This window comes from Oceanobacillus sojae, from assembly GCF_900162665.1.
Classification (GTDB): Bacteria; Bacillota; Bacilli; order Bacillales; family Amphibacillaceae; genus Oceanobacillus; species Oceanobacillus sojae_A.
In genome coordinates, this window is record NZ_LT727812.1 from 184,537 (window position 1) to 415,217 (window position 230,681).

The 230,681-nt window shown below is 38.4% G+C and carries 213 protein-coding genes, 2 tRNA genes, 1 other RNA gene, 2 riboswitches and 6 other annotated features (1 of these 224 running past the window's edge); of the genes, 38 read left to right on the forward strand and 178 right to left on the reverse strand.

Annotated elements, in window-relative coordinates:
* The 16 genes from BN1068_RS11820 to BN1068_RS11895 all read right to left on the reverse strand — a co-directional run.
* Positions 1 to 42, reverse strand: partial view of a RecQ family ATP-dependent DNA helicase gene (locus BN1068_RS11820; RefSeq protein ID WP_077603058.1) — the start only. Its footprint begins 1,497 nt before the window's first position; the window shows 42 of its 1,539 coding nt (coding positions 1–42); it begins with the start codon at positions 40 to 42; its stop codon lies off the left edge, out of view.
* Between the two features lie 3 nt (positions 43 to 45).
* Positions 46 to 1,083, reverse strand: a complete 1,038-nt coding sequence (locus tag BN1068_RS11825) for a YpbB family protein (RefSeq protein WP_175637140.1) — start codon at positions 1,081 to 1,083, stop codon at positions 46 to 48.
* 45 nt (positions 1,084 to 1,128) lie between these two features.
* Positions 1,129 to 1,863 carry a YkgJ family cysteine cluster protein gene (locus tag BN1068_RS11830; RefSeq protein WP_077603060.1) on the reverse strand — a complete coding sequence of 245 codons (735 nt, stop codon included), beginning with the start codon at positions 1,861 to 1,863 and terminating at the stop codon, positions 1,129 to 1,131.
* A 409-nt stretch (positions 1,864 to 2,272) separates the two neighbouring features.
* Positions 2,273 to 2,782, reverse strand: coding sequence for an ECF transporter S component (locus BN1068_RS11835; RefSeq protein WP_077603061.1), 510 nt, complete (start codon positions 2,780 to 2,782; stop codon positions 2,273 to 2,275).
* 2 nt (positions 2,783 to 2,784) lie between these two features.
* Positions 2,785 to 3,216, reverse strand: a complete 432-nt coding sequence (locus BN1068_RS11840; RefSeq protein WP_077603062.1) for a DUF4430 domain-containing protein — start codon at positions 3,214 to 3,216, stop codon at positions 2,785 to 2,787.
* A 274-nt stretch (positions 3,217 to 3,490) separates the two neighbouring features.
* A complete protein-coding gene (locus BN1068_RS11845) occupies positions 3,491 to 5,245 on the reverse strand; it encodes an ATP-binding protein (RefSeq protein ID WP_077603063.1) in 1,755 nt (584 codons plus the stop codon).
* Positions 5,245 to 5,961 (reverse strand): response regulator transcription factor, encoded by a 717-nt coding sequence (locus BN1068_RS11850; RefSeq protein WP_077603064.1) that lies wholly within the window; start codon positions 5,959 to 5,961, stop codon positions 5,245 to 5,247. The genes BN1068_RS11845 and BN1068_RS11850 overlap by 1 nt, the downstream gene beginning before the upstream one ends.
* 194 nt (positions 5,962 to 6,155) lie before the next feature.
* A complete protein-coding gene (ccsB, locus tag BN1068_RS11855) occupies positions 6,156 to 7,346 on the reverse strand; it encodes a c-type cytochrome biogenesis protein CcsB (RefSeq protein ID WP_077603065.1) in 1,191 nt (396 codons plus the stop codon).
* A gap of 42 nt (positions 7,347 to 7,388) precedes the next feature.
* The gene (resB, locus tag BN1068_RS11860; RefSeq protein ID WP_077603066.1) at positions 7,389 to 9,032 is read right to left on the reverse strand and encodes a cytochrome c biogenesis protein ResB; all 1,644 of its coding nucleotides are present in this window, start codon (positions 9,030 to 9,032) and stop codon (positions 7,389 to 7,391) included.
* A gap of 25 nt (positions 9,033 to 9,057) precedes the next feature.
* A complete protein-coding gene (resA, locus tag BN1068_RS11865) occupies positions 9,058 to 9,615 on the reverse strand; it encodes a thiol-disulfide oxidoreductase ResA (protein WP_077604062.1) in 558 nt (185 codons plus the stop codon).
* Positions 9,616 to 9,700: 85 nt separating this feature from the next.
* Entirely contained in the window at positions 9,701 to 10,435 is a 735-nt protein-coding gene (locus tag BN1068_RS11870) for a pseudouridine synthase (protein ID WP_077603067.1), read from the reverse strand.
* 324 nt (positions 10,436 to 10,759) lie between these two features.
* Positions 10,760 to 11,290, reverse strand: coding sequence for a spore maturation protein (locus BN1068_RS11875; protein WP_077603068.1), 531 nt, complete (start codon positions 11,288 to 11,290; stop codon positions 10,760 to 10,762).
* Positions 11,290 to 11,880 carry a nucleoside recognition domain-containing protein gene (locus BN1068_RS11880; RefSeq protein ID WP_077603069.1) on the reverse strand — a complete coding sequence of 197 codons (591 nt, stop codon included), beginning with the start codon at positions 11,878 to 11,880 and terminating at the stop codon, positions 11,290 to 11,292. Before BN1068_RS11880 ends, BN1068_RS11875 begins: the two co-directional genes overlap by 1 nt.
* Positions 11,873 to 12,913: a D-alanyl-D-alanine carboxypeptidase family protein gene (locus tag BN1068_RS11885; protein WP_077603070.1), complete on the reverse strand. Its 1,041-nt coding sequence runs from the start codon at positions 12,911 to 12,913 to the stop codon at positions 11,873 to 11,875. Before BN1068_RS11885 ends, BN1068_RS11880 begins: the two co-directional genes overlap by 8 nt.
* Positions 12,914 to 13,192: 279 nt before the next feature.
* The gene (gene scpB / locus BN1068_RS11890; protein WP_077603071.1) at positions 13,193 to 13,768 is read right to left on the reverse strand and encodes an SMC-Scp complex subunit ScpB; all 576 of its coding nucleotides are present in this window, start codon (positions 13,766 to 13,768) and stop codon (positions 13,193 to 13,195) included.
* A gap of 2 nt (positions 13,769 to 13,770) precedes the next feature.
* Positions 13,771 to 14,514 (reverse strand): segregation/condensation protein A, encoded by a 744-nt coding sequence (locus BN1068_RS11895; RefSeq protein ID WP_077603072.1) that lies wholly within the window; start codon positions 14,512 to 14,514, stop codon positions 13,771 to 13,773.
* 221 nt (positions 14,515 to 14,735) lie between these two features.
* On the opposite strand from BN1068_RS11895, the gene BN1068_RS11900 reads away from it, so the two are divergent.
* Positions 14,736 to 14,828, forward strand: coding sequence for a YjcZ family sporulation protein (locus BN1068_RS11900; protein WP_077603073.1), 93 nt, complete (start codon positions 14,736 to 14,738; stop codon positions 14,826 to 14,828).
* Between the two features lie 98 nt (positions 14,829 to 14,926).
* Here the strand turns inward: BN1068_RS11900 and BN1068_RS11905 are convergent, their stop codons facing one another.
* From BN1068_RS11905 to BN1068_RS11950, 10 genes are all read right to left on the reverse strand, one after another.
* Entirely contained in the window at positions 14,927 to 15,283 is a 357-nt protein-coding gene (locus tag BN1068_RS11905; RefSeq protein WP_077603074.1) for a GNAT family N-acetyltransferase, read from the reverse strand.
* A 258-nt stretch (positions 15,284 to 15,541) separates the two neighbouring features.
* Positions 15,542 to 15,973 carry a peptidylprolyl isomerase gene (locus BN1068_RS11910; protein ID WP_077603075.1) on the reverse strand — a complete coding sequence of 144 codons (432 nt, stop codon included), beginning with the start codon at positions 15,971 to 15,973 and terminating at the stop codon, positions 15,542 to 15,544.
* Positions 15,974 to 16,027: 54 nt separating this feature from the next.
* On the reverse strand, positions 16,028 to 17,353 hold the full coding sequence (gene lysA / locus BN1068_RS11915) for a diaminopimelate decarboxylase (protein WP_077603076.1): 1,326 nt from the start codon (positions 17,351 to 17,353) through the stop codon (positions 16,028 to 16,030).
* 478 nt (positions 17,354 to 17,831) lie between these two features.
* Complete coding sequence (locus BN1068_RS11920) at positions 17,832 to 19,304, reverse strand: spore germination protein (RefSeq protein ID WP_077603077.1); 1,473 nt, start codon at positions 19,302 to 19,304, stop codon at positions 17,832 to 17,834.
* A gap of 114 nt (positions 19,305 to 19,418) precedes the next feature.
* Positions 19,419 to 19,847 carry a stage V sporulation protein AB gene (locus BN1068_RS11925; RefSeq protein ID WP_077603078.1) on the reverse strand — a complete coding sequence of 143 codons (429 nt, stop codon included), beginning with the start codon at positions 19,845 to 19,847 and terminating at the stop codon, positions 19,419 to 19,421.
* Positions 19,825 to 20,442, reverse strand: a complete 618-nt coding sequence (locus tag BN1068_RS11930) for a stage V sporulation protein AA (RefSeq protein ID WP_077603079.1) — start codon at positions 20,440 to 20,442, stop codon at positions 19,825 to 19,827. The genes BN1068_RS11925 and BN1068_RS11930 overlap by 23 nt, the downstream gene beginning before the upstream one ends.
* 333 nt (positions 20,443 to 20,775) lie before the next feature.
* Positions 20,776 to 21,531: an RNA polymerase sporulation sigma factor SigF gene (gene sigF / locus BN1068_RS11935; RefSeq protein ID WP_077603080.1), complete on the reverse strand. Its 756-nt coding sequence runs from the start codon at positions 21,529 to 21,531 to the stop codon at positions 20,776 to 20,778.
* Between the two features lie 7 nt (positions 21,532 to 21,538).
* Positions 21,539 to 21,979 carry an anti-sigma F factor gene (gene spoIIAB, locus BN1068_RS11940; RefSeq protein ID WP_077603081.1) on the reverse strand — a complete coding sequence of 147 codons (441 nt, stop codon included), beginning with the start codon at positions 21,977 to 21,979 and terminating at the stop codon, positions 21,539 to 21,541.
* Positions 21,976 to 22,329, reverse strand: coding sequence for an anti-sigma F factor antagonist (spoIIAA, locus tag BN1068_RS11945; protein WP_077603082.1), 354 nt, complete (start codon positions 22,327 to 22,329; stop codon positions 21,976 to 21,978). The genes spoIIAB and spoIIAA overlap by 4 nt, the downstream gene beginning before the upstream one ends.
* Positions 22,330 to 22,510: 181 nt before the next feature.
* On the reverse strand, positions 22,511 to 23,689 hold the full coding sequence (locus tag BN1068_RS11950; RefSeq protein ID WP_077603083.1) for a D-alanyl-D-alanine carboxypeptidase family protein: 1,179 nt from the start codon (positions 23,687 to 23,689) through the stop codon (positions 22,511 to 22,513).
* A gap of 162 nt (positions 23,690 to 23,851) precedes the next feature.
* On the opposite strand from BN1068_RS11950, the gene BN1068_RS11955 reads away from it, so the two are divergent.
* Positions 23,852 to 24,574: a 3-ketoacyl-ACP reductase gene (locus tag BN1068_RS11955; protein WP_077603084.1), complete on the forward strand. Its 723-nt coding sequence runs from the start codon at positions 23,852 to 23,854 to the stop codon at positions 24,572 to 24,574.
* Positions 24,575 to 24,662: 88 nt separating this feature from the next.
* On the opposite strand, the gene BN1068_RS11960 is transcribed toward BN1068_RS11955, so the two are convergent.
* From BN1068_RS11960 to BN1068_RS11975, 4 genes are all read right to left on the reverse strand, one after another.
* Positions 24,663 to 25,955 carry a pyrimidine-nucleoside phosphorylase gene (locus BN1068_RS11960; RefSeq protein WP_077603085.1) on the reverse strand — a complete coding sequence of 431 codons (1,293 nt, stop codon included), beginning with the start codon at positions 25,953 to 25,955 and terminating at the stop codon, positions 24,663 to 24,665.
* 39 nt (positions 25,956 to 25,994) lie between these two features.
* Positions 25,995 to 27,176 carry a phosphopentomutase gene (gene deoB / locus BN1068_RS11965; protein WP_077603086.1) on the reverse strand — a complete coding sequence of 394 codons (1,182 nt, stop codon included), beginning with the start codon at positions 27,174 to 27,176 and terminating at the stop codon, positions 25,995 to 25,997.
* Between the two features lie 151 nt (positions 27,177 to 27,327).
* On the reverse strand, positions 27,328 to 28,218 hold the full coding sequence (xerD, locus tag BN1068_RS11970) for a site-specific tyrosine recombinase XerD (RefSeq protein ID WP_077603087.1): 891 nt from the start codon (positions 28,216 to 28,218) through the stop codon (positions 27,328 to 27,330).
* Between the two features lie 2 nt (positions 28,219 to 28,220).
* A complete protein-coding gene (locus tag BN1068_RS11975) occupies positions 28,221 to 28,418 on the reverse strand; it encodes a DUF4227 family protein (RefSeq protein WP_077603088.1) in 198 nt (65 codons plus the stop codon).
* 237 nt (positions 28,419 to 28,655) lie between these two features.
* Here BN1068_RS11975 and BN1068_RS11980 point away from each other — a divergent pair, with 237 nt between their 5' ends.
* On the forward strand, positions 28,656 to 29,519 hold the full coding sequence (locus tag BN1068_RS11980; protein ID WP_368483282.1) for a fructosamine kinase family protein: 864 nt from the start codon (positions 28,656 to 28,658) through the stop codon (positions 29,517 to 29,519).
* Positions 29,520 to 29,719: 200 nt separating this feature from the next.
* Here the strand turns inward: BN1068_RS11980 and fur are convergent, their stop codons facing one another.
* From fur to BN1068_RS11995, 3 genes are all read right to left on the reverse strand, one after another.
* Positions 29,720 to 30,193 (reverse strand): ferric iron uptake transcriptional regulator, encoded by a 474-nt coding sequence (fur, locus tag BN1068_RS11985; protein ID WP_077603089.1) that lies wholly within the window; start codon positions 30,191 to 30,193, stop codon positions 29,720 to 29,722.
* Positions 30,194 to 30,374: 181 nt separating this feature from the next.
* Positions 30,375 to 31,019, reverse strand: a complete 645-nt coding sequence (gene spoIIM, locus BN1068_RS11990) for a stage II sporulation protein M (protein WP_077603090.1) — start codon at positions 31,017 to 31,019, stop codon at positions 30,375 to 30,377.
* Between the two features lie 131 nt (positions 31,020 to 31,150).
* On the reverse strand, positions 31,151 to 31,693 hold the full coding sequence (locus BN1068_RS11995; RefSeq protein WP_077603091.1) for an NUDIX hydrolase: 543 nt from the start codon (positions 31,691 to 31,693) through the stop codon (positions 31,151 to 31,153).
* Between the two features lie 297 nt (positions 31,694 to 31,990).
* Here BN1068_RS11995 and BN1068_RS12000 point away from each other — a divergent pair, with 297 nt between their 5' ends.
* On the forward strand, positions 31,991 to 32,911 hold the full coding sequence (locus BN1068_RS12000) for an aldo/keto reductase (protein ID WP_077603092.1): 921 nt from the start codon (positions 31,991 to 31,993) through the stop codon (positions 32,909 to 32,911).
* 113 nt (positions 32,912 to 33,024) lie between these two features.
* Here the strand turns inward: BN1068_RS12000 and BN1068_RS12005 are convergent, their stop codons facing one another.
* Positions 33,025 to 33,831 (reverse strand): SDR family NAD(P)-dependent oxidoreductase, encoded by an 807-nt coding sequence (locus BN1068_RS12005; RefSeq protein WP_077603093.1) that lies wholly within the window; start codon positions 33,829 to 33,831, stop codon positions 33,025 to 33,027.
* Between the two features lie 138 nt (positions 33,832 to 33,969).
* Between BN1068_RS12005 and BN1068_RS12010 the strand changes: the two genes are divergently transcribed.
* From BN1068_RS12010 to BN1068_RS12020, 3 genes are all read left to right on the forward strand, one after another.
* On the forward strand, positions 33,970 to 34,713 hold the full coding sequence (locus BN1068_RS12010) for a glycerophosphodiester phosphodiesterase (RefSeq protein WP_077603094.1): 744 nt from the start codon (positions 33,970 to 33,972) through the stop codon (positions 34,711 to 34,713).
* 100 nt (positions 34,714 to 34,813) lie between these two features.
* Complete coding sequence (gene rnz, locus BN1068_RS12015; RefSeq protein ID WP_077603095.1) at positions 34,814 to 35,731, forward strand: ribonuclease Z; 918 nt, start codon at positions 34,814 to 34,816, stop codon at positions 35,729 to 35,731.
* A gap of 169 nt (positions 35,732 to 35,900) precedes the next feature.
* Positions 35,901 to 37,280, forward strand: a complete 1,380-nt coding sequence (locus tag BN1068_RS12020; protein WP_077603096.1) for an aldehyde dehydrogenase — start codon at positions 35,901 to 35,903, stop codon at positions 37,278 to 37,280.
* 45 nt (positions 37,281 to 37,325) lie between these two features.
* Here BN1068_RS12020 and BN1068_RS12025 read toward each other — a convergent pair whose 3' ends face one another.
* Both BN1068_RS12025 and BN1068_RS12035 read right to left on the reverse strand, forming a co-directional pair.
* The gene (locus BN1068_RS12025) at positions 37,326 to 38,579 is read right to left on the reverse strand and encodes a DNA polymerase IV (RefSeq protein WP_077603097.1); all 1,254 of its coding nucleotides are present in this window, start codon (positions 38,577 to 38,579) and stop codon (positions 37,326 to 37,328) included.
* 497 nt (positions 38,580 to 39,076) lie between these two features.
* The gene (locus BN1068_RS12035) at positions 39,077 to 40,198 is read right to left on the reverse strand and encodes a M20/M25/M40 family metallo-hydrolase (RefSeq protein WP_077603099.1); all 1,122 of its coding nucleotides are present in this window, start codon (positions 40,196 to 40,198) and stop codon (positions 39,077 to 39,079) included.
* A gap of 189 nt (positions 40,199 to 40,387) precedes the next feature.
* Between BN1068_RS12035 and BN1068_RS24190 the strand changes: the two genes are divergently transcribed.
* A complete protein-coding gene (locus BN1068_RS24190; RefSeq protein WP_260052168.1) occupies positions 40,388 to 40,516 on the forward strand; it encodes a hypothetical protein in 129 nt (42 codons plus the stop codon).
* Positions 40,517 to 40,610: 94 nt separating this feature from the next.
* Here the strand turns inward: BN1068_RS24190 and BN1068_RS12040 are convergent, their stop codons facing one another.
* The 9 genes from BN1068_RS12040 to BN1068_RS12080 all read right to left on the reverse strand — a co-directional run bounded on the left by BN1068_RS12040 (position 40,611) and on the right by BN1068_RS12080 (position 51,403).
* On the reverse strand, positions 40,611 to 41,594 hold the full coding sequence (locus BN1068_RS12040; RefSeq protein WP_077603100.1) for an aromatic acid exporter family protein: 984 nt from the start codon (positions 41,592 to 41,594) through the stop codon (positions 40,611 to 40,613).
* Positions 41,595 to 41,671: 77 nt separating this feature from the next.
* The gene (locus BN1068_RS12045) at positions 41,672 to 42,103 is read right to left on the reverse strand and encodes a BrxA/BrxB family bacilliredoxin (protein WP_077603101.1); all 432 of its coding nucleotides are present in this window, start codon (positions 42,101 to 42,103) and stop codon (positions 41,672 to 41,674) included.
* Positions 42,104 to 42,234: 131 nt separating this feature from the next.
* Complete coding sequence (locus tag BN1068_RS12050; RefSeq protein WP_077603102.1) at positions 42,235 to 43,509, reverse strand: dihydrolipoamide acetyltransferase family protein; 1,275 nt, start codon at positions 43,507 to 43,509, stop codon at positions 42,235 to 42,237.
* Positions 43,510 to 43,523: 14 nt separating this feature from the next.
* Positions 43,524 to 44,507, reverse strand: coding sequence for an alpha-ketoacid dehydrogenase subunit beta (locus BN1068_RS12055; protein ID WP_077603103.1), 984 nt, complete (start codon positions 44,505 to 44,507; stop codon positions 43,524 to 43,526).
* Positions 44,508 to 44,510: 3 nt separating this feature from the next.
* Complete coding sequence (locus BN1068_RS12060) at positions 44,511 to 45,515, reverse strand: thiamine pyrophosphate-dependent dehydrogenase E1 component subunit alpha (RefSeq protein WP_077603104.1); 1,005 nt, start codon at positions 45,513 to 45,515, stop codon at positions 44,511 to 44,513.
* A gap of 46 nt (positions 45,516 to 45,561) precedes the next feature.
* The gene (gene lpdA, locus BN1068_RS12065; RefSeq protein WP_077603105.1) at positions 45,562 to 46,983 is read right to left on the reverse strand and encodes a dihydrolipoyl dehydrogenase; all 1,422 of its coding nucleotides are present in this window, start codon (positions 46,981 to 46,983) and stop codon (positions 45,562 to 45,564) included.
* The gene (buk, locus tag BN1068_RS12070; protein WP_139344824.1) at positions 46,984 to 48,078 is read right to left on the reverse strand and encodes a butyrate kinase; all 1,095 of its coding nucleotides are present in this window, start codon (positions 48,076 to 48,078) and stop codon (positions 46,984 to 46,986) included. It lies immediately after the preceding gene.
* Between the two features lie 57 nt (positions 48,079 to 48,135).
* Positions 48,136 to 49,233, reverse strand: coding sequence for a Glu/Leu/Phe/Val family dehydrogenase (locus BN1068_RS12075; protein WP_077603106.1), 1,098 nt, complete (start codon positions 49,231 to 49,233; stop codon positions 48,136 to 48,138).
* A 136-nt stretch (positions 49,234 to 49,369) separates the two neighbouring features.
* Positions 49,370 to 51,403 carry a sigma 54-interacting transcriptional regulator gene (locus BN1068_RS12080; RefSeq protein ID WP_077603107.1) on the reverse strand — a complete coding sequence of 678 codons (2,034 nt, stop codon included), beginning with the start codon at positions 51,401 to 51,403 and terminating at the stop codon, positions 49,370 to 49,372.
* Positions 51,404 to 51,603: 200 nt separating this feature from the next.
* On the opposite strand from BN1068_RS12080, the gene BN1068_RS12085 reads away from it, so the two are divergent.
* The 3 genes from BN1068_RS12085 to BN1068_RS12095 all read left to right on the forward strand — a co-directional run bounded on the left by BN1068_RS12085 (position 51,604) and on the right by BN1068_RS12095 (position 54,228).
* Positions 51,604 to 51,837 carry a DUF2627 domain-containing protein gene (locus tag BN1068_RS12085; RefSeq protein ID WP_077603108.1) on the forward strand — a complete coding sequence of 78 codons (234 nt, stop codon included), beginning with the start codon at positions 51,604 to 51,606 and terminating at the stop codon, positions 51,835 to 51,837.
* 365 nt (positions 51,838 to 52,202) lie between these two features.
* The gene (locus BN1068_RS12090; RefSeq protein WP_077604065.1) at positions 52,203 to 53,597 is read left to right on the forward strand and encodes an aspartate kinase; all 1,395 of its coding nucleotides are present in this window, start codon (positions 52,203 to 52,205) and stop codon (positions 53,595 to 53,597) included.
* Between the two features lie 136 nt (positions 53,598 to 53,733).
* Entirely contained in the window at positions 53,734 to 54,228 is a 495-nt protein-coding gene (locus BN1068_RS12095; RefSeq protein ID WP_077603109.1) for a hypothetical protein, read from the forward strand.
* A 495-nt stretch (positions 54,229 to 54,723) separates the two neighbouring features.
* On the opposite strand, the gene BN1068_RS12100 is transcribed toward BN1068_RS12095, so the two are convergent.
* The 9 genes from BN1068_RS12100 to gltB all read right to left on the reverse strand — a co-directional run bounded on the left by BN1068_RS12100 (position 54,724) and on the right by gltB (position 67,442).
* A complete protein-coding gene (locus BN1068_RS12100; RefSeq protein WP_077603110.1) occupies positions 54,724 to 55,131 on the reverse strand; it encodes a type II toxin-antitoxin system death-on-curing family toxin in 408 nt (135 codons plus the stop codon).
* Complete coding sequence (locus BN1068_RS12105) at positions 55,131 to 55,397, reverse strand: AbrB/MazE/SpoVT family DNA-binding domain-containing protein (RefSeq protein WP_077603111.1); 267 nt, start codon at positions 55,395 to 55,397, stop codon at positions 55,131 to 55,133. Before BN1068_RS12105 ends, BN1068_RS12100 begins: the two co-directional genes overlap by 1 nt.
* 206 nt (positions 55,398 to 55,603) lie before the next feature.
* Positions 55,604 to 56,941 carry a type I glutamate--ammonia ligase gene (gene glnA / locus BN1068_RS12110; protein WP_077603112.1) on the reverse strand — a complete coding sequence of 446 codons (1,338 nt, stop codon included), beginning with the start codon at positions 56,939 to 56,941 and terminating at the stop codon, positions 55,604 to 55,606.
* Positions 56,942 to 57,028: 87 nt separating this feature from the next.
* Complete coding sequence (locus BN1068_RS12115; protein ID WP_077603113.1) at positions 57,029 to 57,436, reverse strand: MerR family transcriptional regulator; 408 nt, start codon at positions 57,434 to 57,436, stop codon at positions 57,029 to 57,031.
* A gap of 115 nt (positions 57,437 to 57,551) precedes the next feature.
* Entirely contained in the window at positions 57,552 to 58,793 is a 1,242-nt protein-coding gene (locus BN1068_RS12120) for a methionine gamma-lyase family protein (protein WP_077603114.1), read from the reverse strand.
* Positions 58,794 to 58,797: 4 nt separating this feature from the next.
* A complete protein-coding gene (gene hflX, locus BN1068_RS12125) occupies positions 58,798 to 60,039 on the reverse strand; it encodes a GTPase HflX (RefSeq protein WP_077603115.1) in 1,242 nt (413 codons plus the stop codon).
* Positions 60,040 to 60,128: 89 nt separating this feature from the next.
* Positions 60,129 to 61,040, reverse strand: a complete 912-nt coding sequence (gene spoVK, locus BN1068_RS12130; RefSeq protein ID WP_077603116.1) for a stage V sporulation protein K — start codon at positions 61,038 to 61,040, stop codon at positions 60,129 to 60,131.
* Between the two features lie 338 nt (positions 61,041 to 61,378).
* Positions 61,379 to 62,875, reverse strand: coding sequence for a glutamate synthase subunit beta (locus tag BN1068_RS12135; protein WP_077603117.1), 1,497 nt, complete (start codon positions 62,873 to 62,875; stop codon positions 61,379 to 61,381).
* A complete protein-coding gene (gene gltB / locus BN1068_RS12140) occupies positions 62,868 to 67,442 on the reverse strand; it encodes a glutamate synthase large subunit (RefSeq protein WP_077603118.1) in 4,575 nt (1,524 codons plus the stop codon). Before gltB ends, BN1068_RS12135 begins: the two co-directional genes overlap by 8 nt.
* A 120-nt stretch (positions 67,443 to 67,562) precedes the next feature.
* Here gltB and BN1068_RS12145 point away from each other — a divergent pair, with 120 nt between their 5' ends.
* The gene (locus BN1068_RS12145) at positions 67,563 to 68,456 is read left to right on the forward strand and encodes a glutamate biosynthesis transcriptional regulator GltC (RefSeq protein ID WP_077603119.1); all 894 of its coding nucleotides are present in this window, start codon (positions 67,563 to 67,565) and stop codon (positions 68,454 to 68,456) included.
* Positions 68,457 to 68,555: 99 nt separating this feature from the next.
* Here BN1068_RS12145 and mtnN read toward each other — a convergent pair whose 3' ends face one another.
* From mtnN to cymR, 17 genes are all read right to left on the reverse strand, one after another.
* The gene (mtnN, locus tag BN1068_RS12150; protein ID WP_077603120.1) at positions 68,556 to 69,245 is read right to left on the reverse strand and encodes a 5'-methylthioadenosine/S-adenosylhomocysteine nucleosidase; all 690 of its coding nucleotides are present in this window, start codon (positions 69,243 to 69,245) and stop codon (positions 68,556 to 68,558) included.
* Positions 69,246 to 69,257: 12 nt separating this feature from the next.
* The gene (locus BN1068_RS12155) at positions 69,258 to 69,974 is read right to left on the reverse strand and encodes a YrrS family protein (protein ID WP_254846767.1); all 717 of its coding nucleotides are present in this window, start codon (positions 69,972 to 69,974) and stop codon (positions 69,258 to 69,260) included.
* Between the two features lie 464 nt (positions 69,975 to 70,438).
* Complete coding sequence (gene greA, locus BN1068_RS12160; protein WP_077603122.1) at positions 70,439 to 70,915, reverse strand: transcription elongation factor GreA; 477 nt, start codon at positions 70,913 to 70,915, stop codon at positions 70,439 to 70,441.
* Positions 70,916 to 71,110: 195 nt separating this feature from the next.
* The gene (udk, locus tag BN1068_RS12165) at positions 71,111 to 71,749 is read right to left on the reverse strand and encodes a uridine kinase (RefSeq protein WP_077603123.1); all 639 of its coding nucleotides are present in this window, start codon (positions 71,747 to 71,749) and stop codon (positions 71,111 to 71,113) included.
* A 21-nt stretch (positions 71,750 to 71,770) separates the two neighbouring features.
* A complete protein-coding gene (locus BN1068_RS12170; protein ID WP_077603124.1) occupies positions 71,771 to 72,409 on the reverse strand; it encodes an O-methyltransferase in 639 nt (212 codons plus the stop codon).
* A gap of 213 nt (positions 72,410 to 72,622) precedes the next feature.
* Positions 72,623 to 73,741, reverse strand: coding sequence for an endolytic transglycosylase MltG (gene mltG, locus BN1068_RS12175; RefSeq protein WP_077603125.1), 1,119 nt, complete (start codon positions 73,739 to 73,741; stop codon positions 72,623 to 72,625).
* Positions 73,742 to 73,995: 254 nt separating this feature from the next.
* Complete coding sequence (locus BN1068_RS12180) at positions 73,996 to 74,271, reverse strand: DUF1292 domain-containing protein (protein ID WP_077603126.1); 276 nt, start codon at positions 74,269 to 74,271, stop codon at positions 73,996 to 73,998.
* Positions 74,271 to 74,696, reverse strand: coding sequence for a Holliday junction resolvase RuvX (gene ruvX / locus BN1068_RS12185; RefSeq protein ID WP_077603127.1), 426 nt, complete (start codon positions 74,694 to 74,696; stop codon positions 74,271 to 74,273). Before ruvX ends, BN1068_RS12180 begins: the two co-directional genes overlap by 1 nt.
* A complete protein-coding gene (locus BN1068_RS12190; protein WP_077603128.1) occupies positions 74,693 to 74,962 on the reverse strand; it encodes an IreB family regulatory phosphoprotein in 270 nt (89 codons plus the stop codon). The genes ruvX and BN1068_RS12190 overlap by 4 nt, the downstream gene beginning before the upstream one ends.
* A gap of 94 nt (positions 74,963 to 75,056) precedes the next feature.
* Positions 75,057 to 77,699 (reverse strand): alanine--tRNA ligase, encoded by a 2,643-nt coding sequence (gene alaS / locus BN1068_RS12195; protein WP_077603129.1) that lies wholly within the window; start codon positions 77,697 to 77,699, stop codon positions 75,057 to 75,059.
* A 52-nt stretch (positions 77,700 to 77,751) separates the two neighbouring features.
* Positions 77,752 to 77,957 (reverse strand) — a binding site (T-box leader).
* 184 nt (positions 77,958 to 78,141) lie between these two features.
* Entirely contained in the window at positions 78,142 to 79,206 is a 1,065-nt protein-coding gene (locus BN1068_RS12200; protein ID WP_077603130.1) for an AI-2E family transporter, read from the reverse strand.
* A 46-nt stretch (positions 79,207 to 79,252) separates the two neighbouring features.
* Positions 79,253 to 79,441, reverse strand: coding sequence for a hypothetical protein (locus BN1068_RS12205; RefSeq protein ID WP_077603131.1), 189 nt, complete (start codon positions 79,439 to 79,441; stop codon positions 79,253 to 79,255).
* A 64-nt stretch (positions 79,442 to 79,505) separates the two neighbouring features.
* Entirely contained in the window at positions 79,506 to 81,842 is a 2,337-nt protein-coding gene (gene recD2 / locus BN1068_RS12210) for an SF1B family DNA helicase RecD2 (RefSeq protein WP_077603132.1), read from the reverse strand.
* 12 nt (positions 81,843 to 81,854) lie between these two features.
* On the reverse strand, positions 81,855 to 82,526 hold the full coding sequence (locus tag BN1068_RS12215) for a tetratricopeptide repeat protein (RefSeq protein WP_077603133.1): 672 nt from the start codon (positions 82,524 to 82,526) through the stop codon (positions 81,855 to 81,857).
* A gap of 15 nt (positions 82,527 to 82,541) precedes the next feature.
* Positions 82,542 to 83,654 (reverse strand): tRNA 2-thiouridine(34) synthase MnmA, encoded by a 1,113-nt coding sequence (gene mnmA, locus BN1068_RS12220; RefSeq protein WP_077603134.1) that lies wholly within the window; start codon positions 83,652 to 83,654, stop codon positions 82,542 to 82,544.
* Positions 83,655 to 83,667: 13 nt separating this feature from the next.
* Positions 83,668 to 84,810 (reverse strand): cysteine desulfurase family protein, encoded by a 1,143-nt coding sequence (locus BN1068_RS12225; protein WP_077603135.1) that lies wholly within the window; start codon positions 84,808 to 84,810, stop codon positions 83,668 to 83,670.
* Positions 84,811 to 84,832: 22 nt separating this feature from the next.
* Positions 84,833 to 85,258, reverse strand: a complete 426-nt coding sequence (gene cymR / locus BN1068_RS12230) for a cysteine metabolism transcriptional regulator CymR (protein ID WP_077603136.1) — start codon at positions 85,256 to 85,258, stop codon at positions 84,833 to 84,835.
* A gap of 519 nt (positions 85,259 to 85,777) precedes the next feature.
* On the opposite strand from cymR, the gene BN1068_RS12235 reads away from it, so the two are divergent.
* Together BN1068_RS12235 and BN1068_RS12240 are read left to right on the forward strand one after the other, a co-directional pair.
* Positions 85,778 to 87,052: a replication-associated recombination protein A gene (locus BN1068_RS12235; protein WP_077603137.1), complete on the forward strand. Its 1,275-nt coding sequence runs from the start codon at positions 85,778 to 85,780 to the stop codon at positions 87,050 to 87,052.
* Positions 87,053 to 87,256: 204 nt separating this feature from the next.
* On the forward strand, positions 87,257 to 87,928 hold the full coding sequence (locus BN1068_RS12240; protein WP_077603138.1) for an RsfA family transcriptional regulator: 672 nt from the start codon (positions 87,257 to 87,259) through the stop codon (positions 87,926 to 87,928).
* Positions 87,929 to 88,018: 90 nt separating this feature from the next.
* Here the strand turns inward: BN1068_RS12240 and ssrS are convergent.
* From ssrS to BN1068_RS12300, 12 genes are all read right to left on the reverse strand, one after another.
* Positions 88,019 to 88,202: non-coding RNA, 6S RNA (gene ssrS, locus BN1068_RS12245), on the reverse strand.
* A gap of 92 nt (positions 88,203 to 88,294) precedes the next feature.
* Positions 88,295 to 89,665, reverse strand: a complete 1,371-nt coding sequence (gene gdhA / locus BN1068_RS12250) for an NADP-specific glutamate dehydrogenase (RefSeq protein ID WP_139344826.1) — start codon at positions 89,663 to 89,665, stop codon at positions 88,295 to 88,297.
* 165 nt (positions 89,666 to 89,830) lie between these two features.
* A complete protein-coding gene (gene aspS / locus BN1068_RS12255) occupies positions 89,831 to 91,609 on the reverse strand; it encodes an aspartate--tRNA ligase (protein ID WP_077603140.1) in 1,779 nt (592 codons plus the stop codon).
* 3 nt (positions 91,610 to 91,612) lie between these two features.
* Positions 91,613 to 92,896, reverse strand: coding sequence for a histidine--tRNA ligase (gene hisS / locus BN1068_RS12260; RefSeq protein WP_077603141.1), 1,284 nt, complete (start codon positions 92,894 to 92,896; stop codon positions 91,613 to 91,615).
* Between the two features lie 136 nt (positions 92,897 to 93,032).
* Positions 93,033 to 93,253, reverse strand: a binding site (T-box leader).
* A 151-nt stretch (positions 93,254 to 93,404) separates the two neighbouring features.
* Positions 93,405 to 93,578, reverse strand: coding sequence for a hypothetical protein (locus tag BN1068_RS23645; protein ID WP_175637141.1), 174 nt, complete (start codon positions 93,576 to 93,578; stop codon positions 93,405 to 93,407).
* A gap of 91 nt (positions 93,579 to 93,669) precedes the next feature.
* On the reverse strand, positions 93,670 to 94,116 hold the full coding sequence (dtd, locus tag BN1068_RS12265) for a D-aminoacyl-tRNA deacylase (RefSeq protein ID WP_077603142.1): 447 nt from the start codon (positions 94,114 to 94,116) through the stop codon (positions 93,670 to 93,672).
* A 14-nt stretch (positions 94,117 to 94,130) separates the two neighbouring features.
* Positions 94,131 to 96,326: a RelA/SpoT family protein gene (locus BN1068_RS12270; protein WP_077603143.1), complete on the reverse strand. Its 2,196-nt coding sequence runs from the start codon at positions 96,324 to 96,326 to the stop codon at positions 94,131 to 94,133.
* A 1,983-nt stretch (positions 96,327 to 98,309) separates the two neighbouring features.
* Positions 98,310 to 98,822: an adenine phosphoribosyltransferase gene (locus BN1068_RS12280; RefSeq protein WP_077603145.1), complete on the reverse strand. Its 513-nt coding sequence runs from the start codon at positions 98,820 to 98,822 to the stop codon at positions 98,310 to 98,312.
* Positions 98,812 to 101,121 (reverse strand): single-stranded-DNA-specific exonuclease RecJ, encoded by a 2,310-nt coding sequence (gene recJ / locus BN1068_RS12285; protein ID WP_077603146.1) that lies wholly within the window; start codon positions 101,119 to 101,121, stop codon positions 98,812 to 98,814. Before recJ ends, BN1068_RS12280 begins: the two co-directional genes overlap by 11 nt.
* Positions 101,122 to 101,210: 89 nt before the next feature.
* Positions 101,211 to 101,573: a LapA family protein gene (locus BN1068_RS12290; RefSeq protein ID WP_077603147.1), complete on the reverse strand. Its 363-nt coding sequence runs from the start codon at positions 101,571 to 101,573 to the stop codon at positions 101,211 to 101,213.
* Between the two features lie 210 nt (positions 101,574 to 101,783).
* Positions 101,784 to 104,036 (reverse strand): protein translocase subunit SecDF, encoded by a 2,253-nt coding sequence (gene secDF, locus BN1068_RS12295; protein WP_077603148.1) that lies wholly within the window; start codon positions 104,034 to 104,036, stop codon positions 101,784 to 101,786.
* Positions 104,037 to 104,079: 43 nt separating this feature from the next.
* Positions 104,080 to 104,379 carry a post-transcriptional regulator gene (locus BN1068_RS12300; RefSeq protein ID WP_077603149.1) on the reverse strand — a complete coding sequence of 100 codons (300 nt, stop codon included), beginning with the start codon at positions 104,377 to 104,379 and terminating at the stop codon, positions 104,080 to 104,082.
* A 230-nt stretch (positions 104,380 to 104,609) separates the two neighbouring features.
* Here BN1068_RS12300 and spoVB point away from each other — a divergent pair, with 230 nt between their 5' ends.
* Both spoVB and BN1068_RS12310 read left to right on the forward strand, forming a co-directional pair.
* On the forward strand, positions 104,610 to 106,160 hold the full coding sequence (spoVB, locus tag BN1068_RS12305) for a stage V sporulation protein B (RefSeq protein WP_077603150.1): 1,551 nt from the start codon (positions 104,610 to 104,612) through the stop codon (positions 106,158 to 106,160).
* Positions 106,161 to 106,262: 102 nt separating this feature from the next.
* Positions 106,263 to 106,646 carry a TIGR04086 family membrane protein gene (locus BN1068_RS12310; RefSeq protein WP_077603151.1) on the forward strand — a complete coding sequence of 128 codons (384 nt, stop codon included), beginning with the start codon at positions 106,263 to 106,265 and terminating at the stop codon, positions 106,644 to 106,646.
* Positions 106,647 to 106,712: 66 nt separating this feature from the next.
* Here BN1068_RS12310 and yajC read toward each other — a convergent pair whose 3' ends face one another.
* The 9 genes from yajC to safA form a co-directional block, all read right to left on the reverse strand.
* Positions 106,713 to 106,982 (reverse strand): preprotein translocase subunit YajC, encoded by a 270-nt coding sequence (gene yajC / locus BN1068_RS12315; protein ID WP_077603152.1) that lies wholly within the window; start codon positions 106,980 to 106,982, stop codon positions 106,713 to 106,715.
* 16 nt (positions 106,983 to 106,998) lie between these two features.
* Positions 106,999 to 108,138 carry a tRNA guanosine(34) transglycosylase Tgt gene (gene tgt / locus BN1068_RS12320; RefSeq protein ID WP_077603153.1) on the reverse strand — a complete coding sequence of 380 codons (1,140 nt, stop codon included), beginning with the start codon at positions 108,136 to 108,138 and terminating at the stop codon, positions 106,999 to 107,001.
* Between the two features lie 58 nt (positions 108,139 to 108,196).
* Entirely contained in the window at positions 108,197 to 109,225 is a 1,029-nt protein-coding gene (queA, locus tag BN1068_RS12325) for a tRNA preQ1(34) S-adenosylmethionine ribosyltransferase-isomerase QueA (RefSeq protein WP_077603154.1), read from the reverse strand.
* A gap of 40 nt (positions 109,226 to 109,265) precedes the next feature.
* Entirely contained in the window at positions 109,266 to 109,457 is a 192-nt protein-coding gene (locus tag BN1068_RS12330; RefSeq protein ID WP_077603155.1) for a DUF2905 domain-containing protein, read from the reverse strand.
* Entirely contained in the window at positions 109,457 to 110,464 is a 1,008-nt protein-coding gene (gene ruvB / locus BN1068_RS12335) for a Holliday junction branch migration DNA helicase RuvB (RefSeq protein WP_077603156.1), read from the reverse strand. Before ruvB ends, BN1068_RS12330 begins: the two co-directional genes overlap by 1 nt.
* 15 nt (positions 110,465 to 110,479) lie before the next feature.
* Positions 110,480 to 111,088 (reverse strand): Holliday junction branch migration protein RuvA, encoded by a 609-nt coding sequence (gene ruvA, locus BN1068_RS12340; RefSeq protein WP_077603157.1) that lies wholly within the window; start codon positions 111,086 to 111,088, stop codon positions 110,480 to 110,482.
* Between the two features lie 885 nt (positions 111,089 to 111,973).
* Entirely contained in the window at positions 111,974 to 112,705 is a 732-nt protein-coding gene (locus tag BN1068_RS12345; protein WP_077603158.1) for a YebC/PmpR family DNA-binding transcriptional regulator, read from the reverse strand.
* Between the two features lie 84 nt (positions 112,706 to 112,789).
* Complete coding sequence (locus BN1068_RS12350; protein ID WP_077603159.1) at positions 112,790 to 113,284, reverse strand: YhcN/YlaJ family sporulation lipoprotein; 495 nt, start codon at positions 113,282 to 113,284, stop codon at positions 112,790 to 112,792.
* Positions 113,285 to 113,351: 67 nt separating this feature from the next.
* On the reverse strand, positions 113,352 to 114,554 hold the full coding sequence (safA, locus tag BN1068_RS12355) for a SafA/ExsA family spore coat assembly protein (protein WP_077603160.1): 1,203 nt from the start codon (positions 114,552 to 114,554) through the stop codon (positions 113,352 to 113,354).
* A gap of 474 nt (positions 114,555 to 115,028) precedes the next feature.
* Here safA and BN1068_RS12360 point away from each other — a divergent pair, with 474 nt between their 5' ends.
* Positions 115,029 to 116,651, forward strand: coding sequence for a BCCT family transporter (locus BN1068_RS12360; RefSeq protein ID WP_077603161.1), 1,623 nt, complete (start codon positions 115,029 to 115,031; stop codon positions 116,649 to 116,651).
* 532 nt (positions 116,652 to 117,183) lie between these two features.
* On the forward strand, positions 117,184 to 118,806 hold the full coding sequence (locus tag BN1068_RS12365; protein WP_077603162.1) for a BCCT family transporter: 1,623 nt from the start codon (positions 117,184 to 117,186) through the stop codon (positions 118,804 to 118,806).
* Positions 118,807 to 119,026: 220 nt separating this feature from the next.
* Here BN1068_RS12365 and pheA read toward each other — a convergent pair whose 3' ends face one another.
* The 6 genes from pheA to rplU all read right to left on the reverse strand — a co-directional run bounded on the left by pheA (position 119,027) and on the right by rplU (position 122,989).
* A complete protein-coding gene (gene pheA, locus BN1068_RS12370) occupies positions 119,027 to 119,881 on the reverse strand; it encodes a prephenate dehydratase (protein ID WP_077603163.1) in 855 nt (284 codons plus the stop codon).
* A gap of 175 nt (positions 119,882 to 120,056) precedes the next feature.
* Entirely contained in the window at positions 120,057 to 121,337 is a 1,281-nt protein-coding gene (gene obgE, locus BN1068_RS12375; protein WP_077603164.1) for a GTPase ObgE, read from the reverse strand.
* A gap of 2 nt (positions 121,338 to 121,339) precedes the next feature.
* Positions 121,340 to 121,873 carry a Spo0B domain-containing protein gene (locus tag BN1068_RS12380; protein ID WP_077603165.1) on the reverse strand — a complete coding sequence of 178 codons (534 nt, stop codon included), beginning with the start codon at positions 121,871 to 121,873 and terminating at the stop codon, positions 121,340 to 121,342.
* Positions 121,874 to 122,028: 155 nt separating this feature from the next.
* Positions 122,029 to 122,319, reverse strand: a complete 291-nt coding sequence (rpmA, locus tag BN1068_RS12385; protein ID WP_077603166.1) for a 50S ribosomal protein L27 — start codon at positions 122,317 to 122,319, stop codon at positions 122,029 to 122,031.
* Between the two features lie 14 nt (positions 122,320 to 122,333).
* Positions 122,334 to 122,663 carry a ribosomal-processing cysteine protease Prp gene (locus BN1068_RS12390; RefSeq protein WP_077603167.1) on the reverse strand — a complete coding sequence of 110 codons (330 nt, stop codon included), beginning with the start codon at positions 122,661 to 122,663 and terminating at the stop codon, positions 122,334 to 122,336.
* 17 nt (positions 122,664 to 122,680) lie between these two features.
* Positions 122,681 to 122,989, reverse strand: a complete 309-nt coding sequence (gene rplU / locus BN1068_RS12395) for a 50S ribosomal protein L21 (protein WP_077603168.1) — start codon at positions 122,987 to 122,989, stop codon at positions 122,681 to 122,683.
* Positions 122,990 to 123,004: 15 nt separating this feature from the next.
* Positions 123,005 to 123,079 (reverse strand) — a sequence feature (ribosomal protein L21 leader region).
* Positions 123,080 to 123,302: 223 nt separating this feature from the next.
* On the opposite strand from rplU, the gene BN1068_RS12400 reads away from it, so the two are divergent.
* Both BN1068_RS12400 and BN1068_RS12405 read left to right on the forward strand, forming a co-directional pair.
* A complete protein-coding gene (locus BN1068_RS12400) occupies positions 123,303 to 124,085 on the forward strand; it encodes a M23 family metallopeptidase (RefSeq protein WP_077603169.1) in 783 nt (260 codons plus the stop codon).
* Positions 124,069 to 124,935, forward strand: coding sequence for a M50 family metallopeptidase (locus BN1068_RS12405; RefSeq protein WP_368483283.1), 867 nt, complete (start codon positions 124,069 to 124,071; stop codon positions 124,933 to 124,935). The genes BN1068_RS12400 and BN1068_RS12405 overlap by 17 nt, the downstream gene beginning before the upstream one ends.
* Positions 124,936 to 124,989: 54 nt before the next feature.
* On the opposite strand, the gene minD is transcribed toward BN1068_RS12405, so the two are convergent.
* The 8 genes from minD to BN1068_RS12445 all read right to left on the reverse strand — a co-directional run bounded on the left by minD (position 124,990) and on the right by BN1068_RS12445 (position 132,412).
* A complete protein-coding gene (gene minD, locus BN1068_RS12410) occupies positions 124,990 to 125,784 on the reverse strand; it encodes a septum site-determining protein MinD (protein WP_077603170.1) in 795 nt (264 codons plus the stop codon).
* A complete protein-coding gene (minC, locus tag BN1068_RS12415; RefSeq protein WP_077603171.1) occupies positions 125,777 to 126,463 on the reverse strand; it encodes a septum site-determining protein MinC in 687 nt (228 codons plus the stop codon). The genes minD and minC overlap by 8 nt, the downstream gene beginning before the upstream one ends.
* A gap of 114 nt (positions 126,464 to 126,577) precedes the next feature.
* Positions 126,578 to 127,102 (reverse strand): rod shape-determining protein MreD, encoded by a 525-nt coding sequence (gene mreD / locus BN1068_RS12420; RefSeq protein WP_077603172.1) that lies wholly within the window; start codon positions 127,100 to 127,102, stop codon positions 126,578 to 126,580.
* Entirely contained in the window at positions 127,099 to 127,980 is an 882-nt protein-coding gene (gene mreC, locus BN1068_RS12425; RefSeq protein ID WP_077603173.1) for a rod shape-determining protein MreC, read from the reverse strand. Before mreC ends, mreD begins: the two co-directional genes overlap by 4 nt.
* 15 nt (positions 127,981 to 127,995) lie before the next feature.
* A complete protein-coding gene (locus tag BN1068_RS12430; protein WP_077603174.1) occupies positions 127,996 to 129,033 on the reverse strand; it encodes a rod shape-determining protein in 1,038 nt (345 codons plus the stop codon).
* Between the two features lie 207 nt (positions 129,034 to 129,240).
* Complete coding sequence (gene radC / locus BN1068_RS12435; RefSeq protein WP_077603175.1) at positions 129,241 to 129,927, reverse strand: RadC family protein; 687 nt, start codon at positions 129,925 to 129,927, stop codon at positions 129,241 to 129,243.
* Between the two features lie 230 nt (positions 129,928 to 130,157).
* Positions 130,158 to 131,024, reverse strand: a complete 867-nt coding sequence (locus BN1068_RS12440) for an SPOR domain-containing protein (protein ID WP_077603176.1) — start codon at positions 131,022 to 131,024, stop codon at positions 130,158 to 130,160.
* A 137-nt stretch (positions 131,025 to 131,161) separates the two neighbouring features.
* A complete protein-coding gene (locus tag BN1068_RS12445) occupies positions 131,162 to 132,412 on the reverse strand; it encodes a bifunctional folylpolyglutamate synthase/dihydrofolate synthase (protein ID WP_175637142.1) in 1,251 nt (416 codons plus the stop codon).
* Between the two features lie 57 nt (positions 132,413 to 132,469).
* Here BN1068_RS12445 and BN1068_RS12450 point away from each other — a divergent pair, with 57 nt between their 5' ends.
* Entirely contained in the window at positions 132,470 to 133,366 is an 897-nt protein-coding gene (locus tag BN1068_RS12450; RefSeq protein WP_139344828.1) for an ATP-grasp domain-containing protein, read from the forward strand.
* Positions 133,363 to 134,211 carry an ATP-grasp domain-containing protein gene (locus BN1068_RS12455; protein ID WP_077603178.1) on the forward strand — a complete coding sequence of 283 codons (849 nt, stop codon included), beginning with the start codon at positions 133,363 to 133,365 and terminating at the stop codon, positions 134,209 to 134,211. Before BN1068_RS12450 ends, BN1068_RS12455 begins: the two co-directional genes overlap by 4 nt.
* A 45-nt stretch (positions 134,212 to 134,256) precedes the next feature.
* Here BN1068_RS12455 and BN1068_RS12460 read toward each other — a convergent pair whose 3' ends face one another.
* The 8 genes from BN1068_RS12460 to hemA all read right to left on the reverse strand — a co-directional run bounded on the left by BN1068_RS12460 (position 134,257) and on the right by hemA (position 145,508).
* The gene (locus BN1068_RS12460; RefSeq protein WP_077603179.1) at positions 134,257 to 136,902 is read right to left on the reverse strand and encodes a valine--tRNA ligase; all 2,646 of its coding nucleotides are present in this window, start codon (positions 136,900 to 136,902) and stop codon (positions 134,257 to 134,259) included.
* Positions 136,903 to 136,957: 55 nt separating this feature from the next.
* Positions 136,958 to 137,203 (reverse strand) — a binding site (T-box leader).
* Between the two features lie 402 nt (positions 137,204 to 137,605).
* Positions 137,606 to 138,604, reverse strand: coding sequence for a spore coat protein YsxE (gene ysxE, locus BN1068_RS12470; RefSeq protein ID WP_077603181.1), 999 nt, complete (start codon positions 138,602 to 138,604; stop codon positions 137,606 to 137,608).
* Between the two features lie 163 nt (positions 138,605 to 138,767).
* Positions 138,768 to 139,850 (reverse strand): stage VI sporulation protein D, encoded by a 1,083-nt coding sequence (spoVID, locus tag BN1068_RS12475; protein ID WP_077603182.1) that lies wholly within the window; start codon positions 139,848 to 139,850, stop codon positions 138,768 to 138,770.
* A 194-nt stretch (positions 139,851 to 140,044) separates the two neighbouring features.
* On the reverse strand, positions 140,045 to 141,331 hold the full coding sequence (hemL, locus tag BN1068_RS12480; RefSeq protein WP_077603183.1) for a glutamate-1-semialdehyde 2,1-aminomutase: 1,287 nt from the start codon (positions 141,329 to 141,331) through the stop codon (positions 140,045 to 140,047).
* Between the two features lie 12 nt (positions 141,332 to 141,343).
* Positions 141,344 to 142,327 (reverse strand): porphobilinogen synthase, encoded by a 984-nt coding sequence (gene hemB, locus BN1068_RS12485; RefSeq protein ID WP_077603184.1) that lies wholly within the window; start codon positions 142,325 to 142,327, stop codon positions 141,344 to 141,346.
* The gene (locus tag BN1068_RS12490; protein ID WP_077603185.1) at positions 142,320 to 143,087 is read right to left on the reverse strand and encodes a uroporphyrinogen-III synthase; all 768 of its coding nucleotides are present in this window, start codon (positions 143,085 to 143,087) and stop codon (positions 142,320 to 142,322) included. The genes hemB and BN1068_RS12490 overlap by 8 nt, the downstream gene beginning before the upstream one ends.
* Positions 143,088 to 143,089: 2 nt before the next feature.
* Positions 143,090 to 144,016 carry a hydroxymethylbilane synthase gene (gene hemC, locus BN1068_RS12495; protein ID WP_077603186.1) on the reverse strand — a complete coding sequence of 309 codons (927 nt, stop codon included), beginning with the start codon at positions 144,014 to 144,016 and terminating at the stop codon, positions 143,090 to 143,092.
* Positions 144,017 to 144,134: 118 nt separating this feature from the next.
* Positions 144,135 to 145,508 (reverse strand): glutamyl-tRNA reductase, encoded by a 1,374-nt coding sequence (gene hemA, locus BN1068_RS12500; RefSeq protein WP_077603187.1) that lies wholly within the window; start codon positions 145,506 to 145,508, stop codon positions 144,135 to 144,137.
* Positions 145,509 to 145,977: 469 nt separating this feature from the next.
* Between hemA and BN1068_RS12505 the strand changes: the two genes are divergently transcribed.
* Entirely contained in the window at positions 145,978 to 146,457 is a 480-nt protein-coding gene (locus BN1068_RS12505) for a LiaI-LiaF-like domain-containing protein (RefSeq protein WP_077603188.1), read from the forward strand.
* A 55-nt stretch (positions 146,458 to 146,512) separates the two neighbouring features.
* On the opposite strand, the gene yihA is transcribed toward BN1068_RS12505, so the two are convergent.
* The 14 genes from yihA to BN1068_RS12570 form a co-directional block, all read right to left on the reverse strand.
* Positions 146,513 to 147,094, reverse strand: a complete 582-nt coding sequence (gene yihA, locus BN1068_RS12510) for a ribosome biogenesis GTP-binding protein YihA/YsxC (RefSeq protein ID WP_077603189.1) — start codon at positions 147,092 to 147,094, stop codon at positions 146,513 to 146,515.
* Position 147,095: 1 nt separating this feature from the next.
* The gene (gene lon, locus BN1068_RS12515; RefSeq protein WP_077603190.1) at positions 147,096 to 149,420 is read right to left on the reverse strand and encodes an endopeptidase La; all 2,325 of its coding nucleotides are present in this window, start codon (positions 149,418 to 149,420) and stop codon (positions 147,096 to 147,098) included.
* Between the two features lie 225 nt (positions 149,421 to 149,645).
* Positions 149,646 to 150,923: an ATP-dependent protease ATP-binding subunit ClpX gene (clpX, locus tag BN1068_RS12520; protein ID WP_077603191.1), complete on the reverse strand. Its 1,278-nt coding sequence runs from the start codon at positions 150,921 to 150,923 to the stop codon at positions 149,646 to 149,648.
* A 470-nt stretch (positions 150,924 to 151,393) separates the two neighbouring features.
* A complete protein-coding gene (tig, locus tag BN1068_RS12525; protein ID WP_077603192.1) occupies positions 151,394 to 152,680 on the reverse strand; it encodes a trigger factor in 1,287 nt (428 codons plus the stop codon).
* Between the two features lie 119 nt (positions 152,681 to 152,799).
* Positions 152,800 to 153,774: a tetratricopeptide repeat protein gene (locus tag BN1068_RS12530; protein ID WP_077603193.1), complete on the reverse strand. Its 975-nt coding sequence runs from the start codon at positions 153,772 to 153,774 to the stop codon at positions 152,800 to 152,802.
* Positions 153,775 to 154,321: 547 nt separating this feature from the next.
* A tRNA-Arg gene (locus tag BN1068_RS12535) sits at positions 154,322 to 154,395 on the reverse strand.
* 4 nt (positions 154,396 to 154,399) lie between these two features.
* Positions 154,400 to 154,473, reverse strand: a tRNA-Gly gene (locus BN1068_RS12540).
* 237 nt (positions 154,474 to 154,710) lie between these two features.
* Positions 154,711 to 155,220, reverse strand: coding sequence for a metallophosphoesterase (locus BN1068_RS12545; RefSeq protein WP_077603194.1), 510 nt, complete (start codon positions 155,218 to 155,220; stop codon positions 154,711 to 154,713).
* A gap of 24 nt (positions 155,221 to 155,244) precedes the next feature.
* On the reverse strand, positions 155,245 to 155,838 hold the full coding sequence (locus tag BN1068_RS12550; protein ID WP_077603195.1) for an XTP/dITP diphosphatase: 594 nt from the start codon (positions 155,836 to 155,838) through the stop codon (positions 155,245 to 155,247).
* Between the two features lie 21 nt (positions 155,839 to 155,859).
* A complete protein-coding gene (gene rph / locus BN1068_RS12555; RefSeq protein ID WP_077603196.1) occupies positions 155,860 to 156,606 on the reverse strand; it encodes a ribonuclease PH in 747 nt (248 codons plus the stop codon).
* 183 nt (positions 156,607 to 156,789) lie between these two features.
* Complete coding sequence (locus tag BN1068_RS12560; protein WP_077603197.1) at positions 156,790 to 157,848, reverse strand: GerMN domain-containing protein; 1,059 nt, start codon at positions 157,846 to 157,848, stop codon at positions 156,790 to 156,792.
* A 755-nt stretch (positions 157,849 to 158,603) separates the two neighbouring features.
* On the reverse strand, positions 158,604 to 158,771 hold the full coding sequence (locus tag BN1068_RS23650; protein ID WP_175637143.1) for a hypothetical protein: 168 nt from the start codon (positions 158,769 to 158,771) through the stop codon (positions 158,604 to 158,606).
* Between the two features lie 340 nt (positions 158,772 to 159,111).
* Positions 159,112 to 159,927 (reverse strand): glutamate racemase, encoded by an 816-nt coding sequence (racE, locus tag BN1068_RS12565; RefSeq protein WP_077603198.1) that lies wholly within the window; start codon positions 159,925 to 159,927, stop codon positions 159,112 to 159,114.
* 24 nt (positions 159,928 to 159,951) lie between these two features.
* Positions 159,952 to 160,368, reverse strand: coding sequence for a MarR family winged helix-turn-helix transcriptional regulator (locus tag BN1068_RS12570; protein ID WP_186813517.1), 417 nt, complete (start codon positions 160,366 to 160,368; stop codon positions 159,952 to 159,954).
* Between the two features lie 496 nt (positions 160,369 to 160,864).
* On the opposite strand from BN1068_RS12570, the gene BN1068_RS12575 reads away from it, so the two are divergent.
* Entirely contained in the window at positions 160,865 to 161,089 is a 225-nt protein-coding gene (locus tag BN1068_RS12575) for a helix-turn-helix domain-containing protein (protein ID WP_040981732.1), read from the forward strand.
* A 346-nt stretch (positions 161,090 to 161,435) separates the two neighbouring features.
* Here BN1068_RS12575 and BN1068_RS12580 read toward each other — a convergent pair whose 3' ends face one another.
* The 4 genes from BN1068_RS12580 to BN1068_RS12595 form a co-directional block, all read right to left on the reverse strand.
* A complete protein-coding gene (locus BN1068_RS12580; protein WP_077603200.1) occupies positions 161,436 to 161,876 on the reverse strand; it encodes an acyl-CoA thioesterase in 441 nt (146 codons plus the stop codon).
* A gap of 105 nt (positions 161,877 to 161,981) precedes the next feature.
* Positions 161,982 to 162,746, reverse strand: coding sequence for a succinate dehydrogenase iron-sulfur subunit (gene sdhB, locus BN1068_RS12585; protein ID WP_077603201.1), 765 nt, complete (start codon positions 162,744 to 162,746; stop codon positions 161,982 to 161,984).
* 15 nt (positions 162,747 to 162,761) lie between these two features.
* Positions 162,762 to 164,513 carry a succinate dehydrogenase flavoprotein subunit gene (gene sdhA, locus BN1068_RS12590; protein WP_077603202.1) on the reverse strand — a complete coding sequence of 584 codons (1,752 nt, stop codon included), beginning with the start codon at positions 164,511 to 164,513 and terminating at the stop codon, positions 162,762 to 162,764.
* A 34-nt stretch (positions 164,514 to 164,547) separates the two neighbouring features.
* Positions 164,548 to 165,168, reverse strand: a complete 621-nt coding sequence (locus BN1068_RS12595) for a succinate dehydrogenase cytochrome b558 subunit (protein ID WP_077603203.1) — start codon at positions 165,166 to 165,168, stop codon at positions 164,548 to 164,550.
* Positions 165,169 to 165,656: 488 nt separating this feature from the next.
* On the opposite strand from BN1068_RS12595, the gene BN1068_RS12600 reads away from it, so the two are divergent.
* Positions 165,657 to 166,100 carry a DUF2507 domain-containing protein gene (locus tag BN1068_RS12600; protein ID WP_254846768.1) on the forward strand — a complete coding sequence of 148 codons (444 nt, stop codon included), beginning with the start codon at positions 165,657 to 165,659 and terminating at the stop codon, positions 166,098 to 166,100.
* 83 nt (positions 166,101 to 166,183) lie between these two features.
* Here BN1068_RS12600 and uvrC read toward each other — a convergent pair whose 3' ends face one another.
* The 12 genes from uvrC to zapA all read right to left on the reverse strand — a co-directional run bounded on the left by uvrC (position 166,184) and on the right by zapA (position 179,704).
* Entirely contained in the window at positions 166,184 to 167,992 is a 1,809-nt protein-coding gene (gene uvrC / locus BN1068_RS12605; protein ID WP_077603205.1) for an excinuclease ABC subunit UvrC, read from the reverse strand.
* 141 nt (positions 167,993 to 168,133) lie between these two features.
* Entirely contained in the window at positions 168,134 to 168,448 is a 315-nt protein-coding gene (gene trxA / locus BN1068_RS12610) for a thioredoxin (RefSeq protein WP_077603206.1), read from the reverse strand.
* A gap of 197 nt (positions 168,449 to 168,645) precedes the next feature.
* The gene (locus tag BN1068_RS12615; RefSeq protein WP_077603207.1) at positions 168,646 to 169,620 is read right to left on the reverse strand and encodes an electron transfer flavoprotein subunit alpha/FixB family protein; all 975 of its coding nucleotides are present in this window, start codon (positions 169,618 to 169,620) and stop codon (positions 168,646 to 168,648) included.
* Positions 169,621 to 169,811: 191 nt separating this feature from the next.
* The gene (locus BN1068_RS12620; protein WP_077603208.1) at positions 169,812 to 170,585 is read right to left on the reverse strand and encodes an electron transfer flavoprotein subunit beta/FixA family protein; all 774 of its coding nucleotides are present in this window, start codon (positions 170,583 to 170,585) and stop codon (positions 169,812 to 169,814) included.
* A gap of 27 nt (positions 170,586 to 170,612) precedes the next feature.
* The gene (locus BN1068_RS12625; protein WP_077603209.1) at positions 170,613 to 171,386 is read right to left on the reverse strand and encodes an enoyl-CoA hydratase; all 774 of its coding nucleotides are present in this window, start codon (positions 171,384 to 171,386) and stop codon (positions 170,613 to 170,615) included.
* Between the two features lie 29 nt (positions 171,387 to 171,415).
* Positions 171,416 to 172,000: a fatty acid metabolism transcriptional regulator FadR gene (locus tag BN1068_RS12630; protein WP_077603210.1), complete on the reverse strand. Its 585-nt coding sequence runs from the start codon at positions 171,998 to 172,000 to the stop codon at positions 171,416 to 171,418.
* Between the two features lie 156 nt (positions 172,001 to 172,156).
* Entirely contained in the window at positions 172,157 to 173,860 is a 1,704-nt protein-coding gene (locus BN1068_RS12635) for a long-chain-fatty-acid--CoA ligase (protein ID WP_077603211.1), read from the reverse strand.
* Between the two features lie 171 nt (positions 173,861 to 174,031).
* Positions 174,032 to 174,442: a DUF350 domain-containing protein gene (locus BN1068_RS12640; RefSeq protein WP_077603212.1), complete on the reverse strand. Its 411-nt coding sequence runs from the start codon at positions 174,440 to 174,442 to the stop codon at positions 174,032 to 174,034.
* 120 nt (positions 174,443 to 174,562) lie between these two features.
* Entirely contained in the window at positions 174,563 to 176,908 is a 2,346-nt protein-coding gene (locus BN1068_RS12645; RefSeq protein ID WP_077603213.1) for an endonuclease MutS2, read from the reverse strand.
* Between the two features lie 111 nt (positions 176,909 to 177,019).
* Positions 177,020 to 178,732 (reverse strand): DNA polymerase/3'-5' exonuclease PolX, encoded by a 1,713-nt coding sequence (gene polX / locus BN1068_RS12650; protein WP_077603214.1) that lies wholly within the window; start codon positions 178,730 to 178,732, stop codon positions 177,020 to 177,022.
* Between the two features lie 154 nt (positions 178,733 to 178,886).
* Entirely contained in the window at positions 178,887 to 179,438 is a 552-nt protein-coding gene (locus BN1068_RS12655; RefSeq protein WP_077603215.1) for a CvpA family protein, read from the reverse strand.
* 5 nt (positions 179,439 to 179,443) lie between these two features.
* Positions 179,444 to 179,704, reverse strand: a complete 261-nt coding sequence (zapA, locus tag BN1068_RS12660) for a cell division protein ZapA (RefSeq protein ID WP_077603216.1) — start codon at positions 179,702 to 179,704, stop codon at positions 179,444 to 179,446.
* Positions 179,705 to 179,833: 129 nt separating this feature from the next.
* Here zapA and rnhC point away from each other — a divergent pair, with 129 nt between their 5' ends.
* Together rnhC and ung are read left to right on the forward strand one after the other, a co-directional pair.
* Positions 179,834 to 180,751, forward strand: coding sequence for a ribonuclease HIII (rnhC, locus tag BN1068_RS12665; protein WP_077603217.1), 918 nt, complete (start codon positions 179,834 to 179,836; stop codon positions 180,749 to 180,751).
* 14 nt (positions 180,752 to 180,765) lie between these two features.
* On the forward strand, positions 180,766 to 181,458 hold the full coding sequence (gene ung, locus BN1068_RS12670; RefSeq protein WP_077603218.1) for a uracil-DNA glycosylase: 693 nt from the start codon (positions 180,766 to 180,768) through the stop codon (positions 181,456 to 181,458).
* Positions 181,459 to 181,819: 361 nt separating this feature from the next.
* Here the strand turns inward: ung and pheT are convergent, their stop codons facing one another.
* The 3 genes from pheT to BN1068_RS12685 form a co-directional block, all read right to left on the reverse strand.
* Positions 181,820 to 184,249, reverse strand: coding sequence for a phenylalanine--tRNA ligase subunit beta (pheT, locus tag BN1068_RS12675; protein ID WP_077603219.1), 2,430 nt, complete (start codon positions 184,247 to 184,249; stop codon positions 181,820 to 181,822).
* Positions 184,250 to 184,269: 20 nt separating this feature from the next.
* A complete protein-coding gene (pheS, locus tag BN1068_RS12680) occupies positions 184,270 to 185,304 on the reverse strand; it encodes a phenylalanine--tRNA ligase subunit alpha (RefSeq protein ID WP_077603220.1) in 1,035 nt (344 codons plus the stop codon).
* Positions 185,305 to 185,703: 399 nt separating this feature from the next.
* On the reverse strand, positions 185,704 to 186,441 hold the full coding sequence (locus BN1068_RS12685; RefSeq protein WP_077603221.1) for a TrmH family RNA methyltransferase: 738 nt from the start codon (positions 186,439 to 186,441) through the stop codon (positions 185,704 to 185,706).
* A 101-nt stretch (positions 186,442 to 186,542) separates the two neighbouring features.
* On the opposite strand from BN1068_RS12685, the gene sspI reads away from it, so the two are divergent.
* The 6 genes from sspI (at position 186,543) to BN1068_RS12715 (ending at position 192,732) form a co-directional block, all read left to right on the forward strand.
* Positions 186,543 to 186,758 (forward strand): small acid-soluble spore protein SspI, encoded by a 216-nt coding sequence (gene sspI, locus BN1068_RS12690; protein WP_077603222.1) that lies wholly within the window; start codon positions 186,543 to 186,545, stop codon positions 186,756 to 186,758.
* Between the two features lie 536 nt (positions 186,759 to 187,294).
* Positions 187,295 to 188,893 (forward strand): DUF6583 family protein, encoded by a 1,599-nt coding sequence (locus BN1068_RS12695; protein ID WP_077603223.1) that lies wholly within the window; start codon positions 187,295 to 187,297, stop codon positions 188,891 to 188,893.
* A 46-nt stretch (positions 188,894 to 188,939) separates the two neighbouring features.
* Positions 188,940 to 190,163, forward strand: a complete 1,224-nt coding sequence (locus BN1068_RS12700) for an ABC transporter permease (protein ID WP_077603224.1) — start codon at positions 188,940 to 188,942, stop codon at positions 190,161 to 190,163.
* Positions 190,160 to 191,305 carry an ABC transporter permease gene (locus tag BN1068_RS12705; RefSeq protein ID WP_077603225.1) on the forward strand — a complete coding sequence of 382 codons (1,146 nt, stop codon included), beginning with the start codon at positions 190,160 to 190,162 and terminating at the stop codon, positions 191,303 to 191,305. Before BN1068_RS12700 ends, BN1068_RS12705 begins: the two co-directional genes overlap by 4 nt.
* On the forward strand, positions 191,289 to 191,963 hold the full coding sequence (locus BN1068_RS12710; RefSeq protein ID WP_077603226.1) for an ABC transporter ATP-binding protein: 675 nt from the start codon (positions 191,289 to 191,291) through the stop codon (positions 191,961 to 191,963). The genes BN1068_RS12705 and BN1068_RS12710 overlap by 17 nt, the downstream gene beginning before the upstream one ends.
* A 127-nt stretch (positions 191,964 to 192,090) precedes the next feature.
* Positions 192,091 to 192,732, forward strand: a complete 642-nt coding sequence (locus BN1068_RS12715; RefSeq protein ID WP_077603227.1) for a lytic transglycosylase domain-containing protein — start codon at positions 192,091 to 192,093, stop codon at positions 192,730 to 192,732.
* Between the two features lie 74 nt (positions 192,733 to 192,806).
* Here the strand turns inward: BN1068_RS12715 and BN1068_RS12720 are convergent, their stop codons facing one another.
* The 5 genes from BN1068_RS12720 to BN1068_RS12740 all read right to left on the reverse strand — a co-directional run bounded on the left by BN1068_RS12720 (position 192,807) and on the right by BN1068_RS12740 (position 196,978).
* On the reverse strand, positions 192,807 to 193,790 hold the full coding sequence (locus tag BN1068_RS12720; protein WP_077603228.1) for a ring-cleaving dioxygenase: 984 nt from the start codon (positions 193,788 to 193,790) through the stop codon (positions 192,807 to 192,809).
* 144 nt (positions 193,791 to 193,934) lie between these two features.
* Positions 193,935 to 195,020 carry a M42 family metallopeptidase gene (locus tag BN1068_RS12725; RefSeq protein ID WP_077603229.1) on the reverse strand — a complete coding sequence of 362 codons (1,086 nt, stop codon included), beginning with the start codon at positions 195,018 to 195,020 and terminating at the stop codon, positions 193,935 to 193,937.
* Between the two features lie 119 nt (positions 195,021 to 195,139).
* Positions 195,140 to 195,631 carry a dUTP diphosphatase gene (locus BN1068_RS12730; RefSeq protein ID WP_077603230.1) on the reverse strand — a complete coding sequence of 164 codons (492 nt, stop codon included), beginning with the start codon at positions 195,629 to 195,631 and terminating at the stop codon, positions 195,140 to 195,142.
* An 85-nt stretch (positions 195,632 to 195,716) separates the two neighbouring features.
* On the reverse strand, positions 195,717 to 196,274 hold the full coding sequence (locus BN1068_RS12735; protein WP_077603231.1) for a TetR/AcrR family transcriptional regulator: 558 nt from the start codon (positions 196,272 to 196,274) through the stop codon (positions 195,717 to 195,719).
* Complete coding sequence (locus BN1068_RS12740) at positions 196,271 to 196,978, reverse strand: MBL fold metallo-hydrolase (RefSeq protein ID WP_077603232.1); 708 nt, start codon at positions 196,976 to 196,978, stop codon at positions 196,271 to 196,273. Before BN1068_RS12740 ends, BN1068_RS12735 begins: the two co-directional genes overlap by 4 nt.
* 216 nt (positions 196,979 to 197,194) lie before the next feature.
* Between BN1068_RS12740 and BN1068_RS12745 the strand changes: the two genes are divergently transcribed.
* On the forward strand, positions 197,195 to 197,593 hold the full coding sequence (locus tag BN1068_RS12745) for a sigma-w pathway protein ysdB (protein ID WP_077603233.1): 399 nt from the start codon (positions 197,195 to 197,197) through the stop codon (positions 197,591 to 197,593).
* Between the two features lie 115 nt (positions 197,594 to 197,708).
* Here the strand turns inward: BN1068_RS12745 and BN1068_RS12750 are convergent, their stop codons facing one another.
* The 11 genes from BN1068_RS12750 to BN1068_RS12800 all read right to left on the reverse strand — a co-directional run bounded on the left by BN1068_RS12750 (position 197,709) and on the right by BN1068_RS12800 (position 207,262).
* Positions 197,709 to 198,314: a TVP38/TMEM64 family protein gene (locus BN1068_RS12750; RefSeq protein WP_077603234.1), complete on the reverse strand. Its 606-nt coding sequence runs from the start codon at positions 198,312 to 198,314 to the stop codon at positions 197,709 to 197,711.
* Between the two features lie 98 nt (positions 198,315 to 198,412).
* Positions 198,413 to 198,721 carry a DUF1294 domain-containing protein gene (locus BN1068_RS12755; RefSeq protein ID WP_077603235.1) on the reverse strand — a complete coding sequence of 103 codons (309 nt, stop codon included), beginning with the start codon at positions 198,719 to 198,721 and terminating at the stop codon, positions 198,413 to 198,415.
* A 254-nt stretch (positions 198,722 to 198,975) separates the two neighbouring features.
* The gene (gene rplT, locus BN1068_RS12760; RefSeq protein ID WP_077603236.1) at positions 198,976 to 199,332 is read right to left on the reverse strand and encodes a 50S ribosomal protein L20; all 357 of its coding nucleotides are present in this window, start codon (positions 199,330 to 199,332) and stop codon (positions 198,976 to 198,978) included.
* A 38-nt stretch (positions 199,333 to 199,370) separates the two neighbouring features.
* Positions 199,371 to 199,565, reverse strand: a complete 195-nt coding sequence (gene rpmI, locus BN1068_RS12765; protein ID WP_077603237.1) for a 50S ribosomal protein L35 — start codon at positions 199,563 to 199,565, stop codon at positions 199,371 to 199,373.
* A gap of 33 nt (positions 199,566 to 199,598) precedes the next feature.
* Positions 199,599 to 200,105, reverse strand: coding sequence for a translation initiation factor IF-3 (infC, locus tag BN1068_RS12770; RefSeq protein ID WP_139344830.1), 507 nt, complete (start codon positions 200,103 to 200,105; stop codon positions 199,599 to 199,601).
* Positions 200,106 to 200,177: 72 nt separating this feature from the next.
* Positions 200,178 to 200,308 (reverse strand) — a sequence feature (ribosomal protein L20 leader region).
* Between the two features lie 182 nt (positions 200,309 to 200,490).
* Complete coding sequence (gene thrS, locus BN1068_RS12775) at positions 200,491 to 202,425, reverse strand: threonine--tRNA ligase (protein WP_077603239.1); 1,935 nt, start codon at positions 202,423 to 202,425, stop codon at positions 200,491 to 200,493.
* A 53-nt stretch (positions 202,426 to 202,478) separates the two neighbouring features.
* Positions 202,479 to 202,718 (reverse strand) — a binding site (T-box leader).
* Positions 202,719 to 202,776: 58 nt separating this feature from the next.
* Positions 202,777 to 203,610, reverse strand: a complete 834-nt coding sequence (ytxC, locus tag BN1068_RS12780) for a putative sporulation protein YtxC (RefSeq protein WP_254846805.1) — start codon at positions 203,608 to 203,610, stop codon at positions 202,777 to 202,779.
* A 300-nt stretch (positions 203,611 to 203,910) separates the two neighbouring features.
* Complete coding sequence (dnaI, locus tag BN1068_RS12785; protein WP_077603241.1) at positions 203,911 to 204,840, reverse strand: primosomal protein DnaI; 930 nt, start codon at positions 204,838 to 204,840, stop codon at positions 203,911 to 203,913.
* A gap of 46 nt (positions 204,841 to 204,886) precedes the next feature.
* Positions 204,887 to 206,206 carry a replication initiation and membrane attachment family protein gene (locus BN1068_RS12790; protein WP_077603242.1) on the reverse strand — a complete coding sequence of 440 codons (1,320 nt, stop codon included), beginning with the start codon at positions 206,204 to 206,206 and terminating at the stop codon, positions 204,887 to 204,889.
* A gap of 168 nt (positions 206,207 to 206,374) precedes the next feature.
* Positions 206,375 to 206,848 carry a transcriptional regulator NrdR gene (gene nrdR, locus BN1068_RS12795; RefSeq protein ID WP_077603243.1) on the reverse strand — a complete coding sequence of 158 codons (474 nt, stop codon included), beginning with the start codon at positions 206,846 to 206,848 and terminating at the stop codon, positions 206,375 to 206,377.
* 33 nt (positions 206,849 to 206,881) lie between these two features.
* Positions 206,882 to 207,262, reverse strand: coding sequence for a cytosolic protein (locus tag BN1068_RS12800; RefSeq protein ID WP_077603244.1), 381 nt, complete (start codon positions 207,260 to 207,262; stop codon positions 206,882 to 206,884).
* A gap of 433 nt (positions 207,263 to 207,695) precedes the next feature.
* On the opposite strand from BN1068_RS12800, the gene BN1068_RS12805 reads away from it, so the two are divergent.
* Positions 207,696 to 209,384: a methyl-accepting chemotaxis protein gene (locus BN1068_RS12805; RefSeq protein ID WP_077603245.1), complete on the forward strand. Its 1,689-nt coding sequence runs from the start codon at positions 207,696 to 207,698 to the stop codon at positions 209,382 to 209,384.
* A gap of 53 nt (positions 209,385 to 209,437) precedes the next feature.
* Here BN1068_RS12805 and BN1068_RS12810 read toward each other — a convergent pair whose 3' ends face one another.
* The 9 genes from BN1068_RS12810 to BN1068_RS12850 all read right to left on the reverse strand — a co-directional run bounded on the left by BN1068_RS12810 (position 209,438) and on the right by BN1068_RS12850 (position 221,458).
* On the reverse strand, positions 209,438 to 210,469 hold the full coding sequence (locus BN1068_RS12810; protein WP_077604068.1) for a glyceraldehyde-3-phosphate dehydrogenase: 1,032 nt from the start codon (positions 210,467 to 210,469) through the stop codon (positions 209,438 to 209,440).
* Positions 210,470 to 210,667: 198 nt separating this feature from the next.
* Positions 210,668 to 211,270, reverse strand: a complete 603-nt coding sequence (gene coaE / locus BN1068_RS12815) for a dephospho-CoA kinase (RefSeq protein ID WP_077603246.1) — start codon at positions 211,268 to 211,270, stop codon at positions 210,668 to 210,670.
* 7 nt (positions 211,271 to 211,277) lie between these two features.
* The gene (gene mutM, locus BN1068_RS12820) at positions 211,278 to 212,111 is read right to left on the reverse strand and encodes a DNA-formamidopyrimidine glycosylase (RefSeq protein ID WP_077603247.1); all 834 of its coding nucleotides are present in this window, start codon (positions 212,109 to 212,111) and stop codon (positions 211,278 to 211,280) included.
* Positions 212,112 to 212,123: 12 nt separating this feature from the next.
* Positions 212,124 to 214,760, reverse strand: a complete 2,637-nt coding sequence (polA, locus tag BN1068_RS12825) for a DNA polymerase I (protein ID WP_077603248.1) — start codon at positions 214,758 to 214,760, stop codon at positions 212,124 to 212,126.
* Between the two features lie 437 nt (positions 214,761 to 215,197).
* Positions 215,198 to 216,562 (reverse strand): two-component system histidine kinase PnpS, encoded by a 1,365-nt coding sequence (gene pnpS / locus BN1068_RS12830; protein ID WP_077603249.1) that lies wholly within the window; start codon positions 216,560 to 216,562, stop codon positions 215,198 to 215,200.
* Positions 216,563 to 217,255 carry a response regulator transcription factor gene (locus BN1068_RS12835; RefSeq protein ID WP_077603250.1) on the reverse strand — a complete coding sequence of 231 codons (693 nt, stop codon included), beginning with the start codon at positions 217,253 to 217,255 and terminating at the stop codon, positions 216,563 to 216,565.
* A 1,154-nt stretch (positions 217,256 to 218,409) separates the two neighbouring features.
* Positions 218,410 to 218,976, reverse strand: a complete 567-nt coding sequence (thiT, locus tag BN1068_RS12840; protein WP_254846769.1) for an energy-coupled thiamine transporter ThiT — start codon at positions 218,974 to 218,976, stop codon at positions 218,410 to 218,412.
* Positions 218,977 to 219,158: 182 nt separating this feature from the next.
* A riboswitch (TPP riboswitch) is annotated at positions 219,159 to 219,263 on the reverse strand.
* Between the two features lie 62 nt (positions 219,264 to 219,325).
* The gene (locus BN1068_RS12845) at positions 219,326 to 221,119 is read right to left on the reverse strand and encodes a M3 family oligoendopeptidase (protein WP_077603252.1); all 1,794 of its coding nucleotides are present in this window, start codon (positions 221,117 to 221,119) and stop codon (positions 219,326 to 219,328) included.
* Between the two features lie 114 nt (positions 221,120 to 221,233).
* Complete coding sequence (locus BN1068_RS12850) at positions 221,234 to 221,458, reverse strand: phage holin (protein ID WP_077603253.1); 225 nt, start codon at positions 221,456 to 221,458, stop codon at positions 221,234 to 221,236.
* Between the two features lie 212 nt (positions 221,459 to 221,670).
* On the opposite strand from BN1068_RS12850, the gene BN1068_RS12855 reads away from it, so the two are divergent.
* A complete protein-coding gene (locus tag BN1068_RS12855; protein ID WP_077603254.1) occupies positions 221,671 to 222,204 on the forward strand; it encodes a YceI family protein in 534 nt (177 codons plus the stop codon).
* A 57-nt stretch (positions 222,205 to 222,261) separates the two neighbouring features.
* Here BN1068_RS12855 and BN1068_RS12860 read toward each other — a convergent pair whose 3' ends face one another.
* The 3 genes from BN1068_RS12860 to BN1068_RS12870 form a co-directional block, all read right to left on the reverse strand.
* Positions 222,262 to 223,137: a VanW family protein gene (locus BN1068_RS12860; protein WP_254846770.1), complete on the reverse strand. Its 876-nt coding sequence runs from the start codon at positions 223,135 to 223,137 to the stop codon at positions 222,262 to 222,264.
* A gap of 573 nt (positions 223,138 to 223,710) precedes the next feature.
* Entirely contained in the window at positions 223,711 to 224,919 is a 1,209-nt protein-coding gene (locus BN1068_RS12865; protein WP_077603256.1) for an NAD(P)/FAD-dependent oxidoreductase, read from the reverse strand.
* Positions 224,920 to 225,128: 209 nt separating this feature from the next.
* The gene (locus BN1068_RS12870; RefSeq protein WP_077603257.1) at positions 225,129 to 226,010 is read right to left on the reverse strand and encodes a hypothetical protein; all 882 of its coding nucleotides are present in this window, start codon (positions 226,008 to 226,010) and stop codon (positions 225,129 to 225,131) included.
* A gap of 320 nt (positions 226,011 to 226,330) precedes the next feature.
* Positions 226,331 to 226,435: riboswitch (SAM riboswitch) on the forward strand.
* Positions 226,436 to 226,512: 77 nt separating this feature from the next.
* Here BN1068_RS12870 and BN1068_RS12875 point away from each other — a divergent pair.
* On the forward strand, positions 226,513 to 227,619 hold the full coding sequence (locus BN1068_RS12875) for a methionine biosynthesis PLP-dependent protein (protein WP_077603258.1): 1,107 nt from the start codon (positions 226,513 to 226,515) through the stop codon (positions 227,617 to 227,619).
* A 254-nt stretch (positions 227,620 to 227,873) separates the two neighbouring features.
* On the opposite strand, the gene spx is transcribed toward BN1068_RS12875, so the two are convergent.
* Both spx and dacB read right to left on the reverse strand, forming a co-directional pair.
* Positions 227,874 to 228,281 carry a transcriptional regulator Spx gene (gene spx / locus BN1068_RS12880; protein WP_077603259.1) on the reverse strand — a complete coding sequence of 136 codons (408 nt, stop codon included), beginning with the start codon at positions 228,279 to 228,281 and terminating at the stop codon, positions 227,874 to 227,876.
* 243 nt (positions 228,282 to 228,524) lie between these two features.
* On the reverse strand, positions 228,525 to 229,889 hold the full coding sequence (gene dacB / locus BN1068_RS12885) for a D-alanyl-D-alanine carboxypeptidase/D-alanyl-D-alanine endopeptidase (RefSeq protein ID WP_077603260.1): 1,365 nt from the start codon (positions 229,887 to 229,889) through the stop codon (positions 228,525 to 228,527).
* Between the two features lie 137 nt (positions 229,890 to 230,026).
* Here dacB and BN1068_RS12890 point away from each other — a divergent pair, with 137 nt between their 5' ends.
* Entirely contained in the window at positions 230,027 to 230,122 is a 96-nt protein-coding gene (locus BN1068_RS12890) for a YjcZ family sporulation protein (protein WP_077603261.1), read from the forward strand.
* A 172-nt stretch (positions 230,123 to 230,294) separates the two neighbouring features.
* Here BN1068_RS12890 and BN1068_RS23845 read toward each other — a convergent pair.
* Positions 230,295 to 230,681, reverse strand: a 387-nt coding sequence (locus BN1068_RS23845) for a hypothetical protein (protein WP_217697321.1), incomplete at its 5' end; no start/stop codon positions are given.

The following is a 230,681-nucleotide window of genomic DNA, read 5'->3' on the forward strand; positions in this document are numbered from 1 at the left end:
AAAATGACGATACAATGCTTCTTCTAAATGTATTATTCTCACCCTCTACTTATTGTATAAGACCAATGCTAAACGAATTTGAAAATAACTGATATCCGGATTTACATTATTTTTAATTTCTTTTAAACGGTAGGTCTGCTTTGAATGAACGACTTCTTTAATTTCCTCATAAATTGCAGAATCCAAGTAATCAAAAAAAGGAAACTCCGCCTCATGCATGGCAATCTCCACCAAGTGATCCTGTATCGTATTTGCTTTTAACCGGCGGATTTGCATAATCTCTTTAAAAGAATGCTTCTTTTGAAGTAAACGGAGAGTAAGCTGGGCTGTCTGACTTAAGGGTGTGTCAGAAATAGCTAAGTTTTTTGTAAAGAGCCTGAGCATTGGATAATCATTATCATACTCCTGCACCCGTAACAGCCGGTAAAACCCTTTTTGAAGAATTAAAAAACAATCTGGAATGGAAAGCTGATAATCCTGCGAAAGCTGCTGTAAACTGCTGCCATAGGAATAGTAGCTGGTTATGCGGTCAACAAACATCGATGCCTCAAGGTCTGACAGCCCGGATAAAGCTTTTTCTAATTCTTTATACAGTTGGTGTAATACCTCTTTTGAACGTTGTTTATATTGCTTATAAAAGCCTTTAACAAATTGCTCGACTTCATAGTTATCTGAAATGGGAATAAAAAGATATTGCTTTTTAGAAGTGTTGGTAATGGTTTGAATAAAGAGCAGTAATCGCTGCTTAAACGTCTCCATTACATTTGCATATTTTGCCCCGGCAAATCCATCAAGATTTGTTTTACATGATGCAAGCCAGGACCTTCCTTTTTTTGTGATTTGCAGTTTTTTCTCATTATCTTCCCTCAAATAATCAAGTTCTATTAACTGATTAAGCTGTATCCTGTAATCGTCTTTAGCCAAGCCCGGATAGATGCCATAGTAATCAGCGATATGATAGAACCTGGCATCCTGTATAGTTTGGATAGCTTTTTTCCCGATTAAAAGATTATACACACTGGAAGATGTACGTTCTTGATTTATTTTTTGAAAACAATCCACAAGGATTCCTTGAAAAAGCATCCTGACACCACCATCCATACTGAAAACTTACACTAAAACCCAGGCTTATTGACCAGTCTCTTTCATCCAGTTTATTAATAAATCCTCTTGATATAAATCACCTGGATAATCTATTTTCTCTAATTTTTCATTTTCGTATAAATATTGTAATAGTTCATTCATTGCTCCCATGTATTCCTGATATAAGAACTCGTAGCTGATTGTTTCCTTAGGCATTATATTATCTGCACAAACCCGGGGATCTGTATAATTCACGTATGTTCTGCACGGCAACGGACGAAACTCATATATAATGCAGGCATTTGTTTCCAGATTTAAAAATGGACATGGGAGATTTTCTTTTTTGTACTTATATTTTGCATCCGGATCAGAAATCATGTCGATAGCACTTAACCGATTGATCTTTTCTCCAAAAGTTTGATAATATTGGTCCAGATGTTTTTTCATAAAATGCTTTTTATCGTCAGGCATTTTGTGAATTGCATTTTTGATTAGCCTTGCTTCCATTTTATTTATTACAATTGGAAAATAACAACAAAAAGCGCAGCCCATCTGACACGTCGGCATAAGATCAGCCGCAGACTCCATACCACTGATTTCTTCACTCACTACCTGCAACAACTGAACAAATGCCTTAGCAATTTTATCGTCAGCTGATATTTCTTCATTATCTAACATACAATCAACTATTTTATCAAAACGTTCTTGCTTCATTTGATATTTTGTATTAATTTCCTCACATTTCACCAGAATTTCATCGTAGGTTAAAAACTTAGACATTGGCCGGACTCCTATTTTATACATGATAAAAAGTCTATCATGCAGTAATGATTCAATTATTAATATAGAAAAGTATATCACGAATGATTATATGTTTATATATTTTACTCAACTTTCGCACCTGAGAATAAGTATCTATACCTTACTATTCCAAATCCCGATTGCATGTTGTTAAATCATCCATCTATTGAAATGAAAATTGTGTATAGCTCCGCTCCGACCAACCACTCCGCTTTCCGACGCAGCGGTGGCCTTACATGACACCTTCTTTCCAGCTAGAGTTTATGCTTTGTCAAGGGATAGATGGAAAACTTCTTGGCAAAAGACACAGGCAGATAAAATAATTCCTCAATATACGTAACAAAAGAGAAAGCCGCTAATGAGCAGCTTTCTCTTTTGTAATAAATAGTTAAGGTTTTATTTGAAATCTATTTTTCGAATATCTTTGAAACAAAACATGAAGCAATGGATACAATAGAATAGTAAACAAGGCATTTCCAACAGCATGCGCTGTATCAAAAGGGAGCCCGGCTAAATAATATGGCCAGAAGTGTCCTGTAACCTGAGATGTCGTTAAAGAAATAATAAAACCGTAAAAATAACCGCTGAAGACCGAAAAAAAGATTATAAAAAGTAAAGGAACCTTTTTCCAAGTAATGCCTATAATTCCTGCGATTAAACCGATTAAACACCATGAGATAATTTGCCAGACTGTCCAAATTCCCATACCGAGAAGCATGTTCGAGAGAAATACCACTAATACACTTAAAATCACAGATGATACTGGACCAAGAAAAATTCCTGTTAAAATAATAACTGCTGTAATAGGCTGTACATTAGGAAAAAACTGAAATGCATATCTGCCTACTACAGCCAGTGCTGCCAGCAGTGCAAGTAATGTCAACTTGTATGTATTCATTTTTACTCTATGGACTGCAGATCAAATGTGATTTCTTCGCCGCCATTCAGCTCATATTCTCCTGCTCCAACCGGTGAAGGCTCTCCGTCTACATAATACATCCAGTACTTTCCTTCGTCTTCATCATCTGATACACGTTCAATGGAAGTGATAAATCCGTTATCTTCTTCTACATAGAAAGCATCCTCTAGTACATTTAAAAGGATATCTCCCTCTTCTACTTGAACAACTTCTTCTGATACATACTGATTTCCGTCATCAATCGTTATCGTTATTCGTACCTCGTCTTCGGCCAGCTTCTGCTCTTCCCCGCTTGAATCATTGGTACTGACCGAAGTATTAGAGTTTTCATTTTCTTCCCCGCTATTACCGCATGCTGCAAGCAGAACGAAGGATAATAACATAATACCTAAAAACTTCAACCACCTGTTCATCTTCCTGTCCCCTTTCGTTATCCATTCTAAATATATCCATAAAGAAAGCCTGTTTAGTTAACAGGCTGAAGATGGAGCAATATATCCTTACTCTTTTCAATCCAGCTGCTTTGGCGTTGGGGAAAGAGAGATACTGCTTTTACCAAGTTCTATTTACACAACTAACCTGATGTGTGTAAATAAAGCTGTGAATACAGTTACAGCTTTCACTGATTACCCTCTCATTCCCCAATTACTATTTCGTATATACCGCTATCTTAGCATATCTCTATTTTCAGGAATGTTTCATAGGTATTTCAAAACTAAATGTTGTACCAATATCCAGTTTACTTCTTACCTGTATTTTCCCATGATGTGCTTCAATAATATTTCTGGCAATAGCTAATCCTAAACCTGTTCCCTGTTTCTCTTTTTTAACCCGTGACTTATCCGCTTTGTAGAAGCGTTCAAAAACAAATGGCAAATCCTCTTCCGGGATGCCGCTGCCATTATCCTCAACTTCTACATGAAGAAAATCTGAGTTGCTAAGTGCATGCACCTCTACTTTTCCACCTTTGCCAGAGTGTCGGAGGGCATTATCAATTAAATTGGTTAATACTTGTTCGACCCGATCTGGATCCATTTCTCCAATCTGCTCATGCATGTCTAAGCTTAATGAAAGTTCTACTTCACTTTCTTGGGCAAGCCCCTGAAATTTATGCACAATACGCTCAACAAATGCCTGCACAGCAACTGACTCAACATGCAGCTGAATTTGTCCGGCTTCCATTCTTGCTAAGTCAAGTAATTCATTTACAAGCCTGCCCATTCTAAGCGATTCTTCATATATAATTTTAGCCAGTTCATTCTTATCTTCTTTAGTTTCGGCAATATCATCGACAATTGCTTCACTATATCCTTGAAGCATAGAAATAGGTGTACGCAATTCATGCGAAACATTTGCGATAAAATCCTTGCGAAGCTTATCAAGACGCCGTTCTTCCGTCATATCGCGGATAACGGCAACACAGCCCCGTACATGGGATTCATCATACAATGGAGTGACAAGCATTACATAATTCCGTCCCTGGACAACAGATTCCTTTAAAACGGCCCTTTCTTCAGCGATTACTTCGTTGAGTGCGTCCTTAAGCTCCGTTGGAAGCTGCTTTTCTTTATCCTCTTTCTTATTATGCTCATAATTCCAGTTATCTAAATATGCCTCTGCAGGAGGATTTATAACGATAATTTCCCCATCTCTATTAAGCGTGAAAACACCGTCAGCCATTGAGCTCACAATACTGGATAATTGCTCTTTTTCCTGTCTAAGAGCCTGAATATGATAATTGAGCTGATTACCCATACGATTAAATTCAATAGCTAAATCACCAATCTCGTCCCGGGTTAATACAGGTACTTTGGTATTGAATTCACCACGGGTCAGATTATAGGCTGCTTCCCGCATTTTAATTAATGGTGCCGTAACACGGGATGATAAAAACACAGCAAAAAATGTTGTCAGCAGAATAGCAATCCCCGCACTCAGCAAAATCAGTTTAGTTGTCTGATCCTTGGTTTCATTAATCATATCCAAGGATTTAAAAACAAACACAGCTCCCCCGTTTTCCAAAGGCGAGCCTACTGAAATAATTTCATTCTCATCCTCAACAAGCCCTTGAGAACTCTGCGCAGCGACCTGATCAAGCAATTCCTGGGCTTCCGGGTCATGCAGCATCCATGATTCATTAATAAAATTCAAATCTGTATCCTCAGAATCAGAAATCCATTGCTCACCATCTGCATAATAAATGACAATCCGGCTGGAAGGATCTCTCAGCATCTCTGTAGCATCCTCGATAAAGTCCAGATTATACTCCGAATCAACCAATGAAGAAATTTTTGCAGCCATTTGCGTCATATCATTTTCAGCCTCCTGAATATGATAGGTTTCAAAAAACTGCATTAAAAAGAACGTTAATACACTTAAAACAAAGGACACTAATAATAATATCGTTAATGATAGTTTACCTACAACGCTCTTCCAAAACATCAGTCTTGTTCAACCTCGAATTTATAACCAATGCCCCATACAGTGACAATCATTTTCGCAGCCTGCGGGGAAACAGAGTTCAATTTTTCACGCAGCCGCTTAACATGCGTGTCGACTGTTCGAAGATCGCCAAAAAACTCATATTGCCAAACTTCTTTTAATAATTGCTCCCGATTAAATACTTTATCCGGTGAATTTGCTAAAAAGCAAAGCAGCTCATATTCTTTAGGTGTCAGACTGACTTCCTGATTGTCTGCAGTAACCCGGTGCCCATCATGATCAATGGTCAAGTGTGGAAATACTAATAAATTTTTTGCAGTAGTATCGGACTGCTGATAATTAACATTAGAGACTCTGCGCAGGATAGCCTTCACCCGCAGTACAGCTTCTCTTGGACTGAATGGTTTAACAATGTAATCATCTGCCCCTACCTCAAAGCCCTGCACACGGTTGGATTCTTCCCCTCTGGCCGTTAACATAATGACGGGTGTATCCTTTTCTTTTTTCAGTTCTTCACATACCTGAATTCCATCCATTTCCGGCATCATAATATCTAAGATAATCGCACTGTAATTATTTTGCAAAGCCATCTCCAGCGCAGTTTTTCCATCTGCCGCTTCATCTATTTCAAAATCTTCTTTTTCTAAGTACATTTTTATTAAACGTCGAATTCTTTCTTCATCGTCTACCACTAATAACTTTTGTGCTTCACTCATTTAAATTTCACTCCTCATTTCAACTCTAATTAGCATTATAAACGAACCTGTTTGAAAAGTTAAGGAATTAAGAGAATCCATGTATCCTTAACTGCGCAGCTGGTGTTTGATCTATTCTTATCTAAAAAGAGAATTGCCATCAAATGATTGATAACAATTCCCTTTTTCTATCTGTCATCTCCCGACAGGCGGTGTTATGCGTATGAGTGCAAGCTTGCCAGTATAAGATTTACTACAATCAGATTGAACATGATAATCGCAAAACCGACTACTGCCAGCCAGCCTGATTTTTCACCATGCCAGCCTCTGGAGAGCCGTAAATGCAGGAATGCTGCATAGAAGAACCAGGTAATTAATGCCCAGACTTCCTTTGGATCCCAGCCCCAGAATCTTCCCCAGGCCAGCTGTGCCCAGATAGCTGCGAAAATTAACCCGCCTAAAGTAAAGACAGGAAAACCGATGGCAACAGAACGATACATAATTTCATCCAGCATATCCGGTTTTACACCCTTGACAAGCGGATGAAGTCTTTTACCAATCCGTTTGCGGGAAATTAAAAAGGCAATCCCATAAATTATCGTACCTGTAAAGAATGACCAGATCACTGTATTTAGTTTCCTGCCTGCTTCGTCTCCATGCATCCAGGCTGGCGCTTCAAACCAGGGATTCATTACATTTTCAGATAATAATGTGCTGTCTTTCGGTGCCGCAAGCGGCGGAAGCTGGTATTCAGCCATGACAGCCTGTCCATCCCTATCCACTTCAAAGGTTGCCTGATAAGAAACTGCATTGAAAATAGTTGTAATGACAATAAATCCGATAAATAAAAAGATACAATAAATAACGGCCTCAAGCATTCCATTGCGGAAAGTCAACTTTGTTTGATCGATTTGCCGGATTAAATACATTAATCCAGCAACAAAGCTGATAAATAAAATTCCCTGTCCTAATGCCACTGTTGTCACATGAATGTGCAGCCAATTACTTTGTAAAGATGGCACCAGCGGCGCTGCACCTGTTGAAAACATGCTTGCATAAGCGATAATAATTGTCGCCAAAGGAAGAGCAAATACTCCTAAAAAGGCTGTCTTATAGTAGATGTAAATAATAATAAACGCAAAAATCATTGACATCCCTAAAAAGGTCGTAAACTCAAAAAGATTACTTACAGGCGCATGCCCAGTCAACATCCACCTTGTAATAAAGTAAACTAATTGAGATGCAAAACCTATAATTGTTATAACTAAACCGATGCTACCTGCTTTTGTTTTCTGATGTCGTTCACTTTTATCTTGACGAATCGCGCCCCCAAAGAAAAAGGTTGCAACTAAATATAAAATAAAAGCAATAAGCAGGGCTCCACTACTAATACTGTATAAATCCATTCGCTTACCTCCAATCCTGACTTAACCATTCTGTTTTATTGTTTATTCATCTATTTCCTGCTGGTCCTCGACCATTGTAATATTTGTATCCGCTACAGCTTTTTCAATATCACGTTTAATTCCGTGCCAGTTTTTATTTGTATGAGCTGCTAAAAGAAGCGTATTGCCTTTTTGTTTGTTAATCCAGACCCGGCGGTGCTGCCAGTACATTCCCTGAATAACTCCAATCATAAAAATCATAGCACCTGCAAAAAAGTAAGGAAGCGTCCGGTCTGAGCTTACTGCAATACCGCTGACATCCCGGAATTCAACATCGTCAATGGCTACCTTGTATTGATTTTCTCCAGTAGCGTCGATATTTCTTCCAATCCCGAGAAAGCTGACTTCTCCTTCTTCTGAGTCTGGAGGATATACGGTCACAACAAACGCCGGATTTCTAGGAAAATCCGTTTCCGAAGCAGGGTTTCCATTTTCCGTCATTATATAATCCGGATAATAATTTGTTAACTCCACCCGAAAGCCGCTGTCTAATTCATATACCGACTCGGGATTTGATAAATTGATGGTAAAATCTCCAAGAGATTTTTCTTCTGAATCATCGGCTTCGTGTATATGAAAGCTCATATTATCAAATTCGTTTAACTGATACCCCTGCTGATAAAGCGTGTATTTATCGAATTTTGCCGGGTTATTCATTTTAATAGAATGCTCTAGAATCGGCTCCAGTTCCGGTTCAGCGCCGACAACATCAGCATTCTTTGCTTCATAAACGACAACATCAGTCTGGAAATTACTTGCAATTTCTTCCTCTTTCAGAAAAGCCTCCTGAAAGCGCTCATCATTCTGATCATGTGTTTCCAATATAAAGTCTTTATTCTCTATGTAATACTGATTGTTTGTGCCGGGAATTACTCTCTGCTCCCCTTCACGAACCCACATATACTCTTCAGTAAACATGATTGGTGTTGTACGTAAGATAGCTGCAATCAATATAATAATAAGTCCAATATGGTTTACATAAGGTCCCCATCTGGAAAAGCGGCCTTTCTCTGCCAGTATTTGGCCATCTTCTTCTGTAATTTTATATCTGGAATTCTTCAATCCCTGAACCAGCTTGTCAACATCTGAATCATCTACATTTATTGACTCGCTGTACAGACGCTGTCTGGATAAAAACTTCTTATGCTTTTTTGGTTTCTGGTTTCTCAATGCTCTAAAAAGCGGAACGAACCGGTCTAAACTGCAAATAACCAATGATATACCAATTAAAGCAATTAAGGTAATAAACCAATAGGAACTATACATATGATGAAATCCGAGCTGGTAATACATTAATCCCCAAATTCCATAGCGGTCTTCATAAAAAATTGCCGGGTCTCTTGATACTGCATCCTGCGGTATAAATTGCTCCTGCGGGAAAATTGTACCAAATATTGACGCAATTAAAGCTAAAACAATAAGCCAGACGCCTACTTTTACTGAGGAGAAAAAACTCCAAATTTTATCTATGATTGATTTTTGATACGTTTGTGAACGGCGGGCACTGCCATCATAGCGCATATTCAGGAGTTTTTTTCCATCATTCCCGTCAATATGCTGATTTCCTTCCACAGGTTTTCCGCATGCCTCACATAAAACGGTGCCCTCCGGATTAATATGACCGCATTCACACTTAATTTTATTCATTGTCTACCTCCATTCTCATGGATTATCATGATGCATCTGGTGTAATCGCATCTAAATTTCCTTCTAATTTATCTAATGTCAGCGACCCCTGGACAATTTCATTTATCGTTCCATCAGGATTAATAAAGAACGTTGTAGGCATTGGTCTGATCCGGTATAAATCTCTGACCTCAGCGTTAGCATCATGTGGAATAGCAAACGTTAAGCCATACTCATCGATAAAATTATCAACTACTAATTTTGTACTGTCCAGACTGACAGCCACAATTTCGACTCCCTTTTCTTTATATTCCGGATATAATTCCTGCATATACGGCATCTCCTGTTTACAAGGTCCGCACCAGGTTGCCCAGAAATTCAGCATAACCCCTTTTCCCTCTAAATCACTAAGCTGTGTTGCATCCGCGTCAAAATTCCCGTTGATTTGACTTAATTTAAAATCTGGAGCGACATCGCCTGCCCGGTATATTGTATCTTCATCTTTCGAATTCGAAAACAGTACAAATATTACAGCAGCAACTAATACAGCTAAAATAGAAGAGCGAAAAATAAGACGGTTGCGTTTCTTTTTCTGTTTATCCATATTTCTTTCTCCTTTATTCAACAGCACTCCTCCCCTTTCCAACTGATTATACCATTGACTGCAGCTTATAAATTTGAATATTATCTTACAATTTTGTGGACGTGTTCCGTAACTGGTTGACTTCTTTCGGAGTTAGTGATCTATACTCGCCGGCATTTAATCCCTGTAAAGTCAAAAAGCTATATTGTTCCCGTTTCAGCTTCATCACCGGAAACCCAATTGCTTCAAGCATTCTGCGTACTTGTCTGTTTTTTCCTTCATGCAATGTTAATTCAATAATAGACGTTTTCTTTTCTTTATCGCTTGACAGCATATTAACGTAGACCGCTTTCAGCTTTTCATTATCAGACATAACGCCTTTCCGTAATTGTAATAACTCTTTCTTATGAGGTATACCTTTTACTTTAGCTACATATACTTTATTAACTTCTTTACTCGGGTGCATCAGCTGATTCGCAAATTCACCATCGTTTGTTAAAAGCAATATTCCTGATGTATCATAATCCAGTCTGCCGACAGGAAAAACTCTTTCACTTACTTCCGGAAGAAAATCTGTAACTACTTTTCTGCCTTTATCATCCTTCACGCTGGAGATAACACCTCTGGGCTTGTACAGCAGATAATATACGGACTCTTCTTTTTCAAGCGGGACGCCATCTACTTCTACCTTATCATCAGAGGTAACCTTTACCCCCATCTCTGTAACTGTTTTATTATTTACTTTTACTTTTCCGTCAAGAATTAATTGCTCAGCCTTTCTTCTGGATGTCAGTCCGCTTTGAGCAATAACCTTCTGTAATCTTTCTTCATGCTTTGACATATAAATCCCCAATCTTTTTTAACTGTAATTGCTTCCCTTATCGTACAGTCAGCCCCTGTCATATTGAAAAAGGGCTGATAACTCTTGTATAACAAGAAAGCCTATGATGAAATATATTTTTCACATATCTTCATCATAGCCTTATTTTACAAGTTAGGAAAGCATAAAATTCCAGCAACGATTTTTTGCAGGACAAGTCATTATATCATTACGGCAGTATCTGGGTACAGCAATAATTTTAATATACCGGGCTTTAATAGTAAAATTTGCATTCGCCAAGGCATCAAGCCATGTAGTTTTTTAATGGTTGTTATTTGCTTTTATTTATCCAAACATCATTGTAACAAGAAATACAGCTGCAAGTATAGCAATTAAATCCGCTAATAAACCAGCCTGTAAGGCATAGCGGATTTTCTTAATTCCGATGGCGCCAAAATAAATGGTGAGAACATATAAGGTAGTATCCGTACTTCCCTGCATAACAGAAGCAAGAGTTCCGATAAATGAATCCGGTCCGTAGGTTGCGATTAATTCCGTAGTCATGCCTAATGCTGCTGTTCCAGATATTGGACGAATCAGAGCGAGAGGCAATACTTCTGCTGGAAAACCAATAAACTCCAGTACAGGAGCTAATAACTCTATGAAAGCATCCAAAGCGCCCGAGCTTCGCAGGATTGAAATAGCAGTAATCATTCCCACTAAAAAAGGGAGTAAAGAAACAGCAGTCTTTACGCCTTCCTTTCCTCCCTCTACAAACAAATCGTATGCAGGTAATTTTCGGATACTTGCTGCAACCATAATGATTAAAATAAAGCAAGGTATCATCCAGATACTAATTAAGCTGATAAACCCCATCATGATTTCCTCCAAGTACTTTTATAATAAAAAATCCGGTCAATAATCAATCCGGCAATCGTTCCTATAGCTGTAACCAATAAAGTAACACCGACAATTTGTGTTGGAGAAGCGGATTCATATTGCATTCTGATCCCGATAACTGTTGTAGGAATCAACGTTAACCCAGTTGTATTTAAAATAAGAAAAGTAATCATGGAACGTGATGCCGTATCAGAATTATTATTAAGCTTCTTCATTTCCTCCATTGCTTTAATTCCTAATGGTGTTGCAGCATTACCAAGCCCAAACATATTTGCTGTTAAATTAGATAAAATATAACCTAATGCCGGATGATCCTTTGGTATTTCGGGAAATATTCTTGTTACGATTGGACGAAACAGCCTTGCAAGACCTCGTAAAATACCCGCTTCCTCCGCTATCCGCATCATGCCTAACCAAAATACTAAAATACTGATCAATCCAATAGCTAAGGTTACTGCCTGAGCAGCACTGGTAAATATAGCCTCATTCACTGCTTCCATATTTCCTGAAAACATGGCATAGATAATTCCAATGGCAGCCATACAGATCCAGATCCAATTAATCATTTGTATCCCACCTTAGAATGGAATGAAACACATAAGCGACATCATCCATATAACGATCTTTTTCATTTCCATCTTGCTGGTTTAATACTGTATTGCTTGCCTGACAGGATAATCCTTCTCCTTTCAAATAAACCTCTTTTGCCCAGGTATCATTTTCATGCTTATAAAGTGGTAAAGTGATAGTATCTTCTGATAAATTCTTTTTATCTGTTACGACTTCCCCATTCTGGTCAACTTCCTTCATTTCAAACTGTTCAAATCCCCATTCAAACATGGACATATGATCCTGCCAATCATCAGGAGCATCTAATGTTACAGCAATTAATTTCATTCCGTCTTTTTCGGCTGTAGTCAACAATGTCCGCCCTGTCTGCTTTGTATATCCGGTCTTTCCTCCGGTGCAATATTCATAAAATATAGTCAGAAGCTTGTTTTTATTTTGCCAATAGTAAGATCTGTTTTCGGATATATATCTTTTCGAACCACTTATCTCTTGAAAAATAGGGTTTTCCATCGCATACTGCATTAAAATTGCCATATCGTGAGCGCTCGAATAATGTGTTTCTGAATCCAGACCATGCGGATTATCAAAATGCGTATTTTTCATTCCAAGCCATTTAGCCTTCTCATTCATTAAATAAACAAAGCCTTCTTCACTGCCGCCAACATGCTCAGCAATAGCAACAGCAGCATCATTTCCCGAGCGCAGCATAAGCCCGTACACTAAATCCGTTAAAGACATTTCTTCCCCTTGCTCCAAATAAATAGAAGATCCTTCTGTATAAATAGCATTTCTGGAAACAGTGACTTTCTCATTCATTTTTCCAGATTCAATCGCAATAATTGCTGTCATTACCTTCGTGATACTTGCAATAGAAGCCTGTTCATCAGCATTTTTTTCGAATAATACCCTGCCCGATGATTGCTCGATTAAAACAGCCTGCTGTGCCGAAACATCCGGTGCAGCATGTCCATGAATCGGAAAAGATATGAAACTGATGATAAAAATGACCATCCATATAAAAAAACGCATCAGGTTGGTTCCCCCTCATAAAACACAGCTTTATGTCCAGAACTTCATCAAATTCTTTACCCGACGGTGAACTTGATAAATATTTCTAATTTATTTATATGCGTGAAACAAGCTGTTATGATAAAAATGAAGGAAGGAAAGGTATGGAAATTGCGAGAAATAGAAACAGCACCTGCCGCTGAAAGCCGGACAACTGCACCCCGGCCGATATTTCTTTACGCCTAAAAAAACCTTATAGATAAGTATTCATTACTCATCCATAAGGTCTTCTAATCTACATTATTCATCCTGAAAACGGTCAAAAAATAAATCGACATCCGATGTATCTGTTTCGGAATCCAGCGTACTTTCCAATTCAGGCAGCTCTTCTATGGCGGACAAGCCAAAAAAAGTAAGAAATTCCTTTGTTGTCCGAAAAAGTATCGGTCTGCCCACGGTTTCTTTTCTTCCGCACTCCTCTATTAACATCCGTGAAATTAATGTTTGCAGTGGTCTTTCACTGCGAACACCGCGTATTTCATCAATTTCGGCCCTCGTTATCGGCTGCTGATAAGCAATGATCGCCAATGTTTCTAACGCGGCCTGAGACATTCTATTAGGCTTTGGCTGGATAACCCATTTCTTAAAATACGCGTTATGATCAGGTTTGGTTGTCAGGCTGAGCATTCCATTAGCATTCAGAATCATCAGACCGCGACTCTGCTTTTTGTAGTCCGTTTGAAGCTCATCAATAATTTTGCGAACCTCATCTAAAGAAGTATCAAGGATGCTGCTAAGTTCACTTACAGTTATCCCTTCATCTCCGCCGGCAAACAGAAGACCTTCTGCAACCCCTTTTAAATGCTCTCGTTCCACGACTATTCCTCCATCTTATAAACATATAATTCTTCAAAATGCTGTTCTTGCATCGCATATACTTGTCTTTTTTTCATCAATTCTAAAATAGCTACAAATGTTGTTACGATATATGATTTGGTCGGAACAGGAAACAAGGCGTGAAATAATACTCCATCTTTACTATTTATAACCTGCTGTAACACTTCTTCCATCCGTTTTTCTATCGGTATATCAGCTCGTTGAATAACTGTATCCTGCGGTTCTTTCCATTGATTTCTCTGCATCATTTTTTTCAAAGCATTAATCATATCAAATACAGATACATTTCCAGTGTTCGTATTTTCGATCGGTACATCTTTAAATTCAAAAACAACCGGCGAACGTGTATACACCTGCTGCTCGGCAGCTTCTTTTTCCTTTAATGCTTCGGCAGCTTCTTTGTATTTCCGGTATTCAATTAAGCGCTGCATCAGTTCTTCGCGCGGATCGTCCATATATGCTTCATCCATTTCATCCTCTTCCAATTCCTGTTTGGGAAGAAGCATCTGACTTTTTATTGCAAGCAGTGTAGATGCCATCACCAGATATTCACTGGCAACGTTTAGTTCCAAATACTGCATGGTGTGAATATAATCCATATACTGCTGCGTAATTTGGGCAACAGGAATATCATAAATATCGATTTCATATTGGTTTATCAAATGAAGTAATAAATCCAAAGGACCTTCAAATGTTTCCAGTTTAACTTCATATCCTTGAATCATCGCTGTAATTCCTCTCAAGCGTAGTAAAACAATGTGTTAGAAGCTGATTAAAAGTCAGCTTTACCGGCCTTATTCAACACCCTTTCAGTCACTTAACCTAAAAAAAAGACTAAAATATTTGCAAAAGCCCATACACTCTTTGCTTAGCTTACATAAGTTATAACGTAATATAAATGTTAGCACAAAACATTTATGGATTGAACTAAAAAGGAGGAAATAAAATGAGTGGATATTCAGGTGGTTACGCAGGCGGTTTTGCTTTAATCGTTGTTCTATTTATTTTATTAGTAATTGTTGGAGCTGCTTGGTTCTAAAAATAAAGTGAAATAAATAGAAGTAGCAACGAATGAAAAGCCAACCCATATATGGGTTGGCTTTTCTGCATTCAACTTTAATCAAGTAAAACTCCATCTTACAATCCATCTAACGATTTCTCATAAAAAGCTTTGACACTTTCAGCAGGCACAATATCGTATTTATCCGAATAAATACGTTGAATTTCTGCAATCATTCGTGACCCTATCCCTTGATCCCTGTGTGAAGGATTCACGGTAAGATGCTTAATAACCAACTGATTGTCATTCGTAATTTGTACTCCTACTGCTCCAAGAACATCATCGTCTTCTTTCCATAAATGCAAATGCCAACCATCATTTTCTTCATACTCCCGAATGGTTTCTTGCAATTTCTTCACATCTTTTTCCTCGGGCATAAATGACAATAAACCCATAGCAATCTTTTCTAAGTTTCTTTTAAAGCGAATTAACATAATTACCCCTCATTAAAATTTCTTGTATGGTAATTCTCGTAAATTCCAATCAATATTTACTCTGAAAGTATAACGCATTTCCAGTATAATGAAAAGTACCATTTTTAATTTGCATAAAATGGCAGAACATATTAAAAAAGAGATGCAGCCCTGAAAAAATAGATTACCGGACTAATTCGTTCCCCTTTATAAAGGACAACAATAGTACGTTTTCTTGCTATTTTTCTCTTAAGGCCATCATCCCTCTGCAAATCTTTATTATCCTTCTACGCGAATTTCTTTCATTACGTCACCGTTTGACATTGCTTTTGCTAACTCAATACCAGATGTTACTTTTCCAAATACGGTGTGAACACCATTTAAATGCGGCTGCGGTTCATGCACGATGAAAAATTGAGAGCTTCCTGTATCTTTTCCGGCATGTGCCATAGACAGAGAACCTTCCTCATGCTTGTGCGGGTTGCCCTCTGTTTCACATTTAATTGTATATCCTGCAGAGCCTGTACCATTACCTACTGGACAGCCGCCCTGGCTGACAAAACCGGGAATTACACGGTGAAAAGTTAACCCATCATAAAATTTTTCATTCGCTAATTTTTCAAAGTTAGCTACAGTTCCTGGTGCTTCCTCTGGATATAATTCAAATTCAATTTTATTACCGTTTTCCATTTCAATGTAACCTTTTTTCATTTGGGCAAATCTCCTTCTAAAAACAATTATACTTTATTTTACCACTTATTTGGTTTAAGTAAAGCTCTTTATTCCCTCATAAGACAAGTCATTTTTGACAATATCCTTATAGGTTTCTCTCTTGACAACAAGATGATCCTGCCCGCCTTCAATAAAAACAACTGCCGGTTTTGTTAAACGATTATAGTGGCTGGCCATGGAGTAATTATAGGCCCCGGTCGAGAAAACAGCCAGTATATCTTTATCTTGAATTTGCGGTACTGGTAAGTCCCAAATAAGCATATCACCGGACTCACAGCATTTTCCCGCGATAGAAACTTCCTTTTCAGGGCTTGCTTCCGGACGATTAGCAATAACTGCGTCATATTTTGATTGATACAGCGCCGGCCGGATATTATCTGTCATACCGCCATCAACGGAATAATATTCTCTTACACCAGGAATGTTCTTATTAGCACCTATTGTATACAGCGTGATTCCAGCATCACCTACAATAGATCTTCCCGGCTCAATCCAAATCTCCGGGGATTTCATATTATATTTTTGACAATTTTGTCCGACGCTTTGAATCATATCTTTTACATACTCTGCCAGCGGTAATGGGGTGTCGCCTGCTGTATAACGAATTCCGAAGCCGCCGCCTAAATTAAGAACCTCTGATTCAAATTGGTATTCTTCTTTCCATGCTGCTAATTTAGCAAAAAGGATATCTGCTGCTACCCGGAATCCATCTGTTTCAAATATTTGTGACCCGATATGGCAATGCAGACCTTTTAAATAAATCCTGGGATGCCCCTGGAGCTTTTTTAAAGCTTCCTCTGCCTGCCCATTTTGAAGGTCAAAGCCGAATTTGGAATCCTCATTTCCAGTCATTATATATTTATGTGTTTCCGATTCGACTCCAGGAGTCACCCGAATTAAAACATCCATTGTTTTCTCCTGCTTCAAAAGCTCCAGGTCTAACAATTCAATATCATGAAAATTATCAATAACGATACATCCTATTTCATGTTCGACCGCCATAGCAATTTCTTTTTCATTCTTATTATTGCCGTGCATATGAATTTTTTCAGTTGGAAAGTCTGCTTGAAGCGCAGTATATAATTCACCTTCCGAAATAACATCTAAGCATAATCCTTCCTGCTTTGCCACCTGAAGCATAGCAATTGTAGAAAAAGCCTTGCTGGCATACGCAACTTTTCCATGGACTCCTGCATCACGAAATGCTTGAACAAAGGCTCTGGCATGGTTCCGGATCATTTCCACATCATAGACGTATAAAGGTGTCCCGTATTTTTCCGCTAATTGGATGGTATCAACACCGCCAATTTCTAAATGTCCCTTTGTATTTACGTTAAAGGGGTGTGCATCAAGTATCATTCTTTTTCCCCCATTATTTCAAATAATAAAATACTTTATCACAACACAGTGAATAATGAAAGCCTAAATGGACAGAAAGTAATCGTGACAGGACATTTTTATATGCACCACGAAAAATATTTTTTTTACCGGTCTAATTTCTATTGGCTCCGTTGTATTAAACAGTATAAAATCCCCTTCCAGCGGAGGCGGACCGTTTTGACTCCTGAGGGATTAGCACCATCTGAAGATCCACTTTTGCCAAGTGCTCTTCTTGGCAAAAGTTAGCTGAAGAGCGTGCCCCTAGGAAAGCAAAACGGTCCGCCGCAGCGGTGGCCTCACACATTACCTTCTTTCTAGCTAGAGTTTATGCTTTGTCAAGAGATAGGCGGAAGGAACGATCAACACATGTCTCCATGATAAGCAAGTTATTTTTTAAGGTGCAAAAGTGGAGTAAATAAAAAAATTTTATTTTAAAAGTAATGTCCGCTATGCTTTCTTAAGGGCGCCGGTAATTATTACGCGGGTGCACAATACTGGGACGATGCTTTGTATATGGAATCGGTATACGGAGTATAATATGCTTCATTGCTTTTAAATTAAAAGGAAGTAAAGGCCACATATAAGGTGTTCTTAGAGATCTGATTTGAACGATAAATAAAATATAAAGCGTGATTCCAATCATATATCCCGGTAGTCCGAATAAGCCCACGGCAAGCACAAGAGATACCGTAATAACTTTATTCGCAACACTTAGCTCATAGCTTGGTGTTACATAGTTCCCAATAGCAGCTGTTGAAATGTATAAAATAACCTCCGGCGAAAACAACCCGACTTCAATAGCTATTTCTCCAATTAAAACAGCTGCAATTAACCCCATCGCTGTCGATAGAGGTGTCGGGGTATGTATCGCTGCCATTCTTAAAAATTCAATCCCAATTGTTGCAATGATAATCTGAACAGTTATCGGTACATTCCCTTCGTCATTAGGACCGATAAAGCTTAATTTTTCCGGCAGCAAGGATGGTTCGACTGCAAATAGCAGCCAGGTCGGCAATAGAAATAAAGCTGCTAATACAGCGAGAAACCGGATAAACCGGATACATGTACCGATTGCTGGCACTTGCCGGTATTCCTCAGCATGCTGCATATGGTGGAAAAAAGTTGTCGGAACAATAATAGCACTGGGAGAAGTGTCAACAAAAATAATGACATGGCCTTCTAATAAATGGCTTGTCGCTACATCCGGTCTTTCTGTATATCGCACCAGAGGGTAGATATTCCATTTTTTAACTAGTAAAAATTCCTCCAATGATTTATCCGACATAGATAACCCGTCTACTTCAATTTTATTTATCAGATTTTTTAAGTGCTTTACTAAGTTAGGGTTAGCTACATCTTCAATATAAGTGAGACATACATCTGTCTTTGAGCGTTCACCCACTTTTAACATGACATTCCGCAATTTTTCGTCACGCAGACGTCTTCTGGTAAGTGCTGTATTTTCTACAATATTTTCTGTGTACCCGTCTCTGGAACCGCGAATGACTTTCTCTGTATCCGGTTCTTCCGGCGTTCTTCCTGGATAATTACGCACATCAATAATTTGCGCATAATCCTTTCCATCAATAAATACAGCAATGAGCCCGCTTAATACCTCATCAACAGCTTCGTCCATAGTCGAAACATGCTCTACTTGCTGATGGACTAATCTATTCTCAATGATTTCTCCAATCTTGTCACTTTCCGATTCATTATCATTGACTTCCACCATCACTTTTAAAATTTCCTGTACAACTGATGTATCCGTCAAACCATTCACATAATACATCTGTATACGTCGATTCAGGACCACTGTTTCTCTATATCCTAAATCATACGATTCTTTTAAACCCACCCTTTTTTCCATATATGCATACGTATCTTCAATATGAGGAGAAATGGATATCTTCTTTTCTTTGCCTGTCTGCATACTATCACCTTCTGAATGTTATCTCGAATTAATCTCACACTTATCATTTCATTGTTCTAAAGCCTTGATTTAGACGGTTACATCGCCATCAGGAAGTTATTAATGTTTCTGCCTTTACCGGACAAAATAGATCCATTGAAATAATGAGCCAAATACCTTGCCGAGCATCAATGCCATCATGAATAAAATTACATAGCTTCCCATCCCTATCCTCCGCGTGAGAATAGGAAAAACATTTAATACTTCTGTTAATGCTGCAGCCAGCATTCCGTTAAAAATGCCGTGAAACAGCCCCCACAGTATTAAAGCAAAAACAGACTGTGATGTTGAAATCGGGGCAAATGAGAAATAAGCTCCGATTAACATTCCTATTATCACTGCTGCTCCATAGGCTTTTATATACTTTTCTGTCTTACTCAATTGAATCAGCCTGGGGATTATCCCTAACACCGTAATAAAAGCAACAAATCCTGCCCCAACAGCAATACCGCCACTGAATCCGATAAAAACTTGCAGGATATTAAGAAGAATTTCCAGGATCATTTAACTCATTTTCCATTGTATTAATATATTGCTGTAAATCCTGCTGGTAATTGAAAATCTCTACTTCCAACGGACTCGGCTCTTCATTAAAACGCTTTTTAAACCAGTGGTTAAAAAAAAGAATTGTTCCTAACCCAAGACCTATAGAGTAGGGAATTTGAATCCATAGAGGATATTTATTTTCTATACCGGTCAGGATAAAATGCAGTTTTTGCTGAACGGGCTGCATACTTACATCGTAATGAAAGTTCATAATGGTCATTGCCGAACCTACAAACAGAAGCAGCCAGACAAATGTAATAATCAATGGGTGGGCCTGCTTTTTACGCGGTTCGATTTGTATAAGAGTCTGTTCTGGTCCCAGCAGCTGAAATTCAAAATTTGTATATTTTTTTGTAAGGTGGTCAATGATTAAAAAGCTGTCAATTACTAAAATACTTTTATCTTTTTTAGACAGCCGGTAAATAGGTGTATTTTCCAGTAATTCTTTCTTGTCCGAATGTGTGGATATATAAGCAATTTCTTTTAATTTGAGCTCTTGCCACTGCTCCAGAATCACTTTCTTCCGCATTCTTATATAGACAAGCTCTGTCATAATCAAAGCCCTCCCTGCATCTGATTTCTTTAAGAGGATGTTCAAAAAGTTCCAATGATAAGCCGTGAACTCTTTAGTTGACTTCATTCTTCCAATTGGACTGGGACTGGGACTGCGGTTACTCGTCCCATCGAAAAGCTTTTGCGGTTACTCGTCTCACCGAAGGGCTTTTGGGATTAATCGCTCCACCGAAAACCATTATCTACTTTTTAAACACACACTTTAACAACTAGTATTTGTTAAAAGAAAGCAAATTATAAGCCTTAAACTCAAATCGTTTCACAACAAAAAAGCTTATCTGTGTGATTAACACAGATAAGCTTTATATACCTGTTACCCGGCATCCATATTTTTTTTCATATCTTCTAAAATCTTTTTCTCCAGCCTGGAAACCTGAACTTGAGAAATCCCGAGTCTTTCCGCTACCTCTGTCTGCGTCTGGTCTTTATAATAGCGTAAGTAAATAATCAATCTTTCGCGTTCAGTGAGAGAACGAACAGCTTCTTGAATGGATAATTTTTCAAACCATTGGGAATCCTGGTCGGCGATTTGATCTAATAAAGTAATGGAGTCTCCATCACTTTCATAGACCGTTTCATGAATGGACTGAGGTGATTTCGCAGCCTCCTGTGCATGCACAATTTCTTCCGGTTCCAGCTCTAAAGCTTTTGCAAGTTCATTAATAGATGGAGAACGCCCTAAATTTTTCGACATTTCTTCCCGTTTCCGGCGAATTTTATTCCCCATCTCTTTTAAAGACCGGCTGACCTTTACACTGCCGTCATCACGAATAAAACGCTGTATCTCGCCAATAATCATGGGAACGGCATAGGTAGAAAATTTTACGTTATAAGACAGATCAAATTTATCAACTGCTTTGATCAGCCCGATACTTCCAATTTGAAATAAGTCATCTGGATCATACCCGCGATTTACAAACCGCTGAACAACTGACCAGACAAGCCGGACGTTTCGACGGATAAGCTCTTCCCTTGCTTCATTGTCACCAGACTGGCTTAATTGAATCATTTTCTTTACCTGCTCATTGGAAAGCTGCTCTCTTTCCTCCGTTTTATGAATATTCACCATTGATTTTTTAGTTGTATACCGTTTTTGATTTTGATAATTGCTTCTTCATATAAACGGAAGTCCCTTTTTCAGGAGCAGAAATGACTTCCACGGTATCCATGAAATTTTCAATAATTGTAAAACCCATGCCGGATCGTTCCATTTCTGGCTTTGATGTAAATAAAGGTTCCCTTGCTTCATCAATATTCAAAATGCCTTGTCCTTCATCGCGTATGGTCAGCTCTATTTCCCCATCATACAGCACGCAGTCGATATAGACCTTATGATGGGGTTCACTTCCATAGCCGTGAATAATAGCATTGGTTACTGCTTCAGAGACCACCGTTTTAATTTCTGTTAATTCCTCCATCGTTGGATCCAATTGTGTGACAAAAGATGCCACAGCTACTCTGGCAAAAGCCTCATTTTCACTTACACTGGAAAAAGAAATAGACATTTCATTTTTCATGATGTCACCCCCAAGCCTTGAAGTGCACGTTCTTCATCTTCCTCTAAACGAATAATTTTGAAAAAGCCTGACATATCAAAAAGGCGGTGCAGGGAAGGAGCTACAGAGCACAGAACCATCTCTCCCCCTAATTGAACAACCTCTTTGTAGCGCCCTAAAACAACACCTAATCCAGAGCTGTCCATAAAGCTTACTCCCTTTAGGTTTAAGATGATATGTTTAATGGAATGCATATAAATCCAATCTTTCCACGTATCTCTTAATCCTTCTGCCTCATGATGATCCAATTCACCTTGCATACGTACAATCAGCACATCGCCTTTTACTTCAAATTCAGTCTGTAATCCCATGTGCAATGCTCCTCCTCTTTGTTGTGAAATAGTTTCCTTTTGCTTGAAATACCTGTCCAAAAAATCCGGGAAATTCTTTTCCAGCTATTGCTTTTAACAGCTTTTTGAACATCCTTATATAAGGAATTCTCTAAACAAATGACTATTTCCTGCTACTCGACAAAAGAAGTGGAAATACGTATTAATCGGCTGCTTTCACCATTTTTTGCAATGTTCGTTTTGTTAATTCAGGAATAGATGCTTGTGTAATATCTTCCTTAACGATCAGTGGTGTAGTATATAAAGGCTTATCATTTTCTTTGACAATAAGCTCCCCGACAACAGTTCCTTTTTTAATTGGAAATTTCCAATCATCCTGAATAGAAATTTCTGTTGTTACAGACGGTTCTTCTTCTCCTTTTTTATGAAGGCTGTGAACATCCTGTTTGGTAACAATATCAAAGCTTTGAGGCTTTGCTTTTATTTGGTTCAGCTCCATCACCGTTTCTTCTTTGGCAAAAAGCTGCTTTGTATGATAGCTTTGGAAGCCATAGTCCAGTAATCCTGATACCATTTTATTGCGCTCTTTCGGTGTTTCAGCACCCATAACAACCGCAATCACCCGCATATCATCCCGCTTTGCTGTAGCAGTCAGACAATACTTCGCTTCATTTGTATAGCCTGTTTTCATGCCGTCTGCACCTGGATAGGAACGAATCAGCTTATTTGTATTCACAAGCCAGAACTCATTTTCTTCCCCCTGGCGTAAATAATCCTCATAGATAGACGTATAGTTCGTAATATCTTCATATTGTAATAATGCTCTTGTCATAACAGCCATATCGTAAGCACTGCTGTAATGATTGTCTGCCGGAAGCCCGGTGGTATTTTCAAAATGAGTATCCTTAAGCCCAAGTTCTTCTGCTTTTTTATTCATTTTACTGACAAATTCTTCTTCTGTTCCTGCAATAGTTTCTGCCATTGCAACACTGGCATCATTTCCGGAAGCAATTGCTATCCCTTTTATTAAATCATTTACAGACATTTCTTCTCCGGCCTCCAGGAAAACTTGAGATCCTCCCATCGAAGCGGCGTATTCACTTACAACAACAATATCCTCTTTGGAAATTTTATCGTTTTCCAACGCTTCCATAATTAAAAGCAGGGTCATTATTTTTGTCATACTGGCCGGTGGTAATTGTTCGTGTGCATCCTTGTCAAACAGAATTGTACCTGTATTTTGTTCAATTAAAACTCCCGATAAAGCATCCTCAGCTAAGCTTGTTTTTTCTTTATTCTCTTCATTCGCTAAAACAGTTGAATAGTTGAAAAATGTCGTTCCGATAAGTAATCCAATCATCAATACGATTAGTCGCTTCATACTGCTTCCCTCCAAATCACAATAATACTTTTAGGATTTCCATTTTGGCTTTATTTCATACTATTTTTAATTTGAAATATATAAATTGGAGCATCTTTTTTGTTGTTCGATAAACTCTACCCTATACTGAAACTAGATTAGATAAAGAAGGGAGATTTATATATGGGACAGGACATCAGCGGTAAAATTGCATATATCACAGGGGGAAGCAGCGGAATTGGCAGAGCAGCTGCACATCAATTTGCCAAAGAAGGCGTTCATCTCGGATTAATTGCCAGAAGAAAAGAAAACCTTGAAGAAACGCAGCAGGAGCTGGAAACATACGGCGTGAAGATTGCTATCTGCAGTGCAGATATTTCTAAGCCTGACCAAGTAAAAACAGCTGTTCAGCAGTTTGAACAGAAATTAGGGAAAGCTGATATATTAATAAATAACGCAGCAATAAGTGATTACGGCAATTTTCAGGATATGGATGAGGAAGTCTGGAAGCATATTTTTGAAGTGAATGTTTTTGGAACATACCATGTTTTAAAAGAAGTTCTTCCACACCTTGTAAGCAAACAAAAAGGAGATATTATTAATGTTTCCTCAAGCAACGGATTAAAAGCAACTGCAGGGTCAACTGCTTACAGTGCTTCCAAATTTGCCATTCAGGGTATGTCAGAGGCTCTGATGCAGGAAGTTCGCAAAGAAAATATCCGCGTGTTTACCATGAACCCAAGCTTAGTTGCTACTGAGCTGGCATTTGGCGATAAACTGGAGGAAAAAAATGAAGATAAATTTATGCAGCCTGAGGACATAGCAGAGTATATGGTAGCCCAATTAAAATTAAATCAGCGTATCTTTATTAAGCAGTCCGCACAATGGGCGACCAATCCATTTTAACAAGGCAATAATTCTATAATTTCCTGGTGCAATAAAAAAGAGATTCAGAAAAAAATATCTTCTAAATCTCTTTTTAATGCACTTATTTTCAATTAACAATACCAATAACACTTGATTTTACTTGAACAGGATGATCCGATAACGTAATGGCATCCTTTATTTTCTTAATAACAGCGTCATTATCTTCCATATTAGTGTGGATTGTTGCAAGTTTATCGCCTGCCTGCAGCTTATCGCCTGTTTTTACATGGAAAGTGATTCCTACCTGATGATCAATTTGATCATCCTTTGTTTTTCTGCCGGCACCGAGAAGCATAGCGGCTTCCCCTATTTGCTGTGTTTCTATAGAAGCGATATATCCCGCTTGTTCCGCAGTTACATCAATAGATTGTTTAGCCTCCATTTCATGGATACTGTCCATCTTACCATCCTGCGCTTCAATAAAGGTTACAAACTTTTCATAAGCTTCTCCGCTTTGAATGACTTCTTTAACAAGCTTTCTGGCTTGTTCTTCGGTAGTTGCTTTTCCAGCTAAGAAAACCATTTGTGCTGCTATTTCTACGGATACATCATATAAATCCTGCCTATACTCCTGATCACGCAATAATTTTACCGCTTCCAACACTTCATTTCCGTTTCCGATCTCTGATCCGAGCGGCTGATCCATATTGGTTAACACAGCGACTGTTTCCCGATTTAACTTTTTCCCGATAGCGACCATTGTTTCAGCCAGCTTCTTTGCCTCTTCCTCTGTTTTCATAAAAGCACCGTTGCCGACTTTAATATCCAGGACAATTGCATCCGCACCCGAAGCAATTTTCTTACTCATTATTGAACTCGCTATTAAAGGAATCGAATCTACTGTACCTGTTACATCTCTCAATGCGTAAATCTTTTTATCGGCTGGTACTAAATTTCCTGATTGACCTACCAATGCAATACCAAGCTCTTTCACCTGATCTTTAAATCTTTGCAATGGCAGCTCTGTATGAAATCCTTTAATCGCTTCCAGCTTGTCCACTGTACCGCCGGTATGCCCCAGTCCGCGTCCGCTCATTTTTGCAAAAGGAATTCCTAAAGAAGTAATTATCGGTGCAACAATTAAACTTACCTTATCCCCTACACCGCCGGTAGAATGTTTGTCAACAACAGTTGTATTTAAAAAGGATAAATCAATTGTCTCTCCAGACTTAACCATTAAATCTGTAAGGGCGGATGTTTCATCACTATTTAATCCCTGGAAATAAACAGCCATAAGCCAGCTTGAGATTTGATAATCTGGTATGGAATCATTAACATACCCATTTACAATATGTTCGATTTCTTCGTAGGATAATTCTTTACCATATTTTTTCTTATTTATAATCTCTACAGTATTCATGCTAACCATCCTTCCTATATTACAATGAATATTTCTCTTTTAGTTTTTTATATCGTCTAAAAAGCTTGTACCATGCTCAGGTAAAGGAACATTAAAATTATCAGCAACTGTTGCGCCTATATCAGCAAAAGTTGTCCGTATAGGAAGTTCCTTGCCTTCCTCAATGTTTGTATGGTAAACAATAAGCGGTACATATTCCCGTGTATGATCCGTTCCATGGTGGATCGGGTCATTTCCATGATCAGCTGTAATAATTAACAAATCATCCTCCTGTAACTGTTCGAGTATTTCCGGAAGCTGTTTGTCATAAGTCTCCAATGCCTGTCCATAGCCGATTGGATCTCTGCGGTGCCCGTATTTGGCGTCAAAATCAACAAGGTTAAGGAAGCTTAAGCCGGTGAAATCTTTTTTCATGGAGTCACTTAATTTTACCATGCCGTCGTCATTATCCTTTGTACGGACTGCCTCTGTAATGCCCTCTCCATCATAAATATCAGAAATTTTCCCAAGCGCAATGACATCAATTTCAGCATCCTTTAATTCATTCATTACAGTACGTCCAAAAGGTTTTAATGCATAATCATGACGGTTGGAAGTACGTTCAAAAGCACCGGGCTCTCCAACAAACGGGCGGGCAATAATACGTCCTACCATATAACGTTCATCCAGTGTAAGCTCTCTGGCAATTTCGCAAATCCGATATAATTCATCAATTGGAACAATATCTTCATGTGCTGCAATTTGCAATACAGAATCTGCTGACGTATAGACAATCAGACTGCCGGTTTCCATATGCTCTTTTCCGAGCTCTACTAATATTTCTGTACCGGAGGCCGGCTTATTGCCAATTACTTTTCTGCCTGTTTTTTCTTCCAGCTCTTGAATAAGCTCATCCGGAAAGCCATCCGGGAATGTCCGGAACGGCTGATCGATGCGGAGTCCCATGATCTCCCAATGGCCAGTCATTGTATCTTTACCATTAGAAGCCTCCTGCATTTTTGTAAAATGTGCTTTCGGCTTGTCTGCCGGAGCAATTCCTTTGATTTCACGGATATTGCTCAAACCTAAGCTGCCCATAGTCGGCATATCCAGCCCATTCATCTCTTTTGCAATGTGCCCTAACGTATCTGATCCTAAATCATTAAACTTTTCTGCATCTGGAGCTTCTCCGATTCCAACTGAATCCATGACAATTAAAAATACACGTTTAAATTGTTTCATTTATATCTACCTCCTATGTACTATATTCCCGAAACAAGTGCTCAGTATGATAATTATTATAGACGTTAGATGTCTGACAACATAAGGATAAAGGAATTTCTTTTATTTGAAAAGCTTTTCGATATTCAACAACTCCATTCTTAACCTGAAATTATGCTCTGGGATGGTAAGTTTGATAAATATCTTTTAATCTTGCTTTCGTCACATGTGTATAAATTTGCGTAGTGGATATATCTGCATGTCCCAGCATTTCCTGCACAATTCTTAAATCTGCGCCATTTTCCAATAAATGCGTTGCAAAGGAATGCCTTAATGTATGCGGCGTGATGGTTTTGTGTATTCCCGCTTCCATCGCATGCCCTTTTAAAATTTTCCAGAAGCCTTGTCTGCTTAAAGGCCGGCCATGCTGATTTACAAAAAGTGCATTTTCCTGCTTATTTTTCTTCACAAGCTCTTTTCTTGCGGTTTGCATATACTCCTCTAAAACAATTTTGGCTGTATCTCCCAAAGGAACAATTCTTTCTTTTGAACCTTTCCCCATACATTGCACAAAACCCATCGTTAAATGTAAATCTTCCAATTTTAAACCTATCATTTCAGATACCCGCAGTCCTGTAGCATATAATAATTCTAACATAGCTTTATTACGCAACGACAGTGGTGTTGTTGTCTCAATGCTCAATAACTTTTCTACTTCCTCCTGAGAAAGGGTATCCGGCAGCTTCCGCTCTTTTTTCGGCGTCTCAATGTGAAGACTGGGATCTGTATCAGCAATTCTTTCCCGTATTAAAAACTGATGAAAGGATCTGATTGAAGAAATATGCCTGGAAATTGTAGCAGTTGACTTACCGCTGTCTTTTAATTCATATAAAAAACGCATAATATCATTACGGCTGATGTCATTCCATTCGTTATATCCTATTTTTGTCAATTGTTTTTCATAAGCAGTAAGATCTCTTTGATAAGAGGTCATCGTGTTATCCGACAGCCCTCTTTCTACCCGTAGAAAATGATAGAAATCTTCTAAAGCATATTTCAACATATCTATTCTCCTTTCAAAATATCAAATGGAAACCAGTCAGCCTCCTCGTTCGTCACCTTAACTGCCGGTCCTTCCGGTAAATCATAACGATGTATTTCTTGAAACTCTTTATATATATAATGTAAACATACCGTAAAAAAGCAGGCGCCTATCATAAACAAAATAAATATTTTAACAGCCTCTTTAAAATGTTTCTCCATATTCCGACCTCCCTGTCTCTAAATGCCTGTTATTACTTTGTATTGTAATCAAACACTTATACAGTTAGAATATGCAAAAAACAATTTCAAAAATACTAGAAAAAGATGAAGGCGGCAAAAAAATAAGACAGCTTCTTCTGTTAATATTATACAATGGTTGGAACCAGAGTTAAACTACAAACACTTTTACATTGTTTAACCCGATGAGATAATAAAATGAAAAAGGAGGTCATACAGATGATGGAAGAAAAATTAAAACAAATTGGTGACAACTCGTCTATTCAAACAATGACTCCCGTTTCCGGCGGAGATATTAACCGGGCTTATTATGTAAAAACCGAAAAACAAGAATACTTTGTAAAAGCAAATCAGAATACTGCCGATGATTTCTTCCAGGTGGAAGCTGATGGTCTTGAAAAAATACGCTCAACAGAAACAATCGCTGTTCCGGAAGTTTATTACTATGACAAATCCTCCAAAAATCAGGAGATGGTGCTGATAATGGAATGGATTCAGGGTGAAAAAACGGCAATGACGGAACAGCAATTAGGGATTCAGCTGGCTTCTATGCATTTAACTTACGGGCCCGCTCAATATGGATTAGATAAATCAACTTATATTGGAAAACTTCCTCAGACAAATGGTTTGCATAATGATTGGGTTAATTATTTCTGCGGTCATCGTCTACAGCCGCAACTAGATTTATCTGTGCAGTTCAACCGGATGAATCAAAAAAGACGCTTAAAACTGGAAACATTGATAATTGATTTAGATAAATATCTACCAAATCAGCCACGGGTTTCTTTATTGCACGGCGATTTATGGGGAGGCAATTGGATAACAGGGCATGGAGGAAAACCTTATCTCATTGATCCTTCTGTATTGTATGGAGATCACTTATTCGAGCTTGCTTTTACTGAGCTTTTTGGCGGCTTTTCAGATACTTTTTATACGCAATATAAAGAAAGTCTGCCATTAGAGGATTATTATGAGGATGTAAAGCCGATATATCAGCTTTACTACTTGCTTGTTCATTTAAATATGTTTGGAGAAGCTTATGGAGCCAGTGTAGATCGGATTCTAAAAAGATATATCCGGTAAATTATTCATCTTTTTCCAGATTAAAATATACGGCAGCACAACAAACAGATGCTGCCACATATTTTAATCTGGTTGCTATATCGGCGAAATCGCTGCACCCTTAAGATAGTGCAAATAAAGCAGCTTCTATTCTTATTTATGTAAGTATTTTTCCCAAATAAAAAAACCTTTCTCTCTATTTGAAAAAGGTTTTAATCTGATTATGGGGTTGCTTTTTGAACATCTTCTTTTACGGCTGCGGCCTGACATTGGCGACAAATCCCATGAAAGGTTAATCGATGATCCTTTACCTCAAAGCCCCAATCATTTTCAACAATTTGTTCTACTTCACCTAATAAGTCATTCTCAATTTCTTCAACAGAGCCACATTCAATACAAACCAAATGATGGTGAAAGTGCTTTGCGCCTTCTTTGCGCAAATCATATCTTGATACACCATCGCCAAAATTAATTTTGTCTACTATTTTTAATTCAGATAATAATTCTAATGTACGATAAACGGTTGCCAGACCAATTTCCGGTGATTTCTCCTTTACAAGAAGATAAACATCCTCCGCGCTTAAGTGATCGTCTTCTCTTTCCAGAAGCACTCGAACCGTAGCTTCCCTCTGGGGAGTTAATTTGTAGCTATGCGAATGTAGCTGTTTTTTTATCTTTTCAATCCGGTGTTCCATGGATAGTCGCCTCCCTCACTTTACATCTTCATTATATGCATCTATCTTCCATGTGTCAAAGAGTATTCTCAATTATTAATAATAATCATTACAAACTAATATTGGTTATTATATTATAAATGTAGTCTCTTAGCAAGATATAAGCAAATAAGGTAAAGTGATGGAAGGATTTATTCAATTATTATCCATTATATCTTTTAATCCATTCTAACATTAGCGTATTGGACAGATAAGCTTCCATTAATGCTGCTAAAGCAGTAAATACCATTAAGATTGCAAAAATAATTAGCAACCGGATAAAAGGCGGCAGAATCTCCTGATGATGATGCTTAAAAAATAATTTCTGCCATAAGCCTATAGAAAATATCATCGATACACTTCCAGCAATAATATAGATAGGTATAATTAATAGATTTTGAGGGGCAATGGATATAGCTGACAATAGTAGCCCTTGGCCCTGTAGCTGGCTTACCATAAATCCAACTGAAAAACCGACAACAAATCCTTTCATAAATACCATAATCCAGATAATAGGAAGTCCAATCATGCTCAGTGCCAATAAAATCATAAAAGAAAGATACTTTATATGATATAGAAGGCTTCTAATAAAGATATCCTGCCGGCTGATCACTTCACCATCATTTGTCTGCTGCGTAAAAAAACGTTCTAAATAAAAGAATAAATTCTGTTTTTGCACAAAATCCATACTATTTACTAAGATAGCTCCGAATACGATACCTGTCAGAAAAAGAATAATTGTAAATACATAAATCGTTGTATGGCGTTTTATATGCCCAATAATTAAATTATGAGAGGGATTATACATGTGGATCCTCCTGACTATAGTTCTTATACTACAATCTATGAGAACCCTACTTTAAACATACCTATTAATTTTATCTTTTAATAGAGCTTATACATATTAGCCATACTATGATTTTTTTAACGTTGTTCTTCTTATTTATTTAAAGCATGTAAATAAAGCACGGCGTAATTTGTTTTTGCGTCTTGAATACGCCCTTCTTCAACGAGTTTTTTTGCTTCTTCCAGCGTCACTTCCATAATTTCTACAAATTCATCATCGTCTCCGGCAGGCGGGTTTTCCATTTTAATTAAGTCGTTGGTGATGTAAACATATACCAGTTCATTAGCAAACCCCGGTGATGTGTAAAAGGATGTAACCTGCGATAGATTGGTGGTTGTATAGCCTGTTTCTTCTTCCAGTTCACGAACTGCAGCAGTTAATGGATTCTCGTTCTCTTCCAGCTTCCCTGCCGGAATTTCTATTAAAGTTCTTTCTAATGGTTTGCGATATTGTTCTACAAGTACAATTTTATTATCTGAAGTAATTGGAATTACTGCTACTGCTCCAGGGTGATATACAAGCTCTCTCTTAGCTGTTTCTCCATTCGGAAGCTTCACTTCATCCAGTTGAACATCTATAATATTTCCTTCAAATATTTTCTTGGTTGTAATTGTTTTTTCTTCAAAACGATGCATGTCTCCATCTCCACCTTTTTATAAATTATTACAGATATCCATTCAAAAAGCTTCCGTGGAAGGAAGTTTCATTTTTGTCTATCCTCATATTGATTCTAATTCGCTATGCTCTATTGTAGCAAGTCCATACTAATTTTTCTTCTGATTTGTTTTATTTTTTCACTCAACTTTTGTATCTAAAAACTATTTGTGTTATTACGAACAAATATAGACGTTTCTTCATTATGTATATTAATTGTATTCTTTTCCATCTGCCTCTACAATATAGGCATACGTAATTCATAGAGGAGGAATAACATGAAGAAACGGCAGCTTGGTACAAGCAATATTGAAATCTCTGATTTAACACTTGGCTGTATGTCCCTGGGAACGAATGCGGAGCAAGGTAAAAAAATGATTGATTATGCTTTAGATAAAGGGGTTAATCACCTGGATACGGCAGACCTTTATAATTTTGGTGAAAATGAAAAAATTGTTGGAGAAGCGATTAAACACCGCAGATCTGATGTTGTTGTTACAACAAAAGTCGGAAATCATTTCCAGGAAGGAAAGGATGACTGGTTCTGGGATCCATCGAAAAAATATATCCATGAAGCTGTCCGTAATAGCTTACAAAGATTAAATACAGATTATATCGATGTGTATATGCTGCATGGCGGTACATTAGATGACCCTGTCAGCGAAACAATTGAAGCTTTTGAAGAATTAAAAAAAGATGGTTTAATCCGCACATATGGAATTTCCTCTATTCGGCCTAATGTCGTCCGTGAATATGCAATCCGGTCTTCTATCGATGTTTTAATGACACAATTCAGTCTCTTAGACAGACGGCCGGAAGAAGCGATTTTACCTATTGCAGAGGAAAATCAAATCAGTGTCGTTGTCCGCGGACCGCTTGCTAAAGGGCTGCTGAGCAATAAAGCTGATGAAGTACTCGATAAAAAAGGACAAGATGGATATCTTGATTATTCTTACAATGAATTAAAGTCACTTTACTATGAGCTCGAACAGGCATTACCTGACAGCTCTCTCCAACAATTAGCAATGTACTATGTTGCCAATCATCCTGCTGTTACATCAACAGTATTTGGAGCAAGTTCATTCGAACAATTAGAACAGAATATTGCTGTCCACCAATCCATCAATGAAATCACTGACGCTGCCTATCCTATTCTGCAACAGCTGACAAAAGCTGCCCAATATGAGCAGCACCGTTAGAATGAATAATATTCCAGTCACTCTGAGAACGGAAGATTAAAAAAAACCGGTCAGCTTCAGAAAGGCATTATTGTCCTTTTGAAGCTGACCTCGTTTAAAAAAGAAACACGTCATTATTTTTTATCAAATTGAGATTTTAAAGCTTTTTCCATTAATTCCGGAAATAAGCGGTACAATATACTTCCGGTCTCCATCCACCATGGCATATTAATTTCTCTTCTTTTTGTAAATAAAGAATGAACTACTTTAGATGCAACTTTTTCAGGCTGAAGCATATATTTTTCTACATTCTGTTGATATTTACCATCCTTATCCGCCATCTCAAAAAAGTTTGTCTTTACAGGACCAAGATTTACAGAAGTAACCGTCAGACTGCTTTCTCTGGTCTCCTGCCTGAGCACATTCGTAAAGCCCAGCATGGCATGTTTGGAAGCGACATAGCCTGCAGCTTTGGGAGTTGGTAATTTTGCAGCCTGAGAGACAATATTTATGATATGTGATCTCCCCTTAAACTGCAGAAAGTGCGGCAGAAACGCTTTTGCATATTGAATACCTGCTAAAACGTTCACCTGAAACATTTCCTCTAACTCTTTCATATCTATTTCCTCTACCTTCTCAAATACACCGAATCCTGCATTATTAATTAATCCGTGAACGCGCTTCTCTGTTTCCATTATTTCATTAATTTGTTTATCAATAGCTTCTCTTGAAAACGTTTCAATCGGGTAGACCTTGCAAAGGCCGTTATTCCTCTCTATTTCATCAGCTAATTCTTCCAGTAATTCTCTTGATCTGGCTATCAGGATAGGTATACCGCCATGAGCAGCGATTTCCTTGGCAATCTCTCTTCCTATCCCTTTAGATGCGCCGGTAATAATAATTTTTTTCTCATTTACAGCACGATTTCTTCCTATTTTCATAATTATCGACCCTTACTACATATAATTATTTAAGTGGACATACTATAACTATTGTACAACGAATCAATTACCCCGTACACCTGTTTAAACATTGACTTATAAACAAAAATCTAACACAATGAAGTTGGGGGTGAGACCATGACATCCATTATCGCACACCGGGGAGCAAGCCGATATGCCCCTGAAAACAGTTTCCCTGCATTTAAGCTTGCATACGAAATGAAAGCAGATGGAATTGAAACAGATGTACAATTAACCAAAGACAATATTCCTGTCCTTTTTCATGACGAAAGCCTGAAACGGATTTTTGGAGAAAAAGGCTGGGTTAATCAATATACACTGGAGCAATTAAAACAACTGGATATGGGAAAATCTTTTCATCCCAAATTTACAGGAACAAGAATTTTATCTTTAGAGGAATTTCTTGCCTGGATAAAAGATACACCATTAATGCTTCATTTAGAATTGAAAAATAATAAAATGGAATATAAGAATCTGGAGGAAATTACATATCAGCTAATCGAACAATATCAGATGTCAGATAGAACATATTTCTCTACATTCTCTGACGCAAGTATAACGCGTCTGGCAAGCTTTAAAGAGATTTCAAATATTGGCTGGTTAACTAAGCGGATCAGAAGGGATTTATTAGCATATGCTCTATCAATCGGAGCAACAGCTATTCATATAAAGCATACTCTTTTGCGGCAGCGTCTTGTAAATGAGGCCTTAAAAAGCGAGATTCCTATACGGGTTTACACAGTCAATTCATCCCGTCTTTTAAACAGGTGCTTTTCATATAAAATAGACAGCATATTTACAGATGTTCCTGACAAAGCATTTGCTGCACGGAAAAAATTATATCGCAGTTTTTTAATTTAAAAAGGGACAATTATCAATTTTTAGCCTTATACATTGATGATTGATGCGTATTTGGGTAAAATCTTTAATTATAATATTATATATAGGGTGAGATGGTAACATGGAAATTACTTTCTTAGGCACTGGAGCCGGACTTCCTTCTAAAGAAAGGAATGTAACAGCGATTGTGCTGAGTATGCTGCAGGAGCTAAATGAAGTTTGGCTGTTTGATTGTGGGGAAGCTACACAGCATCAGCTGCTTCGGACAAAAATTAAACCAGGAAAAATAAATAAAATATTTCTTACCCATATGCATGGAGATCATATTTATGGATTGCCGGGATTCTTAAGCAGCAGATCTTTTCAGGCTGGTACGGATAAACCGATGACTGTTTATGGTCCTGAAGGAATAAAGGACTTTATTGAATATGCTTTAAAGCTAAGTCATACCCATTTAACTTATCCTCTTACAATCATTGAAATAAATGAAGGATTATTATTTGAAACAGAAGCAATCGAAGTACATGCAAAAAAACTTGCACATGGTATACCAAGCTTTGGTTTTCGCATTGTTGAAAAAGATAAACCAGGTGAGCTGCTAGTTGAAAAATTAAAAGAAAAAGGTATCCGTCCTGGTCCAATTTACGGGGAGATAAAAGAAAAACCTGCTGTCACTCTTAAAGATGGCAGTGTTATTCATCAAAAAGATTTTATCGGGCCCCCTAAAAAAGGCAGGATTATTTCTATTCTTGGTGATACAACCTATCAGACAGCCCATGAAGAATTTGTTAAAAACAGTGATTTGTTAATTCATGAAGCAACTTTTGCTGCTGATAAAGAAACACTCGCAAAGAACTATTTTCATTCAACAACTATACAAGCTGCAAAATTAGCGGTTGACGCCAGCTGTAAACAATTAATTTTGACACATATATCTTCAAGGTATCAATTTTCTGAAATGGATGCGTTTCTTGAAGAAGCAAGAGAAGTGTTTTCGAATACCTCTATTGCAAGCGACTTTAGTGTGTTTCAATTATAGTTTGAAGTGCGTGTTGAAAAAGACTGATAAAAAGACCGAAAAGTTTGAGGCAATGCTGCGTATGCACTTAAATAAGGGAGCACACTTAGTAAAAGACCTTTCATGAAGTGTCACTTTTATTAGACTTTTTGAACATCCTCTGGAAGGAAGAAAGGGAGAGACAGATTTGATGACCTTACAAGAAAACTATCAACAAATCGTTGATGATCACCGGAAGTATGTTGAGCAAGGAAATACGGTTGATTATACATTTCGTAAACATCAATTAGAAAAAATTAAAAAAATACTTAAAGACTATGAAACTGAAATATATGATGTACTAAAAAAAGATTTGAATAAACCAGATCATGAAATTATCACTACGGAGATAGGTATTATTCATACTGAATTAGAATTTGCAATCAAAAATCTCCGTTATTGGATGCAGCCTGAAAAAGTTGCTTCTCCATTAACTCATAAAGGCTCTAAAAGCTATATTATGAAAGAGCCGCTCGGTGTTGTACTGGTGATATCGCCATGGAACTATCCTTTACAATTATCCCTGGTACCGGTTATTGGAGCAATCGCAGCCGGCAACTCAGTAGTATTAAAGCCTTCTGAGCATGCTCCACATACCTCTGATCTACTTGCCAGAATGATAGAAGAGAATTTTGATCCATCTTATTTCTCTGTTATTCAGGGTGCTGTTGAAGAGACGACTGAGCTGTTAAAACAGCGATTTGATCATATTTTCTTCACTGGAGGAAGTGCTGTTGGAAAAATCGTTATGCGTGCTGCAAGCGAGCATTTGACACCAGTCACATTAGAGCTCGGCGGGAAAAGTCCTGCCATTGTCGATGAAGATGCAAATATTCAAATTGCCGCAAAACGGATTGTATGGGGAAAATATACAAATGCCGGACAAACCTGTGTTGCTCCAGACTATTTATTAGTACAGGAGTCCGTTAAATTCAAACTGCTGAAAGCAATGAAAAAACAGATCAAATCCATATTCGGCAAGAATTTAAGCCAGGGTGCAAATTTTTCGAAGATTATTAATGAAAATCATTTTAAACGTTTAGTTGCATTCCTGAATGAGGATCATATTGTACATGGCGGAGAATATAATCAGGAAGAACTGATTATTGAGCCGACCATTCTTGATAAGATTGATTGGGATGATCCAATTATGCAGGAAGAGATATTTGGGCCCATTCTGCCGGTACTGCAATTTGAAAATATTGAGGATGCTCTCTCACTGATTAAATCGAAGGAAAAACCATTGGCTCTATATTATTTTGGTGAAAATCCAAGAATGCAGTCTCAAGTAATGGAATACGTTTCGTTTGGCGGCGGTGCTATCAATGATACATTCTTCCATTTAGCAAATCCGCATCTTCCATTTGGCGGTGTCGGACAAAGCGGTCTGGGAAATTATCATGGAAAAGCCAGCTTTGATATTTTTTCACATCAGAAAAGTGTTTTAAAACAGACCACAAAATTCGATTTTCCGTTCCGTTATACAGGCGGTACGGTTTCATCAAATATATTGAAGAAATTCCTGTCATAAGAAATAAAAAGCCATGATTTTACATCTATTAAATCAGAAGTAAAATCATGGCTTTTTATAATCGTCTAAAAAATCCTTTTGAAAGCTTGTTCGCGGCTGCTGTTCTTTATCCTTCTCATTATTCAGGGATAGAAATACATTCTTGCCATATTTATCTGTCAATTGTTCCATTGTTTCATACAGCTTTTCTTTCTTTACATTATCACGGTAGGTAAACAAGTCAAGCTGCTCCCCTACTTGCCGCTTCTCTTCTAAATTTTGTAAAGAAACGCCCAATAGCCGGACCGGCTCTTCGTTCCAATGTTTTTTTAATAATTCTTTCGCTACAAAAAGGATATCCTTTTTCTCATCAATATATTTTTGTAATGTTTTGCTGCGTGTAATCGTTTGGTGGTTATGAAAACGAATCATCAGCTGAACGCTTTTTCCTGTCGCACTCTTTCTTTTTACTCTTTTAGCTACATTTTCAACGAGGTGGTCCAGCAGCTGATGCAGTTCATCCCAATCTGTGGAATCATGCGCTAAGGTTTGTGAGCTGCCGATACTTTTAAAATCATGCACTGCTTCCGGATCAACCGGCCGATAATCTATCCCATTGGCAAGATTCTTTAATCTTTCACCATTCACACCTAATAATTGCTTTAAGGAATAAACATCATGTGCAGCCAGGTCACCAATCGTATGAATAGATACTTTCTTTAATTTTTCAGCTGTTTTTGCTCCGATCCCGTGCATCTCTTCAATTGGGAGCGGCCATAGTGTCAATGCTAATTCACGCTTGCGCAGAATCGTTATTCCTAACGGCTTCTTCATATCTGATGCCATTTTTGCCAAAAATTTATTCGGTGCAATACCGAGACTGCATGGAATATCCAGCTCTCTTAAAATCCTCTGTTGAAGATAGCCAGCAATTTCTATGGGAGTACCCAGCTCTTTTGTATCTGTAATGTCCAAATATCCTTCATCAATTGAAACTGGCTGGACTAACGGTGTAATCTCAGAAAGCATCTTAAAAATAGCGCGGGATGCTTCCCGGTATCTGTCAAAATTAGGCCGCATCAATAATAAATCAGGGCATAGTTTCTTTGCCTGCCAAACCGGCATGGTTGTTTTAACACCCTTTGCCCTCGCCTCATAGCTGCTCGTTACAATAATGCCTTTGCGTTCTTCCGGATTTCCGGCTATGGCAATCGGCTTTCCCTTTAATTCCGGATTATGTGCCATTTCTACAGATGCGTAGAAACAGTTCATATCAATATGAAAGATTACGCGTCCCTTTGAATTTGCAGAATGAGCCATGTTACCCACCCCTATTCTATAAAAAAAGTCAAGAAAATCGCTTGGTCTTTAAAATACTGGTGTTCTAGCCAAGGAGATGTCCGCTGCGGGAAGTCGCTTTCCGCGGGCAACGCCTCAGCCTCCTCGAAAGAAGTACACTTTCTGTGGGGTCTTCACCTGTTGCTTTTCCCGCAGGAGTCGACTTCCCTCCGCTCCCATCTTTGAAGAAATATGTTTCATTTGCTTTCTTTTAAAGAAATGAAGCTGATTCTAGCGGAAGAAATACACGGAGACTCCTGTGGGAATGCGCAGTGGGAAGACCCCGCAGGAAAAAAGTGCTCTTCTTTTTTTCGAGGAGGCTGAGCTCAAGCCCACGGAAAGCGTAGTGTATTTCTGGAGCGGCTATCCTCAACATTTTATACTTTCCTACTCTTTAAAAAAGAGAACACACTCCATCATGGAATGCGTTCTCCTTCTTGTTTCCGCAGAAAGCCGCTCCAGGAATGGAAGCTTTGATCTTATTTTGCTGCGACTTTAACAATCTCCACAATAAACTCTGTTACTTTGACAAGATCTTCCGTTTTTATCCGTTCATTTGTAGTATGAATTCCCTCATAGCCGACAGCTAAGTTTACAGTAGGAATGCCGTATCCTGCAATGACGTTTGCGTCACTGCCGCCGCCGCTTTGTTCTAATTTACTTTCTCTGCCGATGGCACGTGCAGCTTCACGGGCAACCTCTACCACTTGAGACCCCTCTTCAAAATAATAGCCTGGATATGCGACAACAACATTCACATCAGCTGATCCGCCAAGCTCTTCAGCTGCCTCTTCGAAAGCTGTTTTCATTTTTTCGACCTGTGCTTCCATCTTCTCAGGCACTAATGAACGTGCTTCAGCCAAGATCTCGACATGATCAACTACAATATTTGTCTGCTTGCCGCCCTCGAACCGGCCAATATTTGCTGTTGTGTCCTTATCGATCCGGCCTAATGGCATTTTAGAAATTGCTTTGGATGCGATTGTAATAGCAGACACACCTTTTTCAGGCTCCAGACCGGCATGTGCTGTTTTTCCGGTTATGGTTGCGTGAATCTTTGCCTGTGTTGGTGCAGCAACAACAATGTCACCAACATCTCCATTACTGTCTAACGCATAGCCATAACGTGCATCCAGCTTAGAAGAATCTAATGCTTTTGCTCCTACTAGACCGGATTCTTCTCCTACCGTAATTATAAATTGAATCTGTCCGTGAGGGATATTGTTTTCCTGAAGTACTCTAATCAGCTCAAACATAGCAGCTAAGCCTGCTTTATCATCTGACCCGAGGATTGTATCACCCTCAGAAGAAATCACGCCATCTTTAATAATTGGACGGATACGCTTACCAGGGACAACGGTATCCATATGAGAAGTAAAGTAAATTGCATCAGCAGCTTCTTTAGTAGCCGGCAATGTGCAAATTAAATTTCCCGCTCCATGGCCAGTCTGCTCTTTTGAATTATCTTCTTCTACCTGGACACCTAAAGCTTCAAATTTTTTGGTTAAAATGGATGCTATTTCTCTTTCAAACCCTGTTTCAGAGTCTACTTGAATAAGCTCTAAAAATTCATTAACTAATCTTTCTTCATTCACAGTCATATTTGTAACCTCCTATCCAATAGGCTACTATATTTTTAAAGTTTTTTACAGTAGAAAGCATTGAACCGCCAGTATTTGCGCTAATGATAAGGAGGATTTCTGGAAAAAAGATATTATTAACTTGTCTGATCAGCAAATTCGCGTTAGAATAACGGTAGATGATATCGGATGATGAGGGAGGATATTTTCATGTCAGCAAAACAATCCGTGCAAAAGAAACAATCTAAACGCGTACGCCGCAATAAAATTATCGTATACTTCATGGTTGCCCTTATGGTTATTTCAGCAATTACAGCCGGCTTAGCGGCATTTGTCTAAAAAAAGAAAATGCTGTGCAGAAATTATTGGATACATTTCTGCACAGCATTTTTTATGATTTACTTAATAATATAGCAGGACGGTTCCCCGGCTTTCATTTCATTTTTACCTTCCTGTGTTTCCGGGGAGATTCATCGCTTTTCTTAAATTTATTTTTTATAATTAAATAATCCTCTATTTCATTTAATAATTGAAATAAATAAGCTCTTGTTTCAAATTCTTCCCGTGTTCCTGGCAAGTCCTGTGCATGAAATTCTCTGCGCAGCTCTTTTAATTCCTCTAAAAAGGTAACAGCTGTGTTTCCTGGATGGACAGCTTTGGATAGCCGTTCAAAGAAATCCGCAATTTCAATGGCAATGGCATCCGTTTTCGTCAAATGAGTTACTAGCGGAAGCATTTTCTTCAAAAGCTCAAACTGTCTTTCTCTCATTTTAAAATAATTATAAAAAGTATGTTCATTACGTAACAAATGATTATCTCTATCCCGAATGACTAATTGTTTCGCGTCAACGAGTATATCTTCTGTAATTGCAATTTCTTTTCCTCGCCACATTTCATTCTCATCCCGGATATACAGAGAATATTCATATAAAATACGGCTAAAATTACTTTCTAACCGAATCTGAAGCTTCTTTAGTTTATTTTCTAAGCTGGGCATATAAAGATTCATCAGCAATCCTGTTCCAAGCCCAATTGTAATAAGAACAAACTGTTCTCCAATCAAAGAAAGCGTCACATGTCCAGACCCATACAGATTCAGCATGACAACAGAACTGGAGGCAATACCTGGAGTTGCCTTTAACGTAACAGTTGCAGGGATAAACAATAAAAGCAGTATAAATATAGAAATTGTATAATAGCCGATTAATTCAAAAATAACCCATGAAAAAACAACGGCTGCTGCACATGCAACAAACCGCTGCCAGGCACTTAGAAAGGAAGATTTTCTTGATGGCTGAATGCATAGAATTGTTAGAATTCCAGCTGAAATAAAATTTGAAAGGCCGACCCATTGCGCTAATGATACAGCAATTGGTGCACCAACTGCTGTTTTCAAGGTGCGATATCCAATTTTCACCCTTTATGTACCTCCTGTGGTATTTTCACATAGGTAAAGCAAAGAAGACTGCCAAATGGCAGCCCTTCTATAATTTCTTACACTTCTTCACAATATTGGTCAAACAGACTTTGAAGTTTTGCGGAAACGTCCATTGCACTATGGCCTTCAATTTGATTTCGTTCTACCATTGCAAGGATTTTTCCATCCTTAAGTAATGCGAAACTAGGAGAAGATGGTGCGAATCCTTCAAAATAAGTTCTTGCTCTCTCTGTTGCTTCCGGGTCCTGCCCAGCAAATACAGTCAATAAATGATCCGGACGCTTATCATAATGAATCGCATTTCCTGCCGCTGGACGAGCTACTCCGCCTGCACATCCGCAGGTAGAATTAACCATAACAAGGGTTGTACCTTCACGGGACAGCGCTTCATCCACTTCTTCTGCTGTACGTGCTTCTTCATAGCCTGCTTCTGTTATATCTGTTCTGGCAACTTTAACGACATCCTGCATAAATAAATCAAAATCCATTGAACTCCACCCTTTTGCTTAAAATATATTTATAGCTTATCAGCTAGTCATTAAAAATTCAATCTATTGGCTTTCCTTCTGTTAGAGGATGTTCAAAAAGCCCCCAAAAATGACTTTTTGAACATACCCTATTAATAAAGGGTGATGGAAGATTCATTCATACCTTCAAGAATTTCTTTTACTCGTGATAAAAATCTTCCGCATACAAGTCCGTCTAAAATACGATGATCCAGGGAAAGGGATAAATTCACCATATCACGGGCTGCAAACATATCCTCAATAATGACAGGCCGTTTTACAATTGATTCTACTTGTAAAATTGCTGCCTGTGGAGAATTAATCACTCCCATCGAGGAAACGGACCCAAAGGAGCCTGTGTTATTTACAGTAAATGTACCACCCTGCATATCCTCCGCTGACAGTTTACCCTGGCGTGCTTTTGCAGCAAGTGTTGTAATATCACGGGCAATTGCTTTCACTGTTTTTTCATCTGCGTGCTTAATCACAGGAACAAATAATTCTTTATCCTTGGCTACTGCAATGGATAAATGAACATCTTTTTTCTGAATAATCTTATCTCCTGCCCACATACTGTTTAATTCAGGGTATTCCTTTAAGCCTTGGGCAACTGCCTTTACAAAAAACGCAAAAGGCGTTAAAGAAAAGCCTTCCTGATTTTTAAATGATTCCTTTACGCTATTACGATATTTTACTAAGTCCGTAACATCAACCTCTATCTGCATCCAGGCATGCGGGATTTCCTGCTTTGACCGGACCATGTTGTCAGCAATTACTTTTCGGACACCTTTCACAGGAATTTCAATATCTCCTGCAGAGGTCTGGATGCTTCCTCTTGGAACAGATGGTGTTTCTTTTGCAGGAGATGTCCCTGCTTTCTTCTCTTGCGAAGGCTTTACCTGTTCTTGAGATGCATCTTTATTTCCAATAAACTTCTCAACATCTTTTCTGGTAATTCTTCCACCCTTGCCTGTTCCATCAATTTTAGTTAAGTCGACATTATGCTCCTGAGATAAGCGTAATACGGCAGGGGAATATCTTTTTTTCATGGAACTGTCTTTATTCGCTGCTTCATTCTTAACTTTATCATCTTCCATATCCGGTTCTTTTTCACCAGCTGCTTCCGAATCTCCTGAAGCAGCAGCCTGATCTGTTTCTATATAACAGATCAGGGCCCCGATCTCCACTGTTTCTCCTTCTTCTACCACAAGCTCTGTGATGGTCCCTGTATAGGAGGAGGGGACTTCTGCATTTACTTTATCCGTCATTACTTCAGCAATAGGGTCGTATTTATTCACCTGGTCCCCGACAGAAATAAGCCAAGTACTGACCGTTCCTTCTGTTACACTCTCACCAAGCTGAGGCATTGTCATTTTTTCAACACTCATAGGTCTACCTCCAATTAATATTCCGCTAGGTCGCGCATTGCTTTTTCAACTTTATCCGGGTTTAACATAAAATATTTTTCCATTGTCGGTGCATAAGGCATCGCCGGCACATCAGGACCAGCCAGACGCTCGATTGGAGCGTCTAATTCAAATAAGCAATTCTCTGAAATAATGGCAGCTGCTTCACTTATCACACTGCCTTCTTTATTATCCTCCGTAACAAGGAGAACCTTTCCGGTTTTGCTGGCCGCTTCTATAATAGCTTCCTGATCCAGCGGATATACCGTACGTAAATCAAGGATATGTGCTTCTATTCCGTCTGCTGCTAATCTCTCGGCAGCCTGCAATGCAAAATGAACACATAGACCATAAGTAATGACAGTAATATCGTCACCTTCTCTTTTTACATCTGCTTTTCCAATCGGAAGAACATAATCATCCTCAGGTACTTCTTCTTTCAGTAAACGATAAGCACGCTTATGTTCTAAAAATAAGACAGGATCATTATCGCGAATAGAGGCTTTCAATAACCCTTTTACATCATACGGACTTGAGGGCATAACAATTTTTAAACCCGGCTGATTTGCAAACAGTGCTTCTACAGATTGAGAGTGATACAAAGCACCATGTACACCGCCTCCATATGGAGCCCGGATCGTAATAGGGCAATTCCAATCATTGTTGGAGCGATAGCGGATTTTTGCAGCTTCGGAAACTATTTGGTTTACTGCCGGCATGATAAAATCAGCAAATTGCATCTCTGCAACCGGCCGTTTTCCGTACATTGCAGCACCAATAGCAACACCCGCAATAGCAGACTCTGCCAGTGGGGTATCCAATACACGGTCTTCCCCAAAAGTATCATATAGTCCATGTGTTGCTTTAAACACGCCACCCTTTTTACCTACATCCTCACCAAGTATAAATACATTCTCATCTTTTTGCATCTCTTCTTTTAGAGCTGCTGTAATTGCTTGTATATAAGACATAACAGGCATTGATTATTCCCCTCCTTCGTCCAATTCCTCATAAACATACTTCAATGTATCCTCTGGAGCTGCATATGGAGCTTTTTCTGCATAATCTGTTGCTTCATTCACAAGCTCGTTCAGGCGCTCATGAATTTCTTTTTCTTTTGCGTCATCTATAATATTCTTTTCTTTTAATTTTTCAGCAAATGTAATAATGGAATCCTTCTCTTTTGCTTTCTTTACTTCATCCTGTTCCCGATAAACACGGTCATCATCATCACTGGAGTGTGCTGTGAAGCGATAGGTTACTGCTTCAATCAGCGTTGGGCCTTCCCCGTTGACCGCTCTTTCTCGTGCTTCTTTGACTGCCTGATAAACAGCAATAGGATCATTTCCATCCACAGTAACTCCTGGCATTCCATAAGATGACGCTCTTTGGGAAACCGTCTCACTTGCTACTTGACGGTCATAAGGTACAGAAATAGCATACTTATTATTTTCAACCATTGTAATAACCGGAAGTTTATGGACACCTGCAAAGTTTAATCCCTCATGAAAATCACCTTGGTTGGAAGAACCTTCTCCCAAGGTAACAAACGTTGCAATATCTTTTTTATCCATTTTGCTTGCTAATGCTACACCAACCGCATGAGGGACTTGCGTTGTTACCGGAGATGAACCGGTCAGAATGCGATTTTTCTTTTGACCAAAGTGGCCTGGCATTTGACGGCCTGCTGAATTTGGATCTTCTGCTTTTGCAAACGCAAATAGCATTAAATCTTTTGCTGTCATTCCAAAAGCTAAAACGACTCCTAAATCTCTATAATACGGAGCTGTATAATCAACAGAACGATCCAGTGCAAAAGCTGCTCCGACCTGTGCTGCTTCCTGTCCTTGACAGGAAACCACAAATGGTATTTTTCCTGAACGGTTTAACAGCCACATTCTTTCATCTATCTTTCTTGCTAACAGCATCATTTCAAACATTTCGACAGCCATCTCGTTGCTTACATTTTCCCAAGATGTTTGTTTCATATTATTTCCCTCCTTCAGCCATTTCCCAGCATTAAATCGTGTTCATTTATCCATGAATCTGTTTTCCGTCAACTGCCAGAGCTGCTTCACCGATAACCTCTGATAAGGATGGATGCGGGTGAATTGTCTGACTGATTTCCCATGCCGTTGCGTCTAATACTTTTGCCAATCCGGCTTCAGATATCATATCTGTTACATGTGGACCAATCATATGGACTCCCAATAAATCCTGTGTTTTTTTATCTGTAATGATTTTTACAAAGCCGTCTGTTTCACCATAAACCAGCGCTTTTCCAACAGCTTTGAAAGGAAATTTTCCGATGACAAGCTCATAACCTTCTTCTTTTGCCTGTTTCTCTGTCAGGCCGACCCTTGCTGCTTCCGGGTTTGCATATATACAACTTGATACTGCATTATAATCTATTTTTTGCGGGTTTTCATCTGCGATATGCTCAACAGCAATAATGCCTTCATGAGAAGCCACATGTGCAAGCTGCATACCACCGATTACATCTCCAATTGCATAAATATGTGATTCCTTTGTCTGGTAAAAACCGTTTGTATCAATGACATGATTCGAAATTTGGATATCCGTGTTCTCAATTCCGATATTTTCGATATTTGCTTTTCTTCCGACAGATACAAGCATTTTTTCAGCTTCAAAGCGTTCGGTTTTATCCCCAATCATTGCCTCAACGGAGATATAATCGTTTTTCGCTAATGTATCTGCCTGGACATTAGCACCCGTTACAATTTTCACGCCTCTTTTTTTCAATTGCTTTTCCATCTCTTTTGCCACATCTTTATCCTCTGTCGGCAAAATTTGCTTTTGATATTCCAGCACAGTTACATCTACCCCGAAATCATTCAGCATGGAGGCCCATTCAACACCGATAACTCCACCGCCTACAATGAGCATGGATTTCGGAAGTTCTTCCATTTCCAGCGCTTCATTGGAGCTGATGACAAGCTCCCCATCAAAATCCAGACCTGGTAAGGTATTTGGCTCAGAACCGGTTGCGATTAACACATTTTTAGGAATTAACATATCGTTTTCGTCGCCGTTTTCATACTCGACAGAGATAGTACCAGGCATTGGCGAGAAAATACTTGGCCCTAAGACACGGCCAAATCCCTGATAGACATCAATCTTTCCTTTTTTCATCAGCCCCTGGACACCTTTGTGTAATTGATCAACGATTGCTTTTTTTCTTTGCTGTACCTTGATAAAGTTTAAGACTGGCTCATTTACCTCCACACCAAATTCATCAGCATTTCTGGTTTGCTGATAAACTTCCGCACTGCGGAGTAATGCTTTAGAAGGAATACAGCCTCTATGTAAACATGTTCCTCCTAATGCAGCTTTTTCAACGATTGCTACTTTCATTTTTAATTGACTTGCACGGATAGCAGCAACATAGCCGCCTGTTCCGCCGCCTAAAATGACTAAATCGTACTCTGCAGCCATCTAATTAGCCTCCTCTGCTACGTATATCTTTACTTCCCCGGGATTATTTAAAATTTCTAAAACCCCTTCATTCATTGCCTCTAAATCATTTTTTCCCGGAAATACCATTACATCAGCAATCCAGTTTATTCTCGGAATAATTGCATCAATGACAAAATCATTCTCATTAATCTTTCCGGTAAAAACAATTCCGTCAACCTCACCGTGTAATACTGTACTCATTGCTCCAATTTCTTTGGCAATCTGGTATGCCTGCGATTCGATTATTTCTTTTGTGTGCGGATCTCCCTGCAGCAGCCTGGAACGGATTATAGCAGGATCTTCTGTGTGCAAATAAGCCTTTAATCCCCCAGCTTGCTGTAATTGATTCCAATCAAAATCCTGTACACTGGAATATTGCTCAGATATATAGTTCAGAAAGCCCTTTAACGGGACACTTCCGGAGCGATCAATCGTAAAAGGACCTTCTCCATCAACACCATTCGTTACATCTATAATTTTTCCCGAGTGATGTGAAGCAATGGTAATCCCTCTCGCAATATGAATGGAGATAAGTTTTAAAGAACTGTATGCAGCTCCAATTTGTTTAGCCGCAATTCTGCCGGCATGCCGATGATTAAGAGAATGAAAGATGCTGGCCCTCTTTATTTCCGGAATGCCTGTATACTTAGCTATTTTCTGCATTTCATCCACTACTGGCGGGTCAACAATATACGCCTGTATATTTAAATTCTCAGCAATGTCATAAGCAAGGATCGCTCCCAGGTTAGATACATGCTCTCCATAGGCATTTGTTTTTAAATCATAGAGCATCGCATCATTTACCTGATAAGTTCCACCTCTGATTGGACGTAATATTCCACCCCGGCCGCATACACTTATGAAACGCGATGTATTCATTCCATCCAAATCAAGCTGTTCAAAAATGGCCTGCTTTCTGTAAACGACCTGATCGTTAAGCTGGTCAAAATGATTTAACTCATCTTCATCGTGAATAATCGTCTGCTGATATAAATGATGGTTTCCTTCAAATACACCAATTGTGGTGATATACATGTCGGGGTAGATAACTAAAACACGTCCACTCTGACTCACAATACAACCTCCATTATTTTCCTATAATAGTACCTTATAAAATGAAGAGGTACGATTCTACTGTCTATGATCTAAAATATTCCGTTCATTTATAATAAATTGGCTGCGGGAATTTTTCTTTGCCTGAATTCTTTCTTCCGCAAGACGGTCAGCTGCAATATATGTTGGTATTTGATCACGATTCGAAATCGCAAATACCTGCTCCAGGTTTTTGTATATACGCTGTACATTATGTAATGCACGCTCACGATTATAACCAATTAATTCATCAGCAACATTTATTACTCCGCCTGCATTAATCACATAATCCGGGGCATATAAAATTCCGTTTTGATGCAGGATATCACCATGCTCTGGACTTTTCAGCTGATTATTAGCAGATCCTGCAACTACTTTGGCTTTTAGTCTCGGAATTGTATTATCATTAATGGTCGCACCAAGTGCACAAGGTGCATAGATATCACATTCCACATCGTAAATATCATCCGGGTCTACTGCTTTGGCATTAAAATCATTCTGCGCACGCTTCACTGCATCCTTATTGATATCTGTTACTATTAATTCGGCACCTTCTTCATGCAATAATTTACATAAGCTGTAGGCAACATTTCCGACTCCTTGAACAGCAATCACTTTACCTTCTAAGGATTCTGTTCCGAAAGCCTCCTTAGCTGTTGCTTTCATTCCCTGGTATATTCCGAGTGCTGTAACCGGTGAAGGATTTCCTGCTGCTCCGCTGTAAGAAGTCACTCCTGTAACATATTCTGTTTCCAGCGCAATTTGATCCATGTCTGATTCATTTGTCCCTACATCTTCAGCAGTAATATATCTGCCGCTTAAGCTTTGGATATAACGTCCGAATGCACGGAACATTTCCGGATTCTTATCCTTCTTAGGATCTCCTATAATAACTGTTTTTCCGCCGCCAAGATCTAAACCGGCAGCAGCATTTTTATATGTCATTCCTTTTGCCAGCCGCAGGGCATCCTCAATTGCTTCTTCTTCTGAAGCATAGGTCCACATTCTGGTTCCTCCCAGTGCAGGCCCCAATGTTGTATCATGGATTGCGATAATAGCTTTCAGCCCGGATTGTTTATCCTGACAGAAAAGCAACTGCTCATAATCATATTTTTCCAAGTAATTAAAGATTTCCATATTTACCCCTCCTGAATAAATCAACGATAAATTATTATCTAACTTATATTTATCTATAAAATTTTAAATATGCTTTAAATCGGATGATTGTCCTCATCCACTATTTATATAACTCTGCAAAATATTGCAGAATAAATTACTCAATCTGATATTTTTCAAGCTTATAATACAGATTGCGAACGGATATTTGTAAGACTTTTGCTGTTTTCGTCTTATTTTTATTACATTGCTGATAAACTTCCTGCAAATACATTTTTTCATAACGGTCCAGTGCTTCTTGTAATTTTAGCGGTTCCTCTGTTTCCACACTGCCTTCTGAAAACGTACTTTGTTTTGTTTGCAATTCCGGTAAATGAGAAGCCTCAATCTGTTCCTCTGTATTACCAATAAATATCATAGAATGACTTATAACATTAGCCATTTCTCTTATATTACCCGGCCAATGATATTGCATCAGCTTATCCAGAGCTTCATCGGATATTCCTTGAACATTTTTCCCGTATTCTTCATTAAGCTGATAAATAATATGTTCTACCAGCATAGGGATATCCTCTTTCCGTTCTTTTAATGACGGAATGGATATCGGCAGTTTATTAATTTGATAATACAGATCCTCCCGAAATTTCTTATTCATAACAGCTTTTTCTAAATTAATATTTGTCCCGGCAATAACACGGACATCAACAGAAACAGGCTTTGTTGCTCCAACAGGAACGACCTGGTTCTCTTTTAACACATGCAGTAATTTTTCCTGAATAGCTAAGGAGAGATTACCAATCTCATCAAGAAAGATGCTCCCGTTATTAGCCTGTTCAAACAATCCTTTCCGGCCTGTTAATTTCTCACCTGCTGCACCGAACAATTCTTTCTCAAGCATTGATTCAGACAATGTTGAACAATTAACGCGGAGGAATTTATTATATTTGCGATTACTTTCATGATGTATAGCATGAGCGAACAGTTCTTTACCAGTGCCTGTTTCTCCTCTTAAAAGAACAATCGCGGGTGTCTTTGCGCCTACTTTTGCCTGTTCTAAAGCAAGTTTCATTTCTGGTGAATTACCGATAATATCATCAAACGTATACCTTGCTTCCAAATTACGGATAATCTGTCTGGCTCTTTTTAACTCTTTTGTCACAGATTGTAATTCACTGACGTCATGAAGTACACCGACACTGCCTTTCATTTTTCCTTGAACAATAACCGGCGCAACATTTACAATGACATCTTTCCTTGCAGGACCAACCTTCATATGTACTCCGCGAACAGCACGGCGCGTTTTTAAAACCTTCAGATGTACACTGTCTCCTTCTGATATATCCACTGTTGCCGGTTTACCAATCACTTCATCTTCTGTTAAACCGGTTAAACGTGTATAAGCAGGATTAATGATTAAGCCGTTCCCATTCTCATCAACAACACTGATCGCTTCATCAGAGGATTTAATAATTGCCTCCAGCATTGTCTTTATTTCATTTAAGTCTGTATTCTCTTCTGCTAATTGAACTACCTCTGTAATATCCTTGAAAACAGCAAAAGCTCCTACCAGATCACCAGTTTTATTAATAATTGGTATACGTGATGCAATTACTTTCTTACCATTATCTAAAATCGTCTTCTGGTTTAATTCTTTTCTCTGACTCCTCAGAACATGTGACAAACGGCTGGTTTTCAATAATTCTTTTACATGCTTTCCTTTGTAGTCTCTTTCCTTTTTGCCGAGAATCTGCTCCGCCCGACGATTTAGCAGCTGGACCTGCTCGTCTTTATTAACTACAATCATGCCGTCATTCATATGATTTAAAATTAATTCCAGACGGCTTGCCTGTACCTTTACTTCATTCGTTAAAGTAGTCTTTTCATGAATTAATTCATAAATAATATTTGCTACAGATCCGGGAATAATGATCGTTTTTCTTGGAAAGAGCTCAATCATTTTTTCAAATAAATCTTCCTCGCCTGTTACGTTTACAACAATATCAATATTATGGTGGATCCACTCTTTCCATTCTGTACTTGTATGAATATTCATCTCTTCAGCTAACTTCATGGCAGGAGCATTCGGATCCTTGTCAACAATTGCACAAATTTTCATTCGTTTTGTTTCTTTAAATAGGCGAAATAATGCTGTACCACCTTTTCCGGCGCCGACTATCAGAATTTGCTTCATACTTTTCATCCACCTTGAATTTATTTGCACACTTTCATCATACGATACCGTGCATAATTTAGCAAACGAATTCTATTTCTATTTTTCGACTTATTTTGATATACTTATGTCGACGCTAAAAAAAAGTGGAAATACATATTGGTTTAAAAGTGCTCAGCAGAAAAAGTTATTGGAACTATATATAAAGGAGTTCGAGTTTTATGCAAAGAAACCTTGCTTTAATCATCCTGTTTATTCCCGGGCTGATTGCAGCTTTTGGCATTAAATTAATGCGTGATACACTTTTTAATGAGTTCTACCCTATTTTTATCTACGGAAGTATTCAATTTATCGTTGGCCTGATATTATTTGCAGGCGGGCTGGTTTTTCTCGGCGGTTTTATCATTTATAGGGATAGAAAGAAACGTAATCAGGAAAGAAAAACGCAAAGCTGAAAAATTCTGTTCTATATAGAGACAGAATTTTTTATTTTATTGCGGAAAATCAACTGTAAAAGTACCGCTCACTGAAGTTTCATTTATATATACAGCTTGAATTTATACTTTGAAAAACCTCATATATACTCTAATGATTCATTTTTAAACCTTGTTTTTTATTCCAGATTAACTGAAATTGTAATTTTGAAATTAATTAAAGAGAATGAAAGCGTTATTTTCGCTATTTTTCTTTCTTTTTTTCGTTTTCCTCTTTAATTTAACAGAAAATATGTTATATTAATAAAAATATAAAATACCACGTATTATATCTTCATATTATTATAGTCGTTTATGGAGGAAATTTTGAAATGGGGGATCATCAAATGAAAGTAGCAAAATTTGGAGGAAGTTCTGTAGCAAATGCAACACAAATTAAAAAGGTAGCGAACATAATTAAGTCAGATCCCTCCCGAAAGGTTATTGTTGTATCTGCACCAGGAAAGCGTTTCTCCGATGATGTAAAAATGACGGATTTGCTAATAGACCTTTGCTATGCAAAACAAAATAATCAAGATTATAAGCTGCATTTGCATAGAATCATGGATAGATTTCAAGAAATTATAAATGATTTAGAGCTGGGCAATGATATTTTAGAAGATATCCAGCAAACAATCGAAAAATATCTGCAATTCGATACATCGCCTTTAGGACAGCTTGATGCATTAAAATCTATTGGAGAAGACAGCTCTGCTAAAATAGTAAGTGCTTATTTACAACGTTTGGGCCTAAATGCAAGCTATGTTAATCCGAAAGAGGCAGGAATTTTTGTAAGTAATGAGCCTGGGCAGGCACAGCTTTTGCCTGAAAGCTTTTCTATTATTTATCAGCTCCGTGAACGTGACGGTGTTTCCGTAGTTCCGGGATTCTTTGGTTATTCTAAAGAAAATGATTTAGTTACCTTCTCGCGTGGCGGATCAGATATTACAGGAGCTATTCTTGCTGCCGGTACCAAAGCTGGTTTGTATGAAAATTTCACAGATGTAGATTCTGTTTTTGCGGTAAACCCGAATTTCGTGGAAAATCCAAAGGATATTACCGAATTAACCTATAAGGAAATGCGGGAGCTTTCTTATGCAGGTTTTTCTGTTTTTCATGATGAAGCACTTATCCCTGCTTTTAAAGAGCAAATCCCTGTTTGCATTAAAAATACAAACAATCCGGAGGCGCCCGGAACCATGATTGTTGCTGAAAGAGATGCTACAGACCAATGTGTCGTCGGTATTGCAAGTGATGTCGGCTTCTGCAGCTTATACGTAAGTAAATTTTTAATGAACCGTGAAGTCGGTTTTGGCAGAAAGCTTCTGAACATTTTTGAAGATGAAGGAATTTCCTTTGAGCATGCTCCTTCCGGAATTGATGATATGTCTGTGATCTTTAGAGATCACCGGTTCACTCCAGATAAAGAGCAGGTTGTTATTGATAGGATTCGTAATGAATTGCAGGTGGATACCGTAAGTATTCATCGTGATTTAGCTGTAATTATGGTTGTTGGGGAAGGGTTGGTAAATACGATTGGTGTTGCCGCTAAAGCGACAGCCTCCTTTGCCAAAGCAGGTATTAATATTGATATGATTAACCAGGGCTCTTCTGAAGTATCCATGATGTTCGGCGTTCATGCCGTTGATTTGGAAAAAGCGATTCAATCACTGTATAAAGAATTTTTTACGGAGGATGAATCCAATTTAGAATTCCCTTCTATATCCGCTAAAAGACATTAGAATTTTTGAAGCACCGCTCTAAACAGACAGTCTGTTTAGAGCGGTGCTTTTTATATACTGGAACAACCAATTTACGAAACATAATATCGCTTTCAAACGTATAATAGCTATCTTCTGACAGAGAGGTGGCTTATTTATGAAAAATGCTAAAAAAGTTATTTCGTTATTTGCAATATCTTGCATGCTTTGTATTATTGTCGGGCCGATGGCTATATGGGTTGTTTATCAAAAGGCGGCTTTTCCAGGGGAATTAACTTCAAGTGAAATAGCAGCAAGTGAGACTTTTTCACCTGCAGATCATCGGAAGGATACAGAAATTTGGGCATACCCGGTCACAACCAATCTCAATGAAGTACATTGTGTTACAGAAAAGGATGATCAAGAAATCCCTTTGAACTCCAAAAATACAGAAGTCGCCTTTTCTGATACAAAGGTAACGCATCTTTTTACAAATGATGGCGAATACTCACATTTTGACCGTATACAATGTCAAGGCGGAGGATTAGAATCCATTTTTATTTCCTCTCACTTCTCTGGTCAGACAGCATATCGTTTAATTATTGCTGTCTCTATAGCTACACCTGTTTTAGTTGGAACAGGATTTATTCTATATCGCAGAAATCAGCGGTAATCCATGAAAGTGCATTTTCAGATAAAATTCATCTCATTTTTGTTATCGATTTGATAGCAAACTTGAAGTCCTGATATGAAATAATTTTATTGTTCATTAAGAATAATTACTGCTGTTTTAGACTATTTGTCATCTATTAAATGATTTTCTAATTTTTTGTATTTTCTTTTAATAATATTGTATTTATTTGGGAATTTTTAATTAAACTCCTTATTCTTATGTTAAAATAACAAAGGACTGTTTTAGACGAGCAGCCCTTTTTATCGCACACAACCAGAAACCTCAGCGCCATTTCACATCAAAAAAAGATACAGTGCAAGAACAAAAGTCCCTGCACTGTATCTTAAAAAATCCATTATGATGTGGTATGATTTTTTCCGCTTTCGTTAGAAGTATTCAGTAGTCAGAACCGTTCACAAAGGCTGCATCCTTTTTGGAAAGAAGAACACTGGGGCTCTTTTACACATCATGAGCCATAGGCATTGTCTGTATTACTCATCGTGCTGTTGAATACTCTTTTATCCATTCCGCAATATCCTCAATAGACGGCTTTTCATTCACAACGAAAACAGTATAGTCTTCTGCTTCTTTTTGGTTCACAAGAAATTGATAGCCATTTAACCATAAAAATTGTTTCATACATGCGAAACCGGTCCTTTTATTACCATTATGGAAAGCGTGATTTTGAGATATACTGGCATATAACGCAGCAGCTTTATCGAATATTCCCGGGTATGCATCACTGCCTAAAACTGATTGTTGAGGCCTGCCTAATGCACTTAATAATAAATGTCTTTCCTTAACCCCTATTTGTTCTTTAGGTGTATACTTCTTAATAATGGCAGCATTTAATATGATAGCTTCTTTTTCAGTTAAATAACGAGGGTTTAATTGATCTGTCATTATCTATCTGCAAGGTTCCTCAAAGTATCATCATAATTCTCGAACAGATCTTGTAAACCGTCTAAAAAATCTTGATCGATGTCATTTAGAACATCTAAATTTAATTCTTTGTATCTTTTTACTGAAACGCTGCCATCTTCCTTTAATTCAAATCTTATATCATCACCTTGTTGCGCTTTCAAGTGCTTCAACACTTCTGGCGGAAGTGTTATTCCAAGGCTGTTACCAATTTTTGTTATTTTTCTTTCCACGTGTTTCACCGCCATTTCTTTTCCTCCTATCTTTATCTAAAACAGCAAAAAGTATAACTTATAATGTAATAACCGTTATAACAATTCGTATTTATTATAACGTAATAAGTAGTAATTAGTCAATAAAAAAAGATACTGGCAAGAATAAATAGTCCCTGCACAGTATCTTAAAAAATCCATTATTGATCAGAATTTAATAAATAAAATCCCTTTTGTTTGTATTAATAGTTCGTCAAATACTGCTCGCGCTCCCATGGGTGCACCGTAGTACGGAACATATCCCACTCGATATCCTTCGCTTCAATAAAGTGTTCAAATAAATGCTCACCTAAGGAATCTACCAGCACTTCATCCTGTTCAAGCAGGTTCATAGCTTCCTTCAATGTTGACGGTAAATCTTTTACACCATTTTCTTCACGTTCTTTTTTATTCATGACGTAGATATTGCGGTCAACAGACTCTGGAACTTCTAATTCTCTCTTAATACCATCCAAACCGGAAGCCAACAGAACAGATAACGCCATGTATGGGTTCGCTGTCGGATCCACACTGCGGACTTCTACACGCGTACTTAATCCGCGGGAGCTTGGAATACGTACAAGCGGACTGCGGTTTGAAGCTGACCACGCTACATAACAAGGTGCTTCATAGCCCGGTACCAATCGTTTATACGAGTTAACTGTCGGATTTGTTACTGCAGTAAAGTTTGTTGCGTGATCAATGATTCCGGCAATAAACTGATAAGCTGTTTTACTTAACTCCAGCTCACCTTTTGTATCATAGAATTTATTTTCTTTACCGGCAAAAAGAGACATGTTCACATGCATTCCGGAACCGTTCACTCCAAATAAAGGCTTCGGCATAAATGTTGCATGCAGATTATGCTTTCTGGCAATTGTTTTTACTACTAATTTAAAGGTTTGAATATCATCCGCATGCTTTATTGCATCCGAGTATTTAAAATCAATTTCATGCTGCCCCGGTGCAACCTCATGGTGGGATGCTTCAATCTCAAAGCCCATTTCTTCAAGCTCTAAAACAATATCACGGCGGCAGTTTTCACCCAAGTCGGTTGGGGCTAAATCAAAATAGCCGCCATGGTCATTTAATTCCAATGTAGGTTCTCTATTTTCATCCAGTTTAAATAAGAAGAACTCCGGCTCTGCACCAATATTAAACGCATCAAACCCTAATTCCTCCATTTTTTCCAGGTTGCGCTTCAGGTTATAGCGCGGGCAGCCTGCGAATGGAGTACCATCCGGATTATAGATGTCACAGATAAAGCGCGCCACTTTTCCTTTTTCAGAAGTCCAAGGAAATACGATGAAGGTATCCAAATCCGGGTGCAGGAGCATATCTGACTCCTCAATACGTACAAACCCTTCAATACTGGATCCATCAAAAGCCATTTTATTATCTAAGGCTTTGTTTAATTGGCTTAAAGGAATTTCAACATTTTTAATCGTCCCGAGCATATCTGTAAACTGCAGACGAATAAAACGTACATTCTCCTTCTTAATCTGACTTATAATTTCTTCTTTGGTTAATTTCTTAGCCATTTGTTCTCCTCCTAAAAATCTTTGATAATATGAAAAGAAAGTCTTCACTACATTGGATGTGCAGTCAGAAATCTTTTTAACCTGATACTAGTGTTTCACAAAAAAGCGTGCTAATTCCCCTTGTCTCATACTTGCTTTCCCGTATCTGCCAGCTTCATTTAATTCGTTTTTCAGGATTCCCCTCAGCTCTTCGTCGGTCAGATTAGCCGGTGTTTTTTTCTTTTTCTCCGTTACTGCCTCCAAAGTTTCTTTTTTCTCTTCGTCCAGCAGAAGCTTAATTCCAGCCATATTTAGTCCTCTGTCCAAGAGATCCTTAATTTGAAGCAGCCTGTCTACATCATTAAATGAAAATAGACGCTGATTTCCTTTGGTCCGCTCTGGAGCAATTAAATCATTTGCTTCATAATAACGAATTTGTCTTGCAGTCAGTTCGGTTAATTTCATTACTATTCCTATAGAGAATAAGGGCATTGAACGACGGTCCATATCATTCAAAAGATGACCCCCTTCTTTGTTAATGTGTTCAGTATATAATATGTCAGTTTTAATGTCAATTAAGTGTCAGGTTATTTGACATATAAATCACGCTTTACTTTCTTTTTCCCGATGGCTAAGAAATTAAACCTTTATTTTCCAATGTTTTCACAGCTTCCACGATGGCAATTTTAACATGCGTATAGGTTAATCCACCTTGAACATAGGCTGTATAAGGAGGACGAATGGGTCCGTCGGCAGACAGTTCGATACTTGCGCCTTGAATAAATGTACCTGCAGCCATAATAACCTGATCTTCATAACCGGGCATTTCACTTGGATAGGGTTTGACATATGAATTTATTGGTGAATTCTCTTGAATTGCCTGGCAAAAAGCAATCATTTCCTCCGCTGTATTAAAAGTAACTGTTTGTATCAGATCTGTCCTTTTCTCCTGATAAGATGGAGATGTTTTAAAGCCCGCCAGTTCTAAAAACCGCGCTGTAAATAGAGCGCCTTTTAAAGCCTCTCCTACGGTATGCGGCGCCATAAAAAAGCCCTGATACATTTCCTGCAGCATTCCAAGAGAAGCTCCTGTTTCTTTCCCGAGGCCAGGTGCTGTCAGTCTGTTGGCACATAAATGGATAAGGTCTTTACGGCCTGCTATATAGCCTCCTGCCCGTACCAGTCCTCCTCCAGGATTTTTAATAAGCGATCCCGCAATTAAATCAGCGCCGACATGCAAGGGCTCTTTTGTTTCCGTAAACTCTCCGTAACAGTTGTCCACAAATACAATAACAGAGGAGTCTATTTCTTTTACGAAAGCAATCATTTCTTTTATTTCATTAACTGTAAAGGAAGGCCTTGTACCATAACCTTTTGAGCGCTGAATAGCAATAACTTTTGTCTCTTTTGTCCAGCTTCTTTTTATCTCTTCAAAGTCAACTTCTCCAGTATTTTTTAATGCAACCTCGCGATAACCAATTTGAAAATCAGCAAGCGATCCTTCTTCTTTTCCCGGCTTTCCGATTACTTCCTCTAATGTATCGTATGGATGTCCTGTAATGTATACCAGCTCGTCCTGCGGGCGCAGTACACCGAATAAAGCGGTTGTAATAGCATGTGTGCCGGATACGATTTGCGGACGCACAACAGCATCCTCTCCGCCAAAAACGTCGGCATATACTGCTTCTAAGCCTTCTCTGCCCAAATCATCGTATCCATAGCCTGTTGTTCCCTGCAGGTGCGAGTCGCTGATTCTGTGATTCCTGAAGGCCTCCAGAACACGTCTTTGATTTTTCTCTACAATTTCCTGGATATACTGATGACCTTCCAAACAATCTTTTTCTGCTTCTATAACTAGTGATTCTGCTTGCATTTATTTACTTCTCCTCTACAAAACGGTGAAATGGATGATCTTTTCTGACATAGCCCTGAACATGAAATTGATTTGTTTCTTCCAGCAGCTCTTTTTTAACTACTAACGCAGCGGATTGCAGCTGATATAATAAATCTCCTTCACTCGAATCTAATACAATGTCAAATAAATCCCATTCTTCCTTTAATACCTCTTCTATTTTTACTAATAATGCTTGTAAATCCTCTTCTTTCAATGCGCTGATTTGAATATTCGGGAATTGATTAGCTAAAAAGAAATCTGCTTTCAGCTGGTCTTTTTTATTATAAACCGTTAATACAGGGATATGGCCGGCATCTAATTCGGTTAAGAGTTTACGGACCGTTTCCTGCTGCTGTGATAAATCAGGATCAGAAATATCCACTACATGCAATAGAAAGTCTGCTTCTCTCACTTCCTCCAGAGTTGATTTAAACGCTGCAATCAGTGCAGTAGGAAGATCCTGAATAAAACCTACTGTATCCGTAATTAAACTTTTCAATCCGCCGGGCAACTGAATACGGCGGGTAAGCGGATCCAGGGTGGCAAATAATTGATCCTCTTCTAATGAGTGACTTTTGGTCAACCGGTTAAAAATAGTCGACTTTCCCGCATTTGTATAACCGACAATGGCAATTTGAAAGACATCATTTGCTCTTCTCCGCTTTCTATACTGATCGCGCTGCTTCACTACTAATTGAAAACGGCGTTTTATATCATAAATTCTTCTTTCAATATGCCGGCGGTCTGTTTCTAATTTTGTTTCTCCCGGACCTCTTGTCCCGATTCCGCCGCCGAGTCTTGATAAATTAGCCCCTTGTCCATGCAGACGGGGAAGCAAATACTCCAGTTGAGCAAGTTCTACCTGGAGCTTCCCCTCCTTTGTTTGTGCACGCATTGCAAAAATATCCAATATTAATTGACTCCGGTCTAAGACACGGACATCCAGCGTGTCTGCTAAATTGCGAACTTGACCAGCAGATAACTCATTATTTGCTACTACTAAATCAATTTCCTCGTTCTGTACAATCTGAGCAACTTCCTGAAGCTTCCCCTCACCAATATAGGTGGCTGGATGGATACGGTCCCGATTTTGCGTAATCACATGCTGTACTACTCCTCCAGCAGTTTTACACAGAGAAATCAATTCATCTAAAGAAGACTGAAATTGACGTTCTGATTTTTGGGATTGATTAACCGAAATTACTAATACTTTTTCTACTGTCATAGCCTACCTCTTTCTTATCGCTTAGTACATTAAAAATTTTACTTTCTTAACATGTAAAAAAGGTCTTATATATATCATACCCACTAATTCTATTCTAGCAACAAATCCTGCTCTGTTAAAATAATTAAATCTCTGGATACAATCTGTTCCGAGGTAAGCAGCCGGACCGCCTGCATACGGATTGCCTTCTCAATAACATTTCTTACATATCTCGCATTGGAAAAATTAATGCTGTCTTCCCGGAGTTTTTTTGACAAATGATTGCGCAGCTTCCATTCCGCCGGCTTTGATAATTGATATTGCCTTTCTTTAAGCATGCGGTTACCAATGTTTAGCAGTTCATCCACAGAGTAATCATCAAAATCTAAAATAAATGGAAATCTGGATTCAAGTCCGGGATTCATTGTAAGGAAACGATCCATTTCCCGGGGATAGCCGGCGAGAATAAGAACGATATCTTCTCTAGAGTCTTCCATATGTTTTACCAGCAGATCAATTGCCTCTTTCCCAAAATCCTTCTCACCGCCTCGTGATAAAGAATATGCTTCATCAATAAATAAAACACCGCCCATTGCTTTCTGAATGACAGCCCTTGTTTTTTGCGCCGTCTGCCCAATGTATTCTCCTACTAAATCTGCACGTTCTGCTTCGATAAAGTGACCTTTGGAAAGAATATTGATATTATGATAGAGCTTAGCTAATTTACGGGCAACTGTGGTTTTTCCCGTTCCCGGATTTCCCTTAAACAGCATATGAAGAACCTGTTTTGAACTTTTTAAACCTTGCTCCTTCCTCTTTTCATTTATAAGAATATTTGCGTAGATTTCTTTAATAGACGTTTTTAAATCATCCAAGCCGACAAAAGATGCAAATTCTTTATCTATTATTTCAAGTGGCGAATGTTTTTGCTTTTTTACACGGACCTCCCTGCCGGTTTGCGGTGTATTCTCGTGTAAAATAATATTAATACGGCCATTTTTATAACCTTCCGCTTGTGCCAATTCTCCATCACCCCTTATTCATTAACAATATACGCAGATAACTGAAAAGGGGTGACAAATGCCTATGGATTCGTAATAGCTTATGTAATTATTTTTTTAAAGAGAGGGATGTTATATATTATACTATGTGAAACAGAAGTTCGTATATAAAGAAAATAAACCCGTCTCCCGATGCTTTAGTGTTTGAAGGGAAGCATCATTCAGCAGGGTTATACAGTCCGTTACTCTGCAATAAATAAGTGAGGTGAAATTCCAGGAATAGAATTTCACCTCACTTATTAGCATATCACCCATGACATACTGCAAATTCGGGTTTCATATTTGATTATTCTTTTAGCCTACATAGTTGCAACAGTCGGCAAGGAAGTCTCACCCATTAAATATTTATCAACCTGATAAGCCGCTTCTCTCCCCTCGTTAATCGCCCAGACAATTAAGCTCTGTCCTCTGCGGGCGTCCCCTGCTGCAAACACATTTTCTTCTGTTGTTAAAAAATTTCCGTAGGCTGCCAGCACACGATTTCTCATTGTTTTCACCCCAAAAGCATCTAAAACGGGCTCTTCCGCACCTTCAAAGCCGATAGCAATCAAAACAAGCTGTGCCGGCCAGATTTTTTCTGTTCCCGGAATTTCCTCGAAAAAGAAGACACCATTTTCATCTTGTTTTTTCTCCATTTGAATAGTGTGCAGCTCTGTCAGATTTCCCTTTTCGTCTGTTACAAACTTCTGTGTTTGAATAGAATACTCGCGGATATCCCTGCCGAACTTTTCTTTCGCTTCTTTGTGTGCGTATTCCAGGCTGAATACTTGCGGATAAGCCGGCCACTGATTTTTTTCAGCCCGTTTAATCGGAAGCTGTGGGTGCTTACCGAATTGTACAATGCTTTTAGCCCCTTGACGAATTGCCGTTGCAATACAGTCTGCACCAGTATCTCCGCCGCCGATAACAATAACATCTTTCCCGTCAGCATTTAACTCATCTTCCAATTCGATATTATTATCAAGCAGCTTCTCCGTTGAGCGGGTCAGATAATCCATTGCAAAGCGGACGCCTTTTCCATCTCTGCCTTCTAAAGGCAGCTCACGATGCTTCTGAGCACCAGTGCATAGAATAACAGAATCAAAAGTTGCTTTGATTTCTTCTGCTGAAATATCCTTGCCTGCCTCTGTATTTAAAACAAAATGGATACCCTCCTGACGAAGCAGCTGGATACGCCGTTCAACAACGCTTTTCTCCAGCTTCATATTGGGAATGCCATAGGTTAATAACCCGCCGGCACGATCAGCGCGTTCATAAATCGTCACCTCATGACCTGCTTGATTCAACTGATCGGCTGCAGCTAACCCAGCTGGACCCGATCCAATAATAGCAACCCTTTTTCCAGTACGTATATCTGGAATTCTCGGTTCGATCCAGCCTTCTTCAAAACCTTTATCAATAATTTTCTGCTCGATATTTTTAATCGTTACCGCAGGATCATGGATTGCTACTGTGCAGGAGCCTTCACATGGTGCCGGGCAGACTCTGCCGGTGAATTCAGGAAAATTATTTGTTTTCATCAATCTGTCTAACGCTTCCTTCCATCTGCCTTTATATACAAGATCATTCCATTCCGGGATCAGATTATAGACAGGACAGCCGGATGTTGCACCTTCTATTTCCATGCCAATATGACAAAAGGGGATACTGCAATCCATACAGCGTGCCCCTTGTTCTCTTGCTGCTTTATCAGAGAAAGAGCCAGCGTATTCTTCCCAGTCTTTAACCCGCTCCAGCGGTTCACGCTCACTTGCAGTTTTTCTTTTTATTTCCATAAATCCTGTTGCTTTACCCATTTACTCTGGCTCCTTTCTCATTCCTGATGATTGTTTCTTCATCTAAGGTTACAGTCATTTTTTTATTTTTCTTTGCCATAAATGCTTCATAACGAGCATCCTCTGCGCTTAAGCCCTGCGCTTTGAACCATTCGATTTGCTGCAGCATTAATTTATAATCTGTTGGAATCACTTTTATGAATTTCTTTATTTCTTCCTGCCAGTTCTTTAAAATAAACGCTGCTTTTTCACTATCCGTATAATCCAGATGGTTAATAATTAAATCCTTTACTTCCTCCTGTTCTTTGGGATCAGTTAATTTTTCAAATTGAATCAGCGCCTTATTTGTCAAGGACTTAAATGCTGAAATATCGTCCGGTCTTACATAGGCGATACCGCCCGACATTCCGGCAGCGAAATTCTTGCCGACATTCCCAAGGATAACAACCCGGCCGCCTGTCATATATTCACAGCCATGATCTCCAACACCTTCTACCACAATTTTCGCGCCACTATTTCTGACTGCAAATCGTTCGCCTGCATAGCCTTGAATATATGCCTCTCCACTTGTTGCGCCATAGAAGGACACATTTCCTGCAATAACATTATGACTTGGATCAATCGTTGAATCCTTTGGAGCACGGACAATTACCTTACCTCCGGAAAGCCCTTTTCCAACATAGTCATTGGCATCGCCAGTCACTGTCATTGTCATACCTGATGGAATAAATGCTCCAAAGCTTTGACCGGCTGATCCTGTGAAATGTAAATTAATTGTATCCTCCGGCAGACCTTCCTCTCCGTATTTTGCAGTAAGCTCGCTGCCGACAATCGTACCGGTAACACGGTCTGTATTTTTAATCGGAAAGCTTGCCTGCATGGCTTCTCCTGTCTTTAATGCATCTTGAACAGCAGGCAAAATTTCTTTTAAATCTAAGGATTGGTCTAACTTATGATCTTGCACGGCGGTATTTCTTTTTGTGCCTTCCGATTGATAGATCAGGGTTGATAAATCAAGATATTTCGCTTTCCAATGTGTATCGGCACGACGGGATCTTTCCAGGTATTCTGTATGTCCAATCATTTCATCCATTGTCCGGAAACCAAGCTCTGCCATAATTTCACGAACCTCTTCAGCGATAAACCGCATATAGTTCACAACATGATCCGGATCTCCGGCAAACTTTTTACGAAGCTCCGGATTTTGTGTTGCAACACCAACCGGACAGGTGTCTTTATGACAGACGCGCATCATTACACAACCAACTACAACTAATGGGGCTGTAGCAAATCCGAATTCTTCCGCTCCAAGCAATGCTGCAGTTACGACGTCTTTTCCGGTTAACAGTTTGCCATCTGTTTCTAAAATAACACGGTCTCTCAGTCCATTTAACATTAATGTCTGATGCGCTTCTGCCAAGCCTAATTCCCATGGAAGTCCAGTATGCTTTATACTGGTTTTTGGTGACGCGCCTGTTCCGCCATCGTAACCGACAACAGAGATAACATCGGCATTCCCTTTTGCCACCCCTGCAGCAATCGTTCCGACTCCTGATTTTGCTGCCAGCTTGACGCTAACTCTTGCTTTGCGGTTTGCATTTTTCAAATCATGGATCAGCTGTGCCAAATCCTCGATAGAATAAATATCATGATGCGGCGGCGGTGAAATCAAATCCACTCCAGGTGTAGATCTGCGCACATCGGCAACCCATGGGTAAACTTTTTCAGCTGACAGCTGACCGCCTTCCCCAGGCTTTGCTCCCTGTGCTACTTTAATTTGCAGCTCTTTTGCATTTACTAAATAGTTGCTCGTTACACCAAACCGACCGGATGCTACCTGTTTAATCGCACTGGAACGTAAATCTCCATTTTCATCCGGAGTGAACCGGGATTTATCCTCTCCGCCTTCCCCGCTGTTGCTTTTACCGCCGAGACGATTCATCGCAATTGCCAGTGTTTCGTGTGCCTCTTTACTAATTGAACCAAATGACATCGCACCCGTTTTAAAACGTTTGACAATGGATTCAACCGATTCAACTTCTTCAATAGATATAGGTTCCTTTTTCTTAAAATCAAATAGATTTCGCAAAAAGCTTATACGTTCTTCGTTGGATTCTTTAGAAAATTGTTTAAAAAGCTTATAATCACCCCGTCGGCACGACCATTGCAGCTTATAAATTGTCGAGGGATTAAACGCATGATGTTCACCTGTTTTTCTCCATTGAAAATCACTTCCGGAATCAAGCAGCTGGCTAATCGCTTCCTGATACCCTTCATGGTGACGTTTTTCTGTTTCCAGCTGAATTACGTCAAGTCCAATTCCATCAATTTGTGAAGCTGTACCGGTAAAATGTTCTTCAATGACCTGTTTGCTGATCCCGACAGCTTCAAAAATTTGTGCACCACGATAGCTCTGCACAGTTGAAATACCAATTTTAGACATTACCTTGATGATGCCCTCTGAAGCAGCTGCTATATATTTCGCCTGCGCTTCTTTTGGAGCCAAAGCCAATTTACCCGCTTCGAATGCCTGCTGATAGGTTTGATAAACCAGGTAAGGATAAATTGCATCTGCTCCATAACCGAGCATTGCTGCAAAATGGTGTACCTCACGCGCCTCACCTGATTGGATAATGATACTCGCTTTCGTACGGATACCTTCACGGATTAGAAATTGATGCAGCCCGCTGACCATAAGTAATGCCGGTATTGCTTTTCGCTTGTGATCCATTTCTGTATCACGCAACACAAGAATATTTTTCCCATTTTCAATAGCAGTTCTTGCTTGTTCAAATACCCGATGCAGCGACGCTTCCATATTCTCTGTAAACAATGTCTCCATGATTTCTGTCTGTAAACCATCGAGTTCATTATTTTCTATCTTTCTCATTTGTACATTTGATAAAATTGGTGAGTCTAATCTTACCCGTTTTTTCTTTTCTGTTTCCGGATGAAGGATATCCCCCTCACTTCCAAGCCATGTCAGCATCGAGGTCACCAGTTGTTCCCGATAAGCGTCAATCGGAGGATTCGTTACCTGGGCAAAAAGCTGTTTAAAATAATTAAATAAACTTTGCGGATGCTCAGATAAAACGGCTAATGGGGCATCATTTCCCATTGCTCCAATCGGGTCTTTTCCATCCTGGACCAATGGAATTAAATATTTTTCGATATCCTCCATGGTATAACCGAACGCTTTTTGTTTATGGAACAATTGCGGATCCAGTTCTCTGGTTTCTTCCACTTCTGGTTCTAAAACCGTTGTTTGTTCTTCCAGCCAGTTTTGATAAGGATATGCATTCGTAATAGCCGATTTTATTTCTTCATCAGAAATAATTCTTCCTTCCCCGATATCTACTAACAGCATTTTTCCCGGGCTCAATCGTTCTTTTAATAGAATATTACTCTCTTCTGCATCAATCACTCCAACTTCGGAGGAATAAATAATATAATCATCTTTTGTGACATAATATCTTGCCGGGCGCAAACCATTTCTATCTAAAATAGCTCCAATTTGTTTTCCATTCGTAAAAGTGATCGACGTCGGTCCGTCCCATGGCTCCATCATCAGGCTGTGATACTGATAAAAAGCACGCCGCCTTTCACTCATATGATCATTTTTATCCCAAGGCTCCGGGATAAGCATCATTGCTGCATGTGCAGGCTCTCTGCCTGCCAGAGTTAAAAATTCCAGCGCATTATCCAATGTTGCTGAATCACTGCCGTCTCTGCGGAGAATTGGCAATAATTTTTTCAAATCATCACCAAACGCTTCAGAAACAAATTGCTTTTCTCTTGCCCGCATCCAATTTACATTTCCACGTAATGTATTAATTTCGCCATTATGGATTAAATAACGGTTCGGATGTGCCCGTTCCCATGAAGGAAATGTGTTTGTACTGAACCGGGAGTGAACGAGCGAAAAAGCGGAAACAAAATCAGCTTCTTGTAATTCCAAATAAAATCCATTTACCTGCTCTGGAGTCAGGAGACCCTTATATACGATAGTTCTGCTGGAAAGGCTGGGAACATAAAAACGAATATCTCTTTTTTCTGCCCAATGCTCTGCCTGTTTGCGGATAACATATAACTTTCTCTCAAAATCCAGATCATCAGCAGTTCCATTCGCCTGAATAAATACTTGTTTAATTTCCGGAAGTGTTTCAACCGCTCCCTTTCCAATACAAGAGGAATTAACAGGCACATTTCTCCAGCCGATTAACTGCTGTCCTTCTTGTGCAATGAAAGCATTTACTTTCTCCATTACTTCCAGCTGCTCCTGTTCGCTTTGAGAGAAAAAGACCATGCCGACAGCATATTCACCAGCTGGGGGAAGCTTAAAGTCCCGACATACTCTTCTGAAATATTGATCAGGAATCTGCACCATTAATCCGGAACCATCACCAGTCATTGGATCACTTCCCTGCCCGCCGCGATGCTCCAGCTTGCACAGCATATTTAATCCTTGTGTAACAATATCATGTGTCTGCTTTCCTTTTATATGCGCATATAAGCCAATTCCACAGGCATCATGTTCAAAATCCGGGTGATATAGCCCTTGTGCTTTTGGCAAATCTCGAAAAACCATTCTGCGTTCCTCCATTCCGTTTCCATTAAAAGTGGGTAAGATACATTTTATGTTTTTTTATCTATCCAAACAATATATAATAAACATAATACTAATCTAATTTTGATATGAGGTGGAAATATGGAACTGCGTCAACTGAAATATTTTGTTGCAGTAGCAGAACGGGAGCATGTGTCAGAGGCTGCGTTGGAACTGCATGTTGCCCAGTCGGCAATCAGCAGGCAAATTTCAAATTTAGAAAGGGAATTAGGAGTTCAGCTTTTTGAAAGAGTCGGAAGAAATGTACATTTAACAACAATCGGAAGAATATTCTTAACACACATAAAATCAGCTTTAAAAGGGGTGGATTATGCAAAGAAGCAGGTAGATGAATACTTGGACCCGGAGCGGGGCTCGATAAAAATCGGTTTTCCGACAAGTCTGGCAAGCAATCTCTTACCAACGGTACTATCAGCTTTTAAGAAAAAGCATCCACATATACGCTTTCAATTAAGACAGGGCTCTTATAATTTTTTAATTGAAGCTGTCAGAAACAGAGAAATTGATTTAGCCTTTCTTGGGCCAGTGCCTGATAATCAGCCTGATATTATTGGGAAGGTTCTTTTTATGGAAAATTTTTATGCCCTTATTCCCAGATCTCATTCTAAATCTGCAGAAGAAAAAATTGCAGCAGAGGATTTAGAACATGAAAATTTTGTGCTGTTTCCAGAGGGCTATGTACTTCATCAGCTTGTTATTGATTTTTGTATCCGTTCAGGTTTCACACCAAATATTTATTCTCAGGGGGAGGATTTAGATGCTATTAAAGGACTTGTAGCGGCCGGAATGGGGATTACTTTACTACCTGAAAGTGCTTTTAATGATTTAAACACCGCATACAGTTCTAAAGTAGCGATTGATAACTCGCCTTTAAAACGCACAGTCGGAATAATTATTCCAAAAAACCGTAATCTGGCACCCTCTGAAATGGTTTTTTATAATTTTATTCAGGATTATTTTCAGGTCGGGGAATAACGAAAAGTGCAAGACATTGCGTAAAATAACAGATAGCGGATAGCGGGTATAAGAAAAACAGGCTTCTATTTTTTAATAGAACCCTGTTTTTCTTATAATCTATAATTTACGAACCATTTTTATAATAACATCCGCTGCATTCTTTGCAGCTTTTTCTAAAAATACATCAAAGGAAACAGATGATTCTTTTCCTGCAATATCAGATAGTGCCCGAATAATAACAAATGGTGTTTTATACTGGCAGCATACCTGTGCAATTGCAGCAGCTTCCATTTCTAAAGCCAGCATTTCCGGGAACCGCTCACGTACAACAGCTATTTGATCCTCTCTTTGCATAAATGAATCACCTGTTGCGATAATACCGAATTCTGCCTGGATATCTGATTCCAAAATAACCCCGCCGGCTAATTTTACCAATTCTGGTGAGGCCGTGTAGGATGCCGGCATGCCGGGAACTTGTCCATAAGCATAATTAAATGCTGTCGCATCTACATCATGATGTAATACCTCTGTCGAAATAACAACATCCCCAACATCCAGGTTTTCAGCAAACCCGCCGGCAGAACCTGTATTAATAATTTTATCAGGGTTAAACCGTTCGTGCAGGATAGTTGTAGACATTGCCGCATTTACTTTCCCAATACCGGACAGCAGAAGGACAACTTTTTTTCCTTCCAGATAGCCCTGATAAAAATAACTATTTGCAATTTCGATTTCTTGTATATCTGTCATTTTTTGCTTCAGCAATTCAATTTCTTCATCCATTGCTCCAATAATTCCTATCGTCATCTTCATCCTCCATTACTGCCCTGCGTCATTTTCAATCAGCTTTTCTACCTTTGTCGGCTGCCAGCCTTCTCCATCTACCCAATCTAAGAACACACGATAAAATTCGGAGCTGCTGGAGTCAGAAACCGTAGCAATGACTTTGTCAGGGCCATTATTCCCAACCCAGTGTTCTATCATACCATCTTCACTTAAACCGGTAACCAAAGAGGTTGCTTTTTTTATTTCAGCACGATCTTGAGACCCATCGCCAAAGTCTGTGTTATGCTCTCCTTCCTGCTCTGTACCTACAGGATCCCAGTCGCCTGTATATGCTTCTGAAACATTGTTATCTGACGGCTCAGCAGATTCCCTGTCCTCGTATGAATTATCTTCGTCCTCTGCATCCTCGTTGTCTTCTTCTTCTTTGGAGGCATCCTCCTCTTTATCTTCATCTTCATTTTCTTCGTCTTTATTTGCATCCTCGTTATCATTATTATCTTCGTCATTTGAATCAGGATCAGTTATTAGAAAGCCATTATCATCTTCTCCGCCGCCTTCTTCCCCATTATTTCCCTCCGACGTATTTTCAGATGCATCTGATTCAGTACCCTCGTCAGCTGTATCATTTTCGCCAAATACCCATATTGCAAGGAAGACCACCAAAACGACTCCTGCAGCAATGGACAGAATGGTAATTGCATTTGTATTTTTTCTTCTTTTTTCAAATTTATTTGATCTTGTTTGATTCACCAAATACTCCCCCTAACTACAACTATTTGTATTATACTATCATATCGAGTTTAACAATCCTTGTCTATTCAATTTTAGCATAAAACTGCTGTTTGTTTCTTCTATAAGCTAAAGTATTGATAGAACAAAATGAAGATGAGGATTTTACTATACCCTTAAAATTCAACTATGTAATACTATTCGTACAGATTCACTGATTTTTAACGTTTTAAGAACAAAAAAACGGACAGGTGAATAGAATAAGCCCTTTGCGTCATCTTTTTTGGACTTTTTGAACATCCTCTTTAAGAAAAGCCAAAAAAATATATCTTATCAGTAATAACAAAACTTACAGCTGCATGCAGCTGTAAGTTTTGTTATTACTTAAGTATAAGTTCTTGTAAAGTCATTTCTTAAACAGAGCGCTTACTATTCATCAATTAAGATTCAAAATACAGAACTGCGAAGCAAACGCTTTCCAATTTTTAATCTACACTTGTTATTCGTACTTCAATATCTCCAGCAGGTGTAGCTACTGTAACTTCCTGTCCAATTTCCTGTCCTAACAGACTTTTAGCCATTGGCGAATCATTGGAAATTTTTCCTTCAAACGGATCAGCTTCTGCACTTCCAACAATGGTGTAAGTTTCTTCATCTCCATCAGGCAATTCAATAAATGTAACTGATTTACCCAATGAAACAACATCCGGATTTTCATTATCGTTCTCAATAATTACTGCATTACGAATCATTTTTTCCACTTGTGTAATACGCTGTTCTACAAATGCCTGTTCATCTTTAGCAGCGTCATATTCCGAATTCTCAGACAGATCCCCAAAATCACGGGCTACTTTTATTCTTTCAACGACCTCTTGTCGACGGTCTGTTTTTAAATAATGCAGTTCTTCCTCTAACTTATCTTTCCCCTCTTGTGTCATGTAAAAGCTTTTTTCTGCAGCCATTTCTATACACTCCTTCTCGTATCATTTCTTTTCAGGGATAAACGCAGCATATTTTGATTTAAAAAATATACCGCTGCTTATTTCCCATGTATATAAATTAATTAATAAAATTGGCTATATAGCTTATGTGCTAATTATTGAAAATATACTAATCAATACTATGGCAGATATTACCTAAAATATCAAGAAAAATAATTACCTATTTGAATTCTTTATTAAGATATTTTCTATTTTAGATGCCATAATATCTACTGCAACATGGTTCTCTCCGCCTTCTGGAATGATTAAATCTGCATATCTTTTCGACGGTTCAATAAATTGCATGTGAGCCGGGCGAACCACTTGAATATATTGATCAATGACCGATTCTAACGTCCTGCCGCGCTCTTTAATATCCCTTAACAGGCGGCGGACAATTCGTAAATCAGCATCTGTATCAACAAATACTTTGATATCCATTAAATCAACCAGATTTACATCTTCCAAAATCAATATTCCTTCAACAATAATTACTTCTTTCGGTTCAACATGAATCGTTTCCTTTGAACGATTATGGACTTTATAATCGTAAACGGGTTTTTCTATCGATTTATATTCCAACAATTGTTGCAGGTGCTCTACTAATAAATTATTATCAAACGCTAATGGATGATCATAATTAGTTTTCAATCTTTCCTCCAATGGAAGATGCGACTGATCTTTGTAGTATGCATCCTGTTCAATGACTAGAATGGATGTTTCTTTAAAACGGTTGCAGATCGATTTTGTTACTGAGGTTTTTCCACTCCCGCTTCCGCCGGCGACGCCTATTACAATGGGCTTTTCTTTTTCCATGCTATTATCTCCTTACATTTCTCATCTCTTATAGCTAATGGAAACACCATCATCAATCGGTATAATAGACGTATGATAATCTGGATGGTTCATTAGCATTTCATTGTAAGCTTTTAATTTTCGTACTAAGGTTTTATATTTTTTAGGCGTTTCTTCATCCGAATAAACCATCCCGCGAAATAATACATTATCTGTAATTAATATGCCGCCGGAAATGAGTATTCTATCTGCCAAATCAAAATAAGATTGATATTGCCCTTTTGCAGCATCAATAAAAATAACATCGAACTGCTTCTTTTTTTCAGCTAAATTCTGCATGACGTCAGCAGCATCACCTAAGATAACTTCAATCTGACTGTTACGCTTCTGTTCCTGAATATTTGTAACAGCTTCAAGATATCGTGTCTCATCTTTTTCAATGGTCGTAATTTTAGCATCCTGTGCTCCCTCTAACATTCGCAATGCAGAATAGCCAATTGCTGTCCCCACCTCTAAAATAGCTTGAGGCTGCTTCATAGTTAAAATAAGGTTAATCATATGCATGCTGTTTCGGTGGATGATTGGAACATGATTTATTTCTGCATATTTTTCAAGTGCCTTTGCAGAATCTGGTGAAGCAGGCAGCAAATTTTCCAGGTAGTTTTCTATTTTTTTATCCATTTCATCATTTCCTTTGAGTTGCAAAGCGTTAAATTTCTTCTATATGTGCATATTCATTTTCCCAAATAATGAATATGCTGCCTTTCAGTATTCCCATAAATTTAATATTTTCCTAATCTGTAAAAAAGAAAACGGAACATGGAGAAATTCTCCATAAGTCCGTTTAAGGGCTGTTCAAGCTGACACTTCTAATCATCTATTTGAACATACTCTTTAATTTATATATTTTTCCCGGTTTTCAATATGTTCTTCAAATGTTTCAGCAAAGTGGATATTGCCATCTTCATCATGTAAGAAAAATAGATAATCTGAATCTTCCGGAGATACCACTGCTTTCAAAGAGTTTTCCGCAAAATTCGATATTGGGCCTATTGGTAATCCCTTAACAAAATATGTGTTATATGGTGACTCTACCTCTAGATCCTCAAAGGTAACCACCGCCTGGTGCTCTCCTTTTGCGTATAAAACAGTCGGGTCCGTCTGCAATTCTATACCTTCATCCAAACGATTGTAGAATACACCTGCGATTTGTGGACGCTCCTCTTCATGGGCAGTTTCCTTCTCCACAACAGATGCAAATGTTATCGCTTCGTGGGGCGTTAAATCCCGCTCTGCAATCTCTCCCTCATATTGCTGAAAAATGGAATTGGTTTGTTCGACCATACGATCTATTATGGATTCAATAGTTGGTTCTTCTTCATAAAAATCATATGTAGAAGCAAACATATACCCCTCTAAAGGAGTACGGATTTCATCATCTAAGATATCCTCCGTTAATAAAGAAGGATATTTTTCCATTAATTCTTCAATAAAATCAGGATCATTAGCAACCTCTAAGAAATCTTCCTTGGAAAAATCAAGCTGTTTACTGTATATCTCAGCAATTTGGTCAACTGTCAATCCTTCAGGAATTGTTACAGTATGTACAGCGTCAATAATAACTCTTCCATGCTGCAATGATTCAATAATTTCATCCATATCCATCGCTGTATTAAAAGTATAGTTTCCAGCCTGGAATTCGTTCACATTATTAAATTTTGTATAGAAACGGAACACACGTGCATCTTTTATAATTCCATTTTCTTCAAGAATACCGGCTATCGTAGAGCTGGAAGATCCTATCGGAATTTCTACTTCTACCTGTGTTGAGTTATCTTCGTCAACGGGCTCCAATGCCGAATTAATATATATATATCCTGAAATACTCCCGATTATTATAATAAGAGTAAAACATACAATAATAATTGCTACAATTTTTCTAACTTTAGATGCTTCTTCTCCTCTTTTTATAAGATTCTTCTGGAATCCATTATGTTTGTCATCTTTTGACACCATGCCCCCCCCTTTCATCCGCTTTATTATACTAAATTCATATAAAATTATCCAATATTCCTGTTATTTTCTTTCATACTTCTTTATTTTAAACAGAAACTTTTATTTTCATAAGGAATTTTGGAGAAAAATATATTTTTTTGCAGACATCGAAAGGTTTTTATTATATAAAGCCGGCCTTGGAATAAAATATAAAGGCATTGTAAAAGAAAGCTGATGTCACCAAACGTGAACATCAGCTTTCTTATCTTGTTTTACTCTTCTTCTTCTGCTAATGTGTTTAACATTTCCTCTACCATATTCCATTCATCGTCAGATTCAATAGGGTATAATGTGTAATCTTCATTTTCCTGTTCCTCATAGCGGAATGCATATACCTCTACTTCTTCATCCTCTGCCTGTTCAGCAGGTACGACAGCTATATAAGATTGTTCTGTTTCATCCACATCGAATGTGAAGAGCACTTCGAAAAGATGCTCATCCCCATTTTCATCAGGGATAATAATCCGTTCTTTTTCCTCTAATGCCATTAAATAACGCCTCCTTTTGAATCAAGATAACCCTGCAAAATCATTACAGCTGCCATCTTATCAATTACTTTTTTTCTTTTTTTCCGGCTCATGTCTGCTTCTAAAAGAACACGTTCAGCCGCCATTGTCGTTAAACGCTCGTCCCATAATACAACAGGTAAATTATATTTTTCTTCCAAATAAGCAGCATAACGCTCGGACGCTTCGCCTCTTTCGCCAATCGAACCGTTCATGTTTTTAGGCAGCCCGACAACAACCCGGGATACTTCACTATCCTCTATAATGGTTTGAAGTTCTTTATCCGCAGAACTGAACTCGTTCTCATCCCAATAAATAGTGGTTAGTCCCTGTGCTGTCCAGCCAAGAGCGTCACTAATTGCAACACCTATTGTTTTTGAACCTACGTCTAAACCTATTACTTTCATGAATTCTCCTTATTCTGTTCTAGATAAAACTTTACAAGTTCTTCAATAACTTCATCCCGTTCAACTTTACGAATTAAATTACGAGCATCATTATACCTAGGAATATAAGCAGGGTCACCCGATAATAGATAACCGACGATCTGATTAATCGGATTATATCCTTTTTCCTGTAATGATTCATGAACAGTCAATAAAATTTTTTTAATGTCCTGGTCAAATGGTTCTTCGGAAAAGTTGAATTTCATTGTTTTATCAATTGAACTCATAATGACACCTCGTCCTTCGTTAACCTTCTTCATCTATTCTAACATGTTTATCTCTATCATTATACTTATTTACAAGAAAACATACAACCAATGATTAGGCATTTGTCGCTTCTGTTACATAACTTAAAGCACTTTGTAATGCTTCTGTAACCTTAGATGGGTCTTTACCCCCAGCTTGCGCCATATCTGGACGGCCGCCGCCGCCACCGCCGCAAATTGTAGCAGCCTGTTTTACCAGGTTACCAGCATGAAGGTTTTGTTTCATCAAGTCTTTTGTTACCCCTGCAACAAGCTGTACTTTATTATTATGCACAGCTGCAAGCAGAATTACACCTGATTCTATTTTTTGTTTTAATTCATCTACCATCGACCGTAATTGATTCATATCCTTCACGTCAACCTGTTTAGCCAGTACTTTTACATTATTTACCTCTTTTATTTCATCTAAAATAGAAGATGCCTCTAAATTAGATAACTTAGCTTGTAAAGAATCTACATGCTTTTGTTTCTCTTTTAATTCTGATTGTAATAAAGACACTTTTTGAGGAACTTGTTCATCTTTTGCTTTTAATAATGCGCCAGACTGCTTCAACAGTTCAATCTTGTTGTTTAAAAAGTTATAAGCTTCTTTGCTTGTTACAGCTTCAATTCTTCTTGTGCCTGCACCTATTCCACTTTCTGATACAATTTTAAACAATCCGATTTCTGCTGTATTACCGACATGACATCCACCGCATAATTCAATACTGTAATCACCGATTTGAACGACACGGACAATATCGCCATATTTCTCTCCAAACAATGCCATTGCGCCCATTGCTTTAGCTTCTTCAATTCCTTTGGTTTCAATGAAAACCGGCAATGAATCCCATATTTTTTGATTTACAATTTTTTCGATTTTTTCCAGTTCCTCATCGGCTACACTGCTGAAATGAGAAAAATCAAACCGGAGACGATTAGGCTGATTTAAAGACCCTGCCTGATTAACATGTGAACCGAGTACATCTTTTAATGCCTGATGCAGTAAATGTGTTGCTGTATGGTTTTTAATAACATCGGTGCGGAATGTCCGGTCAACGGCAGCTTTTACTTCTTCAGAAACCGAAAATACGCCTTCCTTTACTTCTACCCGGTGAATATGCTGTCCATTTGGTGTTTTTTGTACATCTGTAACTACAGCAAGAGAATGCTCTGTCTGAATCGTACCAATATCAGCTACTTGTCCGCCACTTTCAGCATAGAATGGTGTTTCTTTCAGCAGAATAAATGCTTCCTGTCCAGCAGCTGCTGATTCCACGACTTCTTTCTCCTGAATAATTGCTTGAATAACTGTAGCTCTTTCCAGCTCCGTATATCCAATAAACTCGCTTTCTACATCAATAGTTGAAAAGACGGTATCCTGGACCTGCATGGAATCAACCTTTTGACGTGCATTTCTTGCTCTTTCGCGCTGGAGTTTCATTTCATTTTCAAAGCCTTCCTGATTCACAGTAAATCCAAGCTTTTCAACGTATTCCTCAGTTAATTCCTTTGGAAAACCATAGGTATCATATAAACGGAATACTTCTTCTCCGGGAAATACATTGCTTCCTTTTTCTTTTTCCGTCTCAATGAGCTTTGTCAGAATTTCTAAACCGTCATTTAACGTTTCATGGAAACGCTCTTCCTCTACTTTAATAATTTTTTGAATGTAGTCTGTTTCTTTTACCACCTCTGGATAGAAATCCTTCATGATTTCAGCTACTACCGGGACCAGGCGGTACATAAAAGCTTCATGAATATTAATATCCTTCGCAAAACGGATAGCACGGCGAATCAGTCTGCGCAAAACATAGCCTCTGCCTTCATTAGACGGCATCGCACCATCTCCAATTGCAAAGCTCACTGTCCGGATATGGTCGGCAATGACTTTAAATGCAGTATCAGCCGCATCATTTTCTCCATATTTGCTGTCTGCGATCAATTCTGTTGCCTGAATAATCGGCATAAATAAATCCGTTTCATAATTCGTAGGCACATCTTGAATAATGGAAGTTAATCGTTCCAGGCCCATCCCTGTATCAATATTTTTCTTAGGCAACGGCGTGTACGTATCATCCGGGTTATGGTTAAACTGAGAAAATACCAGATTCCAGACCTCTAGATATCTGCTGTTTTCACCGCCTGGATAAAGCTCTGGATCAGCAGGATCATTTCCATAGCTTTCTCCTCTGTCATAGAAAATCTCTGTATTTGGTCCGCTTGGCCCTTCTCCAATATCCCAGAAGTTCTCTTCTAATCGAATAATGCGTTCTTTTGGCAGACCTATTTTTGTAAGCCAAAGATCATAAGCTTCATCATCTTCCGGGTGGACAGTAACAGATAATTTCTCCGGTTCAAAGCCAATCCATTTTTCATCCGTCAGAAACTCCCATGCCCACTCAATTGCTTCTTCCTTAAAATAATCACCAATGGAGAAATTACCCAGCATCTCAAAAAATGTATGATGACGGGCTGTAAAACCGACATTCTCAATATCATTTGTACGTATAGCTTTTTGAGCATTCACTATTCTTGGATTATCTGGAATGATTCGTCCGTCAAAATATTTTTTTAATGTCGCCACACCACTATTAATCCATAACAGTGTAGGGTCATCATGAGGTACTAGAGAAGCACTGGGCTCTACCTGATGCCCTTTCTCTTTAAAAAAGTCAATAAACATTTGCCGCGTTTCTGCAGAACTCAATGATTTCATTATATTTTTCCTCCTTTATTATACAAAACAAAAAATCTCCTCTCTGCATCGTTGCAGGGACGAGATTTCGCGGTACCACCCTTATTATGAACAAATTATATGTTCATCACTTTATTCATTATAACGGTATGATACCGACGGGGATTAGCCGTACTCCGATGCAGCTTTCCATAACAATATAATTAGGAGTCCTTTCAGCCGGGGGATTCCCTCTCTTGAAATATCATGTCATGTACTTAACACCTTCAACGTGATTTGCGTGATTATTTTTTGTTATTTGTGTGATTATAGCGTTATTATATTGATTTTTCTGCTGTATGTCAATTTTTCTTCTTTAAGATCGAATTCTTGTTGTGATGATCTGATTGCCAGTTAAATTACTATATAAGTTGAACTTATAAATGAATCAAGAGCACATATCAGATCAATGAAGAATTCTAATTTAGCTCGCTTTTGAAATTTGATATTGCTGAATCAGTACTTTCAACATTGTAAAAACAGGTACAGAAATAACCATCCCTATTACACCGGCGAGCTGTCCGCCCAATAACAAGGCAAAGATGATACCGATTGGATGAATTTTTACTGTTTTCCCCATAATATATGGTGATAACAGATTACTTTCAATCAATTGAATGACAAATATAATTATGATAACAAATAATGCTTTTTCCGGCTGTACCATATAAGCGACTGTTACTACTGGAATGGCGCCAATAATTGGTCCGAAATAGGGAATAATGTTGACAATTGCCAAAATAATCCCAAGCAATAAAGCGTATGGCAAATCTAACCATATCCAGCACAGGGTAGAAATAACACCAACTGCTGCACTGATAATGAACTGTCCGCGAATATAACCGCCCAGCCCCTTACTTATTTCCCTGCATACATTTCCAGTTTCATCCCGATATTTATGAGGGATAAAACGAAATAGAAATGATTTGATAAAAGGATAGTCCTTTAAGAAATAAAACACCAGGACGGGGATAATAGTCAACAGTATGACAGCATCCATCATCCCGTTAAAACCGCCAATGATTTTTCCTGAAAAGCTGTTCATCGTATTTTCTAAAGATTGAATGAACATGTCCATCCGGTCGTGTACTGTCTCCGGCAGAAAAGAAGTGGAGGTATACATCTTATTTAAACCATTCTGATACAGCTCAATAAATTCAGGGAAATTACGGCTCATTTCCTTCATTTGTTCCACCATTAATGGATAAGCACGATAGATAGCATAACCGGCACCGCCAAAAAAAAGGACATAAATAATTAATACTGCTATGCCGCGATGAATGCGGTACTTATACAGCCATTCAATCAAAGGATGCAGCAGAAAAGCCAAAATCCCCGCAATTAAAAAAGGAAGCAAAAGCTTGCCGACAAAGGAAAAAAATGCTCCATAATAGGGTTTTGTAATGGCTAAAAAATACAAAAGAATAAAGGAAAGGATAGCAATTACTAAGTAATAGACAACTTGCTTCGCTTTTATTTTTTTCCACATAAGAATCACTCCCAGTCCATGGTAGTGTATCCAAGTGGCTGGGAGTTTATAATAAACTTCTCTCTTCTTTTGAAAATAAATCGTCTAATGAACTGAGCGTCCCGTCCGCTTCTATCTGGTGGATATGTAATTCCTTTCCAGATACGGTTAATTCAATCGAACACACCCAGCAGTAATAGCTTGTAGGGCTTAATTTTCCAATTTGTTTTTCCCTGCAATTTGGACATTCCAGCATACTTCTTCATTCCTTTTCTGCTAAATCAGTCCAAGTATTGCCCTAAACAGGATTTTTTATACACTTAATCCATAAAATCATATGGCGATAATTCTTCTTCAGGTATATCTTCTACAGCTTCATATTCCTTTTTTTCTGCTTTTTGGTTAGCTAACTGGATTTTAAGCATTTCCTGCAAGGAAGTATATCTCCGGTTTGTATCTTCTGTCTGCACACCTTTGATAAATGCTTCTTTTTCACCACAGATGATTAAAGACTCTTTTCCTCTGGTAATCGCTGTATATAAAAGGTTTTTTCGCAGCATGCGGTGATGTGAATAAACCACAGGAAGAATCACAATTGGAAATTCACTCCCCTGTGATTTATGAATGGAGATACAAAAAGCATGCGTAAAATTATTATAATCTTTCCGGATAAAGACCACTTCTTTATCTTCAAAAGCAATCACAATTTGCTCTTCATTGTCGACATTTTCTTCTGCTTTAAAAATAGCTACAATTTCGCCGATATCTCCATTATATATGCCATCCTCCGGTTGATTAATTAACTGAATCACCCGATCCCCGGTACGATAAACAACATCTTGAAAAGCAATCTCACGTTTCTTCTCTCCCGGGGGATTAATTAACTGCTGCAACGCTTCATTAATCGCATGAATTCCGGCCTGCGAACGATACATCGGTGACAGGACCTGGATAGAAGCAGGATCAATCCCTTTTTTCTGTGCTTTATCAATAATGGATGTCAATACATCGACCATCTGATAGTCACGACAGGAAATAAAGCTGAAATCCCGTGCATTTTCCAAAGAATTTTCATTACAGCTGGCATATTTGATTTCATGAGCAAGCTGAATAATCTTAGAACCTTCCTTTTGACGATATACATCTCTTAAGGAGATAACCGGTAAAACGTCACTTTTCATTAAATCTGTTAAAACCTGGCCTGGTCCCACAGAGGGAAGCTGATCTTCATCTCCAACCAAAATAATCTGCATCGTATCCGGGATGGCTTTAAACAGATTATTTGCAAGCCATGTATCCACCATGGAAAATTCATCTACGATAAGCAGCCTCCCCGATAATGGCTCATGTTCATCTTTTTCAAAATTACCCATTCCATTCCAGCCAAGCAGCCGGTGAATGGTGACAGCCGGCAAACCGGTAGATTCTGACATCCTTTTTGCCGCCCGCCCTGTAGGAGCTGTTAAAATAAATGGAAAGCTGTCTTTATTTTTATAATCCGATAGATTTAAAGAAAGCTCATGAATCTTCGCAAAAGCCTGGATGATACCGGTTATAACCGTTGTTTTTCCAGTTCCCGGTCCACCTGTTAAAATCATAATTTTAGAATGGATTGCCTGAACAATGGCATCAAATTGCTCTTTTCCGTAGCTTAATGACTCTTCCTCTTCAATATCGCCGGTTATTTTCAACAGCTCCGCTAAAGGCACCTCATCTTCTATCGGCTTTGTCAGTATTTTTTTCAGACTTGCTGTAAAGTTGTCCTCCGCATAATATAATGAAGGCAAATATACTCTGTCATCGATCAGGATGATTTTTTTCTCCGTATTCAGCTGCATCATAACATCTGAGACAGAGCTTTTATCCGAATGAGGAAGATGCAGTAAGTAAATAATTTCCTGCACACATTTTTCAAATGGAAGATAAACATGTCCTGCTTGTATACTCTGCTGGAGGACATAGATTACCCCTGCACCGATACGGCTTTCATGTGTATGGGAAATACCTTGCTGAGAAGCTATCTGATCTGCCATTTTAAAGCCAAAGCCTTCAATATCAAACACAAATTGATACGGATCTTTTCCAAGAACCTCCATCGCCTTATCACGATAAGTCTGATAAATCACCTGAGCCATCTTCAATCCAATTCCGTAGCCTGATAATTGAACAGCAACCCGTTCAAAGCCCTGGTTTTCTTTTAAACGTTCTGCCAAACGTTTTCCAGTTTCCTTTGATAATCCAGAAATCCCATCTAAAACAGACGGATTATCCATAATTTTAGAAACAGCCTTTTCTCCCAGCTCCTCCACGATCTTCAGTGCACTTTTTTTCCCGACACCGTAAAACAAATCGCTGGACAGGTATTGAACAAGCCCATCCTTTGTTGTTGGCAAGATAGTCTCATAGGACTGCACCTTTAATTGTGATCCGTAGCGGGGATGCTTTTCCAATGCTCCATAAAAACGATAAGCTGTCTGCTCCTGAAGCTGATCAAAATAACCCTTTACAATGATTTCTTTATCTTCATAATCAAGGTTTGTTTTTGTGATTTTAATTAGGACGATAGAAAAATGCTCTGCTTCGTTACGAAAAATGGTATTTAATACGGTCCCCGTTACAAAAGGCAGTGCTTCCTTTGCTGCTACCTGGTTTTCCATGCTAATTACCCCTTATTTATCATCAAATTGCTCCATATACTGTAACGCAATTTCCTTTCCGTTTGCAGCCAGCACATGATCAGACTGTAATTCAAGTGCTTTTTCAAAATGGTTTAAGGCTTGTTTTGTATTTTCATGGAATAATGCAATCACGCCCAGATTATAATAAGCATCGCTATGCTCGTTATTTAATTCAAGTACTTTTTCAAATGTTTTTTGGGCTTCATCTAAAATTTCTCCCTGTGCAAGAGAGAGACCATATTGAAATAGATAACTTTCGTCCTGTGAATCAAGTTCTGTTGCCCGCAGCAAATACGGCAGAGACAGCTTCCATTGTTCCTGGTTTCGGAAGCACATACCCAGCATAAAGTAAGCATCTGCTTCTTCAAGTCCCAATTCAATTGCTTTTAGGAAGCTTTGCTGTGCTTTACCAAAGTCTTCCTGATCAAAATAAAGATTACCTAAACCATAGTATGCTGTTGCCGCTGTATCATCCAGTTCAATAGCGCGCTTCAAAAAGCGCTCTGCCCGTTCCATCTCATTCAGCTGCATTAAAAGATTTCCAAAATTAATATATCCCAATGGGTCATTCGGGGATTCTTCAATTACCTCATTAAACAGTTTTGCTGCTTCTTCATATTTTTTTTCATTTAGCAGTGTAATTGCCTGCTGATTTTTATCCATTCATAACCCACCCTGCTAGCCTACATATTGTAATGCTTTATTATCTTTTATAATTTCATCGATCGTTCCGCCGCCGAGACAAACATCGTCCTGATAAAATACAACTGCCTGTCCAGGTGTAATTGCCCGCTGGCTGTCTTTAAATATGACATATGCTTTATCATCTTTTACTGTCACTGTTACTTCGGAATCTTTTTGACGGTAACGGAATTTCGCTGTACAAGTGAAAGTATCCTCGATCTGATCCGGTTGAACCCAATTTAAATCCGTTGCAACAAGTGCATCAGAGTAGAGATACTCATTGTGATAGCCTTGTGCGACATACAAATAATTGTCTTTTAAATTTTTCCCCACAACAAACCATGGGTCTCCGGAACCACCGATTCCAAGCCCTTGACGCTGGCCGATAGTATAGTACATTAATCCGTCATGTGTTCCTTTTTCTATCCCGTCAAGTGTCATCATTTTTCCTGGCTGTGCAGGTAAATATTCGCTGAGAAAGCTTTTGAAATTTCTTTCTCCAATAAAACAAATTCCTGTGGAATCTTTTTTAGCTGCTGTAACCAGACCATAATCTGCCGCAATTTTTCTTACTTCCGGTTTAGGCAGATGACCTAAAGGAAACATAACTTTTTCTAATACATCTGAACTAAGCTGATTTAAAAAATAAGTCTGATCCTTATTATCATCAGCTCCGCGGAGCATTTGAATTTGCCCGTCTTCGTTTCTTGCCACTTGAGCATAATGCCCTGTAGCTAAATAATCAGCGCCCAAAGAGAGCGCATGGTCAAGAAATGCCTTGAATTTAATTTCTTTATTACACATAACATCCGGGTTAGGCGTTCTTCCGGCTTTATATTCATCCAGAAAATAAGTGAACACCTTATCCCAGTATTGTTTTTCAAAGTTTACCGAGTAATATGGAATATCTAATTGATTACATACCCGGACAACATCATCGAAATCTTCGGTAGCCGTACAGACCCCAAATTCATCTGTATCGTCCCAATTTTTCATAAAGATACCAACCACATCGTATCCTTGTTCTTTTAATAATAATGCTGCAACAGAAGAGTCGACTCCGCCGCTCATTCCAACTACAACACGTATATTTTTATTATCTTTCATTGTCGCCCCTCCTTTAACTTGTTAACCTTTTTACAATACTTGTAATTCTTGCAGCTGCTTCTCTCACATTATCTTCTGTATTCGCCAACCCAAAGCTGAACCGAATAGAATTTGTAGTAATTGGACTATCTGAACCATACATTGCGGATAAAACATGGGAAGGCTCTACACTCCCGGCAGTACATGCACTGCCGCTCGAAGCTGCAATGCCGCTTAAATCAAAATTTGCAAGCAATGCTTCTACATTTGTTCCTGCAAAGCTGACATTCATAATAGAAGAAACCGTCTTTTGCTGATCTCCATTAATACGGAAAGCAATCCCCGCTTCTGTAAATGTCTCTGTTAAAATTTGTTTATACTTTTGATACCGCTCGTTTCTTATCTGCTTTGTTTCCATTGCGATGTTAGAGGCTAATTCAAACCCGGCCACGGATGGAATATTCTCCGTTCCAGGCCGGCGTTTTCTCTCTTGTTCACCACCAAATTGAACTGGAGTCATCTTAACTCCTTCTTTCACATACAAAAAGCCAATTCCTTTTGGACCGCCTATTTTATGCGCAGATACAGTTAATAAATCAATATTCTGCTCATGTACATCCATATCGACCAGTCCATAGGCCTGCACGGCATCTGTATGAAAATATGCCTGGTGGCTCTTCAATAACTCTCCAATTTCACCGACAGGCTGGATAACACCTGTCTCATTATTTACATACATAATAGAAACGAGTATTGTATCATCTGTTAAAGCTGCTTCAACATCCTGTACAGAAACCAGCCCTGCCTCATTTACAGGCAAATATGTTACACGGAAGCCTTGTTTTTCTAATCTTTCTGCCGTGTGCAAAGTGGCATGATGCTCCTGGATGGAGGTGATAATATGACTGCCTTTATCCTGATTAGCTTCTGCAACACCTAAAAGTGCCATATTATCCGCTTCGGTGCCGCCGCTGGTAAAAATTATTTCCTTTTCATTTGCACCAACTGATGCAGCGAGAACGCGTCTTGATGCATCCAGCTGCTGTCTTGCCTTCCGTCCAAAGGAATGCACACTTGATGCATTGCCGATGATATCTTTATATACAGGAATCATCGCTTCAACTACTCCATTTGCCATAGGAGATGTAGCGGCATGGTCTAAATATATTGCTTCCATGATTCAAAATCCTTTCTTCCCATTAAATATAAAACATATATGCCTCGCGCGGGCCGTTATCACCCTCGTCATAATTTGCTAAATCTTCCAAGGTTGTTTTTTCTAATACATCTTTTACTGCATCCCTGATTTGCATCCATAAAGATGCCTGGGCCGGCTTTTCATTTTCCATACCCTCCACAATTGTCAAAGGTCCTTCCAGCACACGGATAACATCACCTGCTGTAATTTCATCAGGTTTTTTCGCAAGCTGGTATCCACCATATGCCCCGCGTATACTTTTGATCAGACCGGCATTTCTTAATGGGGAAGCCAGCTGTTCTAAATAGTGCTCTGATAAATCATTATCCTTTGCAATAACTTTTAGTGAAATTGGACCGTTTCCTTCATTTTTTGCCAAGTCTATCATTATTGTCAGTCCATATCTTCCTTTTGTTGAAATCTTCATTATACACACCTCAATTTTTTAAACTATCATCTGCCATTTATATATTATTTAATCTATATATTGTACTCCATAAGTGAAATTATAGGAATTTCCTTGTAACTGGCGGATTATTTTCTATAGCCTTAGAATACTCACCTGCCGTAAACCGCCATATTGGTTACAGTCTGGTAATTATATAACTCATACACAGAAAAAGAACAGTCTTTCATTTCCTCTATACAAATTTGATTATTTATATAGATGGTTTTTCACCAAAATCTATGGGTGGAATATATGAATACGTATGATAATGACACTTAACTAGCGCAGTGTTTTTCCGGGGTTGCGGTTACTCACCCCGCCATAACCTGTCGTAGCGGTTGCTAATAACAAATTCAATGTTGTTTGTCACTTATAGATTCTGATGTTGACTCTGATTTATAGGGCTACACCTATTATAGCATGACTGCTAACCTCTTGCATTTCTTCTATATTCGCTTTAAGCTAATAGAATACTAAGAAGATGAGGGAAGTTATTTGATGTATAAACAACCGCTCGCATATCGAATGCGTCCAAAAAACATAGATGATATTATAGGACAAGAACACCTTGCAGGTCAAGGAAAAATAATTGACCGGATGATTAAAGCCAATCAGCTTTCTTCTATGATCTTGTTTGGCCCTCCCGGTACCGGGAAAACATCCATGGCCTTTGCATTGGCAGAAACCATTGGACTGCCATCCAAAACATTAAATGCGGTTACAGATAAGAAAAAGGATATGGAAATTGTAGTTGAGCAGGCAAAAATGCAAGGACAAACTGTTCTTATCTTAGATGAAGTTCATCGTCTGGATAAAGCAAAGCAGGATTTCTTACTGCCGCATTTGGAAAATAATTTATTGACTTTAATCGGATGTACAACAAGCAATCCCTATCACTCCATTAACCCGGCAATAAGAAGCCGCTGTCATCTGTTTGAGCTGCACGGCTTAACTCTCGAAAATGTTAAAACAGCATTACAACGTGCTATTCAGGATACAACGAATGGGTACGGGGATAAAAATATCCAGATCAGTCCGGATGCCATGGAACATTTAGCCATTTCAGCTAATGGTGATCTGCGTTCCGCATTAAACGGCTTAGAACTCGCAGTCAGTTCTACTCCGCCGAATGCTGATGGCCAAATTGAGATAACACTGGAGATTGCCGAAGAATGTATGCAGAAAAAAAGCTTTTCCCATGATAAAGACGGGGATGCTCATTACGATGTATTGAGTGCTTTTCAAAAATCTATTCGCGGCAGTGATGTGAATGCTGCCCTGCATTATTTGGGACGGCTGATAGAAGCTGGTGATTTAGACAGTATTGCCAGGAGATTGATTGTTATTGCATATGAAGATATTGGTCTGGCAAATCCGCAAGCAGGACCGCGGGCTGTCGCAGCTGTGCAGGCTGCTGAACGGATTGGTTTTCCTGAAGCACGTATTCCATTAGCCGATGTTGTCGTAGAATTGGCTCTTTCTCCAAAATCAAATACAGCCTATAAGGCACTGGACGCGGCTTTGGAGGATATTCGCAAAGGAAAAAGCGGCGATATTCCCGCTCACTTAAAGGATTCCCATTACTCAGGAGCAAATAAGCTTGGCAGAGGAATAGATTATAAATACCCTCATAATTATCCAGGAGCTTGGGTAAAACAGCAATATTTGCCGGACACTATCAAAAATCGAAATTACTACACACCGAAAGAAACAGGAAAATTTGAAAATGCTTTAAAACAAGTATATGAACGGATTAATAAGGAAAAAAAATAAGAACTCCATTCGTAAAATTAATAATTATAAAGAAATGTATATTTTTAAACTCCTCTGGAAAGAATAGAGATTACTATAATCTTTCTAGCACGTTAGGAAAGTATAATTTTTTAACGTGTGTAATATAAGAAAACTGCCCATTCGTTAAAATAAAAGCGCGCGCAGATTTTCTAAGTATTTTCTTAATAACGAGGAGTGAATGACATGGTAAAAGTAAGGCAAGATGCTTGGTCTCATGAAGATGATCTATTACTGGCAGAAACTGTCTTGAGACATATTCGTGAGGGAAGCACACAGTTAAATGCTTTTGAAGAAGTAGGAGATCATTTAAATCGGACTTCAGCCGCCTGCGGTTTCAGATGGAATGCTGAAGTGCGTAATAAATATGAAAATGCAATTGATTTGGCTAAAAGACAACGAAAAGAGAGAAAAAGAGCTTTAAACAAAACGGTTCAAGCTCTTCCAAAACCTGTTCAAACCGGTACTTCAGAGACAATTCCGTCTCACGAAACGGCAGACCAGCCAACAGCACAGACGTATCCTGAACCAGCTGCAGCATTTAATTTAGACACAGTAATCAAGTATTTAAAATCACTAAAGCAAGAATTGTATACTTCCAATCAATCAAAATCTTCTATGCAATCGTTAGAGAGTGAGAATAAATCCTTGCATACAAAAGTGGAAGAATTACAAAAAAATTTAGCAGATACAGAGCAGCAGCTGCATGCGATGAAAGAAGATTATCAAACCTTTATTCAAATTATGGACCGCGCCCGCAAGATGACAGTTTTTGAGGATACAAACCTGATCAGCTCTCCATCATTCCGTATGGATAAGAATGGAAACCTGGAACAGCTGGCACAAGGCTCGAATTAGGTTAAAATCAGAAGCCTATATTGTCCTTATAACCGTCGATGTATATCAATCACGAAAAAAAATACTGCACAAAACTGTGCAGTATTTTTTCGTAATCCCGATAGTGCCGTCTGACAATAAAGTTTTGATCCCGCTTTTGGCAGGTGGGTGTCCTGCTTTAAAGGTATTATGCTTCCCTTTATTGGGCATGCACGCACTTTAAAGACCTGTCGGACTCCCTAACTTATAGGTGTTCGGTCAAAATACCAATCGCAAACGAACACATCAGGATTGTAATGATTTATTTTTTATTATCGTAGCATAAATTTATTCAAAGTACAAATAATATATTTATTAAAAAAGAATAAATCCGTTTAGAGCTGTTGGTTAAATAATCCCTTGTTCTACCATAGCATCTGCAACTTTCAAGAAACCTGCAATATTTGATCCTGCAACAAGGTTACCCTCTTTACCATACTCATTTGCTGCCTGAACACTATTTTGATAAATGTTACGCATAATTTCTTGCAATTTTTCATCAACTTCTTCAAAACTCCAGGCAATACGGCTGCTGTTTTGTGCCATTTCTAAAGCGGATACTGCTACACCGCCAGCGTTTGCTGCTTTCGCCGGAGCAAACAAAACATTATTCTCCAGGAATTGGTTAATTGCTTGCAACGATGATGGCATATTAGCACCTTCTCCTACCGCAATAACACCATTTTCAATTAAAGTTTTTGCTGTTGCTTCGTCAATTTCATTTTGCGTAGCACAAGGCAGAGCAATCTCACATGGAATCTCCCAAACTGATCCGCCATCAACGTATTCTGCGTTTGGATGGGTTTCTAAGTATACGTTAATACGCTCTCTATCTACTTCTTTAATCTGCTTCACAAGTTCAACGTCAATACCATTCTTATCATAGACATATCCATTGGAATCGCTGCAGGCAATTACTTTGGCACCAAATTCAGCTGCTTTTTCCATTGCGTAAATCGATACGTTTCCTGATCCGGACACAACAACTGTTTTTCCAGAGAAATCCTGTTCATTATCTTTAAGCATTTCCTGTACAAAATAAACCGTACCATAGCCAGTTGCTTCTTTACGCGCCAGACTGCCGCCAAAACCTAAGCCTTTACCTGTTAAAACGCCGGGTTCTACAGTACCTTTGATTTTCTTATATTGACCGTAAAGGTAGCCGATTTCTCTTCCGCCGACACCAATATCTCCTGCCGGTACATCCGTATCCGGTCCAATATATCTAGATAATTCTGACATAAAACTTTGGCAAAATCTCATAATTTCTAAATCTGATTTTCCTTTCGGGTCAAAATCAGATCCGCCTTTTCCTCCACCAATAGGTTGACCGGTTAAAGAGTTTTTAAAGATTTGTTCAAAGCCTAAAAATTTAATAATACTTGCATTTACCGTTGGATGAAAACGAAGTCCGCCTTTATATGGTCCAATTGCACTGCTGAATTGAACACGATAACCGCGATTTACTTGAACATGTCCTTCATCATCGACCCAAGGAACACGGAAAGCAATCAAGCGCTCTGGTTCTATAATTCTCTCTAGAATGCCTAATTCCATATATTTAGGATGTTTCTCAAAAACAACTTCCAGAGATTCGACAATTTCTTCAACTGCTTGCAAAAATTCTGTCTCATGACTATTTCTATTCTTTAGTTCCTCATAGACTCCCTGTACATACTCTTTTGCTGTTCGATTATGATGCTGTAATTTATTTTCCATGGCTCCTAACATTCATCTCCTTTAATTTTTTCAACCGATTCCTCAACCAGAAGGTTTTTTTATTTTATATGAAATAGCAAATAAACACAAGCTCATTGAGCTTTTGTTTGCTTTTATTTCACAAATGATATGCACGATATGCAGAAATATCGTGCATATTCTCTATTATTCTTTATTATCATTTCTTGTTGCTAATGAAATGGACAATTCTTGCAGCTGGTCCCCGCTCACTTCACTTGGAGCTTCTGTCATCAGGTCAGAAGCAGATGCTGTTTTAGGGAAAAGAATGGTATCACGAAGATTAGAACGGCCTGCCAGAAGCATAATAATACGGTCTAAGCCAAGTGCGACTCCTCCATGAGGCGGTGCTCCATATTCTAAGGCATCCAATAAGAATCCGAATTGCTCTCTAGCTTCTACTTCTGTAAATCCTAATGCTTGGAACATCTTATTCTGAAGCTCAGTCTGATGGATACGGATAGATCCGCCGCCGAGCTCGTAACCATTTAATACTAAGTCATATGCATTTGCACGGACGTTCATCGGATCTGTTAACAATTTTTCCTTGTCTGCTTCAATTGGTGATGTAAACGGATGATGCGCTGCAAAATAACGGCCCAGCTCCTCATCATATTCAAATAACGGCCAATCTGTTACCCACAAGAAATGAAATGCTTCTTCGTCAATCAACCCTAAATCTTTGCCCAGCTTCAAGCGCAGGGCTCCTAAACTATCGTAAACAACGGACGATTTATCAGCTACAAATAATAGCAGGTCTCCACTGTTTGCTTTTGCTTTATCCTTGATAGCTGCTTTTTCCTCATCAGATAAGAATTTGCTGATTGGGCCTTTCACTTCTTCTTCCTCTACTTTTAACCAGGCTAAACCTTTTGCGCCGTAGACATTGACAAACTCTGTTAATTTATCAATATCTTTTCTGGAATAGCTGCCGGCAGCACCTTCTACATTTAATAATGCAACTTTTCCGCCATTCGCTACCGCCTGCTTAAATACTTTAAACCCAGAATCAGCCACAATGTCTGATACATGAATCAATTCTAATCCAAAACGGGTATCCGGTTTATCAGAACCAAAGCGGTCCATGGCCTCGTCATAAGGCATTCTTTGTAAAGGTAAAGTAATATCGACTTCTTTAACCTCTTTAACTACCTCTTTCATCATCTCTTCTGTCATTGTCATAATTTCGTCACTTGTTAGAAAGGATGTCTCAATATCGACTTGTGTAAATTCCGGCTGACGGTCTGCCCGTAAATCTTCATCACGGAAGCAGCGGGCAATTTGATAATAACGTTCAAATCCGCTCATCATAATTAATTGTTTAAATAACTGAGGAGATTGCGGTAAAGCATAGAATTCACCAGGATGAACACGGCTCGGCACAAGATAATCCCGTGCTCCTTCCGGTGTGCTCTTTGTTAAAATAGGTGTTTCCATTTCTAAGAACTCATTTTTATTTAAATAATTACGGATACTCTGAGTAGTTTGATGGCGCAATTTAAATGTTTCCTGCAAGCCTGGGCGGCGTAAATCTAAATAGCGATATTTTAATCGGATATCCTCTGAAATATTTACATCATCCTGAATCATAAATGGCGGATTTTTTGCTTTATTCAATACTTTAATGGAGCTGGCCAGTACTTCCAATGTACCAGTCGAAATGGAAGGATTGATGGTTGCTTCATCACGTAAAACAAGCTTGCCGACTACATCAATCACATATTCAGAACGAATACTCTCCGCTGTTTCCAGTGCTTCCTGTGAATAATCCGGATTAAACACAATTTGCATAATTCCAGACTTATCACGTAAATCAATAAAAATCAGTCCGCCAAGATCTCTACGTTTTTGGACCCAGCCTTTTAGTCTGACTTCCTTTTCAATTTCATTTTCAGTTAAGTGTCCTGATAAAACACGCTCTATCATTTTTTAACTCTCCTCCAATAACAACTCTTTAATTTCAGAAACTAGATGGTCAATGGAAATCTCTTTTTGATCTCCAGTTTCCATATTTTTAATGGTCACCACTTGTTTCGCAAGCTCATCATCGCCTAAAAAGATAACAAATTTTGCTTTTAAACGGTCTGCCGCCTTAAGCTGACCCTTCATTTTACGGTGCTGGTAATCAGTATCTGTCTGCATACCAGACTCTCGCAACTGATGAACAAGCTTTACAGTCTCTGTTCGTACTTTTTCAGAACCAAAGCCTGCCACAAAACAATCCAGTTTGGTATCAACCGGTATATCAATATTTTCTACTTGAAGAGCCATTAACAAGCGTTCCAGACCCATTCCAAATCCAATTCCCGGAGTATCGGGACCGCCGAATTCAGTAATTAACCCATCATATCTGCCGCCGCCGGCTAATGTCGTAATGGCACCGAAGCCGTCTGCTTCACTCATAATTTCAAATGCCGTATGATTATAGTAATCTAAGCCACGGACTAGATTAGGATCCACGGTATAAGAAATTTCCATCGCATCTAAATATGCCTTTACCTGTTCAAAATAAGCTTGTGACTTTTCATTCAGATAATCTAAGATGGACGGTGCGGTTTTCATCGCTGGATGATCACGATCTTTTTTACAATCCAGCACACGTAACGGATTTTTATCCAGCCGCGCTTGGCAATCTGAGCAAAGCTCCTCACGGTATGGGTCAAAATGCGTTACTAGTGCGTCACGGTGTGCTTTTCGGCTTTCCTTATCACCTAATGAGTTAATCACCAGCTTCAGAGATTTCAATCCTAATCTATGGTAAATTTGCATGGCAAGATCAATTACTTCTGCATCAATTGCCGGATCCTCGCTTCCCATTGCTTCCACACCGAATTGATTTAATTGGCGCATTCTCCCTTTTTGGGGACGCTCATACCGGAACATTGAGCCAAAGTAATATAGTTTTTCCGGTAAATTGGGACTGCCGTATAATTTATTTTCAACGAATGCACGGGCTACAGCAGCGGTTCCTTCTGGACGAAGTGTCAGACTTCTGCCTCCGCGGTCCTCAAAAGTATACATTTCTTTTTGTACAATATCTGTAGAGTCCCCGACACCGCGTTGAAATACTTCTGTGTGCTCGAAGATTGGTGTACGTATTTCATGATAGTAGTAGGCATTACAAATTTCTTTGATCTGATTTTCTACATACTGCCATTTTGCCGTATCCTCCGGCAAAATATCCATTGTTCCTCTTGGAGCCTTCATAGCCATTTTATTTCCTCCTTCACTAATATACAAAATAACTGACGAACTTCTTTTTCTGATCAGCAGAAAATGATACAGGTACCTTTCTGGTTAGACGCTTCAGGTTCTTTTACAACACAAAAATCCCGTCCCTTATTCAAGAATAAGGGACGGGATTTTCCCGCGTTGCCACCCTAGTTGATACCAAAAGATACCCACCTTTATCAGTTAACGCCTGCAACACGTTTATATCTACTCAATCTATTTCGATATAAATCCTCCAGAATGTCTTTCATATAAGCCGGATAGATAGCTGCTTTCAGCCAATGACAGCTACTCTCTTACTACCTGTTCCTATATTACTTTTTCTTTCAACGGTTTCATTCATTTAATTTTAAGAAACTTCTACTTTATACTGCTCATGTCCCGGGACTGGGCTTACCCGTCACACAGAAAACATTCGCAGGAAACGTAGAAGCTGCCACATCTTATAGAAGTGGAATGATTATAATAATAAGGTGAGTTTCGTTCATTGTCAAGAACGACTTAAGCTTTTTTTCAATTGCTTCACTTCCTGTATAGAAATTCCAAGCTCTGTCGCTATTTCTAAATAGGTTGAAGACTTTTCCATTTGTAGAAAATGATGAAAATCAACCATCATCATTTCAGGGTAATGATTGGCTTTGTGCTGCTTTATCTCCCGATGCATAACTTAAATTCTCCTTTAAGTGTCTTTTTTAAATCTATTTAAGTTTTTATAGCATCTCCACAAAACCCTGACCTTATTCTCGTCCCTTCCTTTACCTGTCTTTACTGTCAATAATCAGTGTGACCGGTCCATCATTTATCAGTGCGACATCCATCATTGCACCGAATTCTCCAGTTTCTGTCACTATTCCTTCTGTGCGCAGCGCTTTATTAAAAGCATTATATAAAGCTTCTGCTTCGTCAGGTTTCGCTGCTTTTATAAAGCTTGGACGTCTGCCTTTTTTAGTATCCCCATATAAAGTAAACTGTGATACTGATAAAATGCTTCCTTCCACATCTTTAATAGAAAGATTCATTTTGTTGTTTTCATCTTCAAAAATCCGCAAATGGACAATCTTATTTACGAGATATTTCAAATCCTTATCTGTATCCTCGTGTGTAACACCGACAAGTAAAAGGAATCCTTTTTTAATTTCACTGATTTTTTCTTCCCGGACGGTTACAGAAGCTTCCTTTACCCGCTGTAATACTACTTTCATAAAACAAACGCTCCTTATTGCACAGTTCTGGTAACGGTGTATACTTCCCGAATCTGCTTTATTCGATCCACTACTTTACGTAAATGATTCGTATTATGAATTAAAATTGTCAATTGAATAATAGCCATTTTATTCCGGTCAGATCTGCCATTAACATGCGTAATATTCGTTTTTGTTTCGTTGACAGCCTGTAATACCTCATTGAGCAGACCACGGCGATCATAACCTGTGATTTCCAAATCAACATGATACTGCTTTTTCTCTGCATACTGATTTTTCCACTTCACATCTATATAGCGCTGCTTCGCTTCCTCTGTCTGTACGTTTGGACAATCGGCACGGTGAACAGATACTCCTCTGCCTTTGGTAATATAGCCTAAAATTTCATCACCTGGTACAGGATTACAGCATTTTGCTATACGGACAAGCAAATTGTTAACTCCCGCCACTTCGATTCCTGAATCTTTCTTGGAGGACGGTTTTGCTTTATCCGTTTTTACTTCTTCTATCTTCTTTTCTAAATCCTGATCTGCTTCTCTTGATTGCCGGATTTTCTCCGTTAATCTGGTAGCTATAAGAGCTGCGGTAATCCCTTGATAACCCACAGCAGCATACATATCATCTTCGCTCATAAAATTAAACTTATCAAATACACGCTGCAAATTATCTGGAGTTAATGCTGCCTTGGGATCGATATCAAAGGTACGAATTTCTCTTTCAACAGCTTCCTTTCCTTTGACAATATTCTCATCACGCTGCTGCTTCTTGAAAAACTGTTTTATTTTGCTCTTTGCCTGTGAGGTCTGCACCATTTTCAGCCAATCCTGAGACGGTCCGTAGGAATGCTTCGACGTCATCACATCAACAATATCTCCGTTTTGCAATTCATAGTCTAACGGCTCCATCTTACCGTTAATTTTCGCCCCAATGGTCTTATTGCCGATTTCCGTATGAATCTTGTAAGCAAAATCAATTGGAATGGAACCTGCAGGCAGCTCAATAACTTCTCCTTTTGGTGTGAAAACATAGACCATATCAGAAAACAAATCAATCTTCAATGACTCCATAAATTCTTCCGCGTCATGCGTTTCACTTTGCCACTCCAAAATTTCCCGGAACCATGACAATTTTTCTTCAAAGGAGCTCTTACCTTTTGCCTGCTTTCCTTCTTTATAGGCCCAGTGTGCAGCAATCCCATACTCTGCAATATCATGCATTTCCTTCGTGCGGATCTGCACCTCTAACGGATCGCCTTTTGGACCGATAACGGTTGTATGCAGAGACTGATACAAATTTTGCTTCGGCATAGCAATGTAATCCTTAAACCTTCCGGGCATCGGCTTCCAATTCGTATGGATAATACCTAAAACAGCATAACAGTCTTTAATATTATCCACTAGAATCCGGACTGCAAGAAGATCATATATCTCATTAAATTGCTTTTTCTGATTGACCATTTTCTGATAGATACTGTACAAATGCTTTGGCCGGCCGGACATCTCTGCCTTTATATTTACCGCCTCAAATTCCTGGGAAAGATCGTCAATAACTTCCTGAATGTAAGACTCTCTTTCTTCCCTTTTCTGCTTCATCAATTGAACAATACGATAGTATTGCTGTGGATTAAGATAGCGTAAAGCTGTATCCTCCAGTTCCCATTTTATCGTTGAAATTCCCAATCGATGAGCAAGCGGCGCAAAAATTTCCAGCGTTTCATTTGAAATACGCCGCTGCTTTTCTGGCGGTAAATGCTTTAACGTTCTCATATTATGCAATCTGTCAGCAAGTTTAATCATAATGACACGGATATCTCTTGCCATTGCTACAAACATTTTACGGTGGTTCTCTGCCTGCTGGGCCTCTTTTGTTTCATAACGGATTTTACCAAGCTTCGTAACACCATCTACAAGTGCAGCTATTTCATGATTGAATTCTTCTTCAATCTGTTCAAAGGTTACCTCGGTATCCTCTATGACATCATGAAGAAACCCGGCTGAAATTGTTTCTGCATCCATTAATAATTCAGCCAGAATACCTGCAACCTGTACGGGATGAATAATATACGGTTCGCCAGATTTACGAAATTGATCTTTATGAGCCTCTTTCGCAAATTCATAAGCGCGTTCAATTAAAGCAACATCTTCATCAGATAAATATTCTTTTACTTTTTCTATAATATCTGTAATGCTGACATTTTCATCTTTTGCCATGTAATCACCTTTATTTACTTTCAATATTGAATAAATTATTTTATTAAAAATTAATCCTTCTCTGATGTAAAAATAAAAATAGCAACAAGTGTCTGAATGCTTGAAGCCATTTCTTTCATTAAAAATCTTTTAAATTTCGCGGATTTAAAAACATTATTCGATAATAATTACTATTATAAGACTTTTTTTATATTCCTGTCCAACTAAAACCTAATATAAGCAGATTAAAAATAACTTGCTTATCATATTGACAGGTGTTGATCGTTCCTTTCATCTAGCTCTTGACAAAGCAAAAACTCTATTTAGAAAGAAGGTGACGTGTAAGGCCACCGCTGCGGCGGACCGTTTTGCTTTCGACGTACAGGACGTACTAATGCAGGCGTTGCAACAACTCTTTTCGATGGGGTGAGTAATCGCAACCCCAGGACGTTGCGACCTTAGCCTGCCTAGGGACATGCTCTTCAGCTAACTTTTGCCAAGAAGAGCACTTGGCAAAAGTGGATCTTCAGATGATGCTATTCCCTGTCCAGCTGCAAGCGTCAAAAACTAGACAACTTCCCGAGAGCGCCCTACGATAAGTCATCATCCGTTCGTAAACTCACGGTGATTCCTTTATCTCAGTTGCTTCGGTCCAGTTGTTACGTTTTTAAACGACGCTTTCCGCTTTCCTCACAGGAGTCAAAACGGTCCGCCTCCGCTAGAAGGAGTACTCTATACAAGTTGAAACAGCTGACTAAATAGAAGTTAGATCAGATAAAACGTTTTTCCTGGTTCATAATATTCTGTCACGATTACTCATTCCATTAAAAATCCTCGCTAGAATTAGTTTCATCTCCTTGGCAAGAACACCAGTGTTTCAAAGATCAAGCAATTTTAAAAGTATCTCCGTTCACTTATATAAATAATTATGCTAATATAGCATACAAATATGGAAATAAAAAGAATGTTTTTAAAAGTCGAAAAGAGTATAAGTTTGTTATGCTTCAGTGTTGCATATTGGAAAGTACATAAGCAGATATTTGGAGAAATAAAATAATAGCTGGGGCTTTATTGTCCAGCTCTTTAAAAATTTTTGATATGAATTTTAAGTGAAGCAGGTGAGGATTGTGAGTGACAAAAAGAAGCTTTTTGGAGTTGGCAGCGAGCTGGAGGAAGATAATACGGAAGTAAATCAGCAGCCGGTCAAGCCGGGGGCGGGAAATGAGAAAAAAAGTGCGTTTGGCAGCCATGTGAAGGAAGAAGAAACCATGGGAAAACAGATTGCTTTTGGTGCACAGCACACAGCAGCCGACGAGAATCAGCAGGGAAAACTGGCAAATATAAAAATGGTATTTTCGCTTCAAAATAAATTATTTTGGGTTAACTCCTATCTTATGGCGGTTNTACGTTTTTAAACGACGCTTTCCGCTTTCCTCACAGGAGTCAAAACGGTCCGCCTCCGCTAGCAGGATGTTCTATACAGGTTGAAACAGCTGACTAAATAGAAGTTAGACCAGACAAAACATTTTTTCTGGTTCATGGTAAAATATTTTGTCACAATTACTTTCTGTTCATCAAAGCTATTCCCGATATTTACTACCCTATAATCTTAATTAAAATTGCCAAATCAGCCATTGAAACACTAAAATAATCTTTTCATTAAGCAAAAAGCGATTATTTCATCCAACTCCATTAGGATATAATTTCTTTCATTTACTGAAGAAACCTAACTGAGCGCAGACCAACCACGGAGACTCCTATGGGAACAGGGCGAGCTTGAAGATCCACTTGAAAAGCGGGTTTCTTTTCAAGTTAGCTGAAGCCGTCCCCATGGAAAGCGTAGTGGTTGGTCGGAGCGGCGCTATACTCAATCTGCTTTTCAAGATGATTTAACAACATGCAAGCAGGATAATGTAGAACATGCTTATTCTCAGGTGAGAAAGTTGAGTAATATATAAAAAGAGTCAACACAGTTTTTATCTCTGTTTGACTCTTCTCTGTCTCTTAATAGGTCATAATTGTAAGAACATCGTAGCCTTCCAGCTTATCCTTCCCATCCAGATAGCTTAACTCCACTAAGAAAGCACATCCTACAACGATTCCTCCAAGCTGTTCAACTAAATTAATTGTTGCTTCAATCGTACCGCCTGTCGCTAAAAGATCGTCCGTAATCAGAACACGCTGTCCAGGTTTAATAGCATCCTTATGAATGGTCAGTACATTTTGCCCATACTCCAATCCATAATCTACTTTGATCACTTCGCGGGGCAGTTTTCCTTCTTTACGTACAGGTGCAAAACCGATTTCTAGTGCATAAGAAACAGGACAGCCGACAATAAATCCTCTCGCTTCAGGACCTACAACGATATCAATTTCCTTCTCTTTAGCGTATTCTACAATTTCATCAACAGCTGCTTTATAAGCCGGTCCATTAGCCATCAATGGCGTAATATCCTTAAAACGCACCCCTTCCTTCGGCCAATTTTCTACAATCTCAATGTACTCTTTATAATCCATGTACTGCTTCCTCCTTTAAATTCACTGGTGTGTCCAGATAGGGTTCAAACCATTTTTTTAAATCCTGGTAATTAGAATAAATAAGTATACTTTCTGCTTCTTTTTGTTTGAAGCAGGTTTGGTAAACAGCTGATTCTGATAAATCCTTTTTATTCTGTGCAGCTTCGTAGCGCAGCCACCCATCCTTCATCGTTGCAAATCCCAAATCTGTAAAAACATCTGACATAAATTTCATTTTAGCTTCATTCCAGCCCCGATGCTGTTCAATAGCTTTCTGCATTTCCGCAACCCGAAACTGCTGATGCTGTTTAATTAAGCTGTAATAATCTATAAATTCCTTTCGGGAAGGAAACTGAAAGGGATATTGATTTGTTGTCCGGCGTAATGCTACAACAATATTTTTCGGATTCATCCGCTTAATAATTTCCTTCATAGCATCCATACTTTCAGGTAATTCTGTAAAACCGATGGTATGATAATGCGTTAAATCCATAGAAAGTGCCTCTTTATAAGTAAATGTTTCCGTATGCTCATCAGGCTGGATGGACTCACCACAGACAAAGACTTCGTTAACATTACCGGGAATTAATTGCTCCGCTTTTTTTCCCCGAAAGTCAAATAGCTGCCATTCGGTAATTCTTAAATCCTCTATCATTAATTGAGCATTCCTTCTTCCATTCCATTCGTTGACAGAAAGCTCTCCGGCTATAGATATCTTTGTATGCGGAGAGATAGCATCCTTCAGCTCACCAAATCCAAAACCAACCATATCCAACGGACCATTTGCAGATGCAAATTGCATTTTTAAATGGTTTTTTCTGCTTCCAATTTGACGAACCTCTTTTGGTACTTCTCTTATCTCATACAAAGGCTTCGGATTTCCCATCCCAAACGGAGAAAGCTTTGCTATCTCCTCAATTAAAGATACATTGATGTCTTCAATACCTAATATAGCATTAATATATAATTCCTGCTTAAAATCATCTTCTGACAGATTCTGAAAAAGTAAATCATTTAAAGCCGTCTCCAGAGAATCCAAATTTTCAATAGGTAATGTCATTCCGGCTGCCTGCGCGTGTCCCCCAAAATGCGTAAACAGGTCTCTGACAGTCATACAGCCTTCAAATAAGTCAAATGCAGGAATACTTCTGGCTGATCCCTTTACAATACCCTGCTTCGGTTTTATTGCAAGAACAATTGCAGGCCGGTCATATTTTTGGACTAGTTTTGAAGCTACGATTCCTAATACGCCCTCATTCCAGCCTTCTTTTGCTACAATAATAATCCGTTTATCCGTCTGAACCATTTCCATTGCTTCATCTACAATATCCTGAACAATCTTCTTTCGCTGTTCATTAATATGGTTTAATTCATTCGCCATCTCTAATGCGATTTCATGATCTTCCTCCAGTAAAAGGTCTACGGCTAAATCTGCATCTCCTAAACGTCCCACAGCATTTAACCGTGGCCCGATACGAAAACCGATATCTTCCTCTGTAATGATTTCATCTAACTGGCATACCTGTTTTAAAGCTTTCAAACCAACATATTTGGTTTTCTGCAATTCTTTCAACCCAAAGGCAGCTAAAATCCGATTTTCTGAAACTAAGGGTACCAGATCCGCAATTGTACCTATAGCTGCAAAAGGAAGCACTTCCCGGGGAAGCTCCCCGATTAAAGCCTGTGTCAGTTTTAACGAAACACCGACACCTGCCAGTTCTTTAAAAGAGTAGTCTTCGGATAATTTCGGATGAATAATTGTGTAGCAATCCGGTATTTCTGCCTGCGGTTCATGGTGATCGGTAATAATTAAATCAATACCAAGCTCCTTTGCTACTTCTGCTTCATGAATAGATGCAATACCTGTATCCACCGTAATAATCAATCCGAATCCAGCTTGATGAAGCTGCCTGAATGCTGCTTCGTTTGGACCGTACCCTTCAGTAAAACGATTGGGAATATAGTATTCACAGTCTGCACCAATTTTTTTCAGAGCATGCAGCAGGACAACCGTAGAGCTGACACCATCTGCGTCATAATCTCCGTATACAACAATTTTTTCTTTGTTTTCTGCTGCTTCTTTAATTCGATTAACCGCTTTGGTCATTCCACTCAGTAAAAAAGGGTCTATTAAGTTATTTAAATCCGGCTGCATAAATTGCTTTGCTTCTTCCGTTGTGGTAATTCCTCTTTGTAAAAACAGATCCTTAACAATAGGCGACATAGCAATTTCTATCGAATCTCTATCCTCCACAGGCGGATTATTTATATATTTCCAGTTTGCTTTACTTGATAGCATAAATTCACCCCTGACCTACTTATTATACAAGAGTAGGCCAGGGGCATCAAATAGATTCCTCTAATTATCGGTTAAACTGTTAAGAAAGATTATTCTTTATCTAATTTTTTTGCTTGTTTAGCATCTTGGCGCAGTTCTTTTCTGGATTCTTTTTTATTATCTGCTTCTCCTTGCTCGTCTTTAATTCCGTGGGCTGCCATTCTTTTTTTCAAGCGTTCATTTTCTGTACGAAGTTTTTTTATCTCATGATGTGCTCTATAAAGCCGAATTGCTCCTACTGCTGCAGTGATTAAACCTCCCATTAATACAGAAAAGAGAATAACCAGGATTAAAGGGGAATCCGCCGTCCAAAATAAATAGTCTACTGCTACAGGATCCACATTAATAACAGCAAAAACGGCGATAATAATTACAAATATAATAGTGAGTATGACATAAACTTGTCCATTCATAAATGTTCCTCCATTAAAAAATATTTTTACCTGTTTATTACCCGATTAAGTATTATTCTAAGCATGATAGTAAAAAAAAAGAGAACTTCCAATGGTTTAAACCGGTAATGTTGACTAAATTCTGCAGCTAAGCTTTTTTAGATATATTACCACGTTGAAAGTTCTCTTTTCAATTTTCATACTGCCTTATACAAAGACTTCTTAATACATTTATACTTGCGGTCCATCCACTTTCTCTTTTTTCCTGAAATCAACCGGTTTTTTCTTCACTGTTCTCCCTCTCCACACTAACCAAATCTGTGAAGCTAAGAAGAGAGAAGAATAGGTTCCTGCTATTAATCCGATTAACAGTGCAAAAGCGAAGGCCCATATTGAAGACGCCCCGAGCACTAAGAAAGCTACAACAGCAATTATCGTTGTAATAGACGTGTTCATTGTCCGTATAAATGATTGAACAATACTCTTATTGATAATTTCTGCAAGTTTCTTAAACGACTTCACTCGTTTTTCCTGGCGAATATTTTCTCTGACCCGGTCGAATATAACAAGTGTATTATTTAATGAATAACCAATAATGGTTAAAATGGCAGCCACAATCGTAATATCAAATTCAATTTGCGTTATACTGAATGCCACCAGCATAAAGAACACATCATGCAGAAGGGCGATAATAGCTGTTACACCAAAGAAAATTTCAAATCGGATTGCTATATAAGCAACAATAAATAATGATGCTATTGCTACAGCATAAACTGCATTTTTAACAAGCTCCTGCCCAACAATCGGCGATACAACACTCACACCGGGTTCATGCCCGTATATCTCTTCAAAATGCTGCTTCAGGCTTTGCTCTTCCCCTTCATCCAATACTGTATCAAAACGGACAACGCCTATTTCATTATTTTCACCAGATAAATTTACAGAGCTTATTTCATAACCAAGCGTTTCGAACTCTGATTCCACTTCTTCTTCCGTTAGGCTTTGATCTGCAACAACTTCTATCCGGGTACCACTTGTAAAATCAACTCCCGGATTAATTTTAAAGATTCCCATGCTGACAGCGCCAATAATCACCAATATTGTTGTAACAGCAAAAAATTTCTTGCGATGCTTTACGAAATTAACATGTGTACCAAAAAGTGCAGGCTCAGATTCTTCTCCTTCAGTAATGTCCTTAATTTGTTTCTTATTGACGCCAAGCCAGCCTTTTCTTTTTTTCAAAAAGCCGCTCTGAATCCATAGCGCCAAAAGAGCTCTTGAGCCGAATACCGCTGTTAAGAAACTGATTAAAATACTGATAATTAACATGGTTGCGAAGCCCTTAACAGAGCTTGTCCCAAATACAAACAGCACTCCGGCTGCAATTAAAGTCGTTAAGTTCGCATCCAAAATAGTTACAAAGGAACTTTTATTCGCAGATTGAAAGGCTGCTTTTACCGATTTCCCAACCCGCAATTCCTCTTTAGTACGCTCAAAGGTAATGACGTTTGCATCGACGGCCATACCAACTCCTAAAATTAGAGCGGCTATACCAGGTAATGTTAAAACACCATTCAGCAATTCAAAAATTAAAACCACTAAAAATACATAGACAACTAAATTAATTGAAGCGATGATACCGCTAAAGCGATAAAATACACACAGGTACAGGATTATTAAAGCAATTCCAATAATTCCTGCATAAACAGTCTCATTTAATGCCTGTTCACCAAATTGTGCACCTACAGATGTAGAGAAAATCTCATTCATATGTACAGGCAGTGAACCGGAATTAATAATATCTGCCATCTGCTGAGCTGACTCCACTGTAAAATTACCTTCAATCATCACATCGCTGGAATTAATCGTCTGACTTACTGCCGGCGCAGAAATGAATTTAGGTTCTTCCTTTGTCTCTTCTTCAGCAAAAGAATCCTCGTCTTCCTGAAAATCCATCCAAATAACAAGACGGTTATCGGCCATTTGACTGATTTCTTGCGTTACCTCACCAAATTTGTCTGCATCTTTTAGTTTAAGAGTTACAATCGGTGCATTGGTATTTGGATTATAATCCTGCTTGGCACTTCCTTCTACAATATCTGATCCATCCAGGTACTCTTCATCGTCAACATCTCTGAAAGACAATTGCGCAGATGTTGACAGCATATCTCTCGCCTCGGCTTGATTTTCGATCCCTGCGAGCTGAACCCGGATCCGGTCATCTCCCTCGATATTAATGACTGCCTCGCTAATACCCAGGCGGTTAACCCGGTCGTTCAGGGTCTGGACCGTCCCTTCCATTAAGCTGTTTGAAATTTCCTGACCATCTTCAACAGGCTCTACCTCATAGAGGACTTCAAAACCGCCCTGCAGGTCCAAGCCAAGATTCACTTTACTTACTAAGTTGCTAAACGTTGTTCCAATTACTCCTGCCAAAATTGCGATGACAAGAAAAAAGGCAACGATTCTGCCTCTTTTTTTCATCGTTTGCGCTTCCTCCTTCATATATCAACCTTTTAGACGGATTTTATTTATCCACTTGAGGTGAATTTCCAATAAGTGCTTCAATTGAAGCTGCTAAATCATCGTTTTCATAGGATTGAATCGTTAAATAGCTTAAATAAACAGATGATTTCAAATGAAAAATATCTTGAACAATTTCATGAAGTCTTTTTTCGGTTTTACCCTTCCAAATTTTCACGCAAAGACATTGCCATACGCCTTCTGGAGTCGCTTGTTCATAACCCAGCATTTTTAATTCTTCCTGTTTACTTTTTAATGCCGGATAAATCAATCCTTTCCATGACTCTACATGCTGACTGTCCATTTCATCCCACCATTTCTTTTAAATCTCCACAAAGTTCTATCTTATTGTACGCCTTTTTAATTGGTAAAGAAAGTATAAAAAAGTATAAACAGTGCTATATAGGAAGATCTCTGCACTTTTTCTGCATTATTCATTGCCTGAGCCAATTCAACTGTCATGGTTTGTCCATTACCCAGCATATATATCATTGTATATCAAATTTATTTTTTTGAGAAGGCGGGGCAACACGAATGACGAAACAAACCTTTATCCAAGGAGCATTGATTCTAATTATTGCAGGCATGCTTACCCGGTTTATGGGTTTTATCAACCGGATGGTCGTAGCGCGTTTTATGGGAGAAGAAGGTGTCGGTCTTTACATGATGGCTCTGCCAACTCTATTTTTAGTTATGACCCTGACACAATTCGGTCTCCCGGTTGCTATTTCTAAACGTGTAGCAGAAGCAGATGCACAAAATGATTCTAAAAAAATAAAACAGATTGTTGCCGTCTCTCTGGCTATTACCTTAAGTGCAAGTGTCCTGTTTACAGTGCTTTTGATTCTGGCTGCGCCAATTCTATCTGTCACCTTATTTACAGACAGCCGTGTATTACTCCCTCTGATTGTCATCAGTCCAATTATTCCGATTGCTGCTGTATCAGCAGTCTTAAGAGGCTATTTCCAGGGGAAACAGAATATGAAACCTCAAAGCATTGCTCAAGTACTCGAACAAATTGTCCGGATCACATTTGTCGGTATATTTATTTATATTCTTTTGCCTTATGGCATTGAATATGCCGCAGCCGGTGCTATGTTTAGTATTATTATTGGTGAATTTGCTTCACTCTTATACATGATCCGGAAATTTCGTCAAAAAAGAAAACTGAAAATACGAAAACATTTTACAGAAACTGTTCTGTCTGGAAAATCAACAGCAAAAGAACTATTATCTATTTCTCTACCCACCCTGGGAAACAGAATGATTGGTTCTATTTCAAATTTTCTCGATCCGATCATTATAGTTCAGTCTCTCGCCCTGGCAGGTGTCACTGCTGCAGCTGCAACAAAGCAATATGGTGAATTAATGGGCTACACGATGCCTTTATTATTTTTGCCGACATTTATTACAAGCTCTCTCTCTATTGCCCTCGTACCCTCTATTTCTGAGGCTGGAGCTAAAAATCAAACAAAGTTGATTCATAATCGCATCCATCAATCTATCCGGATTTCTTTTGCATCAGGGGCTTTAGCTACTATTGTCATGACTTTATTTGCTTCTGATTTACTCAACCTTATGTATCGTTCTGATTCAGCAGCGTCATTACTGATTATCATGGCACCTTTTTTCCTGTTTTTATACATACAGGCTCCGCTGCAGGCAGCTTTACAAGCTCTTGATTTAGCGCGGCCGGCTATGTGGAATTCGTTGATAGGAGTTATCCTGAAATTTGGTGTCATGATCTTATTGGCAACAAGTTCCACTTTAGGTATTAAAGGAGCAGCGATTGCTATCTGCGTGAATGTTGTTCTTGTCACCTTCCTTCATATTGGTGTATTAAAAAGAGAAATTAATTATTTCCCTGCGTGGAAAGATATTATCCGCATGATTATGCTATGTGGAGTAACTTTTCTTCTGACATATTATATTAAAAACCAATTTTACACTGGTGATACAAATTTGGTTTCACTCACTCTTCTGCTGATGGTAATCGTGATAATTTATTTTATATTACTGCTTCTATTAGGGTTTATTCGTAGAGAAGAGTTAAGACAGCTCCCATTTTTCCCGAAAAAGAAATAATTTTATCCAACAGATGGGCGCCTATTTTTTAAATATTTCTTCTAAATAAAAAATACAAGCATAAAATTAGAATAAGGGACAAACTTAGAGGAGATGAAATGAATGGAAAAAATTCAATGGACATCTTTATTCTACGGTTGGATTATATTATTCGGTTTACTTTTTCTTTCAAGCTTTACGTTAGGCTTCCTTTTAAAATTTCTGGACATGAATGAAGCAACCTTATCCTGGATTACTTTTATTATTGGACTCCTTATTTTATTCGTCTGCGGACTGATCACTGGTTTAAAAGGAAAAGCAAAAGGATGGCTTTTGGGTGTACTGATAGGATTGGGATTTACAGGATTTGTTTTTTTAGTTCAGTTTCTCGGTTATCAGCAGGGCTTCTCGTTAACACAAGCAATGTATCATGGATTCTATTTGGCTGCAGCAATATTAGGCGGGATTATCGGGGTTAATTTTTCAAGTCCCGCAGAAGAAAATTGATTGGTATAGCATATGATGAATCTATAAAAAAAGCTAATGGTTGTCCATTAGCTTTTTTTTCATGAATTATGCTTCCTGTTTTATTTCTCTGATTGCAGAACGGTCATAAGTTAATTTTGTTCCTTCTTCCGTAATCAGAACGATTGTGCCTTCATCAATCGCATGGATTTTTGCATGCAATCCGCCAATTGTTACGATAGAGTTGCCTTTTTGAAGACTATCCTGCATTGTTCTTACTTGCTTCTGACGCTTTTGCTGCGGACGAATAAGTAAGAAGTAAAAAATAGCAAACATAAGTACAATCCATAAAATTGGTGTAATCATTTCAGCTCCCATATGTTACATCTCCTTCCTAAAAGTTCTTTGGATTTTCTTGATTCAATCCATATTGTTCAAAGAATGACTCTTTGAAATCACCAAGTCGATCTTCTTTTATAGCAGTTCGAACTTGCTCCATTAATTTTAACAGAAAATGCAGGTTATGATAAGTCGTAAGTCGGAATCCGAATGTTTCATTGCATTTTATCAAGTGACGAATGTAGGCTCTCGTATAATTTTTGCATACATGACAATCACAATTTTCATCAATTGGTGAAAAATCGCGTGCGTATTTTGCATTTCTAACGACTAATCTGCCATTGGATGTCATACAAGTTCCGTTTCTGGCAATCCGGGTCGGCAATACACAGTCAAACATATCTACACCGCGGATAGCTCCATCAATTAACGCATCCGGCGATCCCACTCCCATTAAATATCTCGGCTTATTTGCCGGTAATAATGGTGTTGTGAACTCGAGAACCTGGTTCATAACATCCTTTGGCTCTCCAACAGATAATCCACCAATAGCATACCCTGGAAAATCAAGTGAAACTAAATCACTCGCACTCTGCCTTCTTAATTCCTCATACTCTCCGCCCTGAACAATACCAAAGAGCCCTTGAGTCTCCGGCCGTTTATGAGCCTCGAGACAGCGTTCAGCCCATCTGGAAGTCCGTTCCACAGATGATTTCATATAATCATAGGTAGCCGGATAAGGGGGACATTCATCAAATGCCATCATAATATCTGACCCTAATGCATTTTGAATATGCATTGCTTTCTCCGGAGATAAAAACAGCTTCTCTCCGTTTAAATGATTACGGAAATGAACGCCTTTTTCTTCTATTTGGCGCATATCACTTAAGCTGAAGACCTGGAATCCGCCTGAATCAGTCAAAATTGCTTTATCCCAATTCATAAATTTGTGCAAGCCGCCAGCTTCTTCAATAATATCTTCTCCCGGACGCAGCCATAAATGATACGTGTTAGAAAGAATTATATTTGCCTGCATGGAGCTTAATTCCTCAGGACTCATCGTTTTTACAGTTGCCAGTGTTCCGACAGGCATAAAGGTCGGTGTATCAAAAGACCCATGCGGCGTATGCACGCGTCCGAGTCTCGCCCCTGTCTGTTTATCTGTTTTTATTAATTCATACGTTATAGGTATCATGATTTCTCTTCCTTTTTTTCAGTCTAAACATATCATAACGCAATTATACCCGATAAAGCTAGATAATTAGCATAGCATCCCCAAAGCTGAAAAAGCGGTAACGCTCCTTAACAGCTTCCCGGTATGCATGGAGTACCTCATTTTTTCCTGCCAGCGCACTAACCAGCATAATAAGCGTCGATTTAGGGAGATGAAAATTTGTAATCAGCCCATCAATTGCCTGATATTGATATGGTGGATAAATAAAGATATCGGTCCAGCCGCTTGTTTCCACAAAGATTCCATTATTATCACGGGCAATTGTTTCCAGTGTACGGGTTGAAGTGGTTCCAACCGAAATAATTCTTCTTCCCTCTGCTTTAGCATTATTTAACGCTTCACTGGCTCCCTCCGACATACGATAGAATTCACTGTGCATCGTGTGCTCTTCAATAGAATCCACACTGACCGGCCGGAATGTACCCAGACCGACATGGAGCGTGATAAAAATAACCTCGACACCTTTATCCTTTATCTGCTGTAATAATTCCTCGGTAAAGTGCAGCCCGGCAGTCGGAGCAGCAGCAGATCCCTTTTCTTTTGCGTAAACGGTCTGGTAACGGTCTTTTTCTGACAGCTGCTCTTTAATATACGGCGGCAGCGGCATTTCACCCAGCTCATCTAATATTTCATAAAAAATACCGTCATAAGTAAATGTCACTGTACGGCCGCCATGCTCTTTAATTTCTGTACAGACAGCTTTTAATAGCCCGTCTCCAAAATCAATGACAGTTCCTTCTTTTACTTTCTTAGCAGGTTTTACTAACACTTCCCAATTGTCGTCCTCTTCCTGGTGCAGTAAAAGAACTTCTATTTTTGCACCTGTATCCTCTTTTACTCCATACAAACGCGCCGGCAATACCTTTGTATCATTTAAAACCAGACAGTCACCTGCATGCAGGTAATTTATGATATCTGAAAAATGCCGGTGCTCTATTTGTCCTGTCTGTTTATCCAGAACACAAAGTCTGGATGCTGTCCGGTCCTTTAAAGGTGTCTGCGCAATCAATTCTTCAGGCAGCTCAAAGTCAAAATCTTCTATATTCATGTCTATCTCCTTACTTTCTTCTTAAGGTTCCTGTCAAAACTTATCTGAATCTGCTTATAATAAATAAGATCAAAGACAGTACAACACTAACCAGAATAGAAGTCATTAATGGGAAATGAAAGGTCATATTTCCTTTTTGAAATGTAAAATCACCTGGCAGTCTTCCAATGAACGACCAAAGTAAACCAATTACAATCAGAACAATCCCTGCAATAATAAATAATTTTCCCATTATTCTTCCTCATTTACCATCGGTATGCCAAGATGATCATAAGCTTTAGGTGTAACCCGTCTTCCTCTTGGAGTCCTCTGAATAAAACCTAATTGAAGCAGAAAAGGTTCATATACTTCCTCGATGGTTTGCGATTCCTCGCCAATTGTCGCTGCAATCGTATCTAGTCCAACAGGCCCGCCGTTAAAGCCTTCAATAATTGCTTTTAACAGCTTATGATCAATATGATCCAGCCCTGCGTCATCGACCTGCAGCATTTTTAATGCCTGTCTGGTTGTTTCAAAGCTGATCTCTGTTTCACCCTTCACCTGTGAGATATCACGTACTCTTTTCAGTAAACGGTTTGCAATACGGGGCGTCCCTCTGGACCTGCGGGCAATTTCTACTGCCGCATCCTCTGAAATGGTCATATGAAATATATCAGCTGTGCGCATTACAATCCGGCGCAGGTCGGCCACTTCATAGTATTCCAGCCGGCTAAGGACACCAAACCTGTCACGCAAAGGCGCGCTTAACAGTCCTGAACGTGTTGTTGCTCCTACTAATGTAAAAGGCGGCAAATCAATCCGGACGCTGCGCGCACTTGGACCGCTGCCAATGACAATATCGATAAAAAAGTCTTCCATTGCTGGATACAGCACTTCTTCAACTGATCTTGGAAGGCGGTGTACTTCATCAATAAATAATACATCTCCCGGCTCTAAAGAAGAAAGAATTGCTGCTAAATCTCCCGCTCTCTCAATGGCAGGGCCGGAGGTAGACCTGAATTGCACACCCATCTCATTAGCGATAATAGAGGCTAACGTTGTTTTTCCGAGTCCCGGCGGTCCATATAATAATACATGGTCAAGCGGCTCTTCACGCATTTTTGCAGCCTGAATAAAAATACTTAAATTTTCCTTTACCTTAGACTGACCAATATAATCGTCTAATTGCAATGGTCTCAGGCTTTGCTCAATGGATACATCTTCTTCATGTAAGTTTCCATCTATCATACGTTCATCCAATAATAACACTCCTTTCTATTTTGCTAATAGACTAAATGCTTTGCGGATGACTTCGTCCGTATTTTTCAATGTACTGTCCGACTTCAGCTGCGGTGTAATTTTTTTCAGTTCATTTGGTGTAAAACCTAATGATTTTAAAGCGTCCAGTGCTTCAGATACGATTTGACGATCTTGTGTACTGTTTCCTTTTTCTGATTCCTCAGCTGTACTTTCTATCGCAAAGTCGTTTACCAGTTTTCCTTTTAAATCTAAAATAATTTGACGGGCCGTTTTCTTTCCTACACCAGGAAAGGTTGTTAAAAACTTCTCATCTTCATTTTCGACTGCCGCAATAAACCCATGGATATTTACACCGGCCAAAATTGCCAAAGCTCCTTTAGGACCAATCCCTGATACAGAGATAAGCTTGGTAAATAAGTATTTCTCATCCGTATTCCGAAAACCGAATAAGATTTGCGCATCCTCTCTGACATGATGATGCGTATGTATTTGGACTTGCTGATTCATTTCCGGTTCAAACACATAAGGATTGGGACAAATAATCTCATACCCAATCCCATGCACATCCACAATGACAGCATTTTCTTTTATTGAAGTAAGCTTCCCCTTTATATATGCAATCATGTTAATCTCCTTTTATTCTTTACTCAACTTTCGCACTTAAAAAAAGTAACTTCCTATCCATAAGAATAGGGGGGTGATCATTTCTTCCATCTAACTCTTGACAAAGCATAAACTCTATCGAGAAAGAAGTAATGTGTGAGGCCACCGCTGCGGCGGACCGTTTTGCTTTCCTAGGGGCACGCTCTTCAGCTAACTTTTGCCAAGAAGAGCACTTGGCAAAAGTGGATCTTCAGATGGTGCTTAATCCCTCAGGAGTCAAAACGGTCCGCCTCCGCTAGTAAGATCTTCTATACTGAAATAACTGAACAAATAAAAGGTAGAACTGACAGAACAAATTTTTCGTGTAGCATCATGCTAAACATGCTTAGTAATCCTTTTTTTGGTACACGAAAACTATTCTAATTATTTATGCTGTCATGATTTGAACTGCTAAAAATCGTTTGAAACACCAGCATGTTTATTTAGGCTAAAAACGATGATTTCATCTAACTTCATCAGGATATTACTTCTTCCATGCGCTGTAGAATCCTATTAGAGCACAGGCCAACCACTTAGACTCCTATGGGAACAGGGCGAGCTAAAGATCCACTTGAAAAGCGGGTTTCTTTTCAAGTTAGCTGAAGCCGTCCCCATGGCAGACTAAGGTCGCAACGTCCTGTTGCAACGTCTGCACTAGTACGTCCTGTACGTCGGAAAGCGGAGTGGTTGGCCGGAGCGGAAGCTATACACAATCTCCATTTCAATAGAACGATGTCTCAACAACATGCAGGATAATGAATACCATGTACATCTTGGTACAGCAAGGTTAGTATGTTTATTCTTAGGTGCGAAAGTTGAGTTCGTTAGAAAAACCAATGAATAAACTTCTATATTATAAATAGAAGTTTATTCATTCGACTCCAGATTATGATGAACATCCTGCACGTCTTCGCTTTCTTCCAGCGCATCCACCAGCTTCATCATTTTCTCTTCATCCTCCGGAGATAGAGAATTAAAATTTTGTGGAATTAAAGTGACTTCGGCATCAGCGAGTTGGTAGGACTGCTCTTCTAAATAAGAGACCACATTCTGATAGTCCTCAGGGCTAGTGAAGATTTCGTATGCTCCATCCTCTACACTGACATCCTCTGCTCCTGCTTCCAATGCATCTAAAGTAATCGTATCTTCATCAATAGAACCATCTTCATTTTCAACGACAATATAACCTTTCCGGTCAAACATAAAGGATACACTGCCATTTTCACCTAAATTTCCGCCATTCTTTTTAAAAGCATGTCTAATTTCAGCAGCGGTACGATTTTTATTATCCGTTAATACATTTACAATGACAGCAACTCCGCCGGGACCGTATCCTTCATACGTAATTTCCTCGTAAGTGGCGCCATCCAGCGTACCAGTTGCTTTTTTTATGTTTCTCTCTATATTATCATTCGGCATATTATCAGCCTTTGCTTTATCAACAGCTGTTCTTAAAGCAGCATTGGTATCCATATCTCCTCCGCCGCTTTTCGCAGCAAGATAGATATCCTTTGCATGCCTCATAAAAATTTTACCTTTTTTTGCATCTTGTGCGTTTTTTCTCTTTTGTATATTTTTCCATTTGGAATGTCCAGCCATTAGACATACTCCTCTCTCGAAACTCTTTTTTTACTATATCAAAAAAAGTCCCATCAGAAAAGGAAAACCGTCTTTTACCCACAACTATTCAAAAAGATTTTGAAACAGATGTTCCACATCTTCCCCCATCTGATTCGCTTCATTACGTGCATTAAAATCTTTTACCCGCTCCCATTTCGCTACATTGTTATAAATAAACAGCTTTTTATCTGTATTCAAAATATGCTCTATATCGTCACTTACTTCCTCGAAATCACGATGATCTGTTCCTTTTTTCATTTGGACTGCCACAACAACACGATCTGCTGTTGTAACAACCTGTACATCTTCCACCTCTATATTCTCCCGAAGCATTTCTTGAAAGGCTGCCGATTCATCTCTATCATAGGAGTCTAATGACGGCGGTCCGTTTTGTCTTTCAGCATTGTTTTCTGAAGGCATTTGTTCTTTATTTTCTTCATAGTGAATTGGCTGGACTGGCTGTTCATTGCTTGCGCTTCTTCCTGTAGATGTATCTGTACAGCCTGTCAGTACTAATAAAATGGATATTGCATAAATCATATATTGTATTTTCAGCATAATAAAATCCTCCCTTATACTTTAGTATGGATAAGGAAGGACTTTTTAGACATTTAATTTAAAGTTGTTATGAACTGGAATCATGCTTATCTTTAGGCTGTTCCGGAAAGAATGGCGGCTTTGGATAGAATGAATTTTCTGGTGAATTGGATAATGGTGCCGGGTTAAAATAAGCATATTGCCGATTCTCTGTTACTCCTGGATATTTCCTTGTATTATCCATAAATGACGCAGACGTCGGCATCGGGCTTGGATTGTCAGATGAGACAGGATTATTATCTGCAGGCTGATTGGAAGCTGTTACATGATTTGCTGATGTATATATATCAGGTGCAGGTCCTTGCCGGTTCATCTGATTTACAGCCTGCTGCGGCTGATAAGGCATTATTCCTTGAAACTGCTGGTTTACATCTTCATACTGCATTTCATTGAATCCCATTGGTGCAGGGTTGAAAACAGCTTGCATCGGCCCTGATTGATTCTGATTTTCCCCGCAGCCACAGTCCCCCCCAGAATGCATAGGAGGCATCATCGGAAATCCTTGCTGCATTCCCGGATGCACACCATACGGATTATAATGGGGCATCGGCGGACAAGGCATGAAAAATATCGGCATCATTGGCGGACAAAAAGGCACTGGTTCACAAGGAATTGCTGCTGGTTGTTGATAAGCTTCAAACTCAAAGGCCTCCTGCTGCTGTTGCGGCACTTCTTTGCCGGCAGGCTGTTGCTCCACACTCGGTGCGGTTTTTTCTTTCTTCTGCTGTTTAGGAGGCTCTGCTTTCTTGACCGGTTTTTGCTTTGGTTTCGGCGGCTGTTTTAAAATAGGCATAGAAGGTATCTGGGGCATTTTGGGCATAACTGCTTCAAACTGTTCTTTTTTCTTTTCTTTTTGATCATCTTCTTTTAATACAGCAATTGGTGTCGGTGACTTTTGTTTATATGGATGTTCTGTTTTTTTCTTTTCTTCTTTCTGAACCGGTTTTGTCTGTTCTTTTTTGGCAGGTTTTACCTCTTCTTTAGAAGGGGATGTCTTTTGCTCTTTTTTAGATGTTTTTTCCTTCTTGGACACGGGTGTCATCTGTTCCTTTTTGGATGTTCCTTTTTGCACTTGTTTTGTAGAACCCGGTATTTTTATTTTCATTCCAGGCATAAGCTTTTCCGGGTTAGCTAGATGTGAATTTACCTTTTTCAATTCCTCAAAAGAGGCATTATACTTCTCCGCCAATTTCCATAACGTATCTCCAAGCTGTACAATGTGTATTTTCAAAAATAACGAACTCCTTTCCCTTTCATCATTGAAATGGGCTAATGCTCTATATCAGCATATGCACATAATAGAAAAAAGTTGCACAAGGACGATTACATCCTTTTTTATTTTGAAGCTTTCCGTCCAGTTTTGTACTGGTAAAGAAATATCCATTGTTTTCACTCAATATTCTCTCTCAGAAAAGCTGCCCGCCAAAATAGTATTAATGACCATTAATGTTTAAACCTGATCTGTACATACTAAGCAGAGAAAGCATTGTTTAAATAAAAATTTTTACGATAGTTATTTATTTAGACACGCTTCAATCATAACTTTGATTTTAGGGCAGGGCCTGAAGTGTGAAATCTATTTTCGTTTCGACCATAAATGTTATAGCTGAGGCTATCCTTTTTATGGTTGCTCAGGATACGGAATTCTAAAAATATATATTAATCATCATTATACGTACATTTTAAATACTGGAAGGTGAAAATTATGAGTAAAAACTCTAAAAAAAGGAAAATATCTAATGTTTTTATTTATGCCTCTATTGTTGTTGGCATCTTAGTAATACTTGGAGCAGTATTTCCAAATCAATTCGGGCAAATTTCCGGTAACTTATCATCCTGGATTACGAACTATTTCGGCTGGTATTACATGATTCTTACCACCCTGCTTGTCTTCTTTTGTTTATTTCTTATTTTCAGTCCAATTGGTACTTTAAAATTAGGGAAGCCAAAAGATAAGCCGGAATTCAATACAATTTCTTGGCTTGCCATGTTATTTAGTGCCGGGATGGGAATTGGATTAGTGTTTTATGGTGCATCCGAGCCAATTTCACATTATATTGCTCCGCCTACAGAAAACCCAGAAACGAATGCTGCAATGCTTGAATCGATCCGCTCCACTTTTTTACATTATGGATTTCATGCCTGGGCTATATATGGAGTAGTTGCACTCGCTCTCGCATATTCACAATTTAGAAAAGGTGAAGTCGGACTATTATCTAAAGCACTGCGTCCATTATTCCATGACCGTGTGGATGGTGCATTCGGTACTGTCATAGATGTATTAGCCGTTTTTGCAACTGTGATTGGTGTCGCTGTATCACTTGGTGTCGGAGCTTTACAAATCAATGGCGGTTTAAACTACCTGTTCGGTGTACCCAATAACACGATCGTTCAAGGCATCATTATTGCTATTGTGACGATGCTTTTCTTAATCAGTGCTTGGAGTGGAATAAATAAAGGACTTCAATATTTGAGTAATGCAAACATGGTGTTGGCCGGCATCATATTTCTCACTATATTAATTGTTGGACCAACCATTCTAATCTTAAATATGATGACAAGCGGTGCAGGCTCCTATTTGCAAAATCTTCTGTTCAACTCTTTAGATGTCGCACCACTAAATGTACAAAAGAGTGCATGGATGGCTGACTGGACGCTTTACTATTGGGGCTGGTGGATGAGCTGGAGCCCATTTGTCGGTATCTTCATCGCCCGTGTTTCCAGAGGACGGTCGATTCGTGAATTTGTTTTGGCTGTGATGCTTGTCCCCACCATCATTAGTATTTTATGGTTTAGTGTTTTCGGTGTTACAAGTATTTCGGTTGCACAAAAGACTCCACAAATCTTTAATTTGGGTCCTGAAACGCAATTATTTGCAGTTTTCAACGAAATACCATTAGGCACCCTTTTATCCATTGTTGCAATTGTGCTCGTAACCATATTCTTTATAACCTCTGCAGATTCAGCAACTTTCGTTTTAGGGATGCAAACGTCATTTGGGTCCTTAACTCCAGATAGAAAGATTAAAATTGTTTGGGGAGCTTCCTTATCAGCTATTGGATATGTCCTCCTTTTAGCAGGTGGGGAAAATGGTCTCGATGCACTGCAATCAGCTGCAATAACAGCTGCCTTACCATTTAGTATCGTTGTTATACTACTTGTAATATCCTTCTTTAAAAGTGCTAATGAAGAAAGGAAATTTTTAGGTTTATCCATCACACCTGACAGAAAAAGAATGCAGTCCTACCTGGAAAATTCATCAGAAGAATACGAAAAGAAACTAGAAACATACCGGGAAAAGAAAAAAGACGATGCGAAAGGAATATAACAGATGTTTAAGAATGATCCATCAAGAGTAAGAAACTTCTGCGTGAGAACGTCCACATCCAGAGGCGGAAACTTCGATTACTTGCTTCATCAAACCATTTGGAGACAGCACTAAAGTCATCATATTCTGTGAGAGCCCGTTAACTTGTTTCTCCGTCAATCTTTGTGCTGGATTTTTTGAACACCTATTGCATGCTAAAAGTGCTGAGAAGAAAATGAGTCAGCACTTTTTCTTATATCATCTTATTTTATCAAAGGTTCCCCGCTTAAACAGGTCTTGCAAACAGACGAGTGCTGTATAAAATGTTTTCTTTTTTCTTATGGAGGTATATAGATATAAGGGCAAACCTTGCAACAAGAAGCTTAATAAAATTGAAAAAATTATTCTTAGTGTAGTACAGCGGGGGATTTCTCTGTATTTTCATTCGGACTGCAGTTGATTTTATGATGGTTCCTTGTTAGGATATGAAAGTCTAAAGAATACAATATTTATTTGTATTTATAGATTGTTTAAATACAGGAAGGAGCAAATTATGAGTAAAATCTCAAAGAAAAGAAAAATGTCCGATGTTTTTCTATATGCCTCTATTTTTGTTGGCATTTTAGTAATTATTGGAGCGGTATTTCCAGATGGTTTTGGACAGGTTGCCGGTAATATATCATCCTGGATTACTGAAAATTTTGGCTGGTACTACATGATTCTTACAACTATACTTGTATTCTTTTGTGTATTTCTTATTTTCAGCCCAATCGGAACTTTAAAATTAGGAAAGCCAAAAGACAAACCGGAATTTAACACAGTCTCTTGGCTGGCAATGCTATTTAGCGCCGGGATGGGTATTGGATTAGTATTCTATGGTGCATCTGAACCTGTTTCACATTATCTTGCACCGCCAACGGCAGATCCGGAAACAAACGAAGCTATGCTTGAATCGATGCGATCAACCTTTTTACATTACGGTTTTCATGCGTGGGCCATATATGGGGTCGTTGCCCTGTCACTGGCATATTCGCAGTTTAGAAAAGGTGAGGTCGGACTTTTATCTAAAGCGTTACGCCCATTATTCCATGACAAGGTTGATGGTCCGTTAGGCACTTTAGTAGATGTTCTGGCAGTTTTCGCAACTGTTATCGGTGTCGCTGTATCACTTGGCGTAGGTGCCTTACAGATTAATGGCGGTCTAAATTATTTACTGGGAGTACCTAACAATATTTTCGTACAGGCAATCATTATTGCTGTTGTCACCGTATTGTTCTTAATCAGTGCGTGGAGCGGATTGAGTAAAGGTATTCAATACTTAAGTAATACAAACATGGTATTAGCAGGAATTTTATTTCTTATCATATTAATTGTAGGGCCAACTATTTTAATTTTAAATATGATGACAAGCAGTGCTGGCGGCTACTTGCAAAACTTTTTGCATAATGCCTTAGATGTTGCACCGCTAAATCAACAAAAAGCTGAATGGCTGTCCCAATGGACTATTTATTACTGGGGCTGGTGGATGAGCTGGAGCCCATTCGTAGGAATCTTTATTGCCCGTGTTTCTAAAGGTCGGACTATTCGCGAATTTGTTTTAGCAGTCCTTCTTGTCCCTACTGTTATTAGTATTTTGTGGTTCAGCGTGTTTGGGGTTACTGGTATCTCTGTCGGACAGAGCGTTCCTCATATATTTGATATGCCTCCTGAAACACAATTATTTGGCATTTTTAATGAAATCCCTATGGGTACTGTGTTATCTGTTGTTGCAATTCTGCTCGTATCCATATTCTTTATTACTTCGGCAGATTCAGCAACCTTTGTATTAGGAATGCAAACTTCACATGGCTCTTTAACTCCTGCCGGAAGAATTAAGGTCGTTTGGGGAGTTTCCTTATCAGCCATTGCGTTTATTCTTTTATTAGCGGGTGGAGAAACCGGTCTTGATGCTCTGCAGTCGGCCGCTATTATAGCTGCGCTGCCATTTAGTTTAGTTGTCATTTTACTGGTTATATCCTTCTTCAAAATTGCAAATGAAGAAAGAAAATTCTTAGGTCTGACAATAACACCTAATAAGAAAAGGATGCAGACGTATTTGGAAACGTCGCCGGAGGAATATGAAAAGACATTGGAAACATACAGAGAAAAACGAAAAGACAATTCAAAAGGAATATAAACTGAAAAAAGTGCTGGACATATTGTGTCTCAGCACTTTTTCTTATTTCTTGGATTGTTAAAATTATCTGCTTTAACTTTTTGTATATAACTGGAGTTCAATCAATATTTCTAAACTCCGGCAATTTTTAAATAATTTTAAACATCGATAAAACAAACCATGATCAGGATACTTCTTTCATAAATTCTTCATACTTATTTATAGTGTAAAAAGCTTTATTTTATAAAATATCGTAAACTGAATATGACCCCAAAATAGTTACCTGACATCCAAGCGCTTCTAGCTCAGCCTTAGCGCCGGGAAGCAGTACATCATCGTATGCCTGTTCCACATCAATAATAAAGAAATAATTGCCCAGTCCAGTCTTTGTCGGTCTGGATTCAATCTTGGATAAGTTCAATTTACGCCAGGCAAAAGCAGAAAGAATCTGATGCAGAGCACCCGCCTTATCACTTGGTAAAGTGATTAATAGCGTTGTTTTTTCGCCCTTAGCCTCTCGCTTAATGTTAACTTTTTCCGGATGATGGGAAAGGATAAGAAAACGAGTATGATTATTTGGATAATCATGAATATTTTCCTTAAATATTTCCAATCCATATTCTGAAGCAGCAGCGCGATTCCCAATAGCTGCTATCGGTTTATCGGAGCTGCTGACCATTTCTGCTGCTCTTGCAGTTGAAGTAGTAACAGCTACTTTGGCGTGGTTGAAATGATGATGCAGATATTGTTGACATTGTGCGATTGCATGACTATGCGAATGAACTTCTTCTATTTCTTCCTCTTTGCTGATCATATTACTGCGAACAAGTAAATGCATTTGAATTGGAACAACAATTTCCCCTACTACAGGAATTCTTACTTGATGTATTAAATAATCAACGGTCAGCTGAACTGTACCTTCAATTGCGTTTTCCAGGGGGACCACTGCAATATCAATTTCTCCGTTGTCTACAGCATCGATACATTCTGGAATCGTTTTATAATCTTCTTTATGTTCCCCATTGAAAGTTGCATCTACTGCTATTTTTGTAAATGTTCCCTTGGGTCCTAAATAACCAATACTCGTCAACTTCATTTCCTCCTAAATAGAAAAGTGCAAAGCGCCAGTTTAAAATGTAAAAAATAGAGCCCCTGTACTTTAGGACGGTTTGACTGGATCCGTCCTTTCTTCCCTTTTTGCGGATGCTTTATCACAGGGGCTCTCTTTTCAGCTCTCCGGTTTTGGCGCTTAGAGCTGAACAAATCAAAAACTACTCAATAAAATCAAATTCATAATCTAACAGGCGGACAGTATCACCGTCTTTTGCTCCGCGTTCACGCAGCGCTTTGTCAACGCCCATCCCTCTTAATTGGCGGGAGAAACGCTGAACAGCTTCATCATGCTGAAAGTCGGTCATTTTAAACAATGTCTCGATCCGGTGGCCATAAAGGACAAAAGCACCATCTGGATCTCTTGTTATATGGAAAGGATCCTCTTCCTTCTGATAACGATAGACAACTGTTTCATCAGCCGGTTCTATCTCCTGTTCATATTTTGGAATCTCCTCCAGCTTATCTGCCACGGCAAATAATAAATCTCTCAAACCGTCTTTTGTTATGGCTGAAATTCTATATATAGGGATTTCTTCTCCAAGCTTTTCTTGAAACGCACCCAAATTTTCTTCAGCGCCCGGCATGTCCATTTTATTTGCAGCGATGATTTGCGGTCTTGTTAAGAGCTTCTTATCATAGGCAGCCAGCTCTTCATTAATCTTCACATAGTCCTCATAAGGATCGCGTCCTTCAGTTCCTGCCATATCAATCACATGTACAATAACCCTTGTACGCTCTACATGACGCAGGAATTGATGTCCCAATCCGACACCTTGAGAAGCACCTTCAATTAAGCCGGGCAAATCTGCCATTACAAAGCTGCGCTGATCTCCTGTATCAACAACACCGAGATTAGGAGCGATTGTTGTAAAATGATAAGCAGCAACCTTTGGCTTGGCAGCACTGACTACAGACAGCAATGTAGATTTACCGACGCTTGGAAAACCGACTAATCCCACATCAGCAATCAGCTTCAGTTCAACTTTAATATTACGCTCCTGACCAGGCTCCCCGTTTTCAGCCATATCTGGAGCTGGATTGCGAGGATTGGCAAATCTGGTGTTGCCTCTTCCTCCACGACCGCCTTTTGCAATAACAGCCTCTTGCTCATGATTTGTTAAATCAGCAATAACTTCGCCTGTATCTTCATCTATTACCGTAGTGCCCGGCGGTACAGGAATAACATAGGCAGCAGCATTTTTCCCATGCTGTGTTTTGCTCATGCCATTTTCACCGCGTTTCCCTTTAAAATGGCGGTTATATCGGAAATCCATCAATGTGTTTAGACCTTCATCTACTTTAAAGACAATATTTGCTCCGTTCCCGCCGTCTCCGCCTGCTGGTCCACCTTTAGGAACATATTTCTCTCGACGATACGCAACCAGTCCATTTCCGCCGTCACCGGCCTTTACATATACACTCACCTGATCGACAAACATTGCTAATCACCTCTTTCTTCTTTTGCTAAATTCCATTCAAAATTCATTTTTTCGTTCTCCTGTGTTACAGAAATACCATATTGCTGTTCTATATTTTCAATACTTATTTTCTCAAGGATAATATCTTTTATAATCATCCTGATTACCCATTGTGTTTTTTGCTCTTCAATATGAAGAGCAAGATCGTATACAAGTAAATCTTGTGCAGCTTCTGATAAGAAAGCTAATAGTTTTTTACAGGACGATAGAAGCTCCTGCTCATCTATCTTTTTTGTAGAAGATTCGAGTAAATCTACATGATACGTTAATGCAAAGGCAGGATATGTCTCTTGAAACTGTAAAATCCATATCATAAGCTTATCAGCATTTAACCGCATCAGTTTCCGTTCCTCTTCATAGTATTCCAAAACATTATCCAAATTCATTTTTGCCTTATCCGCTTTCCCCATAGTTAAATAACCGGAAACAATTTGTAATCGGTTCATTAAATCATGTCTGTATTTTTGTATTAAACGAACTGTCTCCTTTTCGTCCATTCCTTCACCTCATTAAAATTGAGTATAGCAGAAAACACAGCAAATCAAAAGCAGTAAAACGGAAGCATTCGACAATATCCGGAAAATGAAAGCAGGCTGCCGAGAGATTATCTCGACAGCCTGCCTTGTTCCTTAACTATACTGTTAACCTAGCATTATGCTTCTTTGGCTACAGGATAAACACTGACCTTTTTACGATCTCTACCGAAGCGTTCGAACTTTACAACACCATCGATTTTAGCGAAAAGCGTGTCATCCCCGCCGCGGCCAACGTTCTCACCTGGATAAATTTTTGTACCGCGTTGACGATAAAGGATAGAACCGCCAGTTACAAATTGTCCATCAGCACGTTTGGAACCAAGTCGTTTTGATTGTGAATCACGACCGTTTTTAGAGCTACCTACACCTTTTTTAGATGCGAAAAATTGTAAATCAAGACGTAACATAAAAATGCACCTCCTTATGAGAAATTCAGTCGAACATGCTCCCCATAACTTTCTTCAATAGTTTCTAAAGAGACAATCATCCCCTGTACTAACCATTGTATCTTTTCAAGTTTTTCGGAGCTTATGTTCTTTGGAAGCCGGACAGAAAGATAGCCGCCGTCAGCTCCCTGATCGATATTGAGGTCTGTCTCACATAGCTTCATAATTGCATTCACAGCGCCAAATGTCACAGCTGAAACACCTGCACATACAAGATCATATCCGTAAGGACCGCTCTCTGCATGTCCAGTAAGCTCAAATGCTGTAACCTGATTATCTGATTGAAAAACAGTTATTTGAATCATTATGAATAACAGAACCCTTATAAGCTGATTTTGTCAACTACAAGTTTTGTGTATGGCTGACGATGACCTTGTTTACGATGATAGTTCTTTTTAGGCTTGAACTTCACAACATCAATTTTCTTTTGACGGCCATGCTTTTCAACCTTAGCTGTTACAGTTGCGCCCTCAACGTATGGAGCACCAACCTTCACATCGTCTCCTCCGACGAATAGGACTTTTTCAAAAGTTACTGTGTCGTTTACTTCACCAGCAACCTTCTCTACATAGATTTCTTGTCCTTCAGTTACTTTAACTTGTTTACCACCAGTTTCAATAATTGCGTACATTTATATGCACCTCCTCATTTAACTCAGACTCGCCATTCAGGTACTGCATCCTGCAGTTTTAAGACCTGTTCTGCGCGGTTGTAGCACGGGTGCTACTTAGAATAACAGATAAATCTTATCATTTTACAGGTTCCATTGTCAACCTTTTTTAATAATCTTAGCTGAAAATGCTTAACTATAATATAGTATGGAAGCTTTTATATTTCATACATTTACTCATATAAACAGCTTGTTTATCATATATATACTTGTACCAATCTAAGAAGGAATTTGTTTCTGATATTATTATCTTTAAAAAAGGATTGTGAGATGGATGGATAAAAACTTAAAAAAAATTCGTAAATCAATTGAAATGCGTCAAAAAGTAAAAGGGTTAAATAGAGCAAAACAAGGTAATCAAGAGGATTATTTACAAAGTAACGCATTACCCGATATAGAAGAATCTCACGGTTTTTATCCTTCTATATCTTCCAGCCATACAAATTCAGCAATTCCTGAAAATAATTCCCGTATTGCCAGTATTGCAGTGAAAGCTCTATTGTCCGTTTCGCTTTTTCTGGGAACAGCCCTTGTAACAGAAGTAGACAAACCTTTTATGGAGCAGCCCAAAGAATGGATAACTTCCAATTTAACCAATCAATTCCCTTTTGCTAAGGTGAATGCCTGGTATTCTGAGGCATTTGGGACTCCCTTATCCTTCAGACCGGGCACAGTTGCAGAAGAAGTTGTTACAGATCCAACATATCTTCCGGTGAATGGAACCATTTCAGAACACTTCCACGAAAATGGCCAAGGTGTCTATATTGATGCAGACGGAGAAGAAAACGTGGCTGCAGTTGGAGAAGGTATTGTGGTATTTGCCGGCAATGATCGTTCTACAGATAAAACAGTAAAGGTTCAGCATGCAGACGGCTCTACGACACAATATGGTTTTTTAGATTCGATCGATGTTCATTTATATCAGCATATCTCTAATGGTCAAGTTCTTGGAACGTTAGGAAAAGAAAGCGGCAATCAATCTGTTTTTTTCGCAATAGAGCAAGAAAACCAATATATTGATCCTGAGCAGGTGATTCTGGTTGATCAACAGCCTTAAAACTTCTATACAACTCATTCATTTCCACCCTATCTTGTGGATATTTATTCTCGTTTCTTTTTTGACAGGCTCTTTCACAGAACTGGCTATTATTTTCAGTATTGTTTTTCTCCATGAATTGGGGCACTACATTGCTGCTTCTTCCTTTAAATGGCGAATTTCATCTATTGTTCTCTGGGCTTTTGGCGGAGTAATGAAAACAGATGAACACGGGACCCGTCCTGTCCGCGAGGAGGCGATCGTTATCCTTGCAGGACCATTTGTACAGATTTTAATTTATGGCTTTTTGTATGGCGGTTCTTCCTTTGGAGTAATTCCAGATTATTACTTTGAATTAATGCTTTATTATAATACAATTATTCTCCTGTTTAATCTGCTGCCAATTTGGCCATTGGACGGCGGTAAGCTGGTTTTCTTAGCCTTAACTACTTTCTTAACCTTTAAAAAAGCATATTATGCAACGATTATCGGTTCTTTAGCGATATGCGTAATAATCGTTTTAGGACAGCTACTTTTTTTCCCATTTACGTTAAGCAGCTTTCTTATCTGGCTCTTCTTAATACAGGAAAATTGGAAAGAATGGAAATATCGCTTTTATGTTTTTATCCGTTTTCTTTTAAAGAGATACGAAGGAGGAAATTTTGTACGTGCCATTAAACCAATTTACGCATCTCCTCAGGACAGTTTTTTAGATGTATTAACCCGTTTTCATCGTGAAAAGAAGCATACCATCTATATTGAATATCCTGACAGAGAGCGGATTTCTGTGGAGGATAATGAGTGTTTAGATTATTATTTTAATGAAAGACCCTATCGAAAGACAATTGGGGAAGTATTTACCGGTTACTAAAAAATAAACATCCGACGGATTTTGTGATCTGTCGGATGTTTTCTTGATTCATTATTATATTTTAAAAAATGCCTTTATTTTCTGCATAAATCCTTTTTCTTCCTCCAGTGACTGCAAGGGAACTGTTTCTCCCAAGATTCTTCTGGCTATATTGCGATAGCTGATCGAAGATTTGAAATTTGGAGAGAGAGAAATTGGTTCTCCTTTATTGGAAGCTTTAATCATTTCTTCATCGTCAGCAACAATGCCTATTAAATCAATTGCCAACAATTGAACGATATCATCTATATCCAGCATATCGCCGTTTTTCATCATATGATTGCGAATTCGGTTAATAATTAGTCTCGGAGGCTCTACCATATTCTCTTTTTCGATAAGTCCTATGATACGATCGGCATCCCGTACACTTGAATTTTCAGGCGTCGTTACAACAATGGCTCTGTCAGCACCGGCAATTGCATTTTGAAAGCCTTGTTCAATACCGGCAGGGCAATCTATAATAATATAATCATACTCTTGCTTCAGTTCTGAAACAATTTCTTTCATGCCTTCTGTCGTAACAGCAGATTTATCACTTGTTTGTGCAGCAGGAAGCAATGAAAGGTAATCAAAACGTTTATCTTTGATTAGAGCCTGCTGCAGCTTGCAGCGTCCCTGAATAACATCGACAATATCATAAATAATCCGATTTTCAAGTCCCATAATTACATCTAAATTTCGCAGGCCGATATCTGTATCAATTAAACATACTTTTTTATCCATTAAAGCTAAAGATGTACCAATATTTGCAGATGTAGTTGTTTTACCAACCCCACCCTTCCCGGATGTAATTACAATCGCTTCACCCATTATTCATTCTCCTCTCAAATGCGCTAATCACCTTTCTCTGTTTAGAAAGTGTTTTAATCGAATCGATCACAATCTTGTTCTGATCTGGATCAATGATTCCGCATTCCATGTATACGCCATCAGCTTCATAATCAGGTGCCCGGCTAATATATTCTGCAATTCGAAGCTGCGCCGGCTTCATATAGGAAGCAGCTATAAAAGCCTCTTGATCTCCATCTATACCGGCGTGCGCAATTCCTAATAAATTCCCCATAATATAGATATTCCCGCTGGCTCTTACTCTGCCGCCGGGGTTCACATCACCAATTAACAGTAAATCTCCTTTTGTTTCCAGTACTTGTCCGGATCTGACAATCTGATTAACTACTTTTAATTGACTTTCATCGAGCCATGTTTTTGCATCTTTAATTGGTATAACATCTGATTCCATCGCTTCAATTTGAAAACGGTTTTTTTCTTCAATAATTTCTTTTAATTGATGACGCTGCTCTTCCGTTAAATAACGATGACCGAGTTTTACTTTAACCGAAACAACAGGCTCTTCTTTTTGCGGGGTGCTGGCGTCCAGTTTTTTTATCAGGTCTTGTAAAATCTCCTCAAAGGAAGAATTTTCATCAATAAATAAAATCAAACCATCTCTAGTACCTTTAATTGTGATGGTTGGTTTCGTTTCTTGCACGATACATTCACCTCTTTTTTCTACAGCCACATCTAATGAAGGATGCCGACTGAGCAGAGTCTGCTGCTCTTTAATAAATAATTCGGTTTTTCCGGTTTATTTCAAACGGTCAGATTATGTTAATTCTGTACCCCATTTCCGCATTGGTTTTATAATAAACGGATAAATTAATACCAGGAATAATAGATTCATAAGAATTGTAGGTATTAACCGGTTCAATAAATACACTTCAATCGGCATATCTGTAAATCCAATAACGGTGAAAATGGCGTAAATACTAATATCAGCTATAGCTATTCCAAAAGCTGACAGCATCAGCAGTACATAAAAATTTCCCTGCAGCATTTTCTTCAAACCACGGACAATATAAATTACAAGTGCGTAAGAGAACATATAGACGCCCAAAACACCTGTATAAACGATATCAAAAAGCAATCCAAAAATAAGCGCATATAAAACAGCATAATAAGTATCATTACGGTCGTAGAAAATAGCAATATAAATTAATATGACAAACAGCCAGTGGGGCACAATCATATATGTACCCATTAACAGCTGATGAGGTAAAAGCTCTAAAGCGACTCCGGAGAGTACCATTACTGCGAAAAGTATCAAAGGGAATATTACACGTCTGGTCAAGACTCGTCATCCCCTTCTTCGTCTTCATCTTCCGGCTGGTCAATCGAACGATTCACCACAATCACATTCCGGATATCAAATAAATCTGCAGCCGGCTCCACCATTGCAATTCTTGTTAATCCATATTGATCAGCAACAACCTCTTTGACTTCACCAATGGTAATCCCTGCCGGAAATTCTCCGCCCAGCTCGGAGGAATATACGGTATCTCCTTCTTCGATATCGGAATCAGACTCTTCAATAATACGGAATAAGAGCATCTCTGTTTCTTCATCAAACCCTTCAATCATTCCAAAAATATCACTGTCATCATCCCGTAATACCGTAGCAGAAACACGGTTAAATTCATCAAATCCAGTCAATAATTGCACGGTGGATGTATCTTTTGAAGTACGAAGAACTTTTCCAATCATTCCTTCGGCTGTTCTGACAACCATATTTTCCTGAACTCCGTCGCTTTCTCCACGGTTAATGGTTACCTGATCCACCCATTGTTCCGGCGAACGGGCGATTACGGTCGCATAGATTGGTTCATAATCCCGTGCTGTTTCCGTCATATCAATAATAGAGCGTAACTCTTCATTCTCATCTTCCAGCTTCTGCAAATCATATACCATGCTTTTTTGTTGAGATAATTGTTCTCTCAACACCTGATTTTCTTCGTACGTTGTCTTAAAGTCACTAACGTTTGATGCAATATCAGTAACAAACGTAACTGGAGCCTGCGCAATGTTCTGCACCCAGCCTACTGCATCACTGACAATCTTCTCGGCAAAGTTTAAATGCCCCCGACTGTTTAATGAATATCCTATTAACACCACTAGTACAATAAATCCAATGAGGATCACAAATAATTTCTTACTTCGAAAAAAATTCATACAAACACCTACTTATTAATTTAACGCGCGTGAAGACACACTTGGAGCAGAACGGAATTGATCGATATAATCAAGTGATTTGCCCGTTCCAATTGCTACGCTTTCCAACGGTTCATCTGTAACAAATACTGGAATTTTTGTTTCCTCACTAATTACCTTGTCAAGATTTTTTAAAAGAGCGCCGCCGCCTGATAAGACAATACCCCGATCCATAATGTCAGCGGATAATTCCGGCGGCGTTTTTTCTAATGTTGCTTTAACAGCATTAACAATTGCATCAATATTGTCATCTAAAGCTCCGGAAATTTCTTCAGATGTAACTGTAATTGTTTTTGGCAATCCCGTCAATAAATCGCGCCCTCTTAAATCCATTTCTTCTCCAACAATGCCTTGTTTAGCTGCTGCTATATCCATTTTAATCGATTCAGCCGATCTTTCTCCAATCATTAGGCTATAATTTTTTCTTATGTAAGAGATAATCGCCTCATCCATGTCATCTCCAGCAATCCGGATCGAATTGCTGGTTACAATACCTCCTAAAGAAATAACAGCAATTTCAGTGGTTCCTCCGCCAATATCAACAATCATACTGCCTGTCGGTTCCCAAACAGGTAATCCTGCTCCAATTGCTGCAGCAAAAGGCTCTGCTATCGGATAAGCTTCTTTTGCACCTGCCTGTTTGGTTGCATCAATAACTGCTCTTTCCTCAACCATAGTAATCCCGGACGGGACACAGACCATTACATTGGGTTTTCTTGCAAAGAGAGAACGTTTCTTCATTGCTTTTTTCATATAGTAGCTCATCATAATGGAAGTTGTATCGTAATCTGCAATTACCCCATCCTTCATCGGGCGGATAACGGAGATATTTCCAGGTGTACGTCCAATCATCATTCTTGCATCACTTCCGACAGCCTCGACTGCCCCTGTCTCCAAATTTTTTGCCACAACAGATGGCTCGCGGACAATAACACCTTTGCCTTTTACATAGACTAATGTATTTGCTGTTCCTAAATCAATTCCTAAATCCTGAGAAATATTAAATATCCCCATAAAATTCGTCCTCCCCCATTCTTTCATTAACAATTATATTTTCAGCTTTTCATTTTATATCAGCACGTATTGTAGACTGAACTTTATCATAAATCAAGCTTTGTTTATACAATTTTAAGAAGCGCCACTTTTACATTTTTTGAAAAATGGCGCTGAAAATTAATTCCATATACAATTATACGAAAAAAATCCTAAAATAGATAGTATTTATAAGTATCCTTTTTGTTTTAACGACACAAAACGCTCATTCCCGATAACAAGATGATCAATAACTTCTATTCCAATTATTTTTCCAGATTCGACAAGACGCTTCGTAACAAGGATATCCTCCTGTGATGGTGTCGGATCACCAGAAGGATGATTATGACAGACTAAAACAGAAGCGGCGGAACGTCTGACCGCTTCCCGGAACAGTTCACGAGGATGTACTATTGAAGCATTTAAAGAGCCGATAAAGAGGGTTTGACGATGAATGATTTGATTTTTTGTATTTAAAAAAAGAGCTACAAAATGTTCCTGTGCTAAATTGCGCATCTCTTCCATAACATAATTCGCTCCATCTTCCGGAGAACGGATCATATAGGTATCCAGAGACTTATAACTGCTGATTCTTTTTCCGAGTTCAATTGCTGCCAATATGTTTAAACTTTTCGCAACACCTATTCCCTTAATAGCTGTTAATTCTTCTACCGTAGCATCTCTTAATAATTTAATACCTTCAAAGTGCATAAGAATACGGTCTGCAAGCATTTGCACAGGATCATTTTTAGAGCCGCTGCCAATCAGTATAGATAATATTTCCTGATTGCTCAGCTTATTGGCACCATGCTTTAACAAACGTTCTCTTGGCCTGTCTTCCGTTGGTAAATCCCGAATAAAAATTGGTTTTCCCATGATAATCCCACCTTTCTTTTATCTATATCATAGCGGCCCCGCCCCCTTTCAACAACTTGGTAATTATTCATTTCTATAGAATATCAGCAGGCTATAATTGATTTTTTCTAATGAGAAATGGATTCTTTACTGGTCTTTCAGCCAAGCAAAAAAGAATTTTACATAAAAATCCCCATAGAAAGCTGTTGTCTAAAAACTGGGCTTTCCATGGGGTTTTTACAATACCTGCACTATAATTCGTTATATACCTTCATCCAGTTTAATAATTGATAAGAGGAAGGCTCCCCCATCATCTCTGTTAAACTGGTTACTAATTCAGCTATCTCTTCCGCTCCCTCAGGAGCCTGATTCACCAACGCAGTTATCTCCTCATCTGCAATTGGCTGATTTAAATCCACCTGCTGCAGCTGTTCAGTAAAAAAGCCTTGAAACTCCGTTAACCAGCCATCCTCTGCTTCTGTCATTTCTATTTCTCTCGCTTCTGTACCCCATTCCTTCACATAAAGCTCTGCCTGATTATTAGAAAGCGAGGCAGCAAGAGACTTCACTGCATCTTCCGTCGGGCCAACTCCTGCCATCAAATAATATTGGCCGTCTTTTTCAAAAAATACAGTTGATATGCCTAAGCTCGTTAAATTCGCTATTAGTGAATCAGCATTTTCTTTTTCTGAAAATATGCCCGCCTGAATAATATACGACTCTAATGAATCTAGTGAACGTGTAACTATACCTGAATCCGCTTCCTCTTTTTCTGGCTGAGCAACCGGTGCTGTTCCCTGCGATGGATTTCCGGCACTGGCTGGTGCATCAACCTGTACAAACATCCGAAAAAGAATAAAACCTATAACTGTACCGACAACAATGGCGCTTATTCCGCTTACGAGGATAGCTTTCCATACTATATTTATTTTTCTTAAGGACTTGCCTTTTTTCATGCTGTTGACTGCTGGCAGTGTAGTGAAATCAGGTTCATCTTGTCCTTTTTCAACAGCTGCCGCAGATTCCGTATCTGCTGCAGCTTCTGTGGAGGATTTTTTAACTTTATATGTCCAAGTACCTTTCGTATCATCTATCGTATGTGGTTTTTGTTTTGTCATCAATCCGGCCCCCCAATGCTAGTACTGGTTTTTACTCTAGCATAGCTCTTGTAAAAAGTAAGGCGAATTATGACATCCGTTTTTATAATCGTTCTACAATATTCTTTTATGTTCTTATCGTTTTCTGTTATTGAATCTTATTCCTCCAAAGATTTAACAAAAGAACGGATTAAATCGATAAAATGAAATGATCCTGTTACCAAAACCGGTGCTGCTGATGTATTTATTTGATCTGTGATCCATGTCTGCCAATCTTCTACCCTCTCCCCTTTATTTTGCAGCGGGTAATCTGGTAATGGAAGTGCCCTGGGATGTTCAAAAGAAGTTATATACAAATTCGGAAAAACATCTGCCAGCAGCCTTTGCATTTCTGCTACATCCTTATCCTTAAATGCAGCAAATAAAACCAGCACTTTTCTTCTTGGATAAATTGCTCTCACTGTTTTAATAAAAGCCTTCACTCCTGCTTCATTATGTGCGCCATCGACCAGGATAAAGGGATTATCATGAATTTTTTCCATTCTTCCCGGTATTGTTACCTTCTGCATAGCATCAATCGAAATACGCATATCCAGGTGGCCAAATCTATTCTTTAATACCTTTAAAGCCTGGATTGCTACAGAGGCATTGTGATGCTGATGTATACCAATCGTCCGAAGCTTTACACGATACTTGGAGGCAAGGTTTTTCCATTCAAACTCATCAATCTGCAACTCCTTAATAGTGAAGTCCATCCCAAACCGATATAATACTGCTCTCTTTTTATTTGCTTCATTGATAATCGGGATAAGACCTTCCCCCTCCACTCCTGTTATAATAGGGGTAAACGGTTTAATAATCCCTGCTTTATGCGCTGCTATTTCCTCCAGTGTATCACCTAAAAATGCAGTATGATCTCTGGAAACTGTCGTAATAATGGATAAAATAGGGTTAATAACATTTGTTGTATCTTCTCTTCCGCCCATACCGGCCTCTATAATGGCTATATCCGCCTTTCTGGAAAAATATAAAAATGCCATGGCAGTAATAATTTCGAAGTGGCTGGGCGCTCTGCCATCCTTATCCATTTGCTGAATCACCGGTTTTACTTCTTGAAATAATGCAGTAAAAGTTTCCTCGGATACCGGCTCTCCATTGATGAGAATAAAACCGGTCAGACCATGTAAACTTGGTGAGGTAAATGTCCCTGTACGATAACGATTTGCTCTTAATGCGGCTTGCAAAAAGGTACCTGTAGAACCTTTTCCATTTGTTCCTGCAACATGAATAGATGCAAACTTCTTCTCCGGATGATCTAAAGCTTCTAACAATGCCTCTATACGATCCAGGCCAGGCTGTATACCAAGCTGCTGCCGTTTTTCAAAAAAATTAATAATGTCTGCGTGCATCTTTCTTTCCCCCTTCATCTATTCATCGTATACTAATCACAGAAAGGATGTTCTATTTTGAATTATTTTGGCTGGATTATTATTAATGGAAGTATTGCAACAGATAAATTTCTGGACTATGCAAATATGATTAAAGAAGCTGCTGCAAAGCAAGGAATGAATACAACCTGCTTAAAAAATGATGATTTAATAACTTTATTATGCCCGAAAAAAAGCGCTGTGTCATCTATATCAAATAATGGTAAACTGCCTGACTTTGCATTTTTTATTGATAAGGATATTTACTTAGCAAAACAGCTGGAACAGCTGGGGGTGCGTGTATTTAATTCGTCAAAAGCAATTGAAATCAGTGATGATAAAATTTATACTTATCAAATGCTCGAGAAGCATCAGCTTCCTATTCCTAAGAGCATCATTGCTCCTAAAACGTATCATGCAGAAAGCCTTTCTTCCTGTTACATACAGAAAGTAATCGATTATCTCGGTTTTCCAATGATTGTGAAAGAAGCATTCGGCTCCTTTGGAGAACAGGTTCATTTAGTCCATAATAAAGATGAACTAACCAGTGTCGTCACTCAGATTGGACAACGTCCATTTTTATTTCAGACCTATATTAAGGAAAGCAGAGGCCGGGATATTCGCGTTCAAGTTATTGGTGACCAGGCAATTACAGCTGTGGAACGCCAAAACAGTCAGGATTTCCGGGCAAATGTGACGAATGGAGGAAAGATGCTTCCATTTACCATTAATGATGAAATAGAGGAGCTTGCCGTTGAAGCTGTAAAAGCAATTGGAGCGGATTTTGCAGGGGTGGATTTATTATTTGGACCAAATAATGAATGGCTGATTTGTGAAATAAATGCTAACGCACATATCCGAAACCTGTATGAATGTACAGGAGTCAACGCTGCTGACCATATGATAGCATATATAAAAAAGGAGCTTTTCCAATGAATGGCTGGTTAATCTATACAGAAGCTGATTCCACACGAAATAAAAGTTATATTGACTGGTTTATTGATGAAGCCAAAAAGCAGTCCATTACACTAACATTGCTATTACGGGAAGATATTTCTATTGGTATTCAAAGAGATAAACAAATCATCCATGTAAAAGGAAAAGAAATCCATGCTGATTTTGCTGTTGTCAGGACAATGGACCCGCTTCTTAATAAACAGCTGGAACAGATGGGAATAACAGTATTTAATAATGCGGTTATTTCGGAAACATTTAATCATAAGGCTCATGGTTATCTGGCTATACAGCAGCTGGATATACCGGTGCCGGAAAGCTATTTTTTTCCTGGAAAACTTATCCCTTCCTCTCTGCCACTAAATTTCCCTTTTGTTGCCAAAACGGCTAACGGCAAAGGCGGTAATCAGGTTACGATGATTTATAACCAGCAGGAATGGGAAGAATATCGAAAAAGCGGTATGGAGGATTATTTATTACAATCACCGAAAAATATTCAGCTTGGTAAGGACTTACGGGTATTTGTTATCGGCAAAAAGATTATCGCTGCTGTTTTACGGTCTAATGCAAATGATTTTCGGGCGAATTATTCTCTTGGTGGAACAGCTTCCCTGTACAGATTAAATAAAACCGAAATAAGAACCATTCAAAAGATTATAGATGCTTATGATTTTGGACTTGCCGGTATTGACTTTATGTTTACAGAGGATGGAGAACTCATATTTAATGAAATTGAAGATGCGGTTGGCTCCCGCACTTTGAGTATGCTGAGTGATACCAATATTTTAGAAGAATATATTCGTTTTATAAAAGAAAAAATGCATTAAAACAGAAAAAAGCTATGCGGAAATTTTCCACATAGCTTTTTTTGATTACTGCTTCAGCTCTGCCAAACGGGCTTTTACTTTCGCCTGTTTATCCAGATAATCTTTTTCTTTCTGCTTTTCTTCTTCTACTAATGCTTCTGGCGCTTTACTTATAAATCCTTGATTAGACAGCTTCTTTTGCACTCTTTCTACTTCTTTATTCCATTTTGCAAGTTCATTTTCCAATCGTGCAATTTCCTTATCAAAATCGATTAAACCTTCTAAAGGAAGAAAGATTTCTGCTCCAGTTACTATAGAGGTCATCGCTTTGTCTGGAGCTTCAATACCCTCTGCAATTTGCAGGGAGCTCGGATTACAGAAACGCTCTAAATATTCCCGGTTCTTCTCTAACTCGTGAACGAGCGCATTACTTTCTGCAGAGATAAGCATATCGATTTGTTTAGACATTGGTGTATCCACCTCTGCCCGGCTGTTACGAACGGATTTGATAATTGCAACTAAACGCTGCATTTCAGACACCGCTTCTTTATCATCAAATTCTGGATTTACTTTCGGCCATTCACTGACGGTGATAGACGGTCCTTCATGAGGGAGCTGCTGCCAGATTTCCTCCGTGATAAATGGCATAAATGGATGCAGCATACGCATCGTCTGGTCTAAAACATGCGCCAGAACAGAGCGTGTTGTCTTTTTCTTCGCTTCATCCTCACCATATAGCGTCAGTTTTGCCATTTCAATATACCAATCACAGAATTCATCCCAGATAAAGTTATAAAGATGTCTTCCCGCTTCACCAAATTCATATTTATCGGCATTTCTTGTTACGTGGTCGATTGTTTCATTCAAACGGGATAAGATCCATCTGTCAGCAACAGTTAAGTCTCTAGTTAAATCAATATCCTCATATGTGAATCCTTCCATATTCATAAGAGAAAAACGGGAGGCATTCCATACTTTATTGGCAAAATTCCAGGTAGACTCGATTCTTTCCCAATGGAAACGCAAATCCTGACCAGGTGTTGATCCAGTCATTAAGAAATAGCGCAGGGAATCTGCTCCATATTTATCAATAACATCCATTGGGTCCACACCATTCCCCAAGGATTTACTCATTTTTCTTCCTTCTGCATCGCGGATTAAACCATGCAGCAAGGTATCCTGAAACGGCCGTTCATTCATGAATTCTTTTGATTGGAAAATCATCCGGGATACCCAGAAGAAAATAATATCATAGCCTGTTACTAATACATTGGTAGGGAAATAACGTTTTAAATCAGCAGCTTCCTCATTTGGCCAGCCCATGGTAGAAAATGGCCAAAGTGCAGATGAGAACCACGTATCTAATACATCTTCATCCTGTTCCCAGTTTTCAACATCTGCAGGAGCTTCTTTGCCTACATAGATTTCTCCTGTTTCTTTATGGTACCAGGCCGGAATCCGGTGGCCCCACCATAATTGTCTGGAAATACACCAGTCACGGATATTGTCCATCCAGTTAAAATATGTTTTTTCAAATCGTTCTGGAACAAAATGAACTTTTTCCTCCTCAGAATCCTGCATGTTTAAAGCAGCTTCTGCCAACGGCTCCATTTTCACAAACCATTGCGTTGATAAATAAGGTTCAACAACTGCTCCGCTTCTCTCCGAATGCCCAACCTGATGCGGACGCTCTTCAATCTCAAACAGAACACCTGATTCCTGCAAATCTTTAACAATTTGCTTCCGGCATTCAAACCGGTCTAAGCCCTGATATTTTCCTGCGTTCTCATTCATGGTTCCATCTTCATTCATAATAAGCACGCGCTCTAAATTATGGCGGTTACCGATTTCAAAGTCATTTGGATCATGCGCTGGTGTAATTTTAACCGCTCCGGATCCAAGCTCCATATCTACATACTCATCGGCAACAATCTGCATTTCTCTGCCGACAATCGGCAGGATAACCGTTTTGCCGATTAAATGCTGATAGCGCTCATCTTTCGGATGGACAGCTACTGCAGTATCCCCAAGCATTGTTTCCGGACGGGTTGTTGCAATTTCAATCGTTTCATCACTGTCTTTAATCGGGTAGCGCATATGATAAAACTTACCCGGGATTTCTTCATAAATAACCTCAATATCAGAGAGGGCTGTTTTTGTGGAAGGATCCCAGTTAATAATGTACTCTCCGCGGTAAATAAGTCCTTTTTCATAAAGGCGGACAAACACTTCCCGGACAGCTTCAGATAACCCGTCGTCCAGAGTGAAGCGTTCCCGGGAATAGTCTAAGCCAAGTCCAAGCTTCTCCCACTGTGAGCGGATAAAGCTTGCGTATTCCTCTTTCCATTCCCAAGATTTCTCAAGAAATTTCTCGCGGCCAAGCTCGTAACGATTTGTTCCCATTTCTTTTAACTTTGCTTCTACCTTTGCCTGTGTCGCGATCCCTGCATGGTCCATTCCAGGGAGCCATAATACATCATAGCCCTGCATACGCTTCATACGTGTAATGGTATCCTGCATTGTTGTATCCCAGGCATGCCCTAAATGGAGACGCCCTGTAACATTTGGCGGCGGAATAACAATAGAATAAGGCTCCTTCTCGGGATCATCTTTCGCTTCAAAAAACTTACCATCTAACCAAAATTGATATCTTCCTTTTTCCACTTCTTGCGGATTGTATTTCGGAGGAAGCTGATTTTGTTTATCTGACATGTTAAAAACCTCCTTCATTTTTATGAAAACTAAAAAAACCCTTTCATCCTGATATATAAAGGACGAAAAGGTATATTTCCGTGGTACCACCTTTGTTTGCTTATAAATAAAAGCGATACTAGCTTTTACGAAGCACACTCAAGGTCATGGATATCGGCTGACAACCGGAATCTCCTACTCCATTTTTCAGAGATCCTGCATCAGAGACGACTTCAAGAACAACCTTCCCGGGAAATTTTCACCACTTGATTTCCCTCTCTAAGAGCGTTTATTCTTTACTATTTCTCTTCCACGCATTCATATGTTTTCTTAGTAACATTTATTTTATCGTTTCCTCCAGGGAACGTCAACTATATTTTCATATATTTACCGGTAAATAGGCATTTCCCCGGTCAAGCCAGTAATATGAACATGAAAATTCGTCATAAAAAAGTGTATCTATATTATTGACACACTTTTCACAGGTTTATACATAACATATTATATTAAAGTACTGAAATAAACAGGAGGGGATAAATATGTCCCGTTTTTATCGTTATCGTATTCCGCCTTGGGCAAGAAAATGCATTTTTATTGTAGAAACCTGTATTACACCTATTTTAGTATTTCAGATTATTCGAACGCTTTTAATACCCACAGCATTTGACATTATAATATTGGCTGTACTAATTGGTCTTGCTCTTTCTTTTTACATGCAATGGATCTAATCTGGCTGTTCCTCCTTTGATTCATATGTTTCTTGTATAAAATCCACCCAGTTCATTCCAAATTCTAAACGACGAAATTGCTGCTGCAGCTCCTTTACCTGATTAATCATTGATTTTTTTGTGCGGCGGTCTGTATAATTTTTGAGCACACTTAAATAGGATGACGGGTTAAGTAAATAGACAGAAACAAGATGCATCTCCTTCACAGTCAGATGATTTGTTTTTTGGTAAACCGTAAATGCCTGCTGTATCGACTTTTCGGGCTGATTATAAGAACCTGTCAGTCCCCGGAAATAATGTGATAAATCACGTGCAGGATGCTCAAAACCTCCTGATTCCCAATTAATTAAATAGCCTCCCTTTGAATGCGTGTCATCCACCCGCTGATGGCATAAACTGGTCGACCATAAAATATCTGTTTCTTCCTCTCCATAGATTTGTTCAAGTTTATCCTGCAATAAACCTACGGCATGACAAACTCCTTTATAATGTGTGCAATAAAGAAGTTCAAACGGAGACATGTATTTTCTGCTTTCATAATCTGTGACGCGGGTATGAAGCTGATCCAGAGATTCCTTACAAAAGTTTGAAAAACCTTGAAAGGTATCTTTTAGACGGTTGGATCTAATACGGCTGGTTTGCCTTGTTTTTTTATGAATTTGCGCCAGCGTCTGCAAGGTTCTCTCTATATGATACGTAGAATCGGTTATTTCAGGAGCGTCAATCCATGGCGATAAATAGTAATAAAAATTCTCTTCTTTATGAAAAAATGTATTATCTCTGGTCAAATATACAGGTAAGATTTCTGTTACATTTTGTTCACGAGCAATGTGGTAGACATGCTGCCAATTTTCAATCGTCTGCTCTGTTAAAAAACTGCGCTTCAAGGCATACTCCTGCATACCGTCAAATACTTTCACCACACGTTCAGTCTGTTTTTCAATACTGACGGGGTAGATATGATATGCTTCCAGCACTTTTTTCCATAAATTCATCCTATGTCACCTCTTATTTAGAAAAACTTGAATTCGCTCGAGTTTTAACAAACCTGCTTTATTCTATATTTGGTACATTTACCTTATTGCTGGTTTTAAAAGTTGAAATTATGTAAAATCCCTACACAAATAAACTTTTTGTTATTTGTGCAGGTTGGTACATTTATTGATTTGCCGGAATATAGAGCAGCTGTCCTTCATTCACTTCATAATCTGCATCTAACTGATTATGCTTAATTAATTGCAATGGACTGATTGCAAACCGTTCGGCTATGGTATCAATCGTATCATTCTCCTGAACAATACACAGCCGCATTCTCACATAATGATTTTGATCTGCCTCCCTGAAAATTTCAGACAATATGGATTCATTTTCTGTTCGTTCTTCTTTTTCCTCCGGCTCCTTGCTTTCCGTTATCTCTTCATCTCTGGGTGTATCTTGATAAATTGTATCCTCTATATAATCGATTATTTCAGACTCGTCTGTTGTATCCCAGCCTGACTCTTCTTCTGTTTCTTCTGTCGACACAATATCCTCAACCATTTCTAATTCTTCTTCCAGCTGTTCTTCTTCTTCAGAAACCTCTGCCTCCGATAGAGACTGAAAATATTCAGACAAAGGCTGAGATTTTATTTTCCATCTATCCGGATCATCCTCTGTCTGTTCTTCCGATACTGTTTGTTCTTCTGACGTAGTTTGCTCATTACGTGTTAACTTTTCTTCGGGATGCTCAATTTCAAAAGAAAACGTGTCCCCAACCTGCTCTTGTTCCTCTTCTTCCAGATTCTCCTCAGCTGGACGATAGACTTCATCCTGTAAAATGCCGTTAATTTCAACTACAGCGGCTATTTTCAGGCTATCTGGTCCTAGTAAATCATAATCAAAGGTTTCAATCTGCACAGTTACATCCTCTAAATTTTTCACCCGATGAGGCGGCACAGATATATCTACAGGGAATTTATGTGTAAATAGATATAGACCGTTAACCTCCCGGATGCTCTCTACATAACGCTTTGCCTGAATCTGGTCAAAGTCAAGCACTTCTCCCTCTTCTTCATCAACATTTACTTTTTGGTATTCCCCTTGAAGCTCAATAGCACCGCGAATAGAAATATAGTTATCTAATGACTCGATTGTTATTTCTGGTTCAATGGAAATACCCCTGATTTCCTCTACTTCCTGTCCTTTTTCAAAAAACAGTGATTCTTCCAGTTCAAAAATAAATGAATTAGAATCTACTGACAAATGTATTCCTCCTCTCGCAAACAGTCCAGATGCGGATCATTCGTTATCAATTATATGATTTGGGACAGCAGAATATGCTAAGGAGGAGAAATGACTCACAGTAAATATTAAAAAAAGAGAAATCCAAATTCGAATAGAATTTAAATTTCTCTTTTCATTAAAGCTTTATAAAATATAGTTAAATTATATTTTCATTACTGTTCAATCTTCGCAAAGGCTGTGTCAATTGCTTCAATTGTCTTTTCAATATCCTCGTCTGAATGGGCAGTAGATAAGAATAAACCCTCAAATTGAGATGGAGGCAGGAATACGCCTTCTTCAATCATAGTACGGTAATATTGCGCAAAATAGTCTAAATTAGAAGACTGAGCCGTTTCAAAATCAACAACTTCCTGGTCAGTAAAGAATACACCAACCATTGAGCCTGCGCGGTTAATTTGAAGCGGGATATTATATTTATCTGCAGCAAGACGGAAGCCTTCTGCAAGCCGGTCGACTTTCTTATTAATTTCTTCATAAGAAGCTTCTGTTAAAGCAGTTAAAGACTCATAGCCTGCTGTCATTGCTAACGGGTTACCGGATAATGTTCCAGCCTGATAAATCGGGCCGGTCGGCGCAATCTGTTCAACAATTTCACGTTTTCCGCCGTAAGCACCTACAGGAAGACCCCCGCCGATTACTTTACCAAGACAGGTTAAATCCGGTGTTACATCAAAATGGCCCTGTGCACTGTAATAGCCGACACGAAATCCTGTCATTACTTCATCAAAGATAAGTAATGAGCCATTTTCTTCCGTAATTTCACGTACACCTTTTAAGAAACCTTCTTGTGGAGGAACAACGCCCATATTCCCGCAGACCGGCTCCATAATCACTGCTGCAATTTTATCGCCATAATGTTCAAAAGCCAGCTTTAAGCTATCCATATCATTATATGGTACTGTAATCGTGCTCTTTGCAATATTCGCAGGAACTCCGGGACTGTCCGGAAGACCAAGTGTTGCGACACCGGAACCAGCTTTAATCAGCAAGGAATCTCCATGACCATGATAGCTTCCTTCAAATTTAATAATTATGTCTCTGCCGGTATAACCGCGGGCCAGACGAATCGCGCTCATTGTTGCTTCTGTTCCAGAGTTTACCATTCGAACCATTTCAATGGAAGGAACACGATCAATTACGAGCTTTGCCAGCTTATTTTCCAGCAATGAAGGAGCACCAAAGCTTGTCCCTTTTTCGACAACTTCTTTTAAGCTGCTTGTAACACGCTCATCCGCATGTCCTAAAATTAGCGGCCCCCAGCTTAATACATAATCAATATACGTATTACCATCGATGTCGGTAATTTTTGAGCCTTTTCCTTTTTCCATAAAAATCGGATCCAATCCGACAGATTTAAATGCGCGTACTGGAGAATTTACTCCGCCGGGCATTAAATCGACGGCTTCTTTATAAGCATCTACTGATTTTGTATTTTCCATGCTCTTCCTCCTTTATTTCTCTTCCTGCAACCATTTTGCCACATCTTTTGCAAAATAGGTAATAATTAAATCCGCGCCTGCACGTTTCATAGAAAGCAATGTTTCTGTAACCAGTTTTTTCTCATCAATCCAGCCATTTAAAGCGGCCGCCTTAATCATGGCGTATTCTCCGCTCACATTATATGCAACGACAGGAACATCAAAATTATCTCTTACCTCACGCATAATATCCATATAAGACAGGCTTGGTTTTACAATTAAGAAATCGGCGCCTTCTTTGATATCCGATTTTGCTTCACGGATTGCTTCCAGACGGTTTGCCGGGTTCATCTGATATGTCTTCCGGTCCCCAAACTGCGGTGTGCTGTCTGCGGCATCACGAAACGGGCCATAATAAGCAGATGCGTATTTCACTGCATAGGACATAATTGGAATATGGTGAAAGCCTGCTTCATCCAGAGCATGGCGGATTACTGTCACAAAACCGTCCATCATGTTGGAAGGTGCAATAATATCAGCCCCTGCTTTCGCTTGAGAAACAGCTGTTTTAGCTAACAGTTCCAGAGAAGCGTCGTTGGCTACGTCTCCATTTTCAATCACACCGCAATGTCCATGTGATGTGTACTCACATAAGCAGGTATCCGCAACTACAAGCATTTCCGGATAAGCTTGCTTCACTATTCTTGTTGCTTCCTGGATAATTCCATGATCATGAAAAGCCTCTGATCCAATTTCATCCTTTTCTTCTACTACACCAAACAAAATCAATGAACGAATTCCTAATTGATAAGCTTCCTCTACTTCTTCCAATAAATGATCAAAAGACAGCTGGTACACCCCGGGCATGGAAGGCACCTCATGTCGGATGTTCTCCCCTTCAATAACAAAAATCGGATATATAAAATCTGTTGCTCTTAAATGTGTTTCTTGAACGAGTGCACGCATCGAAACGGATGAACGCAAACGTCTGTGTCTGTCAAATGTGAATTCACTCATGATTGATCTTCCTTTCATTTACTATCTTTGCAATTAAGTCTAACATAGCATCTGTAGTATATGGAGTTGACGTATACACATCAGGAACGCCTAGTTGTTTTGCCTTTTCTTCTGTTGTTCTGCCAATGCAAATATACGTTGCTGTATTTGGAATATACTCTGCTAATTGAACAAACGCTTCTACGGTTGATGGGCTCGTAAATGTTATATAGCTGACTGTTGGAAGCTCCTGATTCAGCTTCCGTTTCGATTCCATACAGTATGTTGTCTCATAAACTTCCAGTGTTTCATAAGCAATCTGCTCTTCCTCTAATTTTTCCGGGAGTGTCGGCCGGGATAAATTACCCCGGATCAATAACACCGGCTTAACTGAGGTATAGAATGCAATAAACTCCTCTGCCATCGCCAGCGCATCAAATGTTGCCGGAATAAAAGAAGCTTCATAGCCATACGTATGCAACGCCTCTTCTGTTTTCTTTCCGACAATCCCTATCTTCACTTCTTCCGGAAGTTTTATATTTTGTTTACGGAGCAATTGAAAAAAAGCCTCCACACCGTTTGCGCTTGTTATAAATACCCAGCTAAAGCTGGAAAGCCGCTTCAGTATGGAAATATCCCCAAGGTTCTTCAAAAACTTTATTTCAATCATTGGAGTGATAACAGGGCTTCCGCCTAACTTTATGACTTTTTTCGCCATTTCAGCAGCTTTCGTCTCTTCCCTCGTAATTAATATGCGCTCCCCACGAAGCGGCTTCTCCATGATTATTCCATCTCCTCTTTAACCCGTTCCACAATTTCTTTGGCTCCCTGTTTAATTAATAACTCTGCTGCCTGCTTACCGACCTGGACAGAATCATTTCCGCGGACAACTTCTTTCAGGACTGTCTTTCCATCCGGTGTACCTACTAAAGCAGTTAATACAATTTCTTCACCATCTAAATAAGCATATCCGCCAATTGGTACTTGACAGCCGCCTTCTAATAAATGCAAGAAAGTACGTTCCGCTAATACTGTCTTTGCTGTATATTCATCATGAATTTTTTGGACAATTTCTTGTAATTCCAAATCATCTGCACGGCTTTCAATTGCCAGCGCCCCCTGCCCTACAGCAGGTACACATATTTCCGGATCTAAGTATTCTGTAATCAGATTCTCACTTAAACCGACACGCTTTAAACCGGATACAGCCAAAATAATTGCGTCATAGTCCTCTTCATTTAATTTACGAATACGCGTTTCCACATTTCCGCGGATCCACTTGATCTCTAGATCTGGTCTGGCTGCAAGAATTTGTGCGCCTCTGCGTAAACTGCTTGTCCCGACGATGGAGCCTTCTTTAAGATCTGCTAATTTCACATTATCTTTTGCAATATAAGCGTCACGATGATCTTCTCTGACAGGAATAGAAGAAATTTCTAAACCCTCTGGAAGAGCAGAAGGCATATCCTTCATGCTATGGACAGCAAAATCAATCTCTTTGTCAAACATTGCCTTTTCAATTTCTTTCACGAAAAGACCTTTTCCGCCAACCTTTGATAATGTAACATCCAGGATTTGATCTCCCTTTGTAACAATTTTTTTAATCTCGAATTCATTTTCTACGCCGGCTTTTTTCAGCTGATCAATAACCCATTTCGTTTGTGTAATTGCTAAATTACTTTTTCTGGAACCTACAATAATTTTTCGCACGATGTTTTCCTCCTCGATTCTTTGCAGTCTCGCAATTCTTCTACAATAAAAAGCAACCAGAAAGTGATGAAATGACCTTCTGGTTGGATGTGAATGATTGTAGGCAGTTTCTGCCCAATTAAGCAGTAGGCACCCGTTCAACTACTGGAAAAGAGGCAATATCCTCTTGAGTAAATTTGGTTAGTGTATCATTTTTTTTCACTTGTTTCTCAAGTTCCTCTTTTACTTCATTCTCTATTCCAAAAATATCAACAAATAAATGTAAGGCCTCATTAGCCTGTTCTGTACCAGCCAGCTCTTTTGCTTGTGTAATCGGCTCTTTCAGCAGCTGATTAATAATACTTTTTGTATGCTTATTAAGCACTTTCTTCTCACGCTCGGTTAAGCTTGGAATTTTTCGTTCAATACTTTTCATTGTCTCAGACTGGATAGATAATGCTTTTTGTCTAAGTGCAGATATTACTGGTATAACACCAAGTGTTTTCATCCATTCTTTAAATTGAACTATTTCTTCTTCAAGAGATAATTCGATTTGCTCCGCCGCTGCTTTCCTGGACTCCAGATGATCATCTACTATATCCTGCAGGTGATCGATGTCATATAAAGCAACATCTTCCATCCCGGCAACCTCCGGATCAATATCCCTTGGAACAGCAATATCAACTAAAAATAATGGATTATCCCGGCGTTTCTGTTGTACTTTTTCAATATCTGCTTTTGATAAAACGACAGACTCTGATCCGGTAGAACTGATTAATATATCAGCAGATTCCAGAACAGAGGATAGTTCATCCATTACTGCTGCATTGCCCTGAAATTTTTCTGCCATCAGCAGCGCTTTTTCCTTCGTCCGGTTAATGACAGTGATTTCTTTTACACCGGCACCCTGAATATTTTTCGCTGCTAACTCACCCATTTTTCCTGCTCCCAGAATAGCAACATGCTTTTCACTCAAGTCTCCGAATTTATCCTTTGCTAATTCAACAGCAGCATAACTGATCGATACAGCATGTTCTCCAATACCGGTCTCTTTATGCATTCGTTTACCGAATGTGATGGCTTGTTTGAACAACTCATTAAAAATAGTACCTGTTGTATTTGCCAGCTGTCCTTTTGAAAAGGCCAGTTTCAGCTGGCCCAGAATCTGGGTTTCTCCAAGAACCATGGAATCAAGACCGGTCGTCACCCGGAACAGATGCTCAATCGCTCCATCATCCTCTGTAATATGCAGATAGGTTGAGAATGTTTCTTTTTCCTCTCCGAACCAGTCTGCTAAAAATTGCTTAATATAATATCTTCCAGTATGAAGCTGATCTACAACTGCATACACTTCCGTCCGATTACATGTTGAAACAATTACATCTTCAAGAATACTTTTCTGATCCTTTAATGCAATCATTGCTTCTGTTAATTTTTCTTCATTAAACGTGAACTTTTCCCTAATTTCTACAGGGGTTGTTTTGTAATTAAAACCAACCTTTAAAATATGCACAGTACTACCCCCACTATGATAAAATGATTCATACTTTTTACTATTATTATCTAATAATCATTATAACATGTAATGAAATGCTTTTCGTGCTAAAATGTGAACAGAATCTGAAACAATTTTTTATGTATGTAAGTTAATGATATGTACGATAACACGATTCATTCCAAATAAAAAAACGTCCGTTACAACAACTCATTCCGACTGTAATGTAACATAACTGACCTTTTATAGCAAGGGACACGCTTTATTTACGGGCTGGTTAATTAGAATTTTTATAGAGTACAGCTAAGCAAGTAAGAAAATCACTTGGGCTTTAAAACAATGGTGTTCTTGCCAAGGAGATGTCTGTTCCAGGAAGCGCAGTGTATCTCCGGGGCCCTAAGATTACTCATCCCATGAAACCCGTTGGAGCGGCTATCTTCAGCATTTTTTATATTTTCTTATTCTTGGACAAAGGAGGAACTTCTTAATGAAAAAAAAGCATTCACTGCTTGCATATTTATGTATTGGAGTTGGTATTTTTCTTCTGCTCCGTGAACTTCGGATTCCGTTTTTTGTAGACTTTTATTCATGGCAATCCTTATTAATCGTAATTGGTCTTGGTGTTATTATTCACAGTTATACAACCAGAACATATCAGAATTTATTTATAGGTACATTATTATTCGGGGTCGGAATTCATCTGCATGGAATAAAGCATTATTCTTTTTGGGTAGATGATTGGTCTGTTTATTTAATTATTATTGGACTTGCCTTCATCATCCGTTATACGAAAACGAAAAAAGGTTTTTTTGCAGGTGTTTTCTTTATCCTGGCAGGTTTGCTGTTTCTTTTTGCTGAACAGCTTTCCATTTACACAAGCTGGCTCGAACCCATTATTTTATTATTAGAGCGTTTTTGGCCGGTTCTGCTTATACTTTTAGGTATTATTATGCTGAAACGTAAATAAAGGATACGGCCAGAAGCTTTTGCTTCTGATAACCGTATCCTTTATTTTTACCCATTCACATAAAAGATCTGATGGCATTCCAAACGTCTTCTTTGCCTTCTGAGGTTTCTGCTGAAAACGGAATAAAAATATCTTCCGGATCCATTTCAAGAACTTTTTTGGAACGTTTAATATGCTTATATCGTTTTGTTTTTGGAATTTTATCCAGCTTTGTTCCAATTACGATAACAGGGAGCTCGAAATATTTCAGATAATCATACATCTGAATATCATCTTCTGTCGGCTCGTGGCGCAAGTCTGTAATAAGAATAACAGCCTGGAGTGTTTCTCTGTTTTTAAAATATTCTTCCATCATGCCGCCCCATTTTGCGCGTTCCTTCTTGGATACCTGCGCATACCCATAGCCCGGAACATCTACAAAATAAATGGACTCATTAATCAGATAGAAATTTAAAGTTTGTGTTTTACCAGGTTTGGAAGAAGTCCTTGCTAAATTTTTTCGGTTAATTAGCCGGTTAATTAAAGAAGACTTCCCAACATTAGATCGCCCTGCAAGTGCAAATTCCGGATACCGGGCTTCAGGGTATTGCTTTTCACTGACAGCACTGATAACGATCTCTGCTTGATTAACCTTCATATTATTCTTCCTCCTTCACCAATGCAATTTCTAATACTTCATCTAAGTGCTTTACTGGTATAAACTCCAGTCCTTCACGGACACTTTCGGGAATATTTTCTATATCCTTTTCATTATCCTCGGGTAAAATAATCGTTCTAAGCCCGGCTCTATGCGCACTTAATGCTTTTTCTTTTAACCCTCCAATAGGCAAGACCCGCCCCCGAAGTGTAATTTCCCCAGTCATTCCTACCTCTCTTCGGATAGCACGTCCAGTCAGCGAGGATACAAGTGCTGTTGCAATCGTAATCCCTGCGGAAGGCCCGTCTTTCGGTGTCGCTCCGGCAGGAACATGGATATGAATATCATATTTTTCATAGAAATCCGAATCAATGTTCAACTGTTCTGCACGGGACCTTACATAGCTGAAAGCAGCCTGAGCTGATTCCTGCATGACGCCTCCAAGTTTACCTGTAAGTTTCAGGTTTCCTTTTCCCGGGTAATGTGTCACTTCAATCGATAAAATATCTCCGCCGGCTGTTGTATAAGCAAGACCCGTTGCAGCACCGATTTGATTTTCTTCTTCAATCAATCCATATCGATACACTGGCTTACCTAAATATTCTTCAACAATACGATCGGTCACAATAATTCGATCCTTACTTTCGTCAGAGACGAGTTCTTTTGCTGCTTTACGGCATAGCGTCGCAAGCTGTCTTTCCAGACCGCGGACACCGGCTTCTCTGGTATATCTGCGGATTAATTTCATGATAGCAGACTCACGAATTTGAATTTTACTCTTTGTCAGTCCGTTTTCTTTAATTTGTTTCGGCAGTAGATGGCGTTTTGCGATATGCAGCTTTTCAACCTCTGTATAGCCTGGAATAGATATTAATTCCATCCGGTCCAGCAACGGTTCTGGAATACTGTTTATATTATTCGCTGTCGCAATAAACAACACATTGGATAAGTCATAGGTTTCCTCAATATAGTGATCGCTGAAGTTATGATTTTGCTCCGGGTCCAAAACCTCCAGCATTGCCGAAGAAGGATCTCCCCGAAAATCATTGGACATTTTCTCGATTTCATCTAATAAAAACACCGGGTTGACTGTTCCTGCCCGTCGCATCCCCTGCAAAATTCTTCCGGGCATTGCTCCAATATAAGTCCGGCGATGGCCGCGTATTTCCGCTTCATCCCGAACTCCACCTAAAGAAATGCGAACAAAATTCCGGTCAATGGCATTAGCGATTGATTTTGCTAAGGATGTTTTCCCGACTCCGGGCGGTCCAACTAAACAAAGAATAGGCCCTTTTATTGTATTAGTAAGCTTTTGAACCGCCAGATATTCTAAAATTCGTTCCTTCACTTTTTCTAAGCCATAGTGGTCTGCATTTAGTACTTTTTCGGCCTTTTTCATTTGAATATTATCTTTTGTTTTCGTTTGCCATGGAAGAGCAACAAGCCATTCAATATAATTTCGAATCACAGAGCTTTCCGCGGATGACTGTGGTACCCTTTCATACCGGCCGAGCTCTTTCAATGCAACACTGGTAATGTTTTCAGGCATATCAGATTGCTCAATTTTTGTGCGGAGCTGCTCCAAATCACCGGATTTACCATCACGGTCTCCAAGTTCTTTCTGGATAACCTTTAATTGTTCTCTTAAATAGTATTCTTTCTGGGTCTTTTCCATCGATGTTTTAATCTTCTGTCCGATTCTCTTCTCAATGGATAAAATTTTTCTTTCATCTGCAATAATATCTAAGAGTTTATGTATTCTCTCCATCACATCAAAAGCTTCTAATATCTCCTGCTTGTCATTCAGCTTCAGAGAAAGATGTGAAGTAATCATATCTGCTAAACGGCCGGGATTATCAATATCGCCGACAGTTTCAAATGTTTCTTCTGTTAATTTACGGGAAACTTTTATGTATTGCTGGAATTGCTCAAGTAAAGTACGCATCAAAGCTTCTGATTCAAACGCATTTCCTACAATATCTTCCTTTTCCTCTACCTCTACGATAAAGTTTTCTTCTTCCTCCAGGTAACGAACAATTTCTGCCCGATAAAATCCTTCCACAAGCACCCTCTGTGTTCCATTTGGAAGCTTCGTAATTTGTTTAATCTTTGCAACAGTTCCAACATTGTATATATCTGCAGAATGAGGATCATCTGAATTCATTTTCTTTTGTGAAGCTAAAAATATGTACTGATCAGCCAACATTGCCTGTTCTAAAGAAGCAATAGACTTATCTCTGCCAACATCAAGGTGCAATACCATTGATGGAAATACGATTAACCCTCGTAAAGGCAGCAGCGGCATCTTCAAATAGTTTGCTGTCATACATTCACCCCCTATGTTCTTTTATTTTTCTTTGTAAGGCTCTTTCTCAGTGTAAAAAAAAATTACCTAAATGTAAACACTGTTATACTTTCTTTTAGTATAAACAGTTATACAAGTATCTATGATTATTACATTAATTTAAGTATAAGAAAAGCTTTTTACTATAAGAAAGAGTAAAAATGCAGATTCTGCTTAGAATCTGCATTTTCATTCACTCATTTATGCTTATGCACTTTCCTTTGGGAATTTCTCATTTCCTTCCTGGATCGTTCCGTCACGGAAAATAAGTTTCGGACTGCCATCTTCCTGAATAACAGTATCCTTTGTAATCACGCATCTTTCTACGTCTTCTCTTGAAGGAAGATCAAACATAACATCTACAATGATTCCTTCAATGATGGAACGCAATCCACGTGCTCCTGTTTTCCGTTCAATAGCCTTCTTCGCAATCTCTTCCAGTGCTTCCTGCTCGAACTCAAGCTCAACATTATCAATTTCAAATAGCTTTTGATACTGCTTGACCAAGGCGTTCTTCGGTTTAGTCAGGATTTCAATTAGTGCATCCTCATCCAACGGAGTAAGGCTGCCGATTACCGGTATACGGCCGATAAACTCTGGAATAAGCCCATAGCGCAATAAATCCTCCGGAAGTACTTTAGACAACAGCTGGGCTGTATCTAACTCTTCCTTCTCTTCATTAGCACCGAAACCGATAACCTTTTTACCAATACGACGTTTTATTACTTGATCAATGCCATCAAATGCACCGCCGACAATAAATAAAATATTTGTTGTATCGATTTGAATAAATTCCTGATGTGGATGTTTTCTTCCACCTTGAGGAGGTACACTTGCTACTGTTCCTTCAAGAATTTTTAAAAGGGCCTGCTGTACACCTTCCCCAGAAACATCTCTGGTAATAGAAGGGTTTTCAGACTTCCTGGCTACCTTATCAATTTCGTCAATATAGATAATTCCTTTTTCTGCTTTTTCTACATCATAGTCTGCGGATTGAATCAGCTTAAGAAGAATATTTTCTACATCTTCCCCTACGTATCCAGCTTCTGTTAATGATGTTGCATCTGCCATCGCAAAAGGTACATTAATAATTCTTGCTAATGTTTGAGCCAGTAATGTTTTACCACTGCCAGTCGGTCCAATCATTGCAATATTACTTTTAGAAATTTCTACATCGCCGCTATTCATACCTGAGTTAACGCGTTTGTAGTGATTATATACTGCAACAGAAAGGTTTCTTTTGGCCTTATCCTGTCCAATTACATAATCATCAAGCGTGTCACAGATTTCTTTCGGCTTTGGAATTTCATTCATTTCCATGCCTTCTTCTGTCCCAAGCTCTTCCTCTACAATTTCTGTGCACAGTTCAATACATTCATCACATATATAAACGCCAGGACCAGCTACTAATTTTCGCACCTGCTCTTGACTTTTGCCACAAAAAGAACATTTTAATTGTCCTTTTTCTTCATTGAATTTAAACATTTCTTTTCGCCGCCTTCCTCAACAATCTCCAAGACTTTCTCATCACTTATATAATCGCCTGACCAGCTGCTAACTTTTGAACTTCTTATTCATTCTACCCACAAAAAGAGCAATTTAGGCTATCGTTTCTTATCTTTCGGCTTAACTAATTCGATTCCCTCTGCATGTGCTGTTACAGATTAGCAGTCAGCTTTATAATTTATCATATCAGATACATATAGAAATACAAAACAATATACTTTTTGTATTGGCTATAAGCAATTGTATGATAAGTCTGTCATTCCAGTATGCCTCAATTCTTTTAAATGTCAACTATTTGCAATTCCATTTGTATAGTATGCTTTTTCAAGCAGGAAAAATGCAGTTTTGACAAAAAAATTGTTTTTTCGACTGCGCCCTAATTAACAGGAAAGACAAGGCACGTATTCAGGCGCACCTTGTCTTTTGTATCCTCTTTTTTTATTTAACACTTATTTTGTTTTGCTGTTTTCAGCTAAGAAATCAATTGCAGCACGCATTTTCAAATCATTTTCGAGCGTTTCTGTTGAACCGCCAAGCATTTGAACAAGCTGCTCTTTTTCAACTCCATACATAGAACCCATTTTTTCAAGTTCCGCATCAATATCTTCTTCAGTAGCTTGAAGATCTTCTGCTTCTGCGATTGCTTCTAAAGTAAGATTTGTTTTAACGCGTTTTTCAGCATCAGCACGCATTTGCTCTTTTAGTGCATCCTCGTCCTGTCCTGAAAATTGGCTGTACATTTCTAAAGTCATCCCTTGCATTTGAAGCTGCTGTTCAAATTCACGAACCATTTGGTTTACTTCTGTATCTACCATAGCTTCAGGAATTTCTACTTCAATGTTATCTGAAGCCTGTTGAAGCAGCTCTTCACGTTTCTCATTTTCAGCCTGCTGTTTTTTGTTTGTTTCCAGCTCTTCACGTTTTTTTGCTTTTAATTCATCAAGTGTTTCTACATCTTCATCTACATCTTTTGCAAATTCATCATCAAGCTCAGGCAATTCTTTTGCTTTTACTTCATGAATTTTCACTTTAAATACTGCTTCTTGACCAGCTAGGTCTTCTGCATGGTATTCTTCAGGGAAAGTCACTTTTACTTCTGTTTCATCGCCTGCTTTTTTACCGATTAATTGCTCTTCAAATCCAGGGATAAATTGCCCGGAACCGATTTCCAATGAATGGTTTTCACCTTGTCCGCCTTCAAAAGCTTCTCCATCTTTGAATCCTTCAAAGTCGATTACTGCTGTGTCACCGTCTACGATTTCGCTGTCTTCTTTCACAACTAATTCCGCTTGACGTTCACGAAGATTTTCAATTTCCTGCTCAACATCTTCATCTGTTACTTCTACAGATTTTTCTTCTACTTCTAATCCTTTGTATTCACCAAGTTTTACTTCCGGTTTCACTTCTACTTCAGCAGTGAATACAAGCGGCTGTCCTTTTTCAATTTGGTCAATATCAATAGATGGTTGTGCAATCGGGAAAATCTCAGCTTCATCAACTGCTTTAGAATAAGCACCTGGCAGTACAATATCTACTGCATCTTGATATAGAGATTCTACGCCAAAGCGTTTTTCAAAAATACCGCGGGGAATTTTCCCTTTACGGAATCCCGGAACCTGTACATCCTTTGATACTTTTTTAAATGCTTGATCTAACGCCTGATCAAATTCCTCAGTCGTCACTTCAAACGTTAATACACCTTTATTGCCTTCTTGTTTTTCCCATTTTGTTGTCATTATTATTCCCTCCAAAATCAAATCTATCATTGCATTTCATTATTCATTTGATCAATAGTTTTTTCCTAATTTACAACCACCTCATTATAACATATATCTTATGTGTTTCAAGCATTTTACTACTCTTCAATAATACTTAAATAAAGGGAATTGCAAATTTTTATAGATTCTGCCCATGATTGAGCAGATGAATCCAGGTCTTCCAGCTTTATATCCATCTGTAAATAGTCATTCCCAAGCGCATAAACCGCCTCTGCAATAGAAACCGTATCGTTTTCTGCAGGTATGAATGGGTAGGTCACATAAAAGTAGCGATATAGGAGCTGCTGAAGTAAATGTAATAAAGTAGGGTTATCTCCCGTACGATTTTCCAGTTCTCTCATTATGACTATGTAGCTGTTCTCCTTAGAGATTTGGTTCAGATTAGATGGCTGAACCATCATCTTAGTATCAAACTTATGTATATGAACCGATTTCTCTATACCAGCTTCTCTGAACCATTCTAATAATGCCGTTTTTATTACAGGATGGACTTGCTGATTTTCAAGCAGCTGAATAATATCCTCTTTTGGATCTGCATGTATTCGCCGCAGCTGTTCAATAAGATTCCATTGCTTCAGATAATCTTTCCCGATTACAGCTTCCTTCACTTCTTCTATAAAACCCGTGGCGTTATCTTCATCCATTCCCATTTTCATATTCTTGCTCATCTCGTACATCTGTCGAAAAGGCTCTTCAAGCATATCAGGGATCATATTATGTTCAAACTCAATCTCCAGCAGATTCAGCAAATGCTGATACTGGCTTGTTTGAAAAAGGATTGTTAAGTAAATATGGAAATAATGATAATAATGTGCATCCTTATTAGCCAGTAACTCTTCACTGAGCCGTTCAGCTTCCTTATAATTTCCCAATTCCATCAGACACATTAATTTACCAATATATATTTCATGACTTCCTTCATGGTATTCAATGAGACAATTTAATTTCTCTAAAGCTTCTTTATATTTCTTTTTCTTTAAAGCATGTAATCCCTCTTCTTCCAGTTGTTTCTTCGTATTTGGAAATAATATCACCTTTGTACTGTCTTTCATTTGTTCACCTCTATTCTGGATTACCAAAAATAATCATCAAATTTGTTATTCCCTTATACGTCATAATTTAAACTGTTTATTAAGATTATATAAGTTGAAATAGGAATGTTAACTTTCAGCACCCGTTTCGAAAAATGTATCACACTTTTTTGTGAGCTCTTCATGCACTCTCTCTGAAAACAGTACAGGATTTGCGATTATTTGTTTCCCCGAAAGCAGCTGCCAGTTCCTGATCACGGAATAAAAGATTTACGTGGGTAAGATGCAAAACAGATTCAATATGCTAACTCATAAATTCATTTATATCGCATCCTAATACAATGTTACCTTCAAAAAGCCAAAGGGTCTATATTAATTTAAAAATAACATATAAAACGATATTTCCTTCAATAAAAGCTGCTGCTCTTCTTTCATACAGATGAAATAATCGCTTTTTGCTTGATCAAAAGCTCATTTAAGTGTTTCAAGTGGTTTATTTGGCAATTTAGATATTAAAAAACGCTCAATCCCTTATATATGAAGAGTTTGAGCGTTTTTATCTTATTTACGTCCCAGGCAGGATTCGAACCTGCGACCCACAGCTTAGAAGGCTGTTGCTCTATCCAGCTGAGCTACTGGGACATTATGGAGCGGGTGAAGGGAATCGAACCCTCATCATCAGCTTGGAAGGCTGAGGTTTTACCACTAAACTACACCCGCAACTACTGCATTTCTTACGTTTCTTATGTACACCGTTTTTAACGGACAAGTAATATTATATGTGGGATAGAAGTTTTTGTCAACAGATTTTTAAATATTATTTTCATCCCTTATAATATAGCTTCAAAACCCTTTATACAAAAGGAAAAAACACGATTGACAGCATTGAGTGAAAGAAGAAAAGCAGTTCATATCTTATTTTTCCGCAGAAGAATAAACTGCTTTTCTTATCCTCTCCTATAAAGAAGTCCGGTAAGTCATATCTTTTACCTTGCCATCTTTTAAAGTGTAAAAGTCGACTTGAACGTGATCCGTATTTTCCCAGCTTAGAATAGCATATGTTTTTTCAATACGATTCCTGGGCATACGGATGCTGCCTGGGTTGATAAATAATTGATTACCGATTTTTTCAGCACCGGTAATATGTGTATGCCCAAAGCATACAACATTTGCTTCATGCTCTTCCGCTGCATAAGACAAGTTTGTTAAACTTCCTTTTACCTGATGGAGGTGACCATGAGTTATAAAGAAACGAATTCCATTTAAGTCCAATACTTCCTCATCTGGATAACGCGAATCAAAATCACAATTTCCGGTAACTTTATAAAAAGAACTTAACTCTGCTGCATCAAAATCCAGCTCTGAATCCCCGCAATGGATATATAAGTCCACAGCATGTTTTTCCGCCATTTCTTCCAGTTCTTTTGTCAGTCCATGACTGTCACTTGTAATTAGGACGTTTGTCATCGTACCCCTCCTTAAAATAAATATTTATAGCAAATGTATTCTGTTTTCCAATTGCTTCATCGCCTGTTTCCGGTGGCTTATTTGATTTTTTTCAGCTGGCTCAAGCTCAGCCATTGTCTCTGTATAACCTTCTGGTACAAAAATGGGGTCATAGCCAAAGCCGTTTTCTCCACCTTGCTCCGTTTTAATCTGTCCTTCGCAATAGCCTGTTACAAATATCGTTTCCTCGCCGGGACGGGCAATTGCCAAAACGCAAACAAAGCGGGCACTGCGATCTTCTATAGGTATCTCTTTCATTTCTTTCAGAACTTTATCAATATTTGCTTGATCATTTGTCGGCTCCCCCGCATATCGCGCAGAATAAATGCCTGGTCTTCCCTCTAAACCATCGATAATCAGCCCCGAATCATCTGCAAGCACCGGCTGTTGAAAACGGCTGGAAATCTCTTCTGCTTTTAAAGCTGCATTTTCTACGAAGCTTTCTCCTGTTTCTTCAATATCGGGAACTTCCTCATCTAAATCAAGCAGGGAAACAACCTCAATTTCATGAGGAGCAAAAAAAGTCTTGAATTCTTTTACCTTCCCTTTATTTTTAGTCGCAATAATAATCTTCTTCATGGTGTACATCCCCCAATGAAATTAGTCTTGATTTACTAAATCTGCAATAGAGCCAAGGATTTCTTTCTGCTGATTGATTAATTCGTGGATACCTTGTTCACCCAAGGCCAGCATTGCTTGTAATTGCTGTACGCTAAAAGTAGCTTCTTCTCCTGTTCCCTGAAGCTCTACAAATTCGCCTTGTCCGGTCATGACAATATTCATATCAACATCTGCTGTACTGTCTTCCTGATAATTCAAATCGAGCACTTCTTGTCCATCAGGCAATACGCCTACGGAAATAGCTGCAAGGAAATCTGTTACAGGAAGTCCTTTTAGTACTTTCTTTTCTACAAGCTGATGAAGAGCAATGACCATAGCTACATATGCACCAGTGATAGAGGCCGTTCTGGTACCTCCATCCGCTTGAATAACATCACAATCGATCCAAATTGTCCGTTCGCCAATTTTTGAAAGATCGACAACAGAACGTAATGCTCGTCCAATCAGACGTTGAATCTCCATCGTTCTTCCGCTTACTTTCCCTTTTGAAGACTCACGGATATTCCGTTGTTCTGTAGCACGAGGCAGCATTGCATATTCTGCTGTAATCCACCCTTTCCCCTGACCTCTCATAAATGGCGGTACTCTATCTTCAATACTTGCATTACAAATAACTTTTGTTTGACCCATTTCAATTAATACAGAGCCTTCCGGATGCGTAATATAACCCGGTGTTATTTGAATGGACCGCAGCTCATTTTGTTTTCTATTATCATGTCTTCCCATTTGTCTTCCTCCTTATTTCACATTACATAGCTTATCATATTTTCTAAAAAAGAAACATGAGAAAGGTGCAAAGCACAGTGAAAAATCAATATTATAACAGGAATTTGAAAGCAAAGAAAAAAGGAGCATCTAAAGAGTGGTTAAACACACTCTCCAGATGCTCTATATTATATTTTCACACTATTATAATTCTTCACTCGGGGTAAATAATTGTGCAGATACCGGTTCAGAATACGGCTCTCCATTTTCATTGAATACTTCATCCACATTTTCAACCTGGACATTTACTGCATCTACATTCGGCTGTGCTGTCAAGGTTCTCACTATTGTCTCCATGACTTCATCAGAGATTACATGCTGCTCCTGATCCATCAGGATTCCTTCATTGAAAATCAAATTAGCTACCCCTTCTTCTACAACCGGTTCTGCGGCTAAAGCTGCTTCCGGATTAAATACATTGAGAACATTATTTTGATAGCCCGGCCCCTCTATCAGCTCATTAACAATACCCGCTAAATCATTTTCATCATCCATCTTTACATATTGTGTTACAGGAACATAATAACGGTTGTTTTCTTTTTCTACTGGGTAAAACATGGTAACAGGATTGCTGCTGAAATAATCTAATGTATCATTGTTCATCAGATTAATTCCATTTGCCCGTGTGTATCCATTATTGAGCGGTGTACCATTAACAGGCATTTCTGCTAAGTCCTCTCCTTCTACCCGGAGCTTGACTTTTTGAACATTATCAAATTGCGTTAAGGTATACGTAACAGCTTCTATAATTGGAAGCTCAGAGGATGCCTCATATTCCGAAAACTCTCCGGATAAATCAACAACAATCGTTCCATCCTCCTGAAGATCAAGGCCGAGTACTTCTGTATCTTCCGGAAGTACGGCCTGGAAGCCGTTCGGCAGCATTGGTGTTACCGGGCCTCCTTTAACCAGATATTCAATGACCTGCTGTGCTACTTGATTTGTTTCGGGAACTGGAAGTTCAACAGTCTGAGAAGCAACCATCCCATTCGAATCAATTAAATACAGCTCTCTTGAAACAGTATCCTCCGCTTCATCAGGGGTAGCTGCAGCATCTTCCCCATCCGCTGTTTCTTCACCATTTACTGCTTCTGCATTTTGTGGAGGATCTACCTCTTTTGATGACTGCTCTCCATTAAAGCATCCTGCCAGCAAGACTAATATTCCAAAAGCTCCTATTAATTGGATTAACTTTTTACTCATGCAACTACCTCCCAAGATGGTTTGTACTATTATTTATACGAGCCCACCTTTAGAAATAGACCATGAATTCGATAGTTTCTAAAATGAAACTTGGTTTAAAAGGTTTCCTTTTGGGCCTTTTGAATCTTAGTTTGCGTTTCCATTTTATTTCGTATTCTTTCCATCTAAGGAACAAAAGCGCAGAGCGCCTGCTTAAAAACGTAGAGATTGGAGCGGCGCAACTGAGATAAAGGAAACATGCCCCTTTAGGGGTATGCCGACGTTAGGCTTCAGCCTGTTTTTAGTCGGCCTTCCTTTACTTTAAACCGATGTTGACTTATCGTAGGGCGCTCACGTGTTAGCTCCTAGTTTTTGGCGCTCGGAGCTGGATGCGGCTGTTTTTCTATAAATAGTTATCCACAAGGCAATAATTCTATAATTTCCTCGACAGCAAGAAAATAGAGAGGCTGATAAATGGATCACCTCTCTATTTCCAATCTCTAAATGAGATAGATAAATTAAAAGAGGATATGCTTATTCTGGCTTTCATTAATTCAAGGCTTTTAAATACAAAAAACCACTACCGCTTCAGGTACGGTTGGAGAATACAGCGAATCTATTCTGGACCTGTTGAATGGATACTTCATGCGCTCCTAAAATCCCATAGATTGTCTTTTGTTCGTTCTGTTCTAACGCTTGCAAAATTTTTTATTCATAATAAAAGCAGCCGGAGCAGATACTGTAAAAACGGACAGCACTGCTCCAGCCTCCTCTATTTAATCAATTACTCTGTGATTTTCATCTACCTGCAGCTTTTCCGTCTTTTCCACAGCGGCAACAAACCCGTCACCATGACAAACAGTACATGTATAGTGCCACTGTTCATCATCCATTAATAGGCCAGTCCCGTCACAAGCTTTACAGGCGTGTTTCTGTGAACCCATAGCTGACTTCCTTTCTATTGTTTTTCTTTAAGAGGATAATCAAAAAGTCCAGCAAAAATGAGGCATCAAATCCGTCTTGAACTTTTTGGTCCTTTTATTAGCTATTTTGAACTCGCATTTTAATCCAATTTATAATCCCGCCGGCCAGCAGAATGTCAAGATGCCGCTTCGTCAANGACGTGAAATCTCCTAGTTTTTGGCGCTCGGAGCTGGATGCGGCTGTTTTTTTATAAATAGTTATCCACAAGGCAATAATTCTATAATTTACTAGACAGTAAAAAAAGCACCTGTACAATGCAGAGAAAATAAACTTTTCCGCCATTGTACGGGTGCTCTATCCTTAAATATTTTTTAAATCAGCATGCTTAATCGTAAGAACTTCAAAATTACTATCCTTAAATATTTTTTCTGTAATTTCGATAAAAATATCCAAATCCCCTGTAGCATAAAATTGATGGGGAGGCATGTGGTCATCATGGTTTGCAATTTGATGAATATCCAATGTTGTGCTCGTTTCTCTAGCGGTCTCTTCGCTTGAAGAAATAACAATAATCTTCTTACCGACAACCTCCCGGATAGTATCCTTTAACAAAGGATAATGCGTACAGCCCAAAATCAGTGTATCCATCTGATCATGCTCTAAAATTGGTGCTAAGGCAGTTTCTACTACTTGTTTGGCTTCCGGTCCATCTAGCACACCTTTTTCCACCATCGGTACAAATGACGGGCAGGCTAAAGAAATAACCTCAATATCGGACTTAATTTTACGGAGTGCATAACTATATGCACCGCTCCGGACCGTTCCTTCAGTTCCAATAATCCCGATATAGTTATTCTCAGTTGACTTAATTGCAGCCCTCGCACCGGGCTTGATAACACCAATAACAGGGATATCCAATTCTTTTTGCAGGTCTTTTATTGCAAATGCCGTAGCTGTGTTACAGGCAATTACAAGCATTTTTATATTTTTTTTCAATAAAAAACGGACCATTTCCCAAGTAAATTGCTTTACTTCTTCTGCTGTTCTTGGTCCATATGGACATCTCGCTGTATCTCCTAAGTAAATAAGCGGTTCTTTCGGAAGCTGTCTCATTAATTCATGAACGACAGTTAACCCGCCCACTCCAGAATCAATTACACCAATTGGCTGTTTCAAAATTCTCTCACCCTTTTTCCTTCTCTACTTTTCATTCACCTGTTTCATCTCATCATGCAGGAAGCTTAATAATTCATTTAAGGTTTCTTTCTGCTCATCGGAGAATTGAGATAAAACATCCCGCAAGTATTCTTGCCGTTTTTGGATTACTTCTTCAATAATATGCTTTCCTTTTTCCAAAAGGTGAATTCGCACAACACGGCGATCATTTGTATCGCGAACACGTTCAACCAGTTCATTTTTCTCTAGTCGATCTACTAAGTCCGTGGTCGTACTAAACGCATGACTAATACGGTTAGATAATTCACCGACTGTCAGATCTCCTTCTTCCAGCAGCCATTGCAAAGCAATAAACTGCGGGGAAGTAATCGGATAATGATGTAAAATTTTTCGGCCGTTTTGTTTAATCATACCAGAAATATATCTTAATTTTTTCTCCATTTTATTAACTGCTTCTACTTCTTGGTTTTTTTCCAATCTGGTACCCCCTAAATTTAAAAATCCACTAAAATTTTTAACATTAATTTATATAGCGATTGTTATGAGGCATTTAACATATGCTTGTAATCCATAGTAAACTAAAAAACAGTTCTTGAAAACTTTTTTAGGGAAAAGCCTTCAAATGTCATTGCGTTCTGGACCATATTCAAAAAGTATCACAGGCAAATTCAATCCTGATAAAATCTAAAGGATCTCGTTTTCTGATAAACAGAAATGCAAGCTCACGAATTTTTCACATGATACAGTGATTTGTATGTCCATCATACTCTGCAGGTGCTTTTAGCAGATATCCTCTTCCAAATATGTTATTCCCGCCAGAATTTTTGAATGTCCTTTTCAAAATGTACGCACTCTTTTGTTTCAGCCTTCATAAGCTATATCGACTAAATAAATTCCCTTCATGATGCAGTTCTATAAAGCAAGGAGGGGGTAACATTTGAAGGATAATGGGTATAAACCGAAGCAGCTACTGACCAAACGCGAGAAAGAAGTGTTTGAACTATTGGTACAAGATAAAACAACAAAAGAGATTGCCCAAGAGCTATTCATCTCAGAAAAAACTGTGAGGAACCACATTTCGAACGCGATGCAAAAACTAGGGGTAAAAGGCCGTTCACAGGCTGTTGTTGAATTGCTTCGTATGGGTGAATTAAAGCTGTAATCAAACGAAAAAAAGTAAGCGATAAACAGGGTATTGTTCGAGATCAAAAGTACATTTATTTCCTTTTTTATTTAACTTTTATTTTGAACTCCATACAATGCCTACGTTTATTGCTGGAATTTCGCAGCATCTGCGCTTACCATTCAAACGTATTCTTTATCATCATTCCTTACAGGAAAAACGTAAACTGTATGAAGGCGCTATTTAAGTCTGAGCTTCGGAAAGGTAAGCTCAGACTTTTTATTTTCTTATTCGGTATTCTGACACTGTTATCCATCAGAATCTACATGCTATAACGCACGATATTTATTTCTTTGTTAATATATAGGACAATCAGTCCCTACCGTTATTTAGCAAGTAATTTTTGCTTCATTTCATCTGATAATTTCTTTGGAGCTTTCTTCTGAGTATCAATATAAACCAGCCTGCCCCTCGCTGTCAGAACAACTTCCTCTTCCTTTACCACTTTATAATGAATATCAAAAGAGGTAGTGCCTACAGATGCTGTTTTAACATACACTTGAATATTGTCTCCAAAATAAAGCTCCTTCAGGTAATTACACTGTAAATCAGCGACAATGACTCCATCTTTCTGCCGCATATCCTTTGATAAGAATCCTAAACGATTTAAATAGGCAATGCGTGCTTCTTCAAAATAAATAAACGGAGAAACATTATTTACATGGCCATACATATCTGTTTCAGAAAACCGGACAGATATTGGAACATAAAAAGAAAAATCCTGCTCCCAGGCTGTAAAATCTTCAATATAAGAAATACGGCTCATACATAATTACCTCTCTTGTACATATTTTATACACATTATCTATTTAAGAAAAACCCTGACCAGAATGGTTAGGGTTTTTCTATTGCGCTTAATCATAATCTTTTATTAAAGTGCTGTGTCACTTCCAAAGAAGTTTTTGAAAGCCTGGATATTTGTAGCGCGGTTCATTGCCGCGATAGAAGTCGTCAACGGAATACCTTTTGGACAAACCTGTACACAGTTTTGAGAGTTTCCACAGCCGTCAATTCCTCCATCTTCCATTAAACCGTTTAAACGCTCGCTGGCATTCATTTCTCCAGTTGGATGAGCGTTAAATAAACGCGCCTGCGAAATAGCAGCAGGACCAATGAAATTCGAACTGTCATTTACATTCGGACAAGCTTCCAGGCAAACACCGCATGTCATACATTTAGATAATTCATATGCCCATTGACGTTTGTTCTCCGGCATTCTTGGTCCTGGACCTAAATCGTATGTTCCATCAATTGGAATCCATGCTTTCACCTGTTTTAACGCATCAAACATGCGTTCACGGTCCACGATAAGATCACGGACAATCGGAAATGTAGACATCGGCTCTAAACGGATTGGCTGCTCCAGCTGATCAACCAATGCTGCACATGACTGTCTTGCAGTTCCATTAATAACCATTGAGCAGGCGCCACAAACCTCCTCCAAACAGTTCATATCCCACATGACCGGGGTAGTTTGCTCTCCTTTACTATTTACAGGATTTTTTCGGATTTCCATTAAAGCAGAAATAACATTCATATTCTGTCTGTAAGGAACCTCAAATGTTTCCTCATAAGGAGCAGCATCCGGGCCGTCTTGTCTAGTTATGATAAAGGTAACTTTACTTTGTTCAGCCATTTCATTTACTCCTTTCTAATGTTTGGTTGTATAATCACGTTTTCGAGGCGGAATTAGAGAAACATCCACTTCTTCATAACTGAATACAGGCTCATTATTTTTAGCATCGTATTCGGCTATAGTGGTTCTTAACCAGTCCTCATCATTACGCTCTGGGAATTCAGGTTTATAATGGGCACCGCGGCTTTCATTACGATTATATGCACCAATTGTAATGACACGTGCTAATTGAAGCATATGTTTTAATTGACGGGTAAACATAACTCCCTGATTACTCCAGCGGGATGTATCATTAATATTAATATTTTCCCAGCGTTCCATTAATTCGACAATTTTCTTATCTGTTTGCAACAGTTTTTCATTTTCACGAACAACCGTTACATTATCTGTCATCCACTCTCCAAGCTCTTTGTGGATTTGATATGCATTCTCCGTTCCCTGCATATTCATAAGCTTATCAAAATCTTTTTGCTCTGCTTCTTCGCGGGATTGATAGAGTTCATCTGAAAGTTCTTCCACATGTTCATCCAAACCGTCAATATATTCAATAGCATTAGGTCCGGCCACCATGCCGCCATAGATTGCAGATAACAGAGAATTCGCACCTAAACGGTTTCCGCCATGCTGAGAATAGTCACACTCACCAGCAGCAAAAATTCCGGGGATGCTTGTCATTTGTTTTTCATCAACCCATAAGCCACCCATAGAATAGTGAACAGCAGGGAAAATTTTCATTGGAACCTTACGAGGGTCCTCACCGACAAATTTCTCGTAAATCTCAATAATACCTCCAAGCTTAATATCCAGCTCCTTAGCATCTTTATGAGATAAATCCAGATAAACCATATTTTCTCCATTGATACCCAGTTTTTGATTTACACAGACATCAAAAATTTCACGGGTCGCGATATCCCTTGGAACAAGATTTCCATAGGCAGGATATTTCTCCTCTAAGAAGTACCAAGGCTCTCCGTCTTTATAAGTCCAGACACGACCGCCTTCACCACGTGCTGATTCACTCATTAACCGGAGTTTATCGTCACCAGGAATGGCAGTCGGATGAATTTGAATAAATTCTCCATTTGCATATTTTGCACCCTGCAGATAGAGCTTACTTGCTGCAGATCCTGTGTTAATCATAGAGTTGGTAGATTTACCGAAGATGATTCCAGGTCCTCCTGTAGCAAAGATGGTTGCATCTGAACGAAATGCTTTAATTTCATGTGTTTTTACATTTTGAGCCACAATTCCTTTACCTACACCGTTCTCGTCAATAACTGCTTCAAGGAATTCCCAGCTTTCAAATTTAGTTACAAGTCCTTCCACTTCATAACGGCGGACCTGCTCATCCAAGGCATATAATAATTGCTGTCCTGTCGTCGCTCCTGCATATGCAGTACGGTGCATCTGAGTACCGCCAAAACGTCGGAAATCTAATAATCCTTCCGGCGTACGGTTGAACATAACTCCCATACGGTCAAACATATGTATAATACCCGGTGCAGCATCACACATTGCTTTTACCTGCGGCTGATTGGCTAGAAAATCACCGCCATAAACTGTATCGTCAAAATGCAAATATGGTGAATCTCCCTCACCTTTTGTATTAACAGCTCCATTGATACCGCCTTGTGCACATACAGAGTGAGAGCGTTTTACAGGAACAATAGAAAACAAGTCTACACTGACGCCTGCTTCGGCAGCTTTAATAGTAGCCATTAAACCGGCTAAACCGCCGCCGACAACAGCAACTTTTCGATTACTCATTCGTTAGCTCACTCCTTCTTTCATTTCATTATCATTAAACGCCATATGCAAATGTGATTAATGATCTTACCCCTAAATAGCTGACTACTAAGAATACGATCAGACAAAAATACGTTGAAACACGCTGTGATTTTGGTGTTTGTGTGATTCCCCAGGTTACCAGGAAACTCCATAACCCATTAGCAAAATGGAACACCGCTGAAATTACCCCTAAAAGATAGAATATAAACATCGGTGTACTCGATAGGATGCCTTCCATCAGACTATAGTCTACATCTGCATGTCCCAGACCGACTTGTACGCGCGTTTCCCAGATATGCCATGCAATAAAAATCACAAGATAAATCCCGGTAAAACGCTGTAATGCGAACATCCAGTTACGGAAGAATCCATAGCGGCGTGTGCTGTATCTAGATGTAAATACGATATACACCCCGAGAACCGCATGGAATAAGATTGGTAGATAGATTACAAGTGTCTCTATCACCAATACAAATGGTAATCCAGCCATAAATCCAGCTGCCTTATTAAACTCTTCTTCTCCGTACACAGCAAAATGATTGACAAATAAATGTTGTACTAAGAAAATACCAATCGGTACAACTCCCAGTAACGAATGTAGTCTTCTAAAGAAGAACTCACGTTGCTCTGCCATGTTTACCCCCCTTTAAAACGTATTGCCTTAAAATATGTAGACTACAAAAAATAAAGCGCTTTTACAACAATGTAAAAATATATTCTTTATAGTACATTCAATAACATATATATTGTACTTCTTACAAGGTAAAGCGTCAAGAATTCCCAACCACCTTCTTAAAGAAAGCAATGCACTATAAATCGAAATAATTTTAATGCCGGGAAAACTGTCAGGATATTATCTCTGCTTAAATAAAAATGCTATTTTTCACACAGGAATGCAATCAAAGATCCCCGATTCTCAGAAAAAGATTTAGAAAAATCGCAGGTAATGTTATTATAATAGAGATAATTAACTTCGCTTGTGTCCGCGAGTGATAATAGTCTTTCAAACATCCTGTGAAAATATTAAAAAATTAGTAGCAATACTTGCTAATTAATAGATGACAATAGATAATAACCTTAGACATTTAACATGAACGCGACGTGTAGGAAAGGATGAAAGTGGTGTCAAAGTACGACGGTAATCAAAAATTAGATGTAAATGAATTAGAGCAATTATATAGCGATGGGGCGGGATATGATATTTTACGCTATATTGGCTTGCCAGAATTATTTGGGGAAGAAAAAGATACACTGCTTTATTTTTTAGGAAGAAATTTAGCACGGAAATTCGAATTTAGCAGTCTTGAAGATTTAAGTTTATTTTTTGAAAAAATGGGCCTGGGCTCACTGGATCTCGCAAAAGACAAGAAGAAAGTAAAAACATTTTACCTTTTGTCGGATGCTATTGTAACTAAATTAAATTCAAATATTGAAACTGATTTTCGATTAGAAGCCGGAATCATAGCAGAAGTAATCCAGCAGTTAGAAGGTGTGGATTGTGAATGTCTTGAATCTGTACATCACCGCCTGAAGCAAATTGAATTTACAGTTTATATACAAGATTGACAGCTTTTTTAAATTTATCTGGAAAGCTGCGTCTGTTCAGCCACCAACCAAATTATTTTGCTGTAAAAAAACGATCGCGAAATTTATTCCATTTCACGATCGTTTTTTTCTTTGTCCTGTTCTTTTAAATGCCCGATAATTTCTGTTGCAATATTTTTTGGTATACCAATTTTTCGCATTTCCTCTAAAGACGCATTCTTTATTTCTTCTATTGATTTAAAATGTGTTAACAGAAGAACACGCCGTTTTTCACCAACCCCTGGAATACGATCAAGCTCTGATTGAAACAATCCTTTCCCCCGTAATTGTCTGTGGAAAGTAATTGCAAAACGGTGTACCTCATCCTGTATTCGCTGTACTAAATAAAAAGCCTGTGACTGACGTTGTAAAGGAATGATTTCTGGCGGATTACCATATAATAATTCACTTGTTTTATGCCGGTCATCCTTAGCAAGACCAGCAAGCGGAATACTTAAACCAAGCTCATTCTCTAATACATCTGTTGCCGCTGACATCTGCCCTTTACCGCCATCCACAATAATCAAATCGGGTAAAGGAAGCTCTTCACGAAGTACTCTTGAATAACGGCGCCGTATAACTTCACGCATTGTATCATAGTCATCCGGACCTTTAACATCCCTGATTTTGTACTTCCGGTATTCCTTTTTATTTGGTTTTCCGTCCTCGAAAACAATCATTGCTGACACTGGGTCTGACCCCTGAATATTAGAATTATCAAACGCTTCAATTCGATGCGGAATCTCAATATTTAAGTATTTGCCTAAATCCTCTACCGCTTGAAATGTTCTTTCTTCATCACGCTCAATTAATTGGAATTTTTCATTCAAAGCAATTTTTGCATTTTCACAAGCTAATTCTACCATTTCTTTTTTGCGTCCGCGAAGTGGTGTGTGAACATTGATTTCAAGCAATTTTTCCAGTATTTCATCGTCGATGCCGATAGGAACAAGTACCTGCTTAGGTTTCAAATGGTTTTCATGTAAGTAAAATCGTGCGATAAAACTGATTATCGTTTCTGCTGCATCATCGTAAAACGGAAATACACTGACATCGCGTTCAATCAATTTTCCTTGCCGGATAAAAAAGACCTGTACACACATCCAGCCTTTATCATAACTGTATCCAAAAACATCTCTGTTTACCAGATCGTTCGCAGTCATTTTTTGCTGCTCCATGGTCGCATCAATGTATTGAATTGTATCTCTGAGTTCTTTTGCTCTTTCAAAATTTAACACTTCACTGGCTTCCGTCATTTCTTTTGTCAAACGGTTACGAATATCTTTAAACCCGCCATGTAAAAAAGAAGTTATTTCTTGAACGATTTCTTGATAAACCTCTTTAGAAGGCGGATTTTTGCCACAGGCTAAGCATTGGCCCATATGATAATAAAGACACGGTCTCCCTGGAGGATTATTACATTTCCTAAGCGGATATATCCGGTCAAGAAGCTTTTTTGTTTCTCTTGCTGCTATAACGTTCGGATAAGGACCAAAATATTTTCCCTTGTCTTTTTTCAGCTGCCTTGTGATAATTAATCGCGGGTGCCGCTCAGATGTAATTTTTAAATATGGATATGATTTATCATCCTTCAGCATCACATTATATTTAGGATCATATTTTTTTATTAAATTCATTTCTAAAATGAGAGCTTCTATCTCTGAGGATGTTACCATATATTCAAAATCGGCAATCTCTTGTACTAAACGCTGTGTTTTCCGGTCATTTGCTCCACGAAAATAGGAGCGTACACGATTTCTGAGTTTTTTAGATTTCCCTACATAAATAATTGTTCCATGCCTGTCCTTCATCAGATAACAGCCGGGCTGCATTGGAAGAATAGACAGTTTTTTTTCAATTGCTTCATTATTCATATATTACCAGCCCTTTTTACATCAGAAAATCCCTTCTCATCTGCTTGATGACAAAGGGATTCTCTTTTTTCTAATAAATAACAAAAGATTTTGCTCTGCCATCATATTTTATTATGACAGCAAAACAAAAACTTTACTATATTAGGCATGTTTATTAATGATATCAGTTAATGCCTCTTTAGGTTGAAAACCAATAACCTGGTCTACAACTTCACCATCTTTAAATAAAAGAAGTGTCGGGATACTCATTACACCAAATTTTCCTGCTGTTTCCTGGTTTTCATCAACATCTAATTTGACGATTTGTACTTTTTCTTCCATTTCTCCATCAATTTCTTCTAATACAGGAGCAATCATTTTACAAGGCCCGCACCATGGTGCCCAAAAATCAACAAGAACAAGACCTTCTGCTGTCTCTTCTGTAAAGTTTTGATCCGTTACATTTTTAATTGTCATTATTTTTACCTCCTTAAAACAACATACAGCTTATAATAAGCTTAGTATGAGTATATCACCGTATAAGTATACTTCCTAATAGTTTGCTCGATGAATCTATAATGAGCTTTAAAAGGCCTGTGGCACGTTACTTTTCACAGACCTTTTCCATTCTTGAACTGAGTTACCGATATCCGGCTATATATTTTAGTTCGGATTTATGCTTTTACTTTTTTAATTTCTTCAATAAGCAGCGGAATTACTTCAAATAAATCGCCTACAATTCCATAATCAGCAACATTAAAGATGTTTGACTCAGGGTCTTTGTTAATAGCAACAATCACTTTTGAGTTAGACATTCCTGCTAAATGCTGAATCGCACCGGAAATACCTACAGCAATATATAAATCAGGCGTTACTACTTTTCCAGTCTGCCCAATTTGCAGCGCATAGTCACAATAGTCTGCATCACAAGCTCCGCGGGAAGCACCCACAGCACCGCCTAATACGTCCGCAAGCTCATAAAGCGGCTTAAAACCTTCTGCACTTTTTACGCCCCGTCCGCCTGCTACAATTACGTCGGCTTCTGAAAGATCCACACCTTCAGAGGCTTTACGCACAACTTCTTTAACAATCGTACGTAAATCTTTAATATCTACATCCTTGGCTGTTACATCACCGGACCTTGATGCATCCTTTTCAAGTGCAGGTATATTATTTGGCCGAATAGTTACAAATGTGAAATCATCTTCAAATGCTTTCTTTTCAAATGCCTTCCCGGAATAAATAGGGCGGATATAAACAGTTTCTCCTCCATCATTTTCAATATCTACAACATCCGAGATAAGCCCGGCTGATAAACGGCTCGCAATTTTTGGTGTTAAATCCTTTCCTATTGAAGTGTGTCCCATAACAATTCCGTTTGGAGATAACTCATCAATAATCTCCAACACCGCCTGTCCATATCCTTCTGACGTATAGTTTTTCAAATTGTCATGTGTTACCGTTATCACACTGTCAGCTCCATAAGCAATAAATTCTTCTCCTGCATTTGCCAAATCATTGTCACTGAGCAAAACCCCTACGATTTCAGCATCAGCATTAATTTGTCTCGCTGCTGCAATTGCCTCGAAGGAAACATTTCTTATATCATTGTCTCTTACCTCACCAATTACTAGTAACTTGTCACTCATTGTTATTATCCCCTTTCACTATCAGCTGCATTAAATTATGTGTTCAAAAAGTTCGATGAAAAGGACCAAGAAGTTCAAGGCGACGGGCTTTTTCCAAACGGAGCGTATGTTTTTAAATACGTGAGTATTGGAAAAAATCGTCAACGTAGAAATTCGCAGTGTCATTTTTATTGGACTTTTTGAACATCCTGTTAAAGTACTTTTTTGTCATTTTTCAACAAGGACACAAGCTCCCTCACCTGCTCCTCTATCTCTCCCTCTAACACCTTACCGGCTTCTTTTTCCGGCGGCAGATAAATATCAATTGTTTTTGTTTTTGCTTCCACATCATCTTCATCCAGATCTAAGTCATCGATTTCTAATTCCTCAAGCGGTTTTTTCTTTGCTTTCATAATTCCCGGTAAGGATGGATAGCGCGGATCATTTAAACCTTGCTGACAAGTAACTAATAAAGGCAGGCTTGTTTCAATAACCTCCACATCCCCTTCGACATCCTTTTCAATCGATACGTCAGCTCCATCTATGGACAGGCTGGTTATAGTTGTTACATAAGGTATACCAATCAGCTCTGCAAGCCTTGGACCAACCTGACCGCTTGCCTCATCAATGGCAACATTTCCAGCTAAAATTAAATCGGCATCTTTATCTTTAAAATAAGCCTCTAAAATTTTTGCGGTAGTAAATTGATCTCCCTCTTCTAAATCTTCTTCTGTATTAATAAGAACGGCTTTATCTGCTCCCATTGCAAGTGCTGTCCGGAGCTGTTTTTCAGAATCCTCATCACCAATAGTGACAACAGTTATTTCGCCGCCATGTGTATCTCTTTGTACGATTGCTTCTTCAATTGCATATTCATCATAAGGATTAATGATAAATTCTGCACCATCATCTTCAATTCTGCCGCCTTGAACAGCAATTTTTTCTTCTGTATCAAATGTTTTCTTCAATAATACATAAATATTCATTCTTTTTTCCTCCTAACAAACTAAAATCTATTTATCTTGAAAGTTAGCTGCTCTCTTTTCTATAAAAGCGCTTACACCTTCTTTAGCATCATCAGAGCCAAAAATTTCACCAAACAAACTGGCTTCCTGTTTCACTCCTTCTTCAAATTGGCTTGTATTTGCATATGGGATCAGCTTCATAATCCGGTTAATACCCGGCTTGCTTTTTGCTGCAATTTTACCAGCTAATTTCCGAACTTCTTTTTCAAGGTCCTCTTCTTCAAATGTACGGTTAACCAATCCCCACGCCTCGGCTTGTTTCCCGGAAATTGTCTCACCGGTTAAAATCATTTCATATGCTCTGGCATTCCCTACATAACGCGGTAACCGCTGCGTTCCTGCAAATCCGGGGATAATACCTAAATTCATTTCCGGAAGACCAATCTTAGCATTAACAGCTGCATATCTTATATGACAGGCCATAGCCAGCTCCAAACCTCCGCCTAGCGCTGCGCCATGTATAGCAGCAATGACAGGAAGAGGAAAATGCTCTACCTTGTTAAAAATATCCTGACCATTTCTCGCTAAGGTTTCATACTCAGACGCTTCCTGCAGAGATGTAAATTCCTTAATATCTGCACCCGCTGAGAAAAATTTGCCTTCTCCCTGCAATACAACAACTTTAGCCGCACCTTCTTCTTCAATCTGTGTTAACAGCTCATCCAGCTTTGCAATGATTTTTGAAGACAACGCATTTGCAGGAGGGCTTTTAATCGTTAAATAGGCAACTTTCTCTGCTACTTTTAAATCAATAATGGACAAGGCTTCCACTCCTTTTTATATTTAATTGCTTATTTAGAAGCTAACGCACTGACCAGCATATTGTGAACCTCAGGCACCATGTCAACAAGACTGTACTTCTGTTCCTTCATCACCCAATTTGTCACAATTTCATCAAGCGTTCCGAAAATCATTTGCCTTACTAAAGGCATATTTAGATCTTCCCTAAATTGATGCTGTCTGATTCCTCTTTGGATAATACCATCAATCACTTTCAAATAAGGCTTCAAAACCTGATTAATTTGCAGTCTTAGAGAAATATTTGATTGTCTCAATTCCAATTGTGTTACGATTGCTAAATAATAATCTGAAGACAGCTGTTTGAAATGCATTTCAATTAATGTATATAACTGATCCGGGGCGGACTCACTGCCTTCAATTGCTTTAGCTATCCGTTCAATAAACTCTCCCATTTTCTCTTCAAACAGCGATACAAGAATATGCTCCTTGTTTTTAAAATATAAATAAATTGTACCGTCAGCAACATTGGCTTCCTTAGCTATTTTCGAAACCTGTGACCCATGGTATCCGTTTTCAGCAATTACTTTTACAGCAGCTTCAATAATTTGATGATATTTTGGCTTTTGGTTATTCATGATTTTCTCCTTGAATATATATTAAAAATGAGTGAATAGTCATTCATATTTTTAATATACAATCCTTATAGTTCCATGTCAATGAAAAGCTGTTTCGCTTTATCATTTTTATTGGAGTTTTTGAACTTCCTCTAAAAAGAAAAAAGAGCACGAGGCTCAAACAGATGCTGCTTCCTGTTTCTGTTTCTCTTCGTCTATCAGCTTTCTTCTTAAGATTTTCCCGACCGCCGTTTTCGGTAATTCATCACGAAATTCATAAATCCTCGGTACTTTATAGCTTGCCAGATGTTCCCTCGCATACGCATTTAATTCTTCTTCTGTCAGGTTCGCTCCCTCTTTCAGAACGATATAGGCTTTTACAGTTTCGCCCCGGTATGGATCTGGTACACCTGCCACTACAGCTTCCTGAATAGCTTCATGCTCATACAATACTTCTTCGATTTCTCTCGGATAAATATTAAAACCGCCGGCGATAATCATGTCCTTCTTCCTGTCGACCACATAAAAATAACCTCTTTCATCCACATAACCTAAATCTCCGGTTAATAGCCATCCATCCTTCAGGCTATTTGCCGTCTCATCTTCATTATTCCAATATCCCTTCATAATTTGGGGTCCTTTAACTGCGATTTCCCCTATCTCACCTGCTGAAAGCTCTTCCATGCTCTCGCCGCTCATTTGAACAATCTTCGCATCCGTATCCGGCCACGGAACCCCGATACTGCCATTTATACGTTCTGCATATACAAAATTTGCATGTGTTACAGGAGAAGATTCAGTCAATCCATATCCTTCAACAAGCTTTCCCCCGGTAATACTTTCAAAACGTTCCTGAATTTCAATTGGTAAAGGAGCTGAGCCGCTAATACATGCTTCGATGGAGGATAGATCATATTTTTTTATATCAGGATGGTTTAAAAGACCGATATAAATGGTTGGAGCTCCAGGGAAAAGGTTTGGTTTTTGTTTATCAATGACCTTTAATAAATCACCTGCATCAAATTTAGGTATAAGAATAATTTTTGCTGCTTTTTTTATCGCATAGTTCATAACAGCAGTCATTCCGTATACGTGAAAAAAGGGAAGAATACCAACAACGGAATCCTGACTGTCTTTTTTTACGCTTCCCGAAAGCCAGGTTTCACACATTTGTACGTTCGAGCTCAGATTATAATGAGTAAGCATAACTCCCTTTGGATTTCCTGTGGTCCCTCCGGTATATTGCAAGAGAGCAAGGTCTTCCATAGGATCAATGGACGATTCTAAATAATCAGCCACTGACTGTTCCATTATTTTCTTCCATACATGCGTATCATTACCAGGCTCGACTTTAACAACCATATTGTATTCCCGTTTTTGTATAAAAGGATAAATTACGTTTTTAGGAAATGGAAGATAGTCCTTAATACCCGTTACAATGACATGCTCTAAGGGAGTATGATTTCGAACACTATTCACACGAGGAAATAAAATATCTAAACAAATAATTGCTCTTGCCTGTGAATCATTCATTTGAAAGATTAGCTCTCTTTCTTTATAAAGCGGGTTCGTCGGCACAGCGATAGCACCTGTCATTAAAATACCATAGTAACTAATTACAGCCTGAGGTGTATTCGGCAAAAAGATAGACACCCTGTCTCCTTTACGAATGCCAATAGATTGCAGGTAATTTGCTAATTTTTTTGCTTCTTCATAAAGCGCTTTATAGGTCATTTCCTTCCCCATAAAATAAAGCGCTTTCTTTTCTCCGTATTGATGGGAAGCATCAATTAAATATTGATATAAAGGACACTTTTCATATTCCATTGTTATCGGTATATCTTCAGGATAACGATCATGCCAAAGTCTTTTCTCTACCATTAAATCATTCCTCCTTTAGTATAGTATATACCTATTATAACGATTAATTTCTATTTTTGAAAATATTATCTAAATTTCAAAGAAATAAGTAGATAATTCCTACCACGAAAAAAATGATTCCTACTGCCAGTAATATTTTTGCTAACCGTTCGAATACCACAATTCCCACTCCTAACCTGCTATACTGGCTCCAATAACGTAAGCTAACCCTACTGAAATAACCATAGAGATAAACCCGACAGCCTTATTGCCATTACCAATTTCTTCATCCACTTTCATAAATGGCGTTAAAAATTCAAAAAACAGATAACCTGCTATTAATAGGACAAAACCAAATATGCCCCAGCCCATCGAAACTAATAATCGATCATTATGTTCAATAGAAAATCTGAAAATCATTGCTATACCAAATAGTTTCCCGCCGGTAGCCATGGCAACAGCTATGTTTCCATTTTTTATTTCCTCCCAGTTTTTATAGGAAGTGACCAGCTCAAAAATTGATAAAAATAGTAAAGTTGATAAAATAAACACGCTATATCTTGCTGCTGTTATTACCAATATGTTTTCCCAAAAGCCTTCCATTTTCCTCGCTCCTTCATTGGGAAAAAGGGATTTACTGTCATACAATACTGCCCATCTTCAATAATACATGGATTAATCCCTTTTTCCAATGTCCATTAACATTTAAATGAATTACTCTGCTTATTCAAAACGAATTACTGTAACACCGCTTCCGCCTTCTCCAGCTTCCCCTGACCTGGAACCTTTAATATGCGGATGGCGCTTAACGAATTCCTGAACTCCCTTTCGTAATGCGCCGGTTCCTTTTCCGTGAATAATGGATGCCTGCGCATAACCGGCCAGTAATACATCATCAACATACTTTTCCAGTTTGTGCATGGCGTCTTCGTAACGTTCGCCGCGTAAGTCTAATTCCGTTTTTACGTGCTGATTGCTTCCTCTTACAGTAGCCACTGGTTCTGCCTGTTTCTTTTTCTTCTTCTTGACAAGCTCTAAATCAGACCGTTTCACCTTTACCTTCATAATACCGACCTGGACCATATATTCCTTGTCATTAACCTTATCGACAACCTCGCCCAGCTGATTCACGGTAAGAAGTTTAATTTCATCTCCCGGCTTCAGCTCACTATCTTCCTGTTTCTTTTCAGGCGGTACTGCTGTTTTGTCTTTGCTCAGGTTAGGCATTGCATCATCAAGCATTTTTTTGGCTTCTATCCATTCATGCTCCTTCATTCCGGATTGGTCTTTCATACTCCGCATCATCTGAACAATTTCTTCTGCTTCCTGACGTGCTTTAAGCAATGCCTTTTCAGCTTTCTCTTCTGTTTTTTCATAAATCTTTTGCTTACGATCTTCCCATTTGCTCATTGCTTTCTTGAGTTCTGCATGAAGTTTTTCGCTCTCTTCAAGCAGCTCATGGGCTTTTTCATAATCTTTTTCAGCTTCTGTATGAGACTGTTCTAAGGAAGCAATCATATTTTCTACCTGATGCGAATCTACTCCAATCAGCTGTTTCGCATGGTTAATAACAGCCTCGTCAAGGCCGAGCCGTTTCGAGATTTCAAAGGCATTACTGCGTCCGGGAACTCCTATTAATAATCGATAGGTAGGTCTCAATGTTTCTACATTAAATTCAACGGATGCATTGACAACCTGTTTCCGGTTAAATCCATAAGCTTTTAATTCCGGGTAATGTGTTGTAGCAATAACACTTGCATTCTTTGAAAGTACTTCATCAAGAATAGACATTGCCAAAGCTGCCCCTTCTTGAGGATCTGTTCCTGAACCTAATTCATCAAATAAAACGAGAGACTGTTCTGTTACATGCTTCATAATTTCTACAATATTTGTCATATGTGAAGAAAAAGTACTTAAGTTTTGTTCAATGGACTGCTCGTCACCAATATCAGCAAAAACCTCATCAAATACCGGCATTTCACAGCCATCCAGCGCCGGCACCTGCAATCCTGATTGAGCCATTAATGTACAGAGACCAACCATTTTTAATGTTACTGTTTTTCCGCCTGTATTTGGTCCGGTAATAACAATAGCCTGGAAGTCTTCTCCCATTTCAATATCATTAGCCACAACCTGATCTTCCGGAATATACGGATGTCTTGCCTGCTGCATCTTTATATAACCATTTATATTCATCTTAGGCCTTACAGCATGCATTTTTTGTGCAAGTTTTCCCCGCGCACTGATAAAATCAATTTGCGAAAGCCAGTATACATTATTCAAAAGCTCCTGTTCATAAGAAGCAATATGCCCGCTGAGCTCCTTTAAAATCCGTTCCACTTCCTGCTTTTCTTTAGAAAACAAATCCTGTAATTTATTATTCATATCTACGACTGTTTTTGGTTCCATGAATAAGGTCTGTCCTGATGATGACTGATCATGAACAATACCGCCAATGGCGCCGCGATACTCTTGTTTTACCGGTAAAACATAGCGGTCATTCCGAATCGTGATAATGGCATCTGAGAGCATTTTGCTGTTAGAGCGCGTATAGCTTTCCAGCTTGCTCCGGACACTGCTCTCATACGTACGGATGGAGCTGCGGATGGAACGCAAAGCTGAAGAAGCTCCGTCCATGATATGACCATGATCATCAATACAGCTGTTTATATGCTGTTCTAAATCACGGATTGCAATAATATTTGACGCAGCAGATTGAAGAATAGGTATTTCTAAATCCTCCACCTGCTCCAAAAAGCTTTTTGCCTGCCGGCCGCCATACAAAGTATCACCAATGCGCAAAACCTCATCAGCAGCCAGAATACTGCCTATTGCACTCCGTTTTACGCTGGGGCGTATATCTGATATACCGCCTAAAGGAATCACTTTATTCAGCCGAAAAATTTGTACTGCTTCATCTGTCTGCGCTTGCAGTTCCTCCACTTTTTCCAGCGAGGACTTAGGTCGTACCTTAGATGCTAAATCCTTTCCGATAGAGGTTTCTGCTTGATCACGCACCATTTCAGCAAGGCGATGGAATTCAAGTGTTTTTAATACGCGTTCGTTCATTTTAAAACCCTCTTTTATTAAAAATTATATCTATGTTGTAAGATAAGTTTGTAGTCATTTCGTTTTTTTATCATTTTTATTGGACTTTTTGAACAACCTCTTATAGAATTCTCATTTTCCCCGATTAAAAAATGTGACCAGTTCTTCTTTTGACCATGTGTTGATAACTGTGGATGGTTTAACCCAGCCTTTGCGGGCAGTTGCAACACCATATTTCATATGTCCAAGCATTTGATAGTTATGTGCGTCCGTATCAATAACCAGCTTTACGCCTGCTTCCTGAGCTTTTTTAGCCCATTCGTGGGATAAATCCAAACGGTTCGGATTGGCGTTGATTTCTAAAGCTGTATTTGTTTCTTTCGCTTTTTCGATCAGCTGCTCTAAATTCACTCTGTAGCCGTCTCTTCTGCCGATAAGTCTCCCTGTCGGATGAGCAATAATGGAAACGTAAGGGTTCTCCAGTGCATTATTTAACCTGTGCATAATATCTTCTTCTGATTGTTGAAAACTGGAATGGATCGCACCAATGACAAAATCCATTTCTTTTAGAAAATCATCATCAAAATCCAGGCTTCCGTCGGGCAGAATATCCATTTCCACACCGGAAAAAATATGGAAATCCGGATATTTTTCATTTAAAGCATTAATTTCTTCCCGCTGCTTCCGAAGCCGTTCTTCATTTAATCCGTTCGCTACCCGCAAATATTTAGAGTGATCTGTTATTGCCATATAGGAATAACCCATACTCTTCACTTTCTCAACCATTTCGTCCAAAGATTGTGCACCATCACTCCAGGTAGTGTGCATATGCAAATCTCCCCGGATATCAGAAAGCTGGATTAATTCCTGTTTATCTTTAAATATTTCTACTTCTCCCGTATTTTCACGAACCTCCGGAGGAATAAAGTGCAAACCGAAATGGTTGAAAAAGGACTCTTCGGTTTCAAATTGAAGAGTTTCCCCTGTTTCTTCTACTTCCACACCATATTCACTGATTTTTTCACCACGTGACTTTGCTAATTGCCGCATCGCCACATTATGGTCCTTTGAGCCGGTAAAATGGTGTAGAGTAGATGCAAATTCCCTATCGGAAACCAGACGAAAATCAACATTAATATCATAAACCTCTTCTAAAGTGATAGATACTTTAGTATCACCATTAGCGATAACATTTTTGATGGAAGGAAATTTTATTAATGCTTCTTTTACTTCCTCTGTTTTGTCAGTAGCAATAATAAAATCAAGATCTTTAACTGTCTCACGCATACGCCGGATGCTTCCTGCCTGAGAATAGCGGATAATACTGGAAATGTCATCTAAGTAAGCTTCGACCTTTTCTGCAATTGGAAGCATAATGGCTACAGGAATTCGTTCCGGTCTCTTGCCGGCTTCCTCGATCGCTGCAACAATTTTTTCCACGGATTTCTTGCCGAAACCGGGTAAAGCTTCCACCTTTCCGGATAAACAAGCCTCTTTTAAGGTATCAGCGTCTACTACACCAATCTCCTGGTAAAGCTTTGAGAGCTTCTTTCCGCCAAGACCAGGCAGGTCCAGCAGCGGAACAAGTCCGTCCGGCACTTCTTTTTCTAGTTCTTTCAGTGTTTCAGACTGACCTGCTTCAATAAATTCAGCAATTACTGCAGCAGTTCCTTTTCCAATACCTTTTATCTTTGTAAAATCATCTATTTCACTTAAACTGCGGTCATCCGTTTCAATAGCTTGTGCAGCCTTTCGATAGGCACTTATTTTGAAAGGGTTTTCCCCCTTCAGCTCCATATAAACTGCTATTTTCTCCAGTAAACGAATGATATCTTTTTTATTCATATACTCTCACCCTATTCTGTCACTATTTACATGAAACAAAGCTTCCTTCCATCTGCCGCAAAGGAAATCACAGGTACTCAATCGTAACAAAACTGACTCAAGCCGGTTTAGTTTGAGTCAGTTTTGCTTATTATCATGTTCATGGTCTGCTATTTTATTTCGTCAAAGATTCCGTCAAATTAAACCATAATTCAAAAATACGTTCTGAAAAATACGGCGTATGCTCAATGATCCGCATTGCCAGGGAGGATCCCTGGATTGCTTCCTGTATGCCGCCAACCGGCGTTAATGCCAGGATATATAAAATAATAAAGCTGATTAAATATAATTCAACAAAGCCAAGTGCAGCTCCTAAGATTTTGTTAACAAAGCTGATGACTGGTATCGCAGCTACAAAATCTAACATCGAAGCGATAATCTGCAAGATAAACTTCACCGCAAAGAAGATAATCGCAAAGGCAATAGCATTATAAAATGCGTTTTCTATAGGCAGGTTTTCCAGAAAAGCTGACCAGGCTCCGTCTCCTGAAAGGTCCGGGTAAGGGATATAAAGAGAAAGTCTTTCTCCGAACGGACGGAAATACATTACTGCCACAATAAAAGCAATAATAAAACCTGTTAAGTGAAATAACTGGAGGATAAACCCTCTTTTCAACCCCATCATAATTCCAAATAACAGAAGAATAATTAAAATTAAGTTAATCATGTGTGTTAGTCCTCTTTCTTTCGTAATGAACCTAAAAGTGTTGCATAGTCTTCTTTTAGTTTTAAATAATCGTTCATTGTGTTTACAGCTGTTAAAACTGCTAAACTGGCTGTATCTAATTGTTTATTTGCATCATGGATTTCATTCATTTTTTGATCTACTAAATTTGCCACTAACTGAACATGGCGTTCTGATTCTGTACCAACAACATGGTAAGTTCGATTATATATTTCAACAGTTACGCGTTTTTTCTCATTGTCTGTCATTTTTTGCTGCCTCCTGTGCAACGATGATTCTTTTATATATTAACATGAACTTTGCTTAAAAAGAAGTATTTCAAAATCCCGTTATTTTTGCTATAGTCTTAGGTATCTAATGATTGGAGGAATGAAGCTTTGGGCCAAGAAGTATTAACATTAGCTGCACCTAAAATAAAAGAAATGAAAAAGCATTATCATGCTTACTTAGAGAAAACGCCGCAAGGGGCTGTCTTCCGGGCAAAAACGCCTTATGCTGTCGTCACAGCGTATCATTCCGGCAAAGTCCTTTTTCAAGGGAGTCAGCCGGAGAAAGAAAGCACACAATGGAAGAACGAATCTGCCATGACACAAGCAAAAATAACAAAGCATTCCCCAAATATCGACACATCTATTTTTCAAAAAAATCACATTGGTTCTGACGAATCAGGAACCGGTGATTACTTTGGGCCAATTACTGTTGCTGCAGTTTTTGCAGCAAAAGAGCAGCAATTCCAACTAAAACAGCTCGGAGTTGTAGACTCTAAAAATTTAAAGGACGATGTCATACAGGATATTGCGCAAGAAATCTTAAAGCTCCCTATTTCATATACAATTCTTAAATTAGGGAACGAAAAATATAATCATCTGCAAAATAAAGGCTGGTCTCAAGGAAAGATGAAAGCGATGCTGCATCATCACGCTATTGATAGATTGATCCAAAAACTTGACGGAACTGCTTACGGCGGAATAGTTATTGACCAGTTTTGTGAACCTGCTGTATATAAGCGCTATCTGCAAACAGAAGCATTAAAGCTTCATGAAAACACAACCTTTATTACTAAAGCAGAGAGCCATTCTATCAATGTTGCCGCTGCCTCTATTTTAGCAAGAGCCCGGTTTGTGACTGCTATGGACAAATTATCAGAAGAAGCCGGAATAATCTTGCCCAAGGGTGCCTCCGCTAAAGTGGATAAAGCGGCTGCCAATTATATAAAAGTTCACGGTGAACAACAGCTTGGGCATGTAGCGAAACTTCATTTTGCCAATACAAACAAAGCAAAGAAATATTTATAAAATGAGGTGACATAATGAATATACCTTTAAAGAACGATTGGGAACAAGTTTTAAAGCAAGAATTTCAAAAAGACTACTACAAACACTTACGAGAATTCCTAAAAAAAGAATACAGCTCACACACAATTTATCCAGATATGTACGATATTTTTAACGCACTACATTTCACGGATTTCCAAAACGTAAAGGTTGTTATTTTAGGTCAGGATCCTTACCACGGTCCTCATCAGGCTCATGGTCTAAGCTTTTCTGTACAACCTGGTGTTCCGGTTCCTCCTTCCTTAAAAAACATGTATCAGGAGCTCGCTGCCGATGTCGATTTTAAGATTCCTTCCCACGGCTACCTGAAATCGTGGGCAGATCAAGGAGTACTTTTGCTTAACAATGTTCTGACTGTCCGTGCACATCAGGCGCATTCTCATAAAAATAAAGGCTGGGAGCAATTCACAAATCAAGTGATTGATTCTTTAAATCAGAAGGATCACCCGGTTGTGTTCTTGTTATGGGGAGCAGCAGCACAGAAAAAAGTGGAGTTAATTGATACGGAAAAGCATTATGTTTTAAAAGCTCCGCATCCAAGTCCTTTATCAGCACATCGCGGTTTCTTTGGATGCCGCCACTTTTCAAAAACAAACACTATTTTAAAGCAGGAAAATCTTGATCCTATCGATTGGCAGCTGCCTATGAATGTTAATCCGGATAATTGATTTATTGCCAGACGAAGAGATTATAAAATTAGTCTTTATTTATGATAAAATAGAATTATCTATCGTTTCCGTATAACATAAAGGTTCTTTTCTTTATTTATTCAGGTGCTAACCCTAAGCAAACATAAATTACTAAGGAGGTTAGCACCTGTTGATTTATAAAGGTTTTCCTCTTGTTTCCGTGAAATTAATACAAAATATCAGAAGTAAAATACAGGTTAGCACTTTTGTGTATATAAAGCCTTGCTGTATAGAGGTAATTTATGTGCGCTTTCGCATCCTTTATCGTCAACGGACGACAAACAAAAACCGCTGTCACAGCTTTAGAAAAAGTAGTGACAGCGGCTTTCTTTTATTTTGATTATGAGCGGACGTAAGATCCGAATTGATTATTTACTTTTTCAATAATCTCCTGATAAGAAGCATCTACTTCATCATCCTTTAATGTACGGCTTGGATCCTGATATAGAAGTCGATAAGCAACTGATTTTTTACCTTCTTCCATATGCTCTCCCTGATAGACATCAAATATAGATACCTCTTTTACCAATGGAACTCCGATTTCCATGATAACTGCTTGGACATCACCGGCAGGAACATCATTATCCAGGATAAACGCAATATCTCTGGTCACAGATGGATAGCGCGGAATGTCTGTGAATGAAGGTGCCAGTTGATGAACTGCGAACACAGATTCCAAATCTATTTCAAAGACATATGTTTCCTTTACATCAAAGTCTTTTGCAGTCAGTGGATGAACCTGGCCAACATAGCCAATTCCCTTTCCATTTAACTTGATTACTGCACAGCGTCCCGGGTGCATATCTTCCATTTTTGTTTGGACAAAGGTAACATCCAATTCTAAATGTGCAAACAGGCCTTCGACAATTCCTTTAGCTACATAAAAATCAACCGGCTTCTTCTCCTGCTGCCATGGATGATTATGCCATAGACCCGTTAAAGCACCAGCAACATGCAGATTTTCAATTGGCTGGTTTACTACCTTCTCTTCTCTGGAAACAAATACTTTACCAATTTCATAATAGGCTAAGTCAGTTTGTGTCCTGGCAACATTATGCTGCAATACGCGAAGCATTTCCGGGATAAGACTTAAACGCAAATGACTATGCTCTTCACTCATTGGCATTGCCAGCCCGACAGGATAAGCAGGCTTTTCTTCAATATCCGGTGTCAAGAAGCGGGTTGCATCCTTTTCGTTTGTTAAAGAGTAGGTTAATGTTTCCATCAGCCCTGCACTTGATAAATAGTTTTTAATTTCCCGCTGTAGCAGCTGAATATCCGTTAAACCGCCAGCCTGTACCCAGCCTTGAGGAATCGTATATGGTAAATGATCGTAGCCATAAATACGGATTACCTCCTCCAGGATATCTTCAAAAATAGAAATATCCAGACGGCGGGTCGGTACTTGAACGATGATTTCTTCACCATTCTTACTGAATTCAAATTGTAAGCGTGACAAGACAGAGGTCACATCTTTTTCATCTAATCCCATCCCTAACCGTTGATTTATTTTTGCTGTTGTAACGGTCACAGATTTCTCTGATTTATCCAGCGCATCTACTTCTACAACACTACCTGCTACTTTTCCGTTTGCATATTTTTGAAGCAGGCTGCATGCTCTTATTCCTGCACGTTTTACACGATTTGGATCAACACCTTTTTCAAAGCGGGTGCTTGATTCACTGCGCAAACCTGTTTGCTTTACTGTGTGGCGCACAGAAGCTGAATCAAAATACGCTGCTTCCAGCAGGAGGTTCGTTGTTCCATCTGTTACCTCGGAATCAGCTCCTCCCATCACTCCGGCTAAAGCGACAGGCTCTTTTCCGTTAGTGATAACAAGATTATTCTCGTTTAATTGACGTTCCTGATCGTCTAAAGTAACCATTGTTTCATTTTCTTTTCCCTGGCGGATAACTACCTGCTTCGATCCAAATTGATCATAATCAAACGCATGAAGCGGCTGCCCGTATTCTAATAAAACAAAGTTAGTGATATCCACTACGTTGTTAATTGGACGAATACCGGATGCCATTAAATAGTTGCGCATCCATAGTGGAGCCGGTTTTATTTCAACATCTCTAATGATAAAAGCACCGTAATAAGGATTATTTTCAATAGAATCAATTTTTACATCGATATAATCTTTTGCTTCTATAGATTCATCTACGGTCAAATTTTCATCAGGCAGCTCAATAGGCTGATCTAATATCGCTGCCACTTCGTATGCTACACCGAGCATACTTAATGCGTCCGGCCGGTTTGCCAGTACATCCAAATCTAAAATGGCGTCATCCAGATTCAGCAGTTCCTGTACAGGCTCACCAACTTCTGCATCTTCAGGGAAAACAAAAATTCCTTCTGCGACATCGGCAGGGATGTATTTTTCATCTAATCCAAGCTCCTGCAGGGAACAAATCATTCCATTTGATTCCACTCCACGCAGCTTCACTTTCTTGATTTTCATACCATTTGGAAGCTTAGCACCAGGCTTTGCAACAGCAACCTTCTGCCCTGCTCCAACGTTTGGCGCACCACAAATGATTTGCAGTGACTCTTCTCCGACATCCACCTGACATAAGTTTAATTTATCTGCATCTGGATGCTTTTCACAGGATTTCACATACCCAACGACAATATTTTCACTTTTGGGAGCCAGATATTCGATCCCCTCTACTTCAATACCAGACCGTGTTATTTTTTCTGCTAATTCTTCTGGTGTTACATTATCTAAATTGACATAATTTCGTAACCAATTATAGGAAACAAGCATGTACTCTCCTCCTTCTTCTCTTACGCTTGATGATATTGTGATAGGAAACGGACATCATTGGTGTAGAAGTGACGAATATCATTTACACCATATTTCAGCATTGCAATACGTTCCTGTCCCATTCCAAATGCAAATCCGCTGTATATTGTGGAATCATAACCGCTCATTTCCAATACACGCGGGTGAACCATTCCACCGCCTAAAATTTCAATCCAGCCAGTCTGTTTACAAACAGAGCATCCTTCTCCATTACATACTTTACAGGAAACATCCATTTCAACAGATGGTTCAGTAAACGGGAAGAAAGACGGTCGTAAGCGAATTTTTCGATCCTTCCCGAACATTTTTTTCGCGAATACATCTAATGTACCTTTTAAATCACTTAACGTAATATTTTTATCTACTACTAACCCCTCAATTTGTCTGAATTGATGAGAGTGTGTTGCGTCATCTGTATCACGGCGGTATACTTTGCCCGGGCAGATCATTTTAATCGGACGGTTGCCTTGATAAGCTTCCATTGTCCTGGCCTGCACTGGTGATGTCTGTGTACGCAGAAGAAGTTCATTTGTAATAAAAAAAGTGTCCTGCATATCACGGGCCGGGTGATTTTTCGGTAAATTTAATTTTTCAAAGTTGTAGTAATCTGTTTCAACTTCCGGTCCTTCTTTCACTTCATAGCCCATTCCGATAAACAAATCCTCTATTTCTTCCATGATGCTGGTTAATAAATGTCTGCCCCCAACATGGACTGGATTTCCCGGCAGTGTCACATCAATGGTTTCCGTTTCCAGCTTTTTATCCAAAGCTTCTCTTTCCAGTTTTTCTGTTTTGGCTTCTAATGCCTCTGTAATGGACGCACGAACATTATTAGCGAGTTCGCCAATCACCGGACGTTCTTCCTTGGATAATTTACCCATACCACGAAGGACAGTGGTCAAAGAGCCTTTTTTACCTAAATATTTTACTTTCATCTCTTGTAAAGCCTGACTGTCTTCCGCTTCTTCAACAGCTGCGAGAGCTTCTGATTCTATCGCCTGCAATTCTTCTTTCATCGCGCTAAATACCTCCTTTTAATACTTTCCTTGTTTTCGATGGACTGTTAAAAACATAAAAAAGCCCCGTCTCCTAAAAAAAGGGACGAAGCTATATGGTCGCGGTACCACCCTTGTTGACTGAACAAATGTATCCAATCCAACTCTTGCCTCATAACGGATGGCATCCGAATCACCTTTACATTCAATTATGGTCCCAGTGTCCGCTCCAGAGTGAATCGTAATTAACCTGAAATGATAAAGATGCTTCCAGTCAAGGCATCTCCTCCCTGAATCACTTCCCCAGGCAGTTACTTGCTCTTTCATTGCGTTTTGTTATTTGTTCTCATGCTGTGAGAACATATCAATTATATTTATGGAATACAGTTATTATAGAAAATTTATGCCTCCGTTGCAAGCCTAATTCTTTAAATGATACAATAAAACACCTGCTGCAATGCTGACATTTAATGATTCTGCCTTACCAAGGATAGGAATTGTCACACGTTCATCCGCTTTTTCTAATAAAGATTCCTTTACTCCTGCACCTTCATTACCAAAAATAATTGCTGTTTTTTGCGGTACCGGCAGCTTTTTATAGTTTTCCGCTTTTTCCAAGACTGTAGCCCAAACAGTGTAATCTGACTGTTTCAACCGGACAGTCTCCGCTTCCAAATCTGCATGCAGAATAGGTAAATGAAAAATAGATCCTTGAGTTGCGCGGATTACTTTATCATTATATAAATCGACACAGCCATCGCCCAGCACAATCCCGTTTACACCTGCAGCATCAGCAGTACGAATAATCGTTCCTAAATTACCCGGATCCTGAACAGCATCCAATAAAACAACTACTTCCCCGCCAACTGCATCTTCTTTCTTCATTTCGACCACAGCCATCATTCCCTGAGGTGAAGCAGTAAAGGAAAGCTCTTTAAATACGTGTTTTGTTACCTCGGTGACAGGAAATTTATCTGCTGCCCCTGGTACAGGAACCTCTTCAGAAACAATAATTTCTTTTGTTATCCAATCACTTGCAAGTACTTCTTCTATTAAATGTGTACCTTCAATTAAGAAAGTATTCGTCTGTTTCCGATATTTTCTCTGATGTAATTTTTTTAACGCCTTTATTTTCTCATTCTTCACAGATGTAATCACTTTATTCATCCTATCCAATTTTAAATTCTAATTACATCATACATAAATTCACGACTTATGGTCAAACTACTTTTAATATCACAAATAAGGAGTGAATAGTGATGGATTTAAATATCCGTAAAGCAATTTATGCAAACATATCGAATAATGATCAAGAACAATTAGAAGCAACTATCGTTGATGCCATTAATAATGGAGAAGAAAAAATGCTCCCCGGTCTCGGAGTTCTTTTTGAGCTGATTTGGAACCATTCCAATGAGGAAGAGAAAAAAGAGATGATAACTTCTTTAGAATCCGGGATTCAAAACGATATATAATTTTTCAATATCCAGATATATTCTAAATATGCTTCTGTATATCTTCCTGCAGAACAAAAATACATGCTGCTTCTAAACAGAATTGGCATGTATTTTTATTTTTGTAAAACAGCAAATTCTCTAATCCAAAAAACGCTTTGTTTTCTGGTTCCTCTGAAAATTCGACAAATCCAGCAAACTTTGAAACCTTTTCTAATTTTTTTCGTATTTCATTATAGATAAAAGCTGGTATATTTTGTTCAGTAATCCGTTGCCAAGCCGTTTATCGTTATCTAAAAAGGGAATAGCAAATCAAGCTTAGCTGTAGGAAATAAAGACTAAAAAGGGTTTGACTACATATTCCTTTAATGTTATAACAAATTGAGGCAGTTTTTCATATTATAAATTTTTGATTCTAATTCTCAGCTGGCGAATATAATTTATAGTATGAAAAAAAGGAATGGCGGCCTGGCAAAATTTACATATGCTAAGCTTTTACTTCCATTTTAAAATGTGCAAATTGCGCAAATATAGTTTTTTAGAAAGGAGCATGTACTTTGGCTGAAAATGATAATGAACAACCAAAGAAGAAAGGTCTATCGAAAGGAATTATTGCTATTATTATTGCTGTAATCGTCCTTGCCGGCGGAGGTGCAGCGGCATTCTTCCTGACAGCATCTACGCCAAAAGCAACGTATTTCCAAGCTGAGAAAAATTCTATGGAACAACTTCAAACTTTTGCGGAAACAAGATATGAGGATGAATTAAACTGGTACGAACAGTCAAGGGAGAAGCCTGTTTCCCAAACAGTAAATCTAGGATTAAATCTGGAAGGTCTTGAAAATTCCTATTATGCAGATCCACAGACAATTGCTATGCTCTCCAATGCTGAGCTTACAATAAACTCAGAGACAGATTTGGAGAACAAACAGGCATACAGCGATTTATCGGTAAATGTCGGCGGTATGGAATTCAGCGGCATAGCCGGCTACGTAGAAGGCCCTGATGTTTATGCCCAGCTACCTTTCCTGGATGAGGTTCTTAAGATTTCTGATGACGATATCGGCAATGTCTTAACTCAATTCGACCCTTATACTTTTACTGGTAATGAACAATTAGGTATTGAAGAACTTGTATTTGAAAATGATGCTGTTCTATTATCAGATGAAGAAAAAGAATACATTCAGGATGAATATCTCATGTTTATTTATGAAGAACTTTCAGATGACTCGTTTGAAAGTGAAAAAGAAGATGTGGAAGTAAACGGGGATTCTATCAGTGCTGAAAAAATCACGTTGAATCTTTCAGAAGATGAACTGAGATCAATCATCACTTCTGTACTGGAAAAGATGAAGGGTGACGAAGAATTAAAAGAAATTCTAAAAGGTCAGTTTGAACAAACAGCTTATATGCCGCTTGAAGACCCGGCAGTCATTGAAGAGCAGCTTAATGAAGTAATGGCAGAGTTTGATAATGCTATTGATCAAGGTATTGAAGAGATTTCCAGCTTCCAATTCCCTGAAGGCCTTCAATCTACGCTTTGGATATCTGATAACAAAGTTGTACAGCGCGACTTTTCTATCAGTCTAGCACCTGAAGGCGAAGAACCAGTTGCTATCAATTTATCAGGCGGACAATTATTTAATGATGACCAAATTTATTTTGATCATACATTAACGATGAATGATGGCTCAGAAGAATCATCCATTGCTTTTGATGGTGACTTCCAAGGTACTGGTGATACTGTTACAGATAATGCAAATCTTACCTTTGCGTTTGACGATAGCTATGCCCCGGTTGAATTCACAGCTGCTTATACTGGCGATGAAACATTAGATGGTTCCACACGTGATTTCGACCGTCAGCTGCAATTCACTGTAGAAAATGAAACAGTTAATCTTGGCTGGACCGGCGATTCCACCTATGATGGCGACCAAATGAATTCAAATAATAATATTGCATTGGATTTCCCTGGTTATGTCGAAAATGTATCCATGGATTTAAATACAGAAGGTGCTGTTATTGATGCTGTAGAAGGTATTGATACATCGAATGTCGTTGATCTTGGTGCCATGTCCGCTGAAGAACTGCAAGAATACTTCCAAGGCGACTTCAGCAATCAGCTTGATCAATGGTTAATGCAATTTGGATTCTAAGTATTTCTTAAATGATTGAATTAGAAAGAAAAGAGAGTGCATGATCATGATTTTTTTTAAACAAACTGGGCTTTTTATAAAAAATCATATGCGGCAACTTAAGAGGAAGTGGTACTCACTTCCTCTTCTTTTCATATTTCCGCTTGCTTTAGCCGGACTTATGATGGTGATTGTTGTCAGTTTTTTTACCCAGGATGAGAAGGATGCCATACAATTAGGTTTAGTTGATTTAGATAATTCAACAGAGACAGAAATGATGGTTCAATTATTAGAACAATCCTCAGGCTTTATTGATTTTTTAGAGGTCAAAGAATTATCCGAAGAAGAAGCAATGAAACAGATTGAATTAAATAATTTAAGTACATATATCGCTTTTCCGAAAGGGTTTATCCAGGACCTGTATCAAGGTTATTCTGTGGAGGTTCCTATTGTCGGAAACAGGCAGCAGCAGCTGGAAAGCTACATGATTAATGAGACCCTGCAGAGTGTCGTCCGTCATATTCGTTCCTCACAGGCTAACATTCTGGCAATGAATTATTATGCGAAACAATTTAATATGGATGATGATGCAAGAAATGAATTTGTTTTTGAACAATTTCAGGAATTTCTGCTCTACACAGTCGGCAGAGACCAGGTTATCAGAGAACGGACTTTATCCAACCAGGCAAGCTCCTCCCCTGTTTCTTATTTCAGTTTAGGGGCATGGTTTGTTATCAGCAGTTTATGGCTATTTTCACTATATTATTTTTTTACCAAAGAAAATCCGGCTTTAATCAGTCAGCGCATCCGATTATATGGAGCTACACAATTCAGACAGATACTCGCAAAAATAATTGTAACGCTGATACTGTCCCTCATTTTGGCTTGTCTCTCATTTTTTTCTTTGCTATATTTCTTAGACATTGAGCTTACGCAGGAAAATATCATTCGGACAATAACACTTATATCCATCTATCAAGTGGGTTTTGTTCTTTTTTTAGCTGTTTTTGAGGTATTTATTTCATCGTTGAAATTACAATTATTCGTGCAAATATTTTTTGTGTCTGTGTTAATTTTATTTAGCGGTGCCGTTGTACCGACGCTTTACCTGCCAATGGGAATTCAGGATTACCTCCCCTATTCTTATGCCTATAATAGTCTTTATTGGCTTCAGGAAATAATCCTTAACCAAAGACATTATGCCGAATATACTTCCAGTCTTCTTCTAATCGGGTTTCTGATATTCCTGTTACTGGGACTATTAAGCTGGAAGGAGCGCAGAAGCATATGATGGATATAATTACTACACGATGGCTGCATGCGAAGAAACATCTCCTATCCATTTTATTTTGGGCTGTCTTCCCTATTCTTTTCACCTGGATAATTATCTCCGGAACTGAGGCTATCCAGGATCAAAGCGCTATTCCAGTTGGAATTATTCTGGAAGAAGATTCTGATTTGGCGGTTCAATTAAAAGAAAAACTGGATTCTTCTGATTTAATCCGTGTGATTGAGATGGAAAATGAAACAGAAGCCAGACAAATGGTGGCTACACATGAATTGGACAGCGCATTTATCATTAAAGCAGGATATAAAGCTGCAATTGAAGCTGGGCAGCGTAACCGGTTAATTACAAGTTACCGGACAGAATTATCGATGGGTTATACCCCTGTTGTTGAAATGATTGCTTCTTTTGTTCAGGAGGATAGTGGAAAATCAAAAACGGCATACACCATTATGAATTTAGGAGAAGCATTACACAGCTCTTCCATACCAGACTATGATGAAATAATTAATGAGATTTATTCTATTGAAGAAAGTGAAAATCTTATTTACACTAATTTCACTCTGCTGGGGGAAGATGCAGATACAGATACAGGATTTTCTTTATTTCAAAATCCCTGGGGATTATGGTCTGTCGTTGCTCTATTATCCACCTTCTTCTTATTTGATTGGCTGATAAAAGAAAGAAATGCGACAGTCCGCATCCGTTTTATATTTAACCGCCTTTCTTTTCAGCACTATTTAGTATACAATCTACTTCTTTATAGTTTTGGGTTATTGCTATTAGATATCATCACTTGGGGTGCTTTTCATGTTTTATATGATGAAGGGTTGAATATGTCACAATTTGTATATATACTCAGTTTCCGTTTAACTATTTGTATCCTTGTCTTTTTAATAGGTTTATCCTTTAAAAAACTGCTTCCTTATTATATAACTGCCGTTCTAATTATTTTAGTAACCATCGTTGTCAGCGGAATTATTTTACCGATGGACGGTGTTTACGAAAGCTATCCATGGGTTGCTGCTTTAAATCCATTAAGACAGATTGTTTATGAACAATGGTGGAGCGGCTGGACATTTATTGGGCCGATTTGTTTAATTGCTTGGTATGTGAAAGGAGTTTACAATAATGCAGCTGGAAATTAATAATGTGTCGAAATCATTCGGCAAAAAGAAAGTACTTGAAAATCTGTCTTTTGAAGTGAATTCCGGTGAAATTATCGGGTTAGTTGGAGAAAATGGAGCGGGTAAGTCCTCCCTGCTTCATATCTTAGCAACTATTTCAAAGGCAGATTCGGGCAGTATCCGCTTAGGAAAATGGATATATGGGAAAAATCGTAAACAGCTTCGCAGAATGGTTGGTTTCGTACCACAGGATATCGCTTTATGGGAAGACATGTCCGTGGAAGAAAATATGCTTTTTTTTGAAAAGCTTTCCTGGATAAATCGCTCGAAGGTTGAATTAAAACAGCTTTGTGAGGATATGGAATTGTTAAAATGGAAAGAGCCTGTCCACACATTATCTGGTGGAATGAAGCGAAAATTAAATATGGCAATCAGTTTAATCCATAATCCCGACCTATTATTGCTGGATGAACCGACAGTCGGGATTGATTTACGATCCAAAAAAGAAATTGCCGGATATCTTAAGCAAACAGCTCAGGTTGACAATAAAATGATTATGTATACTTCACATGATATGGATGAAATTCAAAGTATATGCGATGCTGTCGTGTGTATTGGAAACGACCCCTTTTATGAAAATTTGCTGCGTGAAGCAAACATGAAAATTATCTCTATATAATATTGCCTAAAGGACTGAAAACAGATAGAATATGAGTAATAGGAATTTTTAACAAATGGATTAAATACTTTATAAATACACAGGACAAAAAATTACTTTTCAGCTCATATACGGACGGTGAATATAAATGGAAATTAATACAAATCAACGGACTAACCCTTTCGAGGCTTTATCTATGACTCCTGCTGCCGGTGAAGTCACTGAAAACAGCGGTTTTGGCGCTAAGTCCTTTCAACAGCTGCTCTTAGAACGAATTCGTGAAGCAGAGGAACGGACAGCACAGGACTTTGGCTCTAATCTCAGAAGGTCCGGACTTATTTCTCCACCATTGACGCAAGCAACGGCAACAGTTCCAATGCAGGCAGCTCAGTCAGCTAATGGAAACGGAGCAAATTATAAGGGTATCATTCAACAAATGGCAAATAAATACAATATTAGTGAAAATTTAATTCATGCTGTTATTAAACAGGAATCTAATTTTAATCCTAATGCAACAAGCCCTGTCGGTGCCCAAGGTTTAATGCAGTTAATGCCGAAAACAGCAGCAGGCTTAGGAGTGGCAAATTCGTATGATCCTCAACAAAATATTGAGGGCGGAGCAAAATATTTAAGCCAAATGCTGAAAAGATATAACGGAAATACTGAATTGGCATTGGCAGCTTATAATGCTGGCCCTGGAAATGTAGATAAACATCAGGGCGTTCCTCCATTTAAAGAAACAACAGCTTATGTATCTAAAGTAATGAATACATACCGTTCATTAGCTTAGATTTCTGCTAGCATACTTCATACAAAAAAGGATTCGTTTGTTTTTGGCAACGAATCCTTTTTGTTTAAAATATTTTATTCATATTCTTTCTCTATTACCTTATTACTTCGAACCGTATCTATTTTTCTTACCTGACTTTCAATCTGTTCACGCTGTGATTCAAGAAACGGCGGCAATGAAAGTTTTTCTCCTAGGGTTTCATATGGCTCATCCTCCATGAATCCAGGACCGGCTGTTGCTAATTCAAATAATACCTGTGGTGCTACCGGAGTATATAACGAACCGAAATAAAAACGCTCGACAAATCCGGAAGTTTGAAGACCAAATTGTTCTATTCTCCGCTGCCATTTCTCTAAATCTTCGCGTTCATCTACACATAATGCTGCATGATGCACTGTACCATAGCCCTGTCTGGCCGGCGGTAATTCTTCATTATGCTCGACAATGACCCGGGCGCCATTTCCACCATCATCTATTTCAAAAAGATGAAGTGATGCTTCACTGGAAACCTCATTGTACATAAATATCTTTTCTAAAACCTGCTTGAAGAAATTAAAATCTGCAACACGTACAACTACTGGCCCCAGTCCAGTAATTCCATATTCTGATGGGATTGGTCCATCTTTCCATGGCTTGCCTGAGACCCTTCCATTATTATTCTCATCCGAAACAAGCTGATACTTTTGATCATCAAAATCAGAAAAAGATAATGTTTTCACATCAAATTGCTGTTCAATTTCTGTGTGTTTAATTCCAAGACGGTCAAAGCGTTTCTTCCAATATTCAAGTGCAGCATCACTTGGTACACGTAAGGATGTTTTATAGATTTCATTTGTTCCGTGGGAACCTTTAGGGATACCCGGGAAGTCAAAAAATGTCATATCTGTCCCGGCATTTCCCTCATCATCTGCAAAGAATAAATGATAGGTTTGTATGTCATCCTGATTAACTGTTTTCTTTACTAAACGCATGCCGAGCACATATGTGAAAAATTCATAATTCTTTTCTGCACTGCTTGTTATTGCCGTAACGTGGTGCATGCCACGAATTGGATTCATTGAAAAAACTCCTTTTATATTTAATTAATAAATATTTAATTAAATATAATTTAACATAGCCGTCAATTTCTGTCAAGAACACCCTTTTCTATAAAAAACCGTACATTTTAACAATCTCAAAATGTACGGCATAAATCATTATTATTAAGCTTTAATAAGAGTATCCAAGGTTTTGCGATCCAATTTCTTAATCACAGCTGTTAATAATTTCACAGCATTCTCATAATCATCACGATGGAGAATTCCTGCGTGTGAATGGATATAGCGGGTTGCTATTGTAACAGATAGAGATGGAACACCATTTCCAGTCAAATGAATAGAGCCTGAATCTGTACCACCGCCAGCTATAGAAGTAAACTGGTAAGGGATATTATTTTCCTCTGCTGTATCAACTACTAAATCACGCAGTCCCTTATGAGAAATCATAGAAGCATCATACAGTACAATCTGAGGGCCTTCGCCAAGCTTGCTGTCAGCATCTTGTTTAGCAACACCCGGTGTGTCTCCGGCAATGCCTACATCGACACCAAAACCAATATCCGGCTGAATCAGATGAGAAGATGTTTTTGCTCCACGTAAACCAACCTCCTCCTGAATCGTTCCTACACCATAGACAGTATTAGGATGTTCTTCATCCTTTAAAGCCTTCAATACATCGATTGCAATCGCTAAACCGATACGGTTATCCCAAGCTTTCGCCATCAGTAATTTCTCATTCTTTAATTGCGTAAATTCAAAATAAGGAACGACAGAATCTCCAGGCTTCACACCGAATGATTCTGCTTCTTCTTTACTTGTCGCACCAATATCAATAAACATATCTTTTATTTCATATGGTTTTTTTCTAGCTTCTGGACTCAATATATGTGGAGGCTTAGAGCCAATGACACCAGTCACGTCTCCTTTGGAGCCCATAATTGTTACACGCTGTGCCAGCATGACCTGATTCCACCAGCCCCCTGCTGTCTGGAAATAGAGAAAGCCATTTTCATCAATCCGTGTTACCATCAGACCAATTTCATCCAAATGACCTGCAACCATTATTTTTGGTCCATTCTCATCACCTGTCTTTTTAGCAATCGAGCTGCCTAAATTATCTGTTGTCAGCTCATCGGCATAGGGCTTAATATAACTTTCAAATACTTCACGTACTTCTTTTTCATTTCCTGGTATTCCTTTTGCATCTGTTAAATCCTTTAGCATTGTTAATGTGTTATCCAGCTTTGTCATATTGATAATCTCTCCTTTATATAGTGAAACTTCATATAATCTGAGCTTTTACAGCTTTCTCATGCGTAAGATAGTTGAGTCAATCCGGCTTATACTGACAGTTAAGCCGGAAAAAAGAGTTAATAGCCCTGATCCTGGCGCTGATAGTTAATTTTATTTTTTTCCCAGTATGCTTTTTGAATATCGGTATCAGTAAATCCAAGCTGATTTCCCAATTGCAGGCTCCAGCTAAATAATTGCTGATAATTTTCATTCACCGGATTTTCCCGGTAAGCAATAGCTTTTTTATATACCTGGTAAAAGTATTCTGATTCCGTCATGCTCTCTTCCGGTTTAATCTGTCCTTCTGCCTGATAAATATATCCTTTCTCAATGCCTATTGACATCAGAAAATGTAACACATCTACATATTCCTCTAAAATAACCTGCTGCTTATTTCTAGCTTTTGTGCTCCAGAATTTAAAGCACCTTGTTTCGTTTGCAAGCTCTCCAAGTTCTACGAGGAGGGCCAGATGCTTTTCATGAAATAAATTGATGCTGGATAAATCATGATTGTTCTCAATATATGTATCCAGTTCTTTTTGCATTTCAAATAGCTGATTCCAATCCAATTTATCTCCCCCTTGTCTGCCATCTCTTCCATTTTATCACAGACTTTTTAGAAAAGCTTTTTATATTGATTAATCTCTTTGAGTTCTAATCAGACTCCAAATCTGTCAAAATTATATTTAACCCTATTGAAAAGCTTTTTTCCAGCTCTTGAGGAAGCCCGAAAGCTTCATCCATTTCTAACATCGTAAAGCCATGCAGGTAACTTCTTAATGTCCGGATAAAATGAATAGCTTCATCATCTGAAAGGGCATATTTTTGCAGTATTTTAGAAAATATTTCGATAATCCGCTCAGATAACTCTTTTGTTTCATCACTTTTCCATAGCTTGACTTTTTGTACTAATTGATATTGACCCGGCCATTTCTTAGCAAAATTTCTGTATTCCTGCGCTATTGCCCATAGAGCTTCCTTCTTTTCCAGTCCGATACTGGCAACCAGGAGTTTATCATACAAATTTTTCATACTTCTTTGCGCAGTCATATCTAGTAAGTCTTCTAAATTTGCTACATGGTTATATAACGATGGCGGTTTAATCTCTAAACGCAGAGCTATATTTTTAATCGTAACTCCCTCGATTCCCTTCTGATCAAGCAGTTCCAGTGCAGCGTCTGTAATTAATTCTTTCGTTATTTTTTTTCTCATTTTCCAACCCCTGCTTCTGCTTTTTTTATTGCTTTTCTCATTTGCTCTTCTGGATTAACTAATACATTTCCATGTCCGACTGCAAGTAATTTGGGATTGCACGCAAGTAATTTCACTGCGCTCTTCACAGCTGTTTCTTTATCCCAAGTTGCTGCTTTCGGAAAAGGGAAGAGCCATTTTAATACTCCTGAAACAGCTACACCGCCTTTTGTTTGAAATGCGTCTCCCACAATAAGTATCTGATGCTCCGGCTCAAAAAAGGATACCGAACCTGGCGTATGTCCCGGACTCGAAATTACTTCCAAAGTATCGACCTTATCTCCCTCTTCAAAAGTAAAATCAATCAGTATGTCACTTTTGGGGAATCCTCCCTTTATTGGTTTCTCCGGCTCACCAGCCCTCAGACGAAAATCTTTCTTTAATAAATAATTGTCCCGCCTTGATATTCCTACAGGTACATCTGGAAAAACCTCTTTAAAATAAGGTACTCCACTCACATGATCGCCGTGTGCATGGGTCAAAATTAATTTACTTAACGGTTTCCCTGTTTGATCTGTCATTTGTTTTATCTCATTGACAAATTTCCCTGTTCCCATATCAATACAGATTAAATTCTCCTTCTGCTCAAGAACAAAACAATTAATTGGAAAGATATTCGGTAAAAATGTGATTTGATATAAATTATTAAATTGTCTTATTTTCAATTAAATCACCTCAAACTAATATAATTAATATATTAACTAATGCAATTAGTTTAGTCAAGAAGATTTTTTAATTCTAAATAAACCATAACCATTCTGTTTTGCAGCGTAAAATATGGACGTTCTATATTTTTTATAATAAAATATTATTCTCTTGAAACTTTTTGAAGACTCAATCGTATGTAGTGGTAACAGGACGTTTCTAAGGAGTAGATAATTATGGTCATCATTATCTTTCGGATATTATTAGTGATAGCGATAGCACTGTTGATTTATACATGGGTTCAATACTTAAAAAAACCTGAGCGTAAATTGCGCCTCTCTCAGGAAAATCAGGGATTTTATTTATTAGATGAACTTAATAATAACAAGAAAAATTTTCAATTAACTTATAAAGGATGTCTTTTTATTGGAGAGAAATATTTAGGAACAACCGAAGACGCTTTTGAAGTGGTTGATATTCATGTTACTGTTAAGAACCCATTAGAGCTTCGCGGGCTGACCAGAGAGGATTTATATTTTTTAGAGCAGGAAATATTAATGCACTATCCGCACGCTTCTATCACTTGGAAGCATCCGATTAATGAACTTATTATTACGGAAATCACAAAAGAATAACCAGTTACAACAGGACTGGTTATTCTTTACATCACCTTCTCCATAGCCTTATATTTCATACTTTTATCGTAAAACACCCGGTTCTTGTAAAGAAGAGCCGGGTGTTTTACATGTATTATGTTTTTGATAATTCCCGATGCTTTACCTGTGTGGAAGACGCCGCAAAAAACTCCTGCCACTGAATAATAATTTCTTTTCTTCTTAAAAAATATAAGGATGGGAGTAAGGCAATAATGAAAATAGCGATATATACTGGAGAAAGTTTAGAAATCCAACCGCCGATACTTGTGTAGACAATTGCCAGAGGGATGTTTGATATAAAAGAAGATTTTGCATATCCTTTAAAAGTCTTGTTCGTTTCAATCAAACATAATGATAGTAAGTGGAAATGAATAAATGGAACGAGTCTTAATAAAGTAATCTGTGCTGTCGTCATTTCTCTATTTTTACCAAGTAACCGCTGCTTCAAAATAATTAGCTTTTCGATTGATTTCGGCATCCAGCCTGCCATCACATAAAAAAACAAACTTGCCATTGTTATCCCAATAATAGAATAGGCACTTCCTGCAACTGGACCAAATAAGATGCCGCCAGAAATACAAATAAATACAACTGGTAAGAATAACAGCGGCCTGATGAGATGAAGAATAATAAATAACAGCGGTGAAAGCACACCGCCCATCTCAATAATCACCAGCAAATAATTTCCAACGTATTCCATGGCTACCCCTCCTCTTGAGGAAGCTGGTATTATTTATACCTATATATATGTTTCAAGACGAGCAGTCTATGATAAAAGAATTCCTGCTGGTTTTATTCCTAAAAAAGATTAGACAGAGCTTGAAGAATCTCCTTAGAAAAGAAAACCAGGCCAATGAAACAAATGACATTAATCACGATAAAAACTGGAATGCCAATTGTAAAGCTTTTATGTTTTGTTTTATGACGAAATGTCTGCATACCAATAAAAATACCAATGCTTGCTCCTAAAACAGCTAATAACCAAAAAGTACGTTCCGGAATACGAAAGGCATGCTGCTTCGCCTTCTGTTTATCTTTAAACATCAAATAAAATCCAATTAAATTAGCAACGAGTAAATAAATAAGTAATGATGATAGATTTTCCATTTTTTCCTCCTGATCCACTAAATAAATATTCCTCTTTAATCATAAAGAAAGTCTTAGCTTACTGCAATGCTGAAGCATATTATCTCTGAAGAACAATAGCACAGAGTGCAGCATGAAATTTCCCTCATATTTTTTAGTGCTTGAAGCAGGACACGGCTGCTTTTCTATAAATACTCATCCACCAGGTCATAATTCTATAATTTCCTGTAAAAAAAAGATCGCCATCCAAATTGGTGAGCGATCTTTTTTCTATATTATTTTAAAGCTTCTTTTGCCTGAGATGCTAATTGAGCAAATGCTTGTTCATCATTAATAGCTAAATCAGAAAGCATTTTACGATTAATATCAATACCGGCAAGTTTCAAACCGTGCATTAATTTGCTGTAAGAAATATCATTCAAACGTGCAGCAGCATTAATACGGGAAATCCAAAGTTTACGGAAATCACGTTTTTTCTGTCTGCGGTCACGATAAGCATATTGACCTGATTTGATAACCTGTTGTTTTGCTGTTTTAAATAAAGTTCTTTTCGAACCGTAGTAACCTTTTGCTAATTTTAAGACGCGTTTACGACGACGACGCGTAACTGTTCCACCTTTAACTCGTGGCATAAGAAATCCCTCCTGATTCAATTACATATCTGAATTTATTATTTTGGTAACATTGCTTTAATACGTTTGTAGTCTCCAGAAGAAACAAGAGTTCCTTTACGTAACTTACGTTTTTGCTTCTGAGATTTGTTTGCAAACATATGGCTAGTGTATGCGTGAGATCTTTTTACTTTTCCAGATCCAGTTTTTTTGAAGCGTTTTGCTGAACCTTTATGAGTTTTCATTTTAGGCATAATTTTTTCCTCCTAGTTCGTTGCGATAAAAGCTTATTTTTTTTCATTTACTGGAGCGACCATCATAAACATATTACGGCCTTCCATTTTAGGTTTTGTTTCTACAGTACCAAGATCTTTCACTTCTTCCGCGAAACGGTCCAGTACTTCTTTCCCAAGTTCTTTGTGGGTGATTGCACGACCGCGGAAACGAACCGCAGCTTTTACCTTATCCCCTTTTTCCAAGAACTTACGTGCATTTTTAAGCTTCGTTTCAAAGTCATGGTCACCGATTCCAGGTGTAAAACGCACTTCCTTGACATTGATTACCTTTTGCTTTTTACGAGCTTCCTTGTCTTTCTTCTGCTGCTCAAAACGATACTTCCCGTAATCCATAATACGACATACTGGTGGTTTTGCGTTTGGAGCAACTAATACTAAATCAAGGTTTCGTTTCCCGGCAATCTCTAATGCTTCATTACGAGTTTTTACTCCAAGCTGATCCCCATTTGAATCAATGAGACGAACTTCTCTTGCACGAATTTTTTCGTTAACATTCATATCCTTGCTAATAGCCAGCCACCTCCGAAAAATTTTGTTACTGATCTATCTGGACAAGTCAAATCATTTCATTCCATAAAAAAAGTGTCGGCACACATACGCACCCACACATCTCCTCATTCGTAAACATGAATCGTGATGAACCCGTTAACTGCCCATACAGGCGTCAATCAGGTGAGAAGCGGGTGCTTCTACTTGTCTTTAGATCATATCATTAACTTTTATAATATATCATTTTATCGTTTTCTTGTCAAGGACTGTATCCTTTTGTTTTAAACAACTATTGAATCATAGCACGGTTATTTGAGAGTGTCAATAGTTTTTTTAAAAGGCTATTCTCACATATTGCGTGAAAATAGCCTCCTTTTTTGTCGTAAAACACTGTTTATTTCTTCTGATCAATTTCGTCTTTTATAAAGTCGATGAATTGGTCAAGCGGGAGTGTTTCTGTGTCTTGTTCACCATAACGGCGATAGTTAACACCGTCTGCTTCCATTTCCTTATCGCCTAAGACAAGTGCAAATGGAATTTTTTGTGTCTGTGCTTCACGTATTTTGTAGCCTAATTTTTCATCACGGCTATCCAATTCTACGCGAATGCCTTCCTGACGTAATTTTTCTTCTGCCTCTTTCGCATAATCAAGGTGCGCCTGCAGGGATACAGGGATAATTTTTGCCTGTACCGGAGCAAGCCATGTTGGAAAAGCGCCTTTGTACTCTTCAATAAGAAATGCAACGAAACGTTCCATGGTAGAGACGACACCGCGGTGAATAACAACAGGACGATGCTCTTTTCCATCTTCGCCGATATAAGTTAAATCAAAGCGTTCCGGTAAGTGGAAGTCTAATTGTACAGTAGATAATGTCTCATCTTTTCCTAATGCTGTTTTTACTTGAACATCCAGCTTCGGACCATAGAAGGCAGCTTCTCCTTCTGCTTCTACATAGTCTAATTTCATGTCCTCCATTGTTTCTTTCAGCATCGCCTGTGCTTTGTCCCACATAGCATCATTGTCCACGTATTTCTCTTTATCCTCTGGATCACGATAAGAGAGACGGAAGTAATAGTCTTCAATCCCAAAGTCTTTATATACTTTTTGAACGAGTTCTACAACACGGATAAATTCTTCTTTTAATTGATCGGGACGGGCGAAAATATGCGCATCATTCAGGGTCATCGCACGAACACGCTGCAGGCCTGCAAGTGCTCCGCTCATCTCATGACGATGCATTGTCCCAAGCTCAGCAATACGAACTGGCAGATTACGATAGCTCCATAATTGATTTTTGAAAACCATCATATGATGCGGACAGTTCATTGGACGCAATACAAGCTCTTCATTATCCATTTCCATTGGCGGGAACATATCCTCCTGATAATGCTCCCAGTGCCCGCTTGTTTTATAGAGCTCCACATTGCCAAGTACTGGAGTGTATACATGATCATAGCCTAAGCGTTCTTCCAGATCAACGATATAACGTTCAATATTACGACGGATAGTCGCTCCTTTTGGAAGCCACAACGGCAGTCCCTGACCAACTTTTTGCGATACAGTAAAGAGGCCCAGCTCTTTACCAAGCTTACGATGGTCTCTTTCTTTACGCTCTTCCAGAATGTGCAGATACTCATCTAGTTGTGATTTTTTCTCAAATTCTGTTCCGTAAATACGCTGCAGCTGTTTATTATTACTGTCTCCACGCCAATAAGCACCAGAAATACTTAATAATTTAAATGCTTTAATTTTACTTGTTGAAGGAACATGCACCCCGCGGCATAAATCAAAGAATTCCCCCTGCTCATAAATGGTTACAGTTTCATCTTCAGGAATCGCATCAAGCAGCTCTAATTTTAATTCATCGCCGATCTCTGCAAACCGTGCTTTTGCTTCATCACGGGACACTTCCACACGTTTTATTTCTAAGTTTTCATCTACAATCCGCTTCATTTCTTTTTCTATTTTAGGAAGATCCTCCGGTGTTAATGAATGCTCCATATCAATATCATAATAGAAGCCTTCTTCAATAACAGGACCGACACCTAATTGGACATTGGAATACAATCGTTTCACAGCCTGAGCTAATAAATGAGCTGTAGAATGACGTGCAATTTCCAAGCCTTCCTGATCACGATACGTAATGATTTCAATCTTACCACCTTTAGGAAGCTCTCTGCGCAAGTCCAAAGCCTCTCCATCTAACCTGATAGCAAGTGCCTGTTTTTTTAAACCTGGCGAAATGGAAGCTGCTATATCTTCACCTGTAGTTCCAACAGGGAATTGCTTCTCCGCTCCATCTGGAAAAATAATTGTTAAATCAGCCATTTTCATCGAACTCCTTTTTCAAATATAAAAACGCTCCATCCCATTGCGTTATGCAAAGGGACGAGCGTTTAATGTCGTGGTTCCACCCTGATTCCTGAAGATAAAAAACTCCTTTTATCCTCAGCTTCATTGATCTTTAACGCAGATAAAACGTTACTGCCTACTTCCTATTATTTCAGCAGCAATGCTCCAAGGGGGTAATTATTTCTTTACGAAAGGAAGCTTGCAGCCATAGGACTTCCCTCTCTGGATACGTAAGCTGAAAATAATCATGTCCTCATCTCAGCAATTTCATTTTCAAACTCTATCCGTATTATATTCCTTCCAGGTTTGAAAAGCAAGTCCAATTGTTTAATCTAGACGAGAAAGAATCGACACCCCTTTCCTTTCAAATTCTACCCTTTCCTGAAAAATATTTGTAATTGTCAATGTTTTTGGATCTGCAGGATCATCTCCATATACTTTTATTCTTGCTGGCGACATTGCAATAAGCGGACTTAAATTAAATTCATTTTCATGTAACCCTAATGCATATAATGGCGCCTGATACATCCAAATACGAAGCATATCTTTAGAAATTACTTCCCCTTTTTCATTGTAAAAAATAAAATTCTCTCCTTGTTCTACATGTATCAAATCAACACAAGGATCTTTTTTCTCAACATAATGACGTAACATATCAATGAATGCCTGATGATCCTCTTCCCGCTTAAATTCTTCAATAGCCTTCCCGACACATTCTTGAATAAAGTCCAAAAAATGAGCCATCCGAAAATGCAGTATCGCACTAAAATGGATACTTTTACGATCCTTTAAATGCACAAAAAAGATATGCTGCAAAAGCTTTGTTGTATCCACATGATCCCGTAAGTACTGATTATCAGAATCCGGGTCAAATAAAATCCACATAGAAAAATCATAGATACGATTTATTTCATCTGGGTCTGAAAAATAATAATTATTTGTGATTTTACGAATGATGATATCAGAAAGATGCTCTTCTATAAAAACATTTGCCATTGCGGAGCTTATTACATGAATTAGATCTATCTCTGCTAAATCACCTTCCAGCCATAATCTGTTACCCCATCTGGCATTTGCTTGTTGATGTACTCTGATCTGTTTTCTATATGGATTTAACTTTTTACGAAAAGCAACTACTTCCTTATCCGATTCAAAATACACTTCCAACAATACATATCACCCTCATCCACTTACAAACTGTTACATTATATGGACAAGTTCAGATAAAAATGCTTAAACTAGTCAGACTAGCAGATTTGCTCGATATAGTATAAGAAAAAATACTTGTTAAATCTTTATTTTAATCACTCAACTTTCGCACCTTAAAAATAACTTGCTTATCATAGGGATAGGAAGGTATAGATGCTTATTCTCCGGTCTGAAAATTGAGTTAATCTTTTACACCTGCCGATAAATATATAGATATAGAAAAAAAGGATTCCCTATACGGAAATCCTTTCTCTAATCATCTCTTCTATTTTCACCGGACATTTTCACCACTGTACTTACCTGCTTAATACGTTCAATAATCCGCCCGGCTTTAACCTCTTCTACGCCATTTCTGGTACTTGCGAGTTCCTTCTCCAGCTGATTTAAATCAAAATTGGAGGAGAAAAAGACAGGCAGCCCTTCCATCATACGATATTGCAGGACAGAGCCTAGTACTTCATCCCGGAACCAGGCTGATTGTAATTCCGCGCCAATATCATCCAGCATTAAAACGTCTGCTTTCTTAAAGAAATCTATCTTTTCATTAAAGGAATCATCCTTAAAAGAGCTCTTTATTTCCCGGACAAACTCCGGCATATAAATGAGAGTAGTTGAATAATTTCTCTTTTTCAGCTCATTCGCTACAGCACCTAATAGATATGTTTTACCAATTCCAAACGAACCATGAAGATATAAACCTTTTTTAGGCAATTTTGTTTTAGCTTCCTCTAAAAAGTTGATAATTTCACCAATTGCTGAAATCCTTGACTTATCCTGAATAACTTCTGACATTTTTGCTTCCAAAATTTCTTTTGGCATATAAAGACTTTGAAATAACCTCTGCTGTGCTTGCTGTTCTTCAGCCTGAATACGTGAATGACATTTTTCATAGCTGAGTCTGATTTCATTCTTATCCATACTTAATACCGGAGAATACCCTTGAACCATGTTTTGGCATTCTCCGAAAGAAGCACAGCGATCACATTGCTTGGATTGTGTCTTATATTCATACAGCCGCATTAAATTCTTTTCAATATCGTGATCAGTCAGTTCAGGGTGTTCATGTAGAAATGATCGAATAGAGGGATCACTCAGAATTTCCTTTTTTATTCTAGTGTAGTTGGATTTGAAATTCTTATTCGTATCCATCCATGCTTTTAATTCTGATTGTATAGGCTTCATCCATCATCCCTCCTTTAAATGTGTGCTCAAACATCCTCTTTAATTCTTAACTTTCATTTAAATACTTTTGAAGCTTAGCTTCAATCTCCTGCTGTTCTTTTTCACTTAAGCCCGTATTCGCCGGCTGGTTCTTCTTCCGGTTGTTAAACCAATCAGGAACAACCTCTTTCTTATAATTATTACTGTAATTATAGTTATTATTTTTTCTTGGTTTATTTTTAGCTGATTTATATTTTACCTGTTCTTGTTTAGCAAAGCTCATTGCTTCTTTTGCAGACTTCAGTCCAATCCTTGACCAATGACCGGCAATAGTTTCCATATAAGCCTTGGACAGCTTCATATTTGATTGCAGCAGAACATAATGTATTAAAACATTCATGACAGGAGCTGGCAAGCCCTGCCTGGTCATCACTTCACGGACGACTTTAATATCCTGCTCAGAAGCGTGATTTCCATCAGATAGATCTTCTAACAATTGTTTCGGAGAAATCGTCTCCAGCTCTTGAATCAGCTGTTCTTCCTTTGTTTCAGGCTTCTTCCTTATAATTTCTGTATTCGCCGTAATCCTTTCTTTTAAACGGATAGATTGCCCGTTATTACGGGAGACAAACATATCATGGCATGCTGATTTAAACTCTTCCTGATTCAATTTATTACCTTCATCAAGAGCCCACAGTAATGCTTTTTCTATGTCTACACTTTCTATATCATATAATACCTTCATTTGATGAATAAGCTTTTTATTTGCAGGATTTAGGATTCTTTCTGCTGGAATAAACCGCTGCTTGAGCATTTGTTCTATCCAGGAAAAATCCATTGAATCCTTTTCAGTACTCTGCCTCTCATTTTTCACGTTTTCAGCAACAGGCAAAGATGGCGTTATCGTATCAAACACTTCATTAAAATCAGCTGTCACCTCTTCGCCATAAGGATAACTATCCTTTACATAACGCGAATAAAGCTCATTATATTTCTGTTCTCCTATATGATGCAGCAGCAGCTGGGACAGCATTGCTTCCTTGAAAAATTGGTTTGGAGAGTATGGACTCTGCACATTATACGTATAATAATCTCTGCCGTCCTCTGTCCTTTTATAAGTTTTCAATAAACCAATGGCTTCCAGCTTTATTCGTGCACGATAAATATCATCCAGCGTCAAATTTAAATATGTCATTAACGTGTGGTGTGTCTGTACTTTTTGCACATGACCCACCTCATAAAACAAAGTATAGTATAAAGAAATTGCCTGAATTCCGATTAACGGCTGATAAAAATGTGTCAAAGAAGCATTAAAATCAAGAGGAGGCTGTTTGTCCATCACAGCATTATATCCATCAATAGGAAGGATTTTCCCAATCACATTCATTATAAACCCATCCTTTTCAAGTAAAAATGTATAAGACTTCGCAACGTTTTTGATGGGACGAGTAACCGCAAAAGCTCTTCGGTGGGGCGAGTAATCGCAGTCCCAGTCCCAAATGTTTTTGACGGAGCGAGGATCACAGTCCTCGGCTCCGGTCCTATACCTTCATTCTTATTCTTCATGTGCTTGTTTATCCGTCTTTATAATTTCTTTCAGCTCGTCTAAGAAAACAGAGATATCTTTAAATTGACGGTAGACAGAAGCAAATCTGACATAAGAGACTTCATCTACTTCTGCCAGTCTTTCCATAACCATCTCACCTACTGTATGGCTGGAGACCTCCGAATTTCCAGTGTTTCGTAAACTTTTTTCTACTTCCAAAGCAATATTTTCAATTGTATCTATCGCTACCGGGCGCTTCTCACATGCTCTGATAATGCCTCTTGTCAGCTTTTCTCTTGAGAATTCCTGGCGCATGCCATCTTTTTTTACTACAATGAGTGGAACTTCTTCAATTCGTTCAAAAGTGGTAAAACGAAATCCGCACTTCTCACATTCCCGGCGTCTGCGTATTGCTGCTCCCTCTTCTATCGGGCGAGAATCCAATACTTTCGTATTTTTATTATTACAGTTGGAACAACGCATTTCGTTCACTCCTTTCTTTCTTAAATTACCTATCTATCTTATTTCCGGCAGCTGTTCATTGACATGCTGATATATTCTTTTTATTATTTTATTACTGTGCCCGAAATCAATATGAACAGGCGTTTCAGTTGTCACAGAAAAATCAAGCGCTGTGTGATATGGACGAACCATAACAACCGTAGCAATAATTAAAACTTTTTTACCGCGTTTACTGGTTGCTCCTATCTCTCCATGCTGATCCGAGCGGGCATGAATCGAAAAATCCGTACTCGAATTAAAATAATCCTCTACAGCTTGAATGACTGTATTCTTACTCGCTTTATAATATCTGGTTTTTAAAGACTCATCTATATGACTATCACTGGTCTCTGAATGATTATTAAAAAAACGTTTAATTTTATAACCTATCGACATATACATACACATCCTATATTTTCACTAGTAAGAGGATGTTCAAAAAGCCCGGCCAAAATAACCCTTCGTTATCCGTAAGCCGATGAAATCAGCCCTCATTTTCTATCTATCTTCCTCATAGAGCGCACACCTCTTGAACATATGAATATAATAATTACGTGTGTACTATTTTAACATGATTTGATCATTTAAACTACTTTCGTAAAATGACCGAAGCATCCAAATGTCACATAAAGCATAATTTCATTAAAAATCCGCTTAAAAACACAAGAAATATTTTTCAACATTTCATTATAATTGATTTTTAGCATTTTAGTTATAGTAATATTTTCACAAAACAATCACAAAGACCCACTACATATTGATGATAAATTGTCGATATAGTAATCAGGAAAGCAATTATATCATTTTTAAAGAAGAAGGAGTATGTTTCATGAGTGTAGGAAAGAAGTTGAATTTATCTTTTATTGTGTTAATTGTTTTATTAGCTGTTTCTGTCGGCAGCAGTATGATGAATTTGAGAAATATTGAAAACCAGACAGAGGAAGCAATGGATTATCGCCTCGAACAGCTTATCTTAATTGAAAATATCCGCTACGATGTAGCTACGCAGGCCCTCCATATCCGTTCGTTGATTTTAGAACCGGAGGAAGATACACATCGAGAAAATCTTCTCACTATAGCCGGAGAACTTGATGAAAACTTAAACGACCTGGAAGGATATTTAGCATCAGAGGAAATGAGAACGTATTGGGAGCAGGCCAGCACTCCAAATGATGAATTCAACGAGATAATACCTGATATAATAACTGCTGTTGAAAATAATAATATAGAACAAGCTACAGAAATCGTTAATACAACTGTGCAGGGCATCAATGAAGAAATGTTTGAAGCAGCTGAGAAGATGGAAAACTATCAAGCAGGACAAATGGATAATATCGAAGGAGAAATAGAATCTGCGATTGGCACTGCACAAGTTGTGTCCATTATTGTTTTAGGGGTAAGTATACTAATTGGAATTGGTTTAATGTTCTATGTCCGCCGTTCTATCACCGCTCCATTATTAAGTGTTATGGCTATTGCAAAGAAAATTGGCGACGGTGATTTATCTGCTGAGGATATAGCCGTTAAATCTAAAGATGAACTGGGTCAGCTTGCTAAGATTTTCAACGCTTCTAAAAATAATACACGTGCGTTAATTGTTCGTATCCAGCAAAATGCGGAACAGTTAGGTTCATCATCTGAAGAGCTGTCTGCAAGTGCTGAAGAAGCATCCGCCACCACAGAAGAAGTAACGAAGCAGGCTGCTGATACCGCTGAAACCTCTCAAACAGCAGCCTATGCAGCGAACGAAAGCTCCATTGCGATGGGAGAAACTGCTCAAGGAGTTCAGAGGATTGCCGAAGCCGCACAATCACTTCATTCTTCTTCCAGTGAAACAAGTGAGGCTGCTCAAAACGGGACAAAGATTATTGGTGACGCTCAGCAGCAAATGAATAATATTAATGACTCGGCAGCCTCTGTAAATGAGCTTGTGCTGAAATTGGCAAAGCAAACAGAAGAAATCGAAAATATCACTAAAGTGATTACCGATATCACAGACCAGACAAACCTGTTAGCGTTAAATGCGGCAATTGAAGCAGCACGTGCGGGCGAGCAGGGAAAAGGATTTTCAGTCGTAGCAGATGAAGTACGTAAACTGGCAGAGGAATCAAAAAAATCAGCTGGTTCAATCAGCCTGTTAACATCAGAAATTAAGAATGATACAGAAAATGTTGAAAAAGCTATGCAACGTGCCCTGCCTGCTGTACAAAAAGGAGTAGAGGTCATTACCGATGCTGGATCATCGTTTGAATCTATTGTTGAAGCTGTTCGCGGGATGACAAATGAAATTCAGGAAATCTCAGCAACATCGCAGGAGCTTTCAGCCAGTGCAGAGCAAGTTTCAGCGTCAGTTACTGAAATTTCAACAGGTTCTCAAGTCATGTCTGGGAATATAGATACAATTGCAGCCTCAATGGAGGAGCAATCGGCCACTATGAATGAAGTTGCTCATGTAGCTGTATCCTTAAGCGAAACCGCTCAAGAATTGCAAGAGGAAGCAGGTAAGTTTAAAGTTTAATGACGGAAAAAGAAATCCGCATGAAATAGTTTCATGCGGATTTCTTCCTGTTCTTATGATGTTAAACGTACCTTCTGTTCTAATCTATAGCCTACATAGCTCGTCAAGTCAACAACGCGTTTGGAATAGCCCCATTCGTTGTCATACCAGGCAATAATTTTTAATTTATTGTTATTCATTACCATTGTTGACAGCCCATCAATGGTTGCAGAGTAAGTACTTGTTGTATAGTCAACAGAAACTAAAGGTTCATCAGAATATTGAATGACTCCACGCATACTTCCTTCTGCAGCCTGTTTAAATATTGCATTAACCTCTTCAGCAGTAACATCTTCTTCAATATCAATCACTAAATCTACTAAAGATACATTAGGTGTAGGCACGCGTAATGCCATCCCATGTAATTTACCTTTCAGCTGAGGCATCACTTCTGCAAGTGCTTTAGCAGCACCGGTTGTTGTCGGGATAATAGATTGCGTACAACTTCTTGCACGACGTAAATCTTTATGCGGATTATCAATATTCTTTTGATCATTTGTAAAAGCATGGACTGTTGTCATCAAGCCATTCTTTATTGTAAAGTAATCATCAATAACTTTCACTACGGGTGCCAAACAATTTGTAGTGCAGGAGGCATTTGAGATAACATCATGCAGCTCTGGATTATAATCACTTTCATTTACACCTATTACAATTGTCTTATCAACTTCTTTTCCAGGTGCCGTTATAATAACTTTTTTTGCTCCTGCCTGTAAATGAAGTCCCGCTGTCTCTTTGGTTTTAAACTTACCTGTGGCCTCAATAACAATGTCAATCCCAAGATCCTTCCAAGGCAGCTTTTCAGGGTCTCTGGAATTTACTAAAAGAATTTCTTTACGATTAACAATTAACTTGTTCGGCAACGCTTTCACTTCTCCGTTAAAAGGGCCATGAACACTATCGTATTTAATTAAGTGAGCAAGTGTTTCTGATGGGTAGCTTGCATTAATAGCAACGACTTCTAATTGCTCCTCTTCCATCGCTTGACGAAAAACCATTCGACCAATTCGACCAAAACCTGTTATTGCAATACGTGTTTTCTCCATAAGCACTTCTTTCCTCCTGATTATGTTATACTTTTTATCTTTTATTACAATTAGTATAACATATATAAAAGAAAGTGTGTCATTAAATATAAAAATGTTTCTTATCATTATTTTGAATGCCTGCATTTAAAATAATGATAAGAAAAGCACCATCTTCACTTTATAATAAGCTCAGATGGTGCCCGACACTGTGTTTAACTATTCAATTACATTCCATTTTTTTAATAAATCCACTAGCTGTTTCTTACTTTCTTCTATAGAACAGGTATTATTAATTAACTCATCAGCAAGCTTTGCCTTCTCTTCTAATGGCATTTGCGATCTGATCCGGTCCATTGCTTCCTGTTCAGTAAGCTGATTTCTTTCCATTAAACGCTTCCGCTGTGTTTCTGAATCTACATACACAACTAAAGTTTGATCGGCTAGAGAAGTTAACTTACTTTCAAACAGCAAAGGGATGTCCAGTACAACACATTTCTCTCCTTGCTCAATATAGTCTTCTTTTTTCTTTAACATCCGGGCACGGACTGCCGGATGAACAATTTGATTTAACTGTTCTCTTCTATCTTCGTTTGAAAAAATAATAGAACCAAGCTTTGGCCGATTAATTGAGCCATCCGGACTTAATATTTCTTTACCAAACACCTCTACTACCCGGTTATACGGCTCTTCTCCCGGTTCCACCACTTCTCTTGCTATTATATCCGCATCAATTACCGGAATCCCTAAGTCAGCAAACATTTTTGCTACTGTACTTTTCCCGCTGGCGATTCCTCCGGTCAATCCAATTACTAAACTCATAAATCATTCACCTTTTTTGCGGCTGGCATTTAGGGCATACATGCGTTCCCCGTCCGCCAACCTTCATTTTTATAATTTCCTCGCCACATGTTTTACATGGCTTCTTATCTTGACCATAAACATATAAAACCTGCTGAAACATTCCCATATTTCCCTGGCTGTCTACATAGCTGCGGATGGTTGTACCGCCGGCCTTTACAGCCTCCTGAAGTGTTTCAATTGCAGCATAACGAATCGCTGCTGCTTCTTTTTTAGTCAATTCATTACACTTTGTTAAAGGATGAACTCCCGAACGGAATAAAGTTTCGTCTACATAAATATTACCAAGTCCTGTCAAAAGGTTTTGATCTAAAAGTGCTGTTTTGATAAATCTTGTTGATTTTTTTAGCTGCTGATAAAAATACTCGACAGTAAAAGCTTCCTCAAATGGTTCTGGACCCAGGGCCATTAAAGGTGCTTGTGTAAATTCACTTCCCTTGGTTAACAGGTGCATGGTTCCAAATTTGCGAACATCGTTATAACGCAGTGTTTCTCCACCTTTTAAATGAAAAATCACATGCGTATGTTTTGCCACCTCTTCATCCTGTTCATGCAAACGATATTTCCCTTCCATTCTTAAATGCGACACAAGTACATAGTCATCTAAATAAAAGAGCAGGAACTTCCCCTTCCGCTTTATTTCCTGAAAGGTCTGTCCTTCCAGCAGATGCTTAAATATCTCTGCATCATCCGGCTGCTTTATAATATTCGCCCAAAATACATCTACTGTTTCTATTGTTTTCCCCTGAACAAGTAATTTTAACGTCTCTTTAATTGTTTCTACTTCTGGTAATTCCGGCATTTTTTCTTCCCCTTATTTCGCGTCAAACCAGCTTTCACCATAAGAATAATCCACTTTCAATGGTACAGAAATCTCCACAGTTCTTTCCATCATTTCTGGAACAATTTCCTTTAAGATTTCAATTTCATCCTCTGGCGCCTCTAAAATCAATTCATCATGAACTTGTAATAAAAGCTTGGCCTGCAGTTTTTCTTGTTTAATTCGATGGTCTAAATCGATCATTGCTTTTTTTATAATATCCGCAGCACTTCCCTGAATTGGTGTATTCATTGCTGTTCTTTCCGCAAAACTGCGCACATTAAAATTCCGGCTAGTAATATCAGGTAAGTAACGACGGCGATTCATGAGTGTGGATACATATCCTTTTTGTTTTGCTTCTACAACAATGTCATCCATATATTCTTTTACACTTGGATAGCTGTTAAAATACCGTTCAATAAATTGTTTAGCTTCTTTTCTTGTAATCCCTAGGTTTTGGGATAAACCATAATCACTGATTCCATATACAATCCCAAAGTTAACGGCTTTTGCTTGACGGCGCATATTCGATGTAACCTCATCCTTGCCCACATGAAATACATCCATAGCTGTCTGCGTGTGAATGTCTAGATTATTTTTAAAGGCGGCAATCAATTTCTCGTCCTCCGCTATATGAGCAAGTACCCGTAATTCAATCTGAGAATAATCAGCAGCAAACATTTTCCACCCTTTTTGAGACGGCACAAAAGCCTGGCGTATTTTTCTGCCTTCCTCTAAACGAATAGGAATATTTTGCAGATTAGGATCTACGGAGCTTAATCTGCCGGTTTGCGTTAACGCCTGATTAAAGCGCGTATGAATTTTATGTGTATCTTTACGGACTACCTTTTGCAAGCCCTCAATATAGGTTGATTGCAGCTTACCCAACTGACGGTACAAAAGTAATTTCGGTATTATTTCATGCTGATCTGCAAGCTGTTCCAGTACATCAGCTGCTGTAGAATAGCCTGTCTTTGTTTTCTTGATCACGGGAAGCCCCAAATCTTCAAATAATACAGGACCAAGCTGCTTCGGTGAATTAAGATTGAATTCCTTGCCGGCTAATTCATACACTTCTTTTTCTAAATTGCTGAGTCTTTCCTTTAAGTCATCTCCCATCTCCTTCAGACGACCGACATCTACCAGAACACCCTGATGCTCCATTTCAGCAAGAATCAGAGCAAGCGGCATTTCTAATTCCTTTAATAGTTTTGCCTGTTCATTTTCCTCTAGTTCTTTTTCCATTTCCGGATATAATTCAAGCAGGGCATTGGTTTTTCGAACAACGTGTTCGCTAAGTATTGCTTCTTCCGGTACTTTTTGTTTAGCGCCTTTACCATAAATCTCTTCATCAAAGGATAAATCATAATTTCCTTTTCTGCTGGCAATAGCAGGAATATCATGATTATTTTCAGCTGGATTGATTAAATAGGATGCGAGCAGGGCATCAAATATAATTCCTTCGATTTGAATATCATTACGCAGTAAAGCAACCTTTGTCCGTTTAGCATCAAATACAATTTTCTTTTTCGCAGGATCTTCTGCCCAATTTTTAAAAACAGAAGATTTCATTGCAACAGAGGTAGGAATAAAGCTTTTTTTATTTTCATTTACAACCCCGATTCCTTCAACCGGTGCTGTATGATAATTTTCACCTAACATTTCTACAACAATTACATCTTCATTAGAGAAGATTTCTTCCGTTACTTCGTTCACAATATCGTATTTAATTTCTTTATGTTCCACGGCCTCTTCTTCCGTTTCTTCAGAACCAGAAAGTCGTGTTAATAATGATTGGAATCCTAAATCCATAAAAATATTCCGGACAGATCCTGTTGAATAACCTTCATAAATGACATCTTCCAGATCAATCGTGACTGGAGAATCTCTGTTTATCGTTGCTAAATCTTTACTCATCACTGCATCATCATGATATGTTGTTAAATTTTCCTTTAACTTTTTACCTTTCACTTCATCCAGGTGCTCATACACCTTTTCCAAGCTATTAAATTGTGTTAACAGCTTTGTTGCTGTTTTTTCACCTACACCCGGAACACCCGGAATATTATCTGAGCTGTCTCCCATTAAGCCTTTTAAATCTGTAATCTGTTCAGGAGTTACCTGCATTTTCTCTAGAAGATACGCTGGTGTATACTTTTCAATCTCACTGATTCCTTTTTTAGTGACACTGACCGTAACATGATCCGATACAAGCTGGAGTAAATCCTTATCTCCAGAAATAACAGTCACTTCCCAATCCTGATTATCTGCCTGCTTCGATAATGTTCCAATAATATCATCTGCCTCGTATTGCTCCAGCTGATAATGTTTAATATCAAAGGCGTCAAGCAGTTCTTTTAAGACCGGAAATTGTTCCGAAAGCTCTGGGGGCGTTTTTTGACGTCCGCCTTTATATTCTTTATAGGTTTGATGGCGGAAGGTTGTTTTCCCTGCATCAAAGGCAACAAGCATATGTGTCGGCTTTTCTTCCTCTAAAATTCTGAGCAGCATCGTTGTAAAGCCATAAACCGCGTTGGTGTAGACACCTTTTTCATTATTTAACAGCGGCAACGCAAAAAAAGCACGATAAATAATACTGTTACCGTCAATTAAAATTAACTTTTTGGTCATAATCCCGTCTCCTTTATCTATCATCTGAGTACTATCATTTTATCATGTTTGCAGAGAACTGCATAATATCCACATTTGCTTAGTAAACAGGATAACCTTTATGAAGTTGCTTCATAACAATTAGATATAAGTGCTTGTTTAAGAACAAAAGCGCAGAGCGCCTGCTTAAAAACGTAGAGATTGGAGCGGTGCAACTGAGATAAAGGAAACATGCCCCTTTAGGGGTATGCCGACGTTAGGCTTCAGCCTGTTTTTAGTCGGCCTTCCTTTACTTTAAACCGATGTTGACTTATCGTAGGGCGCTCACGTGAAATCTCCTAGTTTTTGGCGCTCGGAGCTGGATGTGGCTGTTTTTCTATAAATAGTTATCCACAAGGCAATAATTCTATAATTTTCTAGACAGCAAGAAAAGCCATCGCTATGGCTATAGCGATGACCTAGTCTTTCGGGATATATACATGAATGGTCGTACCTTTATTTACTTCACTGTCTACAACAATTTCTCCCTGATGGACTTCTACAATATGCTTTACAATGGCTAAACCTAAACCGGTGCCGCCTGTATTCCTGCTTCGATCTTTATCTACACGATAAAACCGCTCAAATACCCTTTGAAGTACCTTTTGCTCCATACCAATCCCTGTATCCTCCACTGAAAAATGAACACGATGTTCATCCTCAGATACTTTCAGATTCACATTTCCTCCAGATGGTGTATAGTTAATCGCATTATCCACGAGATTTATAATAACCTGCTTTAATTTCTCGGCATCTGCATGAATGCTTACGTCTGAGGAAATGGACATTGTAAAATTCAGTTCTTTTTTCTTTGCTTTTTGTTCTAATGATGGCAGAACTGCATCAATCATCTGTTTGACATGGAAATCTTCTTTTTCCAGTTGAAAACCTTCTCTTTCTAGACGGGATAATTCTAATAAATCTTCAATAAGCAGCTGTAACCGATGACTTTCTTTGTAAATAATCTCAATAAATTCCTCTGCTGCTTTTTCATCATGCTGGGCGTCTTTTAATGTTTCTGCAAAGCCTCGAATAGAAGTAATTGGTGTTCGCAGCTCATGAGAAACATTCGCTACAAAATCCTTACGCATCTTTTCCAGCCGCTTTAATTCTGTAATATCATAAATAACCAATACTGCGCCTTTAATCATATTATGCTCATTAAAAATAGGTGCGGCAATTACCTCCATGTAATTTTTAGTCAGCCCACGTTTATTTTTAAACTGCTGTTTGACCGGCTTTTCATATAGAAATGTTTTTTGAATAACATCGTGCATCGCCTCATTTTCAAATACATCATAATATAAATGGCCGCGATATTGTTTCTCCTTTCCATGAAACATCTCCAGGAATCCGCGATTCACCAGATGAACATATCCTTTCTCATCAATAAGAGCAAGACCGTTTTTCATATTATCAATAATAGAAGTGAGCTGCTCTGCATGCATTTGCTCCTGAATGGTAATCTCATTCATATTTCGGGCTAATTTATTAATATTTTTACTTAATTGCTCCATTTCTTCACTATTTCCATTATAGAAACGGGCAGAGTAATTTCCCTTGATCATTTCATTTACAGTTTTTGAAGCTTTTTTCAGTGGCCTCGTATATTTATTATAGAACTGCATGAATATAATAGAAATCACTAAAAATTCAACTAAAATAATGGCAATAATAAATACCCAGTTTCCTTCAGCTTGTACCATTAACCATCCAGATAATATCAGGACAATTGTGATACCAAGTATATTGGGGAACAGGGCTTTAGAAAATAAAATCTTCATTTAAACCGGCTCCTCTAGTTTATAACCTAATCCACGGACTGTTTTAATATAAACAGGCTTTTTTGAATTTGGTTCAATTTTATCCCGCAGATGACTCACATGTACATCTACAATTCTTGTATCACCAACAAAATCATAATCCCATACACTGCTGAGCAATTGATCTCTGGAAATAACCTTTCCTTTATGTTTAGCCAGATAGTACAGCAGTTCAAACTCTTTTCTGGTAAAAGTAATTAATTCTCCATCCATTTCTGCTTCATAGCGCTCTGGATAAATAATTAAATCCTTTATTTTGATGGCTTGAAAATTGTTTTCCAGCGGGCGCTGTGTTCTTCTGATAATTGCTTTGACACGGGCAACCACTTCTTTCGGACTGAACGGTTTTGTCAAATAATCGTCCGCTCCAAGCTCCAGCCCAAGAATTTTATCAATTTCCTCATCTTTTGCTGTAAGCATTAAGATGGGTGTATCAATATCTTCTTTTCTTAATTTCCGGCATACTTCCATTCCATCCAGTTTTGGGAGCATTAAATCTAAAATAATTAATTCATAGCTGTCAGCAGCAGCTTTTTGATAAGCTTCTTCTCCATCGTATGCTACATCTGTAGTAAATCCGGCATTTTCAATGTTATATTTTAATAAAGTAACAATCGACTGCTCATCATCCACAATTAGAATTTGTTTTCCCATTTAGAAAAATCCCCCCTGATTCATATATATGCTTCCATTGATGAAATTTTCATCCCAAAGCATTTTTCTCCTGCTGAACAGGAATATGATTACTTCTTCTTTTCATGTAATCATTTCTTTTATTTTCTTTATTCTACCATTATTCACGAACATAGCCTATTACATAAGTAAATGTTAATAAAACTTAACAAAACCTTGGAACGCATTAATCGTCAAAATTTAGAATAGATTACTTATTCAGTCAACTTTCACAAAAAAATAATTTACTTATCATAGAGACAGGTGTTGATCGTTCCTTCCATCTATCTCTTGACAGAGCAAAAACTCTAGCTAGAAAGAAGGTAATATGTGAGGCTCACCGCTGCGGCGGACCGTTTTGCTTTCCTAGGGGCATGCTCTTCAGCTAACTTTTGCCAAGAAGAGCACTTGGCAAAAGTGGATCTTCAGATGATGCTAATCCCTCAGGAGTCAAAACGGTCCGCCTCCGCTAGAAGGGAATTCTATACCTTTTAATACAACGGAGCCAATAGAAATTAGATAGTAAAGAACATATTTTTCGTGGTGCATATAAAAGTGCCCCATCGCGATTACTTTCTGTTCATAAAAGCTATTCCCGATATTTATTATTCATGCTGTGTGGTGCGTCATAGTTTCAATTGCCAAATCAACCATTTAAAACACTAAAATGATCTTTTCATCAAGCAAAAAGCAATTATTTCATTCAACTCCATCTGGATATGATTCCTTTCATTCGCTGCAGAGGCCTAACTGAGCGCAGACCAGCCACGTAGACTCCTATGGGACAGGGCGAGCTGAAGATCCACTTGAAAAGCGGGTTTCTTTTCAAGTTAGCTGAAGCCGTCCCCATGGAAAGCGGAGTGGTTGGTCGGAGCGGAGCTATACACAATCTCCATTTCAATAAAAAGATGATTTAACAACATGCAAGAAGGATAATATAGAACATGCTCCTCTTAGAATAGTAAGGTATAGATGCTTATTCTCAAGTGCGAAAGTTAAATTATTTAAATATAGTTCTGTTATTCTTTATAGAAAAAAACCTGAAGCGATATAAGTGCTGCAGGTTTTTTGTGTGAGGGAGTTTTCCAAAGTATAACTTGTTCAAAATTAATTCGTGGCTGCTTTTCTCTTTTATTTTAAATTTTCCCTGTTAATGTTCTCGGCTGTTTGTAAAACAAAAGAAATACAACAATCAGACTCAGTATAAAAGATGGAATCATATACGATGAATTATAAATTAACGAATAGAGCCAGGCCGGCTGCCCTTCTACTGCAGATCCGAAGAAAACCATTCCTGCAATATAATGACAAACAAAACGCGCTGCAGACCCCAAAAATATTCCAATTAAAATATAGGAAAAAGCTTTCTTCATCTGCTTACCTTTTATACTTTCCATCACCTGTTTAGAGACTATTCCTGCCAGGCCGACAACAGTAAATGCCAGTCCATACTCAATAATCCCCTGTACTGGATGCATAATGAAAGCTGTCCCTGTTGCAACCTGTAATACACCCCAAAGAAACCCTGATAAAAGACCGCCTTTAAGCCCCCAGCGGAAAGCAACAATAAAAATAGGAATCATAGCAAAAGAAACAGATCCACCCTGTGGCCAAAGCTTAAATCCTATCGGTAAAATATCCAGTAATAATGCCAGCGCAGTAAATATTGCTACCTCTACTAAAAAAAGTGTTTTATTTTTCAATTCCTTTTCCCCCAAATACATGAAGCTATGACAATATAGATTTTGGTTTCTCCGTAGCTTCAACAGTCTTTTTTACACAACAAAAAAGTAATGCCAAGGGAGTCTTCTTGATGGCGACATTCTTAAAAGAGAGTACATCTCTATAGAACATCTAAAACTCCGCTCACACATTACTTTTATATCCATCAAAAAGTCCACAATCCCTACGCCAGCGCTAACTGACAGGTTCAAAGGGTCAGAACACAAATCGTGTTCACTCTCAGCCAATGGCTCCCCTTGCAGGCTTTTTTTATTCACTTTTTTGTATAAGTTCAGTATAAATCACTTTACGGTAAATCGCAATAGCTTATTACTTTTGAAGTTTCCTGGACAATTCTAAAAATGCCTGGACATCCTGTTCACAGATTTCTATTGCATTTTCCCAGAAATCAGGTTTGGTTAAGTCAACCTGCAGATGCTTCTCAGCAAGCTCTTCCACTGTCAACCGGCCTGTATCTCTTAATAAAGCAGTATATTTTTCTTCAAAGTCACCCTCATAATCCTGTGCATATGCATAAATTCCCTGACTGAATAAGTAACCAAAAGTATAAGGGAAATTATAGAATGGAACGCCGGTAATATGAAAATGCAGTTTAGAGGCCCAGAAATGCGGATCATATTCCGACAGATTATCACAATAGGCTTCTTTTTGTGCTTCTACCATAAGCTCATTTAATCTGTCTGTGCCTACCATCCCTTTTTTACGCTCTTCATAGAATTGCTTTTCAAATAAGAACCGTGCATGGATATTCATAAAGAAGGCAATACTGCGCGATACTTTATCCTCCAGCAATGTCAGTTTTTCTTCATCTGTTTTAGCCATTTTCACAGATGCATCAGCCACAATCATTTCAGCAAAGGTCGAAGCAGTTTCTGCTACATTCATTGCATAGCCTTGATTTAAGCCGTTCACATCGTTCATCACATACTGATGATAGCCATGTCCCAGCTCATGAGCCAATGTAGCTATATTAGAAGGAGTTCCTGAATAGGTCATAAAGATACGCGTCTGTTCGCTGGCAGGAAAGCTTGTACAGAATCCGCCCGGCCGTTTTCCTGCCCGGTCTTCTGCTTCAATCCAGCGTTTTTCAAATGCCATTTGTGCAAAATCTGCCATTTGTGGACTAAAGCCCCGGAATTGCTCAACAATAAAGGCAGCTCCTTCATCATAGCTCTTCTTCTCTACTTTTGATTGAATCGGAGCGTTCACATCAAAAATGCTTAATTGATCCAAATTTAATAGAGACGCTTTTTGATTTAAGTATTCTACAAATAAAGGCTTATGCTTTTCGATTGCTCCCCACATAGCGTTTAATGTTTCTTCCTTCATCCGGTTCTTTTCTAACGGCTCTTTTAAAACATTATCCCACTCATAATGCTTATATTTTTGCAGACGGAAACCGGCCAAATGATTTAAAGTTTGTCCAAATAAGTCTTCATGATCTTTCCAGGCTTTGCTTATTTGTCTGTATACATATTCCCTCTGTTCACGGTCTGGCGTTGATAATTTATTAGAAGCCTGTCCGACAGAATAACTTTGTGTCTCTCCATCTTCTGCAATATCGATTTTCATATTGCCGACAATGGTTCCATACATCTGATTCCACGCATGATATCCATCGACAGCTAAATCACCGATTAAAATTTCTTCATTTTTAGATAATTGTTCGCGTGCACGCTCTCTTCTTTCCGTCAATATAAACTGCAGAGGCTTTATCGCTTCCTGCTCTAATAATATATTCCAGTTTTCCTCTGTTATTGCGCCAAGCTTCTGATCAACTATTTTTGTCATGGCACTGCTAGAAGCTTGTATCTGAGCTGCTTCAGCAACATATAAAGCAGCCTGCTTATCTGTTACATCCTGCGCACTTAAACAACTGATATACGCACCCATTTCACGTGATCTCTTTGTTAGAACCTCTAATTTTTCTAAAATTATCTCCCAGGCTTCCGTTCCCCCATTAGCATCCAAGTGATTAACTTCTTTGGTTAATTCCGCAATATCCCTTTTAACTTCATCCACAAATTGGCGAAATTCCTCCGAGTTACTTTGTCCTGGAAAAATAACATCTAAATCCCATGTTGGCTGTAATTTTTGCCCCATTAACATCTCTCCCTTTTTTTATTCTATTATCTAATATTTAGTATACCGAAATTTATAAAAGGAAGCATTAAAAAGAGCCTGTAAAGAAAATATTTTTTACAGGCATTACCTCTATTATTTCTTTTTTTTCTTATTCTTTTTCTTTTTCGGTTTCGCCATATATACTTTCTTCCGCCTCAACCAAGCAATGAGAACAGTGATGACCGTAAATATGGCAGATAATATTTGTTCTATAAGGGTACTATCGATAAGCATTGGTGACTTACCTAATAGCACAAAAACTTGGTTTGTTGCAGCGATAATCACAGCTATTATACTAATCATAGTACCTTTGTCCACTTTTTGCCCCTCCTTTACAACCCTTATATATTATTATTAAAAAAACAGGTATTTGGAAACGGCATAAACCTTTAGAAGTTTAATTCTATATGTATTTGGGTATCGTATATACGTATTTAAAATATTTTTAATTAAAGATACTTGACTTTCTTAATTTATTATTTTACACTAAGTAACATAAAGTAAGTAACTTTTTTTAGGAGGATTTAATAATGGCAAAAATTAATTGGACAGTAGACAAAGCGCATAGTGAAGTAGGCTTTTCTGTAAAACATATGATGATTTCAAAAGCAAAGGGTACTTTTGATAATTTTGACGCAAAAATCAATGCGGATGCAGAGGATTTAACAGATGCTGATATCGAAGTAACCATTGATGTAGCAAGCATCAATACTCGTAATAACGATCGCGATAACCATCTTCGTTCTGCAGATTTCTTTGATGCAGAGAACTACCCTAATATCACTTTTACTGCAAAAGATATTAAAAAATCCGGTGATGACTATGAAGTTGCTGGTGATTTAACAGTGAAAGGAACAACAAAACCCGCTATTTTTAATGTAACATTTGAAGGTCAAAGTAAAGATCCGATGGGCGGCGGCATTGTTGCAGGATTCAGCGGTTCTACAAGTATTAACCGTAAAGAATTTGGTTTAACCTGGAATGCTTCCCTTGAAACCGGCGGTGTTCTTGTTGGGGAAGATGTAAAAATTAACTTCGAATTAGAATTGCAAAAAGCGGAATAACGCGAAATAGCTTTAACTGATAAATAGGAAGACCCTGATTTTTTCTCAACAGTAAAATCAGGGTCTTTTTGCTTGGAAAAGAGTGGCATCGTTGCTTGTATATACAGCTACCGTCATCTCTCCTCCTATAGCTCTCGCTTGAATAAGCACAGGTTGATTAAATTTATTCCGGAATGCAAAATCCGGCCCCCACCAGCTTACAGTCGCATCTCTTCCCTTTGGAACATATGGAACCTCTCTGCTGTGTGCATAGCGTTCTGTGATTTCAATTCCTTGAAGATCTACTGCATTGAATAATGTCGATGATACCTGACAAATCCCTCCGCCAATATCTTCACTAAACTCTCCTTTTACAATAACAGGAGCTGGCAGATAACCTCTTTCCTTTGTTCTCTCCCCGACAATTTCATTAAAAGAAAAATGCTCCCCCGGGAAAATAACTGTATTATTAATTGCGTCTGCAGCAAGCTCAATATTACGCGTTCTTTCTATATTTCCTTTTCTGAATCTGGTCGTAAAGCGATTTAACTCTTTCTCTGTAATCTCTTTTAAAAGTTCTTCATTGACTCGTGCCGGGATTTTTTGCTTCGGTACATGTAAACGCTTGTTATCTGCTCCGCTATAGTAAAATTCATTAATCAGTGTATGAAACTCATTTACATCCAGCGCTAATCCTGGCTTTTCCTTTACAATCTCCCCATTTTTAGCAATATAAGCGTTTTTCGGTTTTTGATAAACCTGTTTTTGCATATATTTTGTTAAATCCTCAATATCATTCCAATTTAATAATGCCTCATCCATTTCAAATATATAGGGTTTTAAATCAATAAGCCAGGAATCCTTCTGTTCATCATAAAGCTCCATGACTGAAGCATGTGATATATGAGGAAAAAAAAGAAATAAAAATATCAATAGCAGTACAACCATTCGCATCATAACACACCCCTTTAGTATTATTATGTTTGGGATGTTTTATTTCTATACAGTGAATAAAGCTGGAAGTATTGTTTCGTTAAAGAAACAGGCACTAGATTTCCTAAAAAACAGAACAAAAGCGCAGAGCGCCTGCTTAAAAACGTAGAGATTGGAGCGGCGCAACTGAGATAAAGGAAACAAGCCCCTTTAGGGGTATGCCGACGTTAGGCTTCAGCCTGCTTTTAGTCGGCCTTCCTTTACTTTAAACCGATGTTGACTTATCGTAGGGCGCGACGTGAAATCTCTAAAGTTTGGCGCTCGGAGCTGGATGCGGCGGTTATTCTATAAATAGTTATCCACAAGGCAATAATTCTATAATTTTGTAGACACAAAAAAATTGTCAGGAAAGATTCCTGACAATTTTTTCAAACTTATCTAAAGTCCCTATTATCTTCTAAATATTCACTTGCAACACGATAACCTACCAATGCTGTCAAAGCAAGCAACACATAGCAAAATACATTCTTCATATTTCTTACCTCCTGTGGAGTATTTTATCAAATTTAACGGTTAGCCTGTCATCCTAATAATTTAGAATGGACGGAATTTCCCTTTTTTAAGTAATGTTTTCGCACCACCGACTAAGAATAGAGAACGGTCATCAACAACTTTTTTCATTGCTGCTGCTGCTTTTCCGCTTAATTTTTTACCATCAAGCACGTTTCCGATACCATCAGATAAACCAAGAGAAGCAACTGTACCTTTATTAGAGAAAACAAAATCAGTAAGGACTTCATCGCGGATCAAGGCAACAATGTTGTCAGCTGCTTTTGCTCCTTCTTGAACAGCTAACTGACCAGTTGGAGGGAATGGTCTGCCACTTTCTGGATCCATTGTCCAAGAGCAATCTCCAAGGATAAAGACATTTTCTTCACCTTCTGGACGAAGATCTAATCCAACATTTACTTTTCCTTTGAATAATTCAAAACCTGATTCAGCCAATACCGGGTTACCCATTACTCCACCCGTCCAAACAATGGTACCAGCTTTAATTAATTCGTTATCTTCACCGACAACAAATCCATCTTCTGTACATTCTTTGATTGCAGTACCAATACGGAATTCAACACCACGGTTTTCTAAAGATTGCTTTCCGTAAGCAACTAAGTCTTCGTCAAACATAGGCAAAATAGATGGCATTGCTTCTACATTAATAATTCTTGCTTTACTGCGGTCGATATCATATTTTTTGCATAGCTCAGGTACTTTGTCCGCAAGTTCACCAACAAACTCAATACCAGTAAAACCGCCGCCGCCAACAACAATTGTAAGCTGCTCATCCCGTTTTTCCTCGCTTGAAGAATACTGCGCGAATTGATACTCAATATGCTCAGCAATCAAGCGGCTTGAATCAATATCTGTGATTGCATAAGCATTATCTTCCATACCCGGAATTCCAAATGAATTGGATACAAATCCAAGTGCAAATACAAGATAATCATAAGCAACTTCACTATTTTCCAATACAACACGTTTGTCTTCACGCTTCACTTCTGTAACGGTATCATAGATTAAACGAACACGTTTAGGATTAACAACATCTGTTAACATAAAACGAGCCTGATTCGGGGTGATCGTACCAGCTGCAACCTCATGTAACCATGTACTTTCATAATGATAATTATGTTTGTTAATTAAAACAATCTCAGCTTCTTCAGCAGAAAGCTGTTGAGTTAAACGTCTTGTTGCAACTAATCCGGCATAGCCTGCACCAAGCACAACTACTTTTGGTTTACTCATAATTCATCTTCCATCCTTTCTATACTTCCATAAATAAAGTGTAATTTAATAACGAACTATCCTATAATAAATAGTCACTGCAATTAATATAATATCAAATTTTGTTGAAATAGGCTAATATTCGTTGTAATTTCTTAAAAAAATCTCTTTTTTGCCTTTTTTTATTTTCGATTACATTCAAGTTTTAAGAAGAGACAGTATATAATTATTTACTCAGAGTAAGCTGCGGCTACGTTCTTATTGTCATTATCCTTAGGGTTTTTATCTTTTTCCGGCTCCTGATCATGATCATCATCTTCCTTTTTCTCACCATCGTCGGCTTGGTCCCCATCTTCATTGTCCTCTTCAACCTGGTCAGGGTCATCACTATTCCCCTGCTCACTTTCACCTGTGCCTTCCTCTTCTTTACCACCATTATCTACATTATCTTCTTTATTATCCGGCGGATTTTTATTTTCTTTTCCGGTTTCCTCTGTGTCCTCTTTTGCAGGATCAGAATCAGAATCAGTTGATCCGGAAGACGAATTATTTTTTTCAGATTGTGTCTTGCCGCCAGTCGCTTTGGAGCTTTGATAACGATCTGTTTCTGAATTTTCATTTGTAATCTTCTTCTCATCACCGGCGGTATATCTTTTACTTGAATAATTATTACTTTGTTCATTTTCTTCAGTCTGTGCCTGATTGCTTTCATATTTTGTTATCTGAGTAGACGACTCTTCCCCAGAAGCTGAATAGGTTTTACTTTCCCTTTCAGTTTCCTGCTTTTTATTCCCCTTATCTTTCATTTCAGGTTCTTGAACAGTATGCGCATCTTTCTGCACTGCTGCTTCGTTTTCCTGAGAGTTATCATGATAATTTAAATCGACGGTCTGATAAATTTGCTGATTATTTGATAACAATTTATTCTCCCAGGAATTTGTGAAAAGCTCTACACTCTCATCAGTTTGTCCATTTGCAGCTTCTCCGACCCCGGTATTCAGCTCCATTTGGTATTGCGTGGAGCGATTCCCATTATAAATCCCTATACCTACAATAATGATACATCCTGCTAACATACAAATATTAACCCATAATAGCTTTTTTTTACGCATATATCTTCTTCCTTTATATATTTTTTTCCTGCTAATTCATTTTTCACCCTTTTTATTTCAGACCTTCATAATCTTTCATAGATGTCTAATTTATAAATCATTGTTCAAAAAATACTATCACTACTATTGTAATCTTCCTATGACGCCTTTTCAAATACTTTTCGCTTTTTTTCGAATACTGCTTCTCTGTCACTCGTTATCCCATAGAGCAAATGCCTGGTATGACTGAACTCTGCTTTTGAACATTATTCAAAATAAAACTTGATTTTTTTTCCTGGCTCTTGTACAGTAAACGTAATTATAAATGAATATAATTTTAATTCTTATCCAGAGAGACGGAGGGACTGGCCCGATGATGTCTCAGCAACCAGCTTGTCACAGCAAGGTGCTAATTCCAGGAGGGTCTGTCCCTTTAAAGATAAGAAGCGTATGATACGAATGTTATACCCTTCTTATTCCTAAAATAAGAAGGTTTTTTTATTTCAAGGAGGCTGAATGAAAGATGAAAAAATTAGAAACTGCGTTAGTACAGCTAGGCAACAAAACAGATGAACGTACAGGAGCAATAAATCCACCTATTTACATGTCAACAGCATATCAACATCAAGGAATCGGACATTCCACCGGCTATGATTATACCCGCACAAAAAATCCAACCAGGTCTGTATTAGAGGAAGGATTTGCAAAATTGGAAGAAGGGGACGCTGCTTTTGCCTGCAGTTCAGGCATGGCCGCTATTCAATTAATCCTCTCCTCCCTATTTCGTCACGGCGATCATCTTATTGCAACAAAAGATATTTATGGCGGTACTTATCGAATTTTTGACCATTTTGAAAAAGCATATAATATTTCTGTAACCTATGATGCGTGTCAGGATATCTTGGAAACGGAACGATGTATTAACGAAAATACGAAAGCAATCTTTTTAGAGACACCGACAAACCCTTTACTGCAAGAAGCAGATATTGAAAAATTTTCGAAGCTGGCAAAAAAACATAATTTGCTGCTAATCGTCGATAATACATTTTTAACCCCTTATCTGCAGCAGCCTATTACCCTTGGTGCTGATGTTGTTGTTCATAGTGCAACGAAGTATATCGGCGGTCATAACGATGTACTGGCAGGTATCGTGGTTACCAAAAGCCCGGCTCTCTCTGAAAAAATCTTTGAAATGCATAACGCTTCCGGCGCAACATTATCCGCATCAGATTGCTGGCTTCTTATCAGAGGATTAAAAACACTTGCACTTCGCATGCAGCGTCATGAGGAAAATGCAAAGCAAATTGCGGATTATTTACAAAAGCATCCGGCAATCCGTCAGGTTTATTATCCTAATAAAGGCGGTATGCTCTCTTTTTGTTTAGCAGATTCCATTCAGGTAAGGTCTTTTTTAGCTAATCTAAACTTAATTGTATTTGCGGAAAGTCTGGGCGGGGTAGAAAGCTTTATTACCTATCCTACAACGCAAACACATGCTGACATGCCCGAAGAAGAAAGAAATAAACGGGGAATTGGTAATGATCTTCTTCGTTTTTCGGTGGGAATTGAAGATGCCGGGGATTTAATAGCAGATATTGAACAAGCATTGCAGGGTGGCGGAGAAAAATAAAAATAAAACTTTACTCAAAAAAAAGCCCTTCCTCTTCTCCCGGGAAATCGGGCTGATGCTTTCATTATCCGCACCGGCAAAGAGTGTGACATTGTGATATAAGAGTTACAAAAATACGGGGCGGCCTCATGTTGAGGCTGCCCCGTATTTTTCTTTATGAAGAAAACCTATTCTTTTTCATTTTTTGTTAAAAGTTTTTAAACATACGCTATTCCATAGTATGTTCCAATATTTAAGGTTAATTTAAGGTTTATTTAACCTTTCATCAAACCTAAATCTACCTTCCATTGTAACCATTGAAGCTGACGTGTTTTCCTAGGTAAAAATTGACGAATATCCTCCTCGTGATAACCGACCTGGAATCTTTTTTCATCAACCAGAATCGGACTTTTCAGCAGTCTTGGATACTTATGAATTAATTTTAGTAAGGTTTGTAAAGGAAGCTCCTCTACATTTAAATTTAGTTCTTTGAAAATTTTAGAACGGGTAGAAAGAATTTCATCCGTACCTTCTACCGTCATTTGTAAAATATTTTTCAATTCCTCAATAGTCAATGGTTGGTGTAAAATATTACGTTCCTTATATGCAATCCCATGTTTGCGAAACCACTGTCTCGCTTTTCTTGTAGATGAGCAAGATACTCCGTAAATATGCACTGTCATATCCATTCTCCTTATTATTTGACATATTCATTACAAGAGTCAAAGTGATAATATTTGAAATGACAACTATTTTTAGCTTTTTTCATTTCATTAATCTATCTTAGATACAACTTTAGCATGGAAATGTGGTAAAACTATGGTAAGGCCATGAAAAAAACATAAAATGAAGCTTAATTTATATAAAATATCCAAATTTCAAAGCAGTATATTTGTCCAAAAGCCTGGTTTATCAATACTTTTATCTTAAACCCAACTTTCTATTCCAGTCAATAAAGCGATTAATTCATCCTCCAGTTCTTTTCCTTTATCTTCATCTAATAAATGATTAAACAATATTGAAAAAATAAGCCGCTCTTCATTCACGTTCGTTAAATAACCTGAAAGTGTGCTGGTTCCTTCAATTGTACCTGTTTTTGCCTGAACATCTAAGCCTTTCATCCGCTTTCGTAATGTACCGCCGGCCATTTTATCTTCTTCTCCTGCTACCGGTAAACTCTTTAAAAATTTAGGGAACCAGTTTTCCTTCTGTATTTCAAAAAGTAACTGTGTTAATTCTTCAGCTGGAATAAAGTTAGCAGCTGAAATTCCAGAACCATCCTTTAATTGGACAGCATCCAGATTTATACGATACGGAGCTAAATTTTCTTTAACTGCTGCTATGCCAGATTCCCATGAACCGTCATCGTACATCATACGTCCTAATTCTTTTGTAAGCATCTCACCTATCCCGTTATTGCTCAGCTTCATAAATGGAATTAAAATGCTGGATAATGGCAAGGAATACTGTCTGTAAATACATGCTGCATCTGTGTTTTTCTTTCCCCTTTTTATTTGACCTTCCAAAACAATCCCCGTGCTTTTAAAAATATGCCGGATTGTTTTTGCAATATAATTTTCAATATCTTTGATGGCCATATATACTTCTTGCTTTCCTTCTTTGAGTCCTATTTTTCCGGATATAAAAAAATGATTTTCATCATTAATCCGTTTTACAATAAGTTCTTCTTCGTCAGCCTCCTCTGTGGTTATCGCTTCATTTGTTATCGAAATTCCTTCCGCATGCGGGAAAATATCTACAATAGGAGGTTGATTATTTATTTCCGGCTCTATCCTGAGCTTAATCGCATTGGTATCATAATCGGAGTCTGGAGCAATCGTTAATGCAGACACTTCTGATCCATAAGCAAATTGCTGATCCTTCCATATTAAATCTTCAGACCACCGAACATCATCATACCAGCTATCATCAAGAATAAAATCCCCTGAAATACGCCTGATGCCTTGTTGCTTTATAGAAGCTGCAAATTGCGTATAGTCCTTTAATTGTAGGGTTGGATCTCCTTTTCCAACTAAATATATATTTCCATGACAGCATTTATTATCTATTTCTCCATCATAATAAATGCCTGTTTGAAATGTATAATCTGGACCCAGCTTTCTTAAAGCAGCAACTGCTGTCAGTATTTTTAAATTGGAGGCCGGCTGAAGACGTGTAGATGCAAAATAATTGTACAAGCTCGTTCCACTTGTACTGGAGCGGATACTAAGCCCGAGAATGCTTCCTTCATTCTTACATTTATCTATTAAAAAATCATCCAGCTTCTTCATTGATTTCACCCCAAATTACAGAATATGTGTATCTGAGATTAATTCGATATTCATAGGTTAAAATCCTTTTTTCTAGTCAAATACCCTCTCAAACAGAAAAGCATTTCATATATTAACCTTACAGGGGGTGTAAATAAATGAGTAGTTATAATGAATTTGGCGGAGGTTTTGCGCTGCTGGTAGTCTTGTTCATTTTATTAATTATTGTAGGTACTTCTTATTGGGGATTCTAATAATTCCATAGTAAGTAATTTTTTCCTCCTCTTCCCTATGGTTAACTAGCTATTTTACGTACAATTAGCTTGTATAAACAGATCGTGATTATGAACGCTTGTAAAGACATCCTGCAAAGACTCTTTACAAGCAATTTTTATGTTTGTTTTTAAATAAGAAAAACCAAGAAAATCACTTGGTCTTTAAAATACTGGTGTTCTTGCCAAGGAGATGTCCGCTACGGGAAGTCGCTTTCCGCTGGCAACGCCTCAGCCTCCTCAGAAGGAGATCACTTCTTGCGGGGTCTTCACCTGTTGCTTTTCCCGCAGGAGTCGACTTCCTTTCGCTCCCATCTAAGAAGAAATAAGTTTTATTTACTTTTTTACAAAGAAATAAAGCTAATTTTAGCGGAAGAAATACACGGAGACTCCTGTGGGAATGCGCAGTGGGAAGACCCCGCAGAAAAAAAGTGCTCTTCTTTTTTTCGAGGAGGCTGAGCTCAAGCCCACGGAAAGCGTAGTGTATTTCTGCAGCGGCTGACTTCAGCATTTTTATATACTTTCTTATCTTTGAACAAAA

Coding starts and splice junctions, on each gene's coding strand:
- BN1068_RS11895 (WP_077603072.1), bottom strand. CDS start 14,514: ATGATTCAAGGATATGAAGTTAAACTGGAAACATTTGAAGGTCCTTTG.
- nrdR (WP_077603243.1), bottom strand. CDS start 206,848: ATGCGTTGTTCCAACTGTAATAATAAAAATACGAAAGTATTGGATTCT.
- BN1068_RS12240 (WP_077603138.1), top strand. CDS start 87,257: ATGGTAAAAGTAAGGCAAGATGCTTGGTCTCATGAAGATGATCTATTA.
- gdhA (WP_139344826.1), bottom strand. CDS start 89,665: ATGGAAAATAAATTACAGCATCATAATCGAACAGCAAAAGAGTATGTA.
- BN1068_RS12865 (WP_077603256.1), bottom strand. CDS start 224,919: ATGAGTAAACCAAAAGTAGTTGTGCTTGGTGCAGGCTATGCCGGATTA.
- BN1068_RS11880 (WP_077603069.1), bottom strand. CDS start 11,880: ATGATTAATTGGATCTGGATCTGTATGGCTGCCATTGGAATTATCTAT.
- rplU (WP_077603168.1), bottom strand. CDS start 122,989: ATGTACGCAATTATTGAAACTGGTGGTAAACAAGTTAAAGTAACTGAA.
- BN1068_RS12365 (WP_077603162.1), top strand. CDS start 117,184: ATGAGTAAAATCTCAAAGAAAAGAAAAATGTCCGATGTTTTTCTATAT.
- ruvX (WP_077603127.1), bottom strand. CDS start 74,696: ATGAAAGTAATAGGTTTAGACGTAGGTTCAAAAACAATAGGTGTTGCA.
- BN1068_RS12455 (WP_077603178.1), top strand. CDS start 133,363: ATGAATGGCTGGTTAATCTATACAGAAGCTGATTCCACACGAAATAAA.
- yihA (WP_077603189.1), bottom strand. CDS start 147,094: ATGAAGGTTAATCAAGCAGAGATCGTTATCAGTGCTGTCAGTGAAAAG.
- polX (WP_077603214.1), bottom strand. CDS start 178,732: ATGAATAAAAAAGATATCATTCGTTTACTGGAGAAAATAGCAGTTTAT.
- mnmA (WP_077603134.1), bottom strand. CDS start 83,654: ATGAAAGATAATAAAAATATACGTGTTGTAGTTGGAATGAGCGGCGGA.
- greA (WP_077603122.1), bottom strand. CDS start 70,915: ATGGCTGCAGAAAAAAGCTTTTACATGACACAAGAGGGGAAAGATAAG.
- BN1068_RS12080 (WP_077603107.1), bottom strand. CDS start 51,403: ATGAAGCAAATTCTGATAGTCGGCGCCGGAAAAGGTGGTACAGCATTA.
- BN1068_RS12735 (WP_077603231.1), bottom strand. CDS start 196,274: ATGAGAAAAAAAATAACGAAAGAATTAATTACAGACGCTGCACTGGAA.
- sigF (WP_077603080.1), bottom strand. CDS start 21,531: ATGGTGAATATTCATAAAACGGAGGAAAGAGAGCAGCTTTCCAATGAG.
- BN1068_RS12645 (WP_077603213.1), bottom strand. CDS start 176,908: ATGAACGAACGCGTATTAAAAACACTTGAATTCCATCGCCTTGCTGAA.
- BN1068_RS12705 (WP_077603225.1), top strand. CDS start 190,160: ATGATGGATATAATTACTACACGATGGCTGCATGCGAAGAAACATCTC.
- rph (WP_077603196.1), bottom strand. CDS start 156,606: ATGGGAAGACATGATAATAGAAAACAAAATGAGCTGCGGTCCATTCAA.
- spoVB (WP_077603150.1), top strand. CDS start 104,610: ATGACGAAACAAACCTTTATCCAAGGAGCATTGATTCTAATTATTGCA.
- BN1068_RS12460 (WP_077603179.1), bottom strand. CDS start 136,902: ATGTCAGATAAACAAAATCAGCTTCCTCCGAAATACAATCCGCAAGAA.
- BN1068_RS11885 (WP_077603070.1), bottom strand. CDS start 12,913: ATGCGTTTTTTTATATGGATGGTCATTTTTATCATCAGTTTCATATCT.
- BN1068_RS12875 (WP_077603258.1), top strand. CDS start 226,513: ATGAAAAAATTAGAAACTGCGTTAGTACAGCTAGGCAACAAAACAGAT.
- lpdA (WP_077603105.1), bottom strand. CDS start 46,983: ATGGCTGCAGAGTACGATTTAGTCATTTTAGGCGGCGGAACAGGCGGC.
- zapA (WP_077603216.1), bottom strand. CDS start 179,704: ATGACAGACAATGAGAAAAAACGCGTAACTGTTGAAATATATAATCGA.
- BN1068_RS11905 (WP_077603074.1), bottom strand. CDS start 15,283: ATGTTAATTCGCTTTAAAAGAAACTTAGAAAAGATTGCTATGGGTTTA.
- cymR (WP_077603136.1), bottom strand. CDS start 85,258: ATGAAGATTTCAACAAAAGGAAGATATGGACTGACAATAATGATAGAC.
- BN1068_RS12530 (WP_077603193.1), bottom strand. CDS start 153,774: ATGAAAGACAGTACAAAGGTGATATTATTTCCAAATACGAAGAAACAA.
- glnA (WP_077603112.1), bottom strand. CDS start 56,941: ATGGCTAAGAAATTAACCAAAGAAGAAATTATAAGTCAGATTAAGAAG.
- BN1068_RS12075 (WP_077603106.1), bottom strand. CDS start 49,233: ATGGAAATCTTTAATTACTTGGAAAAATATGATTATGAGCAGTTGCTT.
- BN1068_RS12545 (WP_077603194.1), bottom strand. CDS start 155,220: ATGACAAACGTCCTAATTACAAGTGACAGTCATGGACTGACAAAAGAA.
- BN1068_RS12055 (WP_077603103.1), bottom strand. CDS start 44,507: ATGCCTGTTATGTCTTATATACAAGCAATTACAGCAGCTCTAAAAGAA.
- sdhA (WP_077603202.1), bottom strand. CDS start 164,513: ATGAGTAATCGAAAAGTTGCTGTTGTCGGCGGCGGTTTAGCCGGTTTA.
- BN1068_RS12270 (WP_077603143.1), bottom strand. CDS start 96,326: ATGGCAAAAGATGAAAATGTCAGCATTACAGATATTATAGAAAAAGTA.
- BN1068_RS12750 (WP_077603234.1), bottom strand. CDS start 198,314: ATGGAATACGTTGGAAATTATTTGCTGGTGATTATTGAGATGGGCGGT.
- polA (WP_077603248.1), bottom strand. CDS start 214,760: ATGACCAAAAAGTTAATTTTAATTGACGGTAACAGTATTATTTATCGT.
- BN1068_RS12550 (WP_077603195.1), bottom strand. CDS start 155,838: ATGAAGAAGATTATTATTGCGACTAAAAATAAAGGGAAGGTAAAAGAA.
- pheT (WP_077603219.1), bottom strand. CDS start 184,249: ATGCTTGTTTCCTATAATTGGTTACGAAATTATGTCAATTTAGATAAT.
- BN1068_RS11950 (WP_077603083.1), bottom strand. CDS start 23,689: ATGAAGCGACTAATCGTATTGATGATTGGATTACTTATCGGAACGACA.
- BN1068_RS12845 (WP_077603252.1), bottom strand. CDS start 221,119: ATGGGGCAAAAATTACAGCCAACATGGGATTTAGATGTTATTTTTCCA.
- clpX (WP_077603191.1), bottom strand. CDS start 150,923: ATGTTTAAATTCAATGAAGAAAAAGGACAATTAAAATGTTCTTTTTGT.
- BN1068_RS12235 (WP_077603137.1), top strand. CDS start 85,778: ATGTATAAACAACCGCTCGCATATCGAATGCGTCCAAAAAACATAGAT.
- BN1068_RS11900 (WP_077603073.1), top strand. CDS start 14,736: ATGAGTGGATATTCAGGTGGTTACGCAGGCGGTTTTGCTTTAATCGTT.
- BN1068_RS12330 (WP_077603155.1), bottom strand. CDS start 109,457: ATGGGAAAATTATTTATTATTGCAGGGATTGTTCTGATTGTAATTGGT.
- BN1068_RS12445 (WP_175637142.1), bottom strand. CDS start 132,412: ATGCACGCAGACATTATTAATTTTTTTGAAAAACGGCAGCAGCTTGGT.
- BN1068_RS12505 (WP_077603188.1), top strand. CDS start 145,978: ATGAAAAAAAAGCATTCACTGCTTGCATATTTATGTATTGGAGTTGGT.
- BN1068_RS12000 (WP_077603092.1), top strand. CDS start 31,991: ATGAAGAAACGGCAGCTTGGTACAAGCAATATTGAAATCTCTGATTTA.
- BN1068_RS12890 (WP_077603261.1), top strand. CDS start 230,027: ATGAGTAGTTATAATGAATTTGGCGGAGGTTTTGCGCTGCTGGTAGTC.
- BN1068_RS12025 (WP_077603097.1), bottom strand. CDS start 38,579: ATGGCTCATTCTGCAAATTCAAAGGGACGCGTAATCTTTCATATTGAT.
- BN1068_RS12105 (WP_077603111.1), bottom strand. CDS start 55,397: ATGGCGGTGAAACACGTGGAAAGAAAAATAACAAAAATTGGTAACAGC.
- BN1068_RS12050 (WP_077603102.1), bottom strand. CDS start 43,509: ATGAGTGTTGAAAAAATGACAATGCCTCAGCTTGGTGAGAGTGTAACA.
- BN1068_RS12215 (WP_077603133.1), bottom strand. CDS start 82,526: ATGGATAAAAATCAGCAGGCAATTACACTGCTAAATGAAAAAAAATAT.
- BN1068_RS12655 (WP_077603215.1), bottom strand. CDS start 179,438: ATGATTAACTTAATTTTAATTATTCTTCTGTTATTTGGAATTATGATG.
- obgE (WP_077603164.1), bottom strand. CDS start 121,337: ATGTTTGTCGATCAGGTGAGTGTATATGTAAAGGCCGGTGACGGCGGA.
- rpmA (WP_077603166.1), bottom strand. CDS start 122,319: ATGTTACGTCTTGATTTACAATTTTTCGCATCTAAAAAAGGTGTAGGT.
- BN1068_RS12745 (WP_077603233.1), top strand. CDS start 197,195: ATGGTCATCATTATCTTTCGGATATTATTAGTGATAGCGATAGCACTG.
- BN1068_RS12580 (WP_077603200.1), bottom strand. CDS start 161,876: ATGAGCCGTATTTCTTATATTGAAGATTTTACAGCCTGGGAGCAGGAT.
- ruvA (WP_077603157.1), bottom strand. CDS start 111,088: ATGATTGCATATATAAAGGGGAAGCTTACTTCAATAAAAGAAAATGCT.
- sdhB (WP_077603201.1), bottom strand. CDS start 162,746: ATGGCTGAACAAAGTAAAGTTACCTTTATCATAACTAGACAAGACGGC.
- BN1068_RS12100 (WP_077603110.1), bottom strand. CDS start 55,131: ATGACAGATCAATTAAACCCTCGTTATTTAACTGAAAAAGAAGCTATC.
- gltB (WP_077603118.1), bottom strand. CDS start 67,442: ATGGTTTTTCGAGATTTGCCAAAAGCACAAGGGCTATATCACCCGGAT.
- dnaI (WP_077603241.1), bottom strand. CDS start 204,840: ATGAAGCCTATACAATCAGAATTAAAAGCATGGATGGATACGAATAAG.
- BN1068_RS12205 (WP_077603131.1), bottom strand. CDS start 79,441: ATGCTGGAATGTCCAAATTGCAGGGAAAAACAAATTGGAAAATTAAGC.
- rpmI (WP_077603237.1), bottom strand. CDS start 199,565: ATGCCTAAAATGAAAACTCATAAAGGTTCAGCAAAACGCTTCAAAAAA.
- mreC (WP_077603173.1), bottom strand. CDS start 127,980: ATGAATTTTTTTCGAAGTAAGAAATTATTTGTGATCCTCATTGGATTT.
- BN1068_RS12095 (WP_077603109.1), top strand. CDS start 53,734: ATGAAAAATGCTAAAAAAGTTATTTCGTTATTTGCAATATCTTGCATG.
- hemB (WP_077603184.1), bottom strand. CDS start 142,327: ATGAGTGAATTCACATTTGACAGACACAGACGTTTGCGTTCATCCGTT.
- BN1068_RS12720 (WP_077603228.1), bottom strand. CDS start 193,790: ATGAATCCAATTCGTGGCATGCACCACGTTACGGCAATAACAAGCAGT.
- fur (WP_077603089.1), bottom strand. CDS start 30,193: ATGGAACACCGGATTGAAAAGATAAAAAAACAGCTACATTCGCATAGC.
- BN1068_RS12560 (WP_077603197.1), bottom strand. CDS start 157,848: ATGAGTAAAAAGTTAATCCAATTAATAGGAGCTTTTGGAATATTAGTC.
- BN1068_RS12200 (WP_077603130.1), bottom strand. CDS start 79,206: ATGTGGAAAAAAATAAAAGCGAAGCAAGTTGTCTATTACTTAGTAATT.
- BN1068_RS12790 (WP_077603242.1), bottom strand. CDS start 206,206: ATGAATGTGATTGGGAAAATCCTTCCTATTGATGGATATAATGCTGTG.
- coaE (WP_077603246.1), bottom strand. CDS start 211,270: ATGAGTTTAGTAATTGGATTGACCGGAGGAATCGCCAGCGGGAAAAGT.
- hflX (WP_077603115.1), bottom strand. CDS start 60,039: ATGACAGTAGAAAAAGTATTAGTAATTTCGGTTAATCAATCCCAAAAA.
- ccsB (WP_077603065.1), bottom strand. CDS start 7,346: ATGGATTTATACAGTATTAGTAGTGGAGCCCTGCTTATTGCTTTTATT.
- BN1068_RS12440 (WP_077603176.1), bottom strand. CDS start 131,024: ATGACAAAACAAAAACCACATACGATAGATGATACGAAAGGTACTTGG.
- BN1068_RS12595 (WP_077603203.1), bottom strand. CDS start 165,168: ATGGCAGAGCAACGTGAGTTCTTCTTTAGAAGACTACATTCGTTACTG.
- BN1068_RS12085 (WP_077603108.1), top strand. CDS start 51,604: ATGCAAAGAAACCTTGCTTTAATCATCCTGTTTATTCCCGGGCTGATT.
- mtnN (WP_077603120.1), bottom strand. CDS start 69,245: ATGACGATAGGAATTATTGGAGCAATGGATGAAGAAATTGAATTGCTG.
- rnz (WP_077603095.1), top strand. CDS start 34,814: ATGGAAATTACTTTCTTAGGCACTGGAGCCGGACTTCCTTCTAAAGAA.
- BN1068_RS12630 (WP_077603210.1), bottom strand. CDS start 172,000: ATGAATAACCAAAAGCCAAAATATCATCAAATTATTGAAGCTGCTGTA.
- BN1068_RS12005 (WP_077603093.1), bottom strand. CDS start 33,831: ATGAAAATAGGAAGAAATCGTGCTGTAAATGAGAAAAAAATTATTATT.
- BN1068_RS12400 (WP_077603169.1), top strand. CDS start 123,303: ATGGATAAAAACTTAAAAAAAATTCGTAAATCAATTGAAATGCGTCAA.
- BN1068_RS12835 (WP_077603250.1), bottom strand. CDS start 217,255: ATGGGAAAACAAATTCTAATTGTGGATGATGAGCAGTCGATTGTTACT.
- BN1068_RS12360 (WP_077603161.1), top strand. CDS start 115,029: ATGAGTAAAAACTCTAAAAAAAGGAAAATATCTAATGTTTTTATTTAT.
- BN1068_RS11845 (WP_077603063.1), bottom strand. CDS start 5,245: ATGTTTTGGAAGAGCGTTGTAGGTAAACTATCATTAACGATATTATTA.
- infC (WP_139344830.1), bottom strand. CDS start 200,105: ATGAATGTTAACGAAAAAATTCGTGCAAGAGAAGTTCGTCTCATTGAT.
- BN1068_RS12860 (WP_254846770.1), bottom strand. CDS start 223,137: ATGCGAATGGTTGTACTGCTATTGATATTTTTATTTCTTTTTTTTCCT.
- BN1068_RS12620 (WP_077603208.1), bottom strand. CDS start 170,585: ATGAATATTTATGTATTATTGAAGAAAACATTTGATACAGAAGAAAAA.
- BN1068_RS24190 (WP_260052168.1), top strand. CDS start 40,388: ATGTCAGCAAAACAATCCGTGCAAAAGAAACAATCTAAACGCGTACGC.
- BN1068_RS12190 (WP_077603128.1), bottom strand. CDS start 74,962: ATGAGTTCAATTGATAAAACAATGAAATTCAACTTTTCCGAAGAACCA.
- BN1068_RS12390 (WP_077603167.1), bottom strand. CDS start 122,663: ATGATTCAAATAACTGTTTTTCAATCAGATAATCAGGTTACAGCATTT.
- aspS (WP_077603140.1), bottom strand. CDS start 91,609: ATGATAGAGCGTGTTTTATCAGGACACTTAACTGAAAATGAAATTGAA.
- ung (WP_077603218.1), top strand. CDS start 180,766: ATGAATATACCTTTAAAGAACGATTGGGAACAAGTTTTAAAGCAAGAA.
- BN1068_RS12345 (WP_077603158.1), bottom strand. CDS start 112,705: ATGGCTGGACATTCCAAATGGAAAAATATACAAAAGAGAAAAAACGCA.
- trxA (WP_077603206.1), bottom strand. CDS start 168,448: ATGACAATTAAAAATGTAACGGATCAAAACTTTACAGAAGAGACAGCA.
- lon (WP_077603190.1), bottom strand. CDS start 149,420: ATGACAGCAAACTATTTGAAGATGCCGCTGCTGCCTTTACGAGGGTTA.
- BN1068_RS12225 (WP_077603135.1), bottom strand. CDS start 84,810: ATGGAAGCAATATATTTAGACCATGCCGCTACATCTCCTATGGCAAAT.
- recJ (WP_077603146.1), bottom strand. CDS start 101,121: ATGCTATCAAGTAAAGCAAACTGGAAATATATAAATAATCCGCCTGTG.
- BN1068_RS11920 (WP_077603077.1), bottom strand. CDS start 19,304: ATGCAGACAGGCAAAGAAAAGAAGATATCCATTTCTCCTCATATTGAA.
- spoIIAB (WP_077603081.1), bottom strand. CDS start 21,979: ATGAAAAATGAAATGTCTATTTCTTTTTCCAGTGTAAGTGAAAATGAG.
- BN1068_RS12310 (WP_077603151.1), top strand. CDS start 106,263: ATGGAAAAAATTCAATGGACATCTTTATTCTACGGTTGGATTATATTA.
- resA (WP_077604062.1), bottom strand. CDS start 9,615: ATGGATAAACAGAAAAAGAAACGCAACCGTCTTATTTTTCGCTCTTCT.
- BN1068_RS12570 (WP_186813517.1), bottom strand. CDS start 160,368: ATGGAGAAAAAATTAAGATATATTTCTGGTATGATTAAACAAAACGGC.
- BN1068_RS23650 (WP_175637143.1), bottom strand. CDS start 158,771: ATGGGTTCACAGAAACACGCCTGTAAAGCTTGTGACGGGACTGGCCTA.
- lysA (WP_077603076.1), bottom strand. CDS start 17,353: ATGATACTTGATGCACACCCCTTTAACGTAAATACAAAGGGACATTTA.
- BN1068_RS12300 (WP_077603149.1), bottom strand. CDS start 104,379: ATGGACAGTCAGCATGTAGAGTCATGGAAAGGATTGATTTATCCGGCA.
- BN1068_RS11850 (WP_077603064.1), bottom strand. CDS start 5,961: ATGAGTGAAGCACAAAAGTTATTAGTGGTAGACGATGAAGAAAGAATT.
- yajC (WP_077603152.1), bottom strand. CDS start 106,982: ATGGGAGCTGAAATGATTACACCAATTTTATGGATTGTACTTATGTTT.
- BN1068_RS12170 (WP_077603124.1), bottom strand. CDS start 72,409: ATGGATAAAAAAATAGAAAACTACCTGGAAAATTTGCTGCCTGCTTCA.
- pheS (WP_077603220.1), bottom strand. CDS start 185,304: ATGAAAGAAGAATTGCAGGCGATAGAATCAGAAGCTCTCGCAGCTGTT.
- uvrC (WP_077603205.1), bottom strand. CDS start 167,992: ATGAATAATGAAGCAATTGAAAAAAAACTGTCTATTCTTCCAATGCAG.
- BN1068_RS11830 (WP_077603060.1), bottom strand. CDS start 1,863: ATGTCTAAGTTTTTAACCTACGATGAAATTCTGGTGAAATGTGAGGAA.
- BN1068_RS12120 (WP_077603114.1), bottom strand. CDS start 58,793: ATGCAAGCAGAATCACTAGTTATAGAAGCAGAAAAAGATTGTTTGGAA.
- BN1068_RS12090 (WP_077604065.1), top strand. CDS start 52,203: ATGAAAGTAGCAAAATTTGGAGGAAGTTCTGTAGCAAATGCAACACAA.
- deoB (WP_077603086.1), bottom strand. CDS start 27,176: ATGAAACAATTTAAACGTGTATTTTTAATTGTCATGGATTCAGTTGGA.
- BN1068_RS12710 (WP_077603226.1), top strand. CDS start 191,289: ATGCAGCTGGAAATTAATAATGTGTCGAAATCATTCGGCAAAAAGAAA.
- BN1068_RS11910 (WP_077603075.1), bottom strand. CDS start 15,973: ATGAAAAAAGGTTACATTGAAATGGAAAACGGTAATAAAATTGAATTT.
- thrS (WP_077603239.1), bottom strand. CDS start 202,425: ATGGCTGATTTAACAATTATTTTTCCAGATGGAGCGGAGAAGCAATTC.
- dacB (WP_077603260.1), bottom strand. CDS start 229,889: ATGAAGAAGCTGGATGATTTTTTAATAGATAAATGTAAGAATGAAGGA.
- xerD (WP_077603087.1), bottom strand. CDS start 28,218: ATGTTGAAATATGCTTTAGAAGATTTCTATCATTTTCTACGGGTAGAA.
- radC (WP_077603175.1), bottom strand. CDS start 129,927: ATGGGAAAACCAATTTTTATTCGGGATTTACCAACGGAAGACAGGCCA.
- spx (WP_077603259.1), bottom strand. CDS start 228,281: ATGACAGTGCATATTTACGGAGTATCTTGCTCATCTACAAGAAAAGCG.
- spoIIM (WP_077603090.1), bottom strand. CDS start 31,019: ATGTATAATCCCTCTCATAATTTAATTATTGGGCATATAAAACGCCAT.
- queA (WP_077603154.1), bottom strand. CDS start 109,225: ATGAATATAGAAGATTTTGACTTTGAGCTGCCTGAAGAATTGATTGCG.
- BN1068_RS11930 (WP_077603079.1), bottom strand. CDS start 20,442: ATGACAGAGCTTGTCTATATAAGAATGCGGAAGAAAGTGATTCTGGAG.
- BN1068_RS11925 (WP_077603078.1), bottom strand. CDS start 19,847: ATGATCCTGGAAATTCTTCTTAATATCCTGCAAGTTTTTATCGGATTC.
- BN1068_RS11980 (WP_368483282.1), top strand. CDS start 28,656: ATGATGGAAGAAAAATTAAAACAAATTGGTGACAACTCGTCTATTCAA.
- mutM (WP_077603247.1), bottom strand. CDS start 212,111: ATGCCGGAATTACCAGAAGTAGAAACAATTAAAGAGACGTTAAAATTA.
- hisS (WP_077603141.1), bottom strand. CDS start 92,896: ATGGCTATGAAGGCTCCAAGAGGAACAATGGATATTTTGCCGGAGGAT.
- BN1068_RS12855 (WP_077603254.1), top strand. CDS start 221,671: ATGGCAAAAATTAATTGGACAGTAGACAAAGCGCATAGTGAAGTAGGC.
- BN1068_RS12725 (WP_077603229.1), bottom strand. CDS start 195,020: ATGACAAAGCTGGATAACACATTAACAATGCTAAAGGATTTAACAGAT.
- BN1068_RS12010 (WP_077603094.1), top strand. CDS start 33,970: ATGACATCCATTATCGCACACCGGGGAGCAAGCCGATATGCCCCTGAA.
- BN1068_RS12045 (WP_077603101.1), bottom strand. CDS start 42,103: ATGGATTTTGATTTATTTATGCAGGATGTCGTTAAAGTTGCCAGAACA.
- BN1068_RS12350 (WP_077603159.1), bottom strand. CDS start 113,284: ATGCTGAAAATACAATATATGATTTATGCAATATCCATTTTATTAGTA.
- alaS (WP_077603129.1), bottom strand. CDS start 77,699: ATGAAATCATTGAGTTCTGCAGAAACGCGGCAAATGTTTATTGACTTT.
- BN1068_RS12020 (WP_077603096.1), top strand. CDS start 35,901: ATGACCTTACAAGAAAACTATCAACAAATCGTTGATGATCACCGGAAG.
- recD2 (WP_077603132.1), bottom strand. CDS start 81,842: ATGGAAAACCAGGTAGCAGCAAAGGAAGCACTGCCTTTTGTAACGGGG.
- BN1068_RS12380 (WP_077603165.1), bottom strand. CDS start 121,873: ATGGACGAAAAGGAGACAGTTCGTTTAATACAAAAATACAGACATGAT.
- dtd (WP_077603142.1), bottom strand. CDS start 94,116: ATGAAAGTAGTATTACAGCGGGTAAAGGAAGCTTCTGTAACCGTCCGG.
- BN1068_RS12755 (WP_077603235.1), bottom strand. CDS start 198,721: ATGGAAAATCTATCATCATTACTTATTTATTTACTCGTTGCTAATTTA.
- BN1068_RS11835 (WP_077603061.1), bottom strand. CDS start 2,782: ATGAATACATACAAGTTGACATTACTTGCACTGCTGGCAGCACTGGCT.
- BN1068_RS12180 (WP_077603126.1), bottom strand. CDS start 74,271: ATGGCATTAGAGGAAAAAGAACGGATTATTATCCCTGATGAAAATGGG.
- BN1068_RS12490 (WP_077603185.1), bottom strand. CDS start 143,087: ATGGAGAAGCCGCTTCGTGGGGAGCGCATATTAATTACGAGGGAAGAG.
- BN1068_RS11875 (WP_077603068.1), bottom strand. CDS start 11,290: ATGGGGTTTATCAGCTTAATTAGTATCTGGATGATACCTTGCTTTATT.
- resB (WP_077603066.1), bottom strand. CDS start 9,032: ATGAATAAAATTAAGTGTGAATGCGGTCATATTAATCCGGAGGGCACC.
- BN1068_RS12060 (WP_077603104.1), bottom strand. CDS start 45,515: ATGAAACAAACATCTTGGGAAAATGTAAGCAACGAGATGGCTGTCGAA.
- sspI (WP_077603222.1), top strand. CDS start 186,543: ATGGATTTAAATATCCGTAAAGCAATTTATGCAAACATATCGAATAAT.
- ysxE (WP_077603181.1), bottom strand. CDS start 138,604: ATGAATTTATGGAAAAAAGTGCTGGAAGCATATCATATCTACCCCGTC.
- BN1068_RS12715 (WP_077603227.1), top strand. CDS start 192,091: ATGGAAATTAATACAAATCAACGGACTAACCCTTTCGAGGCTTTATCT.
- BN1068_RS12145 (WP_077603119.1), top strand. CDS start 67,563: ATGGAACTGCGTCAACTGAAATATTTTGTTGCAGTAGCAGAACGGGAG.
- BN1068_RS23645 (WP_175637141.1), bottom strand. CDS start 93,578: ATGCATCGGGAGATAAAGCAGCACAAAGCCAATCATTACCCTGAAATG.
- pheA (WP_077603163.1), bottom strand. CDS start 119,881: ATGAAGTTGACGAGTATTGGTTATTTAGGACCCAAGGGAACATTTACA.
- tig (WP_077603192.1), bottom strand. CDS start 152,680: ATGACAACAAAATGGGAAAAACAAGAAGGCAATAAAGGTGTATTAACG.
- BN1068_RS11870 (WP_077603067.1), bottom strand. CDS start 10,435: ATGTCAAAGCATGAAGAAAGATTACAGAAGGTTATTGCTCAAAGCGGA.
- rplT (WP_077603236.1), bottom strand. CDS start 199,332: ATGCCACGAGTTAAAGGTGGAACAGTTACGCGTCGTCGTCGTAAACGC.
- BN1068_RS12805 (WP_077603245.1), top strand. CDS start 207,696: ATGAGTGTAGGAAAGAAGTTGAATTTATCTTTTATTGTGTTAATTGTT.
- BN1068_RS11960 (WP_077603085.1), bottom strand. CDS start 25,955: ATGAATACTGTAGAGATTATAAATAAGAAAAAATATGGTAAAGAATTA.
- BN1068_RS12810 (WP_077604068.1), bottom strand. CDS start 210,469: ATGGAGAAAACACGTATTGCAATAACAGGTTTTGGTCGAATTGGTCGA.
- BN1068_RS12135 (WP_077603117.1), bottom strand. CDS start 62,875: ATGGGTAAAGCAACAGGATTTATGGAAATAAAAAGAAAAACTGCAAGT.
- BN1068_RS11955 (WP_077603084.1), top strand. CDS start 23,852: ATGGGACAGGACATCAGCGGTAAAATTGCATATATCACAGGGGGAAGC.
- secDF (WP_077603148.1), bottom strand. CDS start 104,036: ATGAAAAAAAGAGGCAGAATCGTTGCCTTTTTTCTTGTCATCGCAATT.
- hemL (WP_077603183.1), bottom strand. CDS start 141,331: ATGGAAAATACAAAATCAGTAGATGCTTATAAAGAAGCCGTCGATTTA.
- BN1068_RS12700 (WP_077603224.1), top strand. CDS start 188,940: ATGATTTTTTTTAAACAAACTGGGCTTTTTATAAAAAATCATATGCGG.
- udk (WP_077603123.1), bottom strand. CDS start 71,749: ATGGAAAAAGAAAAGCCCATTGTAATAGGCGTCGCCGGCGGAAGCGGG.
- BN1068_RS11840 (WP_077603062.1), bottom strand. CDS start 3,216: ATGAACAGGTGGTTGAAGTTTTTAGGTATTATGTTATTATCCTTCGTT.
- BN1068_RS11825 (WP_175637140.1), bottom strand. CDS start 1,083: ATGCTTTTTCAAGGAATCCTTGTGGATTGTTTTCAAAAAATAAATCAA.
- BN1068_RS12640 (WP_077603212.1), bottom strand. CDS start 174,442: ATGGAAGGCTTTTGGGAAAACATATTGGTAATAACAGCAGCAAGATAT.
- BN1068_RS12290 (WP_077603147.1), bottom strand. CDS start 101,573: ATGAATGGACAAGTTTATGTCATACTCACTATTATATTTGTAATTATT.
- pnpS (WP_077603249.1), bottom strand. CDS start 216,562: ATGAAGATTTTATTTTCTAAAGCCCTGTTCCCCAATATACTTGGTATC.
- spoIIAA (WP_077603082.1), bottom strand. CDS start 22,329: ATGGGATTACAGACTGAATTTGAAGTAAAAGGCGATGTGCTGATTGTA.
- tgt (WP_077603153.1), bottom strand. CDS start 108,138: ATGATACCTATAACGTATGAATTAATAAAAACAGATAAACAGACAGGG.
- BN1068_RS11975 (WP_077603088.1), bottom strand. CDS start 28,418: ATGGAGAAACATTTTAAAGAGGCTGTTAAAATATTTATTTTGTTTATG.
- BN1068_RS12800 (WP_077603244.1), bottom strand. CDS start 207,262: ATGTCGATAGGTTATAAAATTAAACGTTTTTTTAATAATCATTCAGAG.
- BN1068_RS12615 (WP_077603207.1), bottom strand. CDS start 169,620: ATGAGTGACAAGTTACTAGTAATTGGTGAGGTAAGAGACAATGATATA.
- BN1068_RS12870 (WP_077603257.1), bottom strand. CDS start 226,010: ATGCGTAAAAAAAAGCTATTATGGGTTAATATTTGTATGTTAGCAGGA.
- BN1068_RS12280 (WP_077603145.1), bottom strand. CDS start 98,822: ATGGATTATAAAGAGTACATTGAGATTGTAGAAAATTGGCCGAAGGAA.
- minD (WP_077603170.1), bottom strand. CDS start 125,784: ATGGGTGAAGCGATTGTAATTACATCCGGGAAGGGTGGGGTTGGTAAA.
- BN1068_RS12635 (WP_077603211.1), bottom strand. CDS start 173,860: ATGGTAGAGAAAAGACTTTGGCATGATCGTTATCCTGAAGATATACCG.
- BN1068_RS11995 (WP_077603091.1), bottom strand. CDS start 31,693: ATGCATCGTTTTGAAGAAAAAACAATTACAACCAAGAAAATATTTGAA.
- BN1068_RS12430 (WP_077603174.1), bottom strand. CDS start 129,033: ATGGGGATATTTAATATTTCTCAGGATTTAGGAATTGATTTAGGAACA.
- BN1068_RS12035 (WP_077603099.1), bottom strand. CDS start 40,198: ATGACTGTGAATGAAGAAAGATTAGTTAATGAATTTTTAGAGCTTATT.